Origin of the sequence: Paenibacillus sp. FSL L8-0641 (assembly GCF_038006265.1) — a bacterium.
GTDB classification, from domain to species: domain Bacteria; phylum Bacillota; class Bacilli; order Paenibacillales; family Paenibacillaceae; genus Paenibacillus; species Paenibacillus polymyxa_D.
Genome location: NZ_JBBOUW010000001.1, coordinates 1,474,045 through 1,704,730, shown reverse-complemented (window position 1 = coordinate 1,704,730; position 230,686 = coordinate 1,474,045). Strand labels below are relative to the sequence as shown.

Annotated in this window: 195 protein-coding genes, 8 tRNA genes, 5 pseudogenes, 2 CRISPR repeat arrays and 3 riboswitches (1 of these 213 cut by a window edge); of the genes and pseudogenes, 43 read left to right on the top strand and 165 right to left on the bottom strand. The window is 45.1% G+C overall.

Annotation, left to right across the window (positions count from 1 at the left end; all coding sequences use genetic code 11):
• From MKY16_RS07660 to metA, 3 genes are all read right to left on the bottom strand, one after another.
• On the bottom strand, positions 1–1,124 hold the 5' portion of the coding sequence (locus MKY16_RS07660; protein ID WP_340954901.1) for an aminotransferase class I/II-fold pyridoxal phosphate-dependent enzyme. The gene continues 55 nt to the left of window position 1, outside the view; the window shows 1,124 of its 1,179 coding nt (coding positions 1–1,124); the start codon lies at positions 1,122–1,124; its stop codon lies beyond the left edge, outside the window.
• Positions 1,121–2,305 carry a PLP-dependent transferase gene (locus tag MKY16_RS07655; RefSeq protein WP_340954900.1) on the bottom strand — a complete coding sequence of 395 codons (1,185 nt, stop codon included), beginning with the start codon at positions 2,303–2,305 and terminating at the stop codon, positions 1,121–1,123. The genes MKY16_RS07660 and MKY16_RS07655 overlap by 4 nt, the downstream gene beginning before the upstream one ends.
• Before the next feature lie 125 nt (positions 2,306–2,430).
• A complete protein-coding gene (metA, locus tag MKY16_RS07650) occupies positions 2,431–3,348 on the bottom strand; it encodes a homoserine O-acetyltransferase MetA (protein WP_039269776.1) in 918 nt (305 codons plus the stop codon).
• A 118-nt stretch (positions 3,349–3,466) separates the two neighbouring features.
• Positions 3,467–3,592: riboswitch (SAM riboswitch) on the bottom strand.
• 552 nt (positions 3,593–4,144) lie between these two features.
• Here metA and corA point away from each other — a divergent pair.
• The gene (corA, locus tag MKY16_RS07645) at positions 4,145–5,080 is read left to right on the top strand and encodes a magnesium/cobalt transporter CorA (RefSeq protein WP_023987788.1); all 936 of its coding nucleotides are present in this window, start codon (positions 4,145–4,147) and stop codon (positions 5,078–5,080) included.
• A gap of 160 nt (positions 5,081–5,240) precedes the next feature.
• Here the strand turns inward: corA and MKY16_RS07640 are convergent, their stop codons facing one another.
• The 12 genes and pseudogenes from MKY16_RS07640 to MKY16_RS07585 all read right to left on the bottom strand — a co-directional run bounded on the left by MKY16_RS07640 (position 5,241) and on the right by MKY16_RS07585 (position 13,934).
• Positions 5,241–6,248 carry an HRDC domain-containing protein gene (locus MKY16_RS07640; RefSeq protein ID WP_340954898.1) on the bottom strand — a complete coding sequence of 336 codons (1,008 nt, stop codon included), beginning with the start codon at positions 6,246–6,248 and terminating at the stop codon, positions 5,241–5,243.
• A gap of 166 nt (positions 6,249–6,414) precedes the next feature.
• Positions 6,415–7,293, bottom strand: a complete 879-nt coding sequence (locus tag MKY16_RS07635; RefSeq protein ID WP_307348962.1) for an ROK family protein — start codon at positions 7,291–7,293, stop codon at positions 6,415–6,417.
• A gap of 222 nt (positions 7,294–7,515) precedes the next feature.
• Positions 7,516–8,412 carry a 5'-3' exonuclease gene (locus tag MKY16_RS07630; RefSeq protein ID WP_080710677.1) on the bottom strand — a complete coding sequence of 299 codons (897 nt, stop codon included), beginning with the start codon at positions 8,410–8,412 and terminating at the stop codon, positions 7,516–7,518.
• A 72-nt stretch (positions 8,413–8,484) separates the two neighbouring features.
• A complete protein-coding gene (locus MKY16_RS07625; protein WP_141695545.1) occupies positions 8,485–8,850 on the bottom strand; it encodes an arsenate reductase family protein in 366 nt (121 codons plus the stop codon).
• Between the two features lie 12 nt (positions 8,851–8,862).
• Positions 8,863–9,816 (bottom strand): annotated as a pseudogene (locus MKY16_RS07620) (RluA family pseudouridine synthase); the annotation flags it as partial.
• Between the two features lie 21 nt (positions 9,817–9,837).
• Positions 9,838–10,401 (bottom strand): cob(I)yrinic acid a,c-diamide adenosyltransferase, encoded by a 564-nt coding sequence (locus MKY16_RS07615; protein WP_029516494.1) that lies wholly within the window; start codon positions 10,399–10,401, stop codon positions 9,838–9,840.
• Between the two features lie 18 nt (positions 10,402–10,419).
• Entirely contained in the window at positions 10,420–10,989 is a 570-nt protein-coding gene (locus tag MKY16_RS07610; protein ID WP_069012834.1) for a hypothetical protein, read from the bottom strand.
• Between the two features lie 101 nt (positions 10,990–11,090).
• Complete coding sequence (locus tag MKY16_RS07605) at positions 11,091–11,297, bottom strand: aspartyl-phosphate phosphatase Spo0E family protein (protein WP_069012835.1); 207 nt, start codon at positions 11,295–11,297, stop codon at positions 11,091–11,093.
• Between the two features lie 113 nt (positions 11,298–11,410).
• Positions 11,411–12,622 carry an aminotransferase class I/II-fold pyridoxal phosphate-dependent enzyme gene (locus MKY16_RS07600; RefSeq protein ID WP_029516491.1) on the bottom strand — a complete coding sequence of 404 codons (1,212 nt, stop codon included), beginning with the start codon at positions 12,620–12,622 and terminating at the stop codon, positions 11,411–11,413.
• A 12-nt stretch (positions 12,623–12,634) separates the two neighbouring features.
• Positions 12,635–13,135 (bottom strand): Lrp/AsnC family transcriptional regulator, encoded by a 501-nt coding sequence (locus tag MKY16_RS07595; RefSeq protein WP_039269763.1) that lies wholly within the window; start codon positions 13,133–13,135, stop codon positions 12,635–12,637.
• A 143-nt stretch (positions 13,136–13,278) separates the two neighbouring features.
• Positions 13,279–13,665: a spore coat protein gene (locus MKY16_RS07590; protein WP_340954896.1), complete on the bottom strand. Its 387-nt coding sequence runs from the start codon at positions 13,663–13,665 to the stop codon at positions 13,279–13,281.
• A 32-nt stretch (positions 13,666–13,697) separates the two neighbouring features.
• Positions 13,698–13,934: a hypothetical protein gene (locus MKY16_RS07585; protein WP_340954894.1), complete on the bottom strand. Its 237-nt coding sequence runs from the start codon at positions 13,932–13,934 to the stop codon at positions 13,698–13,700.
• A gap of 114 nt (positions 13,935–14,048) precedes the next feature.
• Here MKY16_RS07585 and MKY16_RS07580 point away from each other — a divergent pair, with 114 nt between their 5' ends.
• The gene (locus MKY16_RS07580) at positions 14,049–15,287 is read left to right on the top strand and encodes an NAD(P)/FAD-dependent oxidoreductase (RefSeq protein WP_340954893.1); all 1,239 of its coding nucleotides are present in this window, start codon (positions 14,049–14,051) and stop codon (positions 15,285–15,287) included.
• A 75-nt stretch (positions 15,288–15,362) separates the two neighbouring features.
• Here the strand turns inward: MKY16_RS07580 and MKY16_RS07575 are convergent, their stop codons facing one another.
• From MKY16_RS07575 to MKY16_RS07560, 4 genes are all read right to left on the bottom strand, one after another.
• Positions 15,363–16,616, bottom strand: a complete 1,254-nt coding sequence (locus MKY16_RS07575; RefSeq protein ID WP_069012839.1) for an MFS transporter — start codon at positions 16,614–16,616, stop codon at positions 15,363–15,365.
• A gap of 115 nt (positions 16,617–16,731) precedes the next feature.
• Positions 16,732–17,442, bottom strand: a complete 711-nt coding sequence (locus tag MKY16_RS07570; protein ID WP_069012840.1) for a hypothetical protein — start codon at positions 17,440–17,442, stop codon at positions 16,732–16,734.
• A 54-nt stretch (positions 17,443–17,496) separates the two neighbouring features.
• Positions 17,497–17,910: a DUF350 domain-containing protein gene (locus tag MKY16_RS07565; RefSeq protein WP_013309402.1), complete on the bottom strand. Its 414-nt coding sequence runs from the start codon at positions 17,908–17,910 to the stop codon at positions 17,497–17,499.
• Positions 17,911–17,967: 57 nt separating this feature from the next.
• A complete protein-coding gene (locus MKY16_RS07560) occupies positions 17,968–20,337 on the bottom strand; it encodes an endonuclease MutS2 (RefSeq protein WP_209949856.1) in 2,370 nt (789 codons plus the stop codon).
• A gap of 149 nt (positions 20,338–20,486) precedes the next feature.
• Between MKY16_RS07560 and MKY16_RS07555 the strand changes: the two genes are divergently transcribed.
• On the top strand, positions 20,487–20,846 hold the full coding sequence (locus MKY16_RS07555; protein ID WP_029516484.1) for a phage holin family protein: 360 nt from the start codon (positions 20,487–20,489) through the stop codon (positions 20,844–20,846).
• 151 nt (positions 20,847–20,997) lie between these two features.
• Here the strand turns inward: MKY16_RS07555 and MKY16_RS07550 are convergent, their stop codons facing one another.
• The 15 genes from MKY16_RS07550 to ilvB form a co-directional block, all read right to left on the bottom strand.
• Complete coding sequence (locus MKY16_RS07550) at positions 20,998–23,022, bottom strand: DNA repair protein (RefSeq protein WP_340954890.1); 2,025 nt, start codon at positions 23,020–23,022, stop codon at positions 20,998–21,000.
• Between the two features lie 209 nt (positions 23,023–23,231).
• Positions 23,232–25,679 carry a phenylalanine--tRNA ligase subunit beta gene (pheT, locus tag MKY16_RS07545; protein WP_029516482.1) on the bottom strand — a complete coding sequence of 816 codons (2,448 nt, stop codon included), beginning with the start codon at positions 25,677–25,679 and terminating at the stop codon, positions 23,232–23,234.
• Positions 25,680–25,707: 28 nt separating this feature from the next.
• Entirely contained in the window at positions 25,708–26,739 is a 1,032-nt protein-coding gene (gene pheS / locus MKY16_RS07540; RefSeq protein WP_273041806.1) for a phenylalanine--tRNA ligase subunit alpha, read from the bottom strand.
• 451 nt (positions 26,740–27,190) lie between these two features.
• Positions 27,191–29,041: a ribosomal protection-like ABC-F family protein gene (gene abc-f / locus MKY16_RS07535; protein ID WP_340957556.1), complete on the bottom strand. Its 1,851-nt coding sequence runs from the start codon at positions 29,039–29,041 to the stop codon at positions 27,191–27,193.
• Positions 29,042–29,406: 365 nt separating this feature from the next.
• Positions 29,407–30,447: a polysaccharide lyase family 1 protein gene (locus MKY16_RS07530; protein WP_318626829.1), complete on the bottom strand. Its 1,041-nt coding sequence runs from the start codon at positions 30,445–30,447 to the stop codon at positions 29,407–29,409.
• 269 nt (positions 30,448–30,716) lie between these two features.
• Positions 30,717–30,787: transfer RNA gene (locus MKY16_RS07525), tRNA-Gly, on the bottom strand.
• Between the two features lie 107 nt (positions 30,788–30,894).
• A complete protein-coding gene (locus MKY16_RS07520; protein WP_340954889.1) occupies positions 30,895–33,036 on the bottom strand; it encodes a bifunctional diguanylate cyclase/phosphodiesterase in 2,142 nt (713 codons plus the stop codon).
• Between the two features lie 341 nt (positions 33,037–33,377).
• Positions 33,378–34,481, bottom strand: coding sequence for an ATP-binding protein (locus tag MKY16_RS07515; RefSeq protein WP_039269745.1), 1,104 nt, complete (start codon positions 34,479–34,481; stop codon positions 33,378–33,380).
• A gap of 337 nt (positions 34,482–34,818) precedes the next feature.
• A complete protein-coding gene (locus MKY16_RS07510; protein WP_029516478.1) occupies positions 34,819–35,235 on the bottom strand; it encodes a hypothetical protein in 417 nt (138 codons plus the stop codon).
• A 263-nt stretch (positions 35,236–35,498) separates the two neighbouring features.
• Positions 35,499–36,038: a peroxiredoxin gene (locus tag MKY16_RS07505; RefSeq protein WP_023987763.1), complete on the bottom strand. Its 540-nt coding sequence runs from the start codon at positions 36,036–36,038 to the stop codon at positions 35,499–35,501.
• Between the two features lie 323 nt (positions 36,039–36,361).
• Positions 36,362–37,438 carry a 3-isopropylmalate dehydrogenase gene (gene leuB, locus MKY16_RS07500; RefSeq protein WP_340954888.1) on the bottom strand — a complete coding sequence of 359 codons (1,077 nt, stop codon included), beginning with the start codon at positions 37,436–37,438 and terminating at the stop codon, positions 36,362–36,364.
• A gap of 203 nt (positions 37,439–37,641) precedes the next feature.
• Positions 37,642–39,183 carry a 2-isopropylmalate synthase gene (locus MKY16_RS07495; RefSeq protein ID WP_340954886.1) on the bottom strand — a complete coding sequence of 514 codons (1,542 nt, stop codon included), beginning with the start codon at positions 39,181–39,183 and terminating at the stop codon, positions 37,642–37,644.
• Positions 39,184–39,307: 124 nt separating this feature from the next.
• Positions 39,308–40,300 (bottom strand): ketol-acid reductoisomerase, encoded by a 993-nt coding sequence (ilvC, locus tag MKY16_RS07490; protein WP_340954884.1) that lies wholly within the window; start codon positions 40,298–40,300, stop codon positions 39,308–39,310.
• A gap of 163 nt (positions 40,301–40,463) precedes the next feature.
• Complete coding sequence (gene ilvN / locus MKY16_RS07485; protein ID WP_023987760.1) at positions 40,464–40,949, bottom strand: acetolactate synthase small subunit; 486 nt, start codon at positions 40,947–40,949, stop codon at positions 40,464–40,466.
• 1 nt (position 40,950) lies between these two features.
• Entirely contained in the window at positions 40,951–42,696 is a 1,746-nt protein-coding gene (ilvB, locus tag MKY16_RS07480; RefSeq protein ID WP_029516475.1) for a biosynthetic-type acetolactate synthase large subunit, read from the bottom strand.
• 613 nt (positions 42,697–43,309) lie between these two features.
• Between ilvB and MKY16_RS07475 the strand changes: the two genes are divergently transcribed.
• Positions 43,310–43,750, top strand: coding sequence for a GNAT family N-acetyltransferase (locus MKY16_RS07475; RefSeq protein ID WP_340954882.1), 441 nt, complete (start codon positions 43,310–43,312; stop codon positions 43,748–43,750).
• A gap of 34 nt (positions 43,751–43,784) precedes the next feature.
• Here MKY16_RS07475 and MKY16_RS07470 read toward each other — a convergent pair whose 3' ends face one another.
• From MKY16_RS07470 to MKY16_RS07430, 9 genes are all read right to left on the bottom strand, one after another.
• A complete protein-coding gene (locus MKY16_RS07470) occupies positions 43,785–44,132 on the bottom strand; it encodes a hypothetical protein (protein ID WP_023987757.1) in 348 nt (115 codons plus the stop codon).
• Between the two features lie 261 nt (positions 44,133–44,393).
• Entirely contained in the window at positions 44,394–45,353 is a 960-nt protein-coding gene (locus tag MKY16_RS07465; protein WP_340954881.1) for an ABC transporter permease, read from the bottom strand.
• A gap of 1 nt (position 45,354) precedes the next feature.
• Positions 45,355–46,434 (bottom strand): ABC transporter permease, encoded by a 1,080-nt coding sequence (locus tag MKY16_RS07460; protein ID WP_069012850.1) that lies wholly within the window; start codon positions 46,432–46,434, stop codon positions 45,355–45,357.
• Complete coding sequence (locus MKY16_RS07455; RefSeq protein ID WP_340954880.1) at positions 46,427–47,965, bottom strand: ABC transporter ATP-binding protein; 1,539 nt, start codon at positions 47,963–47,965, stop codon at positions 46,427–46,429. Before MKY16_RS07455 ends, MKY16_RS07460 begins: the two co-directional genes overlap by 8 nt.
• A gap of 141 nt (positions 47,966–48,106) precedes the next feature.
• Entirely contained in the window at positions 48,107–49,144 is a 1,038-nt protein-coding gene (locus tag MKY16_RS07450; protein ID WP_061829124.1) for a BMP family lipoprotein, read from the bottom strand.
• Between the two features lie 378 nt (positions 49,145–49,522).
• Positions 49,523–49,882, bottom strand: a complete 360-nt coding sequence (gene rplT / locus MKY16_RS07445; protein ID WP_007429517.1) for a 50S ribosomal protein L20 — start codon at positions 49,880–49,882, stop codon at positions 49,523–49,525.
• Positions 49,883–49,933: 51 nt separating this feature from the next.
• On the bottom strand, positions 49,934–50,134 hold the full coding sequence (gene rpmI / locus MKY16_RS07440) for a 50S ribosomal protein L35 (RefSeq protein WP_013309379.1): 201 nt from the start codon (positions 50,132–50,134) through the stop codon (positions 49,934–49,936).
• A 20-nt stretch (positions 50,135–50,154) separates the two neighbouring features.
• Positions 50,155–50,652, bottom strand: coding sequence for a translation initiation factor IF-3 (gene infC / locus MKY16_RS07435; protein ID WP_010349250.1), 498 nt, complete (start codon positions 50,650–50,652; stop codon positions 50,155–50,157).
• Between the two features lie 309 nt (positions 50,653–50,961).
• Entirely contained in the window at positions 50,962–52,200 is a 1,239-nt protein-coding gene (locus MKY16_RS07430) for a glycosyltransferase family 2 protein (RefSeq protein ID WP_029516470.1), read from the bottom strand.
• A gap of 610 nt (positions 52,201–52,810) precedes the next feature.
• On the opposite strand from MKY16_RS07430, the gene MKY16_RS07425 reads away from it, so the two are divergent.
• Together MKY16_RS07425 and MKY16_RS07420 are read left to right on the top strand one after the other, a co-directional pair.
• Complete coding sequence (locus tag MKY16_RS07425) at positions 52,811–53,338, top strand: phosphatase PAP2 family protein (protein ID WP_029516469.1); 528 nt, start codon at positions 52,811–52,813, stop codon at positions 53,336–53,338.
• Between the two features lie 51 nt (positions 53,339–53,389).
• Complete coding sequence (locus MKY16_RS07420; RefSeq protein ID WP_029516468.1) at positions 53,390–54,523, top strand: MGDG synthase family glycosyltransferase; 1,134 nt, start codon at positions 53,390–53,392, stop codon at positions 54,521–54,523.
• 41 nt (positions 54,524–54,564) lie between these two features.
• On the opposite strand, the gene trmB is transcribed toward MKY16_RS07420, so the two are convergent.
• The gene (gene trmB, locus MKY16_RS07415) at positions 54,565–55,278 is read right to left on the bottom strand and encodes a tRNA (guanosine(46)-N7)-methyltransferase TrmB (protein ID WP_029516467.1); all 714 of its coding nucleotides are present in this window, start codon (positions 55,276–55,278) and stop codon (positions 54,565–54,567) included.
• Positions 55,279–55,382: 104 nt separating this feature from the next.
• Positions 55,383–55,580, bottom strand: a complete 198-nt coding sequence (locus tag MKY16_RS07410) for a hypothetical protein (protein WP_013309373.1) — start codon at positions 55,578–55,580, stop codon at positions 55,383–55,385.
• 307 nt (positions 55,581–55,887) lie between these two features.
• Here MKY16_RS07410 and MKY16_RS07405 point away from each other — a divergent pair, with 307 nt between their 5' ends.
• From MKY16_RS07405 to MKY16_RS07390, 4 genes are all read left to right on the top strand, one after another.
• Positions 55,888–56,841: a TIGR01212 family radical SAM protein gene (locus MKY16_RS07405; RefSeq protein ID WP_029516466.1), complete on the top strand. Its 954-nt coding sequence runs from the start codon at positions 55,888–55,890 to the stop codon at positions 56,839–56,841.
• Positions 56,842–57,423, top strand: a complete 582-nt coding sequence (locus MKY16_RS07400; protein ID WP_029516465.1) for a class I SAM-dependent methyltransferase — start codon at positions 56,842–56,844, stop codon at positions 57,421–57,423. It abuts the gene before it with no gap.
• Positions 57,424–57,592: 169 nt separating this feature from the next.
• On the top strand, positions 57,593–58,567 hold the full coding sequence (locus tag MKY16_RS07395) for a type I phosphomannose isomerase catalytic subunit (protein WP_069012853.1): 975 nt from the start codon (positions 57,593–57,595) through the stop codon (positions 58,565–58,567).
• A gap of 25 nt (positions 58,568–58,592) precedes the next feature.
• Complete coding sequence (locus MKY16_RS07390) at positions 58,593–59,600, top strand: alpha/beta fold hydrolase (RefSeq protein WP_029516463.1); 1,008 nt, start codon at positions 58,593–58,595, stop codon at positions 59,598–59,600.
• A 98-nt stretch (positions 59,601–59,698) separates the two neighbouring features.
• Here MKY16_RS07390 and MKY16_RS07385 read toward each other — a convergent pair whose 3' ends face one another.
• The 3 genes from MKY16_RS07385 to MKY16_RS07375 form a co-directional block, all read right to left on the bottom strand.
• On the bottom strand, positions 59,699–60,229 hold the full coding sequence (locus MKY16_RS07385) for a YfiT family bacillithiol transferase (RefSeq protein WP_340954877.1): 531 nt from the start codon (positions 60,227–60,229) through the stop codon (positions 59,699–59,701).
• A gap of 139 nt (positions 60,230–60,368) precedes the next feature.
• Positions 60,369–61,667 carry a 2-oxoglutarate dehydrogenase complex dihydrolipoyllysine-residue succinyltransferase gene (odhB, locus tag MKY16_RS07380; protein ID WP_340954876.1) on the bottom strand — a complete coding sequence of 433 codons (1,299 nt, stop codon included), beginning with the start codon at positions 61,665–61,667 and terminating at the stop codon, positions 60,369–60,371.
• A gap of 5 nt (positions 61,668–61,672) precedes the next feature.
• Positions 61,673–64,564, bottom strand: coding sequence for a 2-oxoglutarate dehydrogenase E1 component (locus MKY16_RS07375; protein ID WP_340954875.1), 2,892 nt, complete (start codon positions 64,562–64,564; stop codon positions 61,673–61,675).
• A gap of 520 nt (positions 64,565–65,084) precedes the next feature.
• Between MKY16_RS07375 and MKY16_RS07370 the strand changes: the two genes are divergently transcribed.
• On the top strand, positions 65,085–66,356 hold the full coding sequence (locus tag MKY16_RS07370; protein ID WP_340884810.1) for an MFS transporter: 1,272 nt from the start codon (positions 65,085–65,087) through the stop codon (positions 66,354–66,356).
• A gap of 222 nt (positions 66,357–66,578) precedes the next feature.
• On the opposite strand, the gene MKY16_RS07365 is transcribed toward MKY16_RS07370, so the two are convergent.
• A tRNA-Pro gene (locus tag MKY16_RS07365) sits at positions 66,579–66,652 on the bottom strand.
• Between the two features lie 117 nt (positions 66,653–66,769).
• Between MKY16_RS07365 and MKY16_RS07360 the strand changes: the two genes are divergently transcribed.
• Positions 66,770–67,075: a hypothetical protein gene (locus MKY16_RS07360; RefSeq protein ID WP_318626831.1), complete on the top strand. Its 306-nt coding sequence runs from the start codon at positions 66,770–66,772 to the stop codon at positions 67,073–67,075.
• A 43-nt stretch (positions 67,076–67,118) separates the two neighbouring features.
• Here the strand turns inward: MKY16_RS07360 and MKY16_RS07355 are convergent, their stop codons facing one another.
• Positions 67,119–67,523 carry a hypothetical protein gene (locus MKY16_RS07355; protein ID WP_340954873.1) on the bottom strand — a complete coding sequence of 135 codons (405 nt, stop codon included), beginning with the start codon at positions 67,521–67,523 and terminating at the stop codon, positions 67,119–67,121.
• Between the two features lie 284 nt (positions 67,524–67,807).
• Between MKY16_RS07355 and MKY16_RS07350 the strand changes: the two genes are divergently transcribed.
• The gene (locus MKY16_RS07350) at positions 67,808–68,020 is read left to right on the top strand and encodes a helix-turn-helix domain-containing protein (RefSeq protein WP_016820594.1); all 213 of its coding nucleotides are present in this window, start codon (positions 67,808–67,810) and stop codon (positions 68,018–68,020) included.
• 451 nt (positions 68,021–68,471) lie between these two features.
• Here MKY16_RS07350 and MKY16_RS07345 read toward each other — a convergent pair whose 3' ends face one another.
• The 5 genes from MKY16_RS07345 to MKY16_RS07325 all read right to left on the bottom strand — a co-directional run bounded on the left by MKY16_RS07345 (position 68,472) and on the right by MKY16_RS07325 (position 71,618).
• Entirely contained in the window at positions 68,472–68,969 is a 498-nt protein-coding gene (locus tag MKY16_RS07345; protein ID WP_340954871.1) for a hypothetical protein, read from the bottom strand.
• A gap of 420 nt (positions 68,970–69,389) precedes the next feature.
• Positions 69,390–69,764, bottom strand: a complete 375-nt coding sequence (locus MKY16_RS07340; RefSeq protein WP_340954869.1) for a hypothetical protein — start codon at positions 69,762–69,764, stop codon at positions 69,390–69,392.
• A 155-nt stretch (positions 69,765–69,919) separates the two neighbouring features.
• Entirely contained in the window at positions 69,920–70,054 is a 135-nt protein-coding gene (locus MKY16_RS07335) for a hypothetical protein (protein WP_280921450.1), read from the bottom strand.
• A gap of 29 nt (positions 70,055–70,083) precedes the next feature.
• The gene (locus MKY16_RS07330; RefSeq protein ID WP_340954866.1) at positions 70,084–70,896 is read right to left on the bottom strand and encodes a barstar family protein; all 813 of its coding nucleotides are present in this window, start codon (positions 70,894–70,896) and stop codon (positions 70,084–70,086) included.
• A gap of 77 nt (positions 70,897–70,973) precedes the next feature.
• Positions 70,974–71,618, bottom strand: coding sequence for a hypothetical protein (locus MKY16_RS07325; protein ID WP_340954865.1), 645 nt, complete (start codon positions 71,616–71,618; stop codon positions 70,974–70,976).
• A gap of 351 nt (positions 71,619–71,969) precedes the next feature.
• On the opposite strand from MKY16_RS07325, the gene MKY16_RS07320 reads away from it, so the two are divergent.
• Together MKY16_RS07320 and MKY16_RS07315 are read left to right on the top strand one after the other, a co-directional pair.
• On the top strand, positions 71,970–72,728 hold the full coding sequence (locus tag MKY16_RS07320) for a DUF2087 domain-containing protein (RefSeq protein ID WP_029516451.1): 759 nt from the start codon (positions 71,970–71,972) through the stop codon (positions 72,726–72,728).
• A 155-nt stretch (positions 72,729–72,883) separates the two neighbouring features.
• Positions 72,884–73,225, top strand: a complete 342-nt coding sequence (locus tag MKY16_RS07315) for a GIY-YIG nuclease family protein (protein WP_340954863.1) — start codon at positions 72,884–72,886, stop codon at positions 73,223–73,225.
• A gap of 1 nt (position 73,226) precedes the next feature.
• On the opposite strand, the gene MKY16_RS07310 is transcribed toward MKY16_RS07315, so the two are convergent.
• The 11 genes and pseudogenes from MKY16_RS07310 to MKY16_RS07260 all read right to left on the bottom strand — a co-directional run bounded on the left by MKY16_RS07310 (position 73,227) and on the right by MKY16_RS07260 (position 82,276).
• The gene (locus tag MKY16_RS07310) at positions 73,227–73,787 is read right to left on the bottom strand and encodes a GNAT family N-acetyltransferase (RefSeq protein WP_340954861.1); all 561 of its coding nucleotides are present in this window, start codon (positions 73,785–73,787) and stop codon (positions 73,227–73,229) included.
• Positions 73,788–73,817: 30 nt separating this feature from the next.
• The gene (locus MKY16_RS07305) at positions 73,818–74,375 is read right to left on the bottom strand and encodes a hypothetical protein (RefSeq protein WP_340954859.1); all 558 of its coding nucleotides are present in this window, start codon (positions 74,373–74,375) and stop codon (positions 73,818–73,820) included.
• A 305-nt stretch (positions 74,376–74,680) separates the two neighbouring features.
• On the bottom strand, positions 74,681–75,625 hold the full coding sequence (locus MKY16_RS07300) for a class I SAM-dependent methyltransferase (RefSeq protein WP_340954856.1): 945 nt from the start codon (positions 75,623–75,625) through the stop codon (positions 74,681–74,683).
• 115 nt (positions 75,626–75,740) lie between these two features.
• Positions 75,741–76,952, bottom strand: a complete 1,212-nt coding sequence (locus MKY16_RS07295; RefSeq protein WP_029516446.1) for a rhamnogalacturonan acetylesterase — start codon at positions 76,950–76,952, stop codon at positions 75,741–75,743.
• 60 nt (positions 76,953–77,012) lie between these two features.
• Positions 77,013–77,495 carry a ribosomal maturation YjgA family protein gene (locus tag MKY16_RS07290; RefSeq protein ID WP_340954854.1) on the bottom strand — a complete coding sequence of 161 codons (483 nt, stop codon included), beginning with the start codon at positions 77,493–77,495 and terminating at the stop codon, positions 77,013–77,015.
• 222 nt (positions 77,496–77,717) lie between these two features.
• Positions 77,718–78,305 (bottom strand): GNAT family N-acetyltransferase, encoded by a 588-nt coding sequence (locus MKY16_RS07285; RefSeq protein WP_029516444.1) that lies wholly within the window; start codon positions 78,303–78,305, stop codon positions 77,718–77,720.
• Positions 78,302–79,015 (bottom strand): HAD family hydrolase, encoded by a 714-nt coding sequence (locus tag MKY16_RS07280; RefSeq protein WP_029516443.1) that lies wholly within the window; start codon positions 79,013–79,015, stop codon positions 78,302–78,304. Before MKY16_RS07280 ends, MKY16_RS07285 begins: the two co-directional genes overlap by 4 nt.
• 250 nt (positions 79,016–79,265) lie before the next feature.
• The gene (locus MKY16_RS07275; protein ID WP_039269707.1) at positions 79,266–79,823 is read right to left on the bottom strand and encodes a hypothetical protein; all 558 of its coding nucleotides are present in this window, start codon (positions 79,821–79,823) and stop codon (positions 79,266–79,268) included.
• 25 nt (positions 79,824–79,848) lie between these two features.
• Positions 79,849–80,244, bottom strand: a complete 396-nt coding sequence (locus tag MKY16_RS07270) for a hypothetical protein (protein ID WP_029516441.1) — start codon at positions 80,242–80,244, stop codon at positions 79,849–79,851.
• Positions 80,245–80,389: 145 nt separating this feature from the next.
• Positions 80,390–81,475, bottom strand: coding sequence for a saccharopine dehydrogenase family protein (locus tag MKY16_RS07265; RefSeq protein WP_340954851.1), 1,086 nt, complete (start codon positions 81,473–81,475; stop codon positions 80,390–80,392).
• Positions 81,462–82,276 (bottom strand): annotated as a pseudogene (locus MKY16_RS07260) (class I SAM-dependent methyltransferase). Before MKY16_RS07260 ends, MKY16_RS07265 begins: the two are co-directional and overlap by 14 nt.
• A gap of 172 nt (positions 82,277–82,448) precedes the next feature.
• Between MKY16_RS07260 and MKY16_RS07255 the strand changes: the two are divergent.
• A complete protein-coding gene (locus MKY16_RS07255) occupies positions 82,449–83,540 on the top strand; it encodes a LuxR C-terminal-related transcriptional regulator (protein WP_340954849.1) in 1,092 nt (363 codons plus the stop codon).
• A gap of 76 nt (positions 83,541–83,616) precedes the next feature.
• Here the strand turns inward: MKY16_RS07255 and MKY16_RS07250 are convergent, their stop codons facing one another.
• The 15 genes and pseudogenes from MKY16_RS07250 to MKY16_RS07180 form a co-directional block, all read right to left on the bottom strand.
• Positions 83,617–83,796: a hypothetical protein gene (locus MKY16_RS07250; RefSeq protein ID WP_013309345.1), complete on the bottom strand. Its 180-nt coding sequence runs from the start codon at positions 83,794–83,796 to the stop codon at positions 83,617–83,619.
• Between the two features lie 77 nt (positions 83,797–83,873).
• Entirely contained in the window at positions 83,874–84,875 is a 1,002-nt protein-coding gene (locus MKY16_RS07245) for a sugar kinase (protein ID WP_340954846.1), read from the bottom strand.
• Positions 84,872–85,933 carry an SPFH domain-containing protein gene (locus MKY16_RS07240; RefSeq protein ID WP_340954842.1) on the bottom strand — a complete coding sequence of 354 codons (1,062 nt, stop codon included), beginning with the start codon at positions 85,931–85,933 and terminating at the stop codon, positions 84,872–84,874. The genes MKY16_RS07245 and MKY16_RS07240 overlap by 4 nt, the downstream gene beginning before the upstream one ends.
• A gap of 168 nt (positions 85,934–86,101) precedes the next feature.
• A complete protein-coding gene (locus MKY16_RS07235; RefSeq protein ID WP_340954839.1) occupies positions 86,102–86,767 on the bottom strand; it encodes an HD domain-containing protein in 666 nt (221 codons plus the stop codon).
• Between the two features lie 252 nt (positions 86,768–87,019).
• Complete coding sequence (locus MKY16_RS07230; protein ID WP_340954837.1) at positions 87,020–88,054, bottom strand: NAD(P)/FAD-dependent oxidoreductase; 1,035 nt, start codon at positions 88,052–88,054, stop codon at positions 87,020–87,022.
• Between the two features lie 189 nt (positions 88,055–88,243).
• Positions 88,244–88,692 (bottom strand): annotated as a pseudogene (locus tag MKY16_RS07225) (hypothetical protein).
• A gap of 28 nt (positions 88,693–88,720) precedes the next feature.
• A pseudogene (locus MKY16_RS07220) lies at positions 88,721–89,187 on the bottom strand (GNAT family N-acetyltransferase).
• Positions 89,188–89,219: 32 nt separating this feature from the next.
• Positions 89,220–90,233 (bottom strand): annotated as a pseudogene (locus MKY16_RS07215) (aminoglycoside phosphotransferase family protein).
• A 2-nt stretch (positions 90,234–90,235) separates the two neighbouring features.
• Positions 90,236–90,727, bottom strand: a complete 492-nt coding sequence (locus MKY16_RS07210) for an 8-oxo-dGTP diphosphatase (protein WP_028542993.1) — start codon at positions 90,725–90,727, stop codon at positions 90,236–90,238.
• Positions 90,728–90,995: 268 nt separating this feature from the next.
• Positions 90,996–91,952, bottom strand: a complete 957-nt coding sequence (locus tag MKY16_RS07205; protein ID WP_340954833.1) for an aldo/keto reductase — start codon at positions 91,950–91,952, stop codon at positions 90,996–90,998.
• Between the two features lie 105 nt (positions 91,953–92,057).
• Positions 92,058–92,870 carry a helix-turn-helix transcriptional regulator gene (locus MKY16_RS07200; protein WP_340954831.1) on the bottom strand — a complete coding sequence of 271 codons (813 nt, stop codon included), beginning with the start codon at positions 92,868–92,870 and terminating at the stop codon, positions 92,058–92,060.
• A gap of 36 nt (positions 92,871–92,906) precedes the next feature.
• The gene (locus MKY16_RS07195) at positions 92,907–93,368 is read right to left on the bottom strand and encodes a hypothetical protein (protein ID WP_069012027.1); all 462 of its coding nucleotides are present in this window, start codon (positions 93,366–93,368) and stop codon (positions 92,907–92,909) included.
• 11 nt (positions 93,369–93,379) lie between these two features.
• On the bottom strand, positions 93,380–93,808 hold the full coding sequence (locus MKY16_RS07190) for a GNAT family N-acetyltransferase (protein WP_069012025.1): 429 nt from the start codon (positions 93,806–93,808) through the stop codon (positions 93,380–93,382).
• Positions 93,809–94,105: 297 nt separating this feature from the next.
• Positions 94,106–94,459: a FlxA-like family protein gene (locus MKY16_RS07185; protein ID WP_069012023.1), complete on the bottom strand. Its 354-nt coding sequence runs from the start codon at positions 94,457–94,459 to the stop codon at positions 94,106–94,108.
• A gap of 101 nt (positions 94,460–94,560) precedes the next feature.
• A complete protein-coding gene (locus MKY16_RS07180; RefSeq protein ID WP_340884779.1) occupies positions 94,561–94,803 on the bottom strand; it encodes a hypothetical protein in 243 nt (80 codons plus the stop codon).
• Positions 94,804–95,090: 287 nt separating this feature from the next.
• Here MKY16_RS07180 and MKY16_RS07175 point away from each other — a divergent pair, with 287 nt between their 5' ends.
• From MKY16_RS07175 to MKY16_RS26105, 3 genes are read left to right on the top strand one after another with little or no spacing between them, the layout of a single operon-like run.
• Positions 95,091–95,666 (top strand): class I SAM-dependent methyltransferase, encoded by a 576-nt coding sequence (locus tag MKY16_RS07175; protein WP_029516416.1) that lies wholly within the window; start codon positions 95,091–95,093, stop codon positions 95,664–95,666.
• Positions 95,667–95,681: 15 nt separating this feature from the next.
• Complete coding sequence (locus tag MKY16_RS07170) at positions 95,682–96,287, top strand: DedA family protein (RefSeq protein WP_165144956.1); 606 nt, start codon at positions 95,682–95,684, stop codon at positions 96,285–96,287.
• Between the two features lie 39 nt (positions 96,288–96,326).
• Complete coding sequence (locus tag MKY16_RS26105; RefSeq protein WP_367988533.1) at positions 96,327–96,416, top strand: putative holin-like toxin; 90 nt, start codon at positions 96,327–96,329, stop codon at positions 96,414–96,416.
• A 203-nt stretch (positions 96,417–96,619) separates the two neighbouring features.
• Here the strand turns inward: MKY16_RS26105 and MKY16_RS07165 are convergent, their stop codons facing one another.
• The 3 genes from MKY16_RS07165 to recQ form a co-directional block, all read right to left on the bottom strand.
• Positions 96,620–97,933, bottom strand: a complete 1,314-nt coding sequence (locus MKY16_RS07165) for an alkaline phosphatase (protein ID WP_185156331.1) — start codon at positions 97,931–97,933, stop codon at positions 96,620–96,622.
• 176 nt (positions 97,934–98,109) lie between these two features.
• Positions 98,110–99,978: a B12-binding domain-containing radical SAM protein gene (locus MKY16_RS07160; RefSeq protein ID WP_340954827.1), complete on the bottom strand. Its 1,869-nt coding sequence runs from the start codon at positions 99,976–99,978 to the stop codon at positions 98,110–98,112.
• A gap of 54 nt (positions 99,979–100,032) precedes the next feature.
• Positions 100,033–101,931, bottom strand: coding sequence for a DNA helicase RecQ (gene recQ, locus MKY16_RS07155; RefSeq protein WP_029516412.1), 1,899 nt, complete (start codon positions 101,929–101,931; stop codon positions 100,033–100,035).
• Between the two features lie 223 nt (positions 101,932–102,154).
• Between recQ and MKY16_RS07150 the strand changes: the two genes are divergently transcribed.
• Positions 102,155–103,168: an RluA family pseudouridine synthase gene (locus MKY16_RS07150; protein ID WP_340954824.1), complete on the top strand. Its 1,014-nt coding sequence runs from the start codon at positions 102,155–102,157 to the stop codon at positions 103,166–103,168.
• Between the two features lie 86 nt (positions 103,169–103,254).
• Here the strand turns inward: MKY16_RS07150 and MKY16_RS07145 are convergent, their stop codons facing one another.
• Entirely contained in the window at positions 103,255–104,103 is an 849-nt protein-coding gene (locus MKY16_RS07145) for a hypothetical protein (protein ID WP_029516410.1), read from the bottom strand.
• Positions 104,104–104,787: 684 nt separating this feature from the next.
• Here MKY16_RS07145 and speD point away from each other — a divergent pair.
• Both speD and MKY16_RS07135 read left to right on the top strand, forming a co-directional pair.
• Entirely contained in the window at positions 104,788–105,594 is an 807-nt protein-coding gene (gene speD, locus MKY16_RS07140; RefSeq protein WP_029516409.1) for an adenosylmethionine decarboxylase, read from the top strand.
• Positions 105,595–105,868: 274 nt separating this feature from the next.
• On the top strand, positions 105,869–107,287 hold the full coding sequence (locus tag MKY16_RS07135) for an NAD-dependent malic enzyme (RefSeq protein ID WP_340954821.1): 1,419 nt from the start codon (positions 105,869–105,871) through the stop codon (positions 107,285–107,287).
• 85 nt (positions 107,288–107,372) lie between these two features.
• Here the strand turns inward: MKY16_RS07135 and MKY16_RS07130 are convergent, their stop codons facing one another.
• A complete protein-coding gene (locus MKY16_RS07130) occupies positions 107,373–108,053 on the bottom strand; it encodes a serine/threonine protein kinase (protein ID WP_069291431.1) in 681 nt (226 codons plus the stop codon).
• A gap of 137 nt (positions 108,054–108,190) precedes the next feature.
• The gene (locus MKY16_RS07125) at positions 108,191–108,922 is read right to left on the bottom strand and encodes an HAD family hydrolase (RefSeq protein WP_340954818.1); all 732 of its coding nucleotides are present in this window, start codon (positions 108,920–108,922) and stop codon (positions 108,191–108,193) included.
• Between the two features lie 358 nt (positions 108,923–109,280).
• Between MKY16_RS07125 and MKY16_RS07120 the strand changes: the two genes are divergently transcribed.
• From MKY16_RS07120 to MKY16_RS07110, 3 genes are all read left to right on the top strand, one after another.
• Positions 109,281–110,135 carry a hypothetical protein gene (locus MKY16_RS07120; protein ID WP_340954816.1) on the top strand — a complete coding sequence of 285 codons (855 nt, stop codon included), beginning with the start codon at positions 109,281–109,283 and terminating at the stop codon, positions 110,133–110,135.
• Between the two features lie 113 nt (positions 110,136–110,248).
• Positions 110,249–111,004, top strand: coding sequence for a threonine/serine exporter family protein (locus MKY16_RS07115; RefSeq protein WP_029516404.1), 756 nt, complete (start codon positions 110,249–110,251; stop codon positions 111,002–111,004).
• A 20-nt stretch (positions 111,005–111,024) separates the two neighbouring features.
• Positions 111,025–111,459 (top strand): threonine/serine exporter family protein, encoded by a 435-nt coding sequence (locus MKY16_RS07110; protein WP_013309318.1) that lies wholly within the window; start codon positions 111,025–111,027, stop codon positions 111,457–111,459.
• A 119-nt stretch (positions 111,460–111,578) separates the two neighbouring features.
• Here MKY16_RS07110 and MKY16_RS07105 read toward each other — a convergent pair whose 3' ends face one another.
• Complete coding sequence (locus MKY16_RS07105; RefSeq protein WP_069012554.1) at positions 111,579–112,091, bottom strand: GNAT family N-acetyltransferase; 513 nt, start codon at positions 112,089–112,091, stop codon at positions 111,579–111,581.
• 197 nt (positions 112,092–112,288) lie between these two features.
• On the opposite strand from MKY16_RS07105, the gene MKY16_RS07100 reads away from it, so the two are divergent.
• Both MKY16_RS07100 and MKY16_RS07095 read left to right on the top strand, forming a co-directional pair.
• Positions 112,289–113,017, top strand: coding sequence for an MBL fold metallo-hydrolase (locus tag MKY16_RS07100; protein ID WP_069012553.1), 729 nt, complete (start codon positions 112,289–112,291; stop codon positions 113,015–113,017).
• A 72-nt stretch (positions 113,018–113,089) separates the two neighbouring features.
• The gene (locus tag MKY16_RS07095; RefSeq protein WP_069012552.1) at positions 113,090–114,178 is read left to right on the top strand and encodes a M24 family metallopeptidase; all 1,089 of its coding nucleotides are present in this window, start codon (positions 113,090–113,092) and stop codon (positions 114,176–114,178) included.
• Positions 114,179–114,236: 58 nt separating this feature from the next.
• Here the strand turns inward: MKY16_RS07095 and MKY16_RS07090 are convergent, their stop codons facing one another.
• The 3 genes from MKY16_RS07090 to MKY16_RS07080 all read right to left on the bottom strand — a co-directional run bounded on the left by MKY16_RS07090 (position 114,237) and on the right by MKY16_RS07080 (position 118,035).
• A complete protein-coding gene (locus MKY16_RS07090; RefSeq protein ID WP_165144939.1) occupies positions 114,237–114,935 on the bottom strand; it encodes a queuosine precursor transporter in 699 nt (232 codons plus the stop codon).
• Positions 114,936–115,185: 250 nt separating this feature from the next.
• Complete coding sequence (locus tag MKY16_RS07085) at positions 115,186–116,583, bottom strand: L-cystine transporter (protein ID WP_340954814.1); 1,398 nt, start codon at positions 116,581–116,583, stop codon at positions 115,186–115,188.
• Between the two features lie 216 nt (positions 116,584–116,799).
• Positions 116,800–118,035 (bottom strand): PTS transporter subunit EIIC, encoded by a 1,236-nt coding sequence (locus tag MKY16_RS07080; protein WP_340954811.1) that lies wholly within the window; start codon positions 118,033–118,035, stop codon positions 116,800–116,802.
• 501 nt (positions 118,036–118,536) lie between these two features.
• Here MKY16_RS07080 and MKY16_RS07075 point away from each other — a divergent pair.
• On the top strand, positions 118,537–120,237 hold the full coding sequence (locus tag MKY16_RS07075; RefSeq protein ID WP_029516396.1) for a methyl-accepting chemotaxis protein: 1,701 nt from the start codon (positions 118,537–118,539) through the stop codon (positions 120,235–120,237).
• A 121-nt stretch (positions 120,238–120,358) separates the two neighbouring features.
• On the opposite strand, the gene MKY16_RS07070 is transcribed toward MKY16_RS07075, so the two are convergent.
• The 10 genes from MKY16_RS07070 to cobD all read right to left on the bottom strand — a co-directional run bounded on the left by MKY16_RS07070 (position 120,359) and on the right by cobD (position 130,828).
• Entirely contained in the window at positions 120,359–121,978 is a 1,620-nt protein-coding gene (locus MKY16_RS07070; RefSeq protein WP_340954807.1) for a cobyric acid synthase, read from the bottom strand.
• A 38-nt stretch (positions 121,979–122,016) separates the two neighbouring features.
• Positions 122,017–122,886: an adenosylcobinamide-GDP ribazoletransferase gene (cobS, locus tag MKY16_RS07065; protein ID WP_340954804.1), complete on the bottom strand. Its 870-nt coding sequence runs from the start codon at positions 122,884–122,886 to the stop codon at positions 122,017–122,019.
• Positions 122,883–123,449, bottom strand: coding sequence for a bifunctional adenosylcobinamide kinase/adenosylcobinamide-phosphate guanylyltransferase (gene cobU / locus MKY16_RS07060; RefSeq protein ID WP_069012672.1), 567 nt, complete (start codon positions 123,447–123,449; stop codon positions 122,883–122,885). Before cobU ends, cobS begins: the two co-directional genes overlap by 4 nt.
• The gene (gene cobT, locus MKY16_RS07055; protein ID WP_340931691.1) at positions 123,446–124,516 is read right to left on the bottom strand and encodes a nicotinate-nucleotide--dimethylbenzimidazole phosphoribosyltransferase; all 1,071 of its coding nucleotides are present in this window, start codon (positions 124,514–124,516) and stop codon (positions 123,446–123,448) included. The genes cobU and cobT overlap by 4 nt, the downstream gene beginning before the upstream one ends.
• 43 nt (positions 124,517–124,559) lie before the next feature.
• Positions 124,560–125,393: an ABC transporter ATP-binding protein gene (locus MKY16_RS07050; protein ID WP_340931689.1), complete on the bottom strand. Its 834-nt coding sequence runs from the start codon at positions 125,391–125,393 to the stop codon at positions 124,560–124,562.
• Positions 125,390–126,436 carry a FecCD family ABC transporter permease gene (locus tag MKY16_RS07045; protein WP_029516390.1) on the bottom strand — a complete coding sequence of 349 codons (1,047 nt, stop codon included), beginning with the start codon at positions 126,434–126,436 and terminating at the stop codon, positions 125,390–125,392. Before MKY16_RS07045 ends, MKY16_RS07050 begins: the two co-directional genes overlap by 4 nt.
• Entirely contained in the window at positions 126,433–127,440 is a 1,008-nt protein-coding gene (locus MKY16_RS07040; RefSeq protein WP_029516389.1) for an ABC transporter substrate-binding protein, read from the bottom strand. Before MKY16_RS07040 ends, MKY16_RS07045 begins: the two co-directional genes overlap by 4 nt.
• Positions 127,441–127,647: 207 nt before the next feature.
• A riboswitch (cobalamin riboswitch) is annotated at positions 127,648–127,839 on the bottom strand.
• Positions 127,840–127,961: 122 nt separating this feature from the next.
• On the bottom strand, positions 127,962–128,714 hold the full coding sequence (locus MKY16_RS07035; protein WP_029516388.1) for a histidine phosphatase family protein: 753 nt from the start codon (positions 128,712–128,714) through the stop codon (positions 127,962–127,964).
• Positions 128,715–128,763: 49 nt separating this feature from the next.
• On the bottom strand, positions 128,764–129,735 hold the full coding sequence (cbiB, locus tag MKY16_RS07030) for an adenosylcobinamide-phosphate synthase CbiB (RefSeq protein ID WP_318626864.1): 972 nt from the start codon (positions 129,733–129,735) through the stop codon (positions 128,764–128,766).
• A complete protein-coding gene (gene cobD / locus MKY16_RS07025) occupies positions 129,725–130,828 on the bottom strand; it encodes a threonine-phosphate decarboxylase CobD (protein WP_340954802.1) in 1,104 nt (367 codons plus the stop codon). The genes cbiB and cobD overlap by 11 nt, the downstream gene beginning before the upstream one ends.
• 160 nt (positions 130,829–130,988) lie before the next feature.
• Here cobD and MKY16_RS07020 point away from each other — a divergent pair, with 160 nt between their 5' ends.
• Positions 130,989–131,990, top strand: a complete 1,002-nt coding sequence (locus MKY16_RS07020; protein WP_340954799.1) for a lipoate--protein ligase — start codon at positions 130,989–130,991, stop codon at positions 131,988–131,990.
• Between the two features lie 162 nt (positions 131,991–132,152).
• Positions 132,153–132,953, top strand: coding sequence for a Cof-type HAD-IIB family hydrolase (locus tag MKY16_RS07015; protein ID WP_340954796.1), 801 nt, complete (start codon positions 132,153–132,155; stop codon positions 132,951–132,953).
• A 139-nt stretch (positions 132,954–133,092) separates the two neighbouring features.
• Here MKY16_RS07015 and MKY16_RS07010 read toward each other — a convergent pair whose 3' ends face one another.
• Positions 133,093–134,004 carry a DMT family transporter gene (locus MKY16_RS07010; RefSeq protein WP_029516383.1) on the bottom strand — a complete coding sequence of 304 codons (912 nt, stop codon included), beginning with the start codon at positions 134,002–134,004 and terminating at the stop codon, positions 133,093–133,095.
• A 132-nt stretch (positions 134,005–134,136) separates the two neighbouring features.
• Between MKY16_RS07010 and MKY16_RS07005 the strand changes: the two genes are divergently transcribed.
• Positions 134,137–135,630 (top strand): aminotransferase-like domain-containing protein, encoded by a 1,494-nt coding sequence (locus MKY16_RS07005; RefSeq protein ID WP_318626867.1) that lies wholly within the window; start codon positions 134,137–134,139, stop codon positions 135,628–135,630.
• A gap of 15 nt (positions 135,631–135,645) precedes the next feature.
• Here MKY16_RS07005 and MKY16_RS07000 read toward each other — a convergent pair whose 3' ends face one another.
• Both MKY16_RS07000 and MKY16_RS06995 read right to left on the bottom strand, forming a co-directional pair.
• The gene (locus MKY16_RS07000) at positions 135,646–136,416 is read right to left on the bottom strand and encodes an MBL fold metallo-hydrolase (protein WP_340954793.1); all 771 of its coding nucleotides are present in this window, start codon (positions 136,414–136,416) and stop codon (positions 135,646–135,648) included.
• A 189-nt stretch (positions 136,417–136,605) separates the two neighbouring features.
• Complete coding sequence (locus MKY16_RS06995; protein WP_029516380.1) at positions 136,606–137,667, bottom strand: sulfate/molybdate ABC transporter ATP-binding protein; 1,062 nt, start codon at positions 137,665–137,667, stop codon at positions 136,606–136,608.
• Positions 137,668–137,888: 221 nt separating this feature from the next.
• On the opposite strand from MKY16_RS06995, the gene MKY16_RS06990 reads away from it, so the two are divergent.
• Entirely contained in the window at positions 137,889–138,290 is a 402-nt protein-coding gene (locus MKY16_RS06990; RefSeq protein WP_029516379.1) for a secondary thiamine-phosphate synthase enzyme YjbQ, read from the top strand.
• Positions 138,291–138,463: 173 nt separating this feature from the next.
• On the opposite strand, the gene MKY16_RS06985 is transcribed toward MKY16_RS06990, so the two are convergent.
• The 3 genes from MKY16_RS06985 to MKY16_RS06975 form a co-directional block, all read right to left on the bottom strand.
• Positions 138,464–139,045, bottom strand: a complete 582-nt coding sequence (locus MKY16_RS06985; RefSeq protein WP_029516378.1) for a TetR/AcrR family transcriptional regulator — start codon at positions 139,043–139,045, stop codon at positions 138,464–138,466.
• Between the two features lie 5 nt (positions 139,046–139,050).
• Positions 139,051–139,683: a YigZ family protein gene (locus MKY16_RS06980; RefSeq protein ID WP_340954791.1), complete on the bottom strand. Its 633-nt coding sequence runs from the start codon at positions 139,681–139,683 to the stop codon at positions 139,051–139,053.
• Between the two features lie 148 nt (positions 139,684–139,831).
• Positions 139,832–141,187, bottom strand: coding sequence for a glucose-6-phosphate isomerase (locus tag MKY16_RS06975; protein ID WP_013369975.1), 1,356 nt, complete (start codon positions 141,185–141,187; stop codon positions 139,832–139,834).
• A gap of 250 nt (positions 141,188–141,437) precedes the next feature.
• Between MKY16_RS06975 and MKY16_RS06970 the strand changes: the two genes are divergently transcribed.
• The gene (locus MKY16_RS06970; RefSeq protein WP_029516376.1) at positions 141,438–142,337 is read left to right on the top strand and encodes an NAD(P)-dependent oxidoreductase; all 900 of its coding nucleotides are present in this window, start codon (positions 141,438–141,440) and stop codon (positions 142,335–142,337) included.
• Between the two features lie 108 nt (positions 142,338–142,445).
• On the opposite strand, the gene ppnP is transcribed toward MKY16_RS06970, so the two are convergent.
• The 4 genes from ppnP to MKY16_RS06950 all read right to left on the bottom strand — a co-directional run bounded on the left by ppnP (position 142,446) and on the right by MKY16_RS06950 (position 147,483).
• Positions 142,446–142,760: a pyrimidine/purine nucleoside phosphorylase gene (ppnP, locus tag MKY16_RS06965; RefSeq protein WP_013309288.1), complete on the bottom strand. Its 315-nt coding sequence runs from the start codon at positions 142,758–142,760 to the stop codon at positions 142,446–142,448.
• A 214-nt stretch (positions 142,761–142,974) separates the two neighbouring features.
• Complete coding sequence (tkt, locus tag MKY16_RS06960) at positions 142,975–145,020, bottom strand: transketolase (RefSeq protein ID WP_029516375.1); 2,046 nt, start codon at positions 145,018–145,020, stop codon at positions 142,975–142,977.
• 413 nt (positions 145,021–145,433) lie between these two features.
• Complete coding sequence (purU, locus tag MKY16_RS06955; RefSeq protein ID WP_029516374.1) at positions 145,434–146,333, bottom strand: formyltetrahydrofolate deformylase; 900 nt, start codon at positions 146,331–146,333, stop codon at positions 145,434–145,436.
• A gap of 22 nt (positions 146,334–146,355) precedes the next feature.
• On the bottom strand, positions 146,356–147,483 hold the full coding sequence (locus MKY16_RS06950; protein WP_340954789.1) for a deoxyribonuclease IV: 1,128 nt from the start codon (positions 147,481–147,483) through the stop codon (positions 146,356–146,358).
• Between the two features lie 417 nt (positions 147,484–147,900).
• Between MKY16_RS06950 and MKY16_RS06945 the strand changes: the two genes are divergently transcribed.
• Entirely contained in the window at positions 147,901–148,815 is a 915-nt protein-coding gene (locus tag MKY16_RS06945; RefSeq protein WP_069012189.1) for a TIGR01777 family oxidoreductase, read from the top strand.
• 201 nt (positions 148,816–149,016) lie between these two features.
• Here MKY16_RS06945 and MKY16_RS06940 read toward each other — a convergent pair whose 3' ends face one another.
• The 15 genes from MKY16_RS06940 to MKY16_RS06870 form a co-directional block, all read right to left on the bottom strand.
• Positions 149,017–150,819: a DUF6382 domain-containing protein gene (locus MKY16_RS06940; RefSeq protein WP_340954785.1), complete on the bottom strand. Its 1,803-nt coding sequence runs from the start codon at positions 150,817–150,819 to the stop codon at positions 149,017–149,019.
• A 63-nt stretch (positions 150,820–150,882) separates the two neighbouring features.
• Complete coding sequence (locus tag MKY16_RS06935; RefSeq protein WP_025722689.1) at positions 150,883–151,395, bottom strand: A24 family peptidase; 513 nt, start codon at positions 151,393–151,395, stop codon at positions 150,883–150,885.
• A gap of 85 nt (positions 151,396–151,480) precedes the next feature.
• On the bottom strand, positions 151,481–152,476 hold the full coding sequence (locus MKY16_RS06930) for a TadE/TadG family type IV pilus assembly protein (protein ID WP_029516369.1): 996 nt from the start codon (positions 152,474–152,476) through the stop codon (positions 151,481–151,483).
• Positions 152,445–154,661, bottom strand: a complete 2,217-nt coding sequence (locus MKY16_RS06925) for a hypothetical protein (RefSeq protein ID WP_340954783.1) — start codon at positions 154,659–154,661, stop codon at positions 152,445–152,447. Before MKY16_RS06925 ends, MKY16_RS06930 begins: the two co-directional genes overlap by 32 nt.
• Before the next feature lie 40 nt (positions 154,662–154,701).
• Entirely contained in the window at positions 154,702–155,370 is a 669-nt protein-coding gene (locus tag MKY16_RS06920; RefSeq protein ID WP_340954780.1) for a TadE family protein, read from the bottom strand.
• Positions 155,370–155,561 carry a Flp1 family type IVb pilin gene (locus MKY16_RS06915; RefSeq protein WP_013309278.1) on the bottom strand — a complete coding sequence of 64 codons (192 nt, stop codon included), beginning with the start codon at positions 155,559–155,561 and terminating at the stop codon, positions 155,370–155,372. The genes MKY16_RS06920 and MKY16_RS06915 overlap by 1 nt, the downstream gene beginning before the upstream one ends.
• A 13-nt stretch (positions 155,562–155,574) precedes the next feature.
• Entirely contained in the window at positions 155,575–156,459 is an 885-nt protein-coding gene (locus tag MKY16_RS06910) for a type II secretion system F family protein (protein WP_340884746.1), read from the bottom strand.
• Positions 156,460–156,465: 6 nt separating this feature from the next.
• The gene (locus MKY16_RS06905; protein WP_318626876.1) at positions 156,466–157,257 is read right to left on the bottom strand and encodes a type II secretion system F family protein; all 792 of its coding nucleotides are present in this window, start codon (positions 157,255–157,257) and stop codon (positions 156,466–156,468) included.
• A complete protein-coding gene (locus tag MKY16_RS06900; protein ID WP_340954777.1) occupies positions 157,254–158,501 on the bottom strand; it encodes a CpaF family protein in 1,248 nt (415 codons plus the stop codon). Before MKY16_RS06900 ends, MKY16_RS06905 begins: the two co-directional genes overlap by 4 nt.
• Positions 158,502–158,516: 15 nt before the next feature.
• On the bottom strand, positions 158,517–159,674 hold the full coding sequence (locus MKY16_RS06895) for a ParA family protein (protein WP_340954774.1): 1,158 nt from the start codon (positions 159,672–159,674) through the stop codon (positions 158,517–158,519).
• Between the two features lie 533 nt (positions 159,675–160,207).
• Complete coding sequence (locus tag MKY16_RS06890; protein WP_165145395.1) at positions 160,208–162,535, bottom strand: histidine kinase; 2,328 nt, start codon at positions 162,533–162,535, stop codon at positions 160,208–160,210.
• 215 nt (positions 162,536–162,750) lie between these two features.
• Positions 162,751–163,638, bottom strand: a complete 888-nt coding sequence (locus MKY16_RS06885; protein ID WP_069012197.1) for a metal ABC transporter permease — start codon at positions 163,636–163,638, stop codon at positions 162,751–162,753.
• Positions 163,635–164,564: a metal ABC transporter permease gene (locus MKY16_RS06880; RefSeq protein WP_029516359.1), complete on the bottom strand. Its 930-nt coding sequence runs from the start codon at positions 164,562–164,564 to the stop codon at positions 163,635–163,637. The genes MKY16_RS06885 and MKY16_RS06880 overlap by 4 nt, the downstream gene beginning before the upstream one ends.
• Before the next feature lie 5 nt (positions 164,565–164,569).
• A complete protein-coding gene (locus tag MKY16_RS06875) occupies positions 164,570–165,334 on the bottom strand; it encodes a metal ABC transporter ATP-binding protein (protein ID WP_029516358.1) in 765 nt (254 codons plus the stop codon).
• 14 nt (positions 165,335–165,348) lie between these two features.
• The gene (locus MKY16_RS06870) at positions 165,349–166,320 is read right to left on the bottom strand and encodes a metal ABC transporter solute-binding protein, Zn/Mn family (RefSeq protein WP_340954771.1); all 972 of its coding nucleotides are present in this window, start codon (positions 166,318–166,320) and stop codon (positions 165,349–165,351) included.
• Between the two features lie 238 nt (positions 166,321–166,558).
• On the opposite strand from MKY16_RS06870, the gene MKY16_RS06865 reads away from it, so the two are divergent.
• A complete protein-coding gene (locus MKY16_RS06865) occupies positions 166,559–167,335 on the top strand; it encodes a DUF3153 domain-containing protein (protein WP_340954768.1) in 777 nt (258 codons plus the stop codon).
• Between the two features lie 233 nt (positions 167,336–167,568).
• Here the strand turns inward: MKY16_RS06865 and MKY16_RS06860 are convergent, their stop codons facing one another.
• The 3 genes from MKY16_RS06860 to MKY16_RS06850 all read right to left on the bottom strand — a co-directional run bounded on the left by MKY16_RS06860 (position 167,569) and on the right by MKY16_RS06850 (position 168,994).
• On the bottom strand, positions 167,569–167,994 hold the full coding sequence (locus tag MKY16_RS06860) for a thiol-disulfide oxidoreductase DCC family protein (protein WP_340954765.1): 426 nt from the start codon (positions 167,992–167,994) through the stop codon (positions 167,569–167,571).
• Between the two features lie 130 nt (positions 167,995–168,124).
• A complete protein-coding gene (locus MKY16_RS06855; protein WP_013309265.1) occupies positions 168,125–168,451 on the bottom strand; it encodes a hypothetical protein in 327 nt (108 codons plus the stop codon).
• Positions 168,452–168,574: 123 nt separating this feature from the next.
• Positions 168,575–168,994 (bottom strand): organic hydroperoxide resistance protein, encoded by a 420-nt coding sequence (locus MKY16_RS06850; protein WP_013309264.1) that lies wholly within the window; start codon positions 168,992–168,994, stop codon positions 168,575–168,577.
• A 586-nt stretch (positions 168,995–169,580) separates the two neighbouring features.
• Between MKY16_RS06850 and MKY16_RS06845 the strand changes: the two genes are divergently transcribed.
• Positions 169,581–170,900, top strand: coding sequence for an Nramp family divalent metal transporter (locus MKY16_RS06845; protein WP_340954761.1), 1,320 nt, complete (start codon positions 169,581–169,583; stop codon positions 170,898–170,900).
• A gap of 78 nt (positions 170,901–170,978) precedes the next feature.
• Here MKY16_RS06845 and MKY16_RS06840 read toward each other — a convergent pair whose 3' ends face one another.
• Genes MKY16_RS06840 through cysE form a run of 5 tightly spaced genes read right to left on the bottom strand, consistent with a single transcriptional unit; the run spans position 170,979 to position 193,707 of the window.
• Positions 170,979–185,570 carry a non-ribosomal peptide synthetase gene (locus tag MKY16_RS06840; RefSeq protein WP_340954758.1) on the bottom strand — a complete coding sequence of 4,864 codons (14,592 nt, stop codon included), beginning with the start codon at positions 185,568–185,570 and terminating at the stop codon, positions 170,979–170,981.
• Between the two features lie 15 nt (positions 185,571–185,585).
• A complete protein-coding gene (locus MKY16_RS06835) occupies positions 185,586–188,861 on the bottom strand; it encodes a non-ribosomal peptide synthetase (protein WP_340954755.1) in 3,276 nt (1,091 codons plus the stop codon).
• 18 nt (positions 188,862–188,879) lie between these two features.
• Positions 188,880–192,068 carry an amino acid adenylation domain-containing protein gene (locus MKY16_RS06830; protein ID WP_340954753.1) on the bottom strand — a complete coding sequence of 1,063 codons (3,189 nt, stop codon included), beginning with the start codon at positions 192,066–192,068 and terminating at the stop codon, positions 188,880–188,882.
• A gap of 35 nt (positions 192,069–192,103) precedes the next feature.
• Positions 192,104–193,111, bottom strand: a complete 1,008-nt coding sequence (locus MKY16_RS06825; protein ID WP_186290454.1) for a SagB/ThcOx family dehydrogenase — start codon at positions 193,109–193,111, stop codon at positions 192,104–192,106.
• Between the two features lie 23 nt (positions 193,112–193,134).
• Positions 193,135–193,707, bottom strand: a complete 573-nt coding sequence (gene cysE / locus MKY16_RS06820; protein WP_340954745.1) for a serine O-acetyltransferase — start codon at positions 193,705–193,707, stop codon at positions 193,135–193,137.
• Positions 193,708–194,143: 436 nt separating this feature from the next.
• Between cysE and MKY16_RS06815 the strand changes: the two genes are divergently transcribed.
• Both MKY16_RS06815 and MKY16_RS06810 read left to right on the top strand, forming a co-directional pair.
• Positions 194,144–194,686, top strand: a complete 543-nt coding sequence (locus MKY16_RS06815) for a PadR family transcriptional regulator (protein WP_340954742.1) — start codon at positions 194,144–194,146, stop codon at positions 194,684–194,686.
• A 13-nt stretch (positions 194,687–194,699) separates the two neighbouring features.
• Positions 194,700–195,908, top strand: a complete 1,209-nt coding sequence (locus MKY16_RS06810; RefSeq protein WP_340954741.1) for an MFS transporter — start codon at positions 194,700–194,702, stop codon at positions 195,906–195,908.
• Positions 195,909–196,040: 132 nt separating this feature from the next.
• On the opposite strand, the gene kdpC is transcribed toward MKY16_RS06810, so the two are convergent.
• The 5 genes from kdpC to MKY16_RS06790 form a co-directional block, all read right to left on the bottom strand.
• Complete coding sequence (gene kdpC, locus MKY16_RS06805) at positions 196,041–196,769, bottom strand: potassium-transporting ATPase subunit KdpC (protein WP_340954739.1); 729 nt, start codon at positions 196,767–196,769, stop codon at positions 196,041–196,043.
• Positions 196,770–196,788: 19 nt separating this feature from the next.
• Positions 196,789–198,819, bottom strand: a complete 2,031-nt coding sequence (gene kdpB, locus MKY16_RS06800) for a potassium-transporting ATPase subunit KdpB (protein ID WP_340954736.1) — start codon at positions 198,817–198,819, stop codon at positions 196,789–196,791.
• 37 nt (positions 198,820–198,856) lie between these two features.
• Positions 198,857–200,533, bottom strand: a complete 1,677-nt coding sequence (gene kdpA, locus MKY16_RS06795; protein ID WP_340954733.1) for a potassium-transporting ATPase subunit KdpA — start codon at positions 200,531–200,533, stop codon at positions 198,857–198,859.
• 149 nt (positions 200,534–200,682) lie between these two features.
• The gene (locus tag MKY16_RS26100) at positions 200,683–200,760 is read right to left on the bottom strand and encodes a potassium-transporting ATPase subunit F (RefSeq protein WP_071559652.1); all 78 of its coding nucleotides are present in this window, start codon (positions 200,758–200,760) and stop codon (positions 200,683–200,685) included.
• A 183-nt stretch (positions 200,761–200,943) separates the two neighbouring features.
• A complete protein-coding gene (locus MKY16_RS06790) occupies positions 200,944–201,339 on the bottom strand; it encodes a hypothetical protein (RefSeq protein WP_023987603.1) in 396 nt (131 codons plus the stop codon).
• A gap of 115 nt (positions 201,340–201,454) precedes the next feature.
• Positions 201,455–201,627, bottom strand: a riboswitch (cyclic di-AMP (ydaO/yuaA leader).
• Between the two features lie 466 nt (positions 201,628–202,093).
• On the opposite strand from MKY16_RS06790, the gene MKY16_RS06785 reads away from it, so the two are divergent.
• Positions 202,094–202,579 (top strand): glutathione peroxidase, encoded by a 486-nt coding sequence (locus tag MKY16_RS06785; RefSeq protein ID WP_340954731.1) that lies wholly within the window; start codon positions 202,094–202,096, stop codon positions 202,577–202,579.
• A 146-nt stretch (positions 202,580–202,725) separates the two neighbouring features.
• Here the strand turns inward: MKY16_RS06785 and MKY16_RS06780 are convergent.
• A tRNA-Leu gene (locus MKY16_RS06780) sits at positions 202,726–202,808 on the bottom strand.
• A 342-nt stretch (positions 202,809–203,150) separates the two neighbouring features.
• Between MKY16_RS06780 and MKY16_RS06775 the strand changes: the two genes are divergently transcribed.
• Entirely contained in the window at positions 203,151–203,372 is a 222-nt protein-coding gene (locus tag MKY16_RS06775) for a hypothetical protein (RefSeq protein WP_029516349.1), read from the top strand.
• Between the two features lie 124 nt (positions 203,373–203,496).
• On the opposite strand, the gene MKY16_RS06770 is transcribed toward MKY16_RS06775, so the two are convergent.
• The 6 genes from MKY16_RS06770 to MKY16_RS06745 all read right to left on the bottom strand — a co-directional run bounded on the left by MKY16_RS06770 (position 203,497) and on the right by MKY16_RS06745 (position 205,484).
• Positions 203,497–203,880 carry a helix-turn-helix domain-containing protein gene (locus tag MKY16_RS06770; protein WP_013309253.1) on the bottom strand — a complete coding sequence of 128 codons (384 nt, stop codon included), beginning with the start codon at positions 203,878–203,880 and terminating at the stop codon, positions 203,497–203,499.
• Between the two features lie 93 nt (positions 203,881–203,973).
• Positions 203,974–204,348, bottom strand: coding sequence for a helix-turn-helix domain-containing protein (locus MKY16_RS06765; RefSeq protein WP_318626934.1), 375 nt, complete (start codon positions 204,346–204,348; stop codon positions 203,974–203,976).
• A 185-nt stretch (positions 204,349–204,533) separates the two neighbouring features.
• Entirely contained in the window at positions 204,534–204,989 is a 456-nt protein-coding gene (locus MKY16_RS06760) for a MarR family winged helix-turn-helix transcriptional regulator (RefSeq protein ID WP_023987598.1), read from the bottom strand.
• Positions 204,990–205,152: 163 nt separating this feature from the next.
• Positions 205,153–205,235: transfer RNA gene (locus MKY16_RS06755), tRNA-Leu, on the bottom strand.
• A 15-nt stretch (positions 205,236–205,250) separates the two neighbouring features.
• Positions 205,251–205,326: transfer RNA gene (locus MKY16_RS06750), tRNA-Lys, on the bottom strand.
• 86 nt (positions 205,327–205,412) lie between these two features.
• A tRNA-Glu gene (locus MKY16_RS06745) sits at positions 205,413–205,484 on the bottom strand.
• A gap of 245 nt (positions 205,485–205,729) precedes the next feature.
• On the opposite strand from MKY16_RS06745, the gene MKY16_RS06740 reads away from it, so the two are divergent.
• Entirely contained in the window at positions 205,730–206,491 is a 762-nt protein-coding gene (locus MKY16_RS06740; RefSeq protein ID WP_029516347.1) for a DeoR/GlpR family DNA-binding transcription regulator, read from the top strand.
• A gap of 69 nt (positions 206,492–206,560) precedes the next feature.
• Positions 206,561–207,436, top strand: coding sequence for a Cof-type HAD-IIB family hydrolase (locus MKY16_RS06735; protein WP_340884714.1), 876 nt, complete (start codon positions 206,561–206,563; stop codon positions 207,434–207,436).
• A gap of 179 nt (positions 207,437–207,615) precedes the next feature.
• Here MKY16_RS06735 and MKY16_RS06730 read toward each other — a convergent pair.
• The 3 genes from MKY16_RS06730 to MKY16_RS06720 all read right to left on the bottom strand — a co-directional run bounded on the left by MKY16_RS06730 (position 207,616) and on the right by MKY16_RS06720 (position 208,350).
• Positions 207,616–207,704, bottom strand: a tRNA-Ser gene (locus tag MKY16_RS06730).
• A 1-nt stretch (position 207,705) separates the two neighbouring features.
• Positions 207,706–207,781: transfer RNA gene (locus tag MKY16_RS06725), tRNA-Asn, on the bottom strand.
• Between the two features lie 44 nt (positions 207,782–207,825).
• Positions 207,826–208,350: a SprT family protein gene (locus tag MKY16_RS06720; RefSeq protein ID WP_029516345.1), complete on the bottom strand. Its 525-nt coding sequence runs from the start codon at positions 208,348–208,350 to the stop codon at positions 207,826–207,828.
• A 144-nt stretch (positions 208,351–208,494) separates the two neighbouring features.
• Here MKY16_RS06720 and cmpA point away from each other — a divergent pair, with 144 nt between their 5' ends.
• A complete protein-coding gene (gene cmpA / locus MKY16_RS06715; protein WP_007429337.1) occupies positions 208,495–208,629 on the top strand; it encodes a cortex morphogenetic protein CmpA in 135 nt (44 codons plus the stop codon).
• Between the two features lie 104 nt (positions 208,630–208,733).
• Here the strand turns inward: cmpA and MKY16_RS06710 are convergent, their stop codons facing one another.
• The 16 genes from MKY16_RS06710 to MKY16_RS06630 all read right to left on the bottom strand — a co-directional run bounded on the left by MKY16_RS06710 (position 208,734) and on the right by MKY16_RS06630 (position 228,667).
• Complete coding sequence (locus MKY16_RS06710; protein WP_029516344.1) at positions 208,734–210,956, bottom strand: Tex family protein; 2,223 nt, start codon at positions 210,954–210,956, stop codon at positions 208,734–208,736.
• Between the two features lie 179 nt (positions 210,957–211,135).
• Positions 211,136–211,486 (bottom strand): type II toxin-antitoxin system PemK/MazF family toxin, encoded by a 351-nt coding sequence (locus tag MKY16_RS06705; protein ID WP_007429335.1) that lies wholly within the window; start codon positions 211,484–211,486, stop codon positions 211,136–211,138.
• Between the two features lie 6 nt (positions 211,487–211,492).
• Positions 211,493–211,774 (bottom strand): CopG family ribbon-helix-helix protein, encoded by a 282-nt coding sequence (locus MKY16_RS06700; RefSeq protein WP_007429334.1) that lies wholly within the window; start codon positions 211,772–211,774, stop codon positions 211,493–211,495.
• A 291-nt stretch (positions 211,775–212,065) separates the two neighbouring features.
• Positions 212,066–213,262 (bottom strand): alanine racemase, encoded by a 1,197-nt coding sequence (gene alr, locus MKY16_RS06695; RefSeq protein ID WP_039269622.1) that lies wholly within the window; start codon positions 213,260–213,262, stop codon positions 212,066–212,068.
• Between the two features lie 269 nt (positions 213,263–213,531).
• The gene (locus tag MKY16_RS06690; protein WP_209949622.1) at positions 213,532–214,818 is read right to left on the bottom strand and encodes an outer membrane lipoprotein-sorting protein; all 1,287 of its coding nucleotides are present in this window, start codon (positions 214,816–214,818) and stop codon (positions 213,532–213,534) included.
• Between the two features lie 486 nt (positions 214,819–215,304).
• A complete protein-coding gene (locus tag MKY16_RS06680; protein WP_340954725.1) occupies positions 215,305–216,936 on the bottom strand; it encodes a formate--tetrahydrofolate ligase in 1,632 nt (543 codons plus the stop codon).
• A 211-nt stretch (positions 216,937–217,147) separates the two neighbouring features.
• Entirely contained in the window at positions 217,148–217,456 is a 309-nt protein-coding gene (locus MKY16_RS06675) for a hypothetical protein (protein WP_013309242.1), read from the bottom strand.
• Positions 217,457–217,555: 99 nt separating this feature from the next.
• On the bottom strand, positions 217,556–218,059 hold the full coding sequence (locus MKY16_RS06670; protein ID WP_340954722.1) for a DUF6933 domain-containing protein: 504 nt from the start codon (positions 218,057–218,059) through the stop codon (positions 217,556–217,558).
• A gap of 283 nt (positions 218,060–218,342) precedes the next feature.
• A CRISPR array of direct repeats spans positions 218,343–219,231; the repeat unit is 30 nt; unit sequence GTTTCAATACATCCCATGTTGTGGTTAAAG.
• A 175-nt stretch (positions 219,232–219,406) separates the two neighbouring features.
• Positions 219,407–219,688, bottom strand: coding sequence for a CRISPR-associated endonuclease Cas2 (gene cas2 / locus MKY16_RS06665; RefSeq protein WP_340954719.1), 282 nt, complete (start codon positions 219,686–219,688; stop codon positions 219,407–219,409).
• Between the two features lie 5 nt (positions 219,689–219,693).
• A complete protein-coding gene (gene cas1b, locus MKY16_RS06660; protein ID WP_010349455.1) occupies positions 219,694–220,707 on the bottom strand; it encodes a type I-B CRISPR-associated endonuclease Cas1b in 1,014 nt (337 codons plus the stop codon).
• A 15-nt stretch (positions 220,708–220,722) separates the two neighbouring features.
• Entirely contained in the window at positions 220,723–221,217 is a 495-nt protein-coding gene (locus MKY16_RS06655) for a CRISPR-associated protein Cas4 (protein ID WP_340954714.1), read from the bottom strand.
• Positions 221,214–224,075, bottom strand: coding sequence for a CRISPR-associated helicase Cas3' (cas3, locus tag MKY16_RS06650; RefSeq protein ID WP_340954712.1), 2,862 nt, complete (start codon positions 224,073–224,075; stop codon positions 221,214–221,216). The genes MKY16_RS06655 and cas3 overlap by 4 nt, the downstream gene beginning before the upstream one ends.
• On the bottom strand, positions 224,050–224,850 hold the full coding sequence (cas5b, locus tag MKY16_RS06645; protein WP_340954710.1) for a type I-B CRISPR-associated protein Cas5b: 801 nt from the start codon (positions 224,848–224,850) through the stop codon (positions 224,050–224,052). Before cas5b ends, cas3 begins: the two co-directional genes overlap by 26 nt.
• A gap of 39 nt (positions 224,851–224,889) precedes the next feature.
• Positions 224,890–225,888: a type I CRISPR-associated protein Cas7 gene (locus MKY16_RS06640; RefSeq protein ID WP_340954708.1), complete on the bottom strand. Its 999-nt coding sequence runs from the start codon at positions 225,886–225,888 to the stop codon at positions 224,890–224,892.
• A complete protein-coding gene (locus MKY16_RS06635; RefSeq protein WP_340954705.1) occupies positions 225,872–227,932 on the bottom strand; it encodes a hypothetical protein in 2,061 nt (686 codons plus the stop codon). The genes MKY16_RS06640 and MKY16_RS06635 overlap by 17 nt, the downstream gene beginning before the upstream one ends.
• Positions 227,933–227,953: 21 nt before the next feature.
• Entirely contained in the window at positions 227,954–228,667 is a 714-nt protein-coding gene (locus MKY16_RS06630; RefSeq protein WP_340954704.1) for a CRISPR-associated protein Cas6, read from the bottom strand.
• Positions 228,668–229,034: 367 nt separating this feature from the next.
• Positions 229,035–230,377: direct repeats of the CRISPR family, unit length 30 nt; unit sequence ATTTCAATACATCACATGTTGTGGTTAAAG.
• Positions 230,378–230,686 lie beyond the last annotated feature (309 nt).

The following is a 230,686-nucleotide window of genomic DNA, read 5'->3' as shown; positions in this document are numbered from 1 at the left end:
ACGGAGAAACGGAGTAGTCCGTTCGTAATCCCGCGCTCCAATCGTACACTATGGGGCATAGCCGCATGTGACATCATCGCCGGATACGACAAGATGCTTTCCACAGCTCCCAGACTCACCGCTACAATTGGAATACGTACGCGACTGAGGACTTCTTTTGCACGCTCACCAGAACCCACATCAAAAGATATCACTGCACCATAACCGCTGGATTGGCGCTCATGAACTTCACGCCCTGGATGATTCTCCAGACCCGGGTAGTATACCGCCTCAATGTCGTTGCGCTCGTTCAGCCAGTTAGCGAGCTTCGCTGCGCTCTTTTCGCTGTGAGCCATACGAGCCTCCAGTGTCTTCATACCGCGCATGAGCAACCATGACTCCTGCGGAGCCAACACGGTACCCAGTCCATTTTGGAGCTGCTTGATTTGTCTTCCCAACGATTCGGTACGTGCTACCGCAAGTCCTGCCAGCACATCGCTGTGTCCGCCCAGAAACTTGGTCGCACTGTGCAATACAATATCAACTCCCTGCTCAATCGGACGTTGATAATAAGGTGTCATAAAAGTATTATCCAATAACGTTAAAAGCCCGTTGTCCTGTGCCCAAGAAGTTATTCCTGCCACATCGGTAATTTTGAGTGTCGGATTGGACGGAGTTTCCATATATACAGCCCTTGTATTCTCCTGCAACGCATCTTTCACAAGGTTGAGGTCCGTCATGTCGACGAAGGTCGTTTCGATATTCATCCGTTTCAAAATGGAGGTCAGCAGTCGATATGTTCCTCCATATACGTCCTCGGAAACAATGACATGATCTCCAGCAGACAAGAGCATAAATGTAGTAGAGATGGCCGCCATACCTGATGCAAAGGCAAAACCGCTGGCTCCTCCTTCTAATAAGGCGATGTAATCCTCCAAAGCTTGTCGTGTCGGATTACCTGAACGGCTATAGTCATGCTGTGGAGGATTAAAAATATCGTGATGGTGGAAGGTAGAAGCTTGATAGATCGGGACGCTCGATGCCCCCGTAACGCTGTCAATTTCAGAGCCAAAATGCAGCAGCTTGGTAGCGAACTTCCGCTCTTTGTTCAGATCCTGCCCGATCCTCCTCGCATCCTCTATCATTGCAGCTCTCCTCCTTCTACTTCTTGACGTGCCGCTTCCAACGCCGAACGTAAATCTTCAATTAGGTCGTCTGTATGCTCAATGCCTACGGAGAAACGCAACAGCCTGTCATCTACCCCGACTGCATCCCGAATTTCTGCTGGTATGTCCGCATGTGTCTGCACAGCGGGATAGGTCATTAACGATTCCACACCGCCGAGACTTTCCGCAAACGCAATGAGCTTAATGTGACGAAGCAAAGGTTCCACATAACGAGCATCCTTTACTTTAAAGGAAAAGATACCCGTATTTCCGCTGGATTGTTTATTTTGAATCTCACGACCTGGATGGCCTTCTAGAGCTGGATAAAATACTTCCGCCACAGCCGGATGCGTCAGTAAATAGTTAGACAGCACTGTTGCATTATGCTCGTGTCGGTCCATACGCAGCGCTAACGTCTTCATGCCCTTCATTAACTGGTAGCAATCGCTTGGGGAAAGCACGGCCCCTATGGAATTGTGCAGGAATGCAATTTCAGCTGATAGCTCTTTGCCTTTGGTTACGATCAACCCTGCCAGCACATCGTTGTGTCCGCCCAAATATTTAGTTGCGCTATGTACCACAATATCCGCGCCCAGTTCCAATGGCCGCTGGAAATATGGCGTTAGCAGCGTATTATCTACAATGGTAAGCAACTGATGTTGTGATGCCCATTTAGCCACCGCTCGAATATCAGTAATCATCATTAACGGATTTGTAGGCGTTTCTATGAATACAGCTTTGGTATTCGGTCGACATGATCGTTCGAGTGCTTCAAGATCGTTCGTATCCACATAACTGGCTGTTACACCAAATTTAGATAGAATACGCTCCAGCAAACGATAGGTCCCGCCATACAGGTCCAGCGATACTATGAGATGATCTCCCTGTCCAAACAATGCAAATACCGTTTGCAGTGCCGCCATACCTGAGCTGCATGCAAAGCCTGCATCACCCGATTCAAGTGCAGCAGAAGCCTCTTCCAGTACCTTTCGCGTGGGATTGATCGTCCGAATGTAATCAAATCCTGTGCTTTGACCCAGACGGGGATGGCGGAACGCCGTAGATTGGTAAATCGGGTAATTAACAGCCCCGGTTACTGGCTCCTCTACTGAGCCGATTTGTGCCAATCTGCTTTCGATTTTCCACTGTTTCTCACTCATATGAATCCTCCTGTTCACTTCCATAGTGGGTGCTATAACCAATCCTGCAAAAATGGATGTCAAAAACTATACTGCTGCGCTACTGCAAGGTGGTACTGTACAAGGGTAAACTACAAGCCCCTTTTTTAAATCTGGGGCCCGATATCGTAAGGTGTTTCTTGGTATACATAATAGTTCAGCCAATTCGAGAATAATAAATTGGCGTGCGCCCGCCAGATTGAGGGCGGTGTGCGCTCAGGATCATCATTTGGGAAATAATTTTTGGGAACTTCAATATCCATTCCTTTGGCCACATCGCGGTCGTATTCCCATTTCAGTGAAAGCGGGTCATATTCAGAATGCCCAGTTACAAAAATTTGTTTACCGTCAAGCGTGGCTACGAGGTACACTCCAGCTTCCTCGGATTCGGATAAAACTTCTAATTCGGCGATATGATCAATATCTTCCCGACGAACCTCCGTATGTCTGGAGTGAGGGGCATAAAACAGTTCATCAAAGCCGCGTAACAATTTTACTTTAGGTTTTATCACGGTGTGTGGAAATACACCGAAGCATTTGTAGTCGAGCCCATATTTAGGGACATCGAAATGATGGTATAAGCCTGCCTGTGAGGCCCAACAGATATGCATGGTCGAAGTTACATTCGTTTTCGTCCATTCAAAGATTTGCCGGATTTCCTCCCAGTAGTTCACATCCTCAAACTCAAGCTGTTCAACCGGGGCTCCTGTAATGACCATGCCGTCAAAACGACTGTTCTTGATCTCGTCGAACGTTTTATAGAACATGTTCAAATATTCTTGCGATGTATTTTTGGATACATGAGACTTCATGTGCACCAGCGTGACATCCACTTGCAGCGGCGTATTGCCGACCAGGCGCAACAGTTGGGTTTCCGTCGTTTCCTTTGTAGGCATTAAATTCAAAATGGCGATACGCAACGGACGAATATCCTGATGATAAGCCAAGCTTTCATCCATTACGAAAATATTTTCGCCCTCCAGCACTTCCTTAGCAGGTAATGTGTCTGGGATTTTAATCGGCATGTAAACTCACTCCTTGTTAGGTAAGTTTTGCGAAAATCGTCTTGTTGAGATGCCGGGCATATAATAAAAAGACCTTTCTCTGGTTAGAGAAAGGTCATATTTGTATCCATATGCGCCTCTCTCATCTGTCAGGGCAACGCGCTTTGTACAAAGCGCGCGTCCTGCAAGAATTAGCACCGTGCGATTAAAATCGCCGGTTGCCGGGTATCATCGGGCTAGTCCCTCCACCTGCTCTTGATAAGATTTCGCTATATTCATTTTGGGTTCACAAAGTTCTTGTTGTTCACTTTAATGCATCGGCTGGGCTTCGTCAAGATGGGACTTGCAAATTTGTAACCTGCATTCACATTTTGTCTACCTTTTCCATAGGTTAAATCATATCCCTCCTATCGCTAAAGCTCTTGCCACTACTGTTGATTTTGCCCATGATTTTGCGCTTGAAAGGCCGTAGGCCGAGCGTTATACTATACAAGTGCTATTAGGCAAAAATATGGAGCAGTAGTGCAGACTTGAGTGTTTCCTGCGATACTGTGGCAATCTAAAAAAAGAACATTTGAGAGGTGAATCCGGAATGGAAGGCGACCCGAGTCCGAATAGGCGGCGATCCCTGAACAACAGCATAGGAATGACTTCAGCTTGCCGAAAGACGGGACGCCAGGCTCTGCATGCTCCAAAAGCCTCCGGCTTTTGATGAGAGTGCACGCTTACCCGCACCGGCTAACTGGCTAACTGAGTCCATTCCTTATGCTTAAGGTAAACGTATTTCCGTTACGGCGGAGCATAAGGAGTGACGTATATGAAAATCCGTTTGGTCAACAACGGGGTTTTTACCCCTGTCGAAGAAATTGAAATGGCGCTTACTGCACCGGCAGAAGGTTTTTATTGGATTGATGCCGATGTCGATGATTTGGCAGTGCTCCAGCCTTTATTTTCCATGCATGATCTTGCAGTAGAAGACTGTTTGAGTGAAGAAGAACAGCGTCCGAAGATTGAAATTTATGAAAGCCATTATTTTATCGTTGTAAATAGCATTCGTTTTGATGATGAAGAAATATTTTTGCGAGCTTTGAACATTTTTCTCGGCCGCCATTTTATCATTACGGTGACCAAGCAGAAAATCAATGAGCTTCGTACCCTCAAGCCTATGCTGTGGGAGCAAGAAGTCAGCCAGCCTGACCGTTTTATGTATCTGTTGGTCGACTTAATTGTTGACAACTATTTTCTGGTTGGTGACCGGATTGAGGTCCGCATTGAAAAGCTGGAAGAAGATATTCTAATGCATACGAAAAAGTCGCATTTGAACGAAATCATCGGCTTACGCAGTGAGATTCTGTGGCTGAAAAAAGTGTTGGGCCCGCAAAAAGAAGTCATCAATACCCTGAACAAGCGGGATTTGCGGCTCATCGACGATCAATTGCAAAAATATTTTAGCGACATTTATGAAAATGCTGTGAAAATTTCGGAGACTTTCGAAACTTACCGCGACTTGATGGGTAACCTTCGAGAAGCTTATCAATCCAGTATCGCCAACCGTGCCAATGAAATTATGCGTGTGTTTACAGCAATTACGACCGTATTTATGCCATTGACGGTCATTACCGGAATATATGGGATGAACTTCGATAATATGCCTGAGCTTCATACACGTTATGGCTATTTTGTCGTCATTGGTATTATGGTGGCATTAGGCGTCAGTATGTTCTGTATTTTCCGTAAGAAAGACTGGGTTTAAAAATAAAAGGGGAAAAAGTATCGAATTGGATACTTTTTTCTATTTTCAAGCTTGGTCATAAAAAGCAGCAGCCGTGTCCTGTGAGGAACTGGCTGCTGCTTTTTAGTATGTTGGACCCTGAATATACTTTAATACCTAGCTTTATCCAACCAGTTCTATATTATCCAACATGTCGGTCGGGTACCTGCTGATGACGAAACCGTATACGGATCAGACGCAGACGCTCATAAATCTGATCCAGTCCTGTTTCGGTTGCCTTTTCTTCCCCATACACTTTCAGCATGACGGGCTTGAGCAACGTATCCCCCAACTCTTCATAAGCAGACCAGATAGCTGCCTGCTCCGCCTCAGATACATTCACCAATTCGTTGTGGATCAGCTTCTCCATATCAATACCATCTCTATCCAAATGCTCCACAGCTTCAATCATCTCTCTACGATGCAAACCTGTCTTCATTCCGATATGCTCCAGTGAAAGACCGTCCGAAATGCCCTCAATAATCGTTCTAGTTAAGCTGAATTTGTTCAGCTCCTGCCTGTACTGGTTCTCTTTTTGCTTGTATAACCATGACAAAAAAACTTCTTCTTCCAGCGTCTCTGTTACCCAGTTCAACGGAAATGGCGTGGTGCGGTCATTTTGTGTCGTAATAGCCAATAGCTCCGTCCCATATTGCGACACCTTACCCTGACCCATACCAGGCAGCTCCAACAGTTCTTCTTCGGTATGGGGAAGATAAACGCTAATGAGCCGAAGCAGTCGATTCGTAGCGATAAAATAAGGTGCTTTTCGTTCCGTTGCTGCTTTTTGCCGTCTCCACATCGTCAATTGCTCATACACTTCATCACGTGGATACAAATCACTGTAGCAATACAGCTTTTGCAGCGTCTGTCCTCGCCCTGATGATCCTTCTTGCTCATGAAATACGCCATGGATTAAGGGCCTGTAGCCCTCAGCCATTTTGAGCGCCAGCTCATGACGGTATACATGCAGTAATTCCTGCCACAAGCTGCCCTCATACCAAAGGTCGTCTATACTTTCATCCGGGACATGGTGTGTGCTCCAGCCTGCACTCCATCCCCCTTCATGCTGCCCAATCCATACCTGAGCAAAGTCCTCATAGCCCTGTTCATTCCGTTTGGACAAGCGATTTAAAAATACTATCTCCATGATTTCTTCCTCCCTCATATCGTTGAAAGACAGTCCCGCACAACACAAAAACGCAAAAAAAAGCACCTATCCTGCGTATTCGCAAGAAAGGTGCTTCCCTTTTTGAGCCGTACTATACTGTTGCCTATATAATAACCGTACCTTGGAGTGCCGTCAACCCTAAATTCTAATGATTCAGCTTTTCCTTTGCCAATGCCAGAGCACCACACAATCCAGCATTGTCACCCAATCCTGGAGATACGATATATTGCTCAATATCTGTTGTCAGACTCGAATGCTGCACGTATCCGTTCAAAAGTTCTTGTAGTTTGGTACGAATGAGCGGGAACAATTGGTCTTGCTTCATTACCCCCCCGCCCATAATAATTTTTTGCGGGGACAGGATTAATACATAGCTCATTAAAGCCTGTGCCAGATAGTGCGCTTCCATTTCCCAGGCCGGGTGATCGACAGAAAGCTCATGTCCTTTAACCTTCCATCTTTTTTCGAGCGCAGGACCTGCTGCCAGACCCTCCAAACAATCTCCGTGATACGGACATGTCCCCTCGTAAGTATCTTCTGGGTGACGACGTACCAGAATATGCCCCATTTCCGGGTGAGATAATCCATGTATCAGCTTTCCACCAACCAAAGCACCTGCCCCGATGCCTGTACCTATCGTGATATACAGACAGTTGTCCAATCCTTTGGCGGCACCCCAAATAGACTCACCAAGTGCTGCTCCATTCACATCCGTATCAAACCCCATAGGCACATCAAAATGCTCTTTCAGTTTACCAATCAGATTGTAATTTCCCCAATGTGGCTTTGGCGTTGTTGTAATATAACCATATGTATCACTACCTTCGATAGGATCAATCGGCCCGAACGAGCCTACGCCCAATGCTTCAATGCCCTTGCCTTCAAAAAATGCGATGACATTCTCCATTGTTTCTGCTGGTGTGGTTGTTGGAAAGCTCGCTCGTTCCAGTACCTCTCCACGTTCGTTGCCAATTCCACATACAAATTTGGTACCGCCTGCCTCAATTGCTCCCAATACTGTCATAGTTGCTGTTGTCCCCTTTCGATAATCCGGTTCTCTCTCCACTATATTCACCTGAAATGTACCTGAGGTCAATCCCCTAATCGCAATTGTATATAATCCTTCACAAGACGATATAACTCCGTTAACATAACGGTATACAAATAAGGACACTGACGCATCCAGCCTCAGCATCCCTATATAACTTACTTTACTTAAATTGTCGTACCAAGCCTAATAGCTTCATTATGATCCGGTTGCGACACCCATCAATGTACACAAGCTTTTCATTTCAAGCTGCTCAAACTTGTCTACAATTTGCACGTGATCCAACGTCAGCAGACAACTATCCAAAGCACATGCTACAGGTACACCACAGTGAATTTCAGCGAGTTTGCGTGAAAGATGCAGCATATCCAAATCACTCTCAATTTTTTTGCGGACCGATGGTGTTAATTGATCCAGATTCTCCAGAATGCCCTCAATAGAGTCGTATTCCTGCACCAGCTTGAGTGCCGTTTTCTCACCAATACCTCGTACTCCTGGATAATTATCGCTTGCATCCCCCATCAGGCCTTTAAGGTCCACCACTTGGCGTGGCTTAAGCCCTTTTTCAGTCAGCAGGGTCTCCGGGGTGTATACCATATAATTGCCGTGACCCTTTTTCATAATAATGACCCGTGTCCGATCATCCACTAATTGAAGTAAATCATGATCTCCCGAGAGAATCATTACATCCATGTCCTCATTTTGCGAATAATGGCGTGCAAGCGTACCGATACAATCATCGGCTTCAAAGCCTTCCGCTCCAATGTTGGGAATGCCGAGGCTGTCCGTCACTTCACGAATCAATGTAAATTGGGGAATCAAATCATCTGGTGCGTCGGCTCGATTTCCCTTATACGCAGCAAAATGTTCCCCACGGAATGTCGTTCCGCCCATATCCCAGCAACAAATAACATGTGTAGGATTAAACGTTTGGACTGCATCCCAAAAATATCGAATAAAACCATATATGGCGTTCGTTGGCACCCCAGCTTTTGTACGACGGATATAACCGTTTGCGGCGGTTGCATAATAAGCGCGAAATAGCAGGGCCATGCCGTCAACCAGCATTACGGATTGTTCATTGCGTTGTGTCACAGATTGTATTGCTCCCATTCATCATAATATTTAACCCCCACAGTATAACATATCGTGGGGGTAAATTGGGCGTTATTGAGCTCCCCATGTGCCCTCAAATGTTTCCTCTTTGAACCCTACCGTTACTTTGTTACCGTCGGTTACAATCGGGCGTTTGATTAATCTTCCATTTGAGGATAAAAGCGAAATTTGCTCTTCACGGCTCATGTCTCCCAGCTTATCTTTCAGCTTTAACTCTTTGTACACCTCACCGCTAGTATTGAAAAACTTTTTCAGCTCCAGCCCGCTTTTGCGAATCAATTCTTCCAATTCCTCCGGGCCGGGCGGCTGTTCAAAAATAGGAATCAGTTCCGTCTCATGCCCCTTGTTTTGCAGCCATTTCACTGCATTACGGCAGGTACTGCATTTAGAATACTGATATACTTTCAGTTGGCTCATCGCTAGTTTAACCTCCATTTGGTTTTCTCTTAAAAGCTCCTGCATTTCAGCCATATCGTCAGGTAGAGGAGCATAGAACGTCAGCCGCTCCCCGGTTACAGGATGCTCCAAGGACAGCTCTGAAGCATGTAAGGCTTGTCGAGGCATCCTGACATCAAGCTGATCATATCGCTCACGTTGCGCAGCATCATCAGGTGTAATCCGGTACATTTTATCTCCGATCAACGGGCAGCCGATATAAGTCATATGCACTCGAATTTGGTGCGTACGCCCGGATTCCAACTTTAGTCCGATACGGCTTCCCCCGTTCCACACTTCCTCCAGCTTATACAGCGTAAGGGCAGGATAACCATCCGGAGTCACCATACGCAAATGCGGATCATCCGGGTTGCGGTCAATCGGTCCGTCTACCTTACCTTCCTGCAGCTCAGGGCGCCCATGCACCAGAGCCGTATAGCGCTTATCCACCGTTCCCGCAATCATCTGTTCAGAAATATGCTGGTGTACATATGGATTTTTGGCTACGACCAGCACCCCCGTCGTCTCCTGATCAAGACGATGAACAGGACGAAACCGGAACAGCTCCCCCTTGGTCTGCCAATAATGCACAACCCCGTTAGCCAGTGTTCCTGTGTAATGACCATGAGTCGGATGGACAATCATGCCCGCCGCCTTATTCACCACTAACAGATGTTCATCCTCAAACAATATCTCAAAAGGAATGGGTTCAGGTAAAATATCATCAGAACGCTCGCGCTCCATGCGAATTTCTACTCGATCCCCGGATTTCACCTTTACGCTGATGTACACACGCGTCCCGTTCAGCATAATACCTTGCTCGGTCAGCTTGAGTTTGGATATTAACTTTCGAGAAATGTTCATACGTTTTTGTAAAATAGTCTTCAACAGCATGCCCTCCTCCTCCGGAGGGATCGTATATACGATAGGTTCATAGTACAAGCTCATCACAAATTCCCGGTTGCCTCCTTATTTGCGGAACACTTTTTTGCTGCGCACATATTCGACATCGGGTACGCCCTGACGGACATTCGCTGTGCGAGCGACGGCAAAGAAATAATCGGAAAGGCGGTTTAAATACCGACGTACCGCCGGATTGATGTCCGTATGTTTACCTAGTGTAACCGCACGGCGTTCTGCGCGTCGGCAAACCGTACGGCATACATGAAGCGTTGAGGATAATGTGCTACCACCTGGTATAATAAAACGCTCCACCTTCGGATTTTCCTCCTGACATGCATCAATCCAACCTTCCAGACGCTCTGCCAGCTCGTCCTTCACCTTATATTTGCTTTCACTGATTTTAACAAATGCCAAATCCGAACCACAATCAAACAGCTCCTGCTGTATTTCTTCCAATTGAGTCCGAATATCCGCAAACTCTTCCCCTTCGGCAAAGCTGATCGCTTGTCCTACAAAGCTGTTCAGCTCGTCAATTGTTCCGTACGCTTCCACACGATCATCATCTTTGGACACTCGACCGCCGATCACAGAAGTTTGTCCTTCATCACCTGTTCTAGTATAGATTCCCATTCCATTTCATCCCCTTTATCATTCCGTAAGTGCTTTCAGCACCTTGATGGCTTCTTCCTTATTGCTTGTACGAGGCGGAACGGTAGCAAATAATGTTTTGGAGTTATATTTTAGCTCCTTAAACATCTTCATCTGCTCCACCGGAATTCCGAACAAATGAGTTTCCTTGCTCACATCTGTTCCTTCTTCCTCCTGCCCCTTCTTCTTAAATACGCCGCCCTCGAACACGCCCCGGGCATACGTCTTCTTGTCAAAAGCATCATCTAACGGCAGATTCGAACCATTCTGTCCATACAGCTTCATGTCCTCTTCCGGCAAAAGAAACAGATCATGTTCCCCGGCCGCATATTCTACAACCAGCTTCTGCTGGTTATACAGCGGACTGACTGAAATCTCAATAGTCGGAGCCTGTTCACCCAGCTTATCCTTAAGCTTTTGTGCCAGCTCCTCACGGATGACTGAAGCATCCCCTTTATCCATAATAAAAATGGAGAAGCTGTCCTTGTCCCGTCCCCCACATCCAGCCAATAATACAAGTGTCAGCATTCCGATGATCCACGGCGATAGCCTTTTTAGCCCCGCTCTCATATGTACGCCCCCTCTTCCATGCCATTAATATATCATAAGTTGTGAACGCAAAAAAAGAAGGCTCGACGGCCTTCTTCTTACATTTGGCTGACTTCACACGGTTAAACCTTGCATTCCGTACCATACAGCTTCATATATTCATTGATTTTCAAATCGAGCTTGCAGCTGATCTCAATGACAAGATCAGAGGTGAAGGACTGCTCTTTCTGAAACGTCCGCATCATCTCATTGCGCAGGAACAAAATTTCATCTTCCAGAGAAATGTCGTATCCTATTGAACTAGACGAATTAAATCCAACATATGACATGAGCATTCCTCCTACAATTGAAAAATTGAACTTCCTGCTATCGATTTCAAATTATAGCATAGAAATTTAGAAATAAAATACTATTTTTTATGAATTACCCATAAAAAATAATTTTAACCTTCTTTTCTTACTTTTTCTACAAAATGACCAATCCGATCCAGTGCCTCCGTCAGCTGAGCAACAGAAGTCGCGTATGAGCAACGAAGATAGCCTTCGCCTCCCAAACCGAACACATTACCTGGTACAGCCGCAACTTTAGCCTCTGCCAAAAGACGCTGTGCAAATTCATCTGAGCTGAGTCCCGTGCTTTGAATACTAGGGAAAACGTAAAAAGCCCCTCTTGGCTCATGGCACTCCAGGCCGATTTCCCGAAACCCTTCAACCATCAGACGGCGACGCTGATTATAGGCTTCTACCATACGATCTTTCTCACCCAAACCATTCCGCAACCCTTCCAGTGCCGCAACTTGCCCCATAGAAGGCGCACACATTACGGTGTACTGATGGATTTTGAGCATAGCGGCAATCAGATCGGGATGTCCGCATGTATATCCAATACGCCAACCTGTCATGGCGAAGGCTTTGGAAAAACCACTGACGAGAATTGTACGATCCATCATACCAGGCATAGCCGCAAAACTGACGTGCTTCTCTCCATAATTCAATTCAGCATAAATTTCATCAGAAATGACGATCAAATCATGCTTTTCCACGACTTCGGCAATCGGAAGCCAATCTTCATAAGTCATCGTAGCCCCAGTTGGATTGCTCGGATAGCATAAAATCAGCACCTTGGATTTAGGTGTAATTTTTGCCTCCAGCGCCTCAGCCGTCAGCTTGAATTCATCCTTAGCAAAGGTTTCAATACCTACCGGAATCCCGCCTCCAATTGCAGTGATTGGAGAATATGAAATGTAGCACGGTTCGGGCACGAGAATTTCGTCGCCAGGTACAATTAACGCACGCAAAGCAAGATCAATCGCCTCGCTTCCCCCAACGGTCACGATAATCTCATTTTTAGGATCATAACGGACTTCAAATTGCTCATTCAGATAATCACTGATCGCTTCACGCAGTTCTGGCGTTCCCGCATTAGACGTATAGCTGGTAAAACCTCGCTCTAATGAATAGACACAGGCTTCCCGCATATGCCAAGGGGTTGTAAAATCCGGTTCGCCTACACCAAGGGTAATAATATCCTTGTTGCCACCCACCAAGTCAAAAAACTTACGAATACCCGAAGATGGGATCTCGCGCACCAACGGGGACAAATAGGAACTCATAGCTTTGTTACTGTCGGTAAATGCTTCTGTTTTGAGATTCATCATGATCTTCCTTTACGGCGAAATCATCAGACGATTATCTTCCTGATGGTCCTCAAAGATAATTCCGTCCTGCTTGTATTTTTTAAGCGTAAAATTAGTCTTGGTAGACAAGACCGAATCAATAGGCGACAGTTTCTCCGACACAAAATTAGCGACCTCACGAAGATTGCGGCCTTCAACCTCTACCAGCAAATCGTATGCTCCGGACATGAGATAGACCGATTTAACTTGCGGATACAAATAAATCCGTTCTGCAATCCCTTCAAAGCCTCTTCCACGCTCGGGTGTAATTTGCACTTCGATCAAAGCGGTAACCTTTTCGTCGTCGACTTTGTCCCAATTGACTACAGCGGCATATTTGACAATCACGTGTTGGTCTTCGAGCTCTTTCATTGAGGTGCGTACATCCTGCTCGTCAACCCCCAGCATAGTAGCCAATAGAGTCGGGGTTCTTCTTGCATCTTCTTTTAACAATTCCAGCACTTTTAATTTCAATTCATTCAGCTCTGTCATTCTACATAAGGCCTCCATCGAAAGAGATTACTATACATCATACAATACGCACTTTAAACCTGCAAAGAAAAACCGTCCACTCCGGTAAACCCGGCAGGTGGACGGCTGTTATGGGAATCTGCTTCAAAAACAGAAAATCCCGTTTACATATAATAAGGGTTGTTTTGATGTGTAGACTGGCCTTGCTGGTGCATAGATTGACCATATACTCCCGCGGATGTCGACTTTTGCTGAATGAACTGTTGGCATTCTTGTTGGGTCTTGCGAGCTTCTTGAATCTGTTTGTCCAAATCGATGCGCAGTGCTTTAGTTGGAGTGGCGTACATATTATTTTGGCTCATCAGATGATACAAATCACCTTGCAGACGCAATGTATCATTCGTAAGGTCGGTGAACATCTGACGCACAGACGGACAATTGGATTCTGTCGTCGCCGTTGTGTACTCGCGCACTGTACGTTTCATATCAGCTAGAATGGTATAGAGCAAGTCTTTTTCGGGCATAAATGACATATTGTTTTGTGAATACATCTTGTCATACCTCCTTTATTGGTAATCCATAATTACTGCTGCGGTTGCATTGGAGCAAGCTGCTGATGCTGTTGCAGGGCATTGGAAAGCAGATTCAAGTGGTGCTCATGAGTTCTTGCCATTTGCATACAGGCCTGTTGAATGACTGGTTGCTGTATGGACGCCGCTGTCGCTGCACATTGTTTTAACAGTAGTTCTTCATTGGAGATGGAGTCCACGATGTACTCCAGCTCTTTGCCTGACAGGGGTTGCATGTTCGTAGATTGCATAATCTCTGTGCCTCCTTAAAAGTTTTGTTGCACGCTGGTTATCTTGTCCGTTTGGCGAAATACTATGTACACATAAGAAATACTACATATTGCCTATGAGGAGTGCTATTTTATATGGAGTTGATAAGCGGGAATACATATTGGCCGAATACATTGGAGCAGGCGCTGGATTTTCCGCCTTTGGCAGAGGATTTAAATTGTGATGTATTGATCATCGGGGGAGGGATGGGGGGGGCCATCTGCTCCCGGTTATTGGGAGAACGACAGGTAGACACCGTGGTTATTGACAAACGCAAACTGGTAACTGGAAGCTCTTCGGCCAATACTGGCCTGCTGCAATACAGCAATGACAAGACCTTAACTTCTTTCATCAATACGTTTGGTGAAACGAACGGTGTACTGTTTTACCGCATGTGCAAGGATGCACTAGATCAGTTAGATAAGCTGGCTGCCACACTGGATACAGACCCTTTCTTTATTCGGCGAAGCAGCCTGTACTATGCAAGTACACTAGAAGATGTACAGGTGCTTCAGGAAGAGTACAAACAGCTAACCCGGTTTGGATTTCCAGTGGAGTACTGGGATGAGCAACAAGTGGCTACCCGATTTCCTTTTCGAAAACCGGCAGCCTTGTACACACACGAAGATGCTGAGGTTAATCCATTTTTGTTTGCCCAAGGACTATTGCAATCCGCCAGCCGTCTCGGTGTACGCCTATATGAGCATACGGAAGCCAAGCATTTTGAATTCAATGAAAATGAAGTCGTTTGTCATACCAGCGGTGGAATGATCCGAGCGAAAAAAATCATTTTTGCAACGGGTTATGAAACACAAGAGATTAAAACCGATCAGGGAGCCGTTCTGCAAAGCTCTTATGCTATCGCCACCAATCCAATCGGAGATGCTCCCTTGTGGCATGAGCAGTGTCTGATCTGGGAAACGGCCCGTCCTTATCTATATATGCGCTCCACACCGGAAGGACGTATCATTATTGGTGGTTTGGATGAACCTGTATTGGACGCCAACCAACGTGAAATCAGGCTACTACACCAACAACAAAAGCTGCTGCAAGCACTACAGGAGCATTTTCCCAGTGTGCCATTTCAGATCGACTACGCTTGGGCGGCTGTATTCGGCTCCTCTCACGACGGCTTGCCGTATATTGGTCCACATCCGCGTTTTCCAAACTGCTATTTCTTGGAGGGTTACGGGGGAAATGGGACGGTTACGAATATGATGGCCGCACAGCTATTGGCTGATGAACTGACGGGCGCACACCGACCTGAAATGGAGCTGTATTCTCTGACCCGTACGACCAAACCCTCGCCAGAAGCAACAAAACCAATGGTTTAACATATGAATACAAAAAGAACCTCCTTTCGCCTATATAAGTGAATTCTGAGGTTCTTTTTGTATTGAATTTTCCTGTTATTCCGTTTGCTTGCGCCAGCGTTGTGCATGGGAATGAGAATTGCTTCGCTTTGTCTTCTGTTCCATCTTCAGTACATTTCGCATAAAAAACCAGCCGATCACTGGCATTAATGCAAGTCCAATCAACAACCAAATCATCGCTGTAGGAGCCTTGCTGATACTTAGGACGCCCAAGAAAATGAGTGTACCGGTCAACCGGCCTACCATTAAGCACAGTTCACGCAGTACAACCAGTTCCACTCTCTGATTCGCATCTCCTTCACTCGTACCCATTAAATCAAAACTCGCTGAGATCATAGGAATTAAATACAAGGGCAGGAATATAGCGGTGCCGATCCCCATAATCAGTAGCGTGATATACTCCATACGCCATAATAAGGGTAACAGCGCAATTACCAACAATACAGCACCCAACAGCATACCAGCCGAGCGATAGTGTGGCTTGAGCCATTTTCCGACAGCCCAAAAGCTGAAAAATGAAACCGCCGAGGTGATAAGTGAAAACTGTGCCAGCTTCCATTCCTGTTGAGTAGCTACATACACGAGCAGCGTAATCAGGAAGGCAAAAACCCCTTCACGGATGCCCTGGGTAACAAGCGATAACGACAAGGGACGCCACATGCTCCCTTTTTGTGACAATCGTTGCTTAGGCTCCTTCCAATTGTAATTTCCTGTCGGCTTACGCTTGCGAAGAAAGAAACTAAGTACCACTCCTACGACATAAAAAGCTAAGGAAATACTGAATATTACTCGATAACCCGCATCATCCTCCATACGAGCAATAATCCAACCAGACAGCCAAGGACCCACGATACCGGAAAACGAACCCAGCAGACCGACCCATCCGTTAAAATGATCGCGACTTGCCTGATCTGTGACTTCGAAAAAAATGACATTAAACGCCAGCCAGAATAAACCTAATGCTGCACCCAATAACATTCCGAGCGGCCATATGTAGTTTACAGCCTGCGGTCCCGTATATAACACGATTAAATAAAACAGACCGGACAGTGCTGTCCCCACGCGCAGGGCATTCATTTTGTTATGTTCCTTGACCCATTTCCCAGCCACCCAGACCATAATTCCCAGCGCAATTTGTTGGCTGACATTAAACCAGCCAATCATCGCGTAATCCTGCCTGCTCTTCCATAAATATACGTTGAGAAATGTGCCTGACAATGCTGCTGCAAACACAAACAATCCATTCAAGCTTAATAGCAGAATGGATTGTCCGTTCAGGTTTGATTTCAATGCAGTTCCCCCTAACCGAAAAATCACCAATCAGCTTATTTCAAGCCAGCTTGTTCAAAGATTTCTTCGATTAAGATGCCCGTATTGAGCTTGAGCCTATCCGGGGGATTGCTATTTAATTGTTGGAAATACCGCTGAGCTTCTCCAGCATCCGCAGTCGGTCATTCTCTGACAATGTGTGCTGGACATGAAAACAGCTAGGACACACATAAACATTCAAGACGAATGGCAAGTCCAGAACAGGTTTGCCAAGTGCTGGCGACATCGACGGTTCAAAGCCTTCTCTGGTTACGGTTTGCGAACCCGCATGCAGCATGTACTCTCCACATTGGGAACATTCAAGAACCTCATCTTGTCTGTCGAGTATTTGTTCAGCGCCTTGTTCATAAGCCATCAGATCCGCACCGCTTTCTTCAAATTTTTGCAAAGTATGCAGCACCGGCAGCTTATGAAGCTCATTATCCTGCAACAACGGTGCATCAACCGGTTTTTCAACTACGATTTCATCCTCTGCCTCATATAAAATATCCTGCTCTTCATCATCACCGAGCTGAATACTCAATGTACGATAACCCTTCAGGTCTTCTTTTCCATGAGCGTGAGGCGCCGGGGTTACAGAAGTCACATGATCATGTTTCGTCTCTTCATGTCCATGCTCACCGGCATGTCTATGAACAGGTGGAGAAACAGACTCATCTTCATCATCATCAGTGATGTCAGAGTACCCTTTCAGATCATTATGGCAATAGGGACACTCTTCCTCAGGTCCCAATTCTTCATCCCAAATAATTTCCATGTTACACCATGGACAAATAGTCATTTCCAAGCTTTCTCATCCTTCCGTTCCAAGCGTATACCAAGCTCTAGTATACAGGATGTGTCAAGTTACACTGGCACCGATCACATAAGATAACGATATTGAAATAATCATGGAGAACAAGCCGACAGCACGGTTATCCTCTTTAATCTGTTGATCGATAGAAAATACCGGTGTCAGAAACTCAAAAAGAAAGTACGCCGCAAGTAGCAGTAAAAAGCCAACGAACGACCAAATCATCGTATCGTACACGCTCGATTTGGCTTCCATTGCAAAGCGGAGCACGTTGCAAATACCGAACATTTTCCCTCCCGTAGCCATGGCTACTGAAACATTGCCGCGCTTGATCTCTTCCCAGCATTTATAGCGGGTTACCAGCTCAAAACACGACAAAAATACAATTAACTCCAGCACCGCCACCGAGAAATAACCCAGCATCATCCCCAACGGATGTGACAGCAATTCATCAATCGCCATCTTCACTTCGTCCCTCCCGTTCTACCAAGCGTTCCCGGGCAAAGCCGCAACCCATAACTATTCCAATTCAGCAACGGTTACGCCTGTACCGCCTTCATTGTAATTACCGATACGGTAGCTTTTCACATGTTTATGCTTGCGGAGGTACTCCTGAATACCGGTTCTCAGAACACCCGTACCTTTGCCATGAATAATGTGTACCTGACCCAGATTGGCCAGAAACGCTTCATCCATGAAGCGATCCACTTCCATCAAGGCTTCCTCCACGTTCGCCCCCCGAAGATCAAGTTCACTTCGTACGTTATCATCCCGTGTCCGTTTAACGCCAGTGACTGGCTTTTGAACTCTTGGAGTCGTTGTTTGGGCAGGTTGCAGTAGTTCCAGATCATCCAGACTGACCTTCATCTTCATGATCCCCAGTTGAACCACAGCTTCCTTGGTACCGGACAGTTCAACCACGTGGCCTTTTTTATTCAGACTGTGAACGGATACTTCATCGCCAGCCATGATAGAACGAGTACGCGTAGCGGCCGGGCGTTTGACGGTACTTTTCTTGCGTTGCTTCGGTTCAGCCTCATCCAGTTCTCTGCGAGCTGCAATCAGCTTGTGCTCCTTAACCGAGGCCCCTTCTTCCTGAGCCAATTTACGCAAATCAGTAATGATTTTCTCAGCTTCGCTACGAGCCTTATCCACGAGAACTCTTGCTTCGTCCTCAGCTTTTTCCAGCATACGGTCCCGTTGGGACTCCAGCTTATCCAGCTCCATCTGATGACGGCTACGCAATGCTTCCATTTCTTTACGCAACTGCTCTGCTTTTTCCCGTTCTTGCTCAGCTGTCAAACGGTTCTGCTCCAGTGACGCAATCATGTGCTCAACGCGCTGGTCTTCTTCTGTTACCTCACCACGGGCATAGTCTAATATGCGCCCTGGCAATCCCAATCGCTCGGCAATGGCAAATGCGTTACTTCGTCCGGGGACACCGACCAGAAGGCGGTAAGTCGGGCTTAATGTAGCGACATCAAACTCCATGCTTGCATTAATAATTCCTTTACGCTCGTAGGCATACGCCTTCAATTCACTATAGTGAGTCGTCGCAACCATACGGCAACCCATGGCATGTATATGCTCCAAAATGGACACAGCCAAAGCCGAACCTTCCGCGGGGTCCGTTCCTGCCCCCACTTCGTCAAGCAATACAAGACTTTTGGGCGTCATATTTTTCAGGATGCTAATGATATTGGTCATGTGGCTGGAAAATGTACTTAAGTTTTGCTCAATGCTCTGCTCGTCACCAATATCAGCATAGATTGCATCAAATACACACAGCTGGCTTTCATCCTCGACAGGTACAAACAGTCCAGACATCGCCATCAAACTAAGCAGGCCAATGGTTTTCAGGGTAACGGTTTTCCCCCCTGTGTTCGGTCCGGTAACGATAATGGAGGTGTATGAATTGCCCAGCTCCACATCTATGGGAACGACCTGCTCCAACGGAATTAGAGGATGTCTGCCTTTTTTCAGCTTCAAGTACCCTCGGTCATTCATTAAAGGCAAGGTTGCTTTCATTTCACGGGCGAGACGCGCTTTTGCAAAAATAAAATCAAGATTGCCCAAAATGTCCACATCATACAGCAACATATCCGCTTGTTCTGCGACAAGTGCGGTCAGCTTTTGTAAAATGACTTCAATTTCACGCTCTTCTCTCAGCCTTGTTTCCCTCAGCTTATTGTTCATGGCTACGATAGATTCAGGCTCGATAAACAATGTTGCACCTGACCCGGATTGATCATGAACAATTCCGCCAAAATAAGAACGGTATTCGGCCTTAACCGGGATCACAAACCGATCTCCACGAATCGTAATCAACTGATCTTGAAGCATTTTGGATACAGTTGAGGAACGAATCATGGAATCCAGCTTCTCACGAATACGCACTTCTCCCGAGCGTAGCTCCCGACGGATTTGTGAAAGCTCTGTGCTGGCAGAATCCAACACTTCTGCATTTTCGTCAATACAGCCTTTGATGGAGTTTTCTAAACTTCTCTGCTCCGAAAGCTGCTCACTCCAATACAGCAATGTTTCGACAGGATTTTCTTCATGCAAACTTGTCACGTATACTTGTATACGGCGTGCGGCCTGAACCGTTGTCCGAATGCCAAGCAACTCATGCGGGCTTAATGTTCCACCAATACGGGCACGCTTCACCGCCGGAGTGATATCCACTACTCCGTTAAATGAAGGCACTCCTTTGAGGCGATCAGCAGCATAGGCCTCATCCGTACCTTTCAGCATTTTCTTGATATGCTCCAAATCATCGCTGGGCTGTAGCTGAAGGGCTGTCTGTTGTCCCGTTGCCGTTTGGGCATAGTGACTTAGTTTATTTAGAATTTTTTGATATTCAAGGGTTTTGAAAATTTTAGAGTCCAACTTCACTACTCCTTTCACTTATATCTATATTATACCGAAAGCAGCAAACTTACGCTATTTGCCAACTCTGTTTTACACATAAGAAAGCTCTTCATGCCACACACTAACCTTTGTCTAACCCTGATTCAAAAAACAAAGGAGGTTATTCCGTGAGCATTCTCGGGCACATTGTACGTTTCATCGTTGCCGCTCTGGTGCTGATGGTCGTAAGCTGGATCGTTCCCGGATTTAGTGTAGGCGGCTTTTGGAGCGCGCTGATCCTAGCCATTGTCATTGCCTTGATTGGCTATATCGTCGAGGCGGTGTTTGGTCGACGCGTCTCCCCATTTGGACGCGGTATCGTAGGTTTTCTTGTGAGCGCTCTGGTGATCTGGGTCGCTCAATATGTCGTCGCTCATGTCAGTGTTTCCGTTCTGGGCGCATTGCTCGCTGCATTGGTTATCGGGATTATCGACCTGTTCATTCCGGTATCGACACCGTTTGAAGCCGGTCGCAAAAACGGGAATTAATTTCAGTAATCGCTTCTGGCAAAGCTGTCCCGAAGCAGAATTCATCTGCCAAAGGACAGCTTTTTGTCATTTACACCTCTGAGTGGATACAATAAACAAACAATCCCCGGCGATGAGCAGCCGGGGATTGCCTTACATGTATAATCCGTATCTACTGATCCTGTTCAATAAGTTCAATCCATTCATTATACTCAGTTTGAAGCTTGGTGTATTCTTCCTGTAATTGACGTAATTCCGTAGAAATCCTCTCCGAATTTTCCCGATCTACGTCCTGTTGTACTTGCAACAGACGAAGCTGATGCGCCGCCATTTCATATTTTTGACCCACTTCGTCCAATTCAGACTGCAAGGCCATTCGTTCCTGCTCTATGGACTGCTGTTCAGCCTTCGCCGTTTTGGCAGTTTCAACAGCCAAACGAATCTCCTCCTGAAGCTGTTCCTTTTGTTGAACCGTTACCGCTATTTCCCGCTCCCAAGAAGCAAATTCTTCCTTACGGGCAGCATCTTCGGCTTCCAAACGTTCCGCTTCAGCCTTCAACTGATCGTATTTAAGCTGCCATTCCAGGGATTCTTCCTCAGCACGTTCCAGTTCACTCCGCCGTTCTCGATTTTCCTGCTGGAGCTGCTTGATATTTTGCTCCAGCTGTCCAGCTCGGCTCTTCATGCTTCCATATTGCTCCTGAAGCGATTGATACGCCTTAGTTCCCTCTTGCTCTCGGACTTTGGCTTTCTCAAGCTCATCCTGAACGCGAATCAGCTCAGGTGAAAGCTCCTTGATTCTCGCTTCGAGTTGAACTAGCCGTTGCTGTTGTGAATCAAATTTATCATTAATAGCTTCGAGCTCAGCCGCTGCGTGCTGTAATTGCACTTGTATTTCTTCCTTCTGCTCACGTGCTTCCAGCAGGGAGAGCTCCAGTTCATCAACTGCCACCTGTCGTTCTTCTGCAAGCTTCTTCCATGACTTCTCGCTTTCAGCTAGCGTAGCCAGCTCACTTTGCAACTTGCGAGAAGATACGTGAGCTTGCTCCAACAGCTTCTGCATCCGCCGCTGTTCTTCCTCCAGCTTAGCCGTCTGCTGCTGCTTAGCCTTGGCTTCAGCTTCTAATTGATCATATCGACTTTGCAATTCTTCACGTGCAAGCGTATCTGCCTGCTCTCGCTCTATCGCAGCCTGTCGCTGTGTTTCCAGCACAGACTCCAGCTCGGACTGTTGTTCCTTCAGTACTCTTGCTTGCTCTTGAGCCTCTCCCAGACGAGAAGAAAGCTCTGTACTGCCTGCCTGTACTTGTTCTAATTGTTCCTGAAGCTCCTCGACCCGAATCTCCTGCTCCAGTGCAGCTTCATCAGCTCGTTTCTGCGCTTCTTGATGCTGGAGCTTTTCTTCATTCAACGCCAATTCAGCCTGTTTACGTTCCTGCTCCAGCTGCTCATTCAGTCCGGAGCACTTAGTTTGCCATTCGCTTACCTTCTTGCTATGCTCTTGCTGCAAAGCAGATCGCAGCTTGTCCAGTTCTGTGCGCTTTTGCTCCTGATGAGTCTTCTCTGCAGCTGACAGCTTGGCTTCAGCCTGTTTAGCCGCTTCAAATACTTCCTTCTTCATCTGCTCTTCTATCTGCCGGATACGCGCATTGGCCGCCTCCTGCTGCTCTTTCAGCTTGCGAGAAGCTTCTTGACGGGACTCCTCCAATTCACGTTTAGCTTGTTTTTGTCCATTTTCAAGTTCAGCCGCTTTTTTCTCCTGCTGTTCCAGCTTTGCCCTCAATTGGGCAATCTCCTTGGCTGATACAGATTCGGTTTCCATCAGCTTCTTCTGCGTTGCTTCCTTTTCTTCCTTCAGTTGAATAAGAGATTGATGCATATCTGTATTTTTCTGCTGTTGTTCCCCTAGAGCTGTCTGGAGTTGCGCCAGATCTCCCCGGAGCTCTGCTCGTTCCGCTGCTAAGCGGTTCATATGACTCTGAATTTCCTGGATTTGTACAGCTTCTTCTGCCATATGAACCGCAGCCAGCACGGCAATTCGGGGCATATCCAGACGCGAATGAGCTTGAGAAATGCTGTGCATACGCTCATCCACGTAATTGGCAACCTGCTTCATATAATCGGTATTGCTGCCGACGAGTTTATAAGAAGTACCGTAGATCTCTACAGTGACGCGAGTACGATCTGGTGTAGTCACAATTATGCCCTCCTTCAATACTACTGTATGTTGATTCTAAGGTGTGTCCGGTACTATGGTAACCCGCCTTCCGTGAAGCGTTCAACCTTATTAGTCCGGCTTCCCCGCAGCGGGTAATTATCAGAGTAAGAGAGCTTCTATGATGATAGGCCAAAAAGCCGTATCGAACCTCTGTCACTAAGATTCGATACGGCTTCCCGCATTTCCTGCTACTTTCTCAATTCCGCTCCAAAAGTTTGTTCCAGAGACGTAACGACAGGAGTATGCGCCGCATTGATCTCTTCATCCGTCAACGTATGTTCCCAGTGACGATAGGTCAGAGAGATAGCTACGCTCTTCTTATCTTCACCAAGCTTACTGCCTGTAAATACATCAAACACTCGTGCATCCTGCAACAGCTCTCCGCCTGCAGCGTGAATAACACGAAGCAGTTCGCCTGCCTCAACGTCTTTATTGACCACGAGGGCAATGTCACGTTCCACGGATGGGAAGCGAGCCAGCTCTCTGAACTGAATATGAGAGTTTGCGTGTTCAATGACCTGTTGCAACGCAATTTCTGCAACATACGTATCGTTCAGCCCATAAGATTGTTGGAGCTCCGGATGAATCTGCCCAAGGGTACCGATCCGTTGAGAGCTTCCATTCACATCCAGCCATACCGAAGCGGAACGGCCCGGGTGGTAGCTTTGCGGTTGGTCAGCGACATAACGAATGCTGGCACTCAATCCGAAATAGTCAAACACCGTTTCAAGCGCGCCTTTAATATCAAAGAAATCAACCTTTTCAGCACCAATATTCCATTGTTTTTCACGGCGTACCCCAGTCAACAACAGACTCAGCACTTGAATTTCCTGCGGCTGGCGGGTTAATGTTTGTTCCTCTGTATAAAATACTGTTCCCATCTCGAAAATCGCCAGATTGTCTTGCTTCCGGTTCATGTTATACACCGCTGTATCCAGCATCTGCGGAATGATACTCGTACGCAAAACACTACGGTCTTCGCTCATAGGCATAGCCAAACGTACCGGATGGCTGCCTTCTGTCAGGGCATTAAATAACCCCGTACTTTGCGGATGTACAAAAGAGTAGCTGATCGTCTCCTGCCAGCCACCATGAGCCAGCAATCTGCGCAGGGAGCGGCGCAATGATTGTGATGCTGTCAAAGCTCCCGGAGTTGTAGGACCTTCAATCGGCGTGGTCGGGATATTGTCGTAACCATACAGACGAGCAACCTCTTCGATTAAGTCCACGTCAATGGTGATATCTCCACGGCGTGTAGGAACTTGAACTTCCAGTACCCCTTGCTCTGCGTCGCCACATCCGAAATGAAGTCTACCGAAAATCGTTTTCACCTCAAGCAGCGACAGTTCGGTTCCCAAATATCGGTTTATTTTATCTAGCGACAGCTTGATAATGCGGTTTTCAGCTTTTGCAGACGCAGATTCTACGATGCCCTGGTGTACAGTGCCTCCTGCATAACGCTGAATCAGCGCAGCTGCACGATTCACAGCAGGCACAACAGCGCCTGGATCAACCTCTTTTTCAAAACGCAGACTTGCTTCTGAACGCAGTCCAAGTTGACGAGACGTTTTGCGAACTGTACCGCCGTCAAACTTCGCAGATTCCAGCGCAATGCTGACCGTCGCATCCGTAACCTCGGAGTTGGCTCCACCCATCACGCCTGCCAATGCTATTGGTTTCACACCGTCTGTAATCAGCAGCATATGCGGCTCCAGCTTACGCTCCTGATCATCAAGTGTAATCAATGTTTCGCCTGCACGAGCGAGTCGAACTTCAATATTTCCATTTTCCAGCTTATCCGCATCAAAAGCATGCAACGGCTGACCGTATTCCAGCATGACGTAGTTCGTAATATCTACGATGTTGTTGATCGGACGAACACCTGCCGCCATCAGACGGTTTTGAATCCATAATGGGGAAGCCCCCACTTTTACACCTGTAATATAACGGGCCGCGTAGTGCGTACACAGTTCAGGAGTATCTACCTTCACAGACAGATGATCTGCCGCTGCATCGCTAATTTCCACCAGATCCTTAGCCGGATCAGCCAGAGAAATATCACGTCCCAGAATCGCACTCACTTCATATGCTGCTCCGTGCATGCTCAGGCAATCCGAACGATTGGGTGTCAGATCAAAATCCAGCACCTGATCATCCAGCGCCAGCAGCTTCGTAATTGGCATACCAATTTCAGCATCCTCAGGCAGCACCAAAATACCTTCTTGCAATTCCTTTGGAAGCAGCTTGTCATTCATGCCCAGTTCTTTGGCCGAGCAGATCATACCCATGGATACTACACCACGCAGCTTGGCCTTTTTAATGTGGAAATCTCCCGGCAACTTTGCACCTACAACTGCAACAGGAACCTTTTGACCTGCATCCACGTTTTTGGCACCGCACACGATTTGCAGATCTTCCTCCTGACCTGCATCGACAATACATACATTCAGCTTATCAGCATCAGGATGCTTTTCCTTGCTTTTAACATAGCCGACAACGACGCCAGTAATCCCTTGATTGCGCTGCTCGACCTCATCAATTTCTATGCCCGAACGGGTGATTTTCTCTGCCAGATCCTCCGCGCTTACCTGATCCAGCGATACATACTCGGACAGCCACTCGAATGATACTTTCATATGGGTTCACTTCCCTTGATATAGTTGTTTATTGACGCGCAAACTGTTTCAGGAACGACAGGTCACTGTTATAAAAATGACGAATATCATCGATACCGTATTTCAATATAGCAATCCGCTCTACACCCATACCGAATGCAAAGCCGCTGTACACCTCGGGATCAAAACCGCCCATCTCTAGCACTTTCGGATGGACCATGCCACAGCCCAAAATTTCAATCCACACGCGTTCGCCATTTTTCTTCACAAAAGTTACGTCTACTTCAGCACTCGGCTCTGTGAACGGAAAGAAGCTTGGGCGCAAACGGATTTCGGTCGATTCTCCGAACATTTCGCGTGCAAATTGAAGTAAGGTTCCTTTCAAATCACTCATGCGAATGTCTTTTCCAATGACAAGCCCTTCAATCTGGTGGAATTGAAAAGAATGTGTTGCATCGTCATCATCACGTCGGAAAACCGTACCCGGACAGATAACCTTAATAGGTGTTTCGCCCTTCATCGCTTCCATCGCGCGAATCTGAACTGGTGACGTATGGGTACGCATCAACAGATCCTCAGTCAGGTAAAATGAATCCTGCATATCGCGTGCGGGGTGATTTTTAGGCAGGTTCAATGCTTCGAAGTTATAATAATCCGTCTCAGCCTGTGGACCCTCAGCCACTCGATATCCCATGCCTGTAAAAATATCCTCGATTTGCTCAATCACTTTGTTGAGTGGGTGCAGTCCGCCTTGCGGCAGTGTGCGTCCAGGTAGCGTAACATCGATCTTTTCCGCTTGCAGACGCTCATTCGTTTCCGCTTTCGTGAACTCGTCTTGCTTACGGTTAACGACTTCTTCAATCGCCTCCCGCACCTCATTGGCTACCTGTCCAACAACCGGACGCTCTTCCGCGCTCAGCTTGCCCATACCGCGCAAAATTTCAGTCAATGCGCCCTTTTTTCCCGAGTATTTGACCCGTAGATCAGCCAGCTCCTTAGGTGTTGCCACCTTCTCCAATACTTCCAGTGCTTCTTCCTTCAAGGCCAGCAAATGTTCCTTCATTTGGATGGTTTCGCTCATCGCCTGTTCAGTCCCCTTTCTTCATATCCAGCTTTTCAGACAACAAAAAAAGGTCTTTCCTCCCGGTAAGGGACGAAAAGACCGTGGTACCACCCTCGTTAGACAATAAGCTTAGCTCACCCGGCGTTTTGCCTTACAGCAACATAGTTACAGGTGATTGTTCATGCTATGCATCATCGTCTCGCTCTGCACGTTATAACGGTCGTGAACCGGTATCCCCTACTTGCACATTCGCCATTCACATGGCGCCTGAGGTTCAAGGAACTGCTCCGGAGCGAACTTCAACAGCCCAGTATTTGCAGAAACGCTCTCAATCCTACGACGCTTCCTCCCTGTTCAATCGGACACTGTCTACTCTTCTCCATCAAGACATTTTCAAAAATTCGAACTATTGTTCATTATTATATGCAAACTACCGCGCTTTGGCAAGCAGGGCATACGTTTCAACCCTTTAGATATCGAGATCATCCAACCGCTCCAGATTTGCACGAATGCGCCTGATTTCGCTCAACAACTTTTCATTTTCGTCATTCGTGCCTGTCATTCCCATCAACTCTGTAAGACGCAATTGTAATCGAAGACGTTCCTCACGCCGCTCCTGGTCTTCTGGCTCCCGTTGACGGCTCCGTTCATCTTCTTGCTTTTCGTCGGCTGTCCCCTCATAGATTTCATATCTGCCCCCCGGCTTCATATCGAGTAACCGAGTTGCCGTGCTCCTCACCAGCTCCCGATCATGTGAGACGAGCACCAGTGCTCCATCATAGTTACGCAAAGAATCCTCTACAATTTCACGGGTTTCAATGTCAAAATAATTCGTCGGTTCATCCAGCACCAGCAGATTGGCTCCACTAAAGTACAGATGCAGAAAAGCTACCCTGCATTTTTCTCCCATACTAAGTGTCCCGATCCTTTTAAACACGTCCTCTTTCGCAAAAAGAAAGCAGCCCAACACTGTTCTCGCTTCTGTTTGCGTCATCGTCGGAAGCGCAAGCAGACTATCCAGCAACGTTTGATCCTCTGGGAGCTGCTCCAGCTCCTGTGAAAAATATCCGATGTTCAACTGTGGGTTGGCTGTGATTTTTCCTGTCTGCGGCTCCAGTTGACCTGTTAATAACCGAAGCAGTGTGGTTTTACCAATTCCATTGGGCCCCCGAACAGCCAGACGGTCTCCACGTGCAACGATCAGATTTAGATTTTTCACAATGATACGGTCGTCGTAGCTAAAGTCAACCTGCTCAGCACGCAGCAAATATTTTGCCTGAAACCCGCTGTCACTTAATTTCATGTGCAAAGACGGAGCTTCACGTGGTTGTTCTACCCTGTTAGCCTCCAGTCGCTCCAGTTCTTTTTCTTTCGCATGATAACGGGAGATATTTTTTTTAGCCTTGGCCTTATAGAAGCTCTGTGTAATAGCCACTTCGACTTTGGATGCGCTACGATGTGCCTGGTGAAACCATTCCCTGTAATTTCGAATCGTTTCCTCCAGTGCCTGTTTCGCCAGCTCCTGCTTTCGATAGCTGGCTTCCTGCTCTCGCAGTTCCCGCTCCTTTTGCGCTTTATATTCCTTATAGCCGCCTTTATAGCGTCCAATACCTGTCGATGCAAGCTCAACTATACTCGTAGCCACTCGATCCAAAAAGGCTCTGTCATGCGATACAAACAGCAGCGTTCCCGGATACGTAGACAGCCACTGCTCCAGCCAAAGCAAGCTTTCGGCATCCAAATGGTTGGTCGGCTCATCCAACACCAGCAGCTTCGGCTGCCTGACCATGAGTCCGGCCAATCGCACTCTCGTCTTCTGTCCGCCACTCAGGTCACCATAAGCAATGGACCACGTCTGGACAGGCATTCCCATTCGAGTGAGCGCCTTTTCCACCTCAGACTCCCAGGCAAAGCCTTGCAGGTGTTCGTATTCATCCATCAGCTCGCCGTAACGCTCCAGATGATGCTCCATATCCTTCCCAGCATCGGCTAGGTCAGCTTCCAGCTGTCCCAACGCTTGCTTGAGGAGCCAATGCCGAGGGCTGGCCTGCTGTGCGGCCTCCAGTGCGGTTCGAGACCAATCCACCGTATCCTGCTGCTTCAGCCAGCCCCGCTCTTCCAGTGGCAAATCATGCTCTACTTGACCAGAGGTTGGCACTTCATCTCCCAGCAATATTCGCAATAACGTCGTTTTACCTGCTCCATTTCTTCCAAACAGTGCGAGCCGTTCTCCTTCCATCACATCCAACGACACATTCTCAAATAAAGATGTCCCGTTCCAATCCTTTACTACATTGCGAATACGCAAAATCGTTCTCATACCGATCATCCTTTCCCAGCCCGGTTTTTTGACCCCGGAAGCAATAAAAAAAGCCGCAGAAGGCTGCGGCTTGCATACAAGGAATATAGAATGACTGTTATGAATCGTTTCAGAACATACGCTTATGAAAAATAACACCGTAAACGAATAAGCCAAATCCCGTTCCGGAATAAACGCATACGTCCCTACATTCATTTTCAGACACACTTCTCCCGTTGCAGCTTACAGCCGCCTGCCAGTAACTGTGCAGTTAAGTGGGAAAATCAGTGTGCTTACTTCATCGGACGTATGGTTACCTTCCTTTTCATGGGATAATTACTTGCGGTTAGTATAGCAGATCACAACACATTTGCAAATAACCCTCGTTATTTTCCAAATACCAAAGTTGTATTCGACGAGCCTGCATATTTCGTTACAAACTCTTTAGTATATTCAGGAGTCTGAACTTGATAGCTATAGTTCTTGCTTGGATTCCAGTTGGTTACACGCGATTTTTGATTGTTGATGGTGGGAAAACTCCCTACATCTTTAAACTCGCCATTGCCTTTATCATCAAGAATACCGCCCTTTTCACTACCTTTTCCAAAGTAGTTGTACTCAGAATAGATTCTTGCATTCGTAGCAATGGTATAAGCAAGCTGAAAATTATTAATATAATTATTTTTAACATGGAAATATCCATATCTCATGAGTCCTGGACCACGTACAAGTAAGTTTTCAAAATAATTATTAGCGATCGTGATATGGGGCATGCCATCATAATTTTTATTGCCATCATCAGGATATCCCAAAATGAGACCATATTTATGATTAGCAAATTTGGAGTTACTAATGGTTACATAATCAGCCGATTGGCCTATGTACAAAAGTTTGTCCAGATCCGAGCCATTTGCATTATAACTGTGACCTGCAAACGTAACATGATCAATCCAATAATTTGTGCCCGCAGTAAGATAAAGTTGGATGTCATCGTTACCGTTAATGTTGGCACTGTGCTCAAAAGTTAAATTTTGAAAGATCACATTTCCCGAATTATTTGTTGTTTTCAAATGAATGTTAACCAGTTTGTTTTGCGCATAAGAACCAATGAGCGATTTGTTAGTACCAATGTTGACCACGGTTTTAGAGGAGGCAGAGATATTTTTTTCGATGACCAGAATTTTAGGAGTTGAATCCCCTAACTGGTTTTTCAAATCGTTTAGATTATTGATATAGATAATCTGACCGCCTTTTCCCCCTGTTGTGGCAGGCTTAGTAGCTCCATTTTCACTTTTAGCCTGTCCGGCAAAACCAGTCATTCCATTCGTCGACGTATTCGGAAAATCAGCAGCGGCGAACGTAGAACTTGCAGGGAAAGTAAGCAGCACCAAAGTTAATGCTAAAAACAGAAAAGAAATTTTCCTCATTGCAGCTACACCATCCTTTTTTAAGTTAAATCCCAACAATGCGACTATACTTATTTTTTAGTAAATGGTAAATAGTTCTTTTTATCTGTTTATTTATAGCATATAAGCTAAATGTTTTATATTTTATTTTGTGTGGCAATGTAAAAATAGTTCGTAAGAACGCAAAAAGCCGTGATACCCCATTGGCACCCCGGCTATAATGTATTTATCTACTCCAAACAAAACAAAAACCCTTGCGTCACAAGGGTTTCGAACTTCTTAAAATAGTAAGCGGGTGATGGGAATCGAACCCACGCTATCAGCTTGGAAGGCTGAAGTTCTACCATTGAACTACACCCGCATTTTATAATATCTCGATTCTTATGTATGGCACGCTTAACCTATCGTCAACCAGCTGAATCAGGATGTTATTTAGTATAACTTACCTTTCAGCAAAATGCAAGCATACTACATACTATCCTGAGCCAGCCAATTCATAGGTTCACGTAAAAACAATTTTTCAAAGATTTCTGCCGGAATGGGGCGACTAAAATAATACCCCTGACCCTCATGACAATCTTGTGCCTGCAAAAAATGAAGCTGCTCCTCATTTTCTACCCCTTCAGCCGTAACCTTCAGCTTCAAATGGTGAGCCATGGAGGCAATAGTAGATACAATTGCTGCATTTTTGCTGTCGACCAGTACCTCATTTACAAAGGAACGATCAATTTTTAGACGATCAATCGGGAGATTCTTCAAATAATGCAATGAGCTATAGCCAGTTCCAAAATCATCAATACTGATTGCGACACCAATAGCCTTTATTTTTTTTAACTGTTCAAAGGCTCGATCCTTATCAAAGGTCATACTCTCGGTAATCTCCAGCTCTAGATAGCGTGCTTCAAGTTCCGTATAGGTCAAAATGCCCCGAATTACATCCACCAGCTTTTTTTGCTGAAATTGGCGCATGGATAAATTGACCGAAATCGGGATTGGTGGGTACCCAAGCTCCTGCCAATGCTTATTTTGCAGACAGGCCTCCCGTAACACCCATTCCCCCAAGGGCACAATTAAACCACTTTCTTCAGCCACCGGAATAAAATCGCCTGGCATCACCATCCCACGATGAGGATGATTCCAACGCACCAGCGCCTCCAAACTCGTTAGCTCGCCACTTTGCAGGTGGACACGAGGTTGATACACCAATGAAAATTCCTCATTTTCAAGCGCTCGCCGCAGATCATTTTCCAGCTGGAGTCTTTCATGCGCTCGCATCTGCATCGAACTAGCATACCGCTGAAAATTCACTCCCTGCTCTTTAGCACTATGTACAGCCGTATCCGCCTGCTGAATAAGCTGTTCACTCTGATTCGCATCCAACGGGTACAAAGCTATACCAACGCTCACCGTCACATGATAAGACTCACCATCAATATCGAAAGGCAGATCGAACAGCTTCACCATATCATCAATACGACTTCTCATAGCATCTGTATCTTCGTATCCCGTTAGAAGAAAGGCAAATTCATCTCCGCCCATGCTAAAGACAGCTTCCCCTTCATGGCTAAAATGCCCCAAGCGTTCGCCTACTGCATACAGCAAATAATTTCCTGCCATATGTCCAAGCGAATCATTAATCGCCTTGAAACGATCAATATTTAGAACTAAAAGTGCTACTGTCTCATCCGATTTCAATGATTTGCGCAATATTTTATCTAAACGTTGGGAAAGGCGACGACGATTGGGGAGTCCTGTTATATCATCATTATAAGCAATGTGATTAAACTCAGATTCGGCTGCCTGCTTTTCACGATAAGGAACCAGAACCATCAACCGGACCAGCCCGCTCAACATGTTATAGAATGCTATCGCGTTGGTCAAAAGTCCCAATAGGTGATTAATATCGCTCATTTGCTCAGAAAATAAATAGAACAACTGACTCACAACACACAGTCCAATTCCACGAACCATAAGCAACATGCCCAACTCCGCCGGGCGAACTTTCCGATATTTTCGCACCCCGAAAATAAAAGTGAACACAAGTAGTAACATGACAGCCAGATTTAACGTCCAGCCCAGGTTACCTATTTCGTATCGTATACGTAGATCCGGTAAGCCTGCACCAAATATCTTAATAACTCCTAGAATCAGCAAAGTGCAGCCTATCCCTGCCCACAAAGCCACCGCTTTGTATTCAGACTTCGTCTTGCTAAACGGGAGGAAACAAACGCATAAGAGCAAGACAGAGGTAAAGGCACGATTTACAAACAGCAGCCATAACGAAACGCCCGGAGACAAAGCAAAGTCCGTCAGGCTCACGAAACTAAACGAAACAATATGAACAAGGTAAAGCAGACCAGCCACCAAAAACGTCGGGGCAATAAGAAGTCTCTGCAAGGATAACTGTTCCAGTAAAACGGACCAGGATTGATAAAAAATAGAAAAACAAATCGCAGCACAGGCAAACCCTATGATCGGATATAACAAGAAAAAAACATTATGGGAGTATATCTTATTCAAAGTTACGTGAAATAACTGAACCAAGACAAACAAAACTATCGCAGCAATGCCGATACCTATCGTTTTTTTTACTTCCAGCCGTATACTCATTCAGCCTCTTCAGCCCCCTGCATATCGGAGATTCCGATCATCTAAGACGTTTGACAGCTTTGGAAGCCGTTGTTTAAGTCTATAGTATCAAAAATAATGTTGTATTCTGGTATATAATAGCATTTAATCTGTGAAAGGTGAATCATTTTTTTGTCTTAAATTCATGAATTCATTTTCGCATTTACGCAAATAACCGAGCTTACAGCACCAAAAAAGCGCATCATCTTGTCAGATTATGCGCTTCAGATAACCTTTTCCAAAAAGGTGATACCTATACCCCAACGCTGCACAACATAAAAGAAATAGTATGTACAGGACCCCTCTGCGAAAACCTCCCCATATTAAACTACAGGAAGCGTGATTTTGAATTGTGTGCCACTTCCATGTTTACTGTCTACATGTATGAAACCTCCGTGATTTTTGATAATTCGATAGCTCACAGCCAATCCCAATCCGGTTCCACTTTCTTTTGTTGTAAAAAAAGGATCAAATAAACGCGTCAATGTATTGTGATCCATACCTAATCCGTTATCTTCAATACAAATGTGGACATAATTGCCCTCAAGCACTGTATGAATATCGATGCAGCCCTCTCGTTCCCCACCCATGCTTTCAATGGCATCCATTGCATTTTTAATCATATTGAGGATAACCTGCTTAATCTGCTTCACATCAATGGAAACCTTCATGAGCTCATCATTTTCGTCCAATGCAATCTGGCAACCCTTCATCAATGCTTCGCTTTCTGTCAGCATCACTACTTCTTTCAGCAGCCCCATCACAGATACAGCCGTTTTTTGCGGAGCCGAAGGCTTGGACGAATTTAAGAACTCATAAATAATGTCGTTCGCACGATCAATTTCTGTTAATATAATGCGGGCATACTCATCCCTGCCCAGCTCCACCAAATGCGGTCGAAGCAATTGAATAAAGCCCCGGATTGCGGTAAGCGGGTTACGAATTTCATGAGCAATAGAGGCCGAGATGCGTCCCAGCATCGCCAGCTTATCGTTTTGATATGCTGTCTGCTCAATCTGCTTATAATCCGACACATCCTTGACGCTAAACAAAAAATCGCCATCCATCTGATCACCATAGGTTACTGTTATCAACCAATGCCGACCATACTCATCAATTAACTCATGATAGCGCTTTCTATGAAAGATAGTTTCTTTATAAATCCGCATGATTTTCTTCTTCTTAAACCGGCTTAACTCAGGATGATGCAAAATTTGCATCAAATTGCGACCTGCTAGCGAACTCCGTGGTAGCTCCAGCAATTTCGCCATTTGCACGTTAATAAAGGTCAGTACCCCGTCACTGTCAAACAGCATGATACCACTATCCAGGTTCTCCAGCACATTTTCATACTTGTTATTGGCGATCTGTGTGGAAGGACAAGCTCCCACGGTATCAAGCAAGGCTTCTTGGAATTCACTGATCATGCCAGGCTTCCCCCTTGTTTCGGAATGACAAACTGGCCATATCGGACGCGTAATAATCTTGAAGAAAAGAAAGGCATCTATCGACTACCCTTCAATGGTGTAGAAAACAGTTACACAGAAATCCGACCATCTCTTTCCAATTCCAGTCTTATTTTATGATAGACAAGATTAAGGATCGCAGTCAATCGGAAAAAGTGTCGAATCCAAATTTTTATCCTGTTTTCTTTCGTCATAATATCTGCGCAACATTACCAAAATGAAAAATGAAGTTAGGAACAAGCGCCCTACACACCAAAGAAGCTCTCCAGAATTGAGAGCTTCTTTGGTGTGTAGGATGTCAACTGCCGCTCTTATTATGTTGAAGCCGGGATCGTCTTTGGCTCATAACGGCCAGTCTTCTCTTAAGCTCTCCCTGCCATTTTTCATCATTCATCTGTTTGGCTACCATCAATAAATCCAGGGATATGTCAATTTGACGCTTCACAATTTCAAACGCATCTTCACTTTCACGATTCACACAATTTTCAAATATCGTATCATCGTCTTCCATGACATAATCCTGAAAATCAATCTCGCTTGCCCCATCTCCATGTGCATATTCAGCCAAAATTTCATACTCATTTTCGACTTTATAATGAACTTCAATGCGACGACATACCGGGCAAAACAGCAAAGGAACATTATGAACTTGGGTGCGGTAATGCTTCAGCGTTCCCTTGGTTCCTACCATGCTTGCTCCACAGCAATAACTCATCCGGGCTCAGCCTCCTCTGAACAAAACCTGTTCTGCCTTGTTTATCTTCTACAATACCTTATTCGCTTTCGTCAGGCAAAATTCCTCCAGAACACAACAACATTTCCATAATTATTTGTTACCTCACTCTGCGTTGCCTCATTAAACAGGCTGTCCTCACATTTTCCGCCGCACAGAGCAGGCAAGCAAGCCCCCAATAACGGTAGAGTAACCGCTAGTTGGGGGCTTGTTTGTTTAATTAATTTCAACTTGTGAAGCTTATATTACAGATTTTGATCGCCTGGTTTCCAGTTCATTGGGCACAAGCCACCGGATTGCAAAGCTTGCAGTACACGCAATGTTTCTTCTACACTGCGACCTACATCGTTGTGGTTAACCACTTGATATTTCAATTCGCCTTCTGGATCAATGATGAACAAGCCGCGCAATGCAACGCCTTCTTCTTCGATCAGAACGCCATAATCGCTTGCTGTTTTTTTCGTGATGTCAGAAGCCAATGGGAAGTTCAGTTTGCCTAGACCGTTGTTTTCTTTAGCTGTGTTGATCCATGCTTTGTGACTGTGCACGGAGTCTACACTGATACCCAGAATTTCAGTATCCAGCTCTTTGAATTGGTCAGCAGCATCGCTCAATGCTGTAATTTCCGTAGGGCACACAAAAGTGAAATCCAGTGGATAGAAGAAAAATACGAGCCACTTGCCACGGTAATCGGAAAGCTTCACCGAACCAAATTCTTGACCGTCTCCAGTCACTGTTTCCAATGCAAAATCAGGGGCGGGTCTTCCTACCAATCTTTCTGCCATAATATGAAATCCTCCTTTAAAATATGTAAGAAAAACACCACATGTGCTTTCCTCAATCATCTGTATTGTAATAAACAACAACTTACTTGATAAATGTTATCATTCGCTGAAATCAAAGTCAATATTGTAACCATTACTTTTTTATAATTATTTTAAACTAGCTTAAAAATTCACATTTTATTCACATTTTGAACCTTTGAATATACAAATAGCTCCTGATTGCTCAGGAGCTACTGTGCTAAACATTTGCCAAAAAGCCAGACTGTATAACCTTACTATATAATAGGAAGCTTTTTTTCAGAACGGGTGCATTTACGGAGCTTTTAGCGAATAGCTGCAGCGATCAGATCACCCATTTGAGTTGTCGAGATTGCTTGAGATTTATCCACCGCAATATCCGCCGTACGGTGCCCTGCATCCAGTACCTCAGCTATGGCTTTCTCAATGGCATCTGCTGCTTTCTCGTACCCGAAGGTAAGACGGAACATCAAAGCAACGGACAAAATCGTTGCAATGGGATTCGCCAGGCCTTGACCTGCAATGTCAGGCGCCGAGCCATGTACCGGCTCGTATAGGCCGAAGCTGCCTTCTCCCAGTGATGCGGAGGAGAGCATGCCGATGGATCCAGTCAGCATAGCCGCTTCATCACTGAGAATGTCACCAAACATATTTTCCGTCACGATGACGTCGAAGCTAGATGGACGACGCAGCAATTGCATGGCGCAGTTATCAACCAATACATGCTCCAGCTCGACATCCGGGTAGTCTACAGCAACCCGGTTCACTACTTCACGCCATAAACGGGAAGTTTCCAGTACATTAGCCTTATCCACCGATGCAAGTTTTTTGCGACGTTTTTGTGCAATTTCGAAAGATTGGCGCACGATACGCTCTACTTCTGTTACATTATATGCGCAAGTATCAACTGCTTCCTCACCCTGAGGACTTTCTCGTCTGAACTTCTCGCCGAAATAAATGCCGCCCGTCAGTTCGCGCACCACGATCAGGTCCGTTCCTTCCAACACTTCCGGTTTCAATGTAGACGCGTCCTTGAGACAGTCAAAGACGACGGCAGGACGAAGATTCGAAAACAGACCAAGCTCTTTGCGAATGCCCAGCAGCCCGGTTTCAGGACGAAGTTCCTTTGGATTGTTATCCCATTGTGGCCCTCCTACCGCACCCAGCAGAACAGCATCTGCAGACTGACATACTGCCAGTGTTTCTTCCGGTAATGGTGTGCCCTTCTTATCAATGGCAATCCCGCCGAACAGCGCATGCTCCGTTTCAAATGAAAAGCCGAATACTTCTTCCGTACGTTTCAAAATTTTCTCTGCCTCTGCGACCACTTCAGGTCCAATTCCATCTCCCGCTATTACCGCAATCTTTTTAACGTCTGCCATCACGTACACTCCTCTTGTTATACAGCCATACAACCGTATTTTTCATACCTTCTTTGTAACATATATGGCAGGGCTTTGACCAAGATATAGAATCTATCAATTCAATAGGCACAGCCTATAAGCTGGTTTTTTCATCAGAAAAAAAGAAAACAGGACCGAAAAAACCCGATCCTGTAAACCCAACTCTTAAGTCTGCATAAAAACTAAGATTTATAATCTACGCGATTACTGTAGTTTTTACGCTTGTCGATTAAACCATTCAGCGCATCCACGTAAGCCCGAGCACTTGCTTCCAGAATATCGGTGCTTACCCCGCGTCCCTGTACAGACAGTTCGTTTTGCGTCAGCACTACATGGACTTCACCCAGAGCGTCCTTACCATGGGTAACAGACTTGATGGAGTAATCTGAAAGTACAACGCTCTCACCGCTGGCTTGATCAATCGCATTATAGATCGCATCGACTGAACCATTTCCTTCAGCTTCTGTCTCAATAACCTGATCTTCATCGTTAACCAGACGCACTTGTGCGGAAGGCGTAGCCTTATTCCCGTAGGTAACAAAAATCGTTTCCAGCTTGAAGACTTCAGGTGCATCAGCCAATTTTTCTTCCAGCAATGCCAAAATATCATCGTCCGAAACTTCCTTTTTCTTATCAGCCAAATCCTTGAACTGACCAAAGGCGCGATTCAGATCTTCTTCGTTCAATTCGTAGCCCAACTCGACCAAACGCTCACGGAAAGCATGACGACCTGAGTGCTTACCAAGTACCAGCTTGCTTTCTTTCAGACCGATACTTTCTGGTGTCATGATTTCATAAGTCGTTTTCTCTTTCAGCATGCCGTCTTGATGAATACCTGATTCGTGCGCAAAAGCGTTGGCTCCAACAATTGCCTTGTTGCCCGGCACTACCATCCCCGTCAAACGGCTAACCAAACGGCTCGTGCGCGCAATTTCAGACAATTGAAGAGACGTTTTGGCCTGGAAAAATTCCTGTCTCGTCTCCAGTGCCATGGCGATTTCCTCAATGGCCGTGTTTCCAGCACGTTCACCGATACCGTTAATGGTTCCCTCGATCTGATCCGCGCCATTCAGGATGGCAGCAAGTGTATTAGCAGTAGCCATTCCCAGGTCATTGTGGCAATGTGCACTCAATTGAATCTTCTCCACATCGATTACATTTTCCTTAATATGTTTGAATATATTTCCATACTCATAGGGTGTCAAGTAACCTACCGTATCTGGAATATTGACGACAGAAGCTCCTTCTTGTACAGCCATGGTGACCATTTCAACCACAAAATCAAGCTCTGTACGGCCTGCATCTTCCAAGGAAAACTCCACTTTAGGCAAATATTTCAACCCATAGCGTATGGCAGCACGAGCAGTTTCCAAAACCTGTGCCTTCTCCATCCGCAGCTTATGTTGACGGTGAATAGGAGAGGTTGCCAAAAAGATATGGATACACGGGTCCTGAGCTCCCTTGAGTGCCTCGCGAACTGCATCAATATCCTGTTCCCTTGCACGCGAAAGACCAATCACCGTCGAATTTTTTACAGCTTTTGCTACTGCATTAACAGCTGCCAGATCACCCGGAGAAGCAGCCGGGAACCCAGCCTCCATACGATCAATTCCCAGCTTCTCCAACTGATGAGCGATCTCCACTTTTTCACGAGTATTCAAGTTCACGCCAGGTGACTGTTCTCCGTCTCTCAACGTTGTGTCAAATATATATATTTTGCGCAACCTAACGCACCTCCTCAGGATTAGGACCCTTAAATTACAATGCGGCTCACGCAATAAGCAGGGCCGCATTGTAATTAATATTTATAAATAATGCATGTAGTCGAATTCATAGTACAAAAGATTATTACTTTTTGATCCAATGCATCATTTCACGCAATTGTCCGCCCACCACTTCAATCGGATGGTTAGCTTCATTACGACGAGTAGCCGTCAGGAATGCACGTCCAGATTGATTTTCAAGGATGAAGTCACGAGCAAATTTACCTTGTTGAATGTCAGTCAACACATCCTTCATGGCTTTCTTCGTATCTTCCGTTACCACACGTGGTCCAGTTACATAATCGCCATATTCCGCTGTATTACTGATGGAATCACGCATCGTTGCCAATCCACCTTCATACATCAAGTCAACGATCAGCTTAAGCTCATGCAAACATTCAAAGTATGCCATCTCAGGAGCATAACCTGCTTCAGTCAATGTTTCAAAGCCCGCTTTTACAAGTGCGCTCACGCCGCCACACAATACCGCCTGCTCACCGAACAGATCCGTCTCCGTTTCTTCACGGAAGGAGGTTTCAATTACGCCCGCACGTGTACAGCCAATGCCTTTTGCGTAAGCAAGTCCGATTTCTTTGGCCTGACCCGTTGCGTCCTGCTCAATTGCGATCAGCCCCGGTACTCCAAACCCTTCTACATAAGTACGACGTACCATATGTCCTGGGGATTTTGGAGCAACCAGCAATACATCGCTATCTTTAGAAGCTACGATTTGTCCAAAATGAACGTTAAAACCATGGGAGAACAAAAGAGCTGCGCCTTTTTTCAGGTTAGGTTCAATTTCATTTTTGTACACAGAAGCTTGAGTTTCATCAGGTAACAAAATTTGAACCACATCTGCACGGCTTGTTGCATCAGCTACGTTCAGAACTTCAAAACCGTCGTTTCTTGCGACATCAGCCGATTTGCCTTCACGCAAACCAATAACAACATTCACACCACTGTCACGCAAGTTTTGTGCTTGAGCATGCCCTTGGCTACCGTAACCAATAACGGCCACTGTCTTTCCTTTCAATACGCTGAGTTCTGCATCTTTTTCGTAGTACGTTGTAACTGCCATGGTTAATTTCCTCCTTTTAATTGGACCCTTCATAATGAGCGGGTACTCCAAGAGACTTTCCCTCGTGATTAGCATCTAAAAATCTCTTCGAGTCCCCGCTCTTATGCGGGCGGTTCTTTATTGATGTAATGCGCTATAAGCGGTAATTCGTTAAAGCTCCATATTAAGCATTGCCACGTATCATAGCTGTAACCCCGGTTCGAGTCAACTCCCGAATACCGTAAGGCTTCAACAACTCGATCATGGCATCAATTTTTTCTGTATCGCCAATGACCTGTACAATCAAACTCGTCGTTCCAACATCAATTACAGCTGCTCTGAATGTTTCTACCACGCCCATAATCTCTGGCCGTTGAGGCGGTTCTGCCTTTACCTTTATCATCGCCAATTCCCGGGCTACCATTGGTTTGGAACTGAGATCGATGACCTTGATCACATCAACCAGCTTGTAAAGCTGCTTTTCAATCTGCTCTAGGTTGTTCTCATCCCCTACAGTCACAATGACCATACGGGATAATCCAACTTCTTCCGATTGTCCCACAGTTATGCTCTCAATGTTAAAGCCGCGGCGACCGAACAGGCCGGACACACGTTGCAAAACGCCGGGTTGATCATTTACCAGTACAGCAATGGTATTTTTTGTTGTCATTTTACTCGTCCCCCATCAGCATTTGATCAATTGTCGAACCTTGCGTCACCATTGGATATACGTTCTCTTCCTTGCTGACTACAAACTCGACAACGACCGGTCCGGGTGTATCAAGCGCCTCCTGCCAAGCCCGACGTGCCTCTTCCTTATTCGTAGCACGCAGCCCTTTGACACCGTATGCTTCGGCAAGTTTCACAAAATCCGGACTTCCCGCCAGGTCAATGTGGCTATACCGATTGTTATAGATCAATTCCTGCCATTGGCGAACCATTCCAAGCACCTGGTTGTTGATAATTACGATTTTAACCGGAATGTTATTGATTGCACAGATGGCTAATTCCTGCGAACACATCTGCATACCGCCGTCCCCGTTAATTGATATTACCAATCTGTCGGGATTGGCCATTTGAGCACCGATTGCAGAAGGGAAACCAAATCCCATCGTACCGAGTCCACCAGAGGTGACCCATGAGCGTGGCTGATTGAATTTGTAATACTGCGCTGCCCACATTTGATGCTGTCCCACGTCTGTCGTTACGATTGCACCACCCTTGGTCGTTTCATCCAGCAACTCAACAACCCATTGTGGTTTAAGCACCGTTTCAGAATCCTTATAAGAATAAGGTTTCTCATTCTTCCAATGCTGAATTTGCGCTCTCCATGCATCTGCCAGGTCCGCACGTTTCACATCCTGATTCAGCAATTCCAGCACTGCCTTCACGTCACCCACGATAGGAATATCCGCTGCAACATTTTTTCCAATTTCAGCAGGATCGATATCAATGTGGACGATTTTAGCTTGAGGAGCAAACCCATCCAACTTGCCTGTTACCCGATCATCGAAGCGGGCTCCGATACAGATCAACAGATCTGACTGTTGAATCGCCTGATTGGAGGTGTATGTTCCATGCATCCCCGGCATCCCCGTCCACAGTTCATGTCCACTTGGGAAACCACCCAATCCGAGCAATGTTGTCGTGATAGGAATTTCCGTTTTACGAACAAACTCGTAAAGTGCTTCATGTCCACCGGAGTATACAACTCCTCCACCTGCCAGAATGAATGGACGTTCTGCTTCGGAAATAGCTTGAGTTAGCTTGTCTAGTTGAATTTTGTTGGGCAACACTTTCGGGTTATAACCCCGCATGGTCACAGGTTCCGTTTGTGGGACAAACAACGTCTGGGCTGCAGAAATATCCTTCGGAATATCAATCAGTACCGGTCCCTTGCGCCCTGTGTTGGCAATATGAAATGCCTCATGGATGATTCGCGGTAGATCCTCTACATCTCTTACCAGATAGCTATGTTTCGTAATCGGCATTGTAATTCCCGTAATATCGGCTTCCTGGAAAGCATCCGTACCGATCAGGGAAGATACAACGTTACCCGTGATGACCACCAACGGCACCGAATCCATAAAAGCCGTCGCAATACCAGTTACCAGGTTTGTCGCTCCAGGTCCGGAAGTCGCAATACAGACGCCCACTTTACCGCTCGCCCGTGCATAACCATCTGCCGCATGAATAGCTCCTTGTTCGTGACGAGTGAGGACATGCTTGAAATCCTTAAAGCCATACATGGCATCATAGATATATAACACTGCACCACCAGGATATCCGAAGACACAATCTACTCCCTCCAGCAACAGGCTACGGAGTAAAATTTCCGAACCTGTAATCACTTCAGGCTTCATCCACTTTTCACGTAATTCATTGGTTGACCTAACTTCAGGAATTTGTGCACTCATTGGTCATCCTCCTTTACAAAATTTACATACATCTGACATTTGTAAAAACAAAAAAACCTTTCATCCCTAGAACAGACTTGCTGTTACTGAGGGACGAAAGGCTGTAGCTTCCGTGGTACCACCCGTGTTTGCCCGATATTTCGCAATATCGAACCTTGGCAGGTACAGAAATCACAAAGGATCTCCATATCTGGCGTCTGTAACGTAGACCGTACGATTTTCCCTAATAGGTGATTTAGTACGCCGTTAATACCATCGGGCCCAAATACTTTTCAGGAAAACAGCTCCAAGGTGAGCTCGTTAAAAAGGGATTTTGGTGAAGCTTGCAGCTAATGCCTCACTCTCTGAACAAAAGAGCCCTAATCACTTCGTCCTCTTCATTGCCGTTGAGTTCATGTCATTCTTTCAAATGTTTAGACACATTATATGTCTCCCATCTGGGATAGTCAATACCCATATTTCATAAAAATTTATGTTTCTTTTCTGAAGCACCTCCGAGTCGCACGCTTGTAAGAGGTACCCGCATATTATAAAAAAGACCACACGGTGAGACAGTACACTCCTCCAAAGCCACGTCTTATCTTGTTAAAAGGGTAGAAAAGGAGGCCCGTTTATGATTCGAAAACGCAGCTCTCTAGATGACAACATCATCTTTCGTCTAATCGAGCAAGAGCTTGTCCCCCTATCGCATTTAAGTGCCCAAGAAATGGAGCAAATACGCAAAGAATTACCCCGGCGCTTAAACCGGGGCATCACTTTTGTAGCTTGCAGACCGGATAATGCACAGGTTGTTGGCTTCATTCATGTTATGCTGCATGGCGAACTATTATACATTGATTTGATCGCAATCTCTTCGGCTCATCAAGGTATGCGATACGGAAAAAAACTGCTTGAGCATGCCGAACACTACGGACGACTGCGTCGCTGCAAGCGGGCTAAAGTGATGGTGGATGAAGACAATATCAGGGGGATCCACTTTTATCTGCGTCATCAATATCAAATGCTGCGATACGTAGCTCTGAGCCGATGCCACGAACTCGAAAAGTTACTGTAAAAAGTATCTTTTTCGGGCTCAGGATTTTGTATGACTAAAATAAATTAGGGTAATACGGATATCCTACCCCGGGGTATCCCCCGTCTGTATACGGGCCTGGCTGCGGACCATATCCTGGTCCTCCATAGCCCGGACCGTAGCCACCATATCCCCCACCATAGGCACCAATGTATGGAGCTGTGCCGATGGCAAGCAAGTCAAACAGCACCAGAGGAATAATTGCCTTCGTGTTTACTTTTTTCTTGCGGTTTGGTTGAAGAACCAGTCGGTTACCCGAAATGCGAATCAGCTTGCCGCTGACCTGGGAACCATCCTTGCGAGTAGCAAAGATGACTTTGCCGACAAGCTTCTCCACCTGCTTTCTGGTTACTGCCTGTTTCATCGTATTTCCTCCTTCTTCTCAACGGATGGACAGATTGAACGGCTCCTTGATAGCTCATCACCACCACAAAATAGACCGGAGCTGACAGGGGCCGAGCGTCCCGTCCAATCTGCATAGCACAGTCTATTCCATTCATGCCAGTAGCGTATGTTTAAATGCCTGCACAATATAAAAAAATCTGATACCTGCATATGCAGATACCAGATTTTTTATACACCCATGTACATTTTGCAAAACATACAGCATCAGTTGTTTATAAGTTTAACGCTTGCTTGGATCATAAAGTTGACCCAAAGCGGCCGGAGCGCGTGAACGTCCGACAGCCGCTACCAGTACAATAATCGTCAGGAGATACGGCAACATAAAAATAATTTCCTGGGGAATACTTTGTGACCATGCAAACAGCTGCACATAGTTGCGAATGGCTTGTGAAAAACCAAAAAACACTGCTGCGCCAAAAGCACCGAGCGGATTCCATTTACCGAAAATCATAGCGGCAATAGCAATATATCCCTGCCCCGAAACTGTATTGTGTGAGAACATGTTGGTTGTGGTCAGAGTGATTGTAGCTCCACCAATCCCAGCCAACGCCCCACTAATCATCACACCAATATAACGAAGACGATTTACTTTAATTCCCACGGTATCGGCCGCTCCTGGATGCTCCCCAACGGAACGCAAACGCAAGCCAAACGGTGTTTTATACAAGGTTAAATATCCAATAATAACCAATAGAATGGCTAGATATGTCGTTGGGTAAGCTTGAAAAAAGGCTTTTCCTGCAATCGGGATATCCACAAGGTAAGGGATGGATATTTCGTTGAAACCCTGAATCCGACCAGTGTCACCATCACCCTCAAATAAAAGCTTGACCATATACAGCGTACTACCTGCTGCCAGAAAATTAATAACTATACCACTTATTACCTGATCAGCTTTAAAGGTAATAGAGGCTACAGCATGAATTAGCGAAACCAGAATACCGAACACCGCAGCTGACAGCACACCTACCCAAGCCGCAGAGGTGCCTCCTAGTCCAGCTTGCTCGGCATAAAATCCGCCAACACCCGCTGCAAACGCTCCAAATACCATAAGTCCTTCCAACCCGAGGTTCGTCACACCGGATTTTTCTGAAAAAACTCCGCCGAGAGACGCAAAAATAATCGCCGTCGCAAAAACGAGCGTTGTATGGATTAATTCACCAAGTGTTAACCAACTCATTTTACAACACCTTCTCTTTCTTCCGCTTGGAGTAGAGCGGCTTCACAACCCAACGTACAATACCTTGGGCCGCAATGAAGAAAATAATCGAGCCAATGACAACCCGGATAATTTCGGGCGGTACATCTGCGCTAAAGCTCATCCCCGCAGAACCATACGTAAGCGTTCCGAACAAAACAGAACCAAGCAGCACACCAAATGGGTTATTCATCCCAATCAGAGCTACAGCGATACCGTCAAAACCCGTTCCCGGTGATCCTGCCATGACAGATTGATAATGGAATACTCCCAGCACTTCAAAGGCCCCTGCCAATCCGGCAAAAACTCCACTAATGAACATCGCTTTTATAATATTACGATTTACATTCATACCTGCATAACGGGATGCATCCTGATTAAATCCGACAGCCCGTAGCTCATAGCCCTGCTTTGTTTTCCACATGAAAATGTAGAAAAAGACTGCTGCCAGCACAGCAATAACCGTACCCCAATGTACCCGAGCATTCCCCATCATCTGGGACAGCCATTCGATGGAAATTGAAGCAGAAGGCTGAATATCCACAGAACGATTCTCACCTTCCATAAGTGCGAACTGATTGATCACCAAATTAGCCAAATACAGGCCGATCCAGTTCATCATAATACATGTAATAACTTCATTCACGCCTCGTTTGGCCTTCAAATAGCCAGCAATCGCAGCCCACAGGCCTCCGAAAACTGCGCCTGCAATCACAGCTAGCGGTGCATGAATGATAGCTGGCAGTCCGTGGAGTTTAATGCCCACAATCGAAGCAGCTGTCATACCTACCAGAAACTGACCTTCGCCACCAATATTAAACAATCCGGCGCGGGCCGCAAAAGCAAATGCCAACCCCGTCAAAATCAGCGGAGTCATCTCGCGGATAGCCTCTCCAAAGTTATAAGAATCTCCGTATACACGGCTAAACAAAGCAGAATAGGCCACAATAGGGTCATACCCGCCAATCAGCATCACGATAGCACCCAGAAGGAGACCCAAAATAATAGAGACCAGCGCCAGTACAAAGGAGTCTTTTGTGAATATTTTCAATAGATTAGCCATTCTCTACTCCTTTCTTCACTGCACTTCCTGCCATCATCAGTCCCAGTTCCTGGTCATTCGTTTCTTCTGGCAGCACTTCCCCGACAATCTTGCCCTCATAGATGACAGCAATTCGGTCGGATACATTCATAATCTCGTCCAGTTCAAAAGATATGAGCAACACAGCTTTACCTTGGTCCCTCTGCGCAATCAGTTGTTTCTGGACAAATTCAATAGCTCCAACATCCAAACCGCGTGTAGGCTGTGCTGCAATGAGAAGGTCCGGATTTTTATCAATTTCACGTGCAATGATAGCCTTCTGCTGGTTCCCACCAGATAATGCTCTTGCCTTCGTGTGAATATCCGGTGTTCTAACATCAAACTTTTCGATGAGACTTTTAGCCTGTTTCTCTATAGCATCTTTGTTCAAGAAGCCATTTTTACTGTAAGGCGCCTGGTAATAAGTCTCCAGCACCATATTTTCACTCATAGAAAAATCGAGCACCAACCCATGCTTATGACGGTCCTCTGGTATATGTGAAACGCCTGCCTCTGAAATTTTGCGTGGTGACTGATTGGCCACCTCTTGTCCGAGCAAACGAATGCTCCCGCCATCCACCTTGCGTAAGCCTGTCAAAGCTTCGATCAGCTCACTCTGTCCATTACCATCTACTCCGGCAATCCCCAAAATCTCGCCCGCCTTGACCTGCAGGTTCAACTCATTTAGAACATGAATACCATCCTTGTTTTTAGAAATTACATTGTTCATTTCCAATACCGTTTGTCCTGGTTGCGCAAGCTGCTTGTCCACTTTAAAGGACACACGACGGCCCACCATTTTCTCAGCCAGCTCATTTGGTGTTGTTTCAGACGTCTTGACCGTATCAATAACCTGACCTCGGCGAATGATCGTAACGGTATCTGCAATTTGCATGATTTCTTTAAGTTTATGAGTAATAAGAATAATTGATTTGCCTTCAGCCACCAAACGTTTCATAATATCCAGCAACTCAGTGATCTCCTGTGGTGTCAGTACAGCTGTAGGCTCATCGAAAATCAGAATATCTGCACCGCGATAAAGCGTTTTAATAATTTCTACACGTTGCTGCATACCCACAGATATATCCTCAATTTTGGCATTCGGATTCACCTGAAGGCCGTACTGCTCAGACAACCACTGTACTTCTGCGGCAGCCTTTTTATAATTGATTTTCAGACCCTTACGTGGCTCCGAGCCCAGGACAATATTTTCGGTAACGGTAAACGGCTGTACGAGTTTAAAATGCTGATGCACCATGCCAATCCCCAGATCAATCGCCTTATTTGGACTATCAATCTGTACAGGTTTACCTCCGATTTCAATGGTCCCTTCATCCGGCTGATACAGTCCGAAAAGAATATTCATAAGCGTAGATTTACCCGCGCCATTCTCACCCAAAAGGGCATGAATTTCTCCCTTATGCAGCTTGATGCTGATGGAGTCGTTGGCAACGATGCCGGGGAATCGTTTTGTAATTTGCTTTAACTCAACGACGGGGGTCGCTGCATCCATGAGATCACCCTTATACACTTTATAGTATGTGCTCCAATGAGCTGATTTTGCCCGTTATAATCCATATAACTCCAGACGTAAGAACAAGGCTAGTCTTATGAACCAGCCTTGTCGCCACCTCTATATTCTTCAATCCAAAACTTATTTCGAAGGAACTGTAATTTCGCCCTTAATAATTTTTTGCTTGTATTGTTCTACAAGATCAAGCACGTCTTTAGGTACGTTTTTCGTTGAAGTGTCTGCCAAACCAATGCCATTATCCTTCAGAGCCAGTGTTTCGACACCGCCCTTAAATTTACCGTCAATTACTTCTTTAGATACGCGTTTTACAGCTTCATCTACACGTTTTACCATCGAAGTCAATGTTACGTCGTCACCAAATTCAAGCGATTGGTCTTTATCCACACCAATAACCCATACTTGCTGACCTTGTTGCTTACGTGCGAGTGCTTCGTTAAATACACCTGTACCAGATCCGCCAGCTGCATGGAAAATAATATCTGCACCGCTGTTATAGATCGTCGCAGCCGCTGCTTTACCCAGATCCGGCTTATCAAATGCACCTGTGTAGTTAACTTCCAATTTTGCATTTGGATTTACAGCTTTAATTCCTGCTTCGAATCCTTTTTCAAAACGTTTGATCAACGGGCTATCTTGTCCACCCACAAAACCAATTTTGTTTGTTTTAGTAAGCTTACCAGCTACAACCCCCACCAAGAAGGAACCTTCATTTTCAGCAAAAACAACCGATTTTACGTTAGGCGCATCCACGACACTGTCAATGATCGCCAAATTCTTGCTCGGGTTGTCTTTCGCTACTTGTCCAATCGCATTCGCCAGATTAAAACCGATTCCCCAAGTCAGGTTAAAATCACCCTTAACAAATTGGTTCAGGTTAGGAATATAATCTTGATCGGATTTACTTTGCAGGTATTTAACTTTAACGCCTGATTCTTTCTCAGTGGCTTGTAGTGCCTCCCAAGCAGATTGGTTAAACGATTTGTCGTTTACTCCACCCACATCTGTAACCATGCCGATTTGGACATTCGATGTTTTGGCAGAACCACCTGTGTCTCCACCATTTGCGTTGGACGCACCTTGATTTTTGTTACCGCAGCCTGCGAGAATGACCGAGATCGCCAGCAGCATAACCAAAGACATACTGAACATTTTCTTCATGCTGATACTGTTCCCCCTTAGTGTTAGATCCCTGGACTGTCTCTTTTCGTTGAACATGTACATGCTCATGCATGTCATTTACTGACGAGACAGATCGTACAGAAGACTTACTTTAGAGATTATACAATTATGATCGGCTAAAATCTAGACAATTAATAACCTTGGGTCAATTTTTTTTAAAACCTCAACAATGTAAGCGCTACAATCTCAAAAAAAACATACATTCTTCCATCCTACGTCATATTTATTCGTATTTTGGAGAAAACAAAGTCTTTTCCGTACCATTGAGTATGTACAAAAAAAGGCATCCCTACACAGCGTACTGCTTGGGATACCTCTTTACCACTTTCGTGGTTTCCACGCCTTCATTATGAATAATTAAGCGTTGATTTTGCCTTTAGCAACAGTTGCCAAAGAGTTGAATGCATTAATATCATTGACTGCAAGATCAGCCAAGATTTTGCGGTTAATGTCCACACCAGCCAATTTCAGGCCGTGCATCAATTTGCTGTAAGACAAACCGTTCAAACGAGCTGCTGCGTTGATACGCACGATCCACAGTCTGCGGAAGTTACGTTTCGTCTGACGACGGTCACGGTATGCGTAAACAAGCGATTTCATTACCTGCTCGTTAGCTGTTTTAAAAATGCGGTGTTTGGAACCAAAATAACCTTTAGCAAGCTTCAATACTTTTTTATGACGACGACGAACGACGAATCCGCCCTTTACTCTTGCCATATCAAATGACCTCCCAAATAATGTTTATACTTCCTTCATTGCCGTGCTGTGCTATTTCAGGTTAGCAAGACCTTGTTTCAGACGCTTAACGTCCCCAGGTGCCATCTCAGGGTTAGTACCCAGAACGCGTTTTGCACGTTTGGATTTGTGGGAAAGCAAGTGGTTTTTGTAAGCTTTGTAACGCATTACTTTACCAGTACCGGTAATTTTGAAGCGGCCTTTAAGGCTGCTATGTGTTTTCATTTTAGGCATTGAACTTCCTCCTTAATTTGTCATTGACTCTTTGGAGCCAATATCATAATCATGCTGCGTCCTTCGAGCTTGGGTTGGCGCTCCACGGTACAAAGATCAGCAACTTCCAATTTCACACGTTCGAGAATTTTTTGACCCACGTTAGCATGAGTAATTTCACGACCGCGGAAACGAACGGAGCATTTCACCTTGTCCCCTTCATTCAGGAACTTCACCACATTGCGAAACTTGGTTTGGTAGTCATGTTCCTCGATGTTGGAACGGAACCATACCTCTTTGATGTCAACGATCTTCTGGTTTTTACGGGCTTCCTTTTCTTTCTTCTGTTGCTCATAGCGGAATTTTCCGTAATCCATAATCCGACACACGGGCGGCTTCGCTTGAGGCGCCACGTTCACGAGATCCAAGTTTGCGTCAATCGCCATTTGCAAAGCTTCACGCGTCGGTTTAATCCCGATTTGTTCACCGTTCGCACCAACTAGACGTACTTCTCTCACTCGAATCTCATCATTGATCATATGTTCCTTACTAATAACCCTCCACCTCCAGAACCTGTTATTGTTGTATTGTGTTTAAGCACAAAAAAGGGATGACGACTACACAGCCGACATCCCTGTCTGATACTCAATTCATCATGAAAGTTCAATTCACAAATCATTGGATCATGACCAGCCGGCAATACCGGACAGGTGAGAAGTCGGACCTTCTACTTGTTAATCCATACTTTTCAATTAACATACTCAAATATCTTATCACGGTGCAATCGAGGTGTCAACACTTTAATAAAAATTGATGACACCGATCTCTAGTCCTATTCCACCGTCTAATTACCCTTGCTTGCTCTGAACCTCTTCTAGGCGAACGACACGCGTATGCTGGGTATGGCTCCATTGCTTGTTGTTTTGTGTGAAGAACGCATAGACCGTAATTGGATACCACGATATCGCATAGACCGGGAACAGCAATAAGTACAGATATACTTTTTTGAATGTGACCTTTTCCAAAATCATTGCGAGCACAAAAGTAGCAACATTCAAACCAATAGCTATAACACCGGTCCAAGCTGGTAACTGTACATAGATGTTCTCGATATTAGGTCCACCAAAGAAGGCGATATCTATCCACATAGCTACTGTCATCAAGAAGGTGAGCAGTACGATATACACGTTCAGACCATAAAGAGCCATATCGAATTTAATCAGGCTTCTATGCTTGATACTTTGCCACAGCAACGGGAAGAAATAACGACGAGCGACCGTGAAATGACCTTGCATCCAGCGCAGACGCTGTCTGGACGAGGCTTTGAACGTCAACGGCTTTTCATCATATACCTTGGCATCGTAATTAAATCTTGGATATACGTTGCACTGCGTGCAGCGCATGGTGAATTCCAAATCCTCTACGAGACTTGTCGCACCCCAGCCCATTTCCTTAAGCAGATTTGTTTCAAAGCACATGCCTGTACCACCGAGGAAATTAGCCATGTTCAGATTGTGACGTGACAGCTGCCACAAACGGTTGATGTACCAATAAGATACCCCGTATGCCGCTGTAATCCAAGAATCCTCAGGATTCTTAGTATCAATGTACCCCTGGATAACACGGGCACCTGTACACAGATCATTGTTCATTTCACTCAAAAAATTGGTATGCGCCAAATTGTCAGCATCAAACATGACAATGGCATCATATTGGCGTGGCATAGCCCATAATTCCTTGAGCATCCACTCAATAGCGTAGCCTTTACCACGCAGATTCGGATTCGTACGTTCACAAGCATTCATGCCGTGAGCGCGAACGATGTCCGCAGTCTTATCTGTGCAGTTATCACAGATTACGAACACATCGTAAAGTTCCTTCGGATAATCAAGTTGCTTCAAATTTTCCATCAACGCTCCGACAACCTGTTCTTCATTGTGGGCAGCGACTAAAATGGCAAATGACTTTTCTGGAGCCGCGTGCTCTTTCCTTTTCTTCCGAACCAATCCGAACAAGGAGAATGCAAACTGATAGACTGCGATCACCGCCAGTATGACCTGGAGCGTCACAAAAATAGCGTCTAACATGATCTCTTGTTACCCCCTTTTTATACCCCTTAAAATCTTGCGTTTGTTTGTTTTCTATCTGTGTAGCGCAAGTTGCGGCGCTTTTCGCGCCTTTTCTGTAGTTTTTGACCCGACCCTTGCTTTCTTCATTGGCTGTGCGCAGCCCCCTTTTGGCTGACACAGGAACGCCATTACGATTTTCGTTGGTTTTCAATCTTTTGTCAAAGCCCTTAAACCGGTCTCAGCAGCAAAAAAACACAACAAACTCCCGTTTAAACCGGGAATGCAGCGCTGGACTTCTCATTCATGACGTTTAGGTCTTATTTTCATCCATTTGCTAACTTTTTATTTCTTTGGTCCCTCCTTTTTGTGGGCCAATTAGCAACCACTTCTAAACACTCTATCTTATTAGACGGATGAACGCAAAGAAAGTTATACAATACAGCTTATATTCCATTAACATTTTTGTGTAGAATTGAACCAAGTAAGTTATGAATCTTTAGTGATTCTTGAAATGAACAGCGTTTAAAAATATGATGAGAGCAAGAGAATAATTACTTATGGTCTGATTATGTCAAAATGACTCAAAATATTTGCCGACTGACCTGAACCGGCAACCGGAGGAAACCAAATGCAACGTCTAGTCGTAAAACTTGTAAGTCTGGAGCAGCAGTTGTTCAAATGGATCAATGGACGCTTACACAACCGTTTTTTGAACTTCTGGCTTTATTATCTCACACATTTAGGCGGGGCTACCTTTACTATAGCCTCCACACTCCTTATTTGGTGGCTCGCTCCGAACCCGTGGAAAGATTCCGGTATGAAGGGAGCCATCGCTCTTGGGGTCAGTCACATCCCCGTAGCTATCGTTAAAAAGCTGTACCCGCGGATTCGCCCGTATTTAGCGCTACCAGGTACAAATACATTCCGCAACCCCTTGTCGGACCATTCTTTTCCCTCAGGGCACACGACCGCTATTTTTTCAGCTACCGTGCCTTTTATGCTACAGTCACCGATGCTAACACTGCTGCTGTTGCCTGTAGCGACAATTGTAGGTTTTTCTCGGATTTATCTAGGTCTCCACTACCCAACGGATGTACTTGCAGGAGCGGTGATCGGAACGTCTGCAGCAATAGGAACGGTTGCATTCTGGCCTTAAAGCCGATATGGTATGATTGAGAACATCCCAGCAGGAACAGGTGAAATGAGAGTGGCTAAAAAACGAGTGTTATTATTATCGGAAGGTTTCGGTGCCGGACATACTCAAGCTGCCTACGCGCTCTCAAGCAGTTTGCGGAAGCTTTCTCCGAATGTGCAGACAAGAGTGCTGGAGCTGGGGAGTTTTTTGAATCCAAGAATGGCCCCCCTTATTATTACAGCATACAAGAAGACTGTCGTATCGCAGCCTCGCCTAGTCGGATTGGTTTACCGTCATCAGTACAAAAAATCATTAAACCGTCTTACAACGCTCGCTTTGCACCGTCTGTTCTACACGCAGACCCGAAACATTCTCCGGCAGCTTCGTCCCGATTTGGTGGTATGTACTCATCCCATCCCAAGCGCGGTAATTTCACGTTTGAAGCGCTTAGGTTTACATGTTCCGCTTTGTACTGTTATTACAGACTACGATGCACATGGAACATGGATTAGTCCCGAGGTTGACCGGTACTTTGTATCTACGCCTGAAGTCATGCGTAAGCTGCGAGCACGCGGAGTACCCGTCTCGAAAATCCAGGTGACCGGTATTCCCGTTCATCCAAATTTTTGGGAACATCCTGGGCACGATGAAATTAGAGAACAATTTGGACTTAAACCCATCCCGACCGTACTCGTTATGGGTGGCGGCTGGGGCCTTATGAATGACGAAGTTATACATCGTTCGCTTACTCAGTGGAGAGAGAACATTCAATTTATTTTTTGTTTGGGGCATAATGATAAAATTCGTCGTAAAATGCAATTAGATCCCAGGTTTAATCATCCAAATATTCATATCTTCGGATTTACACGGGAAATCGACAAATTAATGGAGGTATCGAATCTGCTCATCACCAAACCCGGCGGAATGACATGCACCGAGGGATTGGCTAAAGGGATTCCGATGCTGTTTCACAAACCTCTCCCTGGACAGGAGGAGGAAAATTGTCAATACTTTACGGCTCAAGGCTACGGAGAACCGATTACTTCGCTGGATGTTGTCGTGAAATGGATGAACCGACTGCTACACGATTTTCCAGAAATCGTCCGTAAACGACAGGAGCACGTCCACAATGTAGCGCGATATTATCCTCTTCAGAGCGCACAGAGTATTTTGGATATACTGGAACCGAACAGGGTGCTTTCCTAAAAGGAAGCACCCTGTCTTATTTTATCCATTTGATCTTTTTTTTATTTCCCGTACTTTTCAAGGCGTGTTTTTCCGTACTCTTCCAAAGCATCTTGGCCGATCAGCACTTCGACTCGATGAATATTCATACCCTTGCCCATGAACTTTTGTTCATATTCCGTCATGACATGCTCCTCGTTGATCCCCTCACGATGAAGGTTTAACGAAATATTCGTCATTTGTAAACCGCTATCGGCAAACGAATTCAAAGAAAACTCAAATAGTGTCTCCGAATCAGTCTTAAAATGAATTTGTCCTTTGCTGTTCAAAAGCTGACGGTACTTGTCCAAAAAACGCGGATGCGTCAAACGACGACGTGCATGCTTGGCTTTAGGCCAAGGATCACTAAAATTTAGATAAATGCGTTCAATTTCTCCTGGTTCAAAAACATTCTCGATCTGTTCAATGTTTGCCAGTGCCAATTTAATATTAGGCGGCGTATCAACCTCTGAATTACTCCAGGCCAGACGGGACTTTTCTGTTGCACGGCGAACCAGCTCATCATACATATCAAAGCCAATATAGTTAACCTCTGGATTCCGGAAGCTCATTTGGCTTATAAATTGCCCTTTACCCATACCGAACTCTACATGAATGGGACGATCATTACCAAAAAGCTGTTGCCATTTCCCCTTATACTGTGCCGGCTCCAAGATGACTAGATCCTGCTGTTCTTCCAGACTTTCCCGTATTCCTTTTCTTCCGCGTAAACGCATGTTACTCCTCCATATACTCTGTTATCAAGGAAAAAGGAATTTCACCCCCGCTTGAAGATACGGAAATGAAATTCCTTTTTCAATATATTTGGATTGGGGTCCAACTAATTTAATTGTTCATAGTCTACCCCATCAGCAGGTGAAAAATCAATTGTCTTTTGGCAAGCCGCTCTGATTTTTTGACGTGCGGTCGTTCCAATCTGACGATCCTGCCCAAAACGGACACCAGTCAATGCCAACGCCTCATCAAAGGTTAACTCAACAGTAACTTTATCCATACGCGTCTTATCCTGCGCATTCATAAAAGATCACCTCACGGGTTATTTGTGATGGAACCGACGTGCACTTACCCTAAAACAGGCGTTAGAAACAGCATAGCTGCCTCCCTGAAGAATAATCATTAGCAACGGGATAACTTTTATCTTCAGGATCGAAAACAGTCCTTTTATTGTATGTCTGGTACCGCTTACAATATAACATATTGTGTAACCTTTTTCAATCCGAAACGCCATGAAATCCGCACATTTTATTGACTTGTTCGGTCAAATGATTCCCAATGAAGACTAATTTTTGTTACAATAGGGTGATCGTAAAAAAAGGAGTACACCCATGAAAACAGATTTATTGCCTGCTCCTCTCCTGTGGGGAGATAAACGGTTCCACACTTGGAATTACGAAATGCGTGAGCAATTTCAAAATAAAGTGTTCAAAGTCATGCTAGATGCGGGTTTTACCTGTCCGAATCGCGATGGCTCCATCGCTAAAGGGGGCTGCACCTTTTGTAGCGCACGCGGATCGGGTGATTTTGCCGGGCGTCGTCGTGATGATCTGGTCACCCAGTTTAATACGATTCGGGATCGACAGCATCTAAAATGGCCAAACGCCAAATATATTGGCTATTTCCAAGCCTACACGAATACGTATGCCCCGGTTGAGGAACTGCGAGAATACTTTGAGGTAATTCTGGAGCAGCCCGGCGTTGTCGGTCTGTCCATCGCTACACGTCCTGATTGCCTGCCTGACGATGTAGTGGATTACCTTGCCGAGCTAAACGAACGCACGTACCTGTGGGTCGAAATGGGTCTGCAAACCGTCCATGAATCGACCTCAGAACTGATTAACCGCGCTCATGATACTCAATGCTATCTGGAGGCGGTGGAAAAGCTGCGCAAGCGGAATATCCGCGTGTGCGCCCACATTATTTATGGTCTGCCCCAAGAGACGCATGAAATGATGCTTGATACGGGACGTGCAGTAGCGGCTATGGATGTGCAGGGCATCAAAATCCACCTGCTGCATCTCATGCGCAAAACGCCTATGGTCAAGCAGTATGAAGCGGGATTGCTACGCTTTCTGGAAAAGGACGAATACGTGAAGCTGATTGTTGATACGCTGGAGTTTTTACCTCCCGAAATGATTGTTCATCGGTTAACCGGAGATGCCCCACGCGATTTGCTAGTGGGACCCATGTGGTCGCTCAAAAAATGGGAAGTGCTCAATGCCATTGATCATGAACTGAAGTCACGCGAAACGTGGCAGGGAAAATACTGGAGGCAACCTTAAATGGGATTCCTATCCGTCCTGAGCTACGCTCATCAATTGGTGGCTACGCGGGTGCAGCCAGGCGATACTGCTATAGACGCTACCGTCGGTACAGGAGCAGATACGTTATTTCTGGCAAAAGCTGCTGGCAAACGGGGCCGTGTCTATGGCTTTGACATCCAGCAAGAAGCACTGCATTGCGCCCGTCGTCGACTGGAAGAAAACGCTTCACCTTCATTAGCAGAAGTATCGCTACTACTACAAGGTCATGAGCAAATGCGGGAGGCCGTTCCGGACATGCTGCATGGCAAAGTCGCTGCGGTCATGTTTAACCTCGGCTACTTGCCATCCGAAGGCGCCGATCCTACGGTCATCACGCATACGCACAGTACGCTCGTCGCACTGGATGCTGCCTTACAATTGCTGCGACCACGCGGCATTCTGACTGCCGTACTCTATCCAGGGCATGCTGGAGGAAGTGAAGAAGCAGATGCCGTTCTTCAATGGGCTTCTGCTCTCCCGGTCTCCAGCGGTCAAAGCATTATTTATCGTCAATTACAACGAGCCGCTTCACCTTACGTAGTGGCAGTTGAGAAGAAATAATGTCGGATTTTAAACTCAGGTTATGAGCGGCTTTTTTAGCCGCCTTACATATATCATTTTTTTAGCTCGTTTGGGCGCTATTCATCCCAGTTTATTGCCCATCAGCACGTTATTGATTTCCCTATTCTGTTAGATCACACTCATTTACTCATTATGGAGGAGAGAAATTATGCTAAAGCCATACCCGCTGCAATTTCAACCTGAGTTCAAAGAGAGAGTTTGGGGAGGACGGGCCTTAGAGCAATTTGGTCTAACCCCACCAGAAGGACATATCGGGGAAGGATGGATGATTGCCGATCATCCAAACGGAACAACAACGGTCATCAATGGTGAGCTGGCAGGCAAAGGACTGGATGAAATTCGCGAGACCTACGGGCAAGATTGGCTCGGGGCCAAGGGTGTATCGGAAAAAGGCGGACGATTCCCACTTTTGATCAAACTACTGGATTGTAATGATGACTTATCCGTTCAGGTGCATCCGACAGATGATTACAAAGGACTTCCAGCCGGAGAATTAGGAAAAACTGAAATGTGGTACGTGCTTGATGCCAAGCCGGATGCCAAGATTATTTATGGTCTGACCGAAGGTGTAACCCGCGAGAGTCTGCGTACAGCTCTTGAAAGTGGGGACATCCTCGGCAGTTTGCGCCAGGTTCCAGTCGAAGCAGGCGATACATTCTTCATCCCCGCTGGAACCGTACATGCACTGTGTGCAGGCGTTGTCGTTGCTGAAATCCAGCAAAATTCGGATACTACCTATCGCTTATATGACTATAATCGCCCCGGACTGGATGGCAAGCCTCGTGAGTTGCATATCGAGGATTCCCTCAATGTAACCTCCTACGAAGGTGCAGGCGCAACGACGATGAAAACGGACGGCTTACAGCCTGGAAAGTGGCTCCAGCTGGCAGCCTGTGAGTATTTTGTTGTGGAAAAGGGTATCGTAGATGGAAGTTGGGCACTTTCTACAACGGAAGACAGCTTCACCATTCTCGTGATTTGTGAAGGCAGTGGGACCATAACATGGAACAATAATACCGAGTCTCTTTCCTGTAAAGCTGGAGATTGCTTCCTGTTGCCCGCTAACCTGAGCGGTTACACGCTGAATGACGGAATGACCGTACTTAGATCTTATCTTCCTTAAAGCTTAAAGGATGTGATGTCTAATTATGCGGGAATACACCTTCACCATCGCTGAAAATGACGGAACAGAGCTTTTTGCCTACCGCTGGCTGCCTGATCAGAATTTGCCCATTAAGGGGATTGTTCAAATTTCGCATGGTATGTGCGAGACGTCCTATCGGTACATCCGACTGGCCGAAAAGCTTACTGCTTGCGGTTATGGTGTGTATGCCAACGATCATATCGGTCACGGGCGCACGGCTGGTGATCCTGATAAGCTGGGTATGCCAGGAGCTGATGCGTTTAATCGAATGGCAAATGGCATGCTGGAGCTAGGCGAAATTGTGGCTAAGGAATTCCCTGAACAGTCTCGTTTTTTGCTGGGTCACAGCATGGGGTCCTTTTTAACCCAGAAAATTATGTATGACGATCGGCAGACGTATCATGGGTTTATTTTATCGGGAACCAACGGAAGACGTGGTCTTCTAAAACTCGGAGAGCAAGTTGCTCTACTGCAAGCCAAACTGCAAGGAATGGATCATCGCAGTATGTTGCTCAACGCTATGGTCTTTGGAGGCTTTAATCGTGCCTTTCGTCCGGTGCGCACAGCGTTCGACTGGCTGTCCCGTGATCCTGAGGAAGTAGATCAGTTCGTGCACGACCCATTATGTGGAGCTATTTGCACGACAGGCTTTTTTCTGGATTTTTTCAGGCTATTGCAAGAAATCCATTGGCCTTCCTCGCTGAAACATATCAATCCCAAACTGCCAGTTTATATTTTTGCCGGGGATCGTGATCCAGTGGGTTTGTTCGGTAAAGGCGTGTTATCACTAGTGGAAATGTATCGAAGCCTAGAGCTTCAGGACATAGAGTATCGCCTCTATCCTGATGGTCGCCATGAGATGCTTCATGAAACAAACCGCGACGAGGTGATGAGTGACATCGTAGACTGGCTCGACCGTCATGTTAATACAGAGGTGACCTCTGTTTCCACATTGTCTGGAGCCTCCGATGAACCTGAACAATCAACCTCGTCCAAGTCATCAGCCTTGTGAGGAAATAAGAAAAGAAACCTTTAAAACCACGATTAAAGTGGGATTGAAGGTTTCTTTTCTTATTCCTTTTTATTTTCCATTTGGGTTAGTTTTAAAAATCACCATGCATTTCGTTCTCTCAGGGAAGTAATATGAGCTGTGTGATGTTTGCCATGCCAGGCATAGATACCGATGTTTCGTTCCAGGCGGATCGTCTGGCCCGATTCAGGATGAATAAACGATCGGTGTAGCTGATCCTCTCCCAACGATCGCAACACGCTCACCCACCGTTCATGCAGTCCTTCTAGCAATTGCAACGAGGGCTCCAGTGGAAGTTCCCTGGCGTCTGGTATTTCGGCCCAACGTCCCTCATCATATGGCTTGATCGTCGGTGTATCCTCCGTCAGCGCCAGTTTAAAACGGATATAGCTGTTCATATGGCTGTCTGCCACATGATGAACTACCTGCCTTATCGTCCAGCCCCCTTCACGATAAGGCGTATTTAGCTGCTGCTCATTCAGTCCTTCGACCGCCAGACGCAGCTGTGCAGGCAATTCAGCAATGTCGTGAATCCATGCGATAAGCTGTTCTTCTGTAATGGTGTCTGGAACAACGAATGATCCTATCGGATAGCGCAAGTCTTTGTCCAAAACAGTTCCCGCCCTTCTCTACATCTACTGACAGTAATGTCTGTAGCCTTATGTGATAACTATGCAGGAAAAAAAGCAGACTCGCAAGAGTCTGCTTTTGTCATACACGTAAAGAGGAGATACACTTACCCCATTTATTTTATCCTTCCAGTAACAATGATTCCGGATCTTCCAGCAATTCTTTGACCGTTACTAGGAAACGAACTGCCTCACTGCCATCAATAATCCGGTGATCGTAGGACAACGCGATATACATCATCGGACGATTTTCCATTCGTTCCTCGTCGATGGCAATCGGGCGAAGTTGGATTTTATGCATTCCCAAAATCCCCACTTGCGGCGTATTGAGAATTGGCGTAGACAGCAGGGAACCGAAAATACCTCCATTGGTTATGGTAAAAGTTCCTCCTTGCAAGTCGGCCAGAGAAAGCGAATTGGAGCGTGCTTTGCCAGCCAAATCTGCAATGCTCTTCTCGATCTCAGCAAAGCCAAGACGATCGGCATCCCGTACAACTGGCACAACCAAACCCTCCTTGGCAGATACAGCAATCCCAATATCATAGTATTTTTTCAGTACGATATCATCGCCATTAATTTCAGCATTCACGGTAGGGAAGCGCTTGAGAGCACCAACCACTGCCTTTGTAAAGAAGGACATAAAACCCAAGCCTACATCATGTTTTTCCTTAAACTTATCTTTACGGCGTTTACGCACATCGAGAATGGCGGTCATATCCACTTCATTAAAAGTAGTCAGCATGGCAGCTGTCTGCTGTGCTTCAACAAGACGCTTAGCGATCGTCGCTCTGCGTCGAGACATGCGCTGGCGTTCCACAGGCTTGCTGTACTCCGTTTGAGCTGGAGACGGAGGCGCAGGCTTGCTAGTAGCGGGAGACGCAGATATAGATGCTGCACGTGATACTTCAGCGCTGTTATGCGTTTTTACGTCCTCTTGGAACACACGTCCGAGCGGGTCCTTTCCCTGTACTTGGTCAAGATCAATCCCGCGCTCACGCGCCAATTTCCGGGCAGATGGTGATGCCGTCTGCCCATTTCCGTCGCTATTCAATGAAATAGGCGGTGCAGACTTTTCTTCTGCTTTAACGCCGCCTCCTACGGAAGACGGTGAAGTCGCTACGGACGGTGCTTCAGGCGCTTGAGTCGCTGCAACTTCTCCAGCACCAGTTGAATCCGCACTACCACTGCCGCTTCCGATCAGACCAACAGCTTCACCGATGACCACAGTATCTCCCTCCTGACGAAGGATTTTCTGCATCACACCTGCTTCTTCCGCACTAATTTCCAGATTGACCTTATCGGTTTCCAACTCCAGCAGAACATCTCCCTGTCCTACGGAATCCCCTTCCTTCACAAGCCATTTGGAGATTGTTCCCTCCGTGATGGATTCTCCCATTGCCGGCACTATAATATCGCTCACAGCCGCTACCTCCCCAGTGTAATATTGTTTTTGGAATCCTGCTTCAACGCCGATTGAATAATTCGCTGTTGTTCTAGGCTGTGTACTTGCTGATAACCGCTGGCCGGGCTTGAACGATCTGGTCTGCCTGCGTAACGAATTTCCGCTCCCTGTGGCACAACATTCCGCAGACGAGGTTCAATGTAACTCCAAGCCCCCATATTTTTAGGTTCTTCCTGAGCCCATACGAACTCCTTAACATGCGGGAAGCGTCCGAAAATATTCCGAATTTCCTCTTCCGGGAAAGGGTATAACTGCTCCACACGAATAATATGCAGACGCTCTTCTGCCTCATTCTTATCCTTTTCCAATGCTTCTTCGAGATCAATGGCAATCTTGCCACTGCACAGTACAATGCGTTCTACACGATCCGGACGTGCACCCAGACCAGGCTGTTCCAACACAGGACGGAATGCTCCTTCGCTGAATTCAGAAGCAGGCGAAGCGACACGATTATTACGAATCAGGCTCTTCGGCGACATCATCACCAGCGGGCGGGCTTCCTCACTTTCACTTAATGCAGCCTGACGGCGCAGCAGATGGAAATACTGGGAGGCACTGCTCAAATTAGCGACAGTCCAGTTATTTTGTGCGGACAACTGGAGAAAACGCTCCAGACGTGCGCTCGTATGCTCTGGTCCTTGTCCTTCACTACCATGCGGTAACAGCATCACCAGACTCGATTTCTGTCTCCATTTGGCACGGCCTGCGGAAATAAATTGGTCAAAAATAACCTGTGCACAGTTGGCAAAATCGCCGAATTGTGCTTCCCAAATCACTAACGTTTCAGGAGAATACACGTTATAGCCATATTCAAAGCCAAGGACAGATGCCTCAGACAATGGACTGTTATGAATACTGAACGAAGCACGTGCTTCCGGCAATGTATGCAACGGGCAATGTGTACGGCCTGTTTCAGGCTCATGCAGCACAAGGTTACGGTGAGCAAATGTAGCTCGCTCCGCATCTTGGCCTGTCATACGAATAGGCTTGCCGTCTGCGAGAATGGTAGCCAAAGCCAGCGTCTCCGCCAAACTCCAATCTACCTTTTCACCCTCGTTCAGAGCGGTTTTTCTACGCTGTAAAATTCGATCCAGCTTCGGATATACGTGAAAAGACTGTGGCCATTTGAGTAAGTTTTCATTGATTTGGCGCAGTTTTTTCAATTCCACTGCAGTACGTACCACAGAACTCTGATTCTTTTTCGCCTTCACATGAGTAATCTCCGGCTCTTGTTCCGGTTGATTCTTCACCTGCTCATGCGCTTCCTTCAGTCTCTTTTGCACCTTTTCAATGAGGCCGGCACTAAACGCTTCGTCCACAATCCCCTGCTTCATCAGCTTTTGAGTATACAATTTGCTCACCGTCGGATGATTCTTCACCTTACGATATACCAGCGGTTGTGTTGTTTCCGGGTCATCGGATTCATTGTGACCATAACGACGGTAACCAATCAGATCAATCAGAAAATCCTTCTTGAAACGATTGCGATATTCGCCAGCCATACGAGCAGCTGCAATACAAGCTTCGGGATTATCCGCGTTCACATGCACAATTGGAATTTCATAGCCTTTAGCGAGATCACTGGCATAACGGGTCGAACGGGAATCAACACTCTCTGTCGTAAAGCCCAGACGATTATTCACAATAATATGAACTGAACCGCCATTTCGGAAGCCGCGCAAATTCGTGAAATTAAGTGATTCTGCCACGATACCTTCACCTGGGAAAGCAGCATCACCGTGCATAATAATGGTAGCTGCCTTGCTCACATCCAGCTTCGGATAACCAGCCTCACTGCGGTCTTCCTGTGCAGCTCGTGAAAATCCTTGTACCACCGGATTCACATATTCCAGGTGACTTGGGTTATTCGCCAATGTCAGACGGGCCTGCACCGCTCCCCCATCTTTTACAAAACGATCAGCACCCAGATGATATTTCACATCGCCAGTCCAGCCATAGTTAATTCCTGTGGAACCTTCCGACGGGATCAAATCCTTATTCGGCGAATGATGAAATTCAGAGAAAATTTTACTGTAAGGCTTGCCCAGCACATGTGCCAGTACATTCAAACGGCCGCGATGCGCCATACCCATCAGGACATGACTTGCTCCTGCATTTGTGGTTAGACGAATGATCTCATCGAGAACAGGGACAAGCACATCATTACCCTCGATGGAAAAACGTTTCTGTCCGACGAATGTTTTATGCAAAAACTCTTCAAACTGTTCTACTTCTACCAATCTGCCCAGCAACGACTTGCGTTCCTGTGTGGTGAGGGGCTTGGAGGACCAACCAGATTCTGCATAGCTGTTCAGCCAGCTGCGTTCCTCCTCGTTATGAATATGGCTAAATTCATAGGCAATCGGACCTGTGTATGCTACACGTAACCGTTGAATGGCTTCCCATCCGTTAAGTGTTCCCGCAGGAGCGTTATCCCATATTAAAGAGGCTGGAAAAGCCTTCAAGTCTTGTTCAGTTAAACCGTAAGATGCTGGATTAAGCAAGCGTGTATCCTGCTCTGCATCCAGTTCCAACGGATCGATTTGGGCGGCTAAATGTCCGTATTCACGGATATTCCATACCATTTTACCCGCTGTAACCGCTTTCTGTAATGTATTCGAATCAAGATGCCCCAAAGCACTTGTGGGGGGGCCTTGCAATTTGTTGTCTATCATGGAAGCAGCCGAGTATTCGGATTGTGGCGGCTCACCCCATTGATCAAATAGCTCGCGGTAAGCCGGGTCAACCGTTCCGGGGTCCGCTACATACTTTTCATACTGGTCCTGCACATAACCTAGATTAGGTCCGTAATACGCCTGCCAAGGTACCTGTCTGCTGCTCTCTTCCATTGTCATCTCGTTCCCTCCGTCAAATTTTGAAATTCATAGCTGGACGGAAATCATTTTCATTTTTTTATTAATCTTCAATTTAAGTTGTTCACAATATGCTCACATTATATGAAATTCTTCATCAAAAGTCGAATTTCACAATTCTTATTCCTCTTCCATTGTATAAAGTTTTCTAGCTATGAGCATTTCCTTTTTCTCAACATATCCATGCGTAAATGAGATGAATCGGGCTAATCTGTAATCAAACACCTGGCAACTTAAATAACCAGCCGTCGAATATCAACTGACAGCTGGTTATTTAGTCTATGTTGCACCTCATAACGCCAAACGAGTTTGAATGCAACTTCCGAGTCCACCCCACTATGATTACCGTCAACAGCAGAATTTAAAAGGCAGAAGGTCCGATACGATGCAAATTCAAACGTAAAGTGACATTAAAGTCACTTTTCTGTACAATATTCCTACTTTTCACTATTATTTTAATTAGGCATCTAAAAACCGCTTTGAAAGCGAAAGGGATGGAACTGTGACTGGACTAAAACAAGTACTCAGAAACAAGAATTATGTCAGGTTTTTTCTGGCAACCTTCGCCTCACAAATGGGAGGAATTATCGGGGTTACTGCATTCATGTTTTATTTGTTGAAACGGTTTACAAATCAGCCATACTATGCAACGCTTGCCGAGTTAATGTATTCGCTTCCGATGCTGGTAGTATTTCTCGTGGTTGGAGTGCTGGCAGATCGGATGGACAGACAAAAAATTGCTGTTAATTGTGACTGGATCAGCGCTTTTTTATCCTTATGTTTGCTTATTTTTATTTGGGTCGATTCGATTCCTTTGATATTTGCCCTCCTGTTCATCCGTAGTGCTGCCTCTAAATTTTTCTTCCCGGCCGAAAGTGCCATTATACAGGGAATATTAAGCGAAGATGATTACACCATTGCCGCAGGCCTCAATCAAATGATGGGGAGTCTTTTCATGCTATTCGGAGGAACTCTCGGGGCCGTCGTTTACTGGCACTTTGGAATTACTGGAGCCATCCTAATTGATGCTGTTTCTTTTATTGTGTCTGCACTGCTTATTCGTTCCTGCAAAATTCCAAAGGAAGTACGCCTTCCGAACGGGGCACATCAATTCAAACAATTAAAATTCAAACTTGTCATGATCGATTTTAAACAAGGGTTTCTTTACATATTACGCAACAGACTATTGCTTTGGTTGGTTTCAGGCTTTTTTATGTTCGGTATTTTAAATGGTGGTTTTAGCGTTTTACCGATGTTTATTCTTAAATACAAGCTAGCTCCAGGCAATTACGAGCAGTATATGGTATGGACGGGTATTATTTTTGGGGCTGGTGTGTTGCTTGGTACCCTAATCGCTTCTCTCATCTCTGCCAAGCTAAAACTACACCAAATGATTGCAGCGGGAGTTCTGGTAGCCGGAATGGGTATGTGCACACTTGGATTTGTTAACCACATCTATGCTTTCCTGATTATCAACTTTGTCATCGCACTGATACTTCCGTTCATTAACATTGGTATAGGAGGATGGCTTCCTCGTATTGTAGATCCTCAAATGATGGGACGTGTGCAAGGTTTGATTAATCCGTTAATGATGCTGTCCCAGTCTCTTACATTAGGTTTCATTGCTATAAGCTTTCCTTCATTTATTTCAATTGAAGTCTTGTTTTTATTAGTTGGGATCTGTACCGTTATTGTAGGAATATACTACACTATTGTGCTTCCCCGTTATGCTGATTACAGTACTTCTTCCAAGACCCTTCAGGAATCTTTATAGGCAAATTAAAAAAGTCATACAGCAGACCATTCCGCCAGCGATTGCGATTGTTGAGTTGCCACTTCTGCCTCCGAATCCAGTTCAGAGGTGGCTTCATACATTCGTTGCATACGACTAGCTCGTCAAAACCCAGTAGAGACAAAGACTAATAGGGTATGTAATATTCAAAAAAAAACGCCCGGCAGACGCATTAGCTGCATCAGCAGGACATTTTGATTGAAATCGGAGTAGCGGGATTCGAACCCACGACCTCACCCACCCCAAGGGTGCGCGCTACCTAGCTGCGCTATACCCCGATAACCCAGTGTATGTAGATCGATGCTGTTATTTACTATTATATTCTGGTCATAAAATCCTGTAAAGGGATTATTTTCACGTTAAGAGGTCAAAAACAGAGATCATAGGAGCTAACCATGCAAAGCAAAAAATTACTTATCCCCATTGCATTACTTCTTTTAATACAGTTAAGCGTTCCTATCTGCTATACCTTTGCACAGGATAACCTTGTCATAGATCATGAAACGAAAGAGAGATTCAAAGAACAGTATGGCTTGGAAGAACCTCAGTCACCTATATTAGAGCAGCAGCAAAACATTTTATTCGGAGGTGATTGGGGCTTTAGTCCTTCTGCCGATGCTGTGATGCTGGAATTGACCATATGGATTCGGAATCCGCTCATTTTCATCAGTCAACAACTGATATATTCGGTGAAATCATAAGCTTTATTTCGACAAGTTCCATGATATAAAGCATAAGAATCATTTATTTCGTAGCAAATTGTCTGCCACCTAAGGTCACTTCATCCTTCTTATTGAAAAGGTTTAATTCAATGGGGCCCCTACCATGTAGCCACAGCAGTTCATCGAATAAAAATGTCAGTCCATCCTTGGCGCGCAAGCGCTCGATGATCTCCGTGACAACTTGCATAAGCTCCCCTTGTACACCCGCTGCCAGTTGCAGACCTCCGCTCTCTCCATCCAGATAAAGATGCATATGATATGATTGCTCCACCTTCTTCACATGTCGCACGCACAGTATGCCATTTTCGAGGTAAAAAAAGTATTGATGGTCATAAAGAACCCCTTCGTATATCTCATACATATGAGGTGAATCATACGGTCCCTGAACCATCGATACCCGTTCCAATCCCATTACCCATTCTGTCATACATCCTCGCTCCATTCCTTTGTCCAAAGTTTCTTATTTGCCAATATGCTCTCTTTTACAGGTAGTTTTTCAAACTAGGCTGTTGAACGATAATTAATTGCTAATTGTAAAACGTTTTGATACGATAAGCATATTACTATGACGTTCACAAATAACATCTCAATAAACCAAATGCACATTACAGTGTTATTTTTGTTGTTTCTAGAATACATTGAATAGTGTTTATTGTTAATACTTTGATGGGTTTTTTTAACACTATAGAGTGCATTTATCTGGAGGAAAATATGATAAAGATTCATCTTTCCCGTATTATGGGCGAAAAACGAATAAATATTGCCGAGCTTTCTCGCATGACTGGATTACATAGAAACGGAATCACCAAACTTTACAACGAAGAAACAGACGGTGTGAAATTTGATACGCTAGATAAAATTTGTAAAGCTCTAGACTGCCATGTTCAAGATGTTATCGAGTATGTAGAGGATGATACAAATTAGTAAAATGGACTTCTCTTGTTATGGGAAACTGTTTCAATTAGGTTTAGAACCGGCGTACTCCCTAGTGAACTGATCGAATACTTGCCAGAGAGAGCCGTTAACATTCTTACGGCTCTCTGTTCTTTGTGTAATATTCAAAATACTTTTTTACCGATCTTCCACTCAATTAAATTTGAACAATGTAATCCCTTTCTATCAGGCCACTTTAAATATATTTCTCCCACATATTATAAATGTCGAATAAAGCATTGGGTCATTTATATTTTCTCATTTCACCCTTTTTTCCTGTATAAACTTGTACAATCCATACAGTTTCAACTCCTCTTAAACCCATAGAAAAGAAAAACCACATAGAATCAATCCATGTGATTGGAGTGCAAACTCACTATTAAAGAAACATCTTGGACCGAATAAAAAATCGGAACATGTTTTTGCTCTCAATTTAATTTGATTATTTCCTATTACCTTGAAGATTCTTTACAGTTCCAGTAATGGCCTGATAGTGATTAATAATTGAGTTATTTTGAGGATTAGAAGCAAAACTGTTAGAGATTTTATAAGGTCTTCTATTAAAACTACTAATTCCACCTATATTTTTAATAGAAGGGCCATAATTTTGATCGTAGTACCACTCACCATCTAACGTATGGATAAAAAATTCTCCTAAGAAATAGCTTGATAACAGAACGTTTTCCTCCGTCGGTTCTGAACTTAGCAAAGCTTCGATGGTTTTTAGCGACTTTTCATCTTTAAAGTTCAGATTATTTACCTCGACAAATTTCTGTAGCTTCTCAAACCATCCTTTATCTAAAAAGTTAGCAGGAGGAAGCGTATCTTTAGGCACATTCTCTTCAAACCATTTTAGAGCAAACCGATCAATAATCTTTTCTAGAGTGATAAATATATCTCGTAATGACTCTTCATCCTCATAATAATGGAATTTCTCCATCTTTGATCCATCAATGAAAAAAAACTATTAACTGATTCAGACTCAGTCATAAAAGTAATGCGTATTGCATTCTCTGTCCAATAACTTTTATCGATTTGGATTGTTTCCTTAAATCCATTGACTACTCTTGTAAAAAACCAAGTATTGTTTAAATGCTCATAAGTAAAGTTCAAAGCAGCTAATTTGTTCCCTATGGTTTTTCTGATAATATTTGATATTTTCACAAAATATTCTCCTTACAAGATAATTGGAACATGCATCCGTGGAACAGGAAAAAATCCTCCTACTCTCAATTTAACGAGCAAATGATCATCTTAGAGCATGTTGTCTCCTAATTATATATTTTCAGAATGAGGAGCTAAAAAGAAACCTCATAGAGATTTATACTCCATATGGTCAAAATAACTATACAATTAATTTTTAATCGTTCAAGAGTTCCTGATTTATTCTTTTCATTTCTTTAAGGCACAAATCAATTCTGTCTAAATCTATGACTGTTTTATCAACGCCAGCTACAAAAAACAACTTTAGCCAGAAAGCATCCTCCTGAGCGTAATTTTCAATAGCTTGTTCAATAGTTTCTTCTGTTAATGACTTCACAATAATATCTGGTGGCGATGCAGGAATAAAATTAATATTCTCTTTGGTCATATAACTAATTAGATTTTTTGGGGTACATACAGCAACAGAGATATTAGTCCCATCTTCAAGTTCAATAAATACATCTATATTATCATCCTCAATATCTGCTATCTGAGATAGCGAAGTTGGATATACAATTTTTTCCACTTTCATTTGGGCCTCCTCATTTACAATAAACATTATATATGATATCAATAACTGTTTGTTCGTTAGCCATATTAGCCTTAGCCAAAATGTTCATTTGGCCATTATTCATTCTAAAAAACACTCTTGCTCCTTTTTCCCCCTTAGGTAATTAATATCTCTTGTTAGATTTCTCGTTCCATTTCCCGTATTAAAATTTCTTTTAAGGAATTTGCCACAAGTTCATCTGCTTCTAAATGTTCTTTCCCTTCGTTTTTACTCATTTCAGAGTATTCTTTCATTTCAAACGGTGGTTGCATTAATTTATATCCATTTCAAAATCCCCTTCTTACTTTGCTATCTTATTCGAAAAAAAATTCACGGTAACACCACCTGATACTAAGATCGTTAAAAGATCCGTAAAATATTGCTGTGGTGAAAATCCATAACATCTCTCTTCTTGATCCCATTCTTCCTCGAATCTTTCCAAGAAATAATGTGCGTTTTTCCAATGGATCGTGAACGGTCCTACTGTTCCAAAACCTCCACAGAGACAGTCCGATATACTGTCCAAGCTAAATCCATAGTACCCTCCGGGTCCATTAATCGCTTCACCAAGTGCTATGAAAAATGTTGTAAAATCAGATATGTATTCGCCGTCCAAGGTGTAGACTTCTCCTCGTTTATCCAGTCTAGCAAAATGATTAGATGCAGAATGTATTCTAGTCACGTTTAGCCACCCGGACCGTTCTTCTTTAGAAAAGCCTTGCCATATATTATTTTCAAGCGACTGAGCACCCTTTAAAAACTCCCATAATCTTAATTCCACAGGGGAGGGCTTCGTTTCAAGTATACCTGTTAACTCCAGATTGAAGTTTCCTTTATTGTAGTTTAGTTTATGGATTATGTAGGATTCAGGTAGGTGATAATGATAGCTTCCAATCACTTTTTCTTCATCATTTAAAATAGCAATGTACAAGTTGTGTACAGATTGTTTTGTCTTTATTATGTTTCCTATGAAATCCTCATTAAAGACAAATTGTTCAAAAATAACCTTTTCATACGTTTCGACAATGATATCACCCGTTAAGCCAACCACATCTCTACAATAACCAACCGTGAGCCCACTTTCATCGTCAATGACAGCAAATCTATATTTCATATCATATCTCCTCACAATAATTATAAGGAATGTAGCATTTAAGGAATCATTTTTAGCTTCTTAGATAGAATAATCAATTATTTTGAAGCCGATAAGGATTGAGATCCTCTACACTTTTTATTTTTTTTTAGATCTTCTGCAGGTATTGCAAAATAAATTTTCCCCTTTTCGGACTTAAATGTTAACGAAGCCTCATACTTCTTTTCAACAATCCACTGCTTTATTTCCAACATCTCTTGCAGATAGTGAGTGGCCGAAAAGTTACCTTTAATACAAATTGAAGCTTCTGAGGAGAGTTTTTGACTAACCATAGAATAGCTTGGAACCTCGTCATGGTAGGTTAAAGCATCCTGCCCCATACTAGATACATTTACGATGACTTCTGCATCTGATCCTGTAACTTGCTTTGTTTTTTGTGTTACAGCTTCTTTTAGCTCATCTCTCCACACAGAAGAGGCATAGTCATCCATCATTTGCCCATAATAGTCTTCTTCCACCAAAAAAGAAATCCCTAATCCAGAGATCACATTAGCTATAAATTTATCATTCTTAAGGTCATAATCTACTGAATCAATTTTCCAGTTCATAGTGTATGTTTTATGTAGGTAGTCAGTAACGTTGCTCCCAAATTTGACTCTTTCAATTGGACTTCCTGTTGTAATGGATACAACTATATATGCAATGACAATGATGATCACGAATAAAACAGCCTTTTTTACCACTCCAACCAAACCTCTCTAATAAAAGAATCATGTAAAAAGCTCTAAAGATTCCAGCAAGCTTTTCACCCACATCCTCTATAATCTTTACCGCTTCCTTTAAATCTCCACTTTCTATGACTTCTTCTAAACGCATTCTGTTCATAGTTTACCAGCCCACTTTATTACAATATATAGCAACTATGCAGTCTTAAATGTAATTCAATAATTTACATATGATAACAATCTGATGTCTCTTTTGTATATAGCGAACATTGTCGAAACCCTAAAGAGATATCCACTCATTGATTTAGAATAAACAAAATGTTATATTGTCTATAAAATAATCATCATTTAATCGAGGTGTTTGCTAAAATGGATCATTCCGAACTATTCTGGAATGCTGGTATCGAAGAACTGAAGCGTGGATATATTCGCCAAGGAGAGCAGGTCATTTGCTTGCTGGACGGACAGCGATTTGAGCAAGGCATCATATATCAGGATCAAGGGGTATTTTATGACGCGGAGAGGTACATGCGACTTCATATTGAGCGGACGTACGGTTCGGTCTTTGACTATTTGATCGGTCTGGACAAAAAGCTGACTGGACTGACGGATCATCAGAATCGGTTGCTTCAGTTATTTTATCAAGGCATGGGCGATGCGGACATTCAAAAGGAAACCGGAATCGGTAGCGCATCCACCATACGCAATCATCGCTTTGGTCTCAAAGAAAAAGAACGACAGGCCAAAGTATTTCTCACATTAATGGAGCTACTAAAGGAGAAAGATCGTCACGCTCCCGCCATTGTAGAAGTACCCATAGGAGCACGGATGGTGGACGAACGCTATAACATTACGGAAGACGAAAGACAAAAGGTACTCACGAAGTATTTTCCGAATGGTACAGACGGACGCCTTAAGACCTTTAAAATGCAAGAAAAGCATAAGCTGATTGTGCTGCGTGAAATTGCGAGCCGTTTTGTGAAGGGACAAATATATCATGAGAAGGATATCAATGCGATTTTACAGGAAGTGTATGACGATTATGTCACGGTGCGAAGATATATGATTGAATACAGTCTGTTGGATCGCAAACCGGATGGCAGTGAATATTGGTTGAAGGAATCTTGAAGCTAGGCGCTTATGAAATCAGCATTTTGCATAATTCGATTCCCAACGCTCGTAGGTACAATATATAGACGAACTAAAGCGTTTCGATCTATACATTGCTGATTTGAAAAGGCTCTTGGGATTTATGCAAAATGCTCAAATAGGAGGATTCGACAATGAATCGAAGAAAAGAATTGGTGCAGCAGTACATGGAGATGAAGACAGAGGCAGGAATCTATTGCATTCGCAATACACGTAATGGGAAAATTTTCGTCTCTTCCACGCCGAATTTAAAGTCGCTGAATGGACGGCGTTTTGAGCTGAACATGGGTGGATTTAAGAATAAACAACTGCAACAGGAATGGAATGAGTATGGCGAAGATTCGTTTGAATTTGAAGTGCTTGACGTTTTGAAGAAAAAGGAATCCGCGTACTTTGATGTCAAAGATGCACTAGCAAAGCTGGAGCAGACCTGGCTTGATCGACTCCAACCTTTCGGGGACAAAGGGTATTTGTAAATTACCGATCCACGGGATGCTCTTCCCGAAGGTATCCAAATATAACAGCGTCGACAAATTGACCTTTTTCATAAAAATAGTCTCTCAGGTGACCCTCTTTAGTAAAACCACTCTTGAGTAGCAGCCGTCTAGAGCCTTCGTTATCTGGATCAATGAAGGCTTCTATACGGTGAACCTGCGGCAAATGAAAGCCATAATTCACGACCACCTTCATCGCCTCTGTCATCAAACCTTGCAACCAATATTCCGGTGCCAGCTCATAGCCGATTTCAATACGGGAGTGCTCCTTCTGCCAGTTATGAAATCCAATTGTACCCACGATCCGCTCAGGAGCTTCTTTTAATGTAATCCCCCAACGAAAGCCCTCTTGCTTCTCATATCTGGTTAGCATCGAACGAATAAATTTTTCGGCTTGCTCTACCTCTGTAAAGCTTTCCAAGTCATAATATTGTGTGACCTCATCCTTGGAGAAATAACCGAATACATCCTCCGCATCCCCTACTGTAAGCTGTCTTAAACGAAGCCGATCAGTTTCTAAAATAGGAAACGTTTCCATTGACATTATCCATCTCCTCCTTCACATCGAAGAACCTTATCTTATCAGCCACCAGCCAATCCCAACTATCACTCCATTGATGAAGAATAATGCAATACATGCTCTCCACTTGCTGATTCCACTTGTTTGAAAAAAACCTGTTACTTTACTACGACACATGAACAACGTAAACAACAAATTCCAGATAATACGCATACCATATTTTACGTAGTATAAAGCAGGGTTTAACTGTACACCGCCCAACGTTGGAGGGACATCTGGAATAAACAGAATTGCACACGTATAACGCATGGTCTCATATGTAAAATAAAATACTGCCAGCCACCAAGCCCACTTCTTACCAAATAACATGCCGATACCGGCAGTCGTCCCTGCCAAACCAAGTAACGCGATAAATCCTTGAAACATGCCCCTACAAATGCCTACTAACGTAGAAGCCTCATTTAATGCATTAAGCGTCAATAGCTGGGTCACCAACAGAAGTGCTCCATTAAAGATCAATAAAATGGCTGAAATGCTTACACCTAAAGGTCGTTCGAAAACCACGTTGGTTACATAATCTTCTACTTCTTTTTTCGTATACAGATCTGACACTTCTTCTACTCTCCTAACCCAATTATATACATCCATTTTCGGGTGGGTATAATAACAGTATGTTCTCGCCTCATTCCCATATATCGGCTTTTAGGAAATATGGTTTAATCTTCCCTAAAATTCAGTTATCCGTAGGCTAATCATTATTATTCAGTGCAGCCATGCTGCTAATGATCATCCTCTATGGTGTCAAATTAGCGTCATGAGAATTTCTATCATCAACTGAATCCCAAATAGAGTAATATCTATCCTTATAATACCATTCCAAGAAGGAATCTGACAAATGAATGGACTACTACTAGCGCTTATGAATGTATACGCGTTATTTTCGTGGCCCTGTAACCTTCAGATGACTGGATATACTCTACCTGATAACCCATTCGGGCATCCAAAAGCCCTTCCATAAATGGAAGGCACGGACTGTAAATAAAACTCCCTCCTGGCCGAATGGCTCTAAGCAATTCCATATTTTTGCGAGCGTACTCATGAATATTACCATCTGCCTTCAGATGATGATGTATAAAATGATTGGAGAATGCCATATGTGAAACGATCGTTCCCCATGTGCGTTCCCCAAAGGTGGTCTCTAACCAATCTCCTTGAGTGACCCAACCTTCTGTTTCAGCCAACCGATCTGTTCCGTAAGCCTCAATTCCACAGGCACGTAAATAAGTAACCAACCGTGCCTCAGATCCGCAACCAACATCTAGAACAGGCTCTTGCAAACGAGCAATGTCCAATCCTAGCAGATTGGCTTGCAACTCCGGCGTATATTCCTCACAAGGTATCCAAAAGGTATACTCACACTCTGCATACTTAGCAAACATTTCACGTCCGTTGGTACGAGTTAAAAAATCTCTCAAATGCCCGTAATGCTGCTGAAGCAGTAAGTCCAAGGTTGCTCTATCTATAAATTTCTTCTGGAACAGGTTCTCAATCCGGGTGAAAAGTCGATCATACAGCTCCGTAAGCTCCCTCACATGAGCTGTGTGAAAATGTAGATATTGATTGGTATTTACAAACTGGGACAGTATTTTAGCCGCTACATCCGTCACAAAAGCGTTATACATATGCTGGCGCTTCAAGCCTTGAAGCATGAGGATCAGTTCTGAGCTTCTCTGCGTCAGCCAGTACGTCATTTCCGTTGAAGGTCCTAACAGAACAGAACCCTCACGCATATAAAATAAACTCCGATGCTGATTGTACAGGAGTTGACCGTTAATAAGTTTATGAAGTTGAGCGACTGTCATTCTCGCTTCCTCCTTAAGATCCAGAACATTAAAGCCCTACCCAAGCCTAAACAATGTTATCTTTGGGTAGGGCCAGCTTATTTTCTAAGTATACCATGGCTATGGAAATAATGTTTTATTGCGAATCTTCCACCTGTACATAAGAGGATAAAGGAATATTCAGCTCACGTATTCCCTGAGCTACCAGCCGAGCTATTTGCTCCGCACCATATTCCTGAAAATGAGTATCATCCTTCACTCCATCAGGAAATGCAGGATACACCCCTGGCTCCACATGCAAAAATAACGGGAGTGTTCCTTCCAGTCCAAGTGTATCATAGTACGCTACGCTCAAGCGGCTAAGATCGACCAGTGCAACATTTGTCTCCGATGCTGTTTCCTTCATGGCCTGCACATATTCCGGGAAACTAATCCGAAACGAGGCACTTGCCGCATCATAATCCCGGCGGCCAACAGGAGTAATTAGCACAGGTGTTGCACCGCGTTGGATGGCTCCTTGAATGTAGGTTTTTAAGTAAACTTTGTAATCCGCGGGTGAAACATAACGCTCTTGGTTGTTGATCGCGGCATCATTATGCCCAAACTGAATGAGCAGATAATCTCCTGGACGGATATTGCGTAAAATATCATCTAACCGCCCTTGTACCAGAAAGGTTTTCGTGCTTCGTCCACCAATAGAACGGTTCACAAAAATAGGCTCATCTGTGAAGAACGGAGCAATCATTTGCCCCCAGCCCGCCTGAGGCTTCATCGCGGATTTATAGGTTTGAACCGTAGAATCTCCCGCAAGGTATACCGAAGGATGTTCTCCAGCCGTTCGAGCATCCTTTGGGGTAATAACCAAAGCGTTAATCTTCGCTTCATTACCTGAGAAATACAATTCGAGCTGGCCGTCGATGAGTGCAAGCTCAAATCCAGCCTCCACAAATTGTCCTGCTGTTTTGGCAGTAGGTTCTACCTTGACGATGGACTCGGCTTTAACCGTAATGTCTGTGTTTCCGGCAGTATCTCCGGCAATCAGGGAAAGCGTGTAATCCGCAGGTGGTAAATTGACAACAAAGGATGATCCTTGAACACGAACAAAATCTGAGCGTATAGCATCACTTCCACCACGATCTTCTTCATTCACTTTGGAAAGATCGGTAAATCCATAGCCTCGCTCAGGCGTGTAAACATCATTGGCAGTGACTTGGGTGTAGCCGTCAGCTACCTTGCCGGGGCCAAAATCAAAACGAAGAGGTGCCACAAGCTGTTTTTCGGCTAATGCCTGCCCTGGGATAAGTATGGTTGCAAACAACAAGCTGAACCCTGCGCATAATCCAATCATCTTACCGAACAACCTGTGACGCTTTCCCTTTTGTTTCAAGCGCAACCCTCGCTTTTCAGATTATTTGAGTGGTTTGTCATCGTCTATACGTGTATTGATCCCCGCCAGCTTTTGACAGCCTTGGTCTAGCGCCCAGGATACCACAATGCCAACCGTGTACCTGATCAGATCCGCGGTCAGGAACCCTTTCCCAAGCACCAAGCCGCCCAGTGTCGTTGCCCGAATGTGGTTAATCCAGGGAGCCTGGTACATCTGGCTGAACTCAATGGCGAAGCAAAACAGCAAGCTGCCCCACAGGGCTACGGACAATTGACGATTCACCCCCAACATTCTCAGCCCAAAATAAATCATGCACGCCCACAAGGCATCCCCAAAGTGATTAGCAACGAATTCAGGCAACTGGGAGGAGAAAACTCGGCTTCCCAAACCCAACAAGATCGTGACCAGCACAGCAACTAGGTACGCAGCACGGGTCTTCCAGCGGAATTTCGCCTTTATTTCCCGATTGGCCTTCCTGCTGACGCTCTTACGAACGCTCCTCATGCTAAATCACCTGTCCTAATGCTGGGACATCTTCGCCAAGCTGCTGGAAATTCGTAAAGCATCCTCTTTTGGTTAGCGCTTGCAAGATTGCTGAACCTTTTGCTGATGACATATTGTATGCACACCAACTTGTCTGTATTTTTCATAAAATAATTAATCATAATGAGCCTCCGTAATATCGTACAAACCATCAGCAACTTCCAAACTGTTCATGTGAGGATACTAAAATTCAATACCACGCACCTTGGCAAAAACCATTTCGTGTGCCATGCTTCCCTCTTCATCATACTCGACGTTTCTTAAAATCCCCTCCAGTGTAAAACCTGCACGTTCCGCTACCTTGGCGCTGCGTGTGTTTCTGGAATCACAACGAATCTCCACCCGATTGGCATTCAAATGCTGTATGGCAAAATTCGTAATACCGTGCACGGCCTCTGTGATAATGCCTTTTCCGGTCCATGATGTTCTGAGCCAATACCCAATTTCAAATCTTCGTGCATCCCAATCAATACGATGCAGACCGCTGCTGGCTACAAATTCTCCCGAAACCGTATCAAATATATACAACATCATATCAGACCGATCCAGAAATTTAAGTCTGGCTTGGCGCGAACGGATTTCAGATTCCTCTGCCGTAGGAAGATTTCTTGCAAACGGAAGCCAAGGCCGCAGTTCATTCGCACTCTCTCGCATCGCCTCATTGACTGCCGCCCCATCCCCCCACTGCGGGGCGCGTATGGTCAATCGTTCCGTTTGGAATTGATCAGGGAACGATAAGAGAATCGGATTCGGTTGCTGCTCCATACTCATGATGCACCCTCCTCCTTATTCGTTGAATAACTGCGACGATCCAGCCAACCTGTGATTTCACGCAAACTCCCAATCTGATAGTCCGGTACAATGCCCGTTTCCTGCCACGTCATAAAGCCTTCCAGCCAGATGGTATGCAATCCTGCACTTTGTGCACCACGAATATCATTTGTCGGGTGATCGCCTACATAACAGGCATGGTCGGGATCGACAATGTCCAGCTCATTCAGAGCCAACTCGAAAATTCGAGGATGAGGCTTCTGGATGTTGACGCCACCCGATACGATAATAGAATCCACATAATCCCTCAGCATAACTCGGTCGATTTTCGCTTGCTGCGTGCGGAGTGAGCCGTTGGTAATAATACCGAGCTTCAAGCCACGCGACCGCAGTTCGGACAATACTTCCTTGGCCCCGTCCATCAACACCGTAAACTTATGAAATTCACTATACCAAAAGCCCAGCATCTCTTGTACTGACGTATCGGGATTTTTCAGTTCCAAGTCTGTATGCAGCTCGGTATATAGTTCCCTCTTATCCCGGTATCCGTCCCGATCCGCCAATCGTATCTGTTCAACGACAGCCGCGCGGATCGCCGGTTCTTCTGCCACTATAAATCGTTCTATAAAGCGCTCTGTATATGCGGCAAACGCCTGTTTACGATGAATAAGAGTATTATCCAGATCAAAAATGATTGCTTCTATGGACATAAATAGCTCCCTTCCTTCATCCTCTTACACCGATTAGGCTGAAACAAACTGAATAATTCCTATTAGAAGTAAAAGAAAAAAAATAGACAAGAAAATAATGATCATGTACTTCAAGATTCTCTTGGAGGTCGACTTTTGTTCTAGTTTGGTCTCGATCTGGGTCAACCTTTCTTTGATTTCTTCCAAATCCTGCTCCACCTTCACATCATGCTCCCCTTCCTTCGTTTCGACTTATTCATCTTCCTGACACTCACTCACACAAGTTGCTCCAAAAACGCACTTTTTTTACGGCATTAAAATCAATTTGTTCATAAGGCTTCTCCCCAAATTCCAGCTTGAAATACTCCTGCAAACATTCCCCATACACGATAATATCCGTTTGATATACGGAAAATACCGGATTTCCTTCTTCAGATGGCTGCTCTGGGATATATCGATGTCCATTGATTGGGATTAGCTTGGGCACACGTAAAAACTCACGTTTACATATATCAACAGCTTCCGCCGAATCTGTCGGTTTTTCGCCCCATTCGGGAGGCCAGAATACATGCTGCTCTACATCAAAAATCATACCTTCCAGCGGCCAATTCAACCTTTGCCGGATTACACCCATCCGCTGTGGTGACGTATCTCTCCAAGGGATAAAGCTTTTACCGATGGGAAGAACACTCATCAGAAGCTCCCTCAAATCGGGCGGGAAGTGAATATCATACCTGCCTTCGACGTCGGTAATCTCCTGCGTGGATAAGCCTGGAGCTAGGGTCACATCGTGTTTACGTAATAAATCTATGATATAAGCGATATCCATCTCTTATCGACTCCTCAGCAACTACCTAGTTGACCGGATTGGTCAAGAGGCCTACCAGGCTTGTAACTTCAACTTCACCAACACGGCGCGGACCTTCCATGAAATATCCCCTTGTTCCTACCTGTATCCGATGTCGGTGTACCTTTTTCCTCATTTCTCCAAACAAAATCCACATTCTCGCTTGCCCTTCCCGCTGAACAGGACGACCAACATCCATAATCAGTTGACCATCTCCATCTTCAAACTCAGGATGTATGGCATAAATTCCCGTATTCCCGATGTCGTCACCCTCATAGGCAAAATCACAGCGATAACCCTGAATAGGCAGCTGTTTCCTGCCTCCTTCTTCCGGTGTGTAAAATCGATATTTTATTATAAAATCGTGCGGATGCTGTCTGCTATTTTCATAGGGGTTCCACATTTCATATCATCCCCTTAGGTCTTTTCCAAAAATATGTACTTCATTCTAGTGTAATCTAACAGGAAAAGAAATCCAAGACCTATCCGCAATGCGTTGCTGAATAAGCTTGGATTATATGAGATTCATTTATTAGAATGTATGACTTCTATGCTTGCTGTCCGTTCACCTGAATATCTGCGGCTACTTGCTGCCCTAACCAAGCCCGCATGCGATTCCATGAAAAAACCTGCTCCGTATGAAATACACCGAATGGAAGTTCTGAACGGTACAGGGCGAGCGCTGCAAAGACGGCTGCCTTAGCGGTTAAATCAGACTGATGGTGACCCCTTAGCCGACATTCGACCTTCGTCTCCTTGCCATTGAGAGTTCCTCGAGCATCTACCTTGACCGCTACAGCATTCCCACCTATATGTACCTTGCTAAAGCTGCGAACCACTGCATCACGCACGGTTTGCTGTCGGAGTAGACCTGAAACTCCTATCGTCCGAAGCCCTGCTAGAAGCCGAGTGGTCAAGCGCGAATCGAAGCAAAGGCGTGTGCTAACCGTAGGAACTTTGAGCGTACGAGGAAGTGTCTGCTGATCTGAAAAAGGAAATCGATACGCCCGATGACGACCCACTCCTGCACCAAAATCTGCCACTATTCCGCCAGTAAAGCTTTTTCGAGTCACAAAACGTCCCTGTTCTATAACCTCCAAATCGGCATGAATCTGATCTACTGTCCACTCAATAGCAGCCTGACCGTGTCGATCTCCCAAACCCAGCATCAAAGATATATTCAACTCATCCGTCTGATCCATGAGCTGTGTCGCTTGCAGTGCCAACAGATTGGTCAGTCCCGGAGCTAATCCTACACTTAACAGGGCTGTGGCCTGATGAGCTCGGGCCTCCTGATGACACTGCTCCACCTGACTCAAAAAGTCCGCATTCGCGGTAATATCCATGTAATGCACCCCATGTCGAAGGCAGGCACGTACCAAGGCCGTATTGTCCTGATCCAAACACATGATTACCAATTTGGCTTGCTCTAATATCGACGGGTCCATCGGCTCATGAATATTAAGCTGCAAGGGCCGTATCTTACCATTCGATCGTTGGCTAAATTCAGTGGCCCGTTCCAGACTACGACCTGCGGCAAATACCTTGCCGGGAAACATTTCACTTAACTCTGTACATACAATTTTTCCAACATGGCCATACCCGCCAATGATGATGATGTTATCCTTTGTCATAAGCTGTCCCTCCCTCTTTAACTGCAAACCATGCATTTACTAAAAAGCACCATAATACCGGGTGATGTGGGTAAAGCCTGCATCTATCAACAGTTCCTGTATTGCCGCATTGGACACTGGGTTTGACTCACGACCGATGGAAGCAGCGAATCGTTCCCAATCCTCCAGTGAAATGCCCTGGCTCAGCATATGACCTTTCCACGCCTGCATTTAGATGGAAAAAGAAGGCTCCTGTGAATTCCCATTAATAGAAGCTAAACAAAAAGGCGCACCCGGCTTGAGTCGAGTAGATATCTGGCGTAGCAACGCCTGTTTACTTTCCAAGCTTTGAAGAAAATGAAGCACCAGCAGGCAGGTTGCAGCGTCATAGACCGGTTCTCTGCATGATTCTTCGCTGTGCTTTTCGCGCTGTTCTTCAGGCTGTTCTCCAGACAACTCTTCCAACGTACCTGCAACAAACGATATTTTTGAACTGATGCCCGCATGTGTTACACGCTTACGTGCCAAATCCAGCATGTGCTCAGAGGGATCAACTGCCGTAAAGGACCATGCATCATGGCGCCCTCCGAGCGTAATCAATTCCTGACCGCCTCCAGCTCCGACAATTAGCACATTTGGATCTATATTTCGAATATGAGTTTGTGCTTCAAGCTGTGCGGCTATCAAACCGTCTGTCATCTCGTACAAATGAGCATATCCAGGTATTTTTAAAGCAATCGTATCCGCGTACTTATGCACATTCGGATGATTCCAGCTCATAGGCTGGTTTGAGTCCGTATTTTCAATATGGGGTTGTTTCATATGGGCTTTCCTCCAAACATTTAGTCTTGATCTTCCCAGACCATTCGTTTATTGTAGATTTAATTAAGAATCATTCTCAATTATAAAGACAATACAAATATCCCCCATCCCATAAATGCGGGATTTAATAATCGCGCTTGAGAATCTCCAGCTTTCACGATAGGAGTAAATGATGAACGCACACTACACACAATTTGCACAGCTTAAGGACGTCCGACAGCAAATCATTGATCTAGGAAAAAAAGACCCCTCATCCCTAACGTACAAGCACACCCTAATCGACCGCTTGCGTACTCAGGTTACTTTCGATGCGGCGTGCTGTACCTCGGTAGATCCGCGTACGCTGCTTTCCACAGGGGCATTTACAGAGTCGGGTGTGGAGGACATTCATAACAAACTGCTAGAATACGAATACCTGCACGACGATATGATGAAATATGATCAGTTGGTGCGAGAAGGACAGTCTGTAGCGACGCTACATGGGTTTACACATGGCCAACCGGATCGGAGCACACGATATAGAGATGTTTTGCAACCCGCCGGATTCGGAGATGAGCTACGTGTTCCGTTTATGTACAAAGGGAGCTGTTGGGGATTTCTTACGTTGTTCCGTCATCATGGAAAACCTGTATTCAGCGAGGAAGAGCAACAACTGCTTGAAGCGTTAGCGCCGTCCATAGCCTATCATCTGCGTCAGGCCAGTGTCGGTTTATCTCCATCCCCTGCCATGATCACGGAAAATGGACTTGAGCCAGGAGTTCTCATGCTTTCCGATAAGCTAAAACCGATTTCGTCCAATTTAGTAGCAGAGCAGTGGCTACAGTTGCTTCGGCAGCAGGAGGGAATCCATGAAGACGGTCTTCCGGCTCCCGTCCGGGTGGTATGCTTGCGAGCGCTATCCACTGCCACTGCACCAGCACGACTATGTATCCCTTCCACAGACGCAGGAGCCCCATGGGTAACCATCAGAGCCACCCTTCTGCAAGGCGGACAGAAGCATACGGGACAGAAGCAGCTAGCCGTATGGTTTGAGGCTGCTAAAGCAACTGACATGCTACCGCTTATGGCTGAGGTGTACTCATGGTCCGAACGAGAGAGACAAATTGTCCAACTCATTGTTCAGGGCTTTTCGACCAAGGAGCTGGCCAGCGCACTTCATATTACTGCCTACACGGTGCAGGATCACCTGAAAGCGATTTTCTTGAAAACAGATGTAAGCAGCCGTCGTGAGCTAGTATGGAAGGTATATTCCAGATTCAATTAACCTATGTAAAAAAGACAGATGACCCGATTAGGGATCATCTGTCTTTGCATCACTGCTCTATTGGAATGCCAGAGCCTTATTTCTTCGAAGAGGAGTTCGTATCATCGTATGACACTGGTGAGGGCTTCGCAATCCATTCATCAGCCTCAGGCTCGATATCCACGCCATTTTCCAGCTTCGTTTTCTCCATCAAGGAATCTCCGTCCTCGTCCTTCTTGTTGCGGATTTTCGCTTCGTCTTGAGTGTGGTCGCTCATGTTGATTCCTCCTTTTTTAATTTCATCTGATGGTTGTACCTTACTCATAATTACCCATTGCCGTCCTGTACAAACCTCTACACGACCAGATGCCCTTTTTTCTCCGCGGGTTCAATGGTCGCCTCAATGCCAGCATTAAACTCCAGAAAGTCACTTTCTACTCCATCACTGAAAATAACTCCGTTTTCCGGCATCTGCGATGCAATCCGTAACGGTTTTTCGGCTGCTACCTGACCAAACACGAGATCCGCAGCAGTCGTTCGACTGGGGAATGGTTCTCTCACCGTAAAATAAAGCGATGGCGAACTCCAGGTTGCACGATGATCATGACTCATTCCGTCTGCTGTCCCTTCCTGACTGAAGGCTGCACCGGGCATCAGTTGGCTTGGAGTCAGCGAGATTGGATGCCGTGTAGCACTGCCGACAATTCCGGCCGCTCCAGCCAGCACACTGGTCAGCCAGCCCGTCGCTCCCAATCCGGTTGAAACGATAATCCCGCTGGAGGATTGCTGCTCTACCTGATTCTCCAGCCTTAGCTCATATCTCGCGGAGACATGAGTTTTGCGTCCAATGAACAAATCATTTACAGCATACAAGGATTGGCCATCATTTAATTGGGCCTTAGCCAGCGTAACTTCCTTAATTGGCCGTCTGTGCACGAATACATCCGGCACTACCCAGCGCAGGTCGGATACGGTAAACGGCAGCAATACCCCGTCCCAGCGCAATGGATCTGGATTCACACCGATAAGCGGCTGCTCGGTCAAATATTTTAAGGTGTTGGCTACCAGCCCATCCTGACCCAGCACCACCACTGTATCCTGCTCACCAAAAATAAAGTTCGGCACATGCTCCCGCTCCACAATCTGAACACGACCCAAGGCCGTTAACTCCGACGTTGCCGTTGCCACCGCCCTGCGGTAATTTTCGTCCTCCAGCACATAATCACTGAAATCCGCACCCAGCCGTTCCATAAAGAAGCGAGCCTGCTGCACCGTATTGTATCGGACAATCAGTTCCTCCAGTCGCGTTTTACGCTTCACCAAAATGATCTTCTGCTCTGTCATTCGGCCGCTCATCGTGTTCTTCCTCCAGACCCTCTCGATCCTGCTGATCCGCTTGCTCCCGTATCTGACATGAGACCTTGCAGCAGATCCGGCGTAATATTTAGCTGACCGATTTTTCCTGCATTTTCTGCAAGCTCCTGGAATGCAATCGCAATTAGTTTATCCGGGCTCATATCCATGTTAGCCATAGCTTGAAGTACGTTCGGTTCAACATCCTGCAACGATTTCATGACGGCTGTCAGCTCATAGGCCTTGGCATCGGCTTCTGCCTTTTTATTCGTGACGGTCAGCTCAATCAGCTCGCGTTTTTTCTCCTCCAAGGCCGTGTCAAATCGTAGCTGCTCCTCTTTCATCTCGCTTTGCTTTTGCTTCACAGAACGCTCGGCATCGAGTTGAGTTTCGCGGATTTGTTTCTTTTTCGTCTCCACTGCAATCTCAGTGTTCAGCTCGTTTTCCTTCACACGCCGCTCTTGCTCAATAGATGCATTACGACGCTCATACAAAGCATGATCCGCGTTGCGAAGAATCTCTTCCCTCGCTTGAGCCTCCAGCGCTCTCATCGTCTCCTTATTAGGTAGAATCGCCAAAATCGACAGCCCCATAACCTCAATGCCGAGCTTTTCCATTTCCGTATGCTGAGCAATATCCTTTGTCATGTTTTGGGCCAGACGTTCACTGGACTGAACAGCTTCTTTGAGCGGGACACGCTCCAAATATTTTTTGGTAAGCACCTTGGCAATGTTAATCACCCGTTGGGCCAGCTTGCTTGGATCATCGGAAATGTACCGTCGTTCCTTCAAGTCATACGTATAGTTTAAAATCTGCGTCGTTCTCCGATAATCCACAATTCGATAAGTCAGTTGCCCCTGCACCGTCACCGCCTGAAAATCATTCGTCATATCCTCAAACATGAACGGTACATCAATGGAAGAGACAGGCACGACGACGACCGAGGTGGTCGGGGCGTAATAATAAAAAGATAATCCAACACCCTCCCGAACCACCTTCCCGTTTTTCACCTTCATCACATATTCACTGGGCTGAAATTTAACAAAATTAAATCCAAACATAGCCGCTTCCTCGCTTTCTTTATAGTTTATATTATTTTGTTATTATCATTTTGTTATTAACAATAAAATAACACACATTTTCAATAATATCAATATGACATTTATATAAAAAAAGGCCGCTTTCTCTCCGATATGCTCGGTTAGAGAAAACAGCCTTATTAAATCACCCTATTTATCATCCACATTCCATTCTCTATAAAATTGCTCCAAGTACATCTCCATCCATTGATGCCGAACCACCGCCAGTTCTTGAGCATAAGCGGTATTCATAAGATCTTTGAGTTTTAGCAGCTTTTCGTAAAAATGGTATATGGCACTTTTACCTGCGGCACGATACTCATGCTGTGAAAAGTCTTTATCCGGGTGATGCATCATACTGCCTTTTGAGCCTGCATACATAAAGGTTCTTGCAATCCCAATCGCTCCAAGGGCATCCAACCGATCCGCATCCTGCACCACTTGACCTTCCAGCGTCTCCATAGGCGGGTTTTGTCCCCCATTGTAGGACATCGTAGCTATAATAGTCATTACGTGCGCGATTATATCCAGATCACTTACATGCAGAAGCAGCCACTGCTCTACTTTATCCAACCCGGCTTGTTTGGAATCATTTAATTTTTCATCCGCTACATCATGCAGCAGTGCTGCCAGTTCACAAATAAACGAATCTGCGCCCTCTTTGGCAGCAATTTTAAGAGACAGCTTTCTCACCCGGTCTATATGCCACCAATCGTGACCACTATGATCATGCTCCAACTGCTGCTGTACAAAGGGCTCCGCCTTTTGTATAATATCTGCCAAAATCGCTTCCTGTTGCTCCGTTCGTCTCTTCATATGTCACCTTTCAATCCCGTCCATACTTTCTATGGTAGGTTCGTTTAATTTTTTAATGCTTGTCCTTTTGCTTACTCCGAATCATTCTTCATTTTATTCTATAGGGTGTATGCTATCCAACTTTTAGAACGAGAAGTCAGTAACCTGACAAAAAAAGAACCTCCAAAACCACATCAATCGTAGTCGCGGAAGTTCTTTTACATTTCCCCTACCCTATCTCTAATCCTATATAACTTAATTCCGTATCTTACTCTACTCCACGACACCAAGCTCGCGGTTCTTCTCCTTAAAGCGGCTGTTATGAGAAGAAACATATGCCGCTTTGTCAGCTGCCGGATCAATATACAGCTTCGCGCTGTTCAGTGCAAGGGCGGCATCTGTGAACGCACCGGCAATCAGATACAGCTTACTTCCGTACTCGACAAAATCGCCTGCCGCGAAAATCCCCGGCAGATTCGTTTCCAGCTTTTCGCTCACTCGGGCATGCCACTCACCCATATCCAGCCCCCAATCCCGAAGCGGGCCGAAATCGGATTTTAGTCCATGATTTACGATGACTGCATCGACATTCAGCACCTGTATTTCGTCCGTATCTACATGACTGATCGTCACCTGTTCAATCGTCTCTCCATTGTTGCTATGTAGCTGACTCACCGCGTATGGTGTGAGAACACGGACCGAAGATGATTTCATACGCGCTACATTTTTCTCATGTCCGCCAAAGTGATCCCGACGATGTACGACGGTCACACTCGCCGCAATTGGCTCCAGCTCATTCGCCCAATCCACTGCTGAGTCGCCCCCACCGGAAATCACGACGTGCTTGCCCCGAAATGGCTCTAGCTCTTGTACAGTATAATGCAGGTTCGTAACCTCATAGCGGTCCGCCCCCTCAATCTCCAGCTTAGCCATTTTGAGAATACCATAGCCTACTGCCAGAACGATCGTGCGTGTCCAATGCTGTTCCCCTGTGGCAGAAGTTAGCAGGAACGTGCCATCCTCTTGCCGATCCAAATCAGTGATCTGCTGTCCCAACACAATGGTAGGCTCGAACGTCCGCGCCTGCTGCTCCAGCTGATCAATCAGCTTTTCACATAAAACCGGGGTAACCCCCCCGACATCCCATATCATCTTTTCTGGGTATATGCGCATCCGTCCGCCCAGCTCATGCTTGGCTTCGATCAGCTTAGTCTTCATATCTCTCATTCCACTGTAAAATGCGGTATACATACCGGCAGGACCACCGCCGATGATCGTTACATCATATAATTCCAAGGATACTGTCACTCTGCAACTCTCCCTATCATAGCGTAATATGTCTGCTCCTATTATAAGTGATAATAATTATCAATATCAATTAAGAAATAAAAACATGACCATTACAGAGTTTTTCGTGACCTTAGAACTATATTTTATAGGTTTATATAGCTACTCATGCATGGAAGCATCCATATATTCATTTCCTCCTTCGTCCTATCAAGTGAATGTTTCAAAAAAATCACTTCCATCGATCATCCAATACTGTTCAGGTGAAGGTACCTCGTTCAAAAAGTCTTGATATTCCCCTTTCCACCCCGCTGGGACATAGTGTTCAAACGAAGCTGGCTCAGGAAATAGCGAATAGAGAACTTTCTCGTCAAAGTTACATACAGAGCAGGAAAGAACTCCAACACTTCATCCTGATGCTGAATAGCCTCATCCAGCAACTGGAGCATTGAAGTTAGTTCCCCTGTAGCCACCTTATATTCACAGATGTGATCCAAAAATGCTCCCGCTGTGGTTTCATCCAAAATAGGGATACCAAACCGTTCCTCCATCTCGGTATTCAAAAACCAATACTCTCTTTCCGTCACATACCAATTCCATTTTCCTTCAAAAATAACACCAACAATGATGTTTTGTGCATATTCAGGCCATAATTTCATGAGCTTCTCGCATCCCCCTCTTTCTCACTCACAGTTCGATCCAAAACCGGTTTACACGGTTTCCGTCTTCCTCTATGTAATCCTTGTCCGGCGTTCCGCCGTTTTGTATGATTGTTTTTTTGGAGGCAATATTATCGGAGTCGCATACGACCAGGGCTCGGGAAATCCCCAGTTCTTTTGCTTTTTCTAACGCCAAGGCCAGCATTGTAACAGCGTACCTATTCCCTCGTGCAGAAGGACGGATACCGTAACCGATATGACCTCCGGCATTCATTAGGTGTTCGTTAAGGTCATGCCTGATATTCACTGCTCCCACAACCTGTTCATTCCATTTTCCTGATTACTTAAAACCGTCAGCATACCTTCAAAATCGTACGGCTCTATAGAGATCACCCAAGGTACCATATGCTCCTGACTCTTTTTCCATTCCTCATAAAATGAAAGATAAGCTTCCTTCCAGTCCTGATCCGGCTGTACCAATTTGACGGTCTGCATCCCACTCACTACCTCCTCTTTAAACGTTCAGTTCATCTGCTATTGCTTATAACCTCAATATCCATGAATTTTTGCGCCCAATCTGAAAAAGAGAGCTTATCATCCCAAGTGACTTGCTTCATCGCTTTGGCACATCCCCAGTTCAGAACCTGCTGATGCAGCATATGCACCCGGAAACGCTCAGTAAATCCTTCTTTGGCTTCCGTCCCTTGTGCGTAAGCAGTAAGAAAACCTTTTGCCAACTCTTCTTCGCCGTTCTCCAGACACATGGTGGTTATTTTCGTAAGATCTGCAACCCCATCCCCAAAATAGGCTGTCGTAAAATCAAAAAGACCACTGACTTTCCAGCCCTTATCCCCATTCTGCATAAGAAAATTTTGCGGTTTAAAATCCCCCATCACAAAAGTGGCAGCTTCCAGCTGATCGAATGCTTGACGGGAGCCTTCCAATATTTCCCCTACCCATTCCATATCCTGTACAGAAATGTTCGAGTATTTTTTGGCATCCTCTAGCCAATATCGAATTCGTCCATACAACCATACTCGATAAGAGACTTCAAAAGGACGAATGGCTAAGTTGTTGTATCCAGCTCTCCACTATTCTTAACCTTCCAGCTATGAAGCTCCAACAGAATAGTTAGCAAGCATTTCAGCCATTTGCTGTTTATCCAGCGAGGTCAGCTTTGCTTGCAACTCAGGTGTATGTATATGCTGACCGTATAGACGGGGCATAACTGCATAGCTCCAGCCAAAAATGTCCTCCGTATGATTCACAAGATACGGTGTTGGCACGGGAATTGGAGTCCGTGTCTGTATTTGCTCCACCATAAACTTTTCTTCTATCCATTGCCCTGGAAAAAGCGGGTTCCCCTTCAGCACAAACTGCCCAGCCGTTGAGGAAACATAGAGGGTTTGCCCTAGGACACCTTCTGCCGTTTTTTCGTAAGACAGCAAACGTCCCAAATCAAAACGATTCAGCATCCTTTGCATTTGGTCATTTGTTACCTCGCCTAGCCGATTAGACGAAAAATAAATGGTCGTCGTCATCTCTACACACCATAGCTCTTAATCGTTGCTTCCAGGGTTTCATCCGTATCTGCCAGCCAAACGAAACTAACCTCAAACGTTCCCGGCTCGAAAAACAATGGAAATCTCCGCTTAAACCAATCCTGCATCGGCAGATTTAACGCCTCCTTCATATCCACCCACAGCAATTCTCCCTCAGGGGGATTTTTTAATAGTTCACCTTCAGTGGCTGTAGCCAAATAGTTAAAGACCATATATCTCAGCCCTTGACTTGGGTCACAATATTCGTCGATTCCTTTAAATACAATTTCCGTAACGGTTAAGCCTGTTTCTTCCTTTACTTCACGAATGGCCCCATTCACAATGCTCTCTGGAAACTCTACTTTTCCTCCTGGAGCAATATAACCCGGAAACCCCTTTCGATTGGGTCTATTCATAAGCAATACCTTGCTTCCGTCTTGAATCATACACATGGTATATATTTTGTGTGTCACTTCTGTTGTCAATCCGATCATACCTTTCTTTATTCACGATTCACTATGATCTAGCTTTTAACTTTCTCACCGACATATTGTGGTTAAATATGGTATTCACCATACTTTAACGTGTTATTTTGTAGAGCGCAATAACTCTAACCATAGACTAGATTAGAGAACTCATGCCTAAGTCGGTCAAAATTAGCAAAAAAAGACCGCCTTTCTGCAGAGCCGTTGGTACTACCAAGCGACTCCAGAAAGGAACGGTCTTATCCTAAACTTAATCATCATGCCAATACTCAGTTTTCTAGGCAAGCCCTGGATAACGAGAACCTGCCGCGAAACCTTTGGGCGAAATACGCTCGATCTCTTGAAGCTCTGCTTCCGACAAGGAGACCTGTAGAGCACCAAGATTTTCACGCACTCTTTCCAGTCTCTTCGTTCCCGGAATCGGAACGATATGGTCGCCTTGCGCCAGCAGCCATGCCAGCCCCAACTGAGCAGAAGTACAGCCTTTTTGGGCAGCCAGTTTTTCGATCAGGAGGACAACTTCTAAATTTTTGTTGAAATTCTCGCCTTGGAAGCGTGGGAAATGACGGCGGTAATCATCCTCTGGCAGATCGTCAAATTTCTTGATCTGTCCCGTGAGGAAACCTCGACCTAGTGGACTGTAGGGTACGAAGCCGATTCCCAATTCATTCAGTAGCGGAAGAACATCATCTTCCACTTCTCTGCTCCACAAGGAATATTCGGTTTCTACCGCGGTAATTGGATGCACCGCATGCGCGCGGCGGATCTGTTCAGCCGACGCTTCCGACAAGCCGATATAGCGGATTTTCCCTTCCTTAACCAAATCGGCCATTGTTCCGACGGTCTCTTCAATCGGAGTATTGGGATCGACTCGATGCTGATAATACAGGTCGATATAATCGATCCCCAGATGAAATAGACTGGCATCCACGGATTTTTTAATATATGCCGGATCTCCCTTGGGTCCCTGAGTGTGCGTGATCCCGAATTTAGTGGCAATCACTGCCTCCTCCCGACGACCCTTGAGCGCACGTCCAACCAGCTTCTCATTGCCGCCGAACTTCTGCTGTGCGTATTCCTCACCATAAAGATCTGCTGTATCAAACAGCGTTACACCAAGGTCCAGCGCTCCCTGAAGTGTACGCACCGACTCCTCGTTGTTCGGCATCATCATCGTGCCAAGGCCCAGAGCTGATACCTCCAGCCCTTCACGTCCCAATTTTCTTTTTAGCATATCATGGTTCCCTCTTTTCTTTGGGTAAATGGATGGAATGAACATGTACTCATTCTAATGGACCCATATGGAGGCAACCACAGTACGTTTATACTAGTAACAAGATTACCAGGCAGAGGATTGGCTTACTGGTGTGTAGATACAAAAGTGCAGACCCGGTTGGTCCGTAATACTTGCTAAAGAATTAATATCATAGGAAACGGCCTCCACAGCACCAGGAATTTGAAAGGAAACCCGATTCACTTTTTTGAGCTGGATAAGATGCTGCTTCCACATGGTGTCAAACTCCATACTTTCCACACGCAGCCGTTCTACCGTCTCCTCAAACCAAGGATCTCCTAAATACTTGTCATAATAGGTTCTAAAAACAGCTACCGAATAGGACGCGAATTCTTCCCAGTTAACCATTCGACGACGTAATTCGGAATCCACGAACAATAAACGAATCATGACACGTTCAGAAACGGACAGGGAAGAAAAATCGGTAATCACCTCATTCGCCGCGCTATTCCAAGCAAGCACTTCCGCTTTTTCATTGCTGATAAAGGAAGGATAGGACAACTGATCAATAATATGTTGCCACTGTGGATTCAGCCTTGTATGGATGGGCGAAATCGCAACCGCCTCATTGGGATTCCACAATTGAATTAGATGTGCTCTCTCATCATGAGTTAATTGTAGAGCTTCTCCTATACTTTCGATAATCTCCTTAGATGCTGTTACTTCTCTACCTTGTTCCAGCCATGTGAAATACGTCGCACTGACACCTGCCAGCATCGCAACTTCTTCTCGGCGAAGCCCCGGTGTTCTTCGCTGACCCTGTGAAAGTCTAAGACCTGCCTGCTCTGGTTGAAGTCGATTTCGACGTGATTTCAGAAAAGCTCCCAACGTTTTCGATTTACTATTATCATTAGACATGTGTTACCTCTTTTCGAATCAATCGCTATAGAACGCTCACAGTCCCTCGTCAAACAACTGTAGGCCTATGATTTCAAAGGCGACACCGTCGCCCGCTTTAACGTTGACATCACCATTCACTTCTTCAGAATCCAAAATAAACGTAGTGTCTCCTACTACAATCTCCACACATTCTATCTCGTCTGCTTCGCCTTGCATCACTTGATGTATCGTTCCTTGAATCCAATAGTCGCCTAGCTTTGGTTGAGGTCGAAAAATCCCTGTCTCTTCAGTAGGCTTCAGCCTCCTGAACCCCTCTATACTGGATTGAGAAGTCTCGACCGAAATTACACAACCGGGAATCATCTTATTTAAGCTTTGTTCATACGGGACAACATACGCATATCCAGAAGTCAGTTCATGCCAAAAATATGTCCAGTAGCCGTATACTTTTTCCTTGCCAATATTACGAATGGTGATATGCTGATCTTTATTTATTTCCTTGATCTGTACGCGCATCTATAGAGTCCTCAGTAGATATTTTTCTTATAATAATAGTGTTTAAAGCCTCTCGGAGCATCGTCAATGACACCAACGACTTCATACCCCTGCTTTTCATAGAATTCGGGCGCTTGGAAAGTAAAGGTATTAAGTTGTATAAAATCACACCCTTTATCTCTAGCAATTTGTTCAATTTCACCAAGTAGTTGTGAACCGTAGCCCTTTCCTCTGTAGCTCTGATCTACCCACAAAATATCAACCTCCACCCAGTTCCAACATAGTACACTTAGGAGACCGCCTATCACCTGACCGTCTTCATTTTTAAGCGTAAGATTAATCTCTTCGTATTGGGTTCGAATATCTGTTGGAACGTGTTTCGCATTAAACTCAATCAACTTATTTCTGACTAAACGGGCTTCATCTCTACTACTTCGATTCATCTGAGGTTCCAGCGTCATGGCATAAATCCTCCAATTTGAAATGAATAATAACACCTTCCTAATTCAAATATATAAAACACTATGATTAGAATACTTTTATCTTTCTACTGTTATATATTGTATATATTTTTCTGTGTTTAGTCACATGATTCAATTTAGATGGACAGAATTATTCTAATCTAAATATCGCTGATTAAAGTCGTTCCCTGGATTCATGCAAAATATTTAGTAACGAAAAAAGCAGGCCCCTCTGAAACGGAGAACCTGCTATCCTTTATATCCATCGTCTGCCATACAGGAGAAGAGAGGGGATGATTAAATTGAAATATCCAGTGATCTCCCAACTCCCGTAATATCGCTGCTGTTAGCGCTGTTGATACGAGTTGTTTCTGTGTTACTTGGAGCGGGCTTTTCCATTTTTGGAGTTGACGTACTGCTGGATTGCGAACTTTGCTGTGCAATTTGAGCTTCAATCTGTTTAATTTGTTGCTGAAGCTGCTTCATTTTTGCTTCTTTTGTATCTTTATTATCCTTACTTTGCTGTACCTTGTTGTACTCCGCTTCAAGTTGAGCTTTTTGCTTTTCCAGACTAGCTGTATCGTTGGTACTGGATGAAGATGAAGTGCTTGAAATAGATATAGAACTGCTGGATGTGGATGAAATGTTCATACGAGATTTCCCCTTTATAAAAGTATGAGTTTACACGTGTGGGCTAACCGGTTCTAAGCTATGGTGTTGCACTCTAATGACTATGACTACGATGATACAGATTATTCAAAAGTCTTAGCGATTTTATCGAATAAAGCCGATATTTCTTCATCTGTGGCATTCGTAGGAAGCGGAGCCTGCATTCCTCCCGTGTATTCCATGAATTCCTTACTCAATTCGAGTGAATCGTTAGATTTCTTGTGTGTGGTATGACCCGCGGTATTTAGTCCATTCTCATGTGACTTCACCGTATTCGAATGATCATAGGAAGTCGTGATAAGATGTCTGTTAATGGATAGTGACAAAATAGATCCCCTCTCAGTGTACATAATGTTTTTGGCTGCCCACCTACCTTTCATCGGTAGCAAATCTGAATGCAACCTGAGGGTATGCTGAATGATAACTGAATCAATACAGACTCATTAATACCGTAACCCTTTTATTATTTCCTAGACCATAGTCAAGGAAAATCCCCTCCGCAAGACGGGGGGATCAACCCTACTTGAGACAGGAGTAAGTAAAGGGATAATTTGTTACTCTTAGCAAAGAATAAATGAACGTATTTTAAAAATTGAAAGTAGGGAAATGATGTATGATCCGTATTAGCCATTTGGTTCACGAGAGACTTATGTTCCTAGTCAAATTTTTGTACTCGCCTGCATACGTGGGTAGTGTAACACCAAGTTCCAGATTTTTAGCTAAAAATATGATAGAATCCATTCCATGGAGTGAAGTTCATGCTGTTGCCGAGCTTGGTGCTGGAACAGGGGCAATTACCCAATACATCCCGTCTGCTGCTGAATTTCAACCTAAGGTTTTACTCTTTGAGAAAGACCAAACCATGCAGCAGAGTTTAAAAAGAAGATTCCCGAATTATCTATGCTATTCCGACTCGCGTGAGCTTCAGCTTGCTATGAAAAATGCTCAAATAGAACAGCTTGACTGCATAATCAGCGGGCTGCCTTTTTTCAATTTTCCACAAGCGATGCGGAATCAAATTGTAGAACAAATTCATCTATCGCTCAGGGATGGAGGAATGTTTGTGGCCTTTCAATACTCTAAACAGATGAAGCAGCAGTTAGGTGAATGGTTTGATATTGAAGAAATCAAGTTTGTGCCCATGAATGTTCCACCCGCATTCGTGTATGTATGCCGAAAGAAAGCTTAAGAAAGGAGTACGGGTATGGACGTGGAATATTTAATTTCCATCATCGAACAATACGGCTATGCAGCATTATTCTTTTCTCTATGGCTGGGGATTGTGGGTCTGCCCATCCCGGATGAAGTCATCGTAATGACTGGCGGGGCTGTAACAGGCATGGGCATACTTCACCCGTTACCCGCTTTTTTAATTGTATATCTTGGGGTTATATCAGGCTTGTCCTTAGGTTATGTATTGGGGAGAACCGTGGGCACACCGATTCTAGAACGTTTACGCCGGAAGAAAAAAATGGACAGGTACATTACGTTTTCGGAAAAATTGATACATAAGTATGGAAACTTCACTATTTGCATCAGTTATTTGCTGCCGATCGTCCGTCACATTATTCCTTATATTGTCGGAATCAATAAAATGAGCTTCAAGCGCTACGCCCTCTTCTCTTATTCAACGGGTTTGATCTGGACGCTGATCTTCTTTCTACTCGGACGTATCTTTGGCGATCATGTACAGGCAGTAGGAGAACTAATCCATCGTTATGGCTTGCAGATGGCATTGCTTGTCATCATGCTGACCATTATATTTTTTATAATGAAATTGGTGTGGGGGAAGAAAACAACGGAGGAGTAAAGGTAGAACACGGTCGGCTAGTCTCCTGCAAAGGAGGTGATGCCTGTGGAGGTTAAAGATACATTGATGTTGATGATTCAATTTGCGACATTGGTGATCTTGATTCTTTCCTTCAACAAAAAGAAATAGACCGCCCTCTGGAAAAGGAATGCGGTCTATTTTACTAATCCAACCCTACAACTACCGCCCTTATAAGCGGCTGTTGCAAAAGAGTGAGGATGTTGGCAGCATCCTTGCTCTTTTTCAGTATATACTTATTAGCTTTAATTTATCACAGGAAAAACCATATTGCCAATATGGAAAGCCTTTAAAGTGGCGGCTTACACCCCGAGCTATTTCTTTAATTGAAGCAACTTAACCAGCTTATCATGAATGGCAGTATTCGGGTAATTCCCGCTAAACTGAGAAGAGCCTGGGCCCATCGCGGTTAACGCCACATCAACAGATGTATGTCCTCCCGTGGTCCAGTCAATATAAAACTTTTCATTAGAGCCTTTTACAGTAAAAGGACCATCCTCTTTGGAAACACCTTCACCGGATTCATCCTCCGCATCTTCGCCTTCAATCGCCAAACCGCCCGTTTCATGATCTGCTGTCACCAACACTAATGTATCTGGATGTGCTTTGGCATACTCTTTAGCTACTTTAACGGCCTTATCGAGCTGTTGCCCAGCCTTAATCGTTAGCTCACCTTCATTGTCATGCGCCATCTCATCCGTTCCTTCTTCTTCTACCATCAGGAAAAAACCTTTTTGGTTTTTGGAAAGAACATCAATTGCTTTGGTCGTCATATCCGGTAAAGAAACCGTTGGATTGTAAGAGTTACCCTGCTTGTTGTGAGCTTGGAACATCTCTTCATTGGCGAACAGCCCCAGCAACTTAGAACCTTTGGCTGCTTTCATTCCTGTCTGATCCGTCACATAGCTATAACCCAGCTTCTTCGCTTGTTCTACCAAATTCCCTTGAGTTCCCTTACTCGCTTCCTCAGGATCTTCTGCCGGAGCATCTGGATGTTTGCCTACTGTTCCGGCAGGGTACCAGAAATCCTCACCACCGCCCAGAATAACATCCAGCTTGCTTTTCTCCAAATACTGTTTGGCAATCTCGCTTTGAGCGGAGCGTTTTTCGACATGCGCACCAAAGGCAGCCCCCGTTGCGTCTGTCACTTGGCTTGTCGTCACGACACCTGTAGACATGCCTGCTTTTTTAGCCAGCTCCATAATCGTTGTCACTGGTTTTTTATTCAAATCCATTCCAATCGCGCCGTTATACGTTTTCACACCTGTTGCAATGGCAGTCGCAGCGGCGGCAGAATCCGTAACCAGGTTATCCCCTGAACTTGTGCTAACCAGGCCGGTTACAGGCATGTTGTCCATTTCAAGTAATCCCGATTTCCCTACCGTCGCCAAGCGAATCGCGTTGCGACTTGCTTCTCCCATACCATCGCCGATAAAGAGAATGACATTCTTAGGGGCATCGACTTTCGCTGACGAGGTTTTCTGTCCTTTGGATACCTGTGTCGTAGTAGACTTGGTATTAGATGAGGCTGCAAAAGCGTTAGGGATATTAGCAGATAACAATGGCGCACTCAAAACGGTAATGGCACCTAAAGCAAGGATACTCTTTTTCATCGAACGCTTTTTCACAAGGTCACACTCCAATAAATTTAATATTCATATATGATAAAGTAATCATATATCTGCTTTGTAAAGTATCGTAAAGCAATAGATTACACGAATGTAAAATTTGGAGTGCTCACCTGTTTTTTATAAGACAAAAGAAGGCACCGACTTTTGGTATATCAAAGTCGATGCCTCTTATATTAAATCGCAGCGATATTTTTGCCGATCGGCATGGTGTAGTAGAGCGGCTTTTGCTGTCCATTTTGCTGATAGACTACAAGCAGAAGCGTGCGGCCTTCGGCAGTCAATGGGCTACCCCCACTCAGGATATGATCCAGACTGAACGGCAGTACATCTAGAACAGCGTGCTTTTGCAGTTCTTTTTCACTCAGCTTCAAGGAAGCAAAGGCTGGGATAATCTCGCGGTATGGCTGCGGCTGTTGAATGCCTACATCCGTTTCGCCTGTACTCTCCTTGCTCGCATCTGCCACAAAATCTGCAACCACAGGTGACAACAGCGCATCCGGGTGCTGGAGAACCATTTTCATATAGCTGGACCAATCATTCTTCTCCAAGCTATGCTCCCACCAAATTTTACGCGGCTTATATTTATGGTTAAGGAAATAATCAAGCTTCATCAGTCCAAGCACCATATCCATTCGCTTTGTTCCACGCGATTCCAGAAAGGACTGGAGACGTGTGAACAAGTCTTCGAGCTGATGTCCGATTTTTTGCCAGCCCTGTCCTTCCCAGTAGTCTCCGAATTCCTGAAAGAAATCAAAGGCGGACGAGAATTCACGCTCAATCAGATAGTTGACTGTATGATCCATACGATGAGAGTTCCAATATTTTTCCAATACATCTTCCAAGCGCTTGAGTCGGACGATATCGGCAAAGGAAAGGACGTCATTGCTCAGCATTTCATAAGGCGCCACGTCCATGTACGTGTAGTTGTACTTATCTGCGTCGATACGCAGTCCAGTGCCACGCAGCATTTTGAGGAAGCCAAGTTGAAGCTCTTCCGGGCCGAGCGCAAAAACGTCATTAAACGTTTTACGGAATGTGTTGTAGTCCTCCAAGGGCAACCCGGCGATCAAATCCAAATGCTGGTCAATTTTACCGCTTTGTTTGACCTTGGTAACAGTACGGGAAAGTTTGGTAAAGTTCTGGCGACGCTTAACCAACTCATTGGTAGGATCATTCGTTGATTGGACGCCGATTTCAAAACGAAATACGCCCGGCGGCGCGTTTTCCGCCAAATAATCCAATACCTCGGGACGCATAATATCTGCCGTAATCTCAAACTGGAAGACACAACCACGGTGATTTTCAATCAAAAATTTGAACATTTCCAGCGCATAATCGCGTTTAATATTAAACGTCCGATCCACGAACTTAATTAGGTTGGCTCCATTGTCGATCAGATACAGAATATCTGACTTTGTACGCTCGATATCGTAATAGCGCACCCCAACTTCGATGCTTGACAGACAAAACTGGCAGCTGAACGGACAGCCCCGGCTCGTTTCGAAATAAACAACCCGTTTCCCGAGTTCCGGTATATCTTCAGCAAAACGATAGGGCGACGGCAACTCGTTCAAGTCCGCTTTCGGACGACCGGGCATCTGAATAACCTCTTCTCCCTTACGGTAAGCAAGTCCATACACAAAATGGAACTTGCGATCCCCTTCCAGCTCCTGCAGCAGTTGATGGAAGGTTTCCTCTCCTTCACCAACCACGATAAAGTCCACATTCGCCAAACGCTTCATCCAGTGATCCGTATCGTAGGATACCTCTGGACCACCCAGAACAATTTTGACTTCGGGTATAATCTTTTTCAATACATCGATGACTTTAATCGTCTCTTCAATGTTCCAAATATAACAGGAAAAGCCGATGACATCTGCCCCCCGTTGAAACAAATCGGATACGATGTTCATCACCGGGTCCTTAATCGTGTACTCCGCCAGCTCGATATCAAAGTCCTTTTCACTGTAGGCTTTGAGACATCGGATGGCCAGCGAGGTATGAATATATTTTGCATTTAACGTTGATAAAATGACTTTCATAGGTCACAACCTTCTATAGTTTGCATGGACTGTTATATCCTTACCTTAGTATGGCTATTCAAAATCCTCGTACACATCGTCTGCATAAATCTCGTCCTCACTTACCGTTCCCCCGATATTCCCCTGATTATGAAAAAAATCAAGAAACGGCTTGCCGTACTTGCGGAACTTCACTTCTCCGACACCCTTGATCCGCAACATCTCTGCCTCGGATTGTGGGCTCGCTACGCTCATCTCACGCAGCGTCGCATCATTGAAAATGATATAAGACGGTACATGCTCCTGAGCGGCCAGATCGCGGCGGATCAGGCGCAATTGCTCGAACACGGTTTCGTTGACTGCAGCCGGGTATGCATCGCGTCCCTGTCGTCCGCGTGAACCTGCTCCACCTGCAAAAGCCGTGGCATGTCGCACAACACGCTGCATGACTTCTCGCTGGCCCTTCAGCACTTCAGCGGCAAGCTGCTGCAAGCGTACGACCGGATATTGTCCCTCGGACAACATCAGATAGCCTTCCGAAACAAGAACATTGATGATTTCGGCGATCTCTTTTTCCGTCCGGTTGCCCATCACGCCATAGGTTGGTAGGCTGTCAAAACCATACTGCAGCACTTTTTTGTTACGCGAGCCTTTCAACACCGAGGCGACCATCGAGACCCCATAACGTTCCCGCATGCGATGAATGCACGAAAAAATCTTTTGCGCATCTATGGTCATATCAACCAGTTCCCGTTCATCTGTACATGAACTGCATATGCCGCAAGCTTTATGCTCCTCCGCTTCTCCGAAATACTCAAGCTGTGCTGTACGTAGGCAACGAGTCGTGTAGCAATAATCAACCATCTGCTGGAGCTTGCGATAGTCATTACGCTTGCGGTCTTCATCCTGTGGATTTTGCTCAATCAGGAACTTCTGCGTCACAATATCTTGCGGTCCGAACAGCAAAATACATTGACTCGGGTCGCCATCACGTCCTGCGCGTCCCGCCTCTTGCACGTACGCCTCCATATTTTTAGGCATGTTGTAGTGAATGACATAGCGTACGTTCGATTTATCTATCCCCATGCCGAAGGCATTGGTTGCTACAATGACACGGATATCGTCGTACAGAAACCCTTCCTGGCTATCTGCACGTTCCTGATCTGTCATCCCGGCATGATAGCGTCCAGCCGCCATGCCTGCGTCACGCAGCCGTTGGTACAAATCGTCCACGTCCTTACGTGTCGCAGCATAAATAATGCCCGATTCACCCTCATGCTCACGGGCATAATTCAGTAAAAAGCTGCGTTTGTCTTCCCCGCGCAGCACACTGAACGCCAAATTGGGCCGTCCAAGGCCTGTAACAAACGTCTCCGGTGAGCGCAGACGAAGCAAGCGCACGATGTCATCCATGACCTGCGGTGTCGCCGTTGCCGTAAACGCAGCCACGATTGGACGTTCATACAGCCCGTCCACGAATGGAGCCACAGCCAGATAGCTGGTACGGAAATCATGGCCCCACTGCGATACGCAGTGAGCCTCATCTACCGCTACGCAGGAAATCGGCAACTGAGCCATTTCATCGCGAAACCAGTCCAGTTCCAGTCGTTCCGGTGCGACATACAGTAACTTCAAGTCACCATTCCGTGCGGCTCGTATGCGATCATTCACTTCTCGACCACTCAACGTACTATTGATGTAGGCAGCAGCAATCCCCATCGTGGTCAGCGCATCCACCTGGTCCTTCATCAGCGAAATGAGCGGTGACACGACAATGGTCAGCCCCTCATGCAACAACGCGGGGATCTGGTAGCATATCGATTTTCCGCCCCCTGTCGGCATGATGCCCAACGTATCGTTGCCCTCCAGCATACTGGCCACAATTTTCTTTTGTCCCTCCCGGAAATCGGGATAGCCATAAAATTTTTGCAGCAAGTCCTGCGCCCGTTCCAAGGTTGGTGCTTGTACACTCATAGTTTCAAAACTCCTCATATTTCTAGCGTCCTTGACGCATATCGGCTTTTCTTTCGTTACCTTTAGTTTACCGGGGTTCAGGGTAATGTTCAACCGCTAGAAGACTACCAATCTGGTTTAGTCCCTTATGGCGTTCGCTGTTTTCTCATGATATAGTGAACACGGTGCCGAAAATTTGTCCATAATTATGAAGAGACACGGTTCCAAGAAGGAGAAAGAACCCATGAACAATCGGAAACCCCAACGGAAAAATCATACAAAATCTACGTCAAACGCAAGCCATTCCAAACGCAGTCATAAACCTGCCGGAAGATCTGGCTCCCATAGACCGGAAGCTCCACGGAGAACGAATGCTTTTGATAAAGCCCCTGCCAAAACATACATCGTCCAGGAGCCTGCCGAGCTGTTAAGCTTTTTAGTAGAGCATGTGACTGGCATGGGTCGCAACTCCATTAAATCAGCACTGGCTCGTGGACAGGTGTCCGTCAACGGCATTCCGCGTACCGTGCATAATTTTCCACTGGAGCAAGGTCAGACTGTCGCTCTTTCCAAGGAAAAAGTAACTCCCGTCGTACCACTGACTGGGCTACGTATTTTGCATGAGGATGAAGCCATTATCGTTATCCATAAGGATGCCGGGTTGCTGTCCGTGGCTTCAGCGCAGGAGCAGGAAGTAACAGCCTATCGCCAGCTTACGGCCCATGTGAGACGCGAGCATCCGTACAATCGTATTTTTGTACTGCATCGTTTGGATCGTGATACATCAGGAGTGATGATGTTTGCGAAAAGCGAAGCCATACAGCAGGAAATGCAAAAAGCGTGGAAGGAAGTTGTGTATGAACGAACATACATTGCTCTTGTAGAAGGACAGGTTAAAAAAGCTGAGGGTACAATCACCTCATGGCTGAAAGAAAGCAAGACGCTAAAAATGTATTCCAGTCCTTATCCGAATGACGGACAACACGCAGTCACTCACTATAAGCTGCTCCAAGCCAATCGGCATTTTTCTTTGCTGGAAGTACGTTTGGAAACCGGACGCAAAAATCAAATCCGCGTACATATGGAGGATATCGGTCATCCCATTGTTGGAGATAAAAAATACGGTTCCAAATCCAAGTCGATTGGGCGCCTTGGCCTACATGCGAGGGTATTGTCTTTTATTCATCCCGTCACCGGGGTATTGCTGCGTTTTGAATCCGACATCCCTAAAACCTTTTTGAATCCGTTCCGGGAGTAGAATTGAGCAAAGCATACGGAGATTAGATAGAAAAATAGAAGAGGAAATGAGGGGGCTGTAGAAGGACAGCACCCTTTTTTGATTGATTAAGCGGTATACCTCCGAACACCATCAGCCATTTTCATCAACTCATCCCATATATATATGGGCGTATTACACACTGGACAATCTACCCAACCATTTAAATAGGGTAATTGGGCAATCAGCTTGTTCTCTTCAATTTTTTGGGCATATTCGTGCAACCACTGCATATTAGCACCTCTATGGTCCAATGAACGGGGGCGAATCGGTTGGGGAACCAGATTATCTGAATTTACAGGATCCTTATCATAGACAACCAAGGTGTCATTCTGTTCATCAGGCCAAATATAGAGCGGGGTACCGCAATGCGGACAATCCAGCGTATATTCGTCACCAGTATCGAAGCTTTGTAGCATATAAGCTACGCAGCGATAACCCTGAAAAGCGGCACCCGCAGCCAGAACATAGCGTTTACCGACATCTCCTTCGTGTTCTTTCGCATACAGCACCATTTCTTCAGTCAATTCTGCAAGTCGGACAATGGCACACCGATATTGCGCGTAAATATATTCAGCCAGACTAGAATCCACTTTCACCTGATCCCTTGTAAATTCCAAAGGAACTTTGGTATGTAAGGGATTGTTATTCTTCGCTTCGAATATTCCGCAAATGTTATATATATCTGCACGAATCCCTATATCAGAACTTTTTAACGCAATGTCTACAAGGTAAGGTACAGCCGCAAATGTACAAGTATACAACGTATTTTGGTGATACAGCTCCTCCCAATACAAGGTGTCAGCCATTTCGCCATCATATCCGGCTTGGAGCTGTTTCAACATTTCCGGGACGTATTGAGAAGAACCATAAGGGCCTTGGAGCAGAGTCCAGGCCGGATCGGACAAAGCCAGCATCTTGATACTCCTTCCACCGTTTTTCTTACAGTAAGGGATTTTGCAAAAATCCAATAAGCGACTTCCAATGAACAAAGGTATAGAACGAAGTAGTTTAGTTCGTCTATATCTTGCACTTCGGAGCGACTGGAATCGAATTGTGCAAAATCCTGACAGTAACATGGGATCGGTTTGTAAATTAAACTCTCTAACAAATTCATTTTAACTTCATAATTCTCAGCTTCTTACGTTTATTTTATTATACGCATATTATTAGCTGAAGTTGTTTTCTCGATTTATGCAATATACAAAATCACTATTTTTCCGGGTCTATAATCATATTCGGTTAAGCTTTCGGCATTGTGAAGGTGAAACACATTAAATTAATGAATTACTAACCCGGTTCTTATGTCTTACTACGAGTTCTCTGTCAGTTCAGTTCCTTCTTCGTATACATAGTTCATATTATAAGTCCTGTTACTTAAAAATTGCTGAGTAAGAAATAAAGTATATATACATTAAAATTTCCATACATGTAAAAACAAAGCCACTCCCCTGCCTGTTTTTAATTATGCCAAACGGGTAAGACATACTTGTTCAAGCCTTTAATCTAACAGCTACAGAACTGATTTTATGAATCGGTATATGAAAAGGCGTGTTGGGAATATTATGTATGAATACTGCGACTATAAGGGGAAATAGCCTATGACCATAACACCGGAACAGCGGATTACCCTGCACGGATTTAACAACCTGACCAAATCATTGAGCTTCAATATGTACGATATTTGTTACACCAAAACCAAAGAAGAACGCGAGGCGTATATTGAATATATTGATGAACAATACAACTCAGATCGGCTGACAGCTATTTTAAAGAATGTATCTGACATTATCGGCGCCCATGTGCTCAACGTAGCCCAGCAGGATTATGTTCCTCAAGGAGCCAGCGTGACAGTACTTATATCAGAGGGACCCATTGTGGAGGTTCCGACTGAATCTTATGCCGAGTCACCAGGCCCCCTACCTGAATCTGTCGTGATACAGCTGGATAAAAGCCACATTACGGTTCACACCTACCCGGAATATCATCCAGACGAGGGGATCAGTACGTTTCGAGCAGATATTGATGTCTCTACCTGTGGGGAAATCTCCCCGCTCAAGGCACTCCACTATTTGACTCATTCTTTCGACACCGACATTATGACGATTGATTACCGGGTACGCGGCTTCACACGTGATATGAATGGACATAAGCTTTTCATCGACCATGATATCGGCTCCATTCAAAACTATATTCCAGACGAAGTGCGCAGTCAGTATGACATGATCGACGTGAATGTGTACCAGGAAAATATTTTCCATACCAAATGTAAGCTAAAACAATTCGATTTAGACAATTACCTGTTCGGCTACACCAAGGAAAGTCTGACTGAAAAAGAGCAACAAAATATATCAACACGTCTCAAAATTGAAATGGACGAAATTTACTACGGTAAAAATATGACGTAACAGATCGAATGCGTGAAAATAAAGTGAATCATTTCATTAAAAAAAAGGATGATCGCTTGGACTGAAATACAGCCAGGCTTTCGTCCTTTTTTTGATACAAAATAAAAGATATTACTCAACTTGATCTGTACAAGCGAGTGATTGTTCACTATGATAGGGGAAGAAACCACTAATTTAAAATATCAGCATAGATTTTACATCCGCTTCATATTGTAAGCGCAATCAATCGATCCTACGTAATGATTTTGTTATGGAAGACAAAGGAGGAATTTGCATGCAAGGCGGTATTGGCGGTAAAAATATCATTTTACGACTGGAAATTTCCACCGAGCACATCCAATTTGGTCAATTGATTACGTTGGTAAACGAACATGGCGGGGATGTAATTGCCATTGACGTCATCCGCACCTCTGAGAAGGTCACTGTGAGAGATATTACAGTCACTATTGCTGATCCAGCAGAAATCGATCAAATGATTGCCCGGATTAAAAAAGCACAAGGTGTTAAGGTATTATCCATCTCTGATCGTACCTTCCTATTACACCTCGGGGGCAAAATTGAAATGCAGCCCAAGGTCCCCATTCAAAACCGCGATGACTTATCCCGGGTATATACCCCCGATGTGGCACGCGTATGTATGGCGATTCACGAGGAACCGGACAAAGCTTTCCGTTTGACGATCAAGCGCAACACGGTCGCCGTCGTCTCTGACGGAAGCGCTGTCCTCGGGCTAGGCAACATCGGTCCCTATGCAGCCATGCCAGTTATGGAAGGCAAAGCTATGCTGTTCAAGCAGCTCGGCTCCGTCGATGCCTTTCCCATCTGTCTGGATACGCAGGACACCGAAGAGATCATTAAGACCATTAAGCAAATGGCCCCAGCTTTTGGCGGTATTAACCTGGAGGATATTTCATCGCCACGATGCTTTGAGATTGAACAGCGGTTACGTAAAGAGCTGGACATACCTGTTTTTCATGACGATCAGCACGGTACAGCTGTCGTTTTATACGCAGGGCTGATCAATGCGCTCAAGGTTGTCGGCAAGGCCCTGTCTGACGTCAAAATTGTCGTCTGTGGTATCGGGGCTGCGGGTGTGGCCTGTACGAAAATTTTGCTATCTGCAGGAGCAGTCAATATCATTGGCGTAGATCGTCACGGAGCGCTTACAGCGGATGAAACATACGAGCATCAAATGTGGAACTGGTATGCACAGCATACCAACCCTGAACGGCTGTCTGGCACGCTGTCCGAGGTTCTGAAGGACGCTGACGTGTTTATCGGTCTGTCGGCAGGTGGAATACTGCAACGAGAAGACGTAAAACGTATGAAAGAAGGCCCGGTGCTGTTCACTATGGCTAACCCGGTTCCTGAAATTGCGCCAGAGGACGTCGAGGACATTGCGGGTGTCATCGCCACCGGACGTTCGGACTATCCTAACCAAATTAACAATGTGCTTTGTTTCCCTGGCATCTTTCGAGCGGCGCTCGACTGCCGTGCCCGTGAAATCAACGAAGAGATGAAGCTGGCGGCCGCAGAGGCCATCGCAGGCACGATTCGTCCTGAAGAACTAAACAAGCTGTATATTATCCCAGGTGTATTTAACGAGAGTGCGGTTCAACGGGTGCGTGAAAAGGTGATTCAAGCCGCGATTGCGAGCGGTACAGCCAGAAGAGTGCCTCGGGATTTCAGATAAAAGAAAAGGATTGCCCCCCTAAATGCGGGTGCAATCCTTTTTGCTATCGAAAGATCAGTCTTCATATCCGTTATCTTTACAGCGATTATGACCTCCATTTAGAGAACAATTGACTGGCACGCTGGGCAAACTCCTCCAGATTAAAGTTGGAGTTATCCAGCTTGTAGTACCATTTTTTAATTGTATCCAAAATCCATGAGGGAACTTTAACCTCCGAGATACCGGAATAAAACGTATGATACGCCCACACCAAATGCTCCCAGCGCTTATCATCGCCTTCCTTCACGTATTCAGATACGTCCAATACCTTGGCACGCCCGTCTTGCATGAGTACATTCTTGAGGTGAATATCACGGGGATTCAGCCCCTTGGATCGGACAAATTCCCTCGCCTTTTCCACATCCAGAATGACCTGCTCTGGCACAGGAATTCCTTGCAACAAACAGTCCAGCAGCGTAATACCGGATTCATAACTTATGACAATATACTTGTCGCCTTTTCCGTAATAATGAGGAAAAAAGTCAGACCCTCGCAAACGCTCATATACGTCGGCCTCCGCATCTTTCTTCTCGATCGCCATGTCTGAGTACACCTTGAACGCGTAGCCTGGCAACGTATCGAGCGTAAATACGGCCGCATCTGTCCCGATGCCAATACAGCGGACGTCTTGAGTGGCTGTTTTAATGGTAACCGGATCATTATCCTCCGTACTGTATACGGTCACTTGACTTATGATGTCTTCTGCCTGCCTCCATTGTTCTACCATGCGCGATCCCCTCCTTCTCTGTTCTAAACCATTACCAATGAAGTTAGTTCTATAACAGATAAATAGTATTACGGGTTAGCTTTGGGAATGGCTTCAAAATAGGTTGATTCTTTTAAAAAATACGGTATGTACCGTGTCTAACGAGCGTCCGGCAGCAGCAACCTTCTTAACTCTGCATAGCTTGCTGCTGTTTTATAGATCCCCAGCACGTCAGTCTCCGGGGAAGTGTTTCTGTGATTGAACCAGATCACCTGCCAATTCGCAGCTATAGCTCCCGTCACGTCATTACGCCAGGAATCCCCAATGTAGCAGCAGTGCTCTGCTAACGTTCCTGTCCGTTTGTTCACTACTTCAAAAATGCGCGGATCAGGCTTGGCATAGCCAACGGTCCCAGATACAAAGATATGCTCTGCTGCAACATGATTTTCCAACGCCATGGCCTTGATCTTGCTCATCTGGTGTTCTTCAAGACCGTTGGTAATTAATCCAACTAAAAAGCCAGCCGAGCTCAAATCATTTATTAACGAGGTAGCCCCCTCAAAAGGCTCAATTCGGTACTGACGATCCAAATATTCTTGTTGAACATGTACTGCCTGCTCACGGGTAATTTCTATCCCGAATTCTTGTAAAGCCAGAATGAAACGGCTTTCTCTCATCTCATCCAGTTCATGCGTCCCTGCCTTCCCCTCCAGTAGTCCTCCTTTAGCCGATAGTACATCGCTGTAATAGCGAATACGATGGTAGGCTTTCTCAAAAGGAAAACGCTCACTCAATCCTAATACTGCTCGCAATGCATCGCGTGTAGGGTGCAAATGATCGTACATCGTATCATCTACATCAAAAAAAACAGCCTTCTTTTGCAAGTTCATATGCCCACTTCTTTCTGTTAAATCTTCGGATGTCGCTCCTTTTCACCTTGTCCTGATATTATACCCGTTGGCCTGTTGCGTTGCACCCTGTCCTTCACACTGCGCTCCTGCATTCACACTTCACGGTTGCTAACATACACTGAAAAAGACCGCATTTTCGCAAACTCACTTTACTTCTCTACCGAGCTAATATAGGTATCTTGTCCTGCTTTGCCCGAAAGCGTTTTATTTGACAACACACGGGTAAAAGGTCACATTTTTGAAAAGATTCGTCATACAGGTTTACATTTCGTGTAAAATCACGTACCTTTTAGGGATGGACGCTTTATGGATGTATTGGATAAGGGAGGCAGACACGATGGATTCCGGTTCTAACCTAGCCTATGGATCAGCTACACCTTTGATTGAGGCACTTATAGAATTTGAAAAGGAGCTCGAAGCGAACCGGCATTCTTTGAGTTTTGATTTGGGATTGATTATGGAGCAGGGCCGCGCGCCACGATATATGGCTACACCACCAGATGTTATTCCTTTTGCCCATGCAGGGGTGGACGGAATACATTATGGCTTTTTAACGGATTTTGGTCTTGAAAAGGACCTTTCACAGGCCCCTATCGTATGCGTATCTCCCGTCGATTGGACGGGTGTATGGGTGGTTGCCCGTCATTTGCAGGATTTTTTAAGTGTTGTTTATACAGAGAACAGTTCATTACAACGATACTACGCCAGTGGAGATGACTATTCTGGACATGCAGGTCAGCGACTGCCTCAGATTGTAGATGAACGTACCGCGTTTGTACGCGAATGCTTCCGGGAACGCTTTGGTATCGAACCGATTCAGGATATGGCTGCCTATATCGATAGTTTGCGTACAGAACGGAAGCACAATGAAGTAGCTCCTACGCTGAACGGCTTGGGCATTCAGGTATCTTCTTCTGCGAAGCATAGCTCTTCTAAGGAGAGTGCCCTCTTGACCGTAACGGAGCCTTTCCTTTGGGAACAACAAGGCGAAGCTGTGCGTGAGTTATTCCACAACGGTTCGCGTGAAGCCAGACTGGCCTTTATTCGAGATGCCCAGACACGGCATCTGTTCACCCATTCTGCCCTTCGTGCTTTTGTAGCTGGACAGCTTAAGTTGATGGGCCTATCTGAGGCCGCAACATCTCTGGAAGAGTCCTACTATACCGTTATTCCTGATATGATAGAATCATGATGAATTCCTTGGATTTCCCCTAACCTAACCGCCTCCGAAAAGGCGGCTTTTTGTGCTACAATAAATGAAAATAATAGGGTCGAACGGCCCGGTACGAATGAAAGAGAGCGAGCATGAATAATCATTCCTATCCTACTCCTGAAATCATTGAGGTTTGTCTGTTGGCGGGCAAACTGATGATGCAAAATGGAGCCGAAACCTATCGTGTTGAAGACACGATGTCCCGCATTGCTTCGGCCTATGGCATATCCCAGTCCCATAGCTATGTCACACCAACTGGGATTTTTTTTGCCATTAATGACTCGGAGCCTGCCACGCTCATTCGCATCGTAGAGCGGACCACCGATTTGCACAAGGTGACAGAGGTCAATTCCATTTCACGTAAAATCAGCACAGGTGATTTGTCTCCCCGCGCTGCCGTCAAGGAGCTTTCGGAGATTGAATGTGGTCCCCTCCGTTATTCTAACCGTATACAGCTGATGGCTGCTGCGTTGGCCAGCGGTTGCTTTATGATCATGTTTGGTGGAGTTTGGCGAGATTTCCCCGCAGCTGTGTTATGCGGAGGTATCGGATTTGCAGCCGTACAGTATTTTCACAGGCTCGTTAAGGTTAAGTTTTTCTCAGAGTTTTCTGCATCTTTTCTAATCGGTTTGCTGGCGGCTCTATTAACGATAGTAGGCTGGGGACAGATGATGGATAAAATTATTATTGGCTCTGTCATGCCACTGGTTCCAGGCTTGTTAATTACAAATGCCATCCGTGATTTAATGTCCGGGCACCTTGTTTCGGGTCTTTCCAAGGGAGCCGATGCTTGCCTGACGTCTTTCGGCATTGGAGCTGGCGTTGCGGTGATCATTTCTTATATGTGATTCGGAGGAGATTCAAGTCTATGCTTGCACAATTATTCACAAGTTTTATTGCCACCGCTGCATTCGGCATACTTTTCCATGCCCCCCGGCGCTCGCTGCTGCAATGCGGTTTCGTCGGTATGCTAGGCTGGCTGGTCTATTATTCAACTACGGACAGCATGGGACCTGTGAGCGCCAGCCTTTTGGCAACGATCCTCATCGGCATCGTCAGTCAAGGCTTTGCGCGGCTGTACAAAATGCCTGTGATTATTTTCAGTGTCGCAGGCATGATTCCGCTCGTTCCAGGGGGAATGGCCTATAATGCCATGCGCCAGTTCGTACAACAACATTATCCGCAGGCACTGGAGCTGGCGATGAGCACGCTGATGATCGCAGGAGCGATTGCTGTCGGTTTGGTGCTGTCTGAAGTGCTTAATCAGATTTTTCACAGTATACGTTTTAAACCACAGCGCTAAAAGCGATGAAAATAGAAAAGCAAAAGAGGCTGCTCCCAAAATCATCTGCAGTGTATGAGACGATTTTGGAAACAGCCTTTTTCTGTACACGTTACAAAGAATATTTATATGTCATAAGCTTATTCATCCACTCGCTTACCCAATATCGCCAAATCTCGCTCTATGCTGTCCAGCACAGCTACACGCGGATAGTACCCCCATTGCTCAAAACCAAACTTCCGTAGCAGCCCAATACTTGGCTCATTATGACCAAAAACAAATCCCAACAACGTGGTAATCCCCAGTCTCGGACATTCATTTAGCAAGTGCTGCACCAGTCGACTTCCTGTTCCGGTTCCACGAGAATCCTCATGGACGTATATGCTAATTTCTGCTGTACCGTTATAAGCTGGACGCCCATAAAAGGACTGAAGACTGGCCCATCCGGCAATTGTACCCTTTTGTTTTAAAACCCACAAAGGCCGGTGGTTTTCCTGATGAGCCTCAAACCATGGAATTCGACTTTCCACTGTCACCGGTTCCAGATCTGCCGTGACCATTCGTCCTGCGATCGTAGAATTATAAATGTCCACAATATCGGGAAGATCCTCTTTGCATGCAAATTCAATGGAAAAAGATTGGTCGTTATTCATTATTCGTATCCGCCTCCTATTGTGTGATTTATTTATTGTACAAGACAAGCGCCCGATCAGCCATATCGAGTTGTTTTGCGGATTAGTCCCAAAGGGTTTTATAATAGAGCTTGAAGAAAAACAAAAACGGAGTAAGCGATTTAACATGACGAGACGGGAGGTATGTTTCGGAGTCAAGGATTCTGAAGCAGCTTAATATGAATATTGGAACTCAACTCTTGATTTTGGAAATACCTATGGAATCTTTTTTTGGAAAAACAACCATTTATCCTGTACTGCTCAAGGACGAGGATGGACTTACACTGATTGACACGGGAATGCTCGGCCAATTGGAGCCATTACGCAAGGCTATTTCAGATGTGGGTGAGGATATCAGCCGCCTGAAAAGAATTATTTTAACACATCAAGATATTGACCATATCGGAAATGTTCATGCACTGCTGGACTTGCTGCCGAATACTGCCCTGTTAGCCCATAAGGATGACGTCCCTTATATGACAGGAGAGCGACCGTTTGTGAAGCTAACGCCGGAACGGATTAATCAGTTGGATACTACGCTCAAGCAACAAGCAGAGGATCTGATTCGCCGCCTGCCAGATTTGCGCTTTGCTCATATTCTTGAGGATGGTGAGCATCTACCCTATGGTGGAGGAATACAGATTATACATACACCCGGCCACACGCCCGGGCATATCAGCTTGTATGTGCCCGCACAAAAGCTGCTGTTGGCAGCAGATGAGTTGCTTGTAGTCGAAGGTGAACTGGTCGGTCCCGCTGAGTCGGCTACGCCGGATATGCCACTGGCCCTAAAGAGCCTCGATAAACTGACTGTATTGGATGTTGATAAGGTACTCTGCTACCATGGTGGTTACTATGATCAGAATGTACAGGCACGTCTGCAAACATTAAGTCAGGAAAGAGAATAAGTCATTCCATGCTATAAATAATGATGTATGAAGAGCTATAATGAATAAATAGGCAGAAAGGAATGAGACTTTATGAATGAGAAAATAACCCGACTGTATGATGAACTGAAGTCACAGTCTTGGGACGGCCTGCTTGTGACCGATCCTAAACATATTTACTACCTGACGGGCTTTGCCAGTGATCCGCATGAGCGTTTTCTTGGTCTGGTGTTGCTTCGGGACCAAGAACCAGAACTGATCGTACCCGCCCTGGATGCAGAAGCCGCCCAAGCTGCTTCTTCTGTGACTCGTATATCCACCCACACCGATACGGACAATCCATATGATCTGCTTCGTCAACGCACAGGCACCGGTGTGAAAGCATTCGCACTGGAAAAGGAGCACGTCTCCGTCCTCCGTTACGAACAGCTACATACTGCCATTGGCGCGGCTCAATATGTGGACCTGGGTCCAGTGCTTCAAGAAATGCGTGTGAGAAAAACTCCTGAGGAAGTACAACGTCTGAAACATGCAGCTCGTTTGGTGGAAGATGCCCTTCGTCACGGTCTCACCCATGTGCGTGAAGGGGTGACGGAAGTCGAGCTGGTGGCCGAAATCGAATACCAGATGAAAAAAATCGGTGCAGATGGCCCGTCTTTTGACACAACAGTGCTGTCTGGACCCAAAACAGCCTTGCCTCATGGTGTTCCGGGTACCCGCAAGCTGCAACACGGCGATCTGCTCATGTTTGATATGGGCGTATATTCCGATGGTTATGCTTCGGATATTACACGTACTTTTGCTTTTGGAAAGCTATCGACTGAGCTCGAAACAATTTATAATACGGTTCTTCGCTCGAACGAAGCAGGAATTGCCGCCATTCGCCCGGGAGTTTCCTGCGCATCCGTAGATCAGGCAGCACGGGCTGTTGTTGAATCCGCTGGATATGGCCCTGCCTTTAACCATCGAGTTGGACACGGCCTTGGCATGAGTGTTCACGAATATCCATCTGTACACGGAGGCAATAGCGATCTGCTTCATGAAGGCTTCGTGTTCACAATCGAACCCGGCATCTATGTGCCAGGCCTCGGCGGTGTGCGGATTGAAGATGACGTTCTGGTCACCTCTGATGGTGTTGAAGTGCTTACCTCTTTTCCAAAAGAACTGACAGTGCTCGGATAAATCCATTTGCTATTCATTATATAAAAAGTATGAAAAAAGGAGGGGTAACCCCAAGCCATCATGGCTTTAGGGTTTGCCCCTCCTCTTCTATAAAGCTGAAATTGCGTGCAATGTACAAAATGGGTGTACCCGCCGCGGTCAGTACAAATTTTAAGATGTAGGTGGTGAATAATATCTCGATCCATATTCCCCACGCATAACCGTAAAAAGCAATAGTACAGAAAATGAGCGTATCTATAAACGAGCTGATCATCGTGCTGCCATTGCCGCGAATCCAGAGCTGATGACGTTCCGGGAAAAACTTGCGAATCCAGGCGTACAGACGCACGTCCAGCAATTGACTGACTGCATAGGCTGTCAAGCTGGCAAGCGCAAGCCTTGGCAACAATCCAAACAGCTGTTGCATCGGGGTCTGGGCAAAATCCGTTGCAGTTGGCTCGAATTGCAGCACCATTTGCATCGTGACCGTCGTCATAATCAGAGTGAAAAAGCCGAACCACACAGCTTTACGCGCCTCTTTAGGCCCATATTTTTCATTCAGCAAGTCGCTGGCCATATACATAGAAACATACATCGTATTTCCCAATGTCGTGGTAATGCCGACCAGATCAATCGTTTTGGTTACCTGAATGTTAGCTAGTACAGTAGCAACACCAATCCAGGCGTACAGCCCTTTTTTACCGAACAACCGAAAACATAACAAAAAGAACATAAAATTGACGAGGACAAAAGCTGCCCCCCATAAAAGATTAAACATAAAATCCTCCTAGTTTTGATAGCGCGGGATGGTTGCGAACCGCGGTTCATCCGAAGCAAGCCGGAAAAACATTATTTTAATGTATCATAGATTAGGATTCGTGAACAGCTATAATTTACACTGTCCTAAGCCTAATATAAAGAGCCGACCTTAAGGTCGACTCTGAGTATTGAGGTGCACAGTGCATGTGTTACATATGCGATAGATGCGATATGAGACTGTAGTTTACACCATCTTGTCTATCTTTTACTTAAGAGTGCGACGATGCATCCAAATCCATACCTTGATTGTTGAACACGTCTTGATCGTTCTCTTTGAGCACCTTGCCTGAAATGAGACCTGCGGTAATAGAATCATTGACATTTAACGCTGTGCGACCCATATCAATCAACGGTTCGACTGAGATGAGCAATCCTGCCAATGCCACTGGAAGATTCATGGTGGAAAGCACGATCAGGGAAGCGAAAGTGGCACCACCGCCTACACCCGCCACGCCGAACGAGCTGACCGTAACGACTAGAATAAGCGTGAGGATAAAATCCCAGCTCGTTGGATCAATACCCACGGTTGGAGCAATCATAACCGCCAGCATCGCCGGATAAATACCAGCACAGCCGTTTTGTCCAATAGTCGCTCCCAAGGTCGCAGACAGATTCGCGATGCCATCGGACACACCCAGTTTTTTCGTTTGCGTTTCAACATTTAACGGAATGGTCGCCGCACTGGAACGAGAAGTAAAAGCAAAAACCAGTGTAGGCAATACCTTTTTCACATACGTCACCGGATTATAGCCGAACAAGGCCAGCAAAATAAGATGAATGATAAACATGACCAACAAAGCCACATAAGAAGCGAGCACAAACTTGATTAGCTTCAAAATTTCATCTGGATTGGTCGTAGCTACTACTTTAGTGATCAGTGCTAAAATACCGTAAGGTGTCAATCTCAGCACCAGCGTTACAATCCGCATCACTACAGCGTACACTGCATCGATCACTTTACGGAAGGTTTGCGCCTGTTCCGGTTTTTTACGATCCAATCCGAGCACAGCCACCCCGATAAAAGCCGAGAAAATAACCACCGCCAGCGTCGACGTACGACGTGCTCCCGTCATATCCTCAAAAGGATTTGAAGGAATAAATTCCAGCACCTGCTGTGGAATGGTCATGTCCTGAACTGTTCCAAGGCGCTCTTCCATCTTCAAGCCCTGTGCTTGTTCCTTTTCTCCACCTTGAATCTCAATGGCCTTTAAATCAAATGACAGGCTGGTTACAATACTCACTGAAGCAGCAATTGCCGTTGTAATCAGTAGTACTGCAATAATGGACACGCTGATTTTGCCAAGGTTCTGTCTTCCCTTCAAATTCATAATAGCCGAAATAATCGACACCATGATAAGCGGAATAACTACCATTTGCAGCAAACGGACATAACCATTACCTGCGAGGTTGAACCAATCAACTGATTTTGTAATGACCTCTGAGCCTGCCCCATAAGCATATTGTAGAATAGCCCCGTAGATCAGTCCGAAGCCAAGTGCGGCAAATACCCTTTTTGTAAAGGAGATGTGCTTTTTCTGCATCCAGACCAACACGCCGAGCAGTGCAAGCAGCACGATGACATTCAAAATAATAAAGAAGGTATCCATATATCATTTCCTCCAAACTTAAACGTAAGATGTTTTCTAAAGTGACCCTTCAATCCGAAGATTACTATATCACAAAGCCAACTATTTTTGTAGGTTTTATTGAAATAAAAATAATAAATCTGCTCCAGCCTTAGATTTATCAAAATGACAAACAGCAAGCCTTCGTAAGATGAAGGCTTGCTGTTTGTTATCCTGACACAACGACACGTATTCGATTTAGCTGCCGGGGCTCTTTTCCACAACCGAGTTCGGAGAAGCATTCATGCCAGATGTAGATACTACTTGCGAATGCTCATCTTTTTCATCCACAAAGCCCATAAAATACGTAATTACGCCAGCCGTAACAAACGAAATCAGTATACCCACAATACCGTACACAAGCGTGGGTTCAGAAAATAAAGGTAAGCTGAGCAGCCCAGCAGAGGTACCAATAGCAGTAAGCTCTGTTTCAAACAAACACATACAAGCCCCACCAACGGCTCCACCAATCATAACTGCTATTAACGGTTTTTTGAAACGGATATTGACACCATACATGGCCGGTTCAATGATTCCCAGCATGGCTAACAAACCTGTGGACGCAGCCAGCGTTTTGACTTTGGGATTTTTGGATTTAACACATACGCCAAATGTTGCGCCAGCCTGAGCGAAAGCCGCTGCAATGACCACGGGAAAAATATGGTCGTAACCCAATGTTGTAAGCGAGCTGATCATAATCGGTAGCATTATATATTGCATGCCTGCAATAATAAGCCAAGACATCGCGCCTCCGAGCAACAACCCTGTAAACACTTCTGCATTGTCAAACAACCAGCCTAGTCCATCCGATACATGTTGGCCGAGATAACTCCACAGTGGCCCGAAAGCGAACACCATCAAAGGTATAGTGAGTATCAGTGTCAAAGTCGGGACAACCAATAATTTAAGTGAATAAGGGGTATACCTGTCTAACCATCTTTCGACACACGATGCTATCCAAACGACAACAAGTATGAGTACTATAGATGAAGCAGCTTGTGGGTCTATAACTGACAGACCAGCAAAACGTACCTCCTCACTTGACTGGAATAAACTTGTTAGTTGGGGATGGAATACGGATACTGCGATGGCTGCCGCAACAAATACATTGCTGCGCAGCCTTCTTGCCGCACTTGCCGCAACAAAAATAGGTAGAAAGTAATACACCCCATCGCTGATAGCCATTAAAATAGTATATACCTGCGGATCAGACAACAATAAACCGAAGGACATTAAAACTAATATAATTACCTTGATCATTCCTGCCCCAATCATTGCCGGCAAGATCGGAGTGAATACGCCTGATACATAATCTAATAGACGACTTATCGGATTTCCCCCTGCAGCAGCTCTGTTACTACCGGAAGTCGGCTCTAGTTCATCTTCGCCTCTGACCTGCGAAATCATTTCTTTGGAAAGTAAATCTCCATTCATAACTACCTTTTCCCCTTTTATATGTATATTGAAGACCACTTTCGAACTTACCAAACCAAGCTTAGAAGAATATTGTCGTAAAAGCGGTATTCCTTATGCTACTTATATTACTTCTTTTTTACAATAGTTTTATAGAAGGAGTAATCTATTCGTTTTTATGCACCTGATAATTTACATCAAACTTACATCTAAACACCTAAGACCATAGTTATATATTTTTTGTTTGTTTTTGGGCAAATATGACTATTCAACCGCCTGTTAATTATGTAAAATAGGTCTAACCTACTTTTTAGTAAATCATGGATTACTTCCCTTTCACATTCTTGTTCCTTGAATACAGCTGAAATATACATAGAATCCGAACATTTTCAGTCTTTTCTTCAAGCAAGGAGAGGAAAACAAGTAGATCATGGCGTGTCTAGCATCTTATTGGACAAGCGGCCTACATCAAGCAGGGGAATTCGTCTGACTTTATTACCATCATGTGAGAGGAGAATTTTCATGAAGAGTTTTAATCGTTCCATTGGCGCGAAATTACGAATTATGTTTTTGCTGATTCAGCTCTTTGCATCCCTTTTGTTCAGCATCAGTTTCTATGCAATATCCATGAGTATCATTAATAACAGTGTCATGCCTCAGGTAGACCAATTGCTAGAAATTGGAGCTAAAAATGTATATCAGGATCTCAATATTTCCTTAGCTGTTCAGGCCGGGCAAGGAAGCGGTTCTGATTCCGGCTCCGCTATACAGATGGAATCCTATCTGCAGGACAAAGTCGATACCCTCAAATTAGAATCGGCATATATCGCGGTAGTGAAGGATGGTAAAGCCGAAGTCGTCGCACGGAATGTAAAATCAGTATACAAGGTCAAGGATGCACTCATTCCTGTAGAGGATGTAAAAAAAGCAAAACAAGGCGAGATGAATATCAGTGAAATTTATAGCGATTCGTACGGAGTACACAAAACCGCCTTCTTTGCTATATCGGGTAGTAATTTAGTTCTGGGCGTGAACGAAGATGTTGGATTCGTACAAGAAAAATCCCAACAAATTCTATGGATTTGCATAGGTATTACAGTGGCAACACTCCTGCTGGGCGGAATTATTTCTACCCTCGTGATACGTAAAGTTGTAAAACCCATTGCTGAATTGGTTCGTCATAGCGAAAAAATTGCTCAAGGTGATCTTTCACAAGAAGCGAAGGTTCATGGCGTCAATGAAATTGCGCAACTTGCCCGCAGTTTCCAATCGATGTCTCATAACTTAAAAGAAATGATCGGCCATGTGCTTTCTACATCCGGTGCGGTTGTTGAAGGATCGGACGAGCTGCTTCGTCGGACTGAGGCTATGAGCGTAAAAGTCCAGGATTCTACAGTTGCCGCAGAGGAAATAGCAAAGGGCAGTACCAGCATAGCTACAGCTGCTGCTGAAAATGCGCAGGCTATGGAGGAAATCGCTCAAGGTGTCCAGCACATCGCCTCCTCTGCCAATGATGTATCCGATCAAATCAGTGAAGCGACAAAAGAAACGGTTAACGGTACTACGCTCGCTCAAAAAGCTGTAGCTCAAATGTCACAGGTAGGACATGCTGCCGATGAATCGCTTCGATACATCCATAGTATGAATGAGCGCTCAGAAGCCATTGGCAGTATCGTTTCGGCTATTTTCGATATCACGAAGCAAATTCAAATGTTGTCCCTGAATGCCTCCATTGAAGCTGCCCGTGCGGGCGAACATGGACGGGGCTTCGCCGTAGTAGCCGGAGAAGTGCGCAAGCTTGCGGAGCAATCTAAAGAAGCCACACAAGAAATTTCCGACTATTTGGTTACCATTCAAGAAGTATCGCAACAATCTGTGGACTCTGTGACCCAGGTGAGCCGTGAAATTCATTCGGGAACGGAAATGGTTCAACAAGCGAGCTCAGCCTTTAACCAGCTAAGTGAGCTTATGCAAAAGATCAATGCTACGATTCAAACGGTATCTGCAGCAACGGAACAAGTATCCGCCAGCTCGGAAGAAGTATCTGCTTCCGTGGAAGAGACAGCTCTCATCGCTGCCAATGCACAGCATATGATTCAGGAAATCGGTTTAAATGCCGATGAGCAACTGAATGAAATGGAAAGCCACAGCGAGGTTGTTCGCCAATTAAGCAAACAAGCAACCGAGCTGCAAAAGGCTGTCCAAAAATTTAAAATTACGTAAGCCGATACCATAGAGGATTTTGCAAAATCCTGAATAAAGAGAGGTATCTCTCAGTCATGAAAATGGCTGTAGAGATACCTCTTTATTTTTAAGAGCGATTTAAATAATCATTTTATGAAGTTTATGAATTCATTCCCATCATACGATAAATTTGCTCCATATCTAAATGAGCCCGAACCACCTCTGCGACACGGTCAAACTCTCGTTCCTTGGCTTCACGTACAGTAAAAGTGCTTTCTAAAGGTGCCAAGCCCTTGGCTTGTCGCAATCCATCCAGCCAGCATCGGCGAAAACGGTCATTATCAAACACACCGTGCAAATAGGTTCCCCATACTTTACCGTCTGTCGTACCCCAGCCTTCCTCAAAAGCTGTTCCTTCGCCACGCCGGATATGGAATAACCTTTTCATTTCGCTTAGGTTTAAAGTTCTACCTGTAGGTGCGTATGGTTCCGTAACATACTCCGTAACGCCCATATGTATTTCATAACCTTCAATGCTTGGCTTAGAGGCATAACCCGAATCAGGCGTAGCGCTAAGCAAAAGCGGACAATGATTAGACAGGGTTCCTTGTACGCGTACGGTTTGCTTTTCCTTCAAAAAGGTCGTGGACAGAGCCAGCCAACCTAACCCCTCTGCCTGCTGCGGCAACCCAGATTCGACGGCTTCGGGATCAAATAGCGCTGTACCCAGCATCTGATAACCTCCACAAATGCCAACTAGCTGTGTGCAGCCGGTATTCATAGCCTGCCGAATGTCTTTCTCCAGACCTCTCTCACGCAATTCCAACAGGTCTCCAATGGTGTCTTTGGTCCCCGGTAAGATAATGGCGTCCGGTACGCCCAACTGTCCGGCTTCTGTGACATAACGAACACTCACATCCGGCTCTGCGGCCAGAGCATCCGTGTCCGTAAAATTGGAAATCCGCGGATATCGTATCACTGCAATATCCAGTTCTTTATCCTTTGCAGATAGCTTGGGCTTCTTATCCAGTACTACCGAATCCTCTGCTTCAATGCGAATGTCTGGTAGATAGGGCAATACACCGAGTACAGGAATGCCTGTCCGTTCCTCCAGCCAGTCTAATCCCGGCTGCAGCAGAGACAGATCGCCTCTGAATTTGTTAATGATAAATCCGCGGATACGCTGTACTTCATGGGGTTCCAGCAACTCGATGGTTCCTACGAGAGAGGCAAAAACACCGCCCCGGTCGATATCTGAAATAAGCAACACTGGAGCATCCGCCCAACCTGCCAGATTCATATTTACGATATCGCGGTCCTTCAAATTAATCTCTGCCGGGCTGCCTGCCCCTTCCATAAGGACAATATCATAGGTATCGCGCAACCGATTCAGAGCATCCATAACGGTCTGCTTGGCTTTTGGCAAAAAATCCCTCCGGTAATCGGAGGCGCTCATATAGGCATAAGGTACACCGTGTACAACAATTTGTGAGTGCATATCTTTGACCGGCTTAATCAGAATCGGATTCATGTCGGTCGTGGCCTCAATACCGCAGGCCTCAGCCTGCACCCCCTGAGCGCGTCCAATTTCCTTGCCGTCTTCGGTAACATAAGAGTTTAACGCCATATTTTGCGACTTAAACGGTGCTGGACGATATCCGTCCTGCGTAAAAATACGGCAAAGCGCAGTCGTCACCACGCTTTTGCCCACATCCGACGCTGTTCCTTGAAGCATCAATACGGCTGCCGGGCTCGTGCAGGACGGTTCGAAAGTTGACAATTGCCTCTTCCCCTTTAACGAATTCATTTCAAATCTGGTCACAACCCGTACAAAATGACAATAAACAACAATAAAACAGTCTCCAGCAATTCGTTTAAAGTTCCGTATATATCTCCCGTAAGTCCACCCAAGCGGCGGTTAATACGGTTTGCCGTGAAGGTTCCAACACCGTAAGCCAAGACCGGAATCAACACAAAACCTATCGAGATTGGAAGGCTTTCAGAATATGAAAGCAAGGTTTGTAAGTATGATCCTGCCAACGACAGATTCCCAGTATCCCTTGTTGCTGTAGCCAAACCTGCCAGAAGATATTGTCCTACGGCAGCACTCAGGGTCACTAATACAGCCCAGAATACGGCCAACCCTACGCGGCCACCACTCATATCAGCAAAACGCGCAGCCAGTCCATCATCATTACGGGCTTTAGGCCAGCGCTTCATCGCATGTACCATAAACCAGCGGCTCCAAACCATCGGAAGCAGCAGCAAGCCAGACACATTCCGTTCAACCAGCACCGTATATAGCAAAGAAGCCTTGAGCATGAGCAGCAACACACAAGCAATAACGCCCATTGCCCCTACACGGCTATCCTTCATAATCTCCAGCATCCGTTCACGGGATCGGTAGCTGAACAAGGCATCAGCCGCATCCATCCACCCGTCCAAATGCAATCCACCCGTCAACCAAACCCAGACAACAAGAGTAAGAATCGCACACGGCAACGGCGGCAGCACCATAGAAGCAAGCGCCGCAAAGCCCCAGACGATGATGCCAATGACCACTCCCACCAGCGGATAATAACTTGCACTGCGTTTAAGCAAATCCGGGGAAAAATCCAATTCCGCCTTCACCGGAAGACGCGTTAAAAATTGAAAAGCAGCAGCAACAGCCTGACGTTCGCGGCTCATAGCTTATATTCCAGCCGTTTGAGTTCTACGGGAATACCCGCCGTCACCAAAAATACTTCATCACAAAGACGGGCAATCCGCTGATTCATAACCCCACTCAAATCCCGATACAGCCGACCAAGCGGATATTCGGGCACAATGCCGTCACCAACCTCGTTGGTCACGATGACAAGCTGCCCCGGATACTGCTCCACAGCTGCCGTCAGTTCATTAATGGCAACTTTGGACGCAGCTTCGCCGTCCTCGCCTGCGGCCAGCAGCACGTTCGACAGCCACAGGGTCAGGCAGTCGACTAACACCATAGGCGCGGGTGATGGCTGCGACGCTTGATCGCCGCCAAGCCGTCGCAGCAGCTCCGGCAGCGCCTGCGCTTCCTCCAGCGTCTGCCAGTCGTACCCGGCAGACTCGCGCTGGACCCGATGAAGGGCGATGCGCTCCTTCATCTCCATGTCGTAGGCTTGCGCCGTTGCAATGTAGCAGGCGCCAGGCGCGCGCGACATGCATAATCGCTCGGCAAAGCCGCTTTTCCCGCTGCGTGCCCCGCCGGTCACGAGCGCTTTCATCGCTGCGCGGCTCCCTGACCGTCCGATACGCCTGCATCGGCAAAGGTCGCCATTTCGCGCATAATGCGGCACGCCGCATCAATCAGGTGCAAGCTAAGCGCACCACCTGTGCCCTCCCCGAGCCGCATGTCCAAATGAAGCATGGGCTCCAGCTTGAGCTCGCGGAGCACCGCCGCGTGCCCTCGCTCGTCCGAGGCGTGCGAAGCGAGCATGTACGCAGCGCTTGCAGGCGCAAGTGCACGTGCTGCGAGAGCGGCTGCGCCGGAAATAAAGCCGTCCAACACGACTGGACAGCGATGTGCGGCTGCGCCGAGGATGACTCCTGCCAAGGCGGCAATCTCCAGACCGCCGACCTTAGTGAGCACGTCGAGCGCATCATTTGCATCTGGCTGGTTCACGTCCAATGCGCGGCAGACAACCGCTATTTTACGGGTAAGCCCAGCCATATCTACACCCGTCCCCCGGCCTACGATAACTTCCGGCTCCAGCCCGGTGAGAGCACATACGACCGCAGCGCTGGCTGTGGTATTCCCGATGCCCAGCTCTCCAGTAACGAATAGCCGTGTGCCACCTTTGACCGCTTCTGCTACAGCTTCAGCTCCGGCCAAAATCGCCTGTTCCGCTTCAGTACGCACCATCGCTGGCCCTTTAGCTATATTCGAAGTACCCATGCGTACCTTTCGGTCCACCAGATTCGCGTGAGCGACATCCGCATTCACGCCAACATCTACCACCTTGACATCTGCGCCCGCATGGCGTGCCAGCACATTAATTGCTGCGCCACCTGACAGCATGTTATACAGCATTTGCTGTGTAACCTCAGCCGGAAAGGCACTGACTCCCTCTTCACACACCCCGTGATCCGCAGCCATGACCATAACCGTTTTACGATCGAATTCAGGCTTATCCACTCCTGTAATTCCTGCTAGCTGAATGACCACACTTTCCAACTTTCCAAGACTTCCCGGTGGCTTTGTTAATTGGTCCAAATGGGCTGAAGCTGCCGAGGCCGCCACCCCATCCGGCTGGGCAATGCTATCGATCAGCTGACGCAGCTTGTCGTTCATACCTTCCACTCCCTGCTCTTTTTAAGTGTGTTTCATCGTTTATTTAATCTGCTGTATCCGAAGCACTTCTGCGCAGCAAGAGCTGCGGCACACCGCTATCAGGATGCGGAAGCATCACAGGTTCAACACCGTATACACGTCGAATCCGATCCTCGGTTAATAACTTCGATGAAGCTCCTAATCCTTCAATCATTCCATCCTTGAGTACAAGCAAATCGTCACAAAACTGGGCCGTCAAATTAAGATCATGCAAGACCGCAATGATCGTCACACCCGTTTCTTGGCGCCAATCTGCCAGCAGTTCCATAAATTCAAGCTGATAGCGCAAGTCCAGATAGGTCGTAGGCTCGTCCAGCAGCAATATTCGTGGCTCCTGCACCATTACTTTTGCCAAGGCTACACGCTGTCGCTGTCCCCCACTCAAGCGGTCCAATGCTCTGTCCGCCAACGTGGCAAGACCCAATCGCTCCAGCACGCGATCCGTGATCGCCTCCACATCAACACCCTTTTCCCTGCCTAACCAGTCCTGATGGGGAAAACGTCCCATTTCTACGACTTCCCTGACGGTGTATCCCACTGGAGGAAGCCCTTCCTGTTGGAGTACGGCTATGAGTCGGGAAAGCTCTTTCCTGCTGTAGCTACCGACCTTTTTGCCATAGATATGAACGTTTCCCGAAGTTGGCTGATCTACACCGGAAAGCAAATGCAACAAGGTCGATTTTCCACTGCCGTTCGGACCAATAATCCCCCACCAAGTTCCTTCGTCGACGCTCCAGCTTATATTTTTTAAAGCATGGAACTCTCCATAGGCACGTGTCAGACCCACTACCTCTAATGCCCGATCACGCACCTTCTGTGATTCACTTTGTTCTGTCACAGCAGTCCCCCCCTGCGCAGCTTCTTGTTTCGGTACAGAAGATATGCGAAGAACGGTGCCCCAACAAAGGCCGTCATCACGCCCAGAGGAATTTCTGTGGGGGCTAACAATGTGCGAGCCGCCGTATCTGCCCAAGCCATAAAAACAGCTCCGCCGAGCGCAGATAATGGAACAATCATACGGTAATCAGGACCTGTCACCAGACGAATGATATGCGGTACAACGAGTCCAACAAAGCCAATCACGCCACACACCGAGACAGCGGCTGCTGTCAGCAGCGTGGAAATAATCAGAACAGATAGCTTCGTCGCATCTACATGAACTCCCATGTGCGCCGCCTGACGTTCACCCAAAGCCAAAATATTCAGCACACGTGCCCGGTTCCATAGAAATACCAGCCCTATGACCACATAAGGTAAAAGGATTCCTGTATATGACCAACCGCGCAGACTAAGACTTCCCATCGTCCAGTACAATATTTCATTGACCGTCTCCTTCGACATGGCTGTCAGAAAGGAAACAACCGCTCCCAGAAAGGATTGCATCACCACACCCGACAAAATGAGACTTTGTGTCGGAATTTTCCCACCTTCCCGTGCCAACGTCAGCACCATCCACAGCGTAAGCATTCCGGTCGTAAATGCCACTAGCGGCAGCGTCCATATGCCAACAAATGAAAATTGAAGGCCCCAATAAATCAGTACTGCCGCTCCTACCGAAGCCCCCGAGGATACCCCCAGTGTATACGGATCAGCCAAAGGATTACGCAGCACACCCTGAAATCCGGCTCCCGCCAGCGCCAGCGCTGCTCCTACCAACATTCCCAGTAACACTCGTGGCAATCTGACCTTCAAAATAATCTGCTCCGAGGATGTATTCCAATCCGGTGTAAACGTATCGCCTAACCACGGTAGGTGGTTAACCAGAATGCCCGTGATTTGGCTGACCGGAAGCTTGGCCGAGCCGATGCCAAGACAGAGCAGCAGCGTCAGCAACAGCAGGACAAGACCTGTCCCTCCAAAGCCGATCAGTTTACGGTTCATTTGAAAATTTCAGGATACACGCCCTTGGCCACTTCCTTGAGACCTTCCGTTACGCGTGGACCCGGACGACTGATCAAATTATCATCCACGGCAAATACCCGGTTGTGGCGAACAGCCGATATTTGATCCCATCCACTGCGAGCTTTAATGATATCACCGAGCGTCTGGCCCGTTTTGTCGTCCTTGACACTTTTGCTGTACAAAATCACGTCAGGGTTCGCAGCAATAATATTTTCCTCACTGATTTGGTACCACCCCTTCTGCGTGGCACCTACATTTTCGCCGCCCGCCAACGTAATCAGCTCGTCCATAAACTCGCCTTTACCCACTGTCCAGCCTGGTGAAAACTCGACGTATACCCGCAGCTTCTGCCCTTTACCGATATTTTTAATTCCTTCTTTTACTTCTGCTACATCTGCTCTCATCTTGTCAGTCACCGCTCTTGCTTCTCTCTGATGATCGGTGATTTTCCCATACAATTCGATGTTAGCCATGACATCTTCCACTGTCTTCGGTTCCGTTTTAAAAATCATAATTCCCATGTCGCGCAGCTTGGTCGTAGCCTGTTCACTAAGTGATATCCCTGCAAAAACGACTTCCGGGTTCGCAGCAATGATCGCCTCTTCGTTCGGTTTCATAATACCGCCCACTTTAGGCTTTTTCGTAGCTGCTTCCGGGTAATCAGAGTAGTCGGAGACGCCGACAATTTCCTTATCCAGCCCAATGGCGAACAACGCCTCGGTTTCTGCCGGGGAGACGGAAACGATTTTATCCGGCGCTTTTTTGAATGTAAATTCCTGTCCTGTTGCATCTTTAACTGTGAGCGGGTAAACCGTTTTGCCCGGAGGCTCTTGTGCGTTTACTGCCTGTCCCGGCTGCTGTGAAGAAGCCTGACCCTCTTTATTTTCTGCATTTTTTCCATTAGCGCCACATGCACTCAGCACAACTGCCAAAATCAGAGCCAATAGACCTGTTGTCCACACCTTTATTTTTTTTCCTGCCATGATTTGCACCCCTTCATAAATAAATCGTTAAGAGCGTTACTTGAACATCATCAGATATCTTCTAAATCTAGCCTTCTTTTCCTATCAAAAACCCCCGCATCCTCATATCAGGACACAGGGGTCACGTTAGCGCAGATCGTGCGCAGGCGGCAGCTTCTTTCCGCATGGACAGTCACTGCGAACACGTCATCCTTTCCTCGAAGGATTATGGTGACAGGCGGACGGGCAGGTATCCTGACTTATGGTAAAATACATGTCCTGAAATTCTTTCATATGCTTAGTAACATATAAAGAGGACTAACGGGCATGTTTCCATTTACAGTGGCGGGACCGCGCCGGATTCACACCGACTTCCCTTTTAACAGCGCAGGGAGGGAAACCATAGTTTCATCACGCTGCGCCGACCTCGTCTGCTGGATATTTGATGTAGTGGTAGTCAAGCCGTTCTTTTACTTGATGATTATAGGTTAAAATGAGGCGGCTTACAACCCAAACAGCCTCTTTATCCGCTGGTGTCTAACCTAATGAGGAAGCATTTCCGCTATGTAATTGTGCGGTCCTGCCAGCCTCAATTGAATCCTTAATGCTTCTCCCGGCTTCGGATTCAGACTCCAAAAATCATGGCCCGGTATCAGCATGCAAGCTAGCTGACGAATTACGCCACCATGCGTAACGACCAAAACAGAGGGCGACGTAGCAGTCAAATCCATGGGTTGAACTTCCATAGCAACACGCCATTCATACAGAGAGTCAAGAAATTTGCGCAGACGATTTACAAAATCTGTCCAAGACTCTCCACCAGGTGGGGTGATCCGTTGCGGCTCATCAATCCAAGCCCGATACAACGACACATCCTTGAGCATGTCATACGTTTTTCCATCCCACTCGCCAAAATGAAGCTCTCGCAGACATGGTTCCATCATAGGAGGCATAGTAGATAGGGAACGCCCAGACGTCAACTCTGATTCCGGCACAATGATCTGCAAGGTCTGGCGACATCGCATTAAGTCGCTGCAATAGATTCGAGCAAAGGACTGACCTTGCAATTTTTCCTGCAAAGGCTTTAATTCCTGCTCTGCCCCCGGTAGCAAACCTAAGTCGGAGTGTCCCAGATATCGACGTTCCTTGTTCCATAAGGTTGTGCCGTGACGAACTAACACGAGCTCCATATCCCAATGCAGATCTTCTTTAGCATCATACGGCACCTTATCCTCCTGTGAGTTCGGTCTTTGTGCGTATTCTACTGTCCTTTTTGCTGCTATATCTTGTTTCAAGAAATGTCACTTCCTGCTCGATCATTATTCAGTGTGTCACTCCTCACCCTCACCGCACCCATCCCAAGGCAAAACAACCTGCGGCTCCTAACAAACACAATCCTACAAACATACTGGACACGGCGAACATCAGCTGGATCGTATGCCGTATATCTTTCGACTCTAGCGGTCGTATCCAATCCCCCATGTATGCACGAAAGGAGCGCACGCCATGATACACATTATATCCTCCAAGACGAATCCCCAATGCACCAGCAACAGCCGATTCCGGGAAGCCACTGTTCGGACTTGGGTGCAGACGAGCGTCTCGCTTGACTGTGCGCCAGCTTCTTGCAGCATCTCGTTTGTACATCCACGCCGCTATCACAAGCATTGCCGCTGTCAGGCGTGCTGGAATGTAGTTAGCCACATCATCTAGACGTGCTGAAGCCCAGCCTAAATGCAGATACTTTTCATTTTTGTAGCCAACCATGGAATCGAGCGTATTCACAGCACGATAAGCCAGCGCCAAGGGTGCTCCCCCGATCAAGGCATAAAAAAGCGGGGAAATAATCGCGTCCACGATATTTTCAGCGACCGTTTCAACCGTACCGCGTACAATCTCAGGCTCATCAAGTTGCTGCGTATCCCGCCCGACTATCATGCCCAGCTCCCGCCGTGCCGCAGCCAGGTCATCCGCCTGCAACGCTCGGTAGACTGCCATTCCTGCATCCTTTAGTCCTTTGGAAGCAATCGTGGTCGCAATCAGCACTATTTCTGCGCCGACAGATAACCACGGATGAATCCAGGCAAGCAATTGCAACAGCGCCCAGGCGAGCGCAAAGGAGCCTCCCGCCACAATGAGTGGAAGCAGTATACCTGCACGTTTCAGCCCTCGGTCACTTCGGACCTGGCAGCGAATCACTTTTTCCAATGCTGAAATGGCATGTCCCATACCGATGACTGGATGCGGCAACCACCTCGGGTCACCGATCAGCCTGTCCAATAGATAGGCTGCCAGGATAATCAAGCTAACTGTCACGCCGCTCCTCCTCCTCCAGCACTTCACCCAATACAGATAGCAGCCTGTTATTGGCTTCTGCATCCTTGACTGCAATCCGAAAATGGCTCGTCGTCAGTCCCGGATACATAGCACAGCTACGTATAAGGATTCCGCGTTGTCCAAGCGCCTGCTGAATAGCTGATGCGCTCCACGTACCCGGCGCCCTTGCCAGCACGTAATTGGCTTCGCCGGGAACGACACCGCAGCCCCATTCCGCCAAGCCGGTCAACAGACGGTTGCGCTCCGCAGCAATCAGCTCCTGTGTTCGGCGCTCATATGCTTGCCCACTTTTCAGACATGCCTCCCCAGCCAGCAACGCTAACCCATTCACACTCCAGGTCACCTGTTTGGCCGTCATTCGCCGGATATAGTCCGGATGAGCAATCGCATAACCCAATCGTAGGCCAGGAATGGCATAAAATTTGGTCATTGACCGGATCAAAATCACATGAGGATAGCGATCCAGCACAGGCAGCAGTGAGATTCGCCGTTCCAGCGGAATAAAATCAATGAATGCTTCATCCACCACCAGCACAGTACCCGTTGTGCCAGCCGCCTCTGCCAGCTCGCACAGCTCCTGCTCACTATATTGGACGCCATTTGGATTATTCGGCTGCCCGAGGAACAAAACATCTACCTGCTCCATGAGCTGAAGGATGTCCTCCACGTCCGCCTTCCATTGAAGCGAGGCCTTCCCATACACCCGGTTGACCTCGGCTCCGAATTTGCCAGCCAGCTCGGCATATTCCGAAAAACACGGCTCCACTGTACCCACACGCTTAGGAGCTAGTCCCAATAACAAGAGCGCCATGCTCTCAGCCGCTCCGTTTCCGATACTTAACGACTCCGGTGGAACATGCAGTCGCCGTGCGAGCATATTTTTAAAATTCCGATGCCCAGGGTCTGGATAGCGAATCACAGTGTCAAATGGGTGTTGCAGCGCCTCAAGCACCTCAGGCGGTGGACCAAGCGGATTAATATTTGCACTAAAATCTACAAAATCAGCAGCAGTCCCGCCAAATGTCGCCGCAGCTGTTTCCCTGTCCCCGCCATGACCGTAAACCTCTATCATTGCCTCTCATCCTTTCCGCCCGTTTCCAATCATTTAGCTCCATTATGAGGCTGCTTTTTGCGTCCCGTCAATGCAAATGAGCTTTTGTACATGGCTCACTTGGGTTACAATAGAAGGAGGCACACATAAAATTACACAGTTTATATACGGAGGAATGGACATGCTGTTCATCGACAACCAGGGGATACACGATCCAGCCATTAATCTTGCTATTGAGGAATACGCGCTCAAGCATCTACCGCTGGACGACAGCTATTTGCTGTTTTACATTAATCAGCCTTCTATTATTATAGGCAAGCATCAAAATACCATTGAAGAAATCAACGCCGAGTTTGTCAGAGATAACAATATTCAAGTCGTTCGTCGCCTGTCCGGCGGCGGTGCTGTATATCATGACCTCGGTAATTTAAATTTCAGTTTTATTACCAAGGATAACGGGGAGTCCTTTCATAATTTCCTTAAATTTACGCAACCTGTGATTGATGCTCTGCGCCAAATGGGAGTAGAAGCTGAAATGACAGGCCGCAACGATCTGCAGGTCGGAGAACGTAAAATTTCAGGAAACGCCCAATTTGCCACACGCGGACGTATGTTCAGCCACGGTACATTGATGTTTAACCTGAATCTGGACAATGTGGCTGCATCACTGCATGCCAATCCCGAAAAATTCAAATCCAAAAGCACTAAATCTGTCCGCAGTCGCGTAGCTAACATCAGCGAACTGATGGACCGTGAGATGACCATAGAGCAATTTCGCGAGGAACTGTTGCGTTTCATATTCGGATCAGAATTGGATCAAGTACCTCAATATAAGCTCACCGATACCGATTGGGCCAAAATCCATGAAATATCCAAAGAACGCTACCAATCGTGGGATTGGAACTACGGTCTATCCCCCGAGAGCAATATCAAGCACACACGTAAATTTCCAGTCGGTATTATTGATATCCGCATGGATCTTAAGGAAGGCTACCTCCGTGATATTAAAATCTATGGGGATTTCTTCGGTGTGGGTGACGTTGCTGATATTGAAAATATCCTGCGCGGCAAGCGTTATGATGAAGGTGAGGTACGTCAAGCCTTATCCTCTCTCGATTTGAAGCACTATTTTGGTAATATTGAGTTGGACGATTTTGTTGGACTTGTATTTTTGGAAGACTAACCGTTACTTTTTCCCATCGTTTCAAACCAATACTTCAGTGGTTATAAGGGGACAGGCTCTTATAGGAGCCGTCCCCTTTTCATTGCGATATTGTCATTTTGAATATTATAAGATACAATTTTAGCATTGCCCCATGATAGAGATAAAGGAGAGAATACCGATATGTATAAATTAATTGCCATTGATATTGATGATACACTCATTAACGACCAAAAAGAAGTTACACCAGCGACACAACGGGCATTAGAAGCTGCTGTAGCGAAAGGTGTGGTGGTTACCCTCGCTACTGGACGAGCTTATGCCTCTGCACACAAAATTGCTCGCCAGACTGGTTTGAACGTGCCGATCATTACGTATCAAGGAGCTTTGGTTAAAAACCTGCTGGACGAAAACGTGCTGTATGAGCGTTATGTTCCACTCGTGGCTGCACGTCGTCTGTATGAATTCTGCGTGGAGCGCAATCTGCATCTACAAACGTATATTGATGACAAATTGTACACACGTGAAGATAATCAGAAAATCAAAGATTACACGGAGCTGAACAACACGGAATATTTTGTAGAGCCTGTATTCAGTAAAGTTATAGAGCAGCCGGCTCCTAAATTGCTGATTATCGACGAGCCGGAAGTGTTGGATGAATTAATTCCTGAACTTCGCGTACTGCTTGGCAATGAAGTTCACATTACAAAATCCAAGCCTCACTTTCTGGAAATTATGCACCATGAAGGCACCAAGGGTCACGCGCTTACCTTCCTTGCAAACCATTTTGGCTGTGAACTGTCGGAAACGATTGCCATCGGCGACTCTTGGAACGACCATGAAATGCTTGAATGCGCTGGTCTCGGCATAGCGATGGAGAATGCCATTCCTGATTTGAAGAAGCTGGCTGATTACATCACTCGCAGCAATAACGAAGATGGTGTTAAGCACGCCATCGACAAATTCGTACTCAATGTTGAATAAGCAAAAAGTGCCTGCTCCCATAATTCTTAAATGAAGTAATACAACAACAAAGCCTCCAAACTGTCGCATGATCAGTAACATACGACAGTTTGGAGGCCTTTTCTGTCAGATCATATAATAACCTGACCGCTATAAAATATCAGGCAGCAGAACGTAACTTACGCCTGTTCACCAAACGGATAATTCCATTGTTCATAAGGATTAGTCCGGTCACAATGAGCAGCACCCCAACCAGCATCCACCAGCTTACATGCTCTCCATACAACAACGCTCCCAAGCCCACCGCAATCGGCGGTGATATATACAGCCACGTCGTCGGAAACAGGGGATTTGTACGCTCCATGAGCCAGTAGAACAGTGTATGTGCAATCATCGAACCAAACAGGATCAGATAGAGTAAAGACCCCATGGCAGGAAGGTACTGCCACCCCTCAGAACTCCACGGTTCCGTGATCGCAGACAGTAACAGCAGCATCCATCCCCCATGGATCATTTGCGCCGCATTCAGGGCAATCGGGTTCGTTTCACGAAATACATCCATCACTCGCTTGGAATAAAGAGCTCCCCCTGAATAACACAGCTCCCCCAGCAAAATAACAAGGCATCCCGCCAGCCACAGACCACTGATCTGAACCGCCAATCCGGGCAGCACAACCAGCACCACACCAAGAAAGCTGATCATGCAGCCAACGACCGTAATCCGTGACGTTTTTTGCCGTAGCAGTACAGATTGCAAAATGACGATCATCATCGGCCCAGTAGCTGACAGAATAGCTCCGATCCCGGAGCTGACATATTGCTCTGCCCAATACAAGGCCGAAAAGGTACCGAAGGTCGTTCCTGCTCCAATCAGCAACATTTCCTTACGCCATAATAACGACCATTTCACCTTTCCGGTCAGCTTCATAGCAATAAATAATATCGCACCTGCGGCGAAAAAACGTACCCCTGCCGATAAAAACGGCGGAAGCCCGGCTTCCACTCCCACTTTTATGGCCAAAAACGTTGTGCCAAAAATAAGACACATTACTGTAAACGCGATCCCAATCATGATACGTCCCTCTCCCTTCAGTTGCTTTTAAGCATACAGGGAGACGAACAGAACAGTTGTATAACTACAGAACAGTTGTATACGTTTTTGAAGTGCTATATAGTACAATACACACAAAGGAGCGTGGATAGCATGGGTAAGAACAACAGCGAACTACTTTTTCCAGCCGATCATGCCTTAAAGCTGTATGAGCAGGTTATCCATTATGTAACTGTGCGGATCGATCGCGGGGATTGGCAAACAGACATGAAGCTGCCGTCCGTACGAAGCTTGGCTCAGGAGCTGGGTGTACATCGGCTAACTGTTTTCCGGGCATATCAGGAGTTGAAGCAACGAGGACTGGTCTATGTAAGGGACAAATCAGGATATTACGTTCATGCTTCCCAAGCGACTGGACATGCAAAATATGCTGGCTACTCGAGACATACGTCCATAGACCTCACGATTCACTCCAAATCTGCCCATGCGGCAGATGATCCGTCAGTTTCAGCCTGGAGAGGAATGGATGGACTTACCCGCGTTCAATCAGTGAATGCGAATTTCCAGTTTTCCAAAGCGCTGATTGACCCCTCTCTCCTGCCCAACCGATTTTGGGGAGAGCTGATGATGCAGGTTTTTGAAAAGCATCCGAAAGTAGCAGCCACCTATTCCGCTGTACAGGGTGATACCGAGCTTCGGGAGGCCATGGCGCAGCATTTTAGCGTGGATAAGCATTTTGCTTTATCACCGGATGAAGTGATGATTACCTCGGGAGCACAGCAAGCCATTGATTTAATTGCCCGATCTCTGCTCCATACAGGAGACCGTGTATTGATCGAACGCCCTGCTTATGGTCCTGCCATGGAAATATTCCGCAGACAAGGCGCACGTCTGACCATGACCGATATTCGACCAGAAGGATATGATATGGACCAGATTGAGTGGTGCATGAAAACGGAAAAACCACGTCTCTTTTATATGAATCCGACATTCCACAACCCGACGGGCTTTACGGTCCCCGATGAGCAACGCAAACGACTGCCTGAACTAGCCGAGCGCTACGGCTGCCTCATTGTTGAGGATGACAGCACCTATGACATCAGCTTTGGGCAAAAGCCTCCTTCTCCGATTTTCGCCTATGATGTTTCGGGAAGCGTCGTCTACATTCGAAGTTACAGTAAATATGTCGCACCCGGTCTACGAATCGCAGCCGTGACCTGCCGACCACAGCTCATGAACAGCCTGCTCAACGTCAAAGCGTTGGTGGACAATGGATCGCCACTGCTGAATCAAAAGCTATTTTTAGAATACTTTCAATCTCCACGTATGCAGCAGCATATTAAAAAACTATGTATCGCGCTCCAGATTCGTAAGGAAACGATGGAAGACAGTCTCCGCGATTCCGGTTGGACATGGACCAGCCCAGCGGGAGGACTCAACCTGTGGCTCCAGCTGCCTTCTACGTTGAAACCTAATGAATTACTTGCCAAAAGTGTACAAGAATCTGTATCCTTTGTCCCCGGCAATGTATTTGATCCCATCGGCGCAGAGGGTAAAACGCATGTACGACTGTCCTATTCATACGCCAACGAGCTACAAATCAAAGAAGGAATCTCCACCCTTCTACGTATCAGTCGAACGATGTAAAGGTAAAATGCACCTTTATTCTAACGGCAAACTCATGCAGGTGTGTGCCAAACTAATCCCTTCCAGAAGCCCATAATTGCGTGTGACATCCACATCATGGGACATATGTGTAAACACTGTGCTTTGGGGCTTAAGCCTTCCTATAAGCTCCTGTGCCTCCAGCATGTCATATACGGAGCGGGTGGCATACTCGGCCTCCTCATGATAAAAACTCGTTCCCAGGACGAGCAAATTCAGATTGTGCAAAGGCAGAATTTCCGCCTCATTTAATCCAATCGAATCCGAACAGTAGGCCCACGAGAAGCCGTCCTTTTCCAGGCGATAAGCGTAGGCATATCCGTTCTTCCCGTGATTCACACGCCATCCCCGGATATTCCACCCGCCAAGTTGGGCTCCCTGATCTACTGGAATAAGATCCAAATTTCCAGAGAGCCAGGAAAATTGCCGCAAGATCGTGTCGATCACTTCCTGTGGCGCGTACAATCGACCTCTGTTCCCAGTCCAGCGACAGGCATCTGCCCATTCTGGTAATCCTCCAATATGGTCAAAATGTGCATGTGTCACAAGGATCGTAGGGATAAAACGCAGATCGCGTAATTCTAGCTGTCTGCGCCAGTCCGGGCCACAATCAATCATAAAGTCCTCCGTCTCGCTTTCGATCAGCACAGACGATCTCAATCTTATGTTCGCCCCTGTCGTGCGAGCTTCTGTGCATACGAGACAATCACAATATACACGCGGAACCCCCATTGCATCCCCCGTGCCAAGAAAAATAAGCCGATTCATGGTTTAACTCCTATCTATTTGGGTCTTTTTACTACTATTATAACGAACAAACCGATTCTACGTAAATCATCTGCGTAAATCCTTCCAGCGTCCAACGCCAAAAGGAGCATGCCCAAAGCCGTGAAATCAGGCTAGACATCCCCCCAAGCGTGATCATATATATTTGAGAATTTTGCAAAAGCCTGATTTTTAAATGATGATAGGCATGGGATCTTCCTTCAGGCGGTTTTCCACCATCCAGCTGGACTGGTCATTATATAGATAGGCTCGATGCACCAACACTCGCACCTGCTGACCAGGTTCCAGCGTAGACTTCTCCAGCGAACGGTACGTCATGAGACGATGGTCCCCAACTTGTACTTCAACCATCCACTCACTTCCACGAAAATGCAAATGCTTCACTACGCCTTCCTCGGTCGCCGACAGAAGCGTAAATTCCTCGCTTGGCCCGACATCAATATACTCCGGACGGATCAAGGCACGTGTTCCCACTCCAGCAGCTTCTTCGAAGCCTTTGAGACTGCCTGCCTGTTCAATCACCGTAGATTCCCCAATGAAGGAAGCCACGAACGGGGTACCCGGTTTTTTATAAATATCCCAAGGCGTTCCCTTCTGCTCCAGTCGTCCCTGATTAATCACCATAATTTCATCCGCTACTTCAATCGCCTCATCCTGATCATGGGTGACAAAAATTGAAGTAATGCCCACCCGCTCAATCAACTCTCGCAGCCAGGTGCGCAGCTCCTGACGAATCTTGGCATCAATAGCTGCAAAAGGCTCATCCAACAGCAGCAACTGGGGCTCTGGTGCCAAAGCACGTGCAAAAGCAACTCGCTGTCGCTGTCCACCTGACAACTGATGCGGATAACGGTGCTCAAATCCTTTAAGCCCCGTTAGTTCGACCAACTCTGTGACCCGTTCCTTGATGCGGGTTTTGGAGCTTTTTTTCACTTTCAGACCAAAGGCAATATTGTCGTAGACGCTCATGTGCTTGAACAAAGCATAGTTTTGAAATACAAATCCGATTCCACGTTCCTGCGGGGACAGCTCGTTTACCCTTTTTCCATGAAAATGAATTTCTCCCGCATCCGGTTGCTCCAGACCCGCCAAAATGCGAAGAATGGAGGTTTTTCCCCCACCACTTGGACCGAGTAAGCCAATAAGATGGCCTGCCTGAATATCAAAAGATACGTCCTTTACTGCATGAAAATTACCGAAATGCTTGTTTAACCCTCTTACTTCCACATGCATATCCGTACACTTCCTTTCCGCTTCTGGACCTGTTCAGGAACAGCAGCAGCCTTGCTTACCGCAAAGCACGTACCTCATTTGAAACCATTTAATTATTCCAATGCATATACTATGTTTTTTCTTATGTGATACTTTATCAAAGGAAAGTAATTTTCGTCAACTCTATATATTATATTAGGAATTAAAAGGGTAAAGTATTAGGAAGAAAGGAGATGGAGTTATTGTTGCATACTTTAGAATTATCCACTACACGGCGAGATGAAATTCGCGATATTACACGAGAGGTTGCTTCATTGATCGAAAAAAGCGGGGTACAACAAGGAACCGCACTTGTTTATTGTCCACACACGACAGCCGGCATCGCCATTAATGAAAATGCAGACCCAGATGTCAAACATGATGTGATGTTAAGACTAGATGAAGTCTATCCGTGGGAGCATCCCCAATATCGCCATATGGAGGGAAATACAGCGTCCCACCTCAAATCGATCACGACAGGCCCCTCACAAACGATCATCATCCATGATGGAAAGCTGTTGCTCGGACGATGGCAGGGACTTTATTTTTGTGAATTCGACGGACCACGCAGACGCCAATACCATGTAAAGATCATGAAGGGCTGACGGAAACGGGTAAAAAAACAGACCATGATGTTTTCCTACTGGATGCATCATCGTCTGTTAAATTCTTAGTCGCTTTCGCAAAGTACCGTAATGATAAGTCACCGTCATGAAGTGCATACACCCAGAAAAGCGCCCTACATGTTCATGGCTGCAGTGTGTGAATGCAGGTACGATCATAGGTGTCTGCACAGCAGCTTTACATGTGCTAAAGCAGCGGGCCTAATTTCTTCAAATGTTAAACCGTCCTGAATATAAAATGATACAAAGCCATGCATGGATAAAAACAGGCTTTTCGGTACCCTTGAGCAATCTTCCTCCGAATGCCCCTGACCACTCAATTCTTGTCGGATCATGGACGCAAATAGTTCCACACAACGGTTTTGCTCTGTGCGACAGTATGCAAATAGTTCTTCATCGTGCATCATGAACATAATTTCGTACTGATATGGATTTTCCAAACCAAAACGGATAAATTCCAGCATCAAGTACTCCAGCCTGCTCAAGCCATCATCAGGCGTACCTGTTGCTGCTTGCAGTAGAATCCCACGCAATGTATTAAAATCTTCAATTACAATGGCATAGAACAGTTCAGCCTTCTCTTTAAAATGATAATATAACGAACCATGACTGTAACCCAGATGCTGGCCAATGCTGCGCATTGAAATCGCACGGTAGCCCTTGGTAATAAACAAGTGCCTAGCCGCTTCCAGAATCCGCCCTCTTGACAACTCCTGTTCTACTGCTCTTCTAGCCATATTATTTATTCCCCTTCAATAAAGTAAAGCTGCTCTCCCTCCGACACAAGCGATTGCCCCTGCGTCAAGTCTGTTATCCAGTTGCTGAAGGATTCCGCATCACCAGCCAGCGGCAGACAGGTTAAGGTAACTTTATCCGTAAACATTGTTTCTCCAGTGCGGATGCTGCGATTGCGTAATTCATTTTCCACTTTGCCCAACCAGGTATAATCCAATTCTACAAAAATTTCACGATGCAGCACACGTGTAATTGCATCCCCTGCCTCGATTGCTGCAACAGCACCATCTGAATACGCGCGAATCAGACCGCCTGCTCCCAACAAAATCCCACCAAAGTAACGGGTAACAACAATAGCGACATTTTTCAGCTTCTGGTTGCGGATCACCTCCAAAATAGGCTTTCCAGCCGTACCACTCGGTTCTCCGTCATCCGATTGCTTTTGAATCTCGTCTCTTTCCCCAATCATGTAAGCAGAACAATTATGGGTAGCGTTCCAATGCTCTTTTTTGATGCGTTCTATGAAAGCAGTTGCTTCTTCCTCAGTTTGAACAGGTTGAATATGGCCGATAAAACGGGATTTTCGGATTACAATTTCCTTGTTGCCGGCACCGCGTACGGTTCGGTATTGTTCCAACATACACGTATAACCTTCCTTACTTCATTTTACAAGAAAGCAGTCCCCCGCTTTTGGCAGCTGGTGAACTGCTTTCCTGTACTTTAATTGCTGCTATACACTATAACACTTCTGACCGAAATCCTGTTTCGCATCAGAGATTACAGCACTCTTATTCAGACAATCTCGCTTCAAGCTCAGCTTTTTCTTTTTCGAAGCCTGGTTTACCGAGCAGCGCAAACATGTTCTTCTTGTAAGCTTCTACGCCCGGTTGATCGAACGGATTTACACCCAACAGGTAGCCGCTGATGCCGCAAGCTTTTTCGAAGAAATAAGCAAGATAGCCGAAAGAATAAGGGCTTAAGTCAGGAATATTTACAATCAAGTTCGGTACTTGTCCGTCTGTGTGAGCCAGCAATGTACCTTGGAATGCTTTTTTGTTTACAAAATCCACAGTTTTGCCTGCCAGGAAATTCAGTCCGTCCAGATCATCCTCATCTGCTTCGATGGTGATGTGACTAGGTACATTTTCTACTTGGATTACCGTTTCGAAAATGTTGCGGCTGCCTTCCTGAATGAATTGTCCCATGGAGTGCAGATCTGTCGAGAAATCAACAGAAGCAGGATAAATACCTTTGTAATCCTTGCCTTCGCTTTCTCCGTACAACTGTTTCCACCACTCGGATACGAAATGAAGGGATGGCTCATAGTTTACGAGAATTTCAATTGCTTTACCTTTGCGGTACAAAGCGTTACGAACGGCTGCATATTGATAAGCCTCGTTCTCAGCTACATTCGGGTTACTGTACTCTTTGGAAGCGTCTGCCGCCCCCTGCATCATTTCCTCGATGTTAATGCCTGCAGTAGCGATCGGCAACAAGCCTACTGCTGTCAGCACGGAGTAACGACCACCCACATCATCAGGAATAATGAAGGATTCGTAGCCTTCTTCGTTAGCCAGTTTTTTCAAAGCGCCACGTTCTTTATCCGTCGTTGCATATATACGCTTGCGTGCTTCTTCTTTACCGTATTTTTTCTCCAGAGCTGCACGGAATACGCGGAATGCGATCGCTGGCTCTGTTGTCGTACCTGATTTGGAAATGACGTTCACAGAGAAGTCTTTACCTTCAATCAGTTCCAACAGATGATTCACATATGTAGAGCTTATGTTATTACCAGCAAAATAGATAGCTGGACCCTTGCGTTGATCTTTAGGTAGCGCATTGTAGAAAGAATGCGACAGCATTTCGATCGCAGCACGTGCTCCAAGGTAAGAACCACCGATACCGATTACAATCAGTACTTCGGAATCACTTTGAATTTTAGCAGCAGCCTTTTGGATGCGCGCAAACTCTTCTTTATCATAATTGGTAGGCAGGTCAATCCACCCCAAGAAATCGGAACCTACACCGGTTTGGTTGTGCAATTGCTCATGAGCCAGCTTGATGGGCTCTGCAAAATAATCAATTTCGTGCTGACCTACAAAGGAGAGCGCTTTAGTGTAATCAAAAATAACTTTTTTAGACATGTTTGGAACCTCCTGTTTGGTATTACTAAGACCATGAATACGAACATAAGGACTTAGGAATAGGATACTTTAATTTGCGGGGCCTGACAAGCTTGCGTTACCTGTGTATCCTGTACTTGACAGCCCCTCCTGTAGATAGGGTAGCATGCCCATGCTACAATTAACTGAGATCAACCTGTTTTATATTCATTTCAAGCCGAACTCGCAATCTGCATCGGACGGCAACTTCCAACAAGAAAGGTGATTAGCAATGAAAAACATCGGATTTATCGGACTGGGCACCATGGGCGCCCCGATGGCATCCAATCTGCTAAAGCAGGGATTCGGAGTCACAGTTTATAATCGCACCGCTTCGCGCTGCGAGCCACTGGAAGAGCAAGGCGCACGTACAGCTTCAACCCCTCGTGAAGCAGCTGAAGGTCAGCACTTGGTCATTACCATGGTCAGTGATGATCATTCCATTCGTGACATCTATTACGGCGAAGACGGCGTGTTTGCCGGCCTTACGGCTGGCATGACCGTGATGGACAACAGCACGATTTCACCTGAGCTGGTCAAACAACTAGCCGCCGAAGCGGACAAGCTGGGCTGTTCCTTCATTGATGCTCCCGTAACAGGCAGTAAGCCTGCCGCTGTAGACGGCACACTCGTGTTCATGGTTGGTGGTAATGCAGAAGCCATTGCGGCACAATCAGATGTTTTTGATACCCTGGGCAAAAAGGTACTTCATATGGGACCTAATGGAAGCGGGGCCGTAGCCAAGCTCGCTCATAATACGATGGTCGGTATTCATAACCTCGCTCTGGCTGAAGGCTTTGCTATCGCGGCTAAATCCGGCATCCCGGCAGACAGCTTCCTTGAATTGGTACAACTCGGATCGGCAGGCAGCAAGGCCGCTGACCTGAAAGGGCGCAAAATCATTGAGCATGATTTTAGCAACCAGTTCTCACTTGCCTTGATGCTTAAGGACTTGAAGCTTGCTTCCTCACTTACAGACAGCCTGTCCATCCCCGCACCTATGTTATCCATCGCCAAAAGCCTATTTCAAGCCGGGCAAACGCAAGGCTACGGCGACGAGGACCTATCCGCTGTAGTGAAGACATACGAAGCATGGATTGGCCGCACCATTGGTGGTCAACCTCTCGAATAAGCTGTACCTTTCTTTGTAACCATACGGCTGTGCTTGTGTACATATGGCATAGCTTTAGGGTAAGCACACTTGGCTTGAAGGCTGAGTGTGCTTACCCGTTTTAGCTTACTATTCGGGATAAGAACAGCAATAATCAGTTACACTTCGTACTTCCAGCTTGAACGAGGACTTTGCAGGTACGTGAAAGGTTGCTGTCCCTTGTATTTCCAGCCATTCCTCAGTACCTGGAAGTAACACTCTCAGATCCCCTGCCAAAATCTCCATAATCTCACGGGAATCCGTGCCGAACTCGTACGTTCCTGGCAGCATAATCCCCAGTGTAACCTTACTACCGTCACCCAGGATGACTGTACGGCTTGTAACCTGACCATCGTAATAAACGTTTGCTTTTTTAACTACGCTTACTCCATCAAACTGTGTCATTCGTTATCCCCTCATCTGCTCTCAATGGTTGAATGAATATTGGTGCATCATAACATAGATTTGATTCCAGCTTCAGTATGAAAATACACACTGTATCACGTATGCAATACACTGGAATTCCAAAGTGATCTTTTCGCAAAACATCAACTGTATGAAACAAACAGCCGTAAGCCTTACTCAGGTTACGACTGTCTGTTTTAGATGCTCCAATGTTTTATTTCAACAAAGCTTTCACACGGCTAACAACATTCTCTACTGTAAAGCCGTATTCCTTAATCACGCGGTCGCCAGGTGCGGATGCGCCGAATGTACTGATACCGAGAATGTCGCCTTGGTCGCCAACATATTTTTCCCAGCCCAGTGGATATGCCATTTCTACAGCCAAACGAGCTTTCACTTCTGGCAGCAGAACGGAATCTTTGTATGCTTTGTCTTGCTTTTCGAACAGATCCCAGCTTGGGAAGCTGATAACACGTACTTGAATACCTTGTTCTGCTAGTGCTTCCTGAGCTTTAACAGCCAATTGCACTTCGGAGCCTGTAGCTAGAATTTGAGCAACTGGTTTGCCATCTGTTGCATCTGCAACCACATAAGCACCGCGTTTGATACCTTCGCGTGCATGCTCAGCACTAGCAGCCAGGATTGGCAGGTTTTGACGAGTTAATACCAGAGCAACCGGGTTTTTCTTGTTTTCCAGCGTGTAAGCCCAAGCAGCAGAAGTTTCATTACCGTCCGCTGGACGAATTACTGTCAAGTTCGGGATAATACGCAGGGAAGCCAATTGCTCGATCGGCTCATGAGTCGGACCATCTTCACCTACAGCAATACTGTCGTGAGTCAGAACGTAGGTTACAGGCAATCCCATCAGAGCTGCCAGACGAACAGCTGGACGCAGATAGTCTGTAAATACGAAGAATGTACCGCCGAATACTTTTACACCTTGGTGCAACGCCATACCGTTCATCGCAGCAGCCATACCAAATTCGCGGATACCGAAATAGATGTTACGACCGGCGTAGTCTTCTGGCGTAAAGTTCGTCAAGTTGTTCAAATGTGTCATCGTGGAGCTCTCCAGATCGGCAGATCCGCCTGTTAGGAAAGGTACGTTTGGAGCTAATCCATTCAGAGCATTACCAGAAGCTACACGAGTCGAAACGGCTTTGTCTTCAGTCGTGTACTTCGGAAGGTCACGATCCCATCCTTCTGGGAGATCGCCGTTTACAGCTGTTTCGAACTGAGCTGCCAAATCAGGGTGAGCTGCTTTGTATTTGGCGAACTGTTCATCCCATGCTTTGTTCGCTGCGATACCGCGCTCTTTTACTTTAGCAAAATGCTCGCGAACCTCTTGTGGTACATGGAAGTCCTCTTCGTATACCCATTTGTAGAATTCTTTAGTCAGCTTGGCTTCTTCTGATCCCAGCGGGGAACCATGAGTACCGCCGTGTCCGCCTTTACCTTGTTTGTTCGGGCTTCCGTAGCCGATGACAGTTTTCACTTCAATCAGCGTAGGACGTGTCGAGTCGCCTTGCGCTTCTTCAATGGCTTTTTGGATGGCTGGAAGGTCGTTACCATCTTCTACGCGCAGTACTTGCCAGTTGTAAGCTTCAAAGCGTTTGGCAACACTCTCGGAAGAGGACAGATTAAGCTTGCCGTCCAGTGTAATATCATTGGAATCAAACAATACAATCAGCTTGCCCAGTTGTAAGCGACCAGCCAGCGAGGCAGCCTCGTGGGAAATACCCTCCATCAGATCGCCATCGCCGCAGATTGCATACGTGAAGTGATCTACAACTTTAAATTCGTCCTTATTATATGTTGCGCCCAGTTGAGCTTCAGCCATTGCCATACCTACGGACATTGCGAGACCTTGTCCCAGAGGACCGGTTGTAGCATCTACACCAGCAGTGTGGCCAAACTCAGGGTGGCCCGGTGTAAGGCTGCCCCATTGACGGAATTGTTTCAGTTCTTCCATAGGAAGATCATAGCCGCTCAGGTGCAGAAGGCTGTATAGCAACATGGAACCGTGTCCTGCAGACAATACAAAACGGTCACGGTTAACCCATGTAGGTTGATCAGGATTATGATTCATCGTTTTAGCAAAAAGTTGGTATCCCATTGGCGCGGAGCCCATCGGCATACCAGGATGTCCCGAGTTTGCTTTCTCGATGGCGTCAATTGCCAACGTACGAATAGTTGTGATGGACAAATTGTCGATCGTGGAGTTTTCATCCTTTTGAATCGCTTGGTTCTGGTCAGTCATGGTTAGCCTCCTCATATTGTAAAAAGTATGTCAATTGCATTCGGTCATACTCCCCAACATCACCGCCTGATACAAAAACGATGTCTGTTGAAGTGAGTGAATCTGCTTGAATGTTTCAATATGACTTATACATTCTTAAATATTGTACCATTTGCCGTGAAAGTTTGCCAGATCGTTTATAAAGATGATTGTGGGAAATGTAGTACCGTGTCCTCATATAAATATACCCGTAATGTATTAACCTCATTTAAAAAAATATAAAATCACAAAAATATTATGTACTGACCGGCTATAAGGCTAATAATTCACATGAGGATTTTGCAAAATCCTTATATAAAAAACAAAGCCCGTTATGCGATGGGCTTTGTTTAACAAAAAATATAGATTCACAAATTTTTTCTGAAATTTTAAGATTAGTTAAAAACGACTGTTTTGTTCTCATGAACCAGAATACGATCCTCTGCATGCCACTTCACGGCTCTTGCCAAAACGACCCGCTCTATGGTGCGACCGATCCGTTTTAGCTCATTTACATCATCTCCGTGGCTTACACGCTGCACGTCCTGCTCAATGATCGGGCCGCCGTCCAATTCTTCAGTTACATAATGCGCAGTAGCACCAATAATTTTCACACCGCGATTATAGGCTTGGGCATATGGCTTCCCACCCACGAATGCAGGCAGAAAGGAATGATGGATATTGATAATTCGGTTGCGATAATGCTCAATAAACTTGGGAGATATAATCTGCATGTAACGGGCCAAAATGATAACGTCTATCTCTTCGCCAATAACCTCTAGTTGGCGACGCTCCGCCTCCGGCTTGGTATCGGCGGTTACCGGAATATGGTGATATGGGATACCAAACGATTCCACATACTCCTTCATATCCGGATGATTACTAACCACCAATGAAATATCCGCGTCCAGATCTCCTGCCTGCCATTGCCACAGCAGTTCTACCAAACAGTGATCTTCTTTGGAAACGAAAATGGCCAGTTTTTTCTTGCGGCTAACCGCAGAAATCGTCCACTCCATACGGAATTGCTCAGCAACAGCGGCAAAATCCTGCTCCAACTGTGGCTGGGTTGCACTCAAATTCGGCAGATCAAATTCAATCCGCATAAAAAACATACCGCCCGACGGGTCCATTGTATATTGGTCAGATTGAACGATATTGGCCCCATGCTCGTACAAAAAACGGGACACGGCCGCTACAATACCTGGTCCATCTGGACAAGATACAAGCATACGCGCGCGGTTTTCATGGGCTGATAGAGTGCTATTTGGCTGATGTTTTACGTGAATTTCCATGTGGCTATTAATCCCCCTTAGCTTATACCGTCACTGGCAAATGACTGCCGGCAAACCAGGCAATCAACCGTTGATTAATGTGTTCTTCGCTCAAATCTGGAAATAGTGCTGCTTCCGTTATCATGTCATACAGACGCTCCAACGGCTCACGTGGATCGGCTTTTCTTGCTTTGGCATCATTTTTCAGCAGAGCCCAGGTGTCCAGCACAAATTTACGGACATCCACATCCTGTTTTTTGAAAAACGAATGCAATTGCTCTACCTGACCCAAAAACTCATCCCCAAAGCGCTCCTTTACATTTCCGCGAAGCAGGGCAATTTCAACCTCATACATCGGACGCTGAGTTTTGGCTTCCTTCCCAATCCATGGCGTCTCCAAAATAAACGGACGTTCTTGAAGTGCTTCATGATGCACCACATTATGAATAGTCTGATAGCCAATCCAGCCTGATCCGATCGGAGTATGTCGGTCTTTATGAGCGCCAACTGGATTTTTACTGTCATTAATGTGAACAACTGCAATGCGATTCAAGCCGACAATACGGTCGAACTGCTCCAATACACCGTCCAGATCATTTACGATATCATAACCCGCATCGTGAATGTGACAGGTGTCCATACAAACCGTAAGACGCTCGTTACGCTCTACTTTATCTATAATGGAGGCAATCTCCTCAAAGCTACGCCCCATTTCCGTTCCTTTGCCTGCCATCGTTTCAAGCGCGATGTTAACATCTGTCTCCTTCACGCCGTTCAGTACCTCGTTCAAACCATCGGCAATACGCCCGATTCCATATTCCGCATCCTTATCGGTAAAAGCGCCCGGATGCAGCACAATATTTTTCACACCTATCGCGTGTGTGCGCCGAATTTCCTCCTGAAGAAAGCTGACCGCAAGCTCATAGGTATTTTCTTTGTAAGAGCCAAGGTTGATGATATACGGGGCATGCACCACGATATCTTCCATTCCCTTCTCAGCCATTAACTGCTTGCCTTCCTCCAAATACATGGACTCCATCGGCTTACGACGCGTGTTTTGCGGTGCTCCCGTGTATATCATAAAGGAGCTGGCCCCGTAAGTAGACGCTTCTTTTGTAGCGCTGAGCAGACCCTTGTCCGAGAAGGACACATGAGAACCAATTTTCAGCATGACCCTGATTCATCCCCTTATCCTGTTATGCTTGTCTTATTTTAATTTAATCATTTTAACGTGATTATTGAAATCAAACAACATAGCTTTTATGGCAACTTTCTTAAATCAGGATTTTGCAAAATTCGATTCCAGTCGCTCCAAAGTGCAATATACAGACGAACCAGACCATTTCGATCAATATATTCTTCATTGAAAGTCGCTTATTGGGCTTTTGCAAAATCCTCAAATAACTCTATTAAGGGAATACGTAGATAAAGTACACATCAGAATATATGTTAGTCAAACAGGGGTAAATAAAATCATGGATTGACACTTAACCGTATAAAGGACATTCATATGAAGTTTTTTTCTCTCGAAAAGGGTTATATTCTATAACGGATGTATTTTTTGTGAATTGGAAGGAGAGCTGGCTCCATGAACATCATCGTATGTGGAGGAACTGGATTGGTGGGGAGTGCACTGGTCAAAAGCCTGCTAGACGACGGATACACCGTGAAAGTCGTTACCCGCAAGCCACTGGTAGGACACGAAGCGAGCCCCCGCTTGCAATATATGAGCTGGAACGAATTAAAACAAAAGCCTGAAGTACTGGAAGGCACAGATGCGGTCGTTAATTTAGCAGGCGAAACGCTGAATCAGCGCTGGACGGATAAGTCCAAACAAAGAATTCTTCAATCTCGACTGCTATCTGTTGCCCGGTTGGCTCAAGCATTGAATGCTCTACAAAAAAAACCGAAAGTAATCATTCAGGCTTCTGCTGTTGCCGCCTATGGTACATCCCTGACCGAAACATTCGATGAAACGAGCCCGCGCTGTTCGGGAGATTTTCTGTCTCAGGTAGTTGAGCAATGGGAAGAAGCAGCCAATGCCTACCCTTCTGAAGCCCGTTTAATTAAGTTACGCATTAGCCTTGTGCTGGACAGAAAAAAAGGGGCATTCCCACTCATGAAGATGCCTTATAGCTTCGGATTCGGCGGCAAAATAGGTAGCGGCCATCAATGGATGAGCTGGATTCATATTGAAGATATCGTTCGTCTGATCACGTACTGCATCCATACGACGGAAATCGTCGGAGCAGTGAATGCTTCATCACCACAACCCTTGACGAACGACCAGTTTGGGAGGACAGTAGCTACGGTATATCACCGTCCGCACTGGTTTCCCGTCCCCAGCATTCTCGTTTCAAAGCTAGTTGGTGAGATGAGCACGCTAGTATTGGATGGTCAGAAGGTAATACCGCGCAAAGCGCTGGAGCACGGATTTAAGTTTCACTATCCTTCACTTAAGGACGCTCTTAAAGAACTCCATTCTTCCCAAAAACAGCATTGAATTGAAAAAGAGGAACTCTTGGCTGGTAGGTAGTGTCACTACCAGCTTAGGGTTCCTCTTTTTAGTCAGATACAATCTCTCAAGCAGACTACAAGTTATTAAGATGCCCCATTTTATTCCCATGAATAGTCCACTATTCATAAAGAAAGAAGCTCTGAATATAACAGGCCTCTTCTTGACATATATCCATATAACCTTCATTTATGATGCATTGGAGGATTTAAAAGAGTCCAACCGGTAAGTATAAGAAACTCCAGCGATTTTAAAAGTATCTCCATCCTTCATTGTGTACTCCTTATAAGGCACCATAGGCTCTCCATTCAGAACAGTTCCATTCGTCGAGGATAAATCCTTAACAATGTGGCTATGTTCTCCTGTAACTATGCAAAGCTCAATATGAGAACGGGAAGCTCCATCCGTATGCTCTACAAACTGAACCAGTTGCGGATCTCTCCCGATGATAAAACTGCCTGCAACAAATTGGTCTGGCTGCAACCGGATGCGCTCTGTCCCTCCACTACCTGGTGGCTTGCGATCCAGGCAAGCCATTGGTGATTGCTGCACTGGTGAAATCTGCATCTCTTGATCTGCACGAAGCAGTATCGTTTCCTGCTTAGATGCAGCATTTAGAAGCTCCGTTACCCCGGAGAGAGACTTATAATAAGCCTCACTGGTATCACTGGCTTCCAATTCATTTCCCCGTTCCGCACCTTTCCACGATGGCTCGTGTAAGTCACAATTTGCTGAAGTTTTCTTACTATCTTCCGTAACTCGATTTCCCACGCTCTTAGATTCTGAGTTTGGAAAAGTCCATCTCCAGTTCTCCTGCCCTTGATCACTCGAATCGGAAGATTGCTTGTCTTGATGATGACGTCCCGCTACAAATCCGGTCAGCTTATCTACCTGATAACGATCATTTTTGCGCCGTACTGGGGAAGAAGTAGTTCCTAACCATTCCGAATCCAATACAGGTACTGAATCGCTGTACATATGAGATGAAGTTCGATTGCGCTCCCATTTCCCCGTCCAGCTTATATAAGCAACAGCGGCAAGTACCAAGGTCAGCACCACGGAAATAATCAACGGTACCGTCTCTGGATGGTCCAGATAAATATAACGCCACACGATGGCCGAAGCGAGCAGACATCCGAGAGCAATGTAGGTTTTATATTTTTGCAATCCAGACTCCACATCTTCTACTTCGTTTTCTGTTACATGCTCGGAATTCTCCTCTGGTTTCACGGACGGTTTGAGCCGATTGATCCGTTTAAGCTCCTGAATCTCCTGTAGAGTTTCCCGATGCTCTCGCGCGTATTTTCCGCCACGATCCGTATAGTTCCCCTGTGAGGTATGGGCAGATAGGATAGGATCAGCTGATGAAAAAGCTCGCTCTTCCATACTTTCTGCCTGCACGCTAACACTCTCTGTACCAGCCTTCATTCCTTGCAACAGCAGTTCCTTTAGCAAACCCAATTCAAATTCATTTCTATCACACAGATCGAGTATGCGTTGTATATTTTCTCCCTGAAAGTGGGCCACACGAGTCATTAAACGAATAACCATCTGCTTAAATTGACTGCCTGTTTGCCCTGCATACTGTACACTGCGTAAAGGAACATAGGTTAAACTGGCGGTTTCCCTTGTACCTGAACCACTTAGAAAAATATAATCCTCGTGCAAAATAAACTGGCGAATATCTAACATATATTGCGGGCTGCGATGGAGGGCATCTGCCACTTCAAAAAGAATCCGGTAGAAATCAGAAGTCGACACGCCCCCACCTTTCCATAATTGGGAAAGCATGCGTTGCCCCGAAATGTCGTAATGTAACTCAATCTGAAAATCGACTTCCTTTATTCTAAGTTCCAGTAGACCGGGAATCCGATTACCAGTCATCATTCCAGTTTGTACGGAATTTAAATCATCGGTTTTGAGCCCGTCTTCCTTGTTTAGAATCATAAATGTCCCGCCGTTCCGGGTAAAATCCCTGCTTAAACCAAACAATTCATGACCTCCTTAACAATTTCCTATCTCCATGAGGTAGCATGATCTCCCCCAGCGGACATGTCATGGCAAGAAGTAAAGATAAGCACTGATCGCCCCCGGAATGACTGCCGTCATAAAAGGAAACCTGAGGTGTGCTTCATTTCCACTGGTCAGTGCTTTTCCACTGCGAAATAGAAAAAATCCTCCTAAATTAAAAGCTACGCGCCGCAGTCTCATGATGGTTTCCCTCTTCCATAGCAAAATCCCTATGCCAATAATACCTGCAAAAAAAATCGAATATAAAGCTGACTGCCATGCAAAAGCGGCACCTGTCCATGCTCCAATCAAGCCGAACAGCTTCACATCTCCTGCACCAACAGCTCCCATCCAGTACAAAATCAGCATGAACCCAAATCCGGTACCCAGTCCAGCAACAGCAAATAAAAAACCGTGCCATCCCCCAAATAGAGTATTGAATACCAAGCCTACCACTATGCCGGGCAATGTAAGCTTATTAGGGATTTTCATGCTACGTAAATCTGTAACTAACGCGATCGCGAGCAGAACTCCGCATACAATATACATCCACGTCAATGCGATCTTCCCCCTTTATAAAATAGAACTAGCAGACTGCCAAATCATTTTCCATCGTAGCTATCCCTACAAGTCTATATCCATCCTATCCATCAGCTGGCTTTTCCACGGTAAACGGAACTTCTATACGTTGACCAACCTCTGTTTCAATTACAAAGCTCCATTGACCAGGTGTTGTGTTCGTTCCCACAAACCAGTTCCATTCTATAATCCCGTCCGCGTTGGCAGAGGTCCAGCCCAAGTGCTGAGCTGTGCTTTCACCCGACTTATAAAGCACAGAAAGGTTAGCAGTCGTCCCAGGCTCAACCTTGGCCTTGATTAAATTGTACACACCCTTCACAGCAGGTTCAGGCTTAACGAGCAACTGTATGGAATGCTCCGCATCCTTGTCCCCCGTCGCATTTCCTGTACCTGCTCCTTCCCCTGTGTCACCAATCCAAAGACGTTCCTCAGCTGCCGCCTGAAGCACAATGCTGCGATACAGAAAAGGAACCTTCATCGGCAGTTCATACGACAGTTCTACTCTAAAATAAGGGTCCTTAGTTCCTGTAAGAGCAGGTACATGTACGCTCGTTATATGAATACGGTCATATTCCAGAATGCTTTCCTCCATAAAAGGCTTTAGCATCGGCTTCAAAACAGGATCGAGTGCAGCTTCCGTAAATCGCCCCCGCAGTTCCTCCATCGGCTTTTGACCGCCCTGAACAGCGCTTTCTACCCAATCACCAATTGGAGGTGGCAACTGGGCAGCGAATTGGCTTGCATATTCACTCACAGATAACTTGGGCAGTTCATCCAGCGGTTCACGCACTGCATCTATTTTTGCGGACGCCGCCTCCACGGCTAGAGAAACTGGGTAGATTTTAGCCGAAACCTGTTTAACCGCTTCTGAAGCGGTGGTCTGCAACGCTGTAGATACCAGTGTCATCTGAACCATATAAATGAGAAAAATAATAAAAAACAGAAACATTGGCAACACCAATGACGCTTCTAAAACAATACTTCCTTGTTCACATTGCTTTTGTCCACAAACTTTCCGTAAACACCGATTAATAGGAAAAATGCGCTGTTTTCGTGACATAGTACACACTTCCCTTAATACTCTCGCCTTCTTTTGAGGCGGTCCCGAGCATCTTCATTACCCCAGGTAGAAACCACAGCCTCATCCCATTCTTGACCTCACCCGTTGCATACGTTTGCCGCTCAGCAGGATTGACATCTGTATTCAGACGGATCAGAGCCAGCATACGGGACATTTTTCGTTCATTATTGCTATGGAGCATCAGGAACAATCGCAAATGATCCTTGTATGTCATTCGAAATTTCAGAAAATCAGACAATGGCACGTCCCCCTTTTGTGCCAGCATAATCATGTCTTCTATCGCTTTTTCTACTCCATATAACAAAGCTGCCGCCAAAACGACCAACGGATTACCTTTTGAGCTGTTCTTAACCAATCCCTCCATTGTTCGAATGGCAAGTCTCATAGCAAAAATTTCCCCATAGGCGGATGCCAGATTACCCGTCGGATTATGGAACCCATACAGGATATACTCAACTTCCTGATTATTTACCTCTAGCTGATCTCCCAAAATCTGTGCAGCATTTCCCGCATTTCCACCCGATCCGGCCAAACTGCCAAAACGGCTGAAATCCACATGATGGAAGTAAGAAAGTGCATATTCATTCTGGTAAAACTCGTCTCCCAGTTGAGTCAGTAAATTGGATGCCGATCCGTATAGACCATCCATACTATCCATAGAAGCTCCCGCTGCATCATAGGTGTCATAGGGCAAATCGGAGGAAACAGATGGACTGGATGTAGACTGGTTAAACGAAATACTTTCATTGTAATACCGCTCTAGATTTTGGAATTGTTCTGTACTTTGTTTACCCTTGGAAAGAACCTCAATAATCCGATAGGCTTGTTTGAGCTTGTTTTTCGCCTCTTTTTCCATTTTTTTGCGTTCTTTGTCCAGGCCGCGTCGCGTATCCATCGTCCTGGCTTCACCGTCGAGTACATTGGCGGGTCCCGCCCAAGCATACGCATTTAAGTATTTATCTATCTCCTTGAGCGTAGAAGCGACTTCTTGCTTGAGCATGTCTGCATTCAAAAATGGATCTGTATAAAAGGATAACGTACGCATCATACTCGTTATTCTATTGTTAGCAGTATTTATAGAAGTCCGTTGCTTTTCAATTTCTGCTTCCCATTGCTCAAATTCCTTGTCTGGAATCAATAAATCCTCTGCTTTTTGCCGTGCGCTTCCTACCGACGGATCTGCGTTGGATCCTGCTCCGCTTGGAGTAGGGGCTGCTGAAACCTCATCGTAGCCAGCATTGGCCGCCCTCTGCTTATATTGGGCAATGACTTTGCGCATCTCTTCATTAATCTGCCGTGCTTCATTTAACGGTTCCTTGGCTTCCAGAAGCAACTTATCATGTTCTTCCCCAGCTTGAACCATGATCTGACGCAGGCGATCAAGCGCTGCCCTCGCTCTACGTGCATACTTTTCCATCTGCATGATTTTAACGTCGTCCACACTCTTCTTATTGTCTTCATATACATGTACGTAATGCTTATATTGAGCGGCAATATCGGCTACAACCTCAAGCGGGTCCCATATATACTGATTGGGCATATAGGTGCCCCTCTGTTTAATAATCCGCTTGCGAACCTCTTCCATATAAGCTCCTGCCTTACGCTGCTTCTCCAGCATGTCATCCAGTTTGGCCTCTCGTCTGTCGTATAGCTTTTGCAGCCGTTTCAGCAAATCTACCGTATGAGAAGCCTCTTTCATATTTTGAGAGAGCGGCTTCAGCTTTTCGAGCACTTCAAACGTAAAATCGACAGGTGCTTTATACTTCATCTCTTCACGGATCTGCTCGTTAAATATGGCATATTTACCAAGCTCCCTTTCCATTTGCAGGGAACTAGAATCCAGCTTCATATTCATAAGCGGTAGCGTTTCTGCGCGTGTCGTACGCCGCGCGCTATCATTCAGCACTTTGACCATAATTTGTTCTCCGCCGCCTTCGCCATAAGCAAACAAACCGTACTCCTGTTGTAATGTCGGATCATAAGCAGACATCACTGAACGAACCGCCGCATGGGTCAGCCGTTCGGTCTGCACATGCAGTGCAGCAATTCTCGCGTAATCAATAAATACAGCAATAAAACCGAACATGACCGCCAAAATCAGAATTAAAAAGACCGTGACAGCACCTGATTCCCCGTCCTTTGTATTGTGACCCTTACCAAACACCCGCTTCCTCCTTCCCAGTTACATTCCTATTCCTTACTTCTCACTGACCATTTTGACCATATTGCATCAATACTTTCCCTACAACTGCCGAATCTACCTTTTCACCTGATCCTCTGCCCATAAACTTCGCACCATAATAACGGACCAACTCCACCGTACGAATCCATTCCACAGGTTCGACCACGCCTGAACTCATTTCCCCTTTCAAATCTGTCTGATCTAAAAACTGATTCAACAAAGGTACCTTCACGATCTTATTTAACTTGGTGGTCACCTTACGGTGAATCATACTGTTCTCATATGTCATCTGCCCCTGCATGCCCGCAGGCATATTATTTTCTGCATTGGACAGCTTTTGAGCAGGTAACGAGCCTCCCCCATTGCCGCCCGGAACCTGTACACTTTCCTGATTGTTGGCTCCGGTCCAGCCAAACAGGGCTCCGAGCATAACATCATCCTTCAAGCGCCAATAGAGAGAATCCCGTTGCCCCTGTGTAAATGCTCCCGTACGTGGGTCCTTGAAGCTGTTATCCCAACTGTAAGCGGCCCTTTCCGAAGCAGTAGCAGCGACCTGCACCAATATAGACTTTTGATATATGTACAGGCAAAAAAATAACATCACAAAAATGACCAGCAGTAGAATGGGAAAGACGAGGGAAGCTTCCAAGGAGAAGCTCCCGTCCTCTTTTTGTGCCAATTTGCGCAGCATTATGAATCCATAAAATCGTTACTTTTTTTATCCGCCTTTTTCAAAAGCCCTTCTACAATTTTCTTGATCTGATCCTTAAAAATAATTGCCACCGCAATCAGAATGGCAATGATCAGGATCATTTCTAACGTACCCAGACCATCCTCATCCTTGTACAATTTACGAATACTGCCTGTTACTAATGTCATCATCGTTGTATTCCTCCTACATATTCATCATCATTAAAGCCGGAGCGCCCACCAGCACAATTACCGTTAGCAAAATCAGCGCCATCGGGAATACCAGCTTAGATGAAGCCTGCTCCCCTCTTGTGCGGCTAATTGAAGTCCGCTTGCCCCATAACGTCTGGGACAACTCACGTAAAGCCATCACGAAATCGCTCCCGCCGCGCCTCATATTCAACAAAACTGTCGTCGTAAATACTGTCATTTCCTGAATACCACAACGTTTGCTCAGGTGCTCAAATGCCTGTTGAAAGGAAAAGCCGCTTTCCCATTCTGCCACCGTCTGCCTCAGTTCTCGATACAACGGATGTTCCGTATCCGCCCCTTTACGTTCCACGCAATGTAGCAATGCCCGTTGTACCGTCTCACCTGCACCTACTAAAAGCATCATTTTACTCAACAGTTCAGGCAGTTCCATTAAAATTTGCTGATCCCGCTTCTGTACTTTCCCGTGCAAATCCTTGATCAGCGCGATGGGTACCAGAAGACCAAGTCCCAATCCGAGCACCAGCCCGGTCGCATCCCCACCCAGCAAAAGCGATACTATAGCTCCACCAGCAGCCATCATATATCCGTAACCCAACATTTCTGCCAGAAAAAGCATCGTTTTTTCTCCGCTGTTGCGCATACCATACAGCTTTTGCACCGAACGCTGGAGCTTGAACATTAGCAAAGGCAGCCTATGAGTAGCACGTGAAGCATGAATCATGTGTACAAATGGGACTGAAAGTCTTTGCAGCCGCAGTCCCTCCAACTTCATATGGCGAAAATGCGCATACTTAGCACCGTGCATCTGGTTCAGCACCACCCAACCTCCCACTTGCAGAACCAGCATGACCAGACAAATCAACATCACCACACCCATCTCTCCTTACACTTCAATCTTCATAATGTGGTTGATCCACACGAGACACCCACCAAGCACCAATAAACAAAAGGTTGATAAAATCATACCTGTACCGCTGTATAAGGGCATCATGTAATCACCCGCTGTCATGGTCATAAACAATACAAACAAAAAAGGCGCCGCAAACATAACCCTCGATTCAAAACGTTTCTGCGCAATCATTACACCGATCTCCTGTTGAATTTCCAGCTTCTCACCAATGACACTTGAAGCTCGTCTTACGACTTCCACCAGATCACCTCCGGTTCGTTTGCAAGCCGCAAATACGTCCGCAAAATTCGTAATATCTTCCATCTGCGCCCGACGGGCCAAATCCTGCAAAGCGGTTTCTACAGGCTGTCCGATTTCGAGACAGGCGGTAATAATGTTAAATTCAAAAATCAGGTCGTGATCTCCATCTGGACTAAGCAATCTCAAATCCTCTACAGCCTCACGAAAACCATTCTCCACCGACCTTCCCGCTGAAAGAGAAGACGAGAGCGAATATAAAGCCTGTTTGAATTGGATGCTTAGGGCAGACCTGCGTCTTTGCAGCAAAAATTGCCTAAAATAACGAGGCATCACCCCAGCCCCGGCAGCGCACAGCAACGATAATATCCATTGGTGATAAAATAGATAACCGATCATCGCGAACAACACGCCACTAAAGAATATGCACAGACTTTTTTGTACTGTCGATAATGTATACACCGTATAATCTGGCAGAGAAGGGGCCTCACGTGATACTTGCTTGGCCGCCGTTTTTCCTGACTTCACGCTGATACGCCTCCCCTGTGCCAGTTTTCCGGATTGATCCCGGCCATTTGCAGCTTCAAAGTATGTTGCAGACCCTCGCCACAACGTTCCAGACCTCCTACGATTCGCCCCTTGCTTTCTCCTCGCTCCTGAAACCGATAAAGGGGGTTAAGCGTCACCTCACCCTTTTCAAAACCAATCACTTCGCTAATTTCCAGCACTCGTCTGGATTTGTCGCGCATCCGTGACAGATGAACAAATATATCAATGGCCGAGCTGATCTGCTGTCGTACTACTCCAAGCGGAAGCTCTGCCCCTCCCAGCACCATCGTTTCCAGCCGGCTGACCATATCGCGGATATTATTCGCATGCCCAGTTGACAAGCTCCCATCATGGCCAGTATTCATCGCTTGCAGCATATCCAATGCCTCACTCCCCCGGACCTCACCCACCACAATGCGGTTGGGCCGCATACGCAGGGAGGAACGAATCAGATCACGAATTGTGATTTCTCCCTTCCCCTCGGTGTTCGCGTTCCGTGTTTCCATGGAGACCAGATTAGGGACCGTCACAATTTGCAGCTCTGCTGAATCTTCAATGGTAATAATCCGTTCAGACGGCGGGATAAATTGGGATAATGCATTCAGAAAAGTTGTTTTACCAGAACCCGTTCCTCCGCTTATAAAAATGTTGTACTTGCTACGTACCAAGTCCTTGAGCATAGCAGCGGCTTCTGCATCCAGCGCACCCATTCGTATCAAGTCATCCATCGTCATAGGACGCTCGGGAAACTTCCGTATGGTCATCGTCGGACCCTTGAGAGCAACTGGAGGCAACACAATATTTACGCGTGACCCATCCTTTAATCGGGCATCCACAATGGGGGAAGCCTCATTCACAATTCGATTCACTCCGGCTACAATCGTCTGGATTAAATCCTCCAGTCGCTCGCGGGACTCAAATTGATCGGGTATCTGCATCACCTCACCAGCCCGCTCCACAAAGATTTCCCGGTGACTGTTGATCATAATTTCCGTAACGGTCGGGTCGTCAATCAATGGCTGGAGTACATCCAGCCCACGGAAAGAGTTAAAAATCTTGCGGACAAGTGTGTGCTTCTCCCGGGAAGTTAAGCCCACCAGCTCTACATCGTGTAAAATTCGATTTTCAATATGCCGTACCAGATCTGCATCCTTTACCGAAGACGTTACGTCCAGCCCGTTTCGGATATCTGCTCGCAATGTCTTAAATCGTTCCTCATTCATGTTCATCAGCCCCTTTTAAGACCAAACGGTGGCCGGATGTGTTACACTGTCCACATTCAGCAGCTCGCGGCATAGATGACGAATTTCCCGCTGATAAATCGGTGAACTTAGCAGCAGCTCACGGTGCTGCATCTGTTTCCATGAAGGTATATAGGGTAACGCTCCGTTTAGCTCCATGAAGTCACGAGGTAACGAGTTGATCATAGTTCCCATATAGCGGTTCACCACAAAGCTGGTTTTGCATATCATGTCTTCAAGCCCTTCAGGCCGCGTGGTTTCTAAAACATCCAGCCATAATCCGCACTTGTGCATGCTCATTAAATCGTCTGCCAGCAGCCAAATCAGCTTATGACTAGCTTCAAGCACGGCTTGAGCCCGATCACCTTTTTCAGAATCGCCATCTACGATCACTACATCATACTGTCCACTTTCGGCAACTGTTCGAATCAGCTCTTTCGCTTCATCACAAGTCATATCCGTCAGCTCCTTGCGATTATAGACAGGCTGAAAAGTATCCGCCTGAATTTCAGGGCGACGAACACAATAGGAAGCCATGGATAACGGAGTCTCCTCACTCCCTTCTGCCTTGAGATCATAGAGCAGCCTGGACAGCCCTTCTCCTTCTGCTCCGCTAGCACTGCCTGAACCAGTGAATAATGAGCTTGAATCCACCGTCTCCAGATTCAGATAGAATACCGAATATCCCTCATTCCCCAGCTGTTTGGACATATTGAGTGCGGCCGTTGTCTTGCCCAGTCCTCCGGAAGCTGCTACCATGCCGATAATCATCCCACCTTCCCGGCTGTTTACACTTTTCCGACCATTTGACTTCTGTCTCGCCGTTTCCAAAATAAAACCGACCAGTTCAGATAAAGGCTGATATTTTAATAAAGGCTGTCCATATTCGCTCACTTGTTCTCCCTCATGCAATACCAAACAAGGAATATCAGCAGCTTCCCTGTCTGTCCATAGATTCAAAAAGGGAGTTTCACCAACCACCACATCCGGTCTTTTCATTCCGCTGGTTTCCATCATGTATTGATGAAATGCCTCCGGTTGCGAAAAAGCCGTTATTCTCAGCCTTCTAGCGTACTCGCTTCCGTGAACATAATTCAGCAGCGGCTCAATATAATCCCGACCTTCTACGGCTAATACCACTTTCACTGGAATCATAATGCTCATCCCTTCCCTAACACAACAACGCAAAAAAGCACCGTTCATCCATCCGTAAGTACATACGGTTGGTGAACGGTGCTTCCGTCACGTGCAATCTATTTACTGGTAGAATAGCATAGCGCTTATATTAGAGCAAGTATTTTTTGTGCAAGTATCTTCCAAAATCCTCGTACTAAGAGAAGGCGGGCAGTCTAGCCCCGCCTCCTACCATCTTCATCTTAGTAGAATTTGTGGTGACGACGATGACAGTCATGATGGCGATGATGGCGATGATGACGTTTCCGGCAATGACATTTCTTATCAAAATCTTCATGTTTCCGATGATCACGTTCAAATTTAGGTTTAAACTTAATGACAGTCACCTTAATGATCTTCTTAAAGACACGTTTTTTTGGCTTTGGAAAATGACAATGATGCTTACGATGTTTAAACATTTAAATTCGCCTCCATTTCTTTGAGATAGAATATACTATGGAAGCAGCGAACCATCGGTAACCAGCATATGACTATTTATGAATTTGCTGGGCTAATTAATGATCTACCTCCAGCTTAATATCCGGATCATAATCCGCCACAATTAGAACATCCATATGACGTGCTTGACGGAGAATCCTCGGCACAACCGCAGACTTACCCCAACAGCTACTTCGGGAAGACTGCCCCACGATAAGCTGCGTTCCTGAATATCCTTCCACCGGAGCAATCAAAATGTCGGCAATCTCGCGTCGGCTGGAAACAAGCCGCATCTCAAAGGTTCCCCCCAGTCGGTGGGTCAGCAACTTTAGTTGTTCCAGACGAGGGTTCAGTCTCTCGGGTATACACTCACCGACATGAGCATACGTCACAATCCACACAGCCTTTAGCCGAAAGGCGATACGAAAACCACGGCGGATCAACCTTTCAGCATTTTCGCTTAGCGTCACGCCTACGAAGATCACTTCCTCCCTGCGCCACGGTCCCCGAAGTGATTCGTGTCGATCCCAGGATTCTAGCCGCTCATCTACGTCATCTGCCAATTCCCGCAAAGCAAGTTCACGCAACGCAATCAGATTGCCCAGTTTAAAAAAGTGGCTAAGTGCCTGTTCCACCTTCGCAGGATCGTATATTTTGCCCTCACGCATACGTTGCTGCAACGATTTGGGAGCCACATCAACAAGCTGCACTTCATCGGCCAGACGCATCATATGGTCGGGAACAGTCTCTCTCACTCGTATGCCAGTAATCTGTTCTACCGCATCATTTAAGCTCTCCAGATGCTGTACATTCATTGTGGATATCACAGAGATCCCTTGTTCCAAAATGGCGAGCACATCCTCATAGCGCTTGGATCTCAGACTTCCTGGGACGTTGGTATGAGCCAGCTCATCAATTAGCACCACCTCGGGATTGCGCCTGAGAATAGCTTCGGTGTCCATTTCTTCCAAGTGTGCGCCATGACGCTCAATGGACTGACGAGGGATCATCTCCAGAGAGCCTACCTGGGCCAATGTTTCTGCTCTTCCGTGCGTTTCCAGCAATCCGATAACCACATCAATCCCGCTCTCCAGCAGATCGTTTCCCTCTCTCAGCATCGTGTATGTTTTGCCGACCCCCGGAGCAGCGCCAATGTATACCTTGAGCTTGCCTCGCAGGATTTTGGCTGCCTCAGCCTGTGCTTCCTCAACGCTCAAACGATGATACGGGTCATTCTCTTCTACCTCCTGTCTCATCGTTGGTAAAATTCGCTCACCCTCCTGCTCGGCTCGGTCTGCAATCAGCAGTAGATCCATATTTTTCATTCGTTTTAAAATCCCGTTCACCAGCGATCCTTTCATCAGCTCCTGCCACGGAGTCTGCCGAGAATGTCCCATAACAATACGGGTAACATTGTGCGTCACCGCATAATGAATCAGTTGGCGAGGCAACCTTCTGCGGGAAAAAAGCGGGATTTCTTCAAATGTTGATCCTATCTTGTCGGCCAATTGCTCAATTGAGCGCTTAAAGGCTGCTGATTCCTTGGACAGCTTGCGCTTCGAGCTGACAAAGGAGACTACTAGCATATCTCCACCCAACCGCTTGGCGACCTGTTCCCCCCTGCGTACATAAATGGACCCATTCCAATGATATTGGACAGGTACTAAAATACGCTCTGCGGCTCCTGACGCCCCGTGCAAGCCCAACTCCTCCCGGTGCCGTTCCAGCGAATCATTCACATCCTCTGCTACCAATCGCAAGGCAAGCTCACGCAATTTACCCAGATTTCCCCGGTGAAACATCTCAGGATTGGGCGTATGCATGTAGCCTTTCGCCAGCCGTTCCAAAATCATCTCCGGGGTGGCATCAATCAGACGAATTTCATCCGCCAGCTCCAGTGTATCAACCGGAACCGTATATTCCGCTTCAAAGCCTGTCAGCTGATATACCCACTCCGTAATTCCTTCGAGTTCATAAACATTGACCGTCGTAATGACACTAATCCCCTGCTCCAGCAAATACCGAATATCCTCCAGCCGTGTTGGAAATGGGGCGTCTTTGCGGTTATGATGTGCCAAATGATCCACCAGTACCACCTCGGGATTTCGTGCCACCAAAGCTTCCACATCCAGATCCTTTTGCTCCTCACCATCTTTTATCCAATGAATACTAGGCACGCGCTCCAACGTGCCGACCTGTTCCACGGTCACAGGCCGCTGCATGGTCGATACCGCACAAATCACAACATCGATACCTTCATGCTGCAGCGACCGTCCCTCATGCAGCATGTGATACGTTTTACCCGAGCCACTGACCGCACCCATGTATATTTTGAGTCTGCCTCGATGCAGTTTGTTAATCGAATCCAGTATTTCCTCTGGTGATTTACGTTTGAAGCTCTCCACTTTCGTTCCTCCCCACAGCGTAGCCGCTCGTTCCGTCCATCTTATATGGTTGTAATGAATGTACTCCCGTGTCCCAATCAATTCAAGATGATCAATCAAGCTTGCCCCAAAAAAAGCCGCACAGGGTAGCATAAGCGCAAAAAAACGTGCATTCGGGTCTCTTATGCCTGAATGCACGCTATATTGGGTAACTCATATGGGATCACTTCCTATAATCACTTGCTATCTTCGCCAACGATCCCCCGCTGTTGAATTAACTTTTGCCATACCACACCGTGAGACGGGGAAAAGAGAAAAGCCAAAAGCAGCAACACACCCGATACACACAGCATACATGCCGCAATAGAAGCATCCAATACACTTGCTGTGTAAAAGCCTGCGACCGAGCTGATGGCCCCAAGTCCGACACTGTATACAATCATACGGGACAACTTCTCCGTCAGCAAATAAGCGGTAAGAGGCGGTACAACGAGCATGCCAACCACCAGAATTGCGCCCACGCTCTCAAATGACGCCACCGTCGTTAATGAGACGAGACTCATCAGCAGATAATGAAAAAAAACAACTGGAATGCCTAATGAAGCTGCCAAAGCGGGATCGAAGGAAGTAATTTTAAATTGCTTGAAAAAGCCCCCTATCACGAGCAAATTGATCAAAAACATCGCACCCGTAATCCACACAGCCCTCGGACCGACATCAAAGCCAGCTATCTCTAACGTATTCCACGGCACATAAGCAATTTCCCCATATAAAACGTGATCCATATCCAGATGGGCATTGGAAGCAAACACGCTGATCAGCAAAACACCGATAGCAAACAATGTCGTAAACACCACGCCAATGGCAGCATCACTTTGCAGACCGCTTTGTTGGAACAGCTGAATCAGGTACACCGTTAGAAGACCCAGCACTGCCGCACCAAACATCATCCAAACCGAATCTCTCGATCCGCTGATGAGAAAGGCAATGACAATCCCCGGCAGTACCGCATGACTGATTGCATCACCGATCATAGCCATTTTTCGGAGCACAAGAAAGCACCCAACGATACTACATCCCCCTGCCACTAACATTCCCGTCAAAATTACATAAAATGAACTCATAGGGCACGCTCCTCCCTTGGCTGTGTTCCGACTGTCAGCTCCAGATTTTTCCTGGCGTTCAACCGAACGATAGCCTTGGAGATCATCCCGCGCTGCGGCGCAAAAATCAAGCTCATTCCAAACACCACAGTCGCACACAACACACATAACGGTCCTGTAGGCAGATTTTGCCCCAGAGAGCTAATGAGCGTCCCACCAAGCCCCGCTATAGCACCAAACAAGCCTGATAGACACACCATGACACCCAGCTTCTCTGTCCAGTATCTTGCCGACACTGCCGGGGTAATCAGCAAGGCAGCCATCATTATGACTCCCACGGCCTGAATGCCAGCAACCACCGCAATGACAATCAATAGCATCAACAACTTATCCAGCCAACCTGCCGGAAAACCAAGTCCGCGCGCAAAGCCAGGATCAAAGCTGAGCAACTTAAATTCCTTGAAAAATAATATACATATTCCGATGAGTACCACTGAAATTACCGCCATCGTATAGACATCAGACAATACCATTGCCGCAGCTTGACCAAATAGAAATTTGTCCAATCCGCTTTGGTTTCCTGCGCCACTATGCTGAATTTCGGTCAACAACATAATGCCAAAGCCAAAAAATACCGACAGCACCGCTGCAATCGCCGAATCGCTTTTAATTCGCGAATACCGGGTTAACGCACTGATAGCAAAGGTCGCAACAATCCCTGCAATGGCGGCCCCAATCATAAATCCAAACACAGATTTTGTACCTGTGATCATAAATGCCACACATACCCCCGGCAAAGCCGCATGTGCCAAAGCATCTCCCATGAGCGACTGCTTGCGCAAATACATAAAACTGCCAATCACCCCGCTGCTTAAACCGAGCAAAATGCAGCCCAGCAAAATCCACTGCATGTTTGGATCGGTCAAAAGCGTTGCCAAGCTTGTCATACTGCTCACCTCACTCCAAGTATCGTGCCGGAATCCGGGCCTGTTTTGAGTATACTCAGACGCCCGCCATACGTACGCTGCAGATTTTCCTCGGTAAAAATATCTGTCGTCTCTCCAAACGCCATAAGATGCCCGTTCAACAGCATAACCTGATCAAAATAATCCGTGACTGTAGATAAATCATGATGAACGACAAGCACGGTTTTACCCTGCTGTTTCAGATCGTTGAGCAATGAAATAATGGCTTTTTCCGTTGCAGCGTCCACACCGACGAACGGTTCATCCATAAAATAAAGCTGAGCGTCCTGCGCGAGTGCTCTGGCTAAAAAAACACGTTGTTGCTGGCCGCCAGACAATTGACTAATCTGTCTGTCTGCATATTGGCTCATTCCAACTTTGTCCAAACTCTCCATTGCAGCCTGACGATCTGCTGCTCCCGGACGCTTAAACCAGCCCAATCTGCCATACCGTCCCATCAAAACCACATCCAATGCGTTCGTCGGAAAATCCCAATCCACCGACTCCCGCTGTGGTACATAGCCAACCTTAAGCAGCTGTTGCTTATAGGGCTTGCCGTAAACTAGCACCTCGCCCCTAAGCTTTGGAATCAATCCAAGCGTTGCCTTGATCAGTGTAGATTTCCCAGCCCCGTTCGGGCCGATAATACCAATCAGCTTGCCTTCCGGCACCTCAAAGGAAACATCGAACAAAACGGGCTTTTTTTGATAAGCTACCGATAAATCACGAACGACAAGTGGTGAATGCCCCATGTATCTCTGCCTCCTTATTTAAGAGCTTTAACAATCGTATTGACGTTATGCTTGACCATTCCGATATATGTTCCATTTTCTGTGCCCTCTTCACCCATGGCATCCGAATACAGCTCGCCACCAACCTCAATTGTATGACCTTGCTGAGCGGCCCCCTGAATAACCGCATCTATGGCCTTTCTCGGAACACTAGATTCTACGAATATGGCCTTGATTTTATGCTCCACCAAATAATCTCGCAGCTTGGTCACATCTTGAGAACCCGCTTCTGATTCTGTGCTCATACCTTGAAGTCCTCTCACTTGAATGTGGTAGGCATCTCCGAAATAGCCGAAAGCATCATGTGCCGTGACAAGCACGCGCTGGGCTTCCGGTATACTGGCAATCTGCTCTCTCGTGTAATCATCCAGCTCTCGCAGCTCAGTAAGATAGGCTTCTGCGTTGGCCTTATATTCCTCCGCATGAACAGCGTCTAGCGCCGACAATTCATCTCTGACGGTTTCTACCGCAGACATCCAATTCTGTACGTTAAACCAGATATGTGGATCATGCTCAGATCCCATTTCCGGGCTACCTGCACGCAACTGATCCTGTGCGATGTTTTTGGACACGGGTATGACGGGTTTTTGCTTGCTGATTTTCTCCAGAATGTCCTGCATTTTTCCTTCCAGATGCAATCCGTTATAAAAAATAACGTCGGCCTGATCCAGCTTGCGCATATCTCCCTGTGAAGCCTTGTACAAATGCGGGTCAACGCCTGACTTCATAATTCCCGTGACCTCCACATAATTACCGCCGACCTTGCCGACAATGTCAGAGATCATACCGATGGTAGCCGTAGCCTTTATTTTTTGTCCCGTCTCTCTCGCACTTCCCTGCTCCTTCTTCTTAGCATCGGTACATGCAGTCGCTAGAACCAGAGCTAGAGACAATACTCCAACTGTCGTTACCCAGCGCGGCAAAGCCTTCTTAAACTGCTTGTTCATGTTTTAAAATCCTCCTTTGAATTTCGTTTTGGGACAAACTATTTCCTTGATTCAATTATTTTTTATCAATACTATATTTTAGAGTATACACTAAAGTTTTTACCTAGGGAAACATTTTGTGAAATATAATTCTTCTTATGTATTTCGTTATACCGTTCGATTTTCGTTCTCCCAATGTGTAATATATAGAAGATATCCAATCGTTAAACCAAAGAATACATATAAAGAGGTGTAGGTCATGAAGCCAATAGGGTACAGCCCATATCGGAACAAACGTCGGCAAGTTCGGATACGAAAAATACTGCTCATTTTTATGCTGGTATGCTGTCTGCTTGCCCTAACTTCCTGTGCTCGAGGTGACATCCATGTAGATGTTCATCTCGATCAAAGTGTAGATATGGATGTGACGTTCAGCGTAAACAACCAGACACTGATGATGTTGGACAATCCCGGGGTGCTAGATCAATTAGTCAAGCGTATTCAAAGCAACAATGTAGATGTACAGCCGCTAGCTGAACAGGGAAGAAAGGGATATCAAATCAAGGGGCATTATCAAGGAGATTGGAGCACAAACAAAAAAAATCCCAGTCAGGGATTACATCTACCTGAGGGATTAGAAATAAAGCGCGCTGTGAGCCAACATTTTTTCACAACGAATATTGATCTTACCATGAAGCTCGATCTACCACGGATGCTTCCTGAAGAAGCTCAAGGACTGAGTGACAAATTTAAGCAAATGAATGTGTTTGCGCGCAAATTACTGGAGCGGCAGCTGGATCTTAACTTCAGCCTATCCTTACCCATCCAACCTGCTACCCATAATGCGGACCGTGTGTCGGAAGACGGAAAAACACTGTACTGGAACATTGCTCCATTGGAATCTAACGAGCTAAAATTGTCTGTTAACGTGCCCAATGTACGACATATCATGTATGTAGCTGTTACGAGCCTGATATTGATCGTGATCGCTGTGATCTTACTAATTCGTAGACATCGCTCCAAAAAAGAAACTTAAAAAAAGAAACTAAAAGTGCGTGTTCAAAAAGTCGGCTTTTCAGGACCGAGAAGGTTGGATGAAGCTAGAGACTGAGTAGCGGAGCGTAGACAGATCTACGTGAGCAACTGAAATGTTTCCGCAGGAAACATACTTCGGAAGCATATGCTATTGGCCCGGCTGAATTCAAGATTCGACGTCGAATCCGCTTCTTGAGTAGCTTCGTTATGAAAAGACGACTTTTTGAACAACCTCTAAAAAAATCGTTGTCTAATTTCTGGTGGGGGGATCAGACATTGATCCTCTTCATCCTTGCCGAACCAACGATATCGGTTACGCGCCACCCAGTTATAGACTGCGTTGCGCACAAAGCGGGGAACCAGGATGAACACATAGGCCAGCGGGTATGGAAAACGAAGACGTTTGGCAATTCGCAAAGCCGCGGTGGACCTTGTATAATACGTACCGTCTTCAATCAGTACAAACGTATCCAGCTGATCTGTAGATAGTCCTCCTGCACGTAAAAGTTCTTGTCCTGCCTCGGATTGCAGGGAACCAAAATGAAATTTCCCTTTAGGGTCACGCTTGATAATAAAGCGGGCAGCTCCCTGACAAAAGTGGCATATCCCATCCACCAACACAATGGAATGATCTGAATGAGCATGATCAGTCTGGTTCATAAATGCATTTCACCTCCAGAGAAATCAACGGCATGAATACCAGCAACGCAACCATATGAATATAAACAAAAAAACGCCGAAAGTATCCGACGCTTGTTTAGAAATGTATAGTCTTTACCTGTTCGAAAAACTAGCTCAATGCTTTCTCAAACAGCTGTTTCGTATTAATTTGCTCTAAAAACTCCTCATGGAACTTATCCATACACTTGCAGATAAAATCCTTATGGCATACCGGGCAAGGCGTCGTTAGCAGTCGACTAATATTCGTCAAGGTCCACTCCGGATGACGTTGAGAAAAAACGCGGCACTCCGTTCCATCGGCCAAACTCATTTTAAACTCATAAAGCCCTTCTTTTTCGTTGCTGCCAGCCAGCGTGAAATTAACAATATTCGGTCTGTAAGACATCATATCACCCGTATTTTTCAAATTTGTTTCGTACCTGATGACCAGAATCACCTAAGCCATCTTAATGAATTTTGGCGATGATGTCAAATGGTCGTGAATCTCAGCGAATCAAGATCTATGTGCAAAAGCCCCCGATAAATCGGCGGCCAGAGTGTAGAAGTTATAGAAATGCAGTCAAATGACATTAAGCTCGACATCAATGTTACCGCGTGTTGCTTTGGAGTACGGACAAAAATCATGCGCTTGGCGTGCCAAATCTTCGGCCTGGGCGCGTTCAATACCGGGTATTTTCACATCCAGACGTACCGCCAGCTGGAAGCCGCCATCGCTTGGATCCTTGCCGATAGATACGTGGCTGGTGACCTCAACATTGTCCACCTTCACCTTAGCCTTCCGGGCCACATTAGCCAATGCGCTCTCATAGCAGGCACCATAGCCTGCCGCAAACAATTGCTCTGGATTCGTAGCTTCTCCACCTGCGCCACCCAGTTCCTTCGGCGTGCTGAGCTTATGCTTCAAAACTCCATCGGATGAAGCGACTGAACCGTCTCTTCCACCATGTACCGTTGCTGATGCTGTGTATAATGCTTCCATGATTTCATCTCTCCTTCACTATATTTTTTTGCATTCCGCAGGAACCTATCGTCATGTTAATACATGATTTCCTTCTCGTATGTACTTTAAACGAACTACATAAAATGAATCATTTGAAATATGGATGTAAACTAGTACATTTACCGTTTAGTTCCACCCCACCATGTTTACACTATATGTTATAGGTCCCTACTTGGGCCGTCTACATTGAACAACCATCTCCACCAGTCGTTTAATTTTCAGGGACGGAATAAGGTAAGACCATTTTATGGTCCTACCCATTCGATGGGATAACTCTGTCGCACGTGAGAAGGAAATTCACAAAATATGGAACGGGCCTTCACCCGGTAGATGGACAACAATTTAAAAAATCCAAAACGACCAAGCCGCTCCCCTCAGAGCGATATAGCTTGGTTTTTCTATGGTTCAGCTTATACGATGGCCATATTGCTTCAAAAATACGATTAACTTGCTTGACCACACAAAAGTTGTACTAGACAAAAACTATTGGGAGTGTACAATAGGGATAACACAATCGTTATGTCACTAATAATATATTTCAACATCCATAAAGAAGGTGAAGCGTATGAAAAATACAAAGGGTAACTTCGCGGAAATCGCTTCACTGTCGGAAGTGAATCGTTCCTTGAGCGTCCCAAAAGACGGGACCTGGTTTCGGAAGTTTCTTGCCTTTGCTGGACCCGGCTATATGGTCGCAGTCGGCTATATGGACCCCGGCAACTGGGCTACAGACATCGCCGGCGGATCAAAATTCGGCTACACGCTGCTTAGTGTCATTCTAATCTCCAACCTAATGGCCATCCTGCTGCAAGCCTTATCTGGCAAGCTTGGCATTGCCACAGGTAAAGATTTGGCTCAAATGTGCCGTGATGCCTACAGTCGTCCTGTCGCGATCGGCTTATGGCTCTTGTGCGAAATTGCCATAGCAGCCATGGATTTAGCCGAGGTCATCGGTTCAGCCATTGCGCTGAAGTTGCTGTTTGGTCTACCGTTACTATACGGAGTTATCATTACCGCATTTGATGTTATGCTCATTTTACTGCTGCAAAACAAAGGCTTTCGGGCATTGGAAACCCTCGTCATTGTACTGATGGCGACGATTGCCGGCTGTTTTGGCATTAATCTCATTTTGGCACAACCGGAATGGGGCGGCGTATTGGGTGGCTTTGTACCAGACTCGCAAATTTTGACGAATCCAAGCATGCTGTATATTGCGATCGGTATTATGGGTGCTACCGTAATGCCGCATAACCTGTATCTGCATTCTTCTATTGTACAAACTCGCAAATTTGAGCAGACTTCAGCAGGTAAACGGGAAGCTATTACATTTGCAACTTGGGATTCCAGTATAGCGCTGATGTTCGCATTATTTATTAATGCCGCCATCTTGATCGTGGCAGCTGCTGTATTCCATACGGCAGGAAGAACAGATGTAGCCGAAATTAGCGATGCCTACTATCTGCTTTCGCCCCTACTGGGAACCACACTGGCGAGCATACTATTTGGGGTAGCGTTACTCGCCTCAGGTCAAAACTCGACCGTAACAGGCACTTTAGCTGGACAAATCGTGATGGAGGGCTTCTTGAACCTTCGTCTCTCACCTTGGTTGCGTCGTTTGGTAACCCGTCTTATCGCGATCATTCCGGCAGTCATTGTCACTGCGATTGCAGGTGAAAAAGGCGCCGAAGAGCTGCTTGTACTGAGCCAAGTTATTTTATCCATCCAGCTCCCTTTTGCCATCATTCCATTATTGCTTTTTACCAGTGACAAAAAGATTATGGGTGAATTCGCGAATAAAATGTGGCAAAAGGTACTAACCTGGATCGTGACTGCTATCATCATTATCTTGAATGTAGTGCTTATTATTCAGACGATTACAGGCTGACAGACTGTTTGGAAGTAACCAGTAAAAAAAGAGGTATTCCAGGAAGCAAAATAGCCATGGAATACCTCTTTTTATCATTTATTTCCCCAATATACTTAGAATCAACTCTGCATTCTGTTCAACAAATGTAGCATCAAGCATACTTTCATGATCCCCATATCCATCACAAATGGAATACTCCCCAATTGTAGAATGCTCCCACATCCGGATATCTCCACGTATATGTTTATTTTGACTCTGAAGAGATTTAATAACATGAATATGAGCCGCAACTTGTCCGGAATTCATTAAATTATCCAGATAAGTATAGTATCTCTGTATCTTCTCTCCAACATGGAGATAAAAAAATTCTCCTTCACTTTGCAATTGTGGATATTTTTCTAACATAATGTCTACTGTCTCTTTCGCATATTTACGACTCTCTTCCGTTGTAAGCCGCTCTGAATTTATTTCTGTAATGTAGAATGAGTCCAATAAAATGAGCTGGCCAACCTTATCTCCCTGTTTTTCAAGTGCCTTTGTAATCTCAAAAGCCAAATTTCCTCCTGCTGAAATTCCCAGAAATACATAAGGCCCCTCAGGCTGAACTTCTTTTATAAGGCGGATATATTCTGCAATGAGACGGTCCTGTTCAATCCCAAGAAAATTAAAACTATACAATCGATAGGAACCCAGGAATTCAGCAAGCCTTTGATATACAACCCCTAAAGCCACTACCGGAGGGAAACAAAATATGTTCCGGTCTCTTTCTCCCTGTGGATTAAACAACATTCTTTCGTTAGAAAGGTCGCTAGTCTGCGTCTCAGATGAAGAAACTAGGGATGCCAATTCTCGAATAGTCGGTGTCACAAATATCTGTCGAATCGGAAGCTCTATTCCGTGCCCTGTAGCTAGTCTCGCCACAAATTTAATTACACTTGTCGAATCTACTCCCAGTTCAAATAAAGAATCGTCTACACTAATGGAACTATACTCCAAAATCTCTTCCCAAATTCGTACCATAATGTGCTCCATCTCCGTCACTGGAGCTTCATATTTCTTTTGAAATATGGTTTTACCCGATGGCTCTGGCAGTGCTTTCCGGTCTAATTTGCCATTAGGTGTTAAAGGAATTTGTTCAAGACGAATAAAATGTGTAGGCACCATGTAATTTGGCAATACACGACAAATACCTTCTTTAATATCCTGAATGCTCAAACTTGGTTGGGCCACAATATACGCACACAGTACTTTATTTCCTCTTGAATCAGGAGTATACAAAACCACTGCTTCCTTTACTCCAATAATTTGAAGAATTTGATTTTCAATTTCACCAAGTTCTACACGATAACCGCGAATTTTTACTTGCTGATCGTTACGTCCCAAAAATTCAATATATCCCTTTGAATTCAAAATCCCTTGGTCTCCAGTGCGATATAATATTCCAAACTTTGGATGATTTAAGAATGAGAATGCTGTTTTTTCTTCTTCATGAAGATAACCTTTGGCTAGGCCAACACCTCCAATGTACAGCTCACCTTTTACACCTATTGGACAAAGTTCCTGATCGTAATTCAATACATAATAAGTTTGGTTGGCTAGTGGCATTCCGTAAGGTATGGAGGCCCAATCTTCATGGACTTCATATACAGGATAATAAATGGACCAAATAGAAGCCTCTGTTGCTCCACCCATACTTACTACATTCGCGTGAATATATTGTCTGCGAATTTTATCCGGTAGACTGAGAGGTATCCAATCTCCACTAAGAATGGCCAAACGCAAAGAAGTGTTTTTCTTTTGTGCTTCAGACGATCGGTACATACTATCCCAGTAATAATAGCTTTCCTCTTCTTCTCCAAGCACATGGTCCAACATCAAGTCCATTATAGCTGGAACAGAGTTCCAAATTGTAATTTTATGTTCCTCCAGTGTCTTGGCGACTTCTGTAATATCACGTTGATCATCAATAAGCACTAAAGCCGCTCCAACCGCTAACGCTCCAAATAGATCATAAACCGATAAATCGAAACACATGGATGATAATCCAATAATACGGTCCTGCTCATTCACATTGAATTTACGATTTATATCCTGCACTGTGTTCGCTACCGCCCCATGTGTAACAATGACTCCTTTAGGTTTGCCTGTACTACCTGAAGTATAAATCACATAGGCAACATCATCAGGATCATGTTCGACCTGAAGAACCTCACCAGAATAAACGGCTAATTCTTTCTTAACGTAAAGATCCGGTTCTAACATTAATTTACAACCACTGTGATTTCTAATATATTCACGACGTTCCTCTGGATAATCAGGGTCAATCGGTACATAAGCCGCTCCGGCCTTCAATATACCTATAATATTCACAATGGTTTCAATACTCCGATTGGCTAATACACTAATAAATTCACCACGACATACGCCATATTCCTGTAAATAGCGAGCCACCCTATTCGAGCGCTCATTTAATTCCTGATAAGTGATATGGCTATTTTTATAAATCACTGCAGTTGCCTCTGGACAACGAACGACCTGCTGTTCAAATAAGGAATGAAGTGTAGTCCTTGGAATTTCTTCACAAGTATTATTAAAGGCTGCAGTCAGAAGATGATTTTCATGTCCCCAAGAAAAATGATTTCCTGCATCTGAACTTAAGCAAAATTCCAGCAGCATAAAGTACTGGTCAAACATCGCTTTAATGATTTCTGAATCAAAGAGTTGCTCAACATAATCCCATGTGATCGTGAGTCCACCATCTACTTCCAGGACCTGATAATCTAAAAAAACTTGGGAGGTTTGAGAAACCGCTGTTTTTACATCCCCCATATAATAAACAGAATCATCCGTACCTTTCCCTGTATCCAGTAACATGCTTGTGAATACAATGGGCATCGCTGCCTTATGAGTTTCAGCACCACGTTGACGTACTATCTCTCTGATGAATTGAATACCGTCGTAGTGTCTATGTTCGAGCGCCTCCATCAACACGTTTTGTATGGATTCAGCCTGTTCCCAAAAAGATTTCTCTCCTTCAAGCGTGAGGTCAAGCAACATAACGGATGTAAAGTCCCCAATCATCTTATATACATCTTTATGAAATGGATAACGATTAAAAATAGTACAATTGAGCGCCAATTGGGGTTGATTACTCCAGTATGACAACACTTTGGCAAATACAGTACACAGCACTGCAGTTGGTGTCACATGATTTTTTTGCGAAACTTTCTTTAGCTTTTCGTAAAGCTCTCTATTGCAGTGTTTGGTTACCCTTTTGAATCGCGGTTGTACAATTCGGCTCGGTGAGGAAATATACGGTAAAGCAGGAGGATCAGGGAAAAACTCCAGTTTATCCATCCAATATTGCCGATCCCTTTTATATATTTCCGAGGATTTGAAAGCCGTATAAGCCATCATGTAGTCTCTGAAAGTAACGTCCACTCCTTCCAATTCTAAATCAGGATCATGGTAATATTTCATAATTTCCTGATGAATGAATTGAAAGCTCGCCCCATCCGTTATTAACATGTCATAACCAATAAAAAGGTAAATCATCTCGGCAGAACATTGAAAGGCTTTATATTCAAATAGAGGCCACTGATCGGTTTTGAAAATGTAGTGAGACATGCGCTCTCTTTCCATCAGTATTCTCTGTTCCTGGGCTTCCTTGGAGAGATCCTCCATAGGGATAATCTCAATATGATATTCCGGAACATAATCTAATATTTGTTGCTGTCCGCTCGGCAAGATAATCGTTCGTAACATAACATGACGTTCAATAACTTTTTGTAGTGCTCGATTAAACCGTTCCATATCCAATGAAGTTTCCAACTCAATATATACGTGTGTCGACACTCCGCCCATTTCAAAATGATCTTCGCGTCCCATCAGATAAGCCATCTGCACATCCGTTAGCGGAAATGGTTCATACATATGCTCCGGATCAGGTGTTAACTCCGGATACACAATGGCCGCTTGTGTATCTACACCTTCCTTGATCCGTTCTGACAGCTTCGCTATGGTATAATGCTGCAGGAAGTCTCGTAGATTCAAATCGATTCCCATTTCCCTGCTTATTCTGGTTCGGATTTGTACCATCAGAATCGAATTTCCACCCAGTTCAAAGAAGTGATCATGGATTCCTACTCGTTCGACGTCCAATACCTCTTTCCATATTTCCGTCAGTTTCTGCTCTGTCTCATTACGTGCTCCTTCGTATTTCGAATCCATTTGCTGCTCCACATCCGGGATCGGCAGTTCTCTTCGATTCACCTTGCCATTAGGAGATAACGGTAGTTTATCCAATTCCATATAATGCGACGGCACCATATAACTCGGCAGTTCCCGTTGTAAATATATTCGCAGTTCTTCCGGGGTCACTTCCTCCTCATCTGGAACATAGTACGCACATAGAAATACGTGATTGCGATGATCTCTTCGTTCCATCACCACTGCATTTTGGATGAATTCATGTGCCAGCAGGCGGCCTTCAATTTCTCCCAGCTCTACCCGGTACCCCCGAATCTTGACCTGCTGATCCTTTCGTCCTTGAAATTCGATATAACCGGCTGGACGCCATACGCCATAATCTCCCGTTCGGTACAGTCGGCCCAGCTCTGGATGTTCCACAAACGATTCACGGGTTTTCTGTTCATCATTCAGGTAACCTGCTGCAAGCCCCATCCCGCCAATGTATAGTTCCCCTTGTACATCCGCCGGGCAAGGCTTTAGTTCATAATTCAGCACATACATCTGCTGGTTCGCCAGCGGCCTGCCATAAGGTATCGAGGCGGTCTGTCTATCCCATTCCTTGATTGGGTAGTAAATGGACCAAATCGAGGCTTCTGTTGCTCCCCCCAAGCTAATCACTTCTGCATGTGGGCAATGTCGCTTTATTTTCTCAGGCAGCTGTAGCGGTATCCAGTCCCCGCTGAGCAACACCTCTCGAATTCCATCATTGTGAAAGTCAGCCGTTACGCTGGCAAGCACCATTTCCATAATAGCCGGTACGGAATTCCATATGGTGATGCCCTGATGCTCTATCGTGTAGATTACATCTTCCACATCCCGCTGGTCATCAATCAGTACCAATGCCGCTCCGGCTGCCAAGGCACCGAACAGATCATATACAGACAAATCGAAACACATGGAGGACAAACCTATCATTCGGTCGCGCTCATGGACGCCGAATTTATGATTTATATCCTGAATTGTATTGGCTGCTGCCCCGTGTGTTGTGATTACGCCCTTGGGACGGCCTGTGCTGCCCGATGTATAAATCACATACGCCACATCGTCTGGATGATAATCCAGCAGAAGTGCTTTGTCAGAATATCCTGCTAGGTCGGCTGTATCATACAGCTCCGGTCCTACAGTCAGCTTACACTGACTGTGCTCGTGAATGTAGTGGCGCCGTTCTTCCGGATAGTCTGGATCCACCGGTACATAAGCTGCTCCAGCCTTCAAAATACCTATAACATTAGCGATGGTTGCAATGCTCCGGCTTGCCAATACGCTGACATAATCACCACGGCATACCCCCTGCTCTTGCAAATAGCGAGCAATCTGATTCGAACGTTTCTGCAGTTCTCCATACGTGAGGCTTTCATGCTTATATATTAACGCCACTGCTTCTGGACTACGCCCTGCCTGCTCCTCGAACAACCCGTGCAAGGTGCTATATGGTATCAGTTTCTCTGTATTATTGTAGCTCTCCATCAATTTCATTTCTTGTTCAGTAATTTTTATGCAGTTGGTATGCAGAGTTAATGTATTAATATATTGCTTGAACATTGAATGAATTACATTTTCATCAAATAGTTGCTCAACGTAGTCCCAAACAAGCTTTAACGAACCGTTATCTTCAAAAAGTTGGTGATCCAAGTAAACTTGAGATGTCTGCCCAGCACCCATTTTTATTTCTCCTAATTCATACCAGCTAACTTCACCTCTTTCTTTGGTCCCCAGCAGCATGCTTGTAAAAACAATTGGCATAACAGCACGATTACCATAATTATGGTACTTAGATATTTCTCGTATTAATTCAATTCCATCATAATGCCGATGCTCAAGTGATTCTAAAAGACGTTCTTGGATCTGTTTCGCCCTATCCCAATATCCCTTTTCAGACCTAAAATCAATTTCTATAAGAATTACGGAAGTAAAATCCCCAATCATGTCGTTCACATCTTGATGAAACGGTAGTCTATTGAAAACGGTCAAGCTCACGGCTAAATGAGGCTGATTACTCCAAAAGGCCATCACTTCTGCATAAGCAGCAAGAAGAGCCGCTGTAGGCGTGATGTTGTACTGATACGCCTGTTTTTTAATTTTCTCCCAGGTTTCTCTATCGATCTCTTGCTCTAGACGACAAAAACGAGGCTCAGTCACACCGGAGGGATCTGCTTTCAAAGGCAGCTCCGGAGCTGCAGGAAAATCGTCTAATTTATTCAGCCAATACAGTTTGTCCTGCTTATAGGTTTCCGAATTTTTAAAATCCTGCAATGCCAGAATGTAGTCCCGAAATGTACTCTGTAACTGTGATGGCATCCAATTGGGCTCATGATAGAATTTAACCAGCAGCTTACCTATCAGTTGGATACTTGCTCCATCCGTAATCAACATGTCGTAGCTGATAAACAAATAATGAATTCCTTCAGATAATTTAAAAGCTTTATATTCAAAGAGTGGCCATTGGTCTGTTGGAAATACATAATGAGACATTCGCTCTCTTTCTGACACTATCCGTTCTTGTTGCTCAGACGAACTCATATGGGTAAGGTCAGTCACTGTTATTCGATATTCCGGTACGTTCTCCAGGATAACCTGCTCTCCGGTAGGAAATACGACTGCACGCATCATGGGCTGATATTGAATGACCTGTTGTAATGCAACATTAAGTCGGTCTATATCATAGTCGGTTTTAATTTCCGTATATCCATGAGTCGATACTCCGCCCATTTCAAAATGGTCCTCACGTCCCATCAGATAGGCCATTTGCACATCCGTTAGCGGAAATGGTTCATACATATGCTCCGGATCAGGTGTTAACTCCGGATACACAATGGCCGCTTGTGTATCTACACCTTCCTTGATCCGTTCTGACAGCTTCGCTATGGTATAATGCTGCAGGAAGTCTCGTAGATTCAAATCGATTCCCATTTCCCTGCTTATTCTGGTTCGGATTTGTACCATCAGAATCGAATTTCCACCCAGTTCAAAGAAGTGATCATGGATTCCTACTCGTTCGACGTCCAATACCTCTTTCCATATTTCCGTCAGTTTCTGCTCTGTCTCATTACGTGCTCCTTCGTATTTCGAATCCATTTGCTGCTCCACATCCGGGATCGGCAGTTCTCTTCGATTCACCTTGCCATTAGGAGATAACGGTAGTTTATCCAGTTCCATATAATGCGACGGCACCATATAACTCGGCAGTTCCCGTTGTAAATATATTCGCAGTTCTTCCGGGGTCACTTCCTCCTCATCTGGAACATAGTACGCACATAGAAATACGTGATTGCGATGATCTCTTCGTTCCATCACCACTGCATTTTGGATGAATTCATGTGCCAGCAGGCGGCCTTCAATTTCTCCCAGCTCTACCCGGTACCCCCGAATCTTGACCTGCTGATCCTTTCGTCCTTGAAATTCGATATAACCGGCTGGACGCCATACGCCATAATCTCCCGTTCGGTACAGTCGGCCCAGCTCTGGATGTTCCACAAACGATTCACGGGTTTTCTGTTCATCATTCAGGTAACCTGCTGCAAGCCCCATCCCGCCAATGTATAGTTCCCCTTGTACATCCGCCGGGCAAGGCTTTAGTTCATAATTCAGCACATACATCTGCTGGTTCGCCAGCGGCCTGCCATAAGGTATCGAGGCGGTCTGTCTATCCCATTCCTTGATTGGGTAGTAAATGGACCAAATCGAGGCTTCTGTTGCTCCCCCCAAGCTAATCACTTCTGCATGTGGGCAATGTCGCTTTATTTTCTCAGGCAGCTGTAGCGGTATCCAGTCCCCGCTGAGCAACACCTCTCGAATTCCATCATTGTGAAAGTCAGCCGTTACGCTGGCAAGCACCATTTCCATAATAGCCGGTACGGAATTCCATATGGTGATGCCCTGATGCTCTATCGTGTAGATTACATCTTCCACATCCCGCTGGTCATCAATCAGTACCAATGCCGCTCCGGCTGCCAAGGCACCGAACAGATCATATACAGACAAATCGAAACACATGGAGGACAAACCTATCATTCGGTCGCGCTCATGGACGCCGAATTTATGATTTATATCCTGAATTGTATTGGCTGCTGCCCCGTGTGTTGTGATTACGCCCTTGGGACGGCCTGTGCTGCCCGATGTATAAATCACATACGCCACATCGTCTGGATGATAATCCAGCAGAAGTGCTTTGTCAGAATATCCTGCTAGGTCGGCTGTATCATACAGCTCCGGTCCTACAGTCAGCTTACACTGACTGTGCTCGTGAATGTAGTGGCGCCGTTCTTCCGGATAGTCTGGATCCACCGGTACATAAGCTGCTCCAGCCTTCAAAATACCTATAACATTAGCGATGGTTGCAATGCTCCGGCTTGCCAATACGCTGACATAATCACCACGACATACCCCCTGCTCTTGCAAATAGCGAGCAATCTGATTCGAACGTTTCTGCAGTTCTCCATACGTGAGGCTTTCATGCTTATATATTAACGCCACTGCTTCTGGACTACGCCCTGCCTGCTCCTCGAACAACCCGTGCAAGGTGCTAGGTGGAAAAGTCTTGTTCGTATTGTTGTATAATCGGATAGCTTCCTTATTCTCTATTTCAATTTTCAAATTTGAAGAATTCATTGTATTTAACAAAAGAGAATCAATGATTTGCGTAAACTGCCTGAACATACCTTCAATCATTTCTGGCGCAAACAATTCCTCTACATAATCCCAAAATACCCATAATTCATCCGATACTAATGTTGCCTGAAAATCAATATAGACCTGTGAAGTTTGCGTTATTCCCGTTTTCAAGTTTCCTAATTGTTCAAGACCAGGTGTGCGCTCTGTCTTATTTTCAGAAAGCACAGAAGTAAAAACATACGGAATTACTGCCTTTCCATGTCTAATCCCATGATGTCTCACAATATCTCTAATAAACTCAACACCCTCATAGTGACGGTGCTCCAACGCATCAATTAAGACAGACTGAACAGCTCGGGCCTTCTCCCAGAATGACATACCCGGTTTAAATGAAATACCAAGCAGAAGGTTTGATGTAAAGTCACCTACTATATGTTCTACCTGCTCATGAAAAGGATAACGATTGAAGACTGTAAGATTAATGGACAAGTTCTCTTGATTGCCCCATATGGAAAGAAGATATGAATAAATAGTCGCAAGCAGAGCGGATGGAGTCACTCCATTTTGTAAAGCCAGCTGTTTTAAAGAAACCCACTGCTGCTGATTGTATATCTTCTCTTTTCTTTGGAATTTTGGTGACTTTATTTGTTCTGGATCACAACGTAAAGGGAGAACAGGCGCTAAAGGAAAGTCTTCCACTTTATTAAGCCAGTATTTGCGATCCAGCTCATATATTTCAGATTTCTTCAAATCTAAATAAGCAAGAATATAATCGCGGAAGGTGAAGTCCAATTTGGGCAATTCGGCATTTGGATTGTGATAGAAATACATCAGATCACGACCGATAATATCCATACTTGCTGCATCAGCAATGAGCAAATCCCTGCCCATACACAATAGATACTTATCATTCTCAAGCTGGAAAGCCTTAAATTCGAACATCGGCCACTGTTCAGGAACAAACACATGGTGTGACATCCGGCTTCGCTCCAGATGAATTCGTTCCTCTTGTTCTCTTCTTGTCAGAAATCGAAGATCTTCTATAGCCATTTTATACTCAGGCACGTCTTTAAGAATAACCTGCTCGCCGCTTGGCATGATAATCGCCCTTAGCATTGGGTGTCTTTGAATGACTTTATTCAAGCATTCATTAAAACGAACCATGTCAACGTCAGTCTCCACCTCGGTATATACATGAGTGGAAACGCCGCCCATTTCAAGTTCATCATTTCGACCTAGAAAATATGCCATCTGAATATCAGTTAACGCAAAAGGAGCGTTTATTTGTTCTAAATCGGGAAGCGCTGTCGGGTATATTTTTCCACTAAGCTCTTTTGTCCCGCCTGTTACACAATGATTAATAATTTCCAAGAGATGATTTTTGAAATTTAAGGCAACTTCGGTCAGGGTATCTTCATCATACTCATGCTTATTGTATATAAAAGAAATTTTCAACTCATCTTCCATAACTGCTGCCGTTATATCAATGGAGTAACTTCGCTCTGATTGTGGATCAAGCATTTGGCCCTGAGGCATATCAGTAAGCGTAAAAACTCCCTGATCTATACTTTGAGAAAATTCACCTAAATAGTTAAAGCAAACTTCTGGATTGAGCTTCCACTTCATTAATTTTTTGTGTTCCAGAGCAGTAACATATTTTAACAGACCATATCCAATCCCTTTTTTCGGGATTTGGCGTAATGTTTGTTTTATATGTTGAACAGTATCCTGAACACAACAAGATGGCGGAAGATCAATTACTACAGGATACATCGTTGTAAACCAACCGATTGTCCGAGAAACATTAATATCAGAAACTATGTCTTCTCTCCCATGCCCCTCTAAACCGATTAGAATCTGAGTATGATGTGTCCAATCTCGGAATGCACTCCCTAATGCAGCTAACAATAAGTCATTAATTTCCGTATTGTAAGCCTGATTGGAATGACGAAGCAGATTGTCTGTGTCCTGCTTGGATAGTTGAATATTTATCGATCTTGTATCCTTGATAAAGTTGGTCGAACATGTGCGATCCTTAGGTAGAGGCTCAATATGCCGTTGATCCATATTCATCCAATATGGAATCTCATCAAGTAATATCGGACTGTTCGCATACTCCTCCAGTGCACTAGCCCAGCTCTTATATGAAGTAGTCTTATATGGTAATGAAGGCTTTTCTCCCGAACTAAGCTTTTTATAAACCTGTGTGATATCTTCCAGTAATATTCGCCAAGAAACACCATCGATTACCAGATGGTGCGCAACCATAAGGAGATAATCTCCTTCTATGGTTTGGAATAGCCCCGCTTTCAGTAGAGGACCTGTAGTTAAATCCATACTCTTTTGAATCTCTTCTGAAAAATTTGCGATACGCTCCCTTACATCTAGTTCACTTGATAGATCCATAACCTGCAACCAAGCTGGCTCTTTTATGTCCTGATTTGTTTGTACAATAGAGTCTTGCTCGCTTGCATACACCATACGCAGAGCATCATGATGATAAATAATACAATTCATCGTTTCTTGAAGGGTCCCAGGTTCAAAACCTTCTTTTCTATACAACATAAAAGACTGATTCCAATGATGACGTTGTATCCCCTGATGTTCAAAAAACCATTTTTGAATTGGCGTAAGCGGAACGATCCCCTCAACAACACTCTGATCTACAACTTTGGTTTGTATAGCTAACACTTGAGTTAATTGTGCAATCGTAGGATTCGCGAAAATATCTTTGATTCCGATATGCACATGATGACGTTGTAAACGTGACGACACTTGAATGGCTTTGATAGAATCTCCTCCGAGTGCAAAAAAATGGTCATGAATGCCCACTTTTGCTACCCCCAGTACTTCTTCCCATATCTCTGAAGTCACAGTTTCAATATGATTTCTTGGCGGTGTGTAGCTAGCAGATACCTTTACTTTGATGTCCGGTACTGGTAAATTCCTACGATCAATCTTTCCGCTTTGCGATAGAGGAAATCTATCTAACTTTATAAAATAAGACGGCACCATATAATCTGGAACCCGTTGGATAAGATATTCTTTTATAGAATTTTCATTGATAGATCGGGACTCCATAATATATGCGCATAAATATCCATTATTTTTGGCATCCATATATACTGTGACTAATGCCTGCTGTATACCTGGATATTGATGCAGAACGTTTTCTATTTCTCCAATCTCAATTCGATACCCACGGATCTTAATTTGAAAGTCTTTTCTTCCCATGTACTCAATATTCCCATCACTCTTCCATCTTGCTAAATCGCCTGTTTTGTACATTTTTTGACCTGCTCTAAATGGGTCCCTTACAAATTTCTCTTCAGTTGCTTCTGGAAGATTCACATATCCTGCTGCTACACCTGTACCCGAAATACATAATTCTCCTGCTACTCCAATTGGCTGCAATTGACCATCCTGATCTATTATATGCATTTGAATATTATCGATCGGCTTGCCGATTGGTATGGAATCCATCTCAAAATCAGAAGGACAATCAAAATAAGAATCATGTATAGTGCCTTCAGTCGGTCCATATAGATTAGAGAAAACAATGTTTCTATCTCTTCTCCATCTATCGTTAAACCGTTGAACATGCCAGCATGTCAGTGCTTCTCCACTGGTGAATACTTTTTGTATAGACGATAAACGCTGAATATGTCCCTCTCCATATTCCAAATAGTCTAAAAATGCATGTAACATGGATGGAACAAAGTGGATCACAGTTACTTTTTGTTGTTCAACTGTGCGGATTATGCTCTCAGGATCTTTTTCAGCTCCAGGCTCCAATAAACATAGGGTGGCAGCGCCCTGGAAATACCACCAGCACAATTCAAACACAGACACATCAAAAGTGTAAGATGTTTTTTGCATAATAATGTCCACTTCTGTGATCGAATACTTTCGTTGCATCCACAACATATTGTTGACAACGGACCGATGCTGAACTATAACCCCTTTTGGTTTGCCAGTAGAACCTGATGTGTACATAATGTAAGCCATATCCTCAGGTTTATTAACACAATTTAGATTGGTGTCATCCTCGTTATCAGACAAGCCTACATCCATAAGCAGGATTTCTGTTTCAAAACCTGAGAGGCATTCCTTCCACTTTGTCTTTGTTAAGACAAGGTTGGTTACGCTGTCTTGTAGCATATACCGAACCCGCTCTTTGGGATAAGCTGGATCGATAGGTATATAAGCCCCACCAGCCTTATGAATCGCCAGTATAGCTATGATCATTTCAAATGATCTTTCAACCATTATTCCAACGCTCCGGTTACTACCAACCCCCTTGCGTCGTAGTATTCTGGCTAGCTGATTGGCACATTTGTTGACCTCTTCATAACTCATATTTTGTTCACCTAAAATGAGGGCAGTTTTATTAGGATAAGCTATAACTCTATCCTCAAAGTATTCGTGTAAACATTGTTGACCAGAGAAAGCTTGGTCTGTGTTGTTGAATTCTGTTAATATACGTTCTTTTTCATCGGGTGTGAGAATTGAAATGTTTCTAACAAGTATGTGTGGATTTTCAGTGATGGCAGTAGTGACCGCACGAATATGTCCGGCAACCTTTTGCATATCCTCATGCGAATAGCAAAATGTATTATACTTTAAACATACAGAGATTTCTTCGGAGGGGATGATAATGATATTGAAATCATAGTTTGTTTGGTCCTTTAATTCAATATCATAAATTCTCAGCTCATGTGCATGCTGTCCGTCTAATAAATTGAATTCCAAAGGCACATTTTCAAAAACTACAATATGATTGATTAAATTCTCTTTTAATAGCGTAGCCGCTTGTATCTTCATCAGAGGATAATGACTGTGCTCTTGGGAGTCAATCATTTGCTTATGGATGAGTATCAACAGATCTTCAAAATCGATGTCTTGCTCAAATTTTATTCTTACTGGATTGGTATTAATAAATATTCCGATCATTTGGTCGATTCCGGAAACTGCTGCATGCCTTCCTGAAACGACTGTTCCAAAAACCACATCATTGGTATCATTATATCTTTTTAGCACAATACTCCAGATTGCTTGAATAACAGCATTCATTGTTACACGATAGGCAAGTGCCAATTCCTTAAGTTTTTTAGTCATTTCCCGATCGAAGGTAAACTTAACTTGTTCCTGCAAGTAGCCTTCCTTTTTCTGTTTGGGTTGCCATGGTAGAGCAGTGGACTGTTCAATCCCCTCTAAATATTGGTTCCAGTATAAACTTGCAGAATCTTGATCCTGATGATTAAGCCATTCGATATAATTTTGAAAAGAGTGAATTTCCCTTAGAACAGGAGATCTTTGCGCAGATAAGGCACTATATATTTCAAAAAGCTCTTGTACAATCGCGCTCAAGCTCCAACCATCTACAATAATATGATGAAAGCTTAGCAGTAAACGAAAATGTTGCAGATTCGTCTGGAATACCGCAAGCCGAACAAGCATTTCAGCAGTTACATCGAAGCCTTTCATTTTTTCCTCATCAGCATAATGAGAGATATACTCCATTTGGCAATCATGATTTTTTTCAGTTAAATCCTGAAAAACAATTTTATGTTCCAGATGGTCTACGACCATTTGAATGGGTCGCTTCGCTTTATCGACATTAAAAAGCGTACGGAAAACATCATGTCGCTGTACAAGCAATTGCATACTCTTATTCATAATATCTAGTGAGAGAGGCCCTTCCACACTGAAAAAAAGCTGAACTATAAAATTCCCCTGATTTTCTTCACGCAATGTATGATATAGAATTCCTTCTTGCATCGGTGTTAACGAATAAATCTTTTGTAAAAGTTGTTTAGACGACATGACTAGTTCCCCCTGTTAATTGATCTTAGAATTCAACTCTGTTTGAAGTTCGTGCAGATCACTTGCGGAAATCCCTAATTCGTCATAGCCATTTTGGATCACAGTAGTATTCACAGACTGGGCCTGCTTAGATTGTCCCTTTATAATAAAGGTGCTTAAATCCGCTACGCTCGGATACTGGAATATATCTTTGGTAGTTACTGTAATATCTTTCACTCGGAGTTGCGCCGAAATTTGAATCGCTTTTATTGAATCTCCTCCCAATGTATAAAAATCCTCGACTACACTTATGTTTTCAATCCCCAACACCGTTTCCCATACACGGGCTATCGTCTCTTCAGTACTGTTCCTTGGACGTATCGCTTGATTCTGAAAAAGCTGGCTTGTATTAGGAATTGGTAGTTTTTTATAATCCACTTTGCCATTTGCGTTTAAAGGCAACTTCTTTACCTTTACAAAATAGGCAGGGATCATGTAGTTCGGCAATCTTTCGGATACCCATTGCCTGATTTTTTCGGTATTCATTTCTTGATCTGCAGCAAAATACGCACATAAGCGCTTATCTCCTTGTTTATCTGCCTGCTCCATGATGAATACTTCTTTAATGGCCTGATTTTCAAGGATACACTTTTCAATTTCACCTAATTCAATTCGGAACCCCCTAATCTTTACCTGATGGTCATTACGACCTGTAAATTCAATTTCTCCGTTTGCAAGTCGTCGCCCTAAGTCACCTGACTTATATAATCGTTTATCATGTAGATAGAAAAATTTCTCTTGAGTTAATTGGTCATTGTTGAGATAACCTCGTGCGAGGCCTTCTCCAGCAATACACAGTTCCCCAACTGCCCCAATTGGCTGCTGCTGATTATCCGAATTAAGAACAAGCACCTCCGTATTCTTAATGGGTCGGCCGATCGGAATCGTAAACATCTCCTCATTAACTTCTTGAACTTCATGATACATCGCATAAACGGTACTCTCTGTGGGGCCATACATATGAATAAATTTCCCTTTACCCATCAACTGAAAAGCTTTATTTACATGTACTATGGATACTCGCTCGCCACCAAAAAGTACCTTTCTTACATTGGCCAAGCAATGAATTTCAAGGTCTACGAGTGTATTAAAAAGGGCCGTTGTCACAAAAAAAACGGAGACATTCTCTTTTAAAATCAATTGGGCTAACTCAGATACATTAAGCATTGTCTCTTTATCTACTAAAACAAGTCTTGCTCCATTCAAAAGGCTCCCAAATATATCAAAAACAGACCCATCAAAAGCAAAGTTGGACAATTGGAGAATGGTATCTTGTGGTGTAATTTGTACATAATCTGAACTTTTCACAACTCTCATTACATTGATATGTTCAATCATGATTCCTTTAGGTATACCGGTCGAGCCAGAAGTATACATTACATAAGCCAATTGATTAGCCTCTGAAATACGTATTGGATTACTCTTATCACGATCATCTGTTTGTTCCAGCACATCCTCAAGAACCAAAATCCGATGTCTTTCGGAACCTTCCAGTTGTGCTATTAGCTTTGTAATTATAGAAACGTTTGATCGCGAAACTACAATGATTGATAAGTTAGCATCCTGCACAATAACCTTTAACCGCTCACTTGTATTTTCCGGATCAAGAGGAGTATAGCCCGCATTGGATTTCAAAATGCCCAGTATCCCAATAATCATCTCTGGTGAACGCTCAGTAAGTAGTCCAATTAGTTGATCAGGTTGAACACCTAAATCTTGTAAAACATAGGCAAGCTTGTTGGCTTGCTTATTTAACTCTTCATAAGATATATGAGTTTCTCCATAGGTAAGGGCCGTTGCAAATGGCGCAACTTCAACTTGTCTTTCAAATAAATCTGCAAGTGTTTCTGTACCGCTGCACTCCATACTCTTTGAGTTTCTCAGTGCAATAAGTTCGATTTCCTCATCAGCACTCAAAATACAGATATTTTTCAAACAAGCAGAAGGTTCACTATAGATTTTCATTGCGACATTATATATATGATTTGCCATTCTTCGCACAGTATCTTCAGAATGAATATTGGAATTATAGATAAATGTTATGTTTGTTTCATCTCCCGGAAGCACTGTAATACTTAAGTCATAATTAGTATGTTCTATAACATCAACTTCCTTAATATTTACATCCACTTCCGCTAACAGATGTTTCCATGAGGAATTTAAAGGCGTATTATCAAACACATAAATATGATTAAACAGGCTTTGTCCGATCGACTGATTTTGAATCTGTGAAAGTGACAAGTGCTCATAGGGCTTAGATTTTAAATTCAGATGATGAATATGCTGCATTAGTGAGGTAAAAGTTTGGTCTCCCGCTGATTGTATACGTAAGGGAACTGTATTAATAAACAATCCTAGCATTCGCTCAACTGCTGGGATCTCTGGTGGCCGTCCTGCAACAACTGAACCAAATACAACATCGTTACTATTATTATATTTTTGCAGCACAATCCCCCAAAGACTCTGATAGACCGCGTTTAATGTAACTTGGTTGTTTCGAGCCAATTCTTTTAAGAAATTGGACAGTCGACGCTCTAATTGAATAGAATGTTTACCCAAGCTATAATTTTGAACTGATTTTTTTCCATTACTGCGTGTCTGATCTGGTAGAATGGAGCATTCTTCAAATCCGCTTAAATAATCTTTCCAGTATTCAAGAGCACTGTCTTGGTCTTGTATTGCCAACCATTCTATATACTGACTATAAGGCTGTTCCATACCAATGGATTGGCTTTGTCCTTTAACTAAAGAAGTGTAGATTTCAAATAATTCGCAAAGGATTAAATCGGAGCACCAGCCATCCATTAAAATATGGTGAAAAGTGAGTATACAAGTACTTTCACCAGGGCTTGTCTGTAGCACGGATAGCCTGATGAGCGGATCTTCCGTTAGGTTGAATCCTTGCTGACGATCCTTTTGTAAATAATGCTGGATCCACTGTTTTTTATCCAGATTTGATATATCAGCTCTGCTTTCATAAACAAATTGAAGAGGTCTTTCCGTCAGCACTACCTGAAGCGGCTGTTTGACCTTTTCCCATAAAAAAGTAGTTCTTAATACATTGTGCCGTTGGATAAGTGTCAAAAAGCTTTGCTTCATAAGTTCAACATTAAGATAACCTTCCATAGTTAGAATTAGCTGTACTAAATAAGTGTTGGGATCTGTATCTGACAGAGAATGATATAATATGCCTTCTTGCATGGGGGACAGCGTATATATATCCTGAATTTGTTCTTTTGAAAACGGGTTCACTCTACTCACCTGCCTAATCTAGTGTTTAGAATTTAAGGAACTGAGAAGCACATCATAAATCATATCTAAATCCTCTTCCTTTAAATTTTTTAATGTAAAGTCACTTGGAGTGCGCAACTGCTCCTTCTTGTCTATACAATGCTGAATAGTCCTGATAAGATGCTTTTCATATCTTCCAGCCAAATGTTGGATTTCTTGTCCACTAATTCGTGCACTATCATAGCCGATAGAAAGATGCAATTGATCTCCCGTGATATATCCTGTTATTTCAAGTGCATAACACAGTTCATTATTAGGGCTGATATTCCCTAATCCCTCGGGTCCAAAGGAAGCTGCACTGCTGTAAGAAGAGAGTTGGAAATATGGAGAACTTGAGATTGGGTCAAGTTGACCTAAATAATTAAAATTAATTTCTGGCTCAATAGAAAATGCCAAAGGTGCCCTCAAACTTTCCGGGCTAAGATACTTGAGTACCTCATAGTCCAAACCTTTATTTGGAATAGTTCTAAGATTCTCTTTGGTTTTTATAATCCATTCAGACAAATTGTCAGGCTCATACATACATAGAAGCACTGGGCACTGAGATGTGAACCAACCGACTGTACGTGTAATATTCATATCAGGTAAAATATCTGTACGGCCATGGGATTCCATATTGATTACAACTTGTTTGACTTTAAGCCAGTCATACAGAGCTATCCCTAAAGCAGTTATCAAAACATCATTTATATCGGTGTTATATGCATGATGGACTTGGCCAAGAAGCCTTTTTGTGTTTTCTTTTGACAGAGCAAATTTTAAATTACGTTTGTTCCTTTGTGTTGACACCTGTACTTGATCATTTTTCCACAGTAATAATTCTTGATTAACTTTTGCATTAAAATCCAGCCAATAAGGGATGTATTTTACTATTTCCCTACTATTCGAATAATTCTCCAATGCTTCAGCCCATTTTTGGTATGAATCTGTTTTTTCTTGCAGTATAACCACCTGTCTGCCTTTAATAATTTGCTCATAGGACTTTGAGAAATCTTCGATTAATATACGTAAGGAAATTCCGTCCATTACTAAATGATGTATCGACAGCAGCAAATGATCTCCTGACTTGGATCTGAACAGTCCTAAATGTACTAATGGCCCCTTCTCCAAACTTTTACTCCCTTGAATCTCTGAAATTTGGTCAATAATAAATTTTTCTTCATCCTCATGCGGCACGTCGAATACATTGAAATTGAATACCTCGGGACTCACGTCCATGTTCACCTGTTTTAAATTACCGCTCTCCATCTGATAAGTCATTCTAAGCGCGTCATGGTGCTCAACCAGTGTTCTCAAAACTCTGAGCAATGCTTCTGTTTCATAGCGTTCCGGATTATAAAACAGAACAGATTGATTCCAATGATGCTTATCAGTTAACTTTTTTGTAAAAAACCAATGCTGAATAGGGATAAGGGGGACATTCCCCAAAATTTTGCCTTGGTCACTCTTACGGTGAATCTGTTGAATGGACTGGCCAAATTGTGCAATAGTAGGCTGTTTTAAAAGATGATGACTACTGAGCCTTAGATTATGGGAGTTCAACTTTGCAGATAATTGAATGGCTTTAATTGAATCACCACCCAAATCATAAAAGTTATCATATATACCCACCTGGCCTACGCCAAGAACCTCACCCATTAGTAGGCATAGAAGTTCTTCTAAATCAGTGCGAGGCTGCTGAAGATTAGGTTGCTCCGATAAATCCCTGGTTGGCATAGGAAGAGCTTTTCGATCCACTTTTCCATTAATAGTCATAGGAAGTTCAGATAAATAAATAAAATAGGTAGGCATCATATAAATCGGTAATTCTTGCTTGATAAACTGACGCAACTCCGCCGTGCTTATCGTATTTTGGGCTACATAATACGCGCACAACTGCAACTGATCCTGCTCACTCTGAATAGCCTGCACCACTACTTCTGTGATTTCGTTATGTTTAAGTAGAATCGCCTCAATTTCTTCTAATTCGATCCGATGTCCACGTATTTTTACTTGCTGATCTAGCCTCCCACGATATTCCAAATTCCCGTCAGGAAGCATCCGAACTAAATCACCGGTTCTATATATTGTTATTTCCGGAATTGTTGGATGTTGGATGAATTTTTGTTCTGTAAGCTCTGGACGATTCAAATATCCTCTTGCCAGCCCACAGCCGCTTATGAAAAGCTCCCCAATTTGTCCATTATCAACAGGATTCAGTTGCTCATCAAAAATAAAAAAATGCGTATTCGGCAATGACAAGCCTATAGGAACTGAATTGCCTTCAAAATATGCTGAAGGAGCCATCCATAAAGAAGCACAAATGCTCGCTTCCGTGGGCCCGTATGCATTCACATAAGTTGTATACGGACTCCATTGATTTACCAAATTACTGGATGATGACGATCCTGCTGTTATCAGCAACCTTAAATCAGAAATACGTGAAACTTCTAAGTACACTGCATAACTTGGAGGCAGTGTTAAGACAGTTATCATATTTTCTGAAACATAGGATTCAAAATCAATGGGATCATGTATTATTTTCTGAGGAATAATATATAAGGTTGCCCCATTAAAAAGTGCCATGAAAAGTTCCCATACAGAGGCATCAAATGAAAAGCTGGCAAACTGACCGATTCGATCTTTTGAAGTAATATGGAACTTATTTGTCCAAATTGACTGCAAATTTTCAATTCCCTTATGTTCTAATAAGGTTCCTTTAGGCTGTCCTGTTGAACCTGAGGTATAGATTAAATAGGCGAGATTGCTTGAGCAAACATTCCGCTCCAAATTATCAGTCGAGCGATTGGAATACAGTTGTTCAGTCACTACTAATTTACTTAATCCTGGATGATTAGGAGTTCTTAAAGGCCGCTGTGTAAGCAGCAACTTCACATTGCTGTCACTTAGCATGAATCTAATTCTCTCCTCAGGGTAACCTGGATCAATTGCCAAATAAGCTCCTCCAGATTTAAGGACCGCTAATACTGCAATGATCATATCGACGGAGCGTTCCATCATAATTCCAACAATGCAATCAGTACAAACATTATGCTCAACCAATACTTTAGCTAATTGATTGGATTTTTCATTTAATTCGCGATAAGTTAGGCATTTTTCACAACTGACAACAGCGGGATGATCTGAATTAGCTACTACTTGCTTTTCAAATAGACTGTGGATAGTCATATGTTATTCCTCCCTGCCGAGGTTCCATCTTCTATTTACTTGAGTCCAACTTCAATGGAGTGCAGCATAACCTGACTCGAATTTAGTTTGAAATATTTTTTGATTTTCCGGAAATTCATATCACCAATAGAACACAACCCCACCTGCTCCAGCTCAGCTACTTGAGTTAACAGCTGCACCATAATTCCACAGTCGATAGCAGCATACAAATAGCCCATTCCCCCATATTTCGGCATCGTTACCTCACTGTCATAAACCATAAATACAGAAAAAGCTGATGTGCTAAATATTTCTTGATTTTGGGCATAATGAGCTTCTTGTGTGATTACACAGGCGCTGCTTACCATTTGTAGCATATTACGTACTGGATTATAGTAATATAAGCCTGCCTTTACCTTTTCTATACGGGCGTCCTTAACATAAATGAATATATCGATTGGATATAATCCACCATCAGTTGCGTAAAAATAGCGAATCTCCCCGTTAGTTATCGTCTGCTTAAAAACAGAGATTAGCTTTGAAAATGTTTTAAATGGAAGTTTGCGATTTATATCAAAATTACGATAAGATCTGCGATTTACAATCTCTTCTGTGAATGAAACATCCTCTAGAGGAAGTTCATACTCCATAACATTCGAAAATGAGCGTTCAAGCTGTTTTTGTTTGAAGTGATTGTAACGTTCCGGATCAATGAAAGTGTCTTCGTGGTGAGGATTGTGTACAAGATAATTATGCGGATAAAGGAGCTCTTGAGGGGATAAAATTGAATTTACTAATATGCGTTCATTAATTAAATGTTTAATAAAATCAACAAGGTGTTCCTGATTTAAATGAGAATAATGCTCGATAAGAGATTCCAGCTTTATGCCTTTTTGCGTTATGTAGTACAACTCAGGGAATAATTCAAGTGCTATACCAGAGAATATGGAATGCTCAATTTCAACAGCGTCCTCTGTTTTGCACCAACGAACGGATGGAGACCAGAAATACACAGTTTCATTCTGGATTAATTTAGATAATTGCACAGGGGCTTGCTTATGCATAATAGTTCCTCCTCTAAATATGATCATTTAAGGTATCTGGCCACTGACTTATTATGCTGGTTGTTTTTTATGATTGAATATCCATTCCATTTCACTATGCCTGCCGATACACCAACGACGGTACAATTGTCGGGAACATTTTTTAATACAACTGCACCTGCTCCTATTTTGGAGGAATCGCCAATTCTAATAGGGCCTAATACTTTAGCTCCCGCCCCTAAAACAACCCTGTTTCCAATAGTAGGGTGTCTTTTCCCCACGTCTTTCCCAGTGCCTCCTAAAGTAACATTTTGATATATCGTCACATTGCTTCCTATTACAGCAGTTTCACCTATTACAACCCCAATACCATGATCTATAAAAATCCCATCCCCCATCTTCGCGCCTGGATGTATATCTATTCCTGTAAAAAATCGTCCCCAATTAGATAACATTCGCGCAAATAAATACAAATGAACCTCAAAAAGGAAATGGGATAATCGGTAGAATAGCAGAGCATGAAAGCCTGGGTAACATAATACTATTTCAAGCCAACTATTTGCCGCTGGGTCCATTTCTCTAATAAACCGGATATCCTTGATTACCTTGCTTAACATTTCGGATCACTCCCCTTGCAGAAAGTACCTTTCCGATGAAAATGTAAGCATCATTATTAACTGTTCATATATTTCCACCTCTCTTATAGAATAGAAAACATTAATAACTATACATTTTTTAAAAAATATAAAATACTAAATATTTAGTATGTTACACAAGAAATATTCTACCTCCATATTTTCGTAAAGTAAATATTGAATTAATGTTTTTCAGGCTAAATTTATAATCGCAAACTGTATAAATTTAATCAGATTTAATAAATAAAAAAACTTTATTTCGCCAACACGGCTTCTTTTGAAGAGACACAGTGAGGAACGCAAGTAGGCAATAAACCTTTACATCATTGGACTGTAATGATATAATCCGACTATAATCCTTTACTAAACATTTAGTATAAAACATTTAGCAAAAGAAGTTATGAGAGGAGATATCATCTTGAGTACAACACGTGTAATGGTTCTTGGGCTCTTGCTGCAATATGGAGCAATGTCAGGATATGAAATACAACAGAAAATGCAATCAGCACAAACGGATAAATGGGCTTATGTGCAACCAGCTTCCATATATCATGCCTTGAAAAAAATGGATTCAGAAGGAATTGTACAGTTAGAAACGTTAGAACAGACAGGGAACCGGTCCAAAGCTATATATGCTATCACGGAGGCTGGAAAAAGTGAGTTTAGTCGGCTTTTAATCGAATCATTTAAGGAATCTTCTGTTGTATTTCCAACAGCACTGTACACAGCTTTAACTTTTATGAAAGAGGCTGGGCTCCATGAAATTGAGGAAGCTTTAAGTTTCCAACAGCAAGCCATCGAAAAAATCTATAAAGAAATGAAATTAGGGCAAGAACAAAAAGCTGAACTTATGGATATCCCTGTAAACGTTATGTTAATTTTCAGAAATATTTATGATCAATGTGAGCTTCAATTAAAATTTGTCAAACAAATTAAAGAGGAAATCAGAAGAAATTTATGAGGAGGATGTAATAATGAAACTGAGTAAAGGAGCACAAAATAAGCAAAAAGCTGCACTAATTGTTGTCGGATTAGCTGTATTCATTGATATGTTAATCTATGGATTAGTCGTTCCAATTTTGCCAAGGTATGCAGATTCTCTGGGCGCAACTCAAACTGAAATCGGATTTTTATTCAGCAGTTATGCAATCGCATTATTTATAGCTACACCTGTTTTTGGCCTATTAACGGATCGGATTGGGAGAAAGACACCTCTATTATGGGGGTTAATTGGACTCATAGCCTCCACTTTAATGTTTGCCATAGCCCACACTTTCTGGCTACTTGTAGTGGCACGCGCTCTTCAGGGAATTGCAGCCGCAATGACCTGGACAGCAGGACTCGCTCTCTTGGCTGACCTATACCCTTCTGAAGAACGTGGTAAAGCCATGGGCTTGGCATTATCCGGTCAAGCCGCCGGAACCCTTCTCGGACCAACAATTGGCGGTTGGTTGTATCAATGGGGAAGTTACCAGCTTCCTTTTTACTTTGCCATCTCCTTGGCCGTCATCGATGCTATACTTCGACTAATTCTCCTGCATGATATTCCGGAAGCGAAAAATGAAAAGTATATTTCCCCTTTCTCGTTCATGAAAAATAAAGATTTGCTTTTGGTTATTGGAGTGGTGATTATCGGCGCATCCATCCCAAGCGTACTTGAGCCAACATTACCGTTACACCTACAGCACAATTTTAGCGCTAACCCAGGACTTATTGGATTATTATTTGCTATTCCCACGCTTGCTTATGGCCTAGCAACACCTTTTATAGGACAGTTTTCTAGTAAAATCGGCTATAAAAACGGAATTCTCCTCGGTCTACTTATGGTATCCATTGCACTTCCTCTGACTGCACTTCCAGCAATATTATCGCTTCAAGCTGTTATTTTAGCTGTTTTAGGGGTTAGCATGGGTATGGTCCTTGCTCCCTGCTTACCTCAACTTGCTGATATCTCTCAACGAAGTGGAATTCATTCTTATGGAATTACTTTCGCACTCTATAACACGGCATACTCGATTGGCCTTATGATCGGCCCTATTTTGAGCAGTACTCTCACGGATCTAATGAATATTAAGTTCTCTTATTTAATCATAGGCATTATTGTATTTATATACATGTCCGTACTCGCTTCAGCCTTAAGGAAAGCCAAAAATTCATCAAACAATGTAAAGCTAAGTAAATAAGTGAACAAGAATTCATATCCTCACAAGGAATAAAATATAATTTGTATATTTTTACATTATAAAGCATTCCAATTCCTGAAAAAAAGGTATCCCTCAAGCTTATCGCTCAGGAATACCTTTTTTTTGATTCATCTATGGCTTGGCAGGCTCTACCTTCATTTGCGCCTCAAGCGCGAGATTCAGCTTGAGCACGTTGACACGTGGCTCGCCGAACACGCCGGCGCTGCGGCCTTCTGTCTGCTCCTGCACCAATGCTCTCAGTTGATCCTGCGGGATACCCGTCAAGCCGCTAATGCGCGGAATTTGCACCCGTGCCGCCTGTGGAGAAATGTGTGGGTCTAGACCGGAGCCGGAGTTCGTAATCAGGTCCACCGGAACCTGACTGACGGGTACATCCGGGTTATGCTTCTGCCAATCCGCAATAGAGTCCTTGACTCGCTGTATCAAGGCCGGATTCGACGGTGCGTAGTTACTAGAGCCTGAACCAACCCCATTATAATCAACGCTCGATACCCGACCTTGAAAAAACGCCGAATCAGTGAAAGACTGCCCAATCAGTTCGGAGCCAACCACCCGCCCCTCCGCGTCACGGAGCATACTGCCATTTGCTTGCTGCGGAAACAGGACCTGCGCTACTCCTGTACTGGCTAGCGGATATGCCAAACCGCACAAGAGAATCATCAGCACCGAAGTTCGCAAAGCCACTCCAATAACTGTACTTCCTCGCATCTCTTGTCTCTCCGGTTGTCCTTCCGACACAGTCCCGGTCCCTGTATGTTTGTTATGACCTTGTCCGCCAGATTCAGCTTTTTCGTGTGCAGCAAATCTGCGTCCAGACATCATCCGATAAAAACCACTCATGTCGTTCACCCTTTCTGCGCTAAATCCACAAATGCACCAGCAAATCAATGGCCTTTATACCGACAAACGGTACGACCATACCGCCCAGACCGTAAATCAGCAAATTCCGTCCCAGCAGGCGATCCGAGCTCATCGGCTTATACTTCACGCCCTTCATGGCCAGCGGAATCAAAAGCGGAATAATAACCGCGTTAAAGATTAACGCCGACAAAATAGCGGACAGCGGGGAGCCAAGCCCCATGACGTTCAAAGCGCCCATTTGTGGAATGGCTAGCATGAACATCGCCGGGATGATGGCAAAATATTTGGCAACATCGTTCGCAATGCTGAACGTTGTCAATGCTCCGCGCGTCATAAGCAGCTGCTTGCCGATCGCGACCACCTCAATAATTTTGGACGGATCGGAATCCAAGTCCACCATATTAGCCGCTTCTTTGGCCGCGACTGTGCCGCTATTCATGGCAAGACCTACATCGGCTTGCGCCAACGCAGGTGCATCATTGGTGCCGTCTCCGGTCATGGCAACCAGCTTACCCTGTTCCTGCTCACGTCGGATAACCGCGATTTTATCCTCCGGCTTGCTCTCAGCTACAAAGTCGTCCACTCCCGCTTCTCGTGCAATTGTAGCTGCTGTCAGCGGATTATCTCCGGTACACATGATCGTACGGATACCCATTTCCCGGAGCTGATCAAACCGTTCCTTCATGCCTGGCTTCACTGTATCCTTTAAATAAATAATACCGTATATCTGATCATCTAGCGCGACTGCCAGCGGTGTACCTCCTTCAGAGGCTACCTGATTCGCTTTTTCCTCCAGATCGGCTGGAACACTGCCATTTTGCGATACGATCCATTGCCGAACGGAATCCACTGCGCCCTTGCGTACCTTTCGTCCATCGGCCAGATCCAGACCACTCATCCGGGTCTCCGCCTTGAATTCGATAAAGGTTCCACCTGCCGCCAAGGATTCATCCAACGCATGCTCCTGTTTGCGCATCAACTCGAGAACCGAGCGACCCTCTGGCGTCTCATCCTTCATAGAGCTAATTGCTGCCCACTTCACTAGCTCTGCCTTCTCCACGCCCTCTACAGGCACGAATTCACTCGCCATCCGGTTCCCGAAGGTGATTGTACCTGTTTTATCCAGAATCATCGTGTTGATATCCCCAGAAGCTTCTACCGCCTTGCCTGACATGGCTAGCACATTAAACTGGGTGACCCGGTCCATACCGGCAATCCCGATGGCTGACAACAGTCCTCCAATCGTGGTTGGAATCAGACAGACTAGCAACGAAATCAGCACAGGAACAGGCAAATCAATGTTAAAATGACGGGCAATCGGCGCTAGCGTAACTACCACAATTAGAAAAATAATCGTCAAGCTAATCAGCAAAGTGTTCAGCGCAATCTCATTCGGCGTTTTTTGCCGCTGAGCGCCTTCCACGAGCGAAATCATTTTATCAATAAATGTCTCGCCCGGCTCTGTCGTAATCCGCACCTTAATCCGGTCACTAACCACTCGCGTTCCGCCGGTTACCGAGCAAAAATCACCACCCGATTCCTTGATGACCGGAGCCGATTCTCCCGTAATTGCAGATTCATCCACCGAAGCCAAACCTTCAATGACCTCACCATCGCTTGGAATCATTTCGCCCTGGGAGACAATAACTACGTCCCCCTTACGCAACTCGGTTGAGCTAACCACCTGAATGTCATTTCCGACGAGCTTGTTAGCTTGCGTATCCTGCTTGGATTTTTTTAAAGAGGCAGCTTGTGCCTTACCCCGCCCCTCCGCGAGCGCTTCGGCAAAGTTGGCAAAAAGCAACGTAAACAACAGAATAACAAACACGGCCAGGTTAAAGCCCATTTCCTTGTCAGTTCCAAAATAACCGGGAAACAGTAACATTAGCAGCACGACCAATGTACCGATCTCCACGACGAACATGACAGGATTTTTCATCATCATCATCGGATTTAATTTTATAAAGCTATCCTTGATCGCATGCTTCAAGATGCTTCTGTCCAGCATGTGTTTGCGTTGTTCCTTCATGGTCAAACACCCCGTTCATCCATTCTCATTTTCTTCTTCACATGGTCAAAAATTCAGCAACAGGTCCCAATACGATGACAGGTAAAAAGGTCAACGCACCAATCAGCAGCACGACTCCGATCAGAATGGCTCCAAATAACTTGTTGTCCGTGCGCAGTGTCCCCGTCGTCACCGGAGTCGGCGCTTTGGCATTCAACGAAGCCGCCACAGCCAACAATGCAATCATAGATACATATCGCCCGAAGAACATAACCATCCCCGTTGTGACATTCCAGAATACGTTGTTATCTGAAAGACCTTCAAACCCCGAACCATTATTTGCGGCAGATGACGCATATTCATAGAGCACCTGAGTCAACCCGTGATAGCCAGGGTTAGTGACCGCATCATATCCCCAATGACTCATAAACGCAAGCGCAGTTGGGGCGAGAATGAGAAACGGATGTACCAAAATGGCAACGGCGATCAGCTTCATTTCCTTGCCTTCAATTTTCCTTCCCATAAATTCCGGAGTTCTCCCGACCATCAGTCCGCATATAAACACACCCAGAATCGCATACATCAGCATATTCATCAGCCCGACACCCTTGCCGCCAAAAATGACGTTTAGCATCATTTCTCCCAAAGCAGCCATGCCACCTAGCGGGGTTAGTGTATCATGCATATTATTGACCGAACCTGTCGTTGCCGCTGTTGTGACCGCAGTGAATAAAGCCGATTGTCCAATACCGAAACGAACCTCTTTCCCTTCCATGCTTCCCTGAGAAGCATCCACACCCAGTGTCTGGATTAACGGATTACCTGTCTTCTCAGATACATACGTAATGGATAGAAAAATAAGAAACAATACCATCATGGAGCTAAAAATAATCCAGCCCTGCTTACGATTACGGGCAAACAATCCAAAGGTATACGGCAACGAAGCCGGCATTACCCACATTGCCAAAATTTCCAGCACGTTCGTCCAAGGACTTGGATTCTCAAAAGGATGCGCAGAGTTAGCTCCCGCATAACCGCCCCCGTTCGTCCCCAAATGCTTGATGGACTCCAGAGAAGCAATGGGTCCCATAGAAATTTGCTGTTGTGTTCCGCTCAGCGTCGTAAGATCCGCCGTAGGCTGTAGCGTCTGCGGTACCTTCAATCCGACCAGCACCAGCGTAAGCACAAAGGCCAGCGGCAGGAAAATCCTTATAATAGCTTTAATAAAATCTTGAAAGAAATTGCCCATCCCTTCACCGCGCCGCGTCAATCCTCTCATAAAAGCCGCAGCAACCGAAAAACCGGAAGCAGCCGAAGTGAACATCATCATCGTGACGAACGCCATCTGTGTCAGATACGTAAGCCCGCTTTCTCCGCTATAATGTTGGAGATTCGTATTCGTCATAAAGCTGATTACCGTATTAAAAGCTAGTGATGCTTCCATATTACTGTTTCCAGCCGGATTACCGGGAAGCATTCCCTGTAAACGCAACAGCAAGTAGCTGATTGCCACAAGCACGGCGTTCGTAGCAATGAAACTCATAACATACGTAGTCCAACGCATGCTCTCCACTTTCTTCAAGCCTACTACCTTATAAATCAGCTTTTCTGTTCTGCCAAAAATCCGATCCGTCCGATTCGGTTCATTCGAGAATACATGATACATATATGTACCCATTGGCTTTACCAAGAGCAGCAATATAACGATCACAATTCCAATTTGAAGCAGCTCCATCCTCTATTCCTCCTTCAAAATGCTCCTGCGTTTGGAACAACAGACCCGATTCAGACCATCTATGAAGTGCACACGTTTGCGAAAAACTGCTACCAATATGCTTTAATGCTCAGATCTGTTGTTCCCGCCCGCTCTATCCCTACAAGTGACTAGAACTTTTCAGGGTTCAGGAGTGCGTAGATTAAATACATAAACACAATAGCTGTAAGCCCGAGTATAACGATCATCCTCTTCGTCCTCCTTTAGAGGTCTGCGCATCACACCAGCGTACAAACAGCAGTATCACTCCATAACTCACAGCCATGACGAGCAGCATGTATATATCCATCATGTTTATACCCTCCGTATCGGTCCTCAGATCGCCATTCTTATTCCATCATAAAATCATAAAACAACTATGTCATAAGTGCTTATCCGTTCAGCAGAAAACCCACCTCTCCGTTCAATGTGTAGATCACATGGTCCGCTCCCAATCCCCGATAAATTCCTTGTGGATTACAGCCGTGTGTAATAACATAGATCGATTCCGATGTTAGTGGTCGACATATTTGCAGGAAACGGCAAGTCAGATTCAAGCTGTTCTCGAACAAATACACACTACCAATTTCTTTTTTTGGAAAATTCCATTTTCCCGCTTGCATGGTATTGATGCGGACAATGTGCTCCACACCCATTTTTTTGAGCTGTCGTTCCTCCTGGGCGCTATTCGTGAGAACTGCAAACGCCAATTTTTTAAAAATAAGCAATTTCACAAAACTTCTGCCCGCTTCATTCGGTGCAGTGACAATAATTAACCGACCTTCCATCAGTAGCTCCTCTCCCGGTATAAAAAGACAACAAAAAGAAGCCGAAGGAAAAAGGCTTTCCTCCGGCTTCTGACATATCCATGATAAAATAAACCATGGCTGCACACGGCGGTTTGTTGCCTCTCCCTGTACGCTTACGAGGTTAGCTGTCGGATTCGGACGTGAGAGTCGCCCTATTTCTGGCACTTGACCGGAAAATTCACCCCATGAGACACACGGCTTCCGAAGCCGTACAGTCTCGATTGGTTCCCCCGCTTTTGCAACTGCAAAATTCAGCGCTGTAGACATTTCGTTGTTGCTTCATTCAAGTTAATTTGAAATTACGTCTTGAATCATACACCCGCGCATGGAAGACTGTAAAGCTCAACTGCAGGGTTATAAATCGGCCTTTAGAGCATAGAAGATGAATAATAACGCTTACAATGCAACTATGCCTCTCACAGCTCCTTCAATCTCTGTTTTTCATCCTTTTTTGAAAATGACAAGCATGTCAATATTGGCGTAGGGTAAAGCGTTATTGGCCTTTTTTTGTAAAAAGAGAAGAAAATACGCTATATGTACCAGCTAAACACCGATTGAACCCACTTTTATAAGAAGAAACACCTTAATTCGCTCCATTTGCGGTGCGATTTACTGTTTTGAGCAAAATACGATTTTACAGCGCCTGAGGTCTTTATACAGCTTTTCCAGACTTGCAACCCTTCTTTGAATTGTCTACAATTTAATTGCTGGATATTGAATGAGGAGAGATGCTATGACCGTTTATGAATATGATGCGCAAACCCTGCAAGGGAAACAAATTCCGTTATCCACATTTGAAGGGAACGTTCTGCTTATCGTGAACACTGCCAGCAAATGTGGGTTAACCCCCCAATACAAAGCGCTACAAGAGCTATATGACCAGTATCATGAACAGGGGCTCGAAATTTTGGGATTTCCCAGCAACCAGTTTGCCAAACAAGAGCCAGGTTCCAGTGAGGAGATCTCCGAGTTTTGCCAGATCAAATATGGTGTCACCTTTCCGATGTTCGCCAAGACAGATGTCAATGGCGATCAAGCACCCCCCTTATTTCGCTACCTGACCCAAACAGCTCCGGGGGTATTAGGGTCCAAAGCGATCAAATGGAATTTTACTAAATTCTTAATTACAAGAGAAGGTAACGTATTTAAGCGCTATGCACCGCAAACTACTCCAGATAAGCTGGCGGGAGATATAGAGAAGCTTTTGCAGCAAAACTGACATTCTTCATTATCACAGTTAATAAACGACCTGTTGCAACCGTGGCTTCCGTGGCTAAAGAATATAACGAAAAATACTTAACAAAAAAAAGCATCCTTTCACGTAAACCGTGTCAGGATGCTTTTTTAACTAGGTCTTGCATATAATGCGGTCGAGAGGACTCGAACCTCCACGGGCGTACGCCCACTACCCCCTCAAGATAGCGTGTCTGCCATTCCACCACGACCGCAAATCATAATGTATTGAGGCAACAGATTTATTATACTCTCTCATCAACTATTTGTAAACAAAAATATTATAATTATTTTAACTTACATATATGAGCGATAATAATACCGTCCTGTATAAAGATAACCGCTTGCTGAACTATGCATTAATGTTGCCCCCTTACGGATTATCAGAACCACCTGGCACTTAACTAAGTAATTAATTTGACAAAATAACGTATTTACGATTGTAAAAACACGTATAAAAGTGTATCATAGTTTCAGATGGTTAATTCTAACATGTTTACTGATGATTATTATAACACACCAATTATTCCGTAAGAATCCGTAAGGGGCGATTTCTTTTGAACAACAAAATGCCTGTCACCTCCTTCGGGTGGGCCATCAAACAACGGCTTGTCGAACTTCGACTGGATCAGAAAACATTTTGTGAGACACACAATATTCCGCCTTCACGCTTGTCCAATCTGATTCACGGCACCCGCAAAGCACAAAGGTACAGAAAACAAGTTGCTGCAATTCTGAACATCGACGATAACGATTATAAGGAGGCATCGCCACTCTAAATCCAACAAGCATTCCAGTTACATACAGGTCATTCCATATCACCAAGAAACCAAATAAACCCGTAAAGCGAACTCCTCCAGTTCGTTTACGGGTTTTCAACCCAGACAATCTTTAGCCAAAAAATCATTCCGGCTTTGTTTTATCCTTCTCACTTTTTTGCTTACGATATTTCGCAAATTCAACATATTCTAAAATAAAATTCTGTTCTTCCGTCTCAAGATCTTCTGCCTGGCAATTCAGTGGCCCCATCACTCCAAAAAAATAAGCAGCCTTCTGCTCCTGAAGTACGCCTTCTCCCGGCTTAATCCCTTTCATTAACCAATCGAGCGATACATTAAAAAAGTCCGAAATCTGAATTAAATGAGTGGTACCCGGCGTTGTTTTCCCCCTTCTCCAATCACCGAGATTCCCTGAACTGATTTTAAGCTTTTCACAAAATGCCTTCTTGGTCATTCCCCGATCTTTAATCAAAGCTTCAATGCGCTGATAAATAGTTTGATCTCCCAAAATGTTTCCCCTCCGAAACAGTAACTTTTTCTGAAATAATTTTCATTTTTCAGCCTTACTCATTAGTAATCCCCATTAAATCCTAAGCAACCATTACCCCATAGTAGAATTGCGCTGGTTTTTCTCTTTACGAAAGCGGGTAAATTCAATATACTCAAGTATAAAATTTCTTTCCGCCTCACTAAGCGGTTCCCCCTGGCAATTCAGTTGCCCTGAAGCGTCAAAAAAATAAGGGTCTTGCGACTCCTTCAGCACCTCACCCTGTATATCTCGACCCAGCATAATCCAGTCCAGACTCGCATCAAAAAAAGAAGCGATTTCAATGAGTTTATTCGTGCCCGGCGTCGTTTTTCCTCTTTTCCAATCCCCGAAGTTCCCTGTACTAATGCCTAACTGCTGGCAGAACGCCTTTTTCGTCATTCCCCGTTCCTTGATGAGTTCCTCGATGCGATGGTAAATAGATTGCATAGAAGTTCCTTCCTCCCTAGCAGGCTCTCAAATAACGATATCATGTTCTCTGTTCCCATTTCAAAGATCACGTATGCTAAAATTACCGAATTATGTATGTTGGTTTCCATTATACCACAACACGCAACAAAAACCGCCTGTTTTCCGAAGAAAGGGCGGTCTTTAAGCCAGTCCACTTACGCCAATCACGTAGCAGAGTTGTCGATTTTAAGTAAAATATGCTTCAATTCATTCAAAGTTTCACTCAGATGCAATAAATCTTCTTCTGGCAGATACACCAGTCTTTCTTGAATTTTATTGGAGAAGGTATGAAATACCTGTTCACAAAAAGCATCGCCTTCCTGTGTAATCGCCACATTCACGACTCTGCGATCCGAATCACACGACTGGCGGTCAGCCAACCCATGCTCCACCAGTTTGTCCAGAAGAGGAGTCATGTTCGGACGTGAGACATTAAGCTGTTTGGATAAATCAGATACCGTAGACGAACGTACTTCACGCAGGAGCATTAGCACCTGAAAGTTATTAGGCGACAAGTGTAATGGGAAATCGAGCGGACCGTAGGTGAAAAATTTCTTCTTCACAATCGGAAACAAGCCCAAAATATTTTCTGATATATTTCCTAACAGTTGAGTGTCCATATTTTTCACCGTCACTTCATAAGTTTATACTTATCATTCTATAACATTATGGCGTTATATTATACTATGGAATCATTATTTCATCATAATCATTACTTTATTACATCATTACACAAATAAAAAAAGCCTCTACCGCGAGAGACTTTTCCGTTCATTCCATTGATGCGGTCGAGAGGACTCGAACCTCCACGAGCGTACGCTCACTACCCCCTCAAGATAGCGTGTCTGCCATTCCACCACGACCGCATAACAAAATATAAATGGTGAGCCATGAAGGACTCGAACCTTCGACACCCTGATTAAAAGTCAGGTGCTCTACCAACTGAGCTAATGGCTCATGCTGTTCATCCAAGCTGTCCGCCATTAGACCAGACCTCAGGAATTCCCCTTAAGCATGCAACATGTAGTCTATAAAGACAACAATGACCCGTAGGGGATTCGAACCCCTGTTACCTCCGTGAAAGGGAGGTGTCTTAACCCCTTGACCAACGGGCCTTATTATTATGCGCCAACTTGGCGACAAGAAAGAGTATATCAAATAGAATAACAAATGGCAATACTTATTTTTTAAATTTTAAAAAAAGCAGTTTTTATCATTACAAAATGCATGTCCACTTACATTAACTTATCTATAATCATCTAATCCCTGAAAAATCATGATAAATGATTGCAATATCACTTACATTTACTTATAATCACTTACGAGATACCGAAATCATTATATTTCAGAGGAGCTTTCTATGTATCAGGAAGAACGAATGTTAAAAATCGTTGATTACTTACAGCTTCATAAGCGTATTTCGGTGGATGATATTTGTGAAATTTTTAATGTTTCACGGGATACGGCCCGTCGAGACCTGGTAAAACTTGAGGAGCATCAAAAAATTATTCGCACCCGCGGCGGCGCCCTTCTCCCTAAACTGCATCACGATCCAATTGGAAATTATAACGAAAGACTACTTACTGTATCTGAGGAGAAACAAGTGATCGGACAATTGGCTGCCAACATGGTACGAGATAGGGATCGTATTATATTGGATTCCTCTACCACCGTACAGGCGTGTGCAGAAAGACTGAATGTGCAGGAATGTTCGGTTATCACCAATTCAATTAATCAGGCCGACGTACTATCTGGAAAAGACGGTGTCTCCATTCATCTGTTGGGAGGCCGCCTGCAAAAAGAGCACCGGTATGTATATGGCTCGTCCGTAATCGCCACTTTGTCTCACTATTTTGTAGACAAAGCTTTTATCGGGATTGGAGGCATATCATCCCACGGACTAAGCCTGATTCATGAAGAAGACGGTATGCTGAAGCATCAGATGATGAAACAGGCGGATCAGGTGATCATCCTTGCGGACCATTCGAAATTCGGAATTAATTTCCCGTATCGTTTTGCTGATTTATCTGAGGTTAATATCGTGATCACCGATCGCTTGCCAGAACCAGCAATGCTGGAAATTTTGCAACATCATGATATTGAAGTTGTTGTCCCCTCATAAAATATGAAACTGCTTAGCTAGAACTCAAGATTTATCACAGAGATATCGAAAGACAGGAGTTGGAGAGAAATGAAACTGTTTGCGATTGATATGGATGGAACACTGCTGAACGAGGAAGGAAAAATAAGCAAAGTGAACGCGGAGGCTATACGCCAAGCACAAAAGCAAGGCGTTCAGGTGACAATTGCCACTGGTAGAGCCGCTTATGACGCCTGGACAAAGCTAGAGGAAGCAGAACTTATAACTCCCGTCATTGGAGCAAACGGAGCAACCGTACACGATGTGCATCGTCGTCAGTTAACCTCTACTCCTATAGGCCGCAGTGAAACGTTTGAAGTGCTGAACTGGCTGCACGACAACGACTTTTACTATGAGGTCATGACAGACCGCGCTATTTATTCTCCACAAAACGGACATCAGCTACTTGCTGTTGAAATGGATCGATTGCTGAGCGCCAACCCGGATATTTCGCTGGATACATTATTACACGCAGCCGAAAAACAATATGAACAGACCGGACATACCCGCATCGCTTCATATGAGGACATTCCACTGGATGTAGAGATTTATAACGTGCTCTGTTTCTCCTTTGATCAAGCCAAATTGGATCGGGGCCGTGAGCGTTACCAAAGTTTTCAGGGCCTGAACATGGTCATCTCTTCAGACCGTAACTTTGAAGTCGAGCATAAGGACGCGTCTAAAGGTAATGCATTGCGTTATCTGGCGAATCATCTGAGCATTCCCATGCAGGAAGCTGTAGCGATTGGGGACAGTTACAACGATATCTCCATGCTGACAATGGCAGGAAGAGGCATTGCCATGGGCAATGCAAAAGACGACATTAAGGCCGTCTGCTCCGAAGTGACTCTGACTAATACGGAAGATGGCGTTGCTCATGCTCTGTTGAACATACTTAAGACAGTTGAGGCTGACACTGTGAAATAGAAGTCATTGGCTGCTTACAAGACAGGTTGACGTCGCTTCATGGCGTACGCAGCACGTTCGTCTCTCCACTTAAACGAATTTCAGTCCACCGTTATTTTCAAAGCAGATCTAGACAAAAAGGACGCTCGCAAGCATCATTACAATGCATACGAGCGTCCTTTTTCTACTTAAAATACCAACGGAGAGAGAGGGATTCGAACCCTCGCACCGCTTTCGCAGCCTAACCCCTTAGCAGAGGGTCCCCTTATAGCCACTTGGGTACCTCTCCATGGCTCCCCGAACAGGACTCGAACCTGTGACAACTCGATTAACAGTCGAGTGCTCTACCAACTGAGCTATCAGGGAACATTACTGTAAATTATCTTACAGTATGGTTAATTTACCATGATTCAGGGGGTGCCGTCAAGTGCCAACAGGCGAAGCTTACCTCCACATTTCCCACAGCGATATCGCTGAGGATTCATCTTACGCTTGCGCATATACTCCTGTTTACAGGAAACGCATACTAGCTTGTAACGATAAGGCTGAGGCTTACGTTCCGTTCTTCCCGGCAGAGTCTGACAATGCCTGCTTCCTCCTACACGGGCCAACCATGCTTTGAAGTCAGCATCTCGATGCTGATAGCCCATCCCGCGCAAATGTAAATGATAATGGCACAGCTCATGCTTAATAATTTTCTCCACCTCAGAACGTCCGTAAGCTGCGAGTTGATGTGGATTAATTTCAATATGATGACTTTTCATAAAATACCTACCGCCTGTGGAAGACAGACGTACATTAAAGGTGGCTTGATGTCGAAACGGCACACCGAAGCTCTCCAGCGAAATGCGCTCTACCCATTCTTGAAGCTCTTCATTACTCATAGAATGGCTCATTGAATGGTTCATTGAATTGTTCAGGGACTTGGACTCCATCCTTACGGTCTCTCCTCCTTTGCTCCTTACTGACAAGCATATTATAAAATAACGACCGAAGTCTAACCCCCAATTCATAAGCACACTTTAGGTACCCACCCCATATGCTAAGCATACAGATGTAACGCAGAGGAGGAGATCGGCTTGCCTCAATGGCTCAGCAATCAGCTCATGCGGGCCTTTTACAAAAAGGACCGGCGCCAAATTAAACTGTTGAACGATTGTTGGTTTTTTTATCATAAAGCACCTGGCGTGGAGTTCGATGCCAACAACGGGTAAAAGCTAAAGGCATCCAAAATGAAAGCCGGAATCTCCGATGCAGTTCGGAGATTCCGGCTTTTGTTAACCCTTCACAAGAAGGTTGCACAGTTTTATTTAAAGTATTATGCCTGCGATTGCGCCTCTGCAGGAGGTTTCATCGTCAGACCAACCCTGCCTTTTTTCAAATCAACATTTAACACCCACACCGTTACGTTATCACCGACAGATACGACATCCATCGGATGCTTTACGAAGCCACTGCGCAGCTGTGAAATATGAACCAACCCGTCACTTTTAATACCGATATCGACAAACGCGCCAAAATCAATGACATTGCGGACGGTTCCCTGAAGCTCCATACCCGGTGCCAGATCCTCGATCTTCAGCACATCCTTGCGGAATACAGGTAACGGCAGCTCGTCACGCGGGTCACGGCCCGGACGCTGGAGACTGTCCAGAATATCCTTCAGTGTCGGCACGCCGACTTCCAGCTTCGCAGCTAGTTCGTCAATGTTGGACACGTTCAGTGCTTCCGTTGCAGCCTTGGTGCCCAGATCGTGGGCATTGATGGCCAGTTCCGCCAACAGGCGGTCTACGACAGCATAGGATTCAGGGTGAATCGGTGTGCGATCCAGCGGATTTTCTCCACCCGGTATACGGATAAAGCCAACAGATTGCTCGTAGGTTTTTGCACCAAGACGCGGCACCTTCTGCAACTGACGACGGTTGCTGAATTTACCGTTTTCCTCACGGTACTTAACGATGTTTTTGGCAATCGTCGCATTGATCCCTGCTACATAGGATAACAGCGCAGAGGAAGCCGTGTTCACATCTACACCGACATGGTTAACGGCTGATTCGACAACGTCCTTTAAGCTTTCATCCAGATGTTTCTGCGATACATCATGCTGGTATTGGCCTACACCAATAGCCTTCGGCTCAATCTTGACCAGCTCAGCCAGTGGGTCCTGCACACGACGTGCGATGGAAGCCGCACTGCGCTCGGCCACGTCCAAATCGGGAAATTCCTCCTGTGCCAGCTTGGAGGCAGAGTATACGCTTGCGCCCGCCTCATTGACAATCAGATACGCTAGACTGCTGTCACCAATGTCCGCGATGACTTCCGCTACGAATTGCTCTGTCTCGCGCGAAGCGGTTCCGTTACCAATGACAATCAATTCGATCCCGTATTGGGCAATCAGCTGCTTGAACTTTTCAGCAGCCTCGCGCTTCTTGTTGTTCGGTGGTGTCGGATACGTCACAGCCACTTCGAGCAGCTTGCCGGTGTCATCGACAACCGCCAGCTTGCAGCCTGTCCGATAGGCCGGATCGACACCGAGCACACGTCGGCCCTTGATCGGAGCCTGTAGCAACAGGCTGCGCAAGTTGCCTGCAAAAATGGAGATCGCCTGCTGCTCGCCCTTCTCCGTCATTTCAGCGCGCACTTCACGCTCGATAGACGGCGCGATAAGTCTTTTATACGCATCCTCAATGACACTGCGCAGCAGATCTTGCACGACAGACGATCCTTTAATCACTTGGCCTGCCATGTAATTGTAAATAGAATCTGGCACTACCTCCAGACCAACCTTAAGAATGCCTTCCCGCTCCCCGCGATTAATCGCCAGAATACGGTGAGGTGGCATTTTCTTAGCGAGTTCACGATAGCTGTAGTAGTTCTCATACACGGATTCTTGCTCTGCGTCCTTCGCTTCGGAGGTCAGCATACCATGGTCCAGCGTATATCGGCGTACCCATTGGCGAATAGCCGCATCATCCGCTATATTTTCAGCTAAAATGTCCAAGGCTCCTTGGATGGCCGCCTCAGCGCTGTCCACTCCCAGTTCCGCATTTACATAAGACTCGGCTTCTTTCAGAGCATCGCCCTGCTTCGGCTGGCTCCAGATCCAGATGGACAGCGGCTCCAGTCCCCGTTCCTTTGCTACACTGGCGCGGGTTTTGCGCTTTTGCCGATACGGACGGTACAGATCCTCCACTTCCTGAAGTTTAACCGCAGAGGTGATAGCCGCCTGCAGGTCTTCCGTCAGCTTGCCCTGCTCATCAATAATGCGGATGACCTCTACCTTACGATCCTCCAGATTACGCAAATACACTACACGATCTTCAATTTCACGTAGCTGATTTTCATCCAGCTCTCCTGTCATTTCCTTACGATAACGCGCGATAAAAGGAATTGTATTCCCTTCATCCAACAAACTGATCGTTGTCCGGATTTGCTTGAGTGCCAGCGACAGCTCTCTCGCCACTTGTTTGACAATCCGCTCTTGGCGTTCTGCTTCGTTCGGCTCCTGCCGGATTTCCGTCTTCGTTTCCTCGTTAGACAAACCTATCCCTTCTTCCTCACAACTCTTGTCATACAGCATGTCTTTCATTATCACAAAAAATGATTCAAAGCGCCAGCAGGTGCCGTTAGAGCAAGCCCTACCTGCATTTTTCATCAGACACGCAAAAGGACAGCGCCCAAGCGCTGCCCTTTTCCCGTTTCACTCGTCGTTCCATCACGCTAAAAATCAATCAAACCGAGACTGATTTGTAGCGAATCGCTCACTTTGCGCATAGTTTCTTCATCTAAGTGGGTGATTTTGTCGGTAAGCCTTTGCTTGTCGATCGTCCGAATTTGCTCCAGAAGAACAACAGAATCACGATCAAAGCCATGCGTCGCCGCGTCGATTTCCACGTGTGTAGGCAGCTTTGCCTTCTGAATCTGAGCGGTGATAGCTGCCACGATCACGGTAGGACTAAACCGGTTGCCGATATCATTTTGAATGATCAGCACAGGTCTGACGCCACCTTGCTCGGAACCGACTACGGGTGAAAGGTCTGCAAAAAAAACGTCGCCGCGCTTTACGATCAATATGGATTACACCCCGCTAACTGTACGGCCCAAGGTGCTGTTTGCATCTTCCTCCGCGTGAAAGGCTTCGGATGCCATGGTCAAGTTAATTTTAGCCATTTCCATGTATCCACGCTGCATAGCTTCACGAATGTAACGTTTTTTACGTTCGCCTACATACAGCTTCATGGCCTGCCTGATAAATTCACTGCGGTTGGAATTTTCCATAGCTACGATCCCGTCCACTTCCTGTAAGAGATGATCTGGCAAACTGATCATTATTCTTTTGGTGTTCTGCAAATTGGCCAACTTCTCTTCCACCCCCAAAACCTTGTCGCCATTGTACCATTATAACGTTATTCCCGGTAATTTATTCAAACGGAATACAAGAATGTATATGATATTCGTATATCATCTATGCTGCATTCCATTATAAACTACGCAGTTCGTTTTCGTACAGGCGTTTGATCCCCGAAATACAAGTGTCAGCGGAGCCTGATGCGTCTTTTGACAGTTATAGCGCTCTTTTCTTTCCTTTATACATATTTCGGGACGTTCTGCGAAAACTCCTGCTTTTATTCGGTAATTTGCGTTATGAAATTAATTCCAGTGGGTTGGAAGAAGCGAGTTCACTCGAATAACAGGAACATGACCTCGTGTGTATACACGCGGTACCCTGTCTGCGATCATGCAGATCACCTCATAGTGGATCGTACCAAGCTTGGATGCCAGCTCATCCGCCGCGATAGTTTCGCCGGACTGCTGACCGATGAGAACAACCTCTTCGCCGGTTTGGATTTCTTCCGCATCTTCTGCGAAAGATTGTAAGGATACCATACACTGGTCCATGCAAATCGTGCCGAGTACCGGGACGCGGCGACCGCGTATCAATACTTCGATCTTCCCACTCAGCATGCGGGAGTATCCATCCGCATAGCCGATTGGCAGTGTACCGATCCGTTCTTCACTGGAAGTCACATACCGGGTGCCATAGCTAACTCCCCAGCCGGGAGGAAGCGTCTTGGTATAAACCACCGCCGTCTTCAATGACAATACAGGCAGCAGTTCAATGGCTTGCCGGTTAACCTCATCAGACGGATACAGACCGTATATACTGATACCAATCCGCACCATATTGGGGGAAAGAGAAGGGGTATCAATGGTAGCGGCGCTATTGGCCGTATGTATAATGGGAATGGTGATACCTTGTTCCCTTAGCGCTTCCGCCACGCCCCGAAACCGATCATATTGTAGCAGTGTATAGCTTTTGTCTTCTTCATCCGCGCGGGCAAAATGGGTGTACATGCCTTCCAGCAGCACCTGCTCTAATTCGTGAGCCTGCCGGACAAAAGCCATAGCCTCTTCTCCAGGCAGCAAACCCAGTCTTCCCATGCCGCTGTCTATTTTGATGTGCACCTTCAGCTTGCGTTCATTTCCTTGGCAGTCCAGTCTGCGGATACCCTCCAGCACTTCTTCACTGAACACAGTCAATGAGATATCATGCTCCCAAGCCGTTTGTACAGCTTCCGGTGGGGTATAGCCGAGTACAAGAATCGGTAGCTGAACCCCCGCATGACGAAGCTCCAACGCTTCATCCAGAAAAGCGACGCTCAAATAATCCGCACCAAGGCGTTCCAATTCCTTTGAAATTTCCACGGCACCGTGTCCGTAGGCATTCGCCTTGACACAGACCAGTATCAGCTTATCCGCTGGCAATGCCTTGCGAAAAGCTTCATAGTTGGCGCCAAGGTGATCCAGGTTGATTTCGGCCCGGGTCGATCTGTATTGTGCTTGCAAATCCAGTCACCTTCTTCAATTGTTAGCCTGTAACATAACCTTTTACCATTCGGAGTGTGGCAAAAGTGCTTGCTTCCAAAGGTTAATGGTAATGTTCAAAAACGTGGCTGTCAATGGCAGGGGGGCTTTACCAGCCTCCTCTACCATCTCTACAATAGAACAGGATATACAAGCGATGCACATCTTAGACTGCGAATGAACAAAAGACGGATACGGGCGGCAGCAGAGCATTTTTACACTCTAGACCGTCTGCATCCGTCTATAAAATTTTATTTACCCGATTGATCCTGTATAGAAGCGGCAATTTGTATCATTTCGCTCACAGGCAGGTCAGCACTGGTGATTCTGAACTCGATTCCGTCATTCATCCAGGTCATCGTCTGCTGTTCGCTTCCGGTCAGCACGGCGAAGCTTCCTCCAATATCAACCAGTTCGCCTGCGGCCAGTGCGACCGCCCGATCTTTTGGACGTGCCTCCACAATGGTATAATTATATGTTCCACTATACCGTAGCATCACGGCATGTGTACCATTATCCTCCAGCTCCGGCGTATCCTTGATCTGTACTCCGGCTGGCGTGTAGGACGGTTCGATCAAGCCGAACTCACCCATCACAGCTTCTGCCGCATCTGTTCCCGCTGACGTTCCGTTTGCAGCATCCGATGTGCCCGGGGTTTGTTGCTGCCTCTCTGCGTTGGCTGCGTTGGCTGCTTTGTCCGGTTTGGACGTATCGTTTGTGGCAGTACCGTCCACCTTGGCTTGCCCTGACGGTTGCTGGACTGCATCCCCTGCGGTCCCCTGCTCTTGTCCGGGTTCGCCAGTCGTCACGCCAGTCGTCCCATCCATCGCACCGGAAGGATCAAGCTGACTGCTGGGATCTACTGCTCCGGAAGATGGCGCCCCTGCGCTACCTGTACTCGTCTTACCTGAAGCCATATTCCGCTCCATATCAAAAGAGTCCTTGTCAAACTTCGTATCAAAAACAAATTGATCGAATTTCAGATCAACAACTACCTTGGCATTCGCATCAGACACCTGTACCTGAGTGGGTGCATAGTCATTTTTGGACAGCCATATCTTTTGTCTCACCAGCGCATGGCTGTTGTAATTCGCTGCCACATCAAACACATAGGATTTATCGTCGGTAGCCAACTGACGGGAGGCATCGCCGATAATGCTGCGAACCAACGTTTCATATAAATATACTTGACCCTGATTGTTTGGCCAGTCGCTTTTGAAACGGAAGCTTTTGTTCAGGCTGGGTGTTAGCACAAATACACCCTCATCATTACGAAGCACAATTTGCGTAACATCCTTTTTCTCGTTCGTCATGGCAATTCGGTAATAGGACGGCTTGCGGTAGGAAATATCCACCTTGTATTCCTGCGGCGTGTCGCCGGTATGCAGCGTCATCAAAGCTGTACCGTGGTAGCTGTTCAGGTCGCTCACCACGTCACTCAAATCTTTAACCACATCGTCCGCGCTCTTCTTGCCGCACCCGGCCAGCAGCAGCGTTACACACATGACCATGGCGAGCATCCATGAAATCCGGCGCATGTCATCAACCCCTTCAGCACATGTTTTAAATGAATTAGTACATGTCTATGAAGGACTTGTTCGATTTATGCAGACTGGCATGACAAGCTTGAACGTATCCTTGCGTAATGCTATAAAATCTTTTGGAGAGTGATCATAAATTCATACAGAAAATAAATCGAAAAACCGATCAAAACCACGCCTGCACCGATCGTAACCCACTTGATAGCGGTTCGATTCATGGCTTTCCGTGTTGTGGCTACGAGGGTCATCAAGCCTAAATCATGGATAAGAATACCAAACAAAATACCTAAGCCAACAATCCACCGAACAGTTAATGAAAAGCAAGCGGTGGCTCCAGCTTCCTGCTGTACGTCAAGGTCGGGTATATTTCGTAGAAGCTGAACGCTGGAACTGGAGCGATGCCATAACCCGACAAAAACTGCTTACTGCACTGCCCAAACTGCTTGGCACTTCATCCTGAGAAGCTGCCATTTTCTAAAGATACTACATTAGACCTTGAATGCTTCCATCTGCCTCCAGCGACATATGCTCAGCTGCTGGGGATTTGGGCAATCCTGGCATCGTCATAGTATTGCCTGTTTCCACGACCACAAAGCCTGCCCCTGCGGACAAAGCAACGCTGGACACGTGAATGGTAAAACCCTCCGGTGCACCTAGCAGAGAAGGTTGATCTGAGAAAGAATACGGCGTTTTGGCCATGCATACAGGCAGTTGTCCAAAACCAAGCTGCTCCATACCGGCCAACGCCCGTTTGGCAGCAGGAGTGTAAGCTACCTCTGCCGCACCGTAAATCTCCTTCGCAATAACACTAATTTTTGCTTGCAAACCAAGGGTATGCTCATACAATGGTGCAAAATGGGCTTTGTCCTCCTGGAGCAGGTTGAGCAGGCTTTGGGCCAGCTTTTCTCCCCCTTGGCTTCCCTGTGCCCACACCTGTGACAGCTCTACGGGTACACCTAGCTTGCGGCATTCTGAGAAAATCAGTTCCAGCTCGGCTTCGCTATCTGTTACAAAATGGTTGACCGCTACCAGTACCGGCACGCCAAACTTTTGCAAATTCCGTACATGCCGGTTCATATTGGCTAATCCAAGTTGCAATTGCTCCAGATTTTCTGCGTCCAGCTCATTTTTAGCTACACCGCCGTTATATTTCAGCGCCTTGGCGGTTACGACCAACAGAGCCGCATCTGGCTGCAAACCGGATTGACGGCACTTGATGTCAAAAAACTTTTCTGCCCCCAGCTCAGCCCCGAATCCAGCCTCTGTGACGACCACCTCTCCCAGCTTCAGGGCTAGCTTCGTACCGATCAAACTACTGCATCCATGTGCAATATTCGCAAAAGGTCCACCATGCACAATAACTGGAGTTCCCTCCAACGTTTGCACCAGATTGGGCTTCAATGCTTCCCGAAGCAGTACAGCCATAGCTTCCACCGCATGCAGTTCCTCAGCTGTTACCGTTTCGCCATCTACGTTATAACCAATCACCATTCGACCCAATCGCACTTTAAGATCGTCCATATCTTCACTTAAACATAATACGGCCATCACTTCTGAAGCCGAGGTAATCAGAAAACCACTTTCTCTCACCGCTCCATTACCTGACCCCAATCCGGTCACAATGTTTCGTAAACTCCGGTCGTTCATATCGACAGCGCGTTTCCACACAATCCGCTCCGGTTTCAACCGCAAAGCATTTCCATGAAACAAATGGTTATCGATCATCGCTGCCAGCAAATTATGTGCTGCCGAAATCGCGTGAATATCACCTGTAAAATGCAGATTAATGTCTTCCGCCGGAACAATCTGGGCTTGTCCTCCCCCAGTTGCTCCTCCTTTCATACCGAAGCAAGGGCCAAGGGACGGCTCACGCAACGCAGCAACGGTTTTATGCCCCAGCGCATTCAGCGCCTGTGACAGCCCGATGGTTGTTAGCGTTTTGCCTTCTCCCGCCGGCGTGGGATTCATCGCCGTAACCAGTACCAGTTTTCCATTCGGGCGATCCTTTAACTGCTCCCACAGGGACGGGTTCAGCTTCGCTTTATATTTTCCATACGTCTCCAGATGTTCTTCTTCAATTCCTGCTTCTTTGGCTATATCAATAATCCTCTTCATCTTTCGTTATGTACCCCCCGTTTTATAAGTCTGACCGATGATGTCAAACCCTGTATCGTTTTATTTTACCAAAGTGTGCTGCTTATTGCGCTATGATTCATTTCATCGCAAGCGTTGCTATCATGTGAGTTATAAAAAAAAGCATCCCCCGCCCGCATGGACTTTGGTGGATGCTCTTTGGATACGTCTCGTTTAACAAACAGCTCTCAAATTAACCTGCAAAGTTAGCAGCGTAATTTTCAGCAATAAATCCCTTAGAAATCAGGATAGCTTGGGATTTCTTAGTAGCAGGGCCATAGCCTTGGGACAGCAGATCATTAATATGTAAGCGATTATATATGAAGCAAAATACAAAGTTGGACGCCCCACTCGTAAGGATCGATACCAGAAAAATAATAACAGCCCACTTCCAATCCCCTCTAAACAACGCAGGGAAAAAACCGAAAAAGAGCGTAGTCCATGAAAAACCTACTTTGCGTTCCTTGATCATTCCAGTTTTATTTCTTAATTTAATCTTCATTTACCCCTTACCTCTCTTTATATAGTCTTTTAGAACTATATTAGATTATATAGGATAGAGGGAATAAATGGAACTTAATTTCGAAAAATCATAAATTTCTCAAATACGCTCTAGTTTATAATGCTTTTCCAGCACTTCTTTAAAAACATCAACAGGGTACTTGTATTCAACAGTTTTGAAAACAATCCGGTTATTCCACTGGTTTTTTTCCAGCTCGCACCCATGCTCCATATCCAGTTCCTTCATAATAAATATAATCTCATCTAAGGTTACCATCACACTATGTCTATTCGTCGTAGTTGCCAGCATCTGCTCGCCTTCCTGTGTGTATGCCTTCACGATCTGCTCATCAAACCCTTCGCTGATCATTAATTCCTTCAAAGCTTGTACAAAAAGAGTCGGCAGGTTTTTGTACTGCGATTTTTTAATCCCAAACAGCGTGACGCTTAAGCGGGATATATCATGCATAAACACAATATTTTTTCTCCGATTCAGTAAAAACAAGCTGGCATGCCAACTATTCAAAGGCGGATAAATATCAACTTGAAGTGGTTCAGTCTCCCATTCCTTCAGCAGTTTTTGTGTTCCTCGTATAACAAACATCGTTGTTCTCCTTTATGACGGTCCTGTGCCGTAGCTCGTGATTAGACATACCTGATTTCTTGTATAAAGCATGTCACGTATATCATAACACCGTATTCCAAACACCGGATTATAAACTCTTTCAGTATAATATAGGGGCTAGCAGTTGCCAGTAATTTGATCACATCTTCTGTTAGGAGTGGAGATGAAATTACTACAGTGCCTTCAGGTTAAGAGTATTTTGAATACTTCTCTGTTGTGGTTAAAGGGATCGGAAGCATGAGCTATTTGAAAAATTAAACTAATTTCAATACATTCCATGTTGTGGTTAAAGTACAGCGAACATGACGGTAAGCATATCATCAACGAATTTCAATACATCCCATGTTGTGGTTAAAGACTGCGAAGGAGTATACATCTCCTGCTTATTGCTTTATTTCAATACATCCCATGTTGTGGTTAAAGGCATTACGGACGCGAGTGACGTTGGTAAGAACCTCCGTTTCAATACATCCCATGTTGTGGTTAAAGCGCGAAAGTAACGCTAAATAAATGCTGGATAACTGGGTTTCAATACATCCCATGTTGTGGTTAAAGAAAATCGTTTCTCCGTCTTGTATCACTTCAAACTGAGTTTCAATACATCCCATGTTGTGGTTAAAGAAATAACATTTTTACTAGTTTCGTTTCTGATATAGAGTTTCAATACATCCCATGTTGTGGTTAAAGTAATGGCGGAGTATCACGCAAGTCCTCGTTACTCGCTGTTTCAATACATCCCATGTTGTGGTTAAAGGAAAATCGTTATGACAAGCGATATGACAAGACGATGTTTCAATACATCCCATGTTGTGGTTAAAGTACCGCATCCTGGGGCGAGCACGTAGGCATTACCGAGTTTCAATACATCCCATGTTGTGGTTAAAGAACAATCGAAGCTATACGGAAAAAGACGCTATGATGAGTTTCAATACATCCCATGTTGTGGTTAAAGTACAGGCGAGCCGCCGAAGCCTGGAAAAATAGTTTTGTTTCAATACATCCCATGTTGTGGTTAAAGTACAGCCGCTATAGCGCCGATTACAGACATTAACGAGTTTCAATACATCCCATGTTGTGGTTAAAGTTTCGGTATCAGCTCCAAATACTTGTTTGTCGGCATTGTTTCAATACATCCCATGTTGTGGTTAAAGGCTAGTAAAATCAACGTTCTTACAAATGCTATTATGCCTATTCTACTACAGCCGCAAGGGTTTCACAAAATTTTCCCAACCGAAGAGGGTTTGTTAAAAACAATTAACAAATCCTCTCAAACCCTTGGCGCTGTAAGGTTAATTGCTTTCCTCCTCTTTAGGGCGGTTGGGAAAATTACAGCAATAAGGACTCCGAATCATTCATGCGGGCACCGATGATTTCCTCGTCGAAAACATAATCACCTGTCATCTTAAAAACGGCAACAAAGTCGTCCCCTTCATCAATAACCTTTTTTAACTCAGCGCGTAGCTGAATTAAATTAGCAGGGGTAATTTCACCTCGAAATACGGATTTCTGAAAATGAACGAGATACTTTTTACATATTTTAAATACCTTACCCACTCGCTTTTCTCCGATGTCATACACCAAAATGACATAGTTATAATTTTTCTCCATATCCTTTACCTCTTTTCCTTTTCCAAAAAAGGAACAAAAGGCGTTCCTTCGACGATATGCTTTTTTAACTTATAAGCATCATATTTAATAGCAGATAAATAGCTGACCTTCCGTTTAAGCGTGCCATGATCGAACACCTGCTTCATCCGATCTTCAAGCGCGGTGATAAATACATCGCGACCCGTCCCATTTAAAATACAGTAATTATAATCCTTTTCAAAATGCTTATTAACCTGTATTCTTCGATTGTTCACCAATTCAAAAATAGTACGGTACACCAACAATGGCTTGAACGGCTCAGACAAATCCAGACTGAGGGAAAATCGTCGATCACTCGGTTCATGCAGGAAACTGATACTCTGGTCCAGATGGGTATGGTAAATTTGTGAAATCGTTTTCGTGTACAAAATGGTATTACCAAAGCTAATTAGTGCATTCAGCGGATTGTCCGGCGGGCGCTTGACCCGCTTATTCATTTTAAAATCTTCAGGCAGGAACGTCTTAAATGTGTCGTAAAACCGTCTCCAAATCTCCCCTTCCACACTCAACAGTCTCGGAATATCCTCCATTTTATCTAACAATCGTGGTACATCTTTTTTCAGCCAGTCCAGATATGGTTTGATCTCCTTGTTGCCATGTTTATAATAGTGATACAGCACTTCATGGATGTTAGCTGCAATGGCACCAATAAAAGCAGCAGCAATAGGTATTCTTCTCTCCAAACAGGCTTTCGCTTGCAATAGCTTAACCTTACCGCTCACCCTTGCGTCCTTCGGATAAAAGGTTCCTCTAAAATGACCATAGTAATCAAAGAAATGGACTGTTATCCCCGCCATCGACAGAAAAGACAGGAGCTTGCTGTTCAACGTTATCTCATTGAGTAAATATAGCTCCTTCAATCCATGAATCGGCAGGTGTACGATTCCTCTTTCTTCACTCCGAAATGTCAGTGAATTATCTTCACGTCCCAAAGTGCCCGGAGTACGTATATATCTAGTAGATGGCGCTGTTTTGGACATACTTATTCTCCTTTCTTATAAAAAACAGTAGGCGAGGTATGCGCAGCGAGTGCATTTCTTCTCTCTTACGGCTGGGTCAGGCTGCTCTTGCCCCAAATATTGCTCCAATTCATAAAGTAACTGGGTCATAGCCTGTTCGGTTGCTTCATCCAGCTCCAGTTCTATAGTTTTACTAGCCTGCTTGTTACGCTCGCTGAACTGGATTTTACCCTTATGCTCCATGCCTTTTTGCTTAAGTACATACATATAGTACAGCGTCTGCCATTTAGTAGCTTCGACATCGGCGTCAGACTTTTTAATCTCGGTCACATAATCACTGGTCAGCTTATCCACTTTGATGCCCTCAATAGCGACTTCGCGGTTTTTCTTCCCCTCACTCTGTAGCTCATGCATGACCTTGCCGATCCGCACGTCCTCGCTATCATCTTCAAAACCCATTCCATTGGCAAATAACCAGCATTGTCTACGACAGTGTACATAATAGTTCACCATCGTTCCGGTAATCCTCATAGGAAAAGCCCCTTTTCATCCTCGGTATACTTGGCACGATTAAACTTTTTGGTTCTAGTTAGTTCATCCCATTCCATATATTGTTCACCGTGCTCCACGAAATATAAAGTACCTATACAACGGGTATATATACCTGGCTTTACTTTTCCCCATTTTGTATACATTTGGAAAACCGGATAAATAAAAGTAAAGTTATTCATTTGAGCACGCACCACGGACAAGCGAATCATTCTTTCGGAATAGTCCATCCCCAACCGCTTGTCTGACAATCTAACAAACTCATCCCACACATCTTGACCGTTCAGCAGAGGAGCGTCTTTCATTGGACAGGTATAGTTCAGGAACAGCGTCACACTTTGATCAGGTATGAGGTTCATATGCTTTTGTACATCTGGAAATTTAAGGTTCTGTACTTTTTGGGTGAAGTCGCCCCAATACTGCTGATTTGGTTTTTCACGAGACTTATTGATTTCATGAATAACATTCTCATAAAATCCACTGAAATCCTTATTTTCAAGCATTTTTTGATACGTTTCTTCCTTAAGATCAAATGCAACACGCAAGTCGTTTTTATATATACCGCTCGCCTGATCACAGTCAAAGAAATAAGCCTGGCAGTAGTCACGCAGACAAGAACGATTCAGTCGTCCCAAAAATTGCTCCTCGCTATCCAACAAAGAAATGTCTTTAAAGCCTACATCCATATCAATATCTACCCCGGCTTCAATCACCTGTGTTGCTACAACGATCACATCACTCAAATAAAAGCTCCCATGTACGTCCTTCCCCAATTTCTGCAACAGTTCTTGGCGATAGGAGAAGCTATCATCCCCGGTAAGCTCATAGACGTCAAAGCCCAAATTCTGCTCTAGCACCAGATTATAAAATTGGCGTGCCGTCTTTTTCTTGATAAACTCGATCACCACCCTGTTCCCTTGCCCATCCCGCTCTCGCTGCTTGATTACAGATTCAACATGCTCCACTACTTGTTCCGGCTGCATCTTGCCCTGTTTCAACAAATTAAAATCCAGCTTCACGCGCTCTCTAAACAACGAATGGGTAAAATAACGATCCCGGTTCTGCACCAGTGTATAGGTTTGTATTGCTTCCTCATGATCTCGCTGCTCCAGTAACAAATCCAGATTTGGCAAGGTAGCGGACATGATAATAATTTTAATGTTCAGAATATCCGCAAAGGATCGCAGAAAATGAATAGTTTCCTTCCACAATTCATTTCGGTAGCTCTGAATTTCGTCCAGTACAATGACACTATTGCATAAATGGGCAAATGCTAGATTGGCCTCTCGTCCTGTCCCAAATAAATAATTAAAAAAGTTCACGTGAGAAGTCAGTGTCACCGGATATTGCAGCAATTGACGCTCCAACAGCACCCTTTTGAAATCCGTGTTGTCTGGCTCCTTGTTATTCCCTTCCAAAGCAGCTTCTGCCTCTAGTTCTTCCTCGGTCACCATCGGAGTAATCGAATTAATAACTTCCACCCGATAGTCGTTTACCTGCTCCTTGTGGAAAATCCCATTTAGCGTCTGTCTTGTCTGCTCGATCAGAGAGTTAAACGGAAATACATAAATTAACTTGTTCAGTCCCAAGCCGCTATTCAGCAAATGCAGTGCCAAATTTATAGACATGTTGGTTTTACCTGAACCAGTAGGAGCTTCGAGATAAAATACAGGCTCTTGTAGTCGCTCCAACAGCCGTCTTTCTGTTTCGATAAATAACTCCGCCCGTAGCTGATTCATCTCAGACAAGCCAGAGGCATCAGGATTTTGGCGATAGGACTCAATCCCCTGCACAATTCCCGTCTGACGATAAGCCTCCAGCATGGGCTCCAGTGGTAGACGTTCTCCAAAATAATGCATCTCCGGTACTTGCTGCTCTATATATTGATACGTTGCCCGAAAATCCGATGCGACCATCGTGGAGTACAGTAGCTTGACCAACACATAGAAAGGAAAAGGGCTGTGTATTTTATTCTGACGTTTATTGCCTTCCAGACGGATGCACCCAAATACGTTATCGTTCTGTAGCAAGTCCTGCTGATCACGATAATAGCGAATATAATCAGGATTCTCTTTGACCCGGTTATATTGATTTTTTATTTTCAACTCAAATTCGTTTACCTGCCCTCCCATATCTTCATCCATATTTCCCAGGTACGTGTGGTGGCGGGAGATCGTATATGCGAATGAATATAAAAGATGATGCAGGAATGCAAGTACTTTGCGTTTATGCTTCTTACGGTTTGGATACAGCTCTGTTGTATCATGCCATTCCTGCACCTGTCGTAAATGAATATGCAAGTAAAGCACAGCAGACAGCATGGAATGGTTACTGTCTCCCAACTCAGCGTTCCTTTTAACTTCATTGTTCTTCATTTTGATACGTTGGAAGGCCGGGTTCACCTTGCCAAGATCATGCAAATAAATGGCTTGTCTAAAATAGTACATGATCATTTGCCTTAATGATTCATCCAGCGGTTCTCCATCTATGCCGAGACGATCTAGCGCCCTATGTACAGCAGCTTCCACACCATTATCCCTCATCAGTATCTCAGCATGATGCATGACCAGATCGCTATGCTCCTCCAGCATTTCATCCTGTTGAAGCCCCTCTTCTTTTGCCGTGTGCGCCTTCAGCCTCCCTTTCCCTTCCTCCGTTAGCCAATGTTGTATGGATACATGAATACGCAATTCGTCTTCCCTCTTTTCCTTGGGTACAATTTTAAAAAATCCATATAAAAAACCGGGCGCTCCCCATCCTGACAATGGAGAATACCCGGTGTTGATTCCATCTACGAAAGCGACTGCCCTTTTTTTAGATAAAATACAAGGTGCGGTCATTGTCAGCATCCCGGTACATTTTTTGTAGATCTTCGGCTTTCAGCTCATCTGTATCTATTTCCTGATTAGAAAATACAAGCGGCTCCAGAATGTAACCGTTGTTGGCTGTATTCAGCCCTACAGGGAGATACTCTTGCAAGTAGGATTGCATCTGATCATCTTTCACATATCCTCCCGTATCCACAAGTACATGGACAGCTCGGAGGGAGTCGATATATTCCGGTTCACTCGCTGGCTCCAACTCAACTAATCGAGCCTTGGATATCGTAGCCGGATGATCATTTTTCCCCAGATAAGGAATGTATTCAGCCTTGGAATGCTGTACATAATCTGCAAGCCGATCAAATACCTCCCGATCTACGCCCCCATCATCTGCCACGTAGATCGTCCAGCGTGGACGCTCCAACCATTGTTCTCGCACATTCAGCACACCGCCCTCTTCCTGGCTTGCATAACCGACTGTGTTGTTGAAAATCTGGATTTTTTTCGAAAAATATCCTCGATCCCCGTGTGGCACGATGCTCACCGATGCATGACGAAACACCTCATAAAATTCAGGGTACGGCATCGCCGGATTATCCTGTTTGGCTTTACCGCCCAACGCCATATTCCGTTCATACTGCTGAGTATAGCCACCGAGTCCAAGTACCGCACCAAGCAAGCCATATAACGCAACCTTGTGAATATGACTGTATGTAAAATACGCATATACGTTAACATCCGGCTTTTTAAAAAATGCCGTTTCTCCGCTCAGTTCAAAACGTAACGCTCTCACGTTCACAGCCCTCCTTCCTTCCACCGATGTAGCAACTTTTTAGCCTTGAGGCAGCTCACTGCGCGTAAAGATGTTAAACGTCCGCAGCCCCGGAAAATTCAACTCTACACGCGATGCATACGGATTAACGTATAATTCTACCGTTTCAATTTCCTCATTTACATCGTTCAAAAGCGGTGCAAGGGCCGACAGATCATAGATTGTCTGCTCTCCATCCTTGTCTACCTTCACATAGGGGTCCAGATTCGGTAAATATGCCGAGCTACCCGCCTTAAATTCAACGAATAGGGCAAAGGCATTTTCCGCACCTGATTTACTGTTGGTATTTTGCAAAGTTGCCCCGGTCAAAGCTCCCGTTTTGAAAGCCTGATATGCTTCCTCCGTATACCCTTCAAAGCCCTCGGCTGCTAGCAGTTCCAGATAGTTATCATAATGCTTCGGATTGACGGAAAAAGGATATATATAATGGGATTCGTCCACTGTTCTTTTTTTACCAATCGAGGTGGCGTCATTGTCCTCGCTCTTTTCATTTGAGTTACGGAACGGAGACAAAATGTCCTGTACCTCCAGATTGGACCACTCATATTTATTAAAGCCCTGACCAATTTGTACCGGACCCGCCAGACCGATATTCTGATCCTTCACTGCGAATGTCGCACCAAAATTCATCACATCTACACACTGAAACAGCTTGTTCAGCACTTCACGTGAATTTTTGGAGACCTCTTCACCAAAGAGATACTCATAGCGTTCTGCGAGATTACGAGGCTGTAGCTTCTCTTCTTTCCCTTTGTCTGCATCCTTTGCCTTGTCCGTTTTTTTGTCCTTGCCGCTACTCACTTTATACGAACGAATATACAGTACCTTCTGTCCTTCCTCTGCCCATAAGCGTTTGATGCTATATTTTAACGCCTTGTCGCTACCAAAAATGTCGCCTGTGCTGGTCGTCTTCGGCTGTCCGCTAAAGTCCGCATTCCAGTTTGCCATCCGGCTCACAATCCCGATCAATCCCACCACACGATTAGTTTTCTTCGCCATATCCGTTCTCCCCTTCGCCGTTTGGTTTCTTGCTCTCGACTTTCTTCCAGAACCAATTGTCTGAAAATAACCCCGCCAGGAACATTTCCCTTGCATCTTCATGTTGGAATTCTTTGTCCGGCTGATATCCGTACATTTGGCCTAAAGCCCAATTTAATTTAGTATGATGTAATCGCATTTTGTGACGATGTAAATGATACGCTTCTTCGATCCGTTTTTTGAGCTGTGCACTGCGCTTTGCCATGAAAAAAGGTCCAAGCAAATCCCCCTTTTTCTGCTGGGCTTCGGATTGGGTTTTCAAATAGAAGGCAAGCTGCCCTGCCAAATAATAAAACTCATCATCCGTCTCTACATAGACCGGATCTGGAATGGCAGTCTGTTCAGTCTGCCCTGCTTCATCCACATTTTCCTTAGGTTTCCGCATTTCCAACGTATCCAGTTTATCTTTCAGTCTATTAGACACTGCAATCAGGCGATTTCCCATAGCTGTGTATTCCTCCCCTTCCAAATAAGCCATTAGCGAAAGTCTTACATTCATCGCATCGGCCAACCCACGTAGATCCAATCTAGACTTCTCTTGTCCTGCTGGCTCTACTCGTAATAGCTGTTCCTCTATGAGTCGAAGCGTTACGCGTGCAAATTGAGAGCGGATCGTGGCGGCCGTTCCTTTGAAAATCCAGTCATAAAAGCCCTTTTTGCTCTGCATAAACAACGCGACCATCACACTCGTAAAATCCTTTTCTCTCGCTTTCGGCTCATCTTGAAGAAAATCACCGTTCATCCGTCCGCGAAAAAAGCGTTTGCTGATTTCCTTTTGCAGTTGCTCCACATTTTCCAGATAGCCGTAATCCTTCACAAACGCTTCGCCAGCGCCATTTTTGGTCATCACACCCAATACATTCTTGAGTCGGATATTGACATGAACTTTTTTGGAGAAAGGTACATTTTCAAAGTCTTGCACCTCGTTATCCTTACCCTCCATGTAAACCAAAAAATAGCCTTCTGCTATCTTCTCAGAATTCTTGGAAAAATCCGTATGATAGCCGAATTTGTTCATTCGAAACTTGGGCTGAGAAAGAAGCCATTCAGACGCTTCCTTTACCAGCAATGCTTCCTCTAGAGATAAACGGATGGGCGCTCCGACACGCATCGTTTTATGCTCCAAATACGGCTTTTTGCTGTTCATGCTCATATTAAAACCAGGAAGACCTGTCAAAGCTCCGTCTACCATTTGGTTATAGTCATTACTATTAAAGATTTTTGGGATGGTATATAGCAAATATTCATAGCCATACATTTCGTCCCATGAGTAAATGCTGGAAGATTCGTTAGATGGGTGATCCATTGATGAGTGAAGTGGAGTAGATTCTGAGGTGAAAAAGATTTTAACGTAATTCTTAAAAGGAATGGTTCGGATATGTTCAATGAGAGCCGACAGGTTTGTAGCGTACCATTGCTCAATCTGTGCAATATGTGTTCGGCGCTCCTCACTTACGAGATATTCCAGTGCAGGTGCATAATCCGTATCAGAGAAAAATTGCTGCGTAGGACTGGTGAAGATAGTCTCGGTGCTGCTTTTCTTACTGGCTTTCTTACTGCTAGTCTTCTTGGCACCTATCAGCTCATCCCACTTTTTCTGCACCTCAGATGCCTGAGTCTTGTCCAGAAAACGGGCAAGATGCGTGCTCATCCCGGTGGTTCCATCTGCCAGTGGCTCGGCTAAAAATACATCCCTTTTTGCGTATAGGGTGTACGGGTTATTAGAATGAAGCTGTTTGCCGGGATCTACAGCTTTGTTCATAGAGATCAGAGAACTCACATAATCTTTTTGTTGGAACCATTCAAAAAGTTCCTTGCATGATAGATCGGGTTCTTCTTTGGTAATAATCATATGCTCGCTATCAAACTGGCTGACCTGTTCAACCCAGCTTTGATCCAACCACAGACGAATATACAGCCCTTCCTTGGGTTGGTGTCTTAGAAATGTGATGCTTGGGAAATCATTCTTCACCAATAGATAGCTGTTCGTCAAATCCTTCAGCATACCCTACGCCTCCTTTCCACGTTATTCCAGTCCTTTGGCGATACAAAAGCCTGCCCCAAGGATACTATTCTTTTCTGCCGCTCCTGAACCTAATACCACACTTGCCAACTTCTGTGAATATTCATCTTCTCTGACAAGCAGGCGCAGTTTATTACCTAATAGCTTACGTCCTTTATAGGCCAAGGCAATCGGTTTATGGTTCAACACCTGAATCCCTTCGACAAAAGGTTGTTCCAATCGAACAGGCTGATCAGGGTATAAATGATTGTATTTTTTCTCCGCATTAGCATGAATCCGTTGTAGTAAAAGCTCCACACTCAGACCCGGTACCCACGGCTTGCCTTCAATGGTCACAATAGCAGGAGTAACAGTGGTAAGCTCGGTAATATGGGCCAGCTTCTTGGACTGCACAGGGGATGCCGCGATAAACTGGAAATACTCATCCTCCTGCAAGGCTTGCAAAGCTGCGGATATTCGACGTAACGTAAGCTCTATGGAACTACGAATCGTAATGACGTATACACGACCTTGCTTGTACATCCCCTCCTTTTCACGCGGAAAAGGCGCCCCGAATGTATAATGCTTGTACTCCTTATCGTAGTGCGTCTGCTTTAATGTTTCATCTTTCAGCCCCGCTCGACCAATCCAGGCTCCGATACGCTCCGGTATCTCCAGATGGTGAGATAATTGTTTCATTAACGTTGTTATCTGAATTTCAAAATACAAGATATTCACCTCCTAACTTGATATAGAGTATAGACCTCAATCCGTGATTTGTAAATATTTTTCTCGTTATAATTCTTATTTTAAAATCATATGCAACGGTACTTAAATTGCTACACGTGCAGACTGCCCTTTTGGTCGCTGTTATCCCCAGATTTTCTGGATTGTATAAACCCGTCGAGGATTAAAATCGGAATAGAGGTGGCTACTTACGCTTCTCCAGAACTTCTTCCCTCTTCACTGCTTAGGACTTAGTACGTTTTATGTTGAAGTTGAAGAATAGCAGCCAAAATAAATGAAACGTACAATTTCTTATTTCGATACATCCATGTTGTAGTTTAAGAATGTCTACAATTCAAGCACTGACTGGCGCAACCGAATTTCAATACATCACATGTTGTGGTTAAAGCGTTAAAGCAGTTGATACAACTTCTGGAGGTAGCTAATTTCAATACATCACATGTTGTGGTTAAAGAGGATTACGCACAGCCGAGTGGGAAGCGGGATCACTATTTCAATACATCACATGTTGTGGTTAAAGTAGACCGGCTGGCAAAACGTTTTAGCCAACCAAGAGATTTCAATACATCACATGTTGTGGTTAAAGTTTTCGTGTTCATTACCTGCTGAAAAAAGTCCATTATTTCAATAAATCACATGTTGTGGTTAAAGGAGTACCAGGGCATTCATTACACAGTGGATACCGCATTTCAATACATCACATGTTGTGGTTAAAGTGCCCAACAAGTAAGATATCCGATCCAGGAGCCGGATTTCAATACATCACATGTTGTGGTTAAAGACATCAGTAACTACCCAGAAAGGTTGGCTGAATATGCATTTCAATACATCACATGTTGTGGTTAAAGTTACTATGAGCTGTCCCTTAAAGAATATGTATTCATATTTCAATACATCACATGTTGTGGTTAAAGCAACAAAGCAGAATGTAATTTTGCTAGAAAGCGCAAATTTCAATACATCACATGTTGTGGTTAAAGAACGAAATATTCCGCACTTGAAGCCGCACAAGGGATATTTCAATACATCACATTTTGTGGTTAAAGTTCTACATGGGAGATCACTGGCGTGGGTTACGATCATTTCAATACATCACATGTTGTGGTTAAAGAAAGAAACGGAAGCAATGGAACAGGAGGAAGTAGGAATTTCAATACATCACATGTTGTGGTTAAAGTACTACAACAGCAGGCGGGCGAATGTAACATTGGAATTTCAATACATCACATGTTGTGGTTAAAGGGACAAACGATGAAGAAAGAATTCTTACCGACATCAATTTCAATACATCACATGTTGTGGTTAAAGTTTTACAGGTGTCACAACAAACTATTTATTACCGCAATTTCAATACATCACATGTTGTGGTTAAAGCTTCCAGCAAAGGCGGGATAAGCACAAAGCATTTTTATTTCAATACATCACATGTTGTGGTTAAAGACGCGTTTTTCGAATACGTCTATCGGCGCGGTCATATTTCAATACATCACATGTTGTGGTTAAAGAAATTTTTGGAGGTGTAGATATGAGAGATGGAATATATTTCAATACATCACATGTTGTGGTTAAAGTATCAAAAAGGGTCGCGGCAGTAGTATGACACCTTTATTTCAATACATCACATGTTGTGGTTAAAGTCGCAGCTATTCAGCGGACACTTACCGGATATTAATTTAAATACATCACATGTTGTGGTTAAAGGCTAGTAAAATCAAGCTTTCCAAAATCGCAATGTCGTTATTTTATACAGCCACAAGGGTTTCACAAGGGTTTCACAATTCTTTCCCAACCGTAGGTCGCTTCTTGCCAAGTGCTAAGAAAAATAGCTGTATCCCTTGGTGATCTAAGGAGTTACCTCTTTCTAGCTCTTATAAGGTTGGGAAAAACATAGACCTTTGGTCTATGTTGAGATCGCTTACTTAAGAGTATAATGTAAATGCATCAGAAAAAATGCGCATAATGAATAAAACACTTGTGTATTTAAATTTATATTTCTAGTTTTAAAATACT

Bases quoted from the DNA above. Each gene is read 5' to 3' on its own strand.
- MKY16_RS07655 (WP_340954900.1), bottom strand. From the start codon at position 2,305: ATGAGTGAGAAACAGTGGAAAATCGAAAGCAGATTGGCACAAATCGGC.
- metA (WP_039269776.1), bottom strand. From the start codon at position 3,348: ATGCCGATTAAAATCCCAGACACATTACCTGCTAAGGAAGTGCTGGAG.
- corA (WP_023987788.1), top strand. From the start codon at position 4,145: ATGAAAATCCGTTTGGTCAACAACGGGGTTTTTACCCCTGTCGAAGAA.
- MKY16_RS07640 (WP_340954898.1), bottom strand. From the start codon at position 6,248: ATGGAGATAGTATTTTTAAATCGCTTGTCCAAACGGAATGAACAGGGC.
- MKY16_RS07635 (WP_307348962.1), bottom strand. From the start codon at position 7,293: ATGACAGTATTGGGAGCAATTGAGGCAGGCGGTACCAAATTTGTATGT.
- MKY16_RS07625 (WP_141695545.1), bottom strand. From the start codon at position 8,850: ATGAGCCAACTGAAAGTATATCAGTATTCTAAATGCAGTACCTGCCGT.
- MKY16_RS07615 (WP_029516494.1), bottom strand. From the start codon at position 10,401: ATGGGAATCTATACTAGAACAGGTGATGAAGGACAAACTTCTGTGATC.
- MKY16_RS07610 (WP_069012834.1), bottom strand. From the start codon at position 10,989: ATGAGAGCGGGGCTAAAAAGGCTATCGCCGTGGATCATCGGAATGCTG.
- MKY16_RS07605 (WP_069012835.1), bottom strand. From the start codon at position 11,297: ATGTCATATGTTGGATTTAATTCGTCTAGTTCAATAGGATACGACATT.
- MKY16_RS07600 (WP_029516491.1), bottom strand. From the start codon at position 12,622: ATGAATCTCAAAACAGAAGCATTTACCGACAGTAACAAAGCTATGAGT.
- MKY16_RS07595 (WP_039269763.1), bottom strand. From the start codon at position 13,135: ATGACAGAGCTGAATGAATTGAAATTAAAAGTGCTGGAATTGTTAAAA.
- MKY16_RS07590 (WP_340954896.1), bottom strand. From the start codon at position 13,665: ATGTATTCACAAAACAATATGTCATTTATGCCCGAAAAAGACTTGCTC.
- MKY16_RS07585 (WP_340954894.1), bottom strand. From the start codon at position 13,934: ATGCAATCTACGAACATGCAACCCCTGTCAGGCAAAGAGCTGGAGTAC.
- MKY16_RS07580 (WP_340954893.1), top strand. From the start codon at position 14,049: ATGGAGTTGATAAGCGGGAATACATATTGGCCGAATACATTGGAGCAG.
- MKY16_RS07565 (WP_013309402.1), bottom strand. From the start codon at position 17,910: ATGGCGATTGATGAATTGCTGTCACATCCGTTGGGGATGATGCTGGGT.
- pheT (WP_029516482.1), bottom strand. From the start codon at position 25,679: ATGAAAGTATCATTCGAGTGGCTGTCCGAGTATGTATCGCTGGATCAG.
- pheS (WP_273041806.1), bottom strand. From the start codon at position 26,739: ATGAGCGAAACCATCCAAATGAAGGAACATTTGCTGGCCTTGAAGGAA.
- abc-f (WP_340957556.1), bottom strand. From the start codon at position 29,041: ATGAGAACGATTTTGCGTATTCGCAATGTAGTAAAGGATTGGAACGGG.
- MKY16_RS07530 (WP_318626829.1), bottom strand. From the start codon at position 30,447: ATGAGGAAAATTTCTTTTCTGTTTTTAGCATTAACTTTGGTGCTGCTT.
- MKY16_RS07520 (WP_340954889.1), bottom strand. From the start codon at position 33,036: ATGAGTATACGGCTGGAAGTAAAAAAAACGATAGGTATCGGCATTGCT.
- MKY16_RS07515 (WP_039269745.1), bottom strand. From the start codon at position 34,481: ATGATCAGTGAATTCCAAGAAGCCTTGCTTGATACCGTGGGAGCTTGT.
- MKY16_RS07510 (WP_029516478.1), bottom strand. From the start codon at position 35,235: ATGAGTTATTGCTGTGGAGCAAGCATGGTAGGAACCAAGGGAACGCTG.
- MKY16_RS07505 (WP_023987763.1), bottom strand. From the start codon at position 36,038: ATGGCAGAAAGATTGGTAGGAAGACCCGCCCCTGATTTTGCATTGGAA.
- leuB (WP_340954888.1), bottom strand. From the start codon at position 37,438: ATGGCAGACGTTAAAAAGATTGCGGTAATAGCGGGAGATGGAATTGGA.
- ilvC (WP_340954884.1), bottom strand. From the start codon at position 40,300: ATGGCAGTTACAACGTACTACGAAAAAGATGCAGAACTCAGCGTATTG.
- ilvN (WP_023987760.1), bottom strand. From the start codon at position 40,949: ATGACAACAAAAAATACCATTGCTGTACTGGTAAATGATCAACCCGGC.
- ilvB (WP_029516475.1), bottom strand. From the start codon at position 42,696: ATGAGTGCACAAATTCCTGAAGTTAGGTCAACCAATGAATTACGTGAA.
- MKY16_RS07475 (WP_340954882.1), top strand. From the start codon at position 43,310: ATGATTCGAAAACGCAGCTCTCTAGATGACAACATCATCTTTCGTCTA.
- MKY16_RS07470 (WP_023987757.1), bottom strand. From the start codon at position 44,132: ATGAAACAGGCAGTAACCAGAAAGCAGGTGGAGAAGCTTGTCGGCAAA.
- MKY16_RS07465 (WP_340954881.1), bottom strand. From the start codon at position 45,353: ATGAGTTGGTTAACACTTGGTGAATTAATCCATACAACGCTCGTTTTT.
- MKY16_RS07460 (WP_069012850.1), bottom strand. From the start codon at position 46,434: ATGGCTAATCTATTGAAAATATTCACAAAAGACTCCTTTGTACTGGCG.
- MKY16_RS07455 (WP_340954880.1), bottom strand. From the start codon at position 47,965: ATGGATGCAGCGACCCCCGTCGTTGAGTTAAAGCAAATTACAAAACGA.
- MKY16_RS07450 (WP_061829124.1), bottom strand. From the start codon at position 49,144: ATGAAGAAAATGTTCAGTATGTCTTTGGTTATGCTGCTGGCGATCTCG.
- rplT (WP_007429517.1), bottom strand. From the start codon at position 49,882: ATGGCAAGAGTAAAGGGCGGATTCGTCGTTCGTCGTCGTCATAAAAAA.
- rpmI (WP_013309379.1), bottom strand. From the start codon at position 50,134: ATGCCTAAAATGAAAACACATAGCAGCCTTAAAGGCCGCTTCAAAATT.
- infC (WP_010349250.1), bottom strand. From the start codon at position 50,652: ATGATCAATGATGAGATTCGAGTGAGAGAAGTACGTCTAGTTGGTGCG.
- MKY16_RS07430 (WP_029516470.1), bottom strand. From the start codon at position 52,200: ATGTTAGACGCTATTTTTGTGACGCTCCAGGTCATACTGGCGGTGATC.
- MKY16_RS07425 (WP_029516469.1), top strand. From the start codon at position 52,811: ATGCAACGTCTAGTCGTAAAACTTGTAAGTCTGGAGCAGCAGTTGTTC.
- trmB (WP_029516467.1), bottom strand. From the start codon at position 55,278: ATGCGTTTACGCGGAAGAAAAGGAATACGGGAAAGTCTGGAAGAACAG.
- MKY16_RS07410 (WP_013309373.1), bottom strand. From the start codon at position 55,580: ATGAATGCGCAGGATAAGACGCGTATGGATAAAGTTACTGTTGAGTTA.
- MKY16_RS07405 (WP_029516466.1), top strand. From the start codon at position 55,888: ATGAAAACAGATTTATTGCCTGCTCCTCTCCTGTGGGGAGATAAACGG.
- MKY16_RS07400 (WP_029516465.1), top strand. From the start codon at position 56,842: ATGGGATTCCTATCCGTCCTGAGCTACGCTCATCAATTGGTGGCTACG.
- MKY16_RS07395 (WP_069012853.1), top strand. From the start codon at position 57,593: ATGCTAAAGCCATACCCGCTGCAATTTCAACCTGAGTTCAAAGAGAGA.
- MKY16_RS07390 (WP_029516463.1), top strand. From the start codon at position 58,593: ATGCGGGAATACACCTTCACCATCGCTGAAAATGACGGAACAGAGCTT.
- MKY16_RS07375 (WP_340954875.1), bottom strand. From the start codon at position 64,564: ATGACAATGGAAGAGAGCAGCAGACAGGTACCTTGGCAGGCGTATTAC.
- MKY16_RS07360 (WP_318626831.1), top strand. From the start codon at position 66,770: ATGCAAAGCAAAAAATTACTTATCCCCATTGCATTACTTCTTTTAATA.
- MKY16_RS07355 (WP_340954873.1), bottom strand. From the start codon at position 67,523: ATGACAGAATGGGTAATGGGATTGGAACGGGTATCGATGGTTCAGGGA.
- MKY16_RS07350 (WP_016820594.1), top strand. From the start codon at position 67,808: ATGATAAAGATTCATCTTTCCCGTATTATGGGCGAAAAACGAATAAAT.
- MKY16_RS07345 (WP_340954871.1), bottom strand. From the start codon at position 68,969: ATGGAGAAATTCCATTATTATGAGGATGAAGAGTCATTACGAGATATA.
- MKY16_RS07340 (WP_340954869.1), bottom strand. From the start codon at position 69,764: ATGAAAGTGGAAAAAATTGTATATCCAACTTCGCTATCTCAGATAGCA.
- MKY16_RS07335 (WP_280921450.1), bottom strand. From the start codon at position 70,054: ATGCAACCACCGTTTGAAATGAAAGAATACTCTGAAATGAGTAAAAAC.
- MKY16_RS07330 (WP_340954866.1), bottom strand. From the start codon at position 70,896: ATGAAATATAGATTTGCTGTCATTGACGATGAAAGTGGGCTCACGGTT.
- MKY16_RS07320 (WP_029516451.1), top strand. From the start codon at position 71,970: ATGGATCATTCCGAACTATTCTGGAATGCTGGTATCGAAGAACTGAAG.
- MKY16_RS07315 (WP_340954863.1), top strand. From the start codon at position 72,884: ATGAATCGAAGAAAAGAATTGGTGCAGCAGTACATGGAGATGAAGACA.
- MKY16_RS07310 (WP_340954861.1), bottom strand. From the start codon at position 73,787: ATGTCAATGGAAACGTTTCCTATTTTAGAAACTGATCGGCTTCGTTTA.
- MKY16_RS07300 (WP_340954856.1), bottom strand. From the start codon at position 75,625: ATGACAGTCGCTCAACTTCATAAACTTATTAACGGTCAACTCCTGTAC.
- MKY16_RS07295 (WP_029516446.1), bottom strand. From the start codon at position 76,952: ATGATTGGATTATGCGCAGGGTTCAGCTTGTTGTTTGCAACCATACTT.
- MKY16_RS07290 (WP_340954854.1), bottom strand. From the start codon at position 77,495: ATGAGGAGCGTTCGTAAGAGCGTCAGCAGGAAGGCCAATCGGGAAATA.
- MKY16_RS07285 (WP_029516444.1), bottom strand. From the start codon at position 78,305: ATGAGTATGGAGCAGCAACCGAATCCGATTCTCTTATCGTTCCCTGAT.
- MKY16_RS07280 (WP_029516443.1), bottom strand. From the start codon at position 79,015: ATGTCCATAGAAGCAATCATTTTTGATCTGGATAATACTCTTATTCAT.
- MKY16_RS07275 (WP_039269707.1), bottom strand. From the start codon at position 79,823: ATGGATATCGCTTATATCATAGATTTATTACGTAAACACGATGTGACC.
- MKY16_RS07270 (WP_029516441.1), bottom strand. From the start codon at position 80,244: ATGTGGAACCCCTATGAAAATAGCAGACAGCATCCGCACGATTTTATA.
- MKY16_RS07265 (WP_340954851.1), bottom strand. From the start codon at position 81,475: ATGACAAAGGATAACATCATCATCATTGGCGGGTATGGCCATGTTGGA.
- MKY16_RS07255 (WP_340954849.1), top strand. From the start codon at position 82,449: ATGAACGCACACTACACACAATTTGCACAGCTTAAGGACGTCCGACAG.
- MKY16_RS07250 (WP_013309345.1), bottom strand. From the start codon at position 83,796: ATGAGCGACCACACTCAAGACGAAGCGAAAATCCGCAACAAGAAGGAC.
- MKY16_RS07245 (WP_340954846.1), bottom strand. From the start codon at position 84,875: ATGAGCGGCCGAATGACAGAGCAGAAGATCATTTTGGTGAAGCGTAAA.
- MKY16_RS07240 (WP_340954842.1), bottom strand. From the start codon at position 85,933: ATGTTTGGATTTAATTTTGTTAAATTTCAGCCCAGTGAATATGTGATG.
- MKY16_RS07235 (WP_340954839.1), bottom strand. From the start codon at position 86,767: ATGAAGAGACGAACGGAGCAACAGGAAGCGATTTTGGCAGATATTATA.
- MKY16_RS07210 (WP_028542993.1), bottom strand. From the start codon at position 90,727: ATGATCGGATTGACAACAGAAGTGACACACAAAATATATACCATGTGT.
- MKY16_RS07205 (WP_340954833.1), bottom strand. From the start codon at position 91,952: ATGCTAAAAAGAAAATTGGGACGTGAAGGGCTGGAGGTATCAGCTCTG.
- MKY16_RS07200 (WP_340954831.1), bottom strand. From the start codon at position 92,870: ATGTCTAATGATAATAGTAAATCGAAAACGTTGGGAGCTTTTCTGAAA.
- MKY16_RS07195 (WP_069012027.1), bottom strand. From the start codon at position 93,368: ATGCGCGTACAGATCAAGGAAATAAATAAAGATCAGCATATCACCATT.
- MKY16_RS07190 (WP_069012025.1), bottom strand. From the start codon at position 93,808: ATGACGCTGGAACCTCAGATGAATCGAAGTAGTAGAGATGAAGCCCGT.
- MKY16_RS07185 (WP_069012023.1), bottom strand. From the start codon at position 94,459: ATGAACATTTCATCCACATCCAGCAGTTCTATATCTATTTCAAGCACT.
- MKY16_RS07175 (WP_029516416.1), top strand. From the start codon at position 95,091: ATGATCCGTATTAGCCATTTGGTTCACGAGAGACTTATGTTCCTAGTC.
- MKY16_RS07170 (WP_165144956.1), top strand. From the start codon at position 95,682: ATGGACGTGGAATATTTAATTTCCATCATCGAACAATACGGCTATGCA.
- MKY16_RS26105 (WP_367988533.1), top strand. From the start codon at position 96,327: ATGCCTGTGGAGGTTAAAGATACATTGATGTTGATGATTCAATTTGCG.
- MKY16_RS07160 (WP_340954827.1), bottom strand. From the start codon at position 99,978: ATGAAAGTCATTTTATCAACGTTAAATGCAAAATATATTCATACCTCG.
- recQ (WP_029516412.1), bottom strand. From the start codon at position 101,931: ATGAGTGTACAAGCACCAACCTTGGAACGGGCGCAGGACTTGCTGCAA.
- MKY16_RS07150 (WP_340954824.1), top strand. From the start codon at position 102,155: ATGAACAATCGGAAACCCCAACGGAAAAATCATACAAAATCTACGTCA.
- MKY16_RS07145 (WP_029516410.1), bottom strand. From the start codon at position 104,103: ATGCTGGCTTTGTCCGATCCGGCCTGGACTCTGCTCCAAGGCCCTTAT.
- speD (WP_029516409.1), top strand. From the start codon at position 104,788: ATGACCATAACACCGGAACAGCGGATTACCCTGCACGGATTTAACAAC.
- MKY16_RS07135 (WP_340954821.1), top strand. From the start codon at position 105,869: ATGCAAGGCGGTATTGGCGGTAAAAATATCATTTTACGACTGGAAATT.
- MKY16_RS07130 (WP_069291431.1), bottom strand. From the start codon at position 108,053: ATGGTAGAACAATGGAGGCAGGCAGAAGACATCATAAGTCAAGTGACC.
- MKY16_RS07125 (WP_340954818.1), bottom strand. From the start codon at position 108,922: ATGAACTTGCAAAAGAAGGCTGTTTTTTTTGATGTAGATGATACGATG.
- MKY16_RS07120 (WP_340954816.1), top strand. From the start codon at position 109,281: ATGGATTCCGGTTCTAACCTAGCCTATGGATCAGCTACACCTTTGATT.
- MKY16_RS07115 (WP_029516404.1), top strand. From the start codon at position 110,249: ATGAATAATCATTCCTATCCTACTCCTGAAATCATTGAGGTTTGTCTG.
- MKY16_RS07110 (WP_013309318.1), top strand. From the start codon at position 111,025: ATGCTTGCACAATTATTCACAAGTTTTATTGCCACCGCTGCATTCGGC.
- MKY16_RS07105 (WP_069012554.1), bottom strand. From the start codon at position 112,091: ATGAATAACGACCAATCTTTTTCCATTGAATTTGCATGCAAAGAGGAT.
- MKY16_RS07100 (WP_069012553.1), top strand. From the start codon at position 112,289: ATGAATATTGGAACTCAACTCTTGATTTTGGAAATACCTATGGAATCT.
- MKY16_RS07095 (WP_069012552.1), top strand. From the start codon at position 113,090: ATGAATGAGAAAATAACCCGACTGTATGATGAACTGAAGTCACAGTCT.
- MKY16_RS07090 (WP_165144939.1), bottom strand. From the start codon at position 114,935: ATGTTTAATCTTTTATGGGGGGCAGCTTTTGTCCTCGTCAATTTTATG.
- MKY16_RS07085 (WP_340954814.1), bottom strand. From the start codon at position 116,583: ATGGATACCTTCTTTATTATTTTGAATGTCATCGTGCTGCTTGCACTG.
- MKY16_RS07080 (WP_340954811.1), bottom strand. From the start codon at position 118,035: ATGAATGGAGATTTACTTTCCAAAGAAATGATTTCGCAGGTCAGAGGC.
- MKY16_RS07075 (WP_029516396.1), top strand. From the start codon at position 118,537: ATGAAGAGTTTTAATCGTTCCATTGGCGCGAAATTACGAATTATGTTT.
- cobS (WP_340954804.1), bottom strand. From the start codon at position 122,886: ATGAGCCGCGAACGTCAGGCTGTTGCTGCTGCTTTTCAATTTTTAACG.
- cobU (WP_069012672.1), bottom strand. From the start codon at position 123,449: ATGAAAGCGCTCGTGACCGGCGGGGCACGCAGCGGGAAAAGCGGCTTT.
- cobT (WP_340931691.1), bottom strand. From the start codon at position 124,516: ATGAACGACAAGCTGCGTCAGCTGATCGATAGCATTGCCCAGCCGGAT.
- MKY16_RS07045 (WP_029516390.1), bottom strand. From the start codon at position 126,436: ATGAACCGTAAACTGATCGGCTTTGGAGGGACAGGTCTTGTCCTGCTG.
- MKY16_RS07040 (WP_029516389.1), bottom strand. From the start codon at position 127,440: ATGGCAGGAAAAAAAATAAAGGTGTGGACAACAGGTCTATTGGCTCTG.
- cobD (WP_340954802.1), bottom strand. From the start codon at position 130,828: ATGATAGAGGTTTACGGTCATGGCGGGGACAGGGAAACAGCTGCGGCG.
- MKY16_RS07020 (WP_340954799.1), top strand. From the start codon at position 130,989: ATGCTGTTCATCGACAACCAGGGGATACACGATCCAGCCATTAATCTT.
- MKY16_RS07015 (WP_340954796.1), top strand. From the start codon at position 132,153: ATGTATAAATTAATTGCCATTGATATTGATGATACACTCATTAACGAC.
- MKY16_RS07010 (WP_029516383.1), bottom strand. From the start codon at position 134,004: ATGATTGGGATCGCGTTTACAGTAATGTGTCTTATTTTTGGCACAACG.
- MKY16_RS07005 (WP_318626867.1), top strand. From the start codon at position 134,137: ATGGGTAAGAACAACAGCGAACTACTTTTTCCAGCCGATCATGCCTTA.
- MKY16_RS07000 (WP_340954793.1), bottom strand. From the start codon at position 136,416: ATGAATCGGCTTATTTTTCTTGGCACGGGGGATGCAATGGGGGTTCCG.
- MKY16_RS06995 (WP_029516380.1), bottom strand. From the start codon at position 137,667: ATGCATGTGGAAGTAAGAGGGTTAAACAAGCATTTCGGTAATTTTCAT.
- MKY16_RS06985 (WP_029516378.1), bottom strand. From the start codon at position 139,045: ATGGCTAGAAGAGCAGTAGAACAGGAGTTGTCAAGAGGGCGGATTCTG.
- MKY16_RS06980 (WP_340954791.1), bottom strand. From the start codon at position 139,683: ATGTTGGAACAATACCGAACCGTACGCGGTGCCGGCAACAAGGAAATT.
- MKY16_RS06975 (WP_013369975.1), bottom strand. From the start codon at position 141,187: ATGTCTAAAAAAGTTATTTTTGATTACACTAAAGCGCTCTCCTTTGTA.
- MKY16_RS06970 (WP_029516376.1), top strand. From the start codon at position 141,438: ATGAAAAACATCGGATTTATCGGACTGGGCACCATGGGCGCCCCGATG.
- ppnP (WP_013309288.1), bottom strand. From the start codon at position 142,760: ATGACACAGTTTGATGGAGTAAGCGTAGTTAAAAAAGCAAACGTTTAT.
- tkt (WP_029516375.1), bottom strand. From the start codon at position 145,020: ATGACTGACCAGAACCAAGCGATTCAAAAGGATGAAAACTCCACGATC.
- purU (WP_029516374.1), bottom strand. From the start codon at position 146,333: ATGGAAATTCACGTAAAACATCAGCCAAATAGCACTCTATCAGCCCAT.
- MKY16_RS06950 (WP_340954789.1), bottom strand. From the start codon at position 147,483: ATGCTGAAAATTGGTTCTCATGTGTCCTTCTCGGACAAGGGTCTGCTC.
- MKY16_RS06945 (WP_069012189.1), top strand. From the start codon at position 147,901: ATGAACATCATCGTATGTGGAGGAACTGGATTGGTGGGGAGTGCACTG.
- MKY16_RS06930 (WP_029516369.1), bottom strand. From the start codon at position 152,476: ATGTCACGAAAACAGCGCATTTTTCCTATTAATCGGTGTTTACGGAAA.
- MKY16_RS06920 (WP_340954780.1), bottom strand. From the start codon at position 155,370: ATGCTGCGCAAATTGGCACAAAAAGAGGACGGGAGCTTCTCCTTGGAA.
- MKY16_RS06915 (WP_013309278.1), bottom strand. From the start codon at position 155,561: ATGATGACATTAGTAACAGGCAGTATTCGTAAATTGTACAAGGATGAG.
- MKY16_RS06910 (WP_340884746.1), bottom strand. From the start codon at position 156,459: ATGGGTGTGGTGATGTTGATTTGTCTGGTCATGCTGGTTCTGCAAGTG.
- MKY16_RS06900 (WP_340954777.1), bottom strand. From the start codon at position 158,501: ATGAATGAGGAACGATTTAAGACATTGCGAGCAGATATCCGAAACGGG.
- MKY16_RS06895 (WP_340954774.1), bottom strand. From the start codon at position 159,674: ATGATTCCAGTGAAAGTGGTATTAGCCGTAGAAGGTCGGGATTATATT.
- MKY16_RS06885 (WP_069012197.1), bottom strand. From the start codon at position 163,638: ATGAGTTCATTTTATGTAATTTTGACGGGAATGTTAGTGGCAGGGGGA.
- MKY16_RS06880 (WP_029516359.1), bottom strand. From the start codon at position 164,564: ATGACAAGCTTGGCAACGCTTTTGACCGATCCAAACATGCAGTGGATT.
- MKY16_RS06875 (WP_029516358.1), bottom strand. From the start codon at position 165,334: ATGGGGCATTCACCACTTGTCGTTCGTGATTTATCGGTAGCTTATCAA.
- MKY16_RS06870 (WP_340954771.1), bottom strand. From the start codon at position 166,320: ATGAACAAGCAGTTTAAGAAGGCTTTGCCGCGCTGGGTAACGACAGTT.
- MKY16_RS06865 (WP_340954768.1), top strand. From the start codon at position 166,559: ATGAAGCCAATAGGGTACAGCCCATATCGGAACAAACGTCGGCAAGTT.
- MKY16_RS06860 (WP_340954765.1), bottom strand. From the start codon at position 167,994: ATGAACCAGACTGATCATGCTCATTCAGATCATTCCATTGTGTTGGTG.
- MKY16_RS06850 (WP_013309264.1), bottom strand. From the start codon at position 168,994: ATGGAAGCATTATACACAGCATCAGCAACGGTACATGGTGGAAGAGAC.
- MKY16_RS06845 (WP_340954761.1), top strand. From the start codon at position 169,581: ATGAAAAATACAAAGGGTAACTTCGCGGAAATCGCTTCACTGTCGGAA.
- MKY16_RS06840 (WP_340954758.1), bottom strand. From the start codon at position 185,570: ATGTCGTCTAAACAACTTTTACAAAAGATTTATTCGTTAACACCGATG.
- MKY16_RS06830 (WP_340954753.1), bottom strand. From the start codon at position 192,068: ATGACTATCCACAGTCTATTTGAAAAGCAAGTAGTAGCTAATTCAGAT.
- MKY16_RS06825 (WP_186290454.1), bottom strand. From the start codon at position 193,111: ATGCATAAGCAAGCCCCTGTGCAATTATCTAAATTAATCCAGAATGAA.
- cysE (WP_340954745.1), bottom strand. From the start codon at position 193,707: ATGTTAAGCAAGGTAATCAAGGATATCCGGTTTATTAGAGAAATGGAC.
- MKY16_RS06810 (WP_340954741.1), top strand. From the start codon at position 194,700: ATGAAACTGAGTAAAGGAGCACAAAATAAGCAAAAAGCTGCACTAATT.
- kdpC (WP_340954739.1), bottom strand. From the start codon at position 196,769: ATGAGTGGTTTTTATCGGATGATGTCTGGACGCAGATTTGCTGCACAC.
- kdpB (WP_340954736.1), bottom strand. From the start codon at position 198,819: ATGAAGGAACAACGCAAACACATGCTGGACAGAAGCATCTTGAAGCAT.
- kdpA (WP_340954733.1), bottom strand. From the start codon at position 200,533: ATGGAGCTGCTTCAAATTGGAATTGTGATCGTTATATTGCTGCTCTTG.
- MKY16_RS26100 (WP_071559652.1), bottom strand. From the start codon at position 200,760: ATGATCGTTATACTCGGGCTTACAGCTATTGTGTTTATGTATTTAATC.
- MKY16_RS06790 (WP_023987603.1), bottom strand. From the start codon at position 201,339: ATGGAAGGTCGGTTAATTATTGTCACTGCACCGAATGAAGCGGGCAGA.
- MKY16_RS06785 (WP_340954731.1), top strand. From the start codon at position 202,094: ATGACCGTTTATGAATATGATGCGCAAACCCTGCAAGGGAAACAAATT.
- MKY16_RS06765 (WP_318626934.1), bottom strand. From the start codon at position 204,348: ATGCAATCTATTTACCATCGCATCGAGGAACTCATCAAGGAACGGGGA.
- MKY16_RS06760 (WP_023987598.1), bottom strand. From the start codon at position 204,989: ATGGACACTCAACTGTTAGGAAATATATCAGAAAATATTTTGGGCTTG.
- MKY16_RS06740 (WP_029516347.1), top strand. From the start codon at position 205,730: ATGTATCAGGAAGAACGAATGTTAAAAATCGTTGATTACTTACAGCTT.
- MKY16_RS06735 (WP_340884714.1), top strand. From the start codon at position 206,561: ATGAAACTGTTTGCGATTGATATGGATGGAACACTGCTGAACGAGGAA.
- MKY16_RS06720 (WP_029516345.1), bottom strand. From the start codon at position 208,350: ATGGAGTCCAAGTCCCTGAACAATTCAATGAACCATTCAATGAGCCAT.
- MKY16_RS06690 (WP_209949622.1), bottom strand. From the start codon at position 214,818: ATGCGCCGGATTTCATGGATGCTCGCCATGGTCATGTGTGTAACGCTG.
- MKY16_RS06680 (WP_340954725.1), bottom strand. From the start codon at position 216,936: ATGAAGAGGATTATTGATATAGCCAAAGAAGCAGGAATTGAAGAAGAA.
- MKY16_RS06675 (WP_013309242.1), bottom strand. From the start codon at position 217,456: ATGAAGATTAAATTAAGAAATAAAACTGGAATGATCAAGGAACGCAAA.
- MKY16_RS06670 (WP_340954722.1), bottom strand. From the start codon at position 218,059: ATGTTTGTTATACGAGGAACACAAAAACTGCTGAAGGAATGGGAGACT.
- cas2 (WP_340954719.1), bottom strand. From the start codon at position 219,688: ATGGAGAAAAATTATAACTATGTCATTTTGGTGTATGACATCGGAGAA.
- cas1b (WP_010349455.1), bottom strand. From the start codon at position 220,707: ATGTCCAAAACAGCGCCATCTACTAGATATATACGTACTCCGGGCACT.
- MKY16_RS06655 (WP_340954714.1), bottom strand. From the start codon at position 221,217: ATGAGGATTACCGGAACGATGGTGAACTATTATGTACACTGTCGTAGA.
- cas3 (WP_340954712.1), bottom strand. From the start codon at position 224,075: ATGACCGCACCTTGTATTTTATCTAAAAAAAGGGCAGTCGCTTTCGTA.
- MKY16_RS06640 (WP_340954708.1), bottom strand. From the start codon at position 225,888: ATGGCGAAGAAAACTAATCGTGTGGTGGGATTGATCGGGATTGTGAGC.
- MKY16_RS06635 (WP_340954705.1), bottom strand. From the start codon at position 227,932: ATGCTGAAGGATTTGACGAACAGCTATCTATTGGTGAAGAATGATTTC.